This window comes from Microbacterium sp. NPDC055455, from assembly GCF_053619935.1.
This window is the reverse complement of record NZ_JBSHLB010000002.1, coordinates 1-227925: the sequence shown is the minus strand read 5'-3', so window position 1 is coordinate 227925 and position 227925 is coordinate 1. Positions and strand designations below refer to the sequence as shown.

217 protein-coding genes, 1 tRNA gene and 2 pseudogenes (1 of these 220 only partly in view) are annotated in these 227925 nt (G+C 70.7%); 73 read left to right on the top strand and 147 right to left on the bottom strand.

Features of this window, described 5'->3' with window-relative positions; translation table 11 throughout:
* Both ACWGUG_RS07465 and ACWGUG_RS07460 read left to right on the top strand, forming a co-directional pair.
* On the top strand, window positions 1-44 hold the 3' end of the coding sequence (locus tag ACWGUG_RS07465) for an SACE_7040 family transcriptional regulator (protein ID WP_452324328.1). It extends 553 nt beyond the left edge of the window; the window shows 44 of its 597 coding nt (coding positions 554-597); its start codon lies beyond the left edge, outside the window; the stop codon is at window positions 42-44.
* A 29-nt stretch (window positions 45-73) separates the two neighbouring features.
* Window positions 74-1891, top strand: a complete 1818-nt coding sequence (locus ACWGUG_RS07460; protein ID WP_452324327.1) for an alkaline phosphatase family protein — start codon at window positions 74-76, stop codon at window positions 1889-1891.
* Between the two features lie 58 nt (window positions 1892-1949).
* Here the strand turns inward: ACWGUG_RS07460 and ACWGUG_RS07455 are convergent, their stop codons facing one another.
* The 3 genes from ACWGUG_RS07455 to pdhA are packed head-to-tail and all read right to left on the bottom strand — an operon-like array spanning window position 1950 to window position 5517.
* Window positions 1950-3374, bottom strand: a complete 1425-nt coding sequence (locus tag ACWGUG_RS07455; protein WP_452324326.1) for a dihydrolipoamide acetyltransferase family protein — start codon at window positions 3372-3374, stop codon at window positions 1950-1952.
* The gene (locus ACWGUG_RS07450) at window positions 3371-4384 is read right to left on the bottom strand and encodes an alpha-ketoacid dehydrogenase subunit beta (protein ID WP_336397896.1); all 1014 of its coding nucleotides are present in this window, start codon (window positions 4382-4384) and stop codon (window positions 3371-3373) included. Before ACWGUG_RS07450 ends, ACWGUG_RS07455 begins: the two co-directional genes overlap by 4 nt.
* 2 nt (window positions 4385-4386) lie before the next feature.
* Entirely contained in the window at window positions 4387-5517 is a 1131-nt protein-coding gene (gene pdhA, locus ACWGUG_RS07445; protein WP_452324325.1) for a pyruvate dehydrogenase (acetyl-transferring) E1 component subunit alpha, read from the bottom strand.
* 165 nt (window positions 5518-5682) lie between these two features.
* Here pdhA and ACWGUG_RS07440 point away from each other — a divergent pair, with 165 nt between their 5' ends.
* Complete coding sequence (locus ACWGUG_RS07440) at window positions 5683-6153, top strand: Lrp/AsnC family transcriptional regulator (protein WP_336397894.1); 471 nt, start codon at window positions 5683-5685, stop codon at window positions 6151-6153.
* 18 nt (window positions 6154-6171) lie between these two features.
* Here the strand turns inward: ACWGUG_RS07440 and ACWGUG_RS07435 are convergent, their stop codons facing one another.
* Window positions 6172-7167 carry an EamA family transporter gene (locus ACWGUG_RS07435; RefSeq protein WP_452324324.1) on the bottom strand — a complete coding sequence of 332 codons (996 nt, stop codon included), beginning with the start codon at window positions 7165-7167 and terminating at the stop codon, window positions 6172-6174.
* 75 nt (window positions 7168-7242) lie between these two features.
* Between ACWGUG_RS07435 and ACWGUG_RS07430 the strand changes: the two genes are divergently transcribed.
* Window positions 7243-7797: a CGNR zinc finger domain-containing protein gene (locus ACWGUG_RS07430; RefSeq protein WP_336397892.1), complete on the top strand. Its 555-nt coding sequence runs from the start codon at window positions 7243-7245 to the stop codon at window positions 7795-7797.
* On the opposite strand, the gene ACWGUG_RS07425 is transcribed toward ACWGUG_RS07430, so the two are convergent.
* Window positions 7757-8656 carry an alpha/beta fold hydrolase gene (locus tag ACWGUG_RS07425; protein ID WP_336397891.1) on the bottom strand — a complete coding sequence of 300 codons (900 nt, stop codon included), beginning with the start codon at window positions 8654-8656 and terminating at the stop codon, window positions 7757-7759. The two genes, ACWGUG_RS07430 and ACWGUG_RS07425, sit on opposite strands and share 41 nt — an antisense overlap.
* An 86-nt stretch (window positions 8657-8742) precedes the next feature.
* Here ACWGUG_RS07425 and ACWGUG_RS07420 point away from each other — a divergent pair, with 86 nt between their 5' ends.
* Window positions 8743-9474, top strand: a complete 732-nt coding sequence (locus ACWGUG_RS07420) for an exonuclease domain-containing protein (protein ID WP_452324323.1) — start codon at window positions 8743-8745, stop codon at window positions 9472-9474.
* A gap of 78 nt (window positions 9475-9552) precedes the next feature.
* Here the strand turns inward: ACWGUG_RS07420 and ACWGUG_RS07415 are convergent, their stop codons facing one another.
* The 3 genes from ACWGUG_RS07415 to glgA all read right to left on the bottom strand — a co-directional run bounded on the left by ACWGUG_RS07415 (window position 9553) and on the right by glgA (window position 11929).
* Window positions 9553-9804, bottom strand: coding sequence for a type B 50S ribosomal protein L31 (locus ACWGUG_RS07415; RefSeq protein WP_336397889.1), 252 nt, complete (start codon window positions 9802-9804; stop codon window positions 9553-9555).
* Window positions 9805-9940: 136 nt separating this feature from the next.
* On the bottom strand, window positions 9941-10726 hold the full coding sequence (locus ACWGUG_RS07410) for an ABC transporter ATP-binding protein (protein ID WP_336397888.1): 786 nt from the start codon (window positions 10724-10726) through the stop codon (window positions 9941-9943).
* A gap of 9 nt (window positions 10727-10735) precedes the next feature.
* The gene (gene glgA, locus ACWGUG_RS07405; RefSeq protein WP_452324322.1) at window positions 10736-11929 is read right to left on the bottom strand and encodes a glycogen synthase; all 1194 of its coding nucleotides are present in this window, start codon (window positions 11927-11929) and stop codon (window positions 10736-10738) included.
* Between the two features lie 77 nt (window positions 11930-12006).
* On the opposite strand from glgA, the gene ACWGUG_RS07400 reads away from it, so the two are divergent.
* Genes ACWGUG_RS07400 through ACWGUG_RS07390 form a run of 3 tightly spaced genes read left to right on the top strand, consistent with a single transcriptional unit; the run spans window position 12007 to window position 14687 of the window.
* Window positions 12007-13251 carry a glucose-1-phosphate adenylyltransferase gene (locus tag ACWGUG_RS07400; protein ID WP_336397886.1) on the top strand — a complete coding sequence of 415 codons (1245 nt, stop codon included), beginning with the start codon at window positions 12007-12009 and terminating at the stop codon, window positions 13249-13251.
* 43 nt (window positions 13252-13294) lie between these two features.
* The gene (serB, locus tag ACWGUG_RS07395; RefSeq protein WP_452324321.1) at window positions 13295-13936 is read left to right on the top strand and encodes a phosphoserine phosphatase SerB; all 642 of its coding nucleotides are present in this window, start codon (window positions 13295-13297) and stop codon (window positions 13934-13936) included.
* A gap of 43 nt (window positions 13937-13979) precedes the next feature.
* Window positions 13980-14687: an alpha/beta fold hydrolase gene (locus ACWGUG_RS07390; protein WP_452324320.1), complete on the top strand. Its 708-nt coding sequence runs from the start codon at window positions 13980-13982 to the stop codon at window positions 14685-14687.
* Between the two features lie 22 nt (window positions 14688-14709).
* Here ACWGUG_RS07390 and fabG read toward each other — a convergent pair whose 3' ends face one another.
* On the bottom strand, window positions 14710-15420 hold the full coding sequence (gene fabG / locus ACWGUG_RS07385; RefSeq protein ID WP_336397883.1) for a 3-oxoacyl-ACP reductase FabG: 711 nt from the start codon (window positions 15418-15420) through the stop codon (window positions 14710-14712).
* A 130-nt stretch (window positions 15421-15550) separates the two neighbouring features.
* On the opposite strand from fabG, the gene ACWGUG_RS07380 reads away from it, so the two are divergent.
* The 4 genes from ACWGUG_RS07380 to ACWGUG_RS07365 all read left to right on the top strand — a co-directional run bounded on the left by ACWGUG_RS07380 (window position 15551) and on the right by ACWGUG_RS07365 (window position 17612).
* Window positions 15551-16054 (top strand): DUF4190 domain-containing protein, encoded by a 504-nt coding sequence (locus ACWGUG_RS07380; protein ID WP_336397882.1) that lies wholly within the window; start codon window positions 15551-15553, stop codon window positions 16052-16054.
* A 66-nt stretch (window positions 16055-16120) separates the two neighbouring features.
* A complete protein-coding gene (locus ACWGUG_RS07375) occupies window positions 16121-16489 on the top strand; it encodes a DUF3099 domain-containing protein (RefSeq protein ID WP_336397881.1) in 369 nt (122 codons plus the stop codon).
* Window positions 16486-16716, top strand: a complete 231-nt coding sequence (locus ACWGUG_RS07370; protein ID WP_378880644.1) for a hypothetical protein — start codon at window positions 16486-16488, stop codon at window positions 16714-16716. The genes ACWGUG_RS07375 and ACWGUG_RS07370 overlap by 4 nt, the downstream gene beginning before the upstream one ends.
* A 17-nt stretch (window positions 16717-16733) precedes the next feature.
* Entirely contained in the window at window positions 16734-17612 is an 879-nt protein-coding gene (locus ACWGUG_RS07365; protein WP_452324529.1) for an SURF1 family cytochrome oxidase biogenesis protein, read from the top strand.
* A gap of 27 nt (window positions 17613-17639) precedes the next feature.
* On the opposite strand, the gene ACWGUG_RS07360 is transcribed toward ACWGUG_RS07365, so the two are convergent.
* A complete protein-coding gene (locus ACWGUG_RS07360; RefSeq protein WP_378880642.1) occupies window positions 17640-19238 on the bottom strand; it encodes an ABC-F family ATP-binding cassette domain-containing protein in 1599 nt (532 codons plus the stop codon).
* A gap of 202 nt (window positions 19239-19440) precedes the next feature.
* Between ACWGUG_RS07360 and ACWGUG_RS07355 the strand changes: the two genes are divergently transcribed.
* Window positions 19441-20088 (top strand): biotin transporter BioY, encoded by a 648-nt coding sequence (locus ACWGUG_RS07355; protein WP_336397877.1) that lies wholly within the window; start codon window positions 19441-19443, stop codon window positions 20086-20088.
* 62 nt (window positions 20089-20150) lie between these two features.
* Here ACWGUG_RS07355 and ACWGUG_RS07350 read toward each other — a convergent pair whose 3' ends face one another.
* The 12 genes from ACWGUG_RS07350 to sufB all read right to left on the bottom strand — a co-directional run bounded on the left by ACWGUG_RS07350 (window position 20151) and on the right by sufB (window position 31742).
* Entirely contained in the window at window positions 20151-21182 is a 1032-nt protein-coding gene (locus ACWGUG_RS07350) for an ABC transporter substrate-binding protein (RefSeq protein ID WP_452324319.1), read from the bottom strand.
* Window positions 21183-21203: 21 nt separating this feature from the next.
* Entirely contained in the window at window positions 21204-22028 is an 825-nt protein-coding gene (locus ACWGUG_RS07345; protein WP_336397875.1) for an ABC transporter ATP-binding protein, read from the bottom strand.
* The gene (locus tag ACWGUG_RS07340; RefSeq protein ID WP_336397874.1) at window positions 22025-23041 is read right to left on the bottom strand and encodes a FecCD family ABC transporter permease; all 1017 of its coding nucleotides are present in this window, start codon (window positions 23039-23041) and stop codon (window positions 22025-22027) included. Before ACWGUG_RS07340 ends, ACWGUG_RS07345 begins: the two co-directional genes overlap by 4 nt.
* Window positions 23038-24048: a FecCD family ABC transporter permease gene (locus ACWGUG_RS07335; protein WP_336397873.1), complete on the bottom strand. Its 1011-nt coding sequence runs from the start codon at window positions 24046-24048 to the stop codon at window positions 23038-23040. The genes ACWGUG_RS07340 and ACWGUG_RS07335 overlap by 4 nt, the downstream gene beginning before the upstream one ends.
* Window positions 24045-24989 carry a siderophore-interacting protein gene (locus tag ACWGUG_RS07330; protein ID WP_452324318.1) on the bottom strand — a complete coding sequence of 315 codons (945 nt, stop codon included), beginning with the start codon at window positions 24987-24989 and terminating at the stop codon, window positions 24045-24047. Before ACWGUG_RS07330 ends, ACWGUG_RS07335 begins: the two co-directional genes overlap by 4 nt.
* 57 nt (window positions 24990-25046) lie before the next feature.
* A complete protein-coding gene (locus ACWGUG_RS07325; protein ID WP_452324317.1) occupies window positions 25047-26408 on the bottom strand; it encodes an MFS transporter in 1362 nt (453 codons plus the stop codon).
* On the bottom strand, window positions 26405-27568 hold the full coding sequence (locus ACWGUG_RS07320; RefSeq protein ID WP_452324316.1) for a MalY/PatB family protein: 1164 nt from the start codon (window positions 27566-27568) through the stop codon (window positions 26405-26407). Before ACWGUG_RS07320 ends, ACWGUG_RS07325 begins: the two co-directional genes overlap by 4 nt.
* Window positions 27569-27654: 86 nt before the next feature.
* The gene (locus tag ACWGUG_RS07315; protein ID WP_019179282.1) at window positions 27655-27984 is read right to left on the bottom strand and encodes a metal-sulfur cluster assembly factor; all 330 of its coding nucleotides are present in this window, start codon (window positions 27982-27984) and stop codon (window positions 27655-27657) included.
* 9 nt (window positions 27985-27993) lie between these two features.
* Window positions 27994-28794: a Fe-S cluster assembly ATPase SufC gene (gene sufC, locus ACWGUG_RS07310; protein ID WP_452324315.1), complete on the bottom strand. Its 801-nt coding sequence runs from the start codon at window positions 28792-28794 to the stop codon at window positions 27994-27996.
* Window positions 28795-28809: 15 nt separating this feature from the next.
* Window positions 28810-29139, bottom strand: coding sequence for a non-heme iron oxygenase ferredoxin subunit (locus ACWGUG_RS07305; protein WP_336397869.1), 330 nt, complete (start codon window positions 29137-29139; stop codon window positions 28810-28812).
* Window positions 29136-30323 (bottom strand): Fe-S cluster assembly protein SufD, encoded by a 1188-nt coding sequence (gene sufD, locus ACWGUG_RS07300; protein ID WP_452324314.1) that lies wholly within the window; start codon window positions 30321-30323, stop codon window positions 29136-29138. The genes ACWGUG_RS07305 and sufD overlap by 4 nt, the downstream gene beginning before the upstream one ends.
* Window positions 30324-31742 (bottom strand): Fe-S cluster assembly protein SufB, encoded by a 1419-nt coding sequence (gene sufB, locus ACWGUG_RS07295; protein WP_336397867.1) that lies wholly within the window; start codon window positions 31740-31742, stop codon window positions 30324-30326.
* Between the two features lie 255 nt (window positions 31743-31997).
* Between sufB and ACWGUG_RS07290 the strand changes: the two genes are divergently transcribed.
* Entirely contained in the window at window positions 31998-32972 is a 975-nt protein-coding gene (locus ACWGUG_RS07290; protein WP_336397866.1) for a COX15/CtaA family protein, read from the top strand.
* Window positions 32973-33066: 94 nt separating this feature from the next.
* The gene (locus ACWGUG_RS07285; RefSeq protein WP_336397865.1) at window positions 33067-33438 is read left to right on the top strand and encodes a dinucleotide-utilizing enzyme; all 372 of its coding nucleotides are present in this window, start codon (window positions 33067-33069) and stop codon (window positions 33436-33438) included.
* Window positions 33439-33493: 55 nt separating this feature from the next.
* Here ACWGUG_RS07285 and ACWGUG_RS07280 read toward each other — a convergent pair whose 3' ends face one another.
* Window positions 33494-34435 (bottom strand): heme o synthase, encoded by a 942-nt coding sequence (locus ACWGUG_RS07280; protein WP_336397864.1) that lies wholly within the window; start codon window positions 34433-34435, stop codon window positions 33494-33496.
* Between the two features lie 336 nt (window positions 34436-34771).
* On the opposite strand from ACWGUG_RS07280, the gene tkt reads away from it, so the two are divergent.
* From tkt to pgl, 6 genes are read left to right on the top strand one after another with little or no spacing between them, the layout of a single operon-like run.
* Window positions 34772-36874: a transketolase gene (gene tkt, locus ACWGUG_RS07275; RefSeq protein ID WP_378880619.1), complete on the top strand. Its 2103-nt coding sequence runs from the start codon at window positions 34772-34774 to the stop codon at window positions 36872-36874.
* 18 nt (window positions 36875-36892) lie between these two features.
* Window positions 36893-38014, top strand: coding sequence for a transaldolase (tal, locus tag ACWGUG_RS07270; protein WP_452324313.1), 1122 nt, complete (start codon window positions 36893-36895; stop codon window positions 38012-38014).
* Window positions 38011-39633 (top strand): glucose-6-phosphate isomerase, encoded by a 1623-nt coding sequence (locus ACWGUG_RS07265; protein ID WP_452324312.1) that lies wholly within the window; start codon window positions 38011-38013, stop codon window positions 39631-39633. The genes tal and ACWGUG_RS07265 overlap by 4 nt, the downstream gene beginning before the upstream one ends.
* A gap of 14 nt (window positions 39634-39647) precedes the next feature.
* A complete protein-coding gene (gene zwf / locus ACWGUG_RS07260) occupies window positions 39648-41198 on the top strand; it encodes a glucose-6-phosphate dehydrogenase (RefSeq protein ID WP_336397860.1) in 1551 nt (516 codons plus the stop codon).
* Window positions 41195-42154, top strand: a complete 960-nt coding sequence (locus ACWGUG_RS07255; protein ID WP_336397859.1) for a glucose-6-phosphate dehydrogenase assembly protein OpcA — start codon at window positions 41195-41197, stop codon at window positions 42152-42154. The genes zwf and ACWGUG_RS07255 overlap by 4 nt, the downstream gene beginning before the upstream one ends.
* Window positions 42155-42184: 30 nt before the next feature.
* Entirely contained in the window at window positions 42185-42964 is a 780-nt protein-coding gene (pgl, locus tag ACWGUG_RS07250) for a 6-phosphogluconolactonase (RefSeq protein ID WP_452324311.1), read from the top strand.
* 80 nt (window positions 42965-43044) lie between these two features.
* Here the strand turns inward: pgl and ACWGUG_RS07245 are convergent, their stop codons facing one another.
* The 12 genes from ACWGUG_RS07245 to ACWGUG_RS07190 form a co-directional block, all read right to left on the bottom strand.
* Window positions 43045-43401, bottom strand: a complete 357-nt coding sequence (locus ACWGUG_RS07245; protein ID WP_378880608.1) for an RNA polymerase-binding protein RbpA — start codon at window positions 43399-43401, stop codon at window positions 43045-43047.
* Window positions 43401-43649 carry a preprotein translocase subunit SecG gene (gene secG, locus ACWGUG_RS07240; RefSeq protein ID WP_336397856.1) on the bottom strand — a complete coding sequence of 83 codons (249 nt, stop codon included), beginning with the start codon at window positions 43647-43649 and terminating at the stop codon, window positions 43401-43403. The genes ACWGUG_RS07245 and secG overlap by 1 nt, the downstream gene beginning before the upstream one ends.
* 105 nt (window positions 43650-43754) lie before the next feature.
* A complete protein-coding gene (gene tpiA / locus ACWGUG_RS07235) occupies window positions 43755-44546 on the bottom strand; it encodes a triose-phosphate isomerase (RefSeq protein ID WP_452324310.1) in 792 nt (263 codons plus the stop codon).
* Window positions 44537-45751 carry a phosphoglycerate kinase gene (locus ACWGUG_RS07230; protein WP_336397854.1) on the bottom strand — a complete coding sequence of 405 codons (1215 nt, stop codon included), beginning with the start codon at window positions 45749-45751 and terminating at the stop codon, window positions 44537-44539. The genes tpiA and ACWGUG_RS07230 overlap by 10 nt, the downstream gene beginning before the upstream one ends.
* A 9-nt stretch (window positions 45752-45760) precedes the next feature.
* Window positions 45761-46771 carry a type I glyceraldehyde-3-phosphate dehydrogenase gene (gene gap / locus ACWGUG_RS07225; protein ID WP_378880601.1) on the bottom strand — a complete coding sequence of 337 codons (1011 nt, stop codon included), beginning with the start codon at window positions 46769-46771 and terminating at the stop codon, window positions 45761-45763.
* A gap of 104 nt (window positions 46772-46875) precedes the next feature.
* Window positions 46876-47502, bottom strand: a complete 627-nt coding sequence (locus tag ACWGUG_RS07220; RefSeq protein ID WP_452324309.1) for a superoxide dismutase — start codon at window positions 47500-47502, stop codon at window positions 46876-46878.
* A gap of 140 nt (window positions 47503-47642) precedes the next feature.
* Window positions 47643-48620 (bottom strand): DNA-binding protein WhiA, encoded by a 978-nt coding sequence (whiA, locus tag ACWGUG_RS07215; RefSeq protein WP_336397851.1) that lies wholly within the window; start codon window positions 48618-48620, stop codon window positions 47643-47645.
* A 73-nt stretch (window positions 48621-48693) separates the two neighbouring features.
* Window positions 48694-49575 (bottom strand): RNase adapter RapZ, encoded by an 882-nt coding sequence (gene rapZ, locus ACWGUG_RS07210; RefSeq protein ID WP_336398054.1) that lies wholly within the window; start codon window positions 49573-49575, stop codon window positions 48694-48696.
* Between the two features lie 22 nt (window positions 49576-49597).
* On the bottom strand, window positions 49598-51580 hold the full coding sequence (gene uvrC / locus ACWGUG_RS07205) for an excinuclease ABC subunit UvrC (RefSeq protein ID WP_452324308.1): 1983 nt from the start codon (window positions 51578-51580) through the stop codon (window positions 49598-49600).
* Between the two features lie 20 nt (window positions 51581-51600).
* The gene (uvrA, locus tag ACWGUG_RS07200; RefSeq protein ID WP_378880594.1) at window positions 51601-54564 is read right to left on the bottom strand and encodes an excinuclease ABC subunit UvrA; all 2964 of its coding nucleotides are present in this window, start codon (window positions 54562-54564) and stop codon (window positions 51601-51603) included.
* Window positions 54565-54680: 116 nt separating this feature from the next.
* Window positions 54681-57059 (bottom strand): 5'-nucleotidase C-terminal domain-containing protein, encoded by a 2379-nt coding sequence (locus ACWGUG_RS07195; protein ID WP_452324307.1) that lies wholly within the window; start codon window positions 57057-57059, stop codon window positions 54681-54683.
* A gap of 128 nt (window positions 57060-57187) precedes the next feature.
* Window positions 57188-57661 (bottom strand): MarR family winged helix-turn-helix transcriptional regulator, encoded by a 474-nt coding sequence (locus tag ACWGUG_RS07190; protein ID WP_452324306.1) that lies wholly within the window; start codon window positions 57659-57661, stop codon window positions 57188-57190.
* Between the two features lie 38 nt (window positions 57662-57699).
* Here ACWGUG_RS07190 and ACWGUG_RS07185 point away from each other — a divergent pair, with 38 nt between their 5' ends.
* Complete coding sequence (locus ACWGUG_RS07185) at window positions 57700-57960, top strand: hypothetical protein (RefSeq protein ID WP_452324305.1); 261 nt, start codon at window positions 57700-57702, stop codon at window positions 57958-57960.
* Window positions 57961-58026: 66 nt separating this feature from the next.
* Here the strand turns inward: ACWGUG_RS07185 and uvrB are convergent, their stop codons facing one another.
* On the bottom strand, window positions 58027-60108 hold the full coding sequence (gene uvrB, locus ACWGUG_RS07180) for an excinuclease ABC subunit UvrB (RefSeq protein WP_336397846.1): 2082 nt from the start codon (window positions 60106-60108) through the stop codon (window positions 58027-58029).
* 89 nt (window positions 60109-60197) lie between these two features.
* Window positions 60198-60869: a hypothetical protein gene (locus tag ACWGUG_RS07175; RefSeq protein ID WP_452324304.1), complete on the bottom strand. Its 672-nt coding sequence runs from the start codon at window positions 60867-60869 to the stop codon at window positions 60198-60200.
* A gap of 102 nt (window positions 60870-60971) precedes the next feature.
* Here ACWGUG_RS07175 and ACWGUG_RS07170 point away from each other — a divergent pair, with 102 nt between their 5' ends.
* A complete protein-coding gene (locus ACWGUG_RS07170) occupies window positions 60972-61607 on the top strand; it encodes a DUF4126 domain-containing protein (RefSeq protein WP_452324303.1) in 636 nt (211 codons plus the stop codon).
* Here ACWGUG_RS07170 and coaE read toward each other — a convergent pair.
* Window positions 61604-62227 carry a dephospho-CoA kinase gene (gene coaE, locus ACWGUG_RS07165; RefSeq protein WP_452324302.1) on the bottom strand — a complete coding sequence of 208 codons (624 nt, stop codon included), beginning with the start codon at window positions 62225-62227 and terminating at the stop codon, window positions 61604-61606. The genes ACWGUG_RS07170 and coaE overlap by 4 nt on opposite strands.
* A gap of 525 nt (window positions 62228-62752) precedes the next feature.
* Between coaE and ACWGUG_RS07160 the strand changes: the two genes are divergently transcribed.
* Entirely contained in the window at window positions 62753-63496 is a 744-nt protein-coding gene (locus tag ACWGUG_RS07160) for a response regulator transcription factor (RefSeq protein ID WP_452324301.1), read from the top strand.
* Between the two features lie 21 nt (window positions 63497-63517).
* Here the strand turns inward: ACWGUG_RS07160 and ACWGUG_RS07155 are convergent, their stop codons facing one another.
* From ACWGUG_RS07155 to ACWGUG_RS07120, 8 genes are all read right to left on the bottom strand, one after another.
* Window positions 63518-64684, bottom strand: a complete 1167-nt coding sequence (locus ACWGUG_RS07155) for a hypothetical protein (RefSeq protein WP_452324300.1) — start codon at window positions 64682-64684, stop codon at window positions 63518-63520.
* Window positions 64681-66351, bottom strand: a complete 1671-nt coding sequence (locus tag ACWGUG_RS07150; protein WP_452324299.1) for a sensor histidine kinase — start codon at window positions 66349-66351, stop codon at window positions 64681-64683. Before ACWGUG_RS07150 ends, ACWGUG_RS07155 begins: the two co-directional genes overlap by 4 nt.
* A gap of 91 nt (window positions 66352-66442) precedes the next feature.
* Window positions 66443-67156, bottom strand: coding sequence for a hypothetical protein (locus ACWGUG_RS07145; RefSeq protein ID WP_452324298.1), 714 nt, complete (start codon window positions 67154-67156; stop codon window positions 66443-66445).
* A 104-nt stretch (window positions 67157-67260) separates the two neighbouring features.
* Window positions 67261-67830, bottom strand: coding sequence for a GIY-YIG nuclease family protein (locus tag ACWGUG_RS07140; RefSeq protein WP_452324297.1), 570 nt, complete (start codon window positions 67828-67830; stop codon window positions 67261-67263).
* A 137-nt stretch (window positions 67831-67967) separates the two neighbouring features.
* A complete protein-coding gene (gene rpsA, locus ACWGUG_RS07135; RefSeq protein WP_336397837.1) occupies window positions 67968-69416 on the bottom strand; it encodes a 30S ribosomal protein S1 in 1449 nt (482 codons plus the stop codon).
* Between the two features lie 269 nt (window positions 69417-69685).
* Entirely contained in the window at window positions 69686-70456 is a 771-nt protein-coding gene (locus ACWGUG_RS07130) for a PH domain-containing protein (RefSeq protein WP_452324296.1), read from the bottom strand.
* A 2-nt stretch (window positions 70457-70458) separates the two neighbouring features.
* Entirely contained in the window at window positions 70459-70626 is a 168-nt protein-coding gene (locus ACWGUG_RS07125; protein ID WP_336397835.1) for a hypothetical protein, read from the bottom strand.
* A gap of 118 nt (window positions 70627-70744) precedes the next feature.
* The gene (locus tag ACWGUG_RS07120) at window positions 70745-71794 is read right to left on the bottom strand and encodes a zinc-dependent alcohol dehydrogenase family protein (protein WP_378880561.1); all 1050 of its coding nucleotides are present in this window, start codon (window positions 71792-71794) and stop codon (window positions 70745-70747) included.
* Between the two features lie 107 nt (window positions 71795-71901).
* On the opposite strand from ACWGUG_RS07120, the gene ACWGUG_RS07115 reads away from it, so the two are divergent.
* A complete protein-coding gene (locus ACWGUG_RS07115; protein ID WP_378880558.1) occupies window positions 71902-72195 on the top strand; it encodes a DUF503 domain-containing protein in 294 nt (97 codons plus the stop codon).
* 2 nt (window positions 72196-72197) lie between these two features.
* Here the strand turns inward: ACWGUG_RS07115 and ACWGUG_RS07110 are convergent, their stop codons facing one another.
* Both ACWGUG_RS07110 and ACWGUG_RS07105 read right to left on the bottom strand, forming a co-directional pair.
* Window positions 72198-72842, bottom strand: a complete 645-nt coding sequence (locus ACWGUG_RS07110; protein ID WP_452324295.1) for an SDR family oxidoreductase — start codon at window positions 72840-72842, stop codon at window positions 72198-72200.
* 114 nt (window positions 72843-72956) lie between these two features.
* A complete protein-coding gene (locus tag ACWGUG_RS07105) occupies window positions 72957-73361 on the bottom strand; it encodes a VOC family protein (protein ID WP_452324294.1) in 405 nt (134 codons plus the stop codon).
* A gap of 68 nt (window positions 73362-73429) precedes the next feature.
* Between ACWGUG_RS07105 and ACWGUG_RS07100 the strand changes: the two genes are divergently transcribed.
* A complete protein-coding gene (locus ACWGUG_RS07100) occupies window positions 73430-74011 on the top strand; it encodes a TetR/AcrR family transcriptional regulator (RefSeq protein ID WP_452324293.1) in 582 nt (193 codons plus the stop codon).
* A 3-nt stretch (window positions 74012-74014) separates the two neighbouring features.
* On the opposite strand, the pseudogene ACWGUG_RS07095 reads toward ACWGUG_RS07100, so the two are convergent.
* From ACWGUG_RS07095 to ACWGUG_RS07080, 4 genes and pseudogenes are all read right to left on the bottom strand, one after another.
* Window positions 74015-75103 (bottom strand): annotated as a pseudogene (locus ACWGUG_RS07095) (NAD(P)-binding domain-containing protein).
* Between the two features lie 50 nt (window positions 75104-75153).
* On the bottom strand, window positions 75154-75930 hold the full coding sequence (locus ACWGUG_RS07090; protein WP_336397828.1) for an isocitrate lyase/PEP mutase family protein: 777 nt from the start codon (window positions 75928-75930) through the stop codon (window positions 75154-75156).
* 40 nt (window positions 75931-75970) lie between these two features.
* The gene (locus ACWGUG_RS07085) at window positions 75971-76408 is read right to left on the bottom strand and encodes a YchJ family protein (protein ID WP_452324528.1); all 438 of its coding nucleotides are present in this window, start codon (window positions 76406-76408) and stop codon (window positions 75971-75973) included.
* A 1-nt stretch (window position 76409) separates the two neighbouring features.
* Window positions 76410-76775, bottom strand: coding sequence for a TraR/DksA family transcriptional regulator (locus ACWGUG_RS07080; protein ID WP_452324292.1), 366 nt, complete (start codon window positions 76773-76775; stop codon window positions 76410-76412).
* Between the two features lie 364 nt (window positions 76776-77139).
* On the opposite strand from ACWGUG_RS07080, the gene ACWGUG_RS07075 reads away from it, so the two are divergent.
* Window positions 77140-77655 carry a hypothetical protein gene (locus ACWGUG_RS07075; RefSeq protein WP_452324291.1) on the top strand — a complete coding sequence of 172 codons (516 nt, stop codon included), beginning with the start codon at window positions 77140-77142 and terminating at the stop codon, window positions 77653-77655.
* Window positions 77656-77936: 281 nt separating this feature from the next.
* Window positions 77937-78416 carry a hypothetical protein gene (locus tag ACWGUG_RS07070; protein ID WP_378880540.1) on the top strand — a complete coding sequence of 160 codons (480 nt, stop codon included), beginning with the start codon at window positions 77937-77939 and terminating at the stop codon, window positions 78414-78416.
* On the opposite strand, the gene ACWGUG_RS07065 is transcribed toward ACWGUG_RS07070, so the two are convergent.
* From ACWGUG_RS07065 to ACWGUG_RS07050, 4 genes are read right to left on the bottom strand one after another with little or no spacing between them, the layout of a single operon-like run.
* Window positions 78335-79696, bottom strand: coding sequence for a DUF6716 putative glycosyltransferase (locus ACWGUG_RS07065; protein WP_452324290.1), 1362 nt, complete (start codon window positions 79694-79696; stop codon window positions 78335-78337). The genes ACWGUG_RS07070 and ACWGUG_RS07065 overlap by 82 nt on opposite strands.
* The gene (locus ACWGUG_RS07060) at window positions 79693-80565 is read right to left on the bottom strand and encodes an N-acetylneuraminate synthase family protein (RefSeq protein ID WP_336397823.1); all 873 of its coding nucleotides are present in this window, start codon (window positions 80563-80565) and stop codon (window positions 79693-79695) included. Before ACWGUG_RS07060 ends, ACWGUG_RS07065 begins: the two co-directional genes overlap by 4 nt.
* Window positions 80562-81821 carry a cytidylyltransferase domain-containing protein gene (locus tag ACWGUG_RS07055; RefSeq protein WP_452324289.1) on the bottom strand — a complete coding sequence of 420 codons (1260 nt, stop codon included), beginning with the start codon at window positions 81819-81821 and terminating at the stop codon, window positions 80562-80564. The genes ACWGUG_RS07060 and ACWGUG_RS07055 overlap by 4 nt, the downstream gene beginning before the upstream one ends.
* Window positions 81818-82729, bottom strand: coding sequence for a hypothetical protein (locus ACWGUG_RS07050; protein WP_452324288.1), 912 nt, complete (start codon window positions 82727-82729; stop codon window positions 81818-81820). Before ACWGUG_RS07050 ends, ACWGUG_RS07055 begins: the two co-directional genes overlap by 4 nt.
* Window positions 82730-82880: 151 nt before the next feature.
* Between ACWGUG_RS07050 and ACWGUG_RS07045 the strand changes: the two genes are divergently transcribed.
* The gene (locus tag ACWGUG_RS07045) at window positions 82881-83804 is read left to right on the top strand and encodes a 5'-3' exonuclease (protein ID WP_452324287.1); all 924 of its coding nucleotides are present in this window, start codon (window positions 82881-82883) and stop codon (window positions 83802-83804) included.
* A 54-nt stretch (window positions 83805-83858) separates the two neighbouring features.
* On the opposite strand, the gene ACWGUG_RS07040 is transcribed toward ACWGUG_RS07045, so the two are convergent.
* The 3 genes from ACWGUG_RS07040 to trpD form a co-directional block, all read right to left on the bottom strand.
* Entirely contained in the window at window positions 83859-84854 is a 996-nt protein-coding gene (locus ACWGUG_RS07040) for a PHP domain-containing protein (RefSeq protein ID WP_452324286.1), read from the bottom strand.
* Between the two features lie 18 nt (window positions 84855-84872).
* Window positions 84873-85361: an aromatic ring-opening dioxygenase LigA gene (locus tag ACWGUG_RS07035; RefSeq protein ID WP_452324285.1), complete on the bottom strand. Its 489-nt coding sequence runs from the start codon at window positions 85359-85361 to the stop codon at window positions 84873-84875.
* A 94-nt stretch (window positions 85362-85455) separates the two neighbouring features.
* A complete protein-coding gene (trpD, locus tag ACWGUG_RS07030) occupies window positions 85456-86517 on the bottom strand; it encodes an anthranilate phosphoribosyltransferase (protein WP_452324284.1) in 1062 nt (353 codons plus the stop codon).
* Window positions 86518-86704: 187 nt separating this feature from the next.
* Here trpD and ctaE point away from each other — a divergent pair, with 187 nt between their 5' ends.
* The 5 genes from ctaE to ACWGUG_RS07005 all read left to right on the top strand — a co-directional run bounded on the left by ctaE (window position 86705) and on the right by ACWGUG_RS07005 (window position 91731).
* Complete coding sequence (ctaE, locus tag ACWGUG_RS07025; RefSeq protein ID WP_336397815.1) at window positions 86705-87346, top strand: aa3-type cytochrome oxidase subunit III; 642 nt, start codon at window positions 86705-86707, stop codon at window positions 87344-87346.
* 20 nt (window positions 87347-87366) lie between these two features.
* Complete coding sequence (gene qcrC, locus ACWGUG_RS07020; RefSeq protein WP_336397814.1) at window positions 87367-88170, top strand: cytochrome bc1 complex diheme cytochrome c subunit; 804 nt, start codon at window positions 87367-87369, stop codon at window positions 88168-88170.
* A gap of 37 nt (window positions 88171-88207) precedes the next feature.
* Window positions 88208-89287, top strand: a complete 1080-nt coding sequence (gene qcrA / locus ACWGUG_RS07015; protein ID WP_336397813.1) for a cytochrome bc1 complex Rieske iron-sulfur subunit — start codon at window positions 88208-88210, stop codon at window positions 89285-89287.
* Window positions 89284-91134 (top strand): cytochrome bc1 complex cytochrome b subunit, encoded by a 1851-nt coding sequence (gene qcrB, locus ACWGUG_RS07010; protein WP_452324283.1) that lies wholly within the window; start codon window positions 89284-89286, stop codon window positions 91132-91134. The genes qcrA and qcrB overlap by 4 nt, the downstream gene beginning before the upstream one ends.
* A 177-nt stretch (window positions 91135-91311) precedes the next feature.
* Entirely contained in the window at window positions 91312-91731 is a 420-nt protein-coding gene (locus ACWGUG_RS07005) for a rhodanese-like domain-containing protein (RefSeq protein ID WP_378880521.1), read from the top strand.
* Between the two features lie 29 nt (window positions 91732-91760).
* Here ACWGUG_RS07005 and ACWGUG_RS07000 read toward each other — a convergent pair whose 3' ends face one another.
* The 6 genes from ACWGUG_RS07000 to ACWGUG_RS06975 form a co-directional block, all read right to left on the bottom strand.
* On the bottom strand, window positions 91761-92498 hold the full coding sequence (locus tag ACWGUG_RS07000) for a PP2C family protein-serine/threonine phosphatase (RefSeq protein ID WP_452324282.1): 738 nt from the start codon (window positions 92496-92498) through the stop codon (window positions 91761-91763).
* Window positions 92499-92616: 118 nt separating this feature from the next.
* Window positions 92617-93081, bottom strand: coding sequence for a cytochrome c oxidase subunit 4 (locus ACWGUG_RS06995; protein ID WP_336397810.1), 465 nt, complete (start codon window positions 93079-93081; stop codon window positions 92617-92619).
* Window positions 93082-94845 (bottom strand): aa3-type cytochrome oxidase subunit I, encoded by a 1764-nt coding sequence (gene ctaD / locus ACWGUG_RS06990; protein WP_336397809.1) that lies wholly within the window; start codon window positions 94843-94845, stop codon window positions 93082-93084.
* A gap of 2 nt (window positions 94846-94847) precedes the next feature.
* Window positions 94848-95744: an aa3-type cytochrome oxidase subunit II gene (gene ctaC / locus ACWGUG_RS06985; protein WP_336397808.1), complete on the bottom strand. Its 897-nt coding sequence runs from the start codon at window positions 95742-95744 to the stop codon at window positions 94848-94850.
* 187 nt (window positions 95745-95931) lie between these two features.
* On the bottom strand, window positions 95932-96297 hold the full coding sequence (gene erpA / locus ACWGUG_RS06980; RefSeq protein ID WP_336397807.1) for an iron-sulfur cluster insertion protein ErpA: 366 nt from the start codon (window positions 96295-96297) through the stop codon (window positions 95932-95934).
* Window positions 96298-96410: 113 nt separating this feature from the next.
* Window positions 96411-97814: a M20/M25/M40 family metallo-hydrolase gene (locus ACWGUG_RS06975; protein WP_452324281.1), complete on the bottom strand. Its 1404-nt coding sequence runs from the start codon at window positions 97812-97814 to the stop codon at window positions 96411-96413.
* Between the two features lie 46 nt (window positions 97815-97860).
* Here ACWGUG_RS06975 and ACWGUG_RS06970 point away from each other — a divergent pair, with 46 nt between their 5' ends.
* Complete coding sequence (locus tag ACWGUG_RS06970; RefSeq protein WP_452324280.1) at window positions 97861-98442, top strand: DUF3043 domain-containing protein; 582 nt, start codon at window positions 97861-97863, stop codon at window positions 98440-98442.
* A gap of 27 nt (window positions 98443-98469) precedes the next feature.
* Here ACWGUG_RS06970 and ACWGUG_RS06965 read toward each other — a convergent pair whose 3' ends face one another.
* From ACWGUG_RS06965 to ACWGUG_RS06935, 7 genes are all read right to left on the bottom strand, one after another.
* Entirely contained in the window at window positions 98470-99495 is a 1026-nt protein-coding gene (locus ACWGUG_RS06965) for a quinone-dependent dihydroorotate dehydrogenase (protein WP_452324279.1), read from the bottom strand.
* Between the two features lie 40 nt (window positions 99496-99535).
* Window positions 99536-100021 (bottom strand): transcriptional regulator NrdR, encoded by a 486-nt coding sequence (gene nrdR / locus ACWGUG_RS06960; protein ID WP_336397803.1) that lies wholly within the window; start codon window positions 100019-100021, stop codon window positions 99536-99538.
* Window positions 100022-100033: 12 nt separating this feature from the next.
* Window positions 100034-101371, bottom strand: coding sequence for a histidinol dehydrogenase (hisD, locus tag ACWGUG_RS06955; RefSeq protein WP_452324278.1), 1338 nt, complete (start codon window positions 101369-101371; stop codon window positions 100034-100036).
* A gap of 46 nt (window positions 101372-101417) precedes the next feature.
* Entirely contained in the window at window positions 101418-102521 is a 1104-nt protein-coding gene (locus tag ACWGUG_RS06950) for a hypothetical protein (RefSeq protein ID WP_452324277.1), read from the bottom strand.
* Between the two features lie 126 nt (window positions 102522-102647).
* Window positions 102648-106118 carry a DNA polymerase III subunit alpha gene (dnaE, locus tag ACWGUG_RS06945; protein WP_378881281.1) on the bottom strand — a complete coding sequence of 1157 codons (3471 nt, stop codon included), beginning with the start codon at window positions 106116-106118 and terminating at the stop codon, window positions 102648-102650.
* Window positions 106119-106274: 156 nt separating this feature from the next.
* Window positions 106275-106724 (bottom strand): DinB family protein, encoded by a 450-nt coding sequence (locus ACWGUG_RS06940; RefSeq protein ID WP_452324276.1) that lies wholly within the window; start codon window positions 106722-106724, stop codon window positions 106275-106277.
* A gap of 9 nt (window positions 106725-106733) precedes the next feature.
* Entirely contained in the window at window positions 106734-107303 is a 570-nt protein-coding gene (locus tag ACWGUG_RS06935) for a GNAT family N-acetyltransferase (protein ID WP_378880497.1), read from the bottom strand.
* A gap of 48 nt (window positions 107304-107351) precedes the next feature.
* On the opposite strand from ACWGUG_RS06935, the gene ACWGUG_RS06930 reads away from it, so the two are divergent.
* Window positions 107352-107828: an NUDIX hydrolase gene (locus ACWGUG_RS06930; RefSeq protein ID WP_452324275.1), complete on the top strand. Its 477-nt coding sequence runs from the start codon at window positions 107352-107354 to the stop codon at window positions 107826-107828.
* A 96-nt stretch (window positions 107829-107924) separates the two neighbouring features.
* Here the strand turns inward: ACWGUG_RS06930 and ACWGUG_RS06925 are convergent, their stop codons facing one another.
* The 19 genes from ACWGUG_RS06925 to ACWGUG_RS06835 all read right to left on the bottom strand — a co-directional run bounded on the left by ACWGUG_RS06925 (window position 107925) and on the right by ACWGUG_RS06835 (window position 126638).
* A complete protein-coding gene (locus ACWGUG_RS06925; RefSeq protein WP_336397796.1) occupies window positions 107925-108845 on the bottom strand; it encodes an RluA family pseudouridine synthase in 921 nt (306 codons plus the stop codon).
* A gap of 1 nt (window position 108846) precedes the next feature.
* Entirely contained in the window at window positions 108847-109446 is a 600-nt protein-coding gene (gene lspA / locus ACWGUG_RS06920; protein WP_336397795.1) for a signal peptidase II, read from the bottom strand.
* Between the two features lie 9 nt (window positions 109447-109455).
* Window positions 109456-110034 (bottom strand): DivIVA domain-containing protein, encoded by a 579-nt coding sequence (locus tag ACWGUG_RS06915; protein WP_336397794.1) that lies wholly within the window; start codon window positions 110032-110034, stop codon window positions 109456-109458.
* Window positions 110035-110175: 141 nt separating this feature from the next.
* Window positions 110176-110475 (bottom strand): YggT family protein, encoded by a 300-nt coding sequence (locus ACWGUG_RS06910; protein WP_336397793.1) that lies wholly within the window; start codon window positions 110473-110475, stop codon window positions 110176-110178.
* Window positions 110476-110484: 9 nt separating this feature from the next.
* Window positions 110485-110949: a cell division protein SepF gene (locus ACWGUG_RS06905; protein ID WP_336398050.1), complete on the bottom strand. Its 465-nt coding sequence runs from the start codon at window positions 110947-110949 to the stop codon at window positions 110485-110487.
* Window positions 110950-110981: 32 nt separating this feature from the next.
* Window positions 110982-111668 (bottom strand): YggS family pyridoxal phosphate-dependent enzyme, encoded by a 687-nt coding sequence (locus ACWGUG_RS06900; protein ID WP_452324274.1) that lies wholly within the window; start codon window positions 111666-111668, stop codon window positions 110982-110984.
* Window positions 111669-111703: 35 nt separating this feature from the next.
* Window positions 111704-112858 (bottom strand): cell division protein FtsZ, encoded by a 1155-nt coding sequence (ftsZ, locus tag ACWGUG_RS06895; RefSeq protein ID WP_452324273.1) that lies wholly within the window; start codon window positions 112856-112858, stop codon window positions 111704-111706.
* Between the two features lie 171 nt (window positions 112859-113029).
* Window positions 113030-114046, bottom strand: a complete 1017-nt coding sequence (locus ACWGUG_RS06890) for an FtsQ-type POTRA domain-containing protein (RefSeq protein ID WP_452324272.1) — start codon at window positions 114044-114046, stop codon at window positions 113030-113032.
* Window positions 114047-114052: 6 nt separating this feature from the next.
* Complete coding sequence (murC, locus tag ACWGUG_RS06885; protein ID WP_452324271.1) at window positions 114053-115459, bottom strand: UDP-N-acetylmuramate--L-alanine ligase; 1407 nt, start codon at window positions 115457-115459, stop codon at window positions 114053-114055.
* A 75-nt stretch (window positions 115460-115534) separates the two neighbouring features.
* On the bottom strand, window positions 115535-116620 hold the full coding sequence (locus ACWGUG_RS06880; protein ID WP_452324270.1) for a UDP-N-acetylglucosamine--N-acetylmuramyl-(pentapeptide) pyrophosphoryl-undecaprenol N-acetylglucosamine transferase: 1086 nt from the start codon (window positions 116618-116620) through the stop codon (window positions 115535-115537).
* 148 nt (window positions 116621-116768) lie between these two features.
* The gene (gene ftsW / locus ACWGUG_RS06875) at window positions 116769-118064 is read right to left on the bottom strand and encodes a putative lipid II flippase FtsW (RefSeq protein WP_336397789.1); all 1296 of its coding nucleotides are present in this window, start codon (window positions 118062-118064) and stop codon (window positions 116769-116771) included.
* Window positions 117991-119568 carry a UDP-N-acetylmuramoyl-L-alanine--D-glutamate ligase gene (murD, locus tag ACWGUG_RS06870; RefSeq protein ID WP_378880477.1) on the bottom strand — a complete coding sequence of 526 codons (1578 nt, stop codon included), beginning with the start codon at window positions 119566-119568 and terminating at the stop codon, window positions 117991-117993. Before murD ends, ftsW begins: the two co-directional genes overlap by 74 nt.
* Window positions 119565-120677, bottom strand: a complete 1113-nt coding sequence (gene mraY, locus ACWGUG_RS06865) for a phospho-N-acetylmuramoyl-pentapeptide-transferase (RefSeq protein ID WP_336397787.1) — start codon at window positions 120675-120677, stop codon at window positions 119565-119567. The genes murD and mraY overlap by 4 nt, the downstream gene beginning before the upstream one ends.
* On the bottom strand, window positions 120674-122089 hold the full coding sequence (locus ACWGUG_RS06860) for a UDP-N-acetylmuramoyl-tripeptide--D-alanyl-D-alanine ligase (protein WP_452324269.1): 1416 nt from the start codon (window positions 122087-122089) through the stop codon (window positions 120674-120676). Before ACWGUG_RS06860 ends, mraY begins: the two co-directional genes overlap by 4 nt.
* A 41-nt stretch (window positions 122090-122130) precedes the next feature.
* Window positions 122131-123918, bottom strand: a complete 1788-nt coding sequence (locus ACWGUG_RS06855; protein WP_452324268.1) for a peptidoglycan D,D-transpeptidase FtsI family protein — start codon at window positions 123916-123918, stop codon at window positions 122131-122133.
* A 49-nt stretch (window positions 123919-123967) separates the two neighbouring features.
* Window positions 123968-124570, bottom strand: a complete 603-nt coding sequence (locus tag ACWGUG_RS06850; protein ID WP_336397784.1) for a hypothetical protein — start codon at window positions 124568-124570, stop codon at window positions 123968-123970.
* Complete coding sequence (gene rsmH / locus ACWGUG_RS06845; protein ID WP_336398048.1) at window positions 124567-125520, bottom strand: 16S rRNA (cytosine(1402)-N(4))-methyltransferase RsmH; 954 nt, start codon at window positions 125518-125520, stop codon at window positions 124567-124569. The genes ACWGUG_RS06850 and rsmH overlap by 4 nt, the downstream gene beginning before the upstream one ends.
* 123 nt (window positions 125521-125643) lie before the next feature.
* Entirely contained in the window at window positions 125644-126075 is a 432-nt protein-coding gene (mraZ, locus tag ACWGUG_RS06840) for a division/cell wall cluster transcriptional repressor MraZ (RefSeq protein ID WP_336397783.1), read from the bottom strand.
* A gap of 197 nt (window positions 126076-126272) precedes the next feature.
* A complete protein-coding gene (locus tag ACWGUG_RS06835) occupies window positions 126273-126638 on the bottom strand; it encodes a DUF3040 domain-containing protein (protein WP_336397782.1) in 366 nt (121 codons plus the stop codon).
* Between the two features lie 63 nt (window positions 126639-126701).
* Between ACWGUG_RS06835 and ACWGUG_RS06830 the strand changes: the two genes are divergently transcribed.
* Window positions 126702-127796 (top strand): polyprenyl synthetase family protein, encoded by a 1095-nt coding sequence (locus ACWGUG_RS06830; protein WP_452324267.1) that lies wholly within the window; start codon window positions 126702-126704, stop codon window positions 127794-127796.
* 33 nt (window positions 127797-127829) lie between these two features.
* On the opposite strand, the gene ACWGUG_RS06825 is transcribed toward ACWGUG_RS06830, so the two are convergent.
* On the bottom strand, window positions 127830-128180 hold the full coding sequence (locus ACWGUG_RS06825) for an Rv2175c family DNA-binding protein (RefSeq protein ID WP_378880461.1): 351 nt from the start codon (window positions 128178-128180) through the stop codon (window positions 127830-127832).
* Window positions 128181-128320: 140 nt separating this feature from the next.
* Here ACWGUG_RS06825 and ACWGUG_RS06820 point away from each other — a divergent pair, with 140 nt between their 5' ends.
* Both ACWGUG_RS06820 and pknB read left to right on the top strand, forming a co-directional pair.
* Window positions 128321-129562, top strand: a complete 1242-nt coding sequence (locus ACWGUG_RS06820) for a LysM peptidoglycan-binding domain-containing protein (RefSeq protein ID WP_452324266.1) — start codon at window positions 128321-128323, stop codon at window positions 129560-129562.
* A gap of 89 nt (window positions 129563-129651) precedes the next feature.
* Complete coding sequence (gene pknB / locus ACWGUG_RS06815; RefSeq protein WP_452324265.1) at window positions 129652-131604, top strand: Stk1 family PASTA domain-containing Ser/Thr kinase; 1953 nt, start codon at window positions 129652-129654, stop codon at window positions 131602-131604.
* 93 nt (window positions 131605-131697) lie between these two features.
* Here pknB and ACWGUG_RS06810 read toward each other — a convergent pair whose 3' ends face one another.
* The 3 genes from ACWGUG_RS06810 to ACWGUG_RS06800 all read right to left on the bottom strand — a co-directional run bounded on the left by ACWGUG_RS06810 (window position 131698) and on the right by ACWGUG_RS06800 (window position 134754).
* The gene (locus ACWGUG_RS06810; RefSeq protein WP_336397777.1) at window positions 131698-133035 is read right to left on the bottom strand and encodes a class II 3-deoxy-7-phosphoheptulonate synthase; all 1338 of its coding nucleotides are present in this window, start codon (window positions 133033-133035) and stop codon (window positions 131698-131700) included.
* Between the two features lie 74 nt (window positions 133036-133109).
* On the bottom strand, window positions 133110-133811 hold the full coding sequence (locus ACWGUG_RS06805; protein ID WP_336397776.1) for a lysophospholipid acyltransferase family protein: 702 nt from the start codon (window positions 133809-133811) through the stop codon (window positions 133110-133112).
* Between the two features lie 7 nt (window positions 133812-133818).
* Window positions 133819-134754 carry an ROK family glucokinase gene (locus ACWGUG_RS06800; protein ID WP_378880450.1) on the bottom strand — a complete coding sequence of 312 codons (936 nt, stop codon included), beginning with the start codon at window positions 134752-134754 and terminating at the stop codon, window positions 133819-133821.
* Window positions 134755-134907: 153 nt separating this feature from the next.
* Here ACWGUG_RS06800 and ACWGUG_RS06795 point away from each other — a divergent pair, with 153 nt between their 5' ends.
* The gene (locus tag ACWGUG_RS06795; protein ID WP_452324264.1) at window positions 134908-136734 is read left to right on the top strand and encodes an AMP-dependent synthetase/ligase; all 1827 of its coding nucleotides are present in this window, start codon (window positions 134908-134910) and stop codon (window positions 136732-136734) included.
* 347 nt (window positions 136735-137081) lie between these two features.
* Here the strand turns inward: ACWGUG_RS06795 and ACWGUG_RS06790 are convergent, their stop codons facing one another.
* Genes ACWGUG_RS06790 through ACWGUG_RS06780 form a run of 3 tightly spaced genes read right to left on the bottom strand, consistent with a single transcriptional unit; the run spans window position 137082 to window position 143106 of the window.
* Complete coding sequence (locus ACWGUG_RS06790) at window positions 137082-137573, bottom strand: peptide deformylase (protein WP_336397772.1); 492 nt, start codon at window positions 137571-137573, stop codon at window positions 137082-137084.
* A gap of 6 nt (window positions 137574-137579) precedes the next feature.
* Window positions 137580-139640, bottom strand: a complete 2061-nt coding sequence (locus tag ACWGUG_RS06785) for a nucleotide-binding protein (protein WP_452324263.1) — start codon at window positions 139638-139640, stop codon at window positions 137580-137582.
* Between the two features lie 58 nt (window positions 139641-139698).
* Window positions 139699-143106 (bottom strand): pyruvate carboxylase, encoded by a 3408-nt coding sequence (locus ACWGUG_RS06780; protein ID WP_378880438.1) that lies wholly within the window; start codon window positions 143104-143106, stop codon window positions 139699-139701.
* Between the two features lie 88 nt (window positions 143107-143194).
* Between ACWGUG_RS06780 and ACWGUG_RS06775 the strand changes: the two genes are divergently transcribed.
* Together ACWGUG_RS06775 and ACWGUG_RS06770 are read left to right on the top strand one after the other, a co-directional pair.
* Complete coding sequence (locus ACWGUG_RS06775; RefSeq protein WP_336397769.1) at window positions 143195-144004, top strand: ParA family protein; 810 nt, start codon at window positions 143195-143197, stop codon at window positions 144002-144004.
* Between the two features lie 139 nt (window positions 144005-144143).
* Window positions 144144-145358, top strand: coding sequence for an aminotransferase class I/II-fold pyridoxal phosphate-dependent enzyme (locus ACWGUG_RS06770; RefSeq protein ID WP_442928183.1), 1215 nt, complete (start codon window positions 144144-144146; stop codon window positions 145356-145358).
* A gap of 16 nt (window positions 145359-145374) precedes the next feature.
* Here the strand turns inward: ACWGUG_RS06770 and ACWGUG_RS06765 are convergent, their stop codons facing one another.
* The 3 genes from ACWGUG_RS06765 to ACWGUG_RS06755 all read right to left on the bottom strand — a co-directional run bounded on the left by ACWGUG_RS06765 (window position 145375) and on the right by ACWGUG_RS06755 (window position 147239).
* Window positions 145375-145917, bottom strand: coding sequence for a MerR family transcriptional regulator (locus ACWGUG_RS06765; protein ID WP_336397768.1), 543 nt, complete (start codon window positions 145915-145917; stop codon window positions 145375-145377).
* Between the two features lie 126 nt (window positions 145918-146043).
* Window positions 146044-146736: a transcriptional regulator FtsR gene (ftsR, locus tag ACWGUG_RS06760; protein ID WP_336397767.1), complete on the bottom strand. Its 693-nt coding sequence runs from the start codon at window positions 146734-146736 to the stop codon at window positions 146044-146046.
* A complete protein-coding gene (locus tag ACWGUG_RS06755) occupies window positions 146736-147239 on the bottom strand; it encodes an FHA domain-containing protein (protein WP_336397766.1) in 504 nt (167 codons plus the stop codon). The genes ftsR and ACWGUG_RS06755 overlap by 1 nt, the downstream gene beginning before the upstream one ends.
* 206 nt (window positions 147240-147445) lie before the next feature.
* On the opposite strand from ACWGUG_RS06755, the gene ACWGUG_RS06750 reads away from it, so the two are divergent.
* Window positions 147446-147796 (top strand): hypothetical protein, encoded by a 351-nt coding sequence (locus ACWGUG_RS06750; protein WP_452324262.1) that lies wholly within the window; start codon window positions 147446-147448, stop codon window positions 147794-147796.
* Between the two features lie 73 nt (window positions 147797-147869).
* Here ACWGUG_RS06750 and ACWGUG_RS06745 read toward each other — a convergent pair whose 3' ends face one another.
* Entirely contained in the window at window positions 147870-148067 is a 198-nt protein-coding gene (locus ACWGUG_RS06745) for a hypothetical protein (RefSeq protein WP_452324261.1), read from the bottom strand.
* Here ACWGUG_RS06745 and ACWGUG_RS06740 point away from each other — a divergent pair.
* The 3 genes from ACWGUG_RS06740 to lpdA are packed head-to-tail and all read left to right on the top strand — an operon-like array spanning window position 148066 to window position 150476.
* Entirely contained in the window at window positions 148066-148377 is a 312-nt protein-coding gene (locus ACWGUG_RS06740) for a hypothetical protein (RefSeq protein WP_452324260.1), read from the top strand. The genes ACWGUG_RS06745 and ACWGUG_RS06740 overlap by 2 nt on opposite strands.
* Window positions 148377-149066, top strand: coding sequence for a copper resistance CopC family protein (locus ACWGUG_RS06735; RefSeq protein WP_452324259.1), 690 nt, complete (start codon window positions 148377-148379; stop codon window positions 149064-149066). The genes ACWGUG_RS06740 and ACWGUG_RS06735 overlap by 1 nt, the downstream gene beginning before the upstream one ends.
* 9 nt (window positions 149067-149075) lie before the next feature.
* On the top strand, window positions 149076-150476 hold the full coding sequence (gene lpdA, locus ACWGUG_RS06730; protein WP_452324258.1) for a dihydrolipoyl dehydrogenase: 1401 nt from the start codon (window positions 149076-149078) through the stop codon (window positions 150474-150476).
* Window positions 150477-150565: 89 nt separating this feature from the next.
* On the opposite strand, the gene ACWGUG_RS06725 is transcribed toward lpdA, so the two are convergent.
* Entirely contained in the window at window positions 150566-151219 is a 654-nt protein-coding gene (locus ACWGUG_RS06725) for a CYTH domain-containing protein (protein ID WP_452324257.1), read from the bottom strand.
* Window positions 151206-151439: a response regulator gene (locus ACWGUG_RS06720; protein WP_336397760.1), complete on the bottom strand. Its 234-nt coding sequence runs from the start codon at window positions 151437-151439 to the stop codon at window positions 151206-151208. The genes ACWGUG_RS06725 and ACWGUG_RS06720 overlap by 14 nt, the downstream gene beginning before the upstream one ends.
* A 150-nt stretch (window positions 151440-151589) precedes the next feature.
* Here ACWGUG_RS06720 and glgP point away from each other — a divergent pair, with 150 nt between their 5' ends.
* A complete protein-coding gene (glgP, locus tag ACWGUG_RS06715) occupies window positions 151590-154145 on the top strand; it encodes an alpha-glucan family phosphorylase (RefSeq protein ID WP_452324256.1) in 2556 nt (851 codons plus the stop codon).
* A gap of 131 nt (window positions 154146-154276) precedes the next feature.
* Here glgP and ACWGUG_RS06710 read toward each other — a convergent pair whose 3' ends face one another.
* Window positions 154277-155107 (bottom strand): DUF559 domain-containing protein, encoded by an 831-nt coding sequence (locus ACWGUG_RS06710; RefSeq protein ID WP_452324255.1) that lies wholly within the window; start codon window positions 155105-155107, stop codon window positions 154277-154279.
* A gap of 364 nt (window positions 155108-155471) precedes the next feature.
* Here ACWGUG_RS06710 and ACWGUG_RS06705 point away from each other — a divergent pair, with 364 nt between their 5' ends.
* The 3 genes from ACWGUG_RS06705 to ACWGUG_RS06695 all read left to right on the top strand — a co-directional run bounded on the left by ACWGUG_RS06705 (window position 155472) and on the right by ACWGUG_RS06695 (window position 159301).
* Window positions 155472-157997: a rhamnogalacturonan lyase gene (locus tag ACWGUG_RS06705; RefSeq protein ID WP_452324254.1), complete on the top strand. Its 2526-nt coding sequence runs from the start codon at window positions 155472-155474 to the stop codon at window positions 157995-157997.
* 89 nt (window positions 157998-158086) lie between these two features.
* The gene (locus tag ACWGUG_RS06700; RefSeq protein ID WP_452324253.1) at window positions 158087-158818 is read left to right on the top strand and encodes a glutamine amidotransferase; all 732 of its coding nucleotides are present in this window, start codon (window positions 158087-158089) and stop codon (window positions 158816-158818) included.
* Window positions 158819-158917: 99 nt separating this feature from the next.
* Window positions 158918-159301 carry a hypothetical protein gene (locus tag ACWGUG_RS06695; RefSeq protein WP_452324252.1) on the top strand — a complete coding sequence of 128 codons (384 nt, stop codon included), beginning with the start codon at window positions 158918-158920 and terminating at the stop codon, window positions 159299-159301.
* Window positions 159302-159339: 38 nt separating this feature from the next.
* Here ACWGUG_RS06695 and ACWGUG_RS06690 read toward each other — a convergent pair whose 3' ends face one another.
* Both ACWGUG_RS06690 and ACWGUG_RS06685 read right to left on the bottom strand, forming a co-directional pair.
* Window positions 159340-160107: an NAD(P)H-hydrate epimerase gene (locus ACWGUG_RS06690; protein WP_336397754.1), complete on the bottom strand. Its 768-nt coding sequence runs from the start codon at window positions 160105-160107 to the stop codon at window positions 159340-159342.
* On the bottom strand, window positions 160104-161261 hold the full coding sequence (locus ACWGUG_RS06685; RefSeq protein WP_452324251.1) for a YhjD/YihY/BrkB family envelope integrity protein: 1158 nt from the start codon (window positions 161259-161261) through the stop codon (window positions 160104-160106). Before ACWGUG_RS06685 ends, ACWGUG_RS06690 begins: the two co-directional genes overlap by 4 nt.
* A 238-nt stretch (window positions 161262-161499) precedes the next feature.
* Between ACWGUG_RS06685 and ACWGUG_RS06680 the strand changes: the two genes are divergently transcribed.
* Complete coding sequence (locus tag ACWGUG_RS06680) at window positions 161500-163167, top strand: GspE/PulE family protein (protein WP_452324250.1); 1668 nt, start codon at window positions 161500-161502, stop codon at window positions 163165-163167.
* Window positions 163168-163435: 268 nt separating this feature from the next.
* Here the strand turns inward: ACWGUG_RS06680 and ACWGUG_RS06675 are convergent, their stop codons facing one another.
* From ACWGUG_RS06675 to ACWGUG_RS06620, 12 genes and pseudogenes are all read right to left on the bottom strand, one after another.
* Window positions 163436-164677: a type II secretion system F family protein gene (locus ACWGUG_RS06675; RefSeq protein WP_452324249.1), complete on the bottom strand. Its 1242-nt coding sequence runs from the start codon at window positions 164675-164677 to the stop codon at window positions 163436-163438.
* Window positions 164678-164679: 2 nt separating this feature from the next.
* The gene (locus ACWGUG_RS06670) at window positions 164680-165972 is read right to left on the bottom strand and encodes a type IV pilus twitching motility protein PilT (protein WP_452324248.1); all 1293 of its coding nucleotides are present in this window, start codon (window positions 165970-165972) and stop codon (window positions 164680-164682) included.
* Window positions 165973-165975: 3 nt separating this feature from the next.
* A complete protein-coding gene (locus ACWGUG_RS06665) occupies window positions 165976-166638 on the bottom strand; it encodes a hypothetical protein (RefSeq protein WP_452324247.1) in 663 nt (220 codons plus the stop codon).
* Complete coding sequence (locus ACWGUG_RS06660) at window positions 166638-167285, bottom strand: PilN domain-containing protein (protein WP_452324246.1); 648 nt, start codon at window positions 167283-167285, stop codon at window positions 166638-166640. The genes ACWGUG_RS06665 and ACWGUG_RS06660 overlap by 1 nt, the downstream gene beginning before the upstream one ends.
* Window positions 167282-168289: a type IV pilus biogenesis protein PilM gene (pilM, locus tag ACWGUG_RS06655; RefSeq protein WP_452324245.1), complete on the bottom strand. Its 1008-nt coding sequence runs from the start codon at window positions 168287-168289 to the stop codon at window positions 167282-167284. The genes ACWGUG_RS06660 and pilM overlap by 4 nt, the downstream gene beginning before the upstream one ends.
* 27 nt (window positions 168290-168316) lie before the next feature.
* A complete protein-coding gene (locus ACWGUG_RS06650) occupies window positions 168317-169207 on the bottom strand; it encodes a prepilin peptidase (RefSeq protein WP_452324244.1) in 891 nt (296 codons plus the stop codon).
* A 3-nt stretch (window positions 169208-169210) separates the two neighbouring features.
* The gene (locus tag ACWGUG_RS06645) at window positions 169211-170869 is read right to left on the bottom strand and encodes a hypothetical protein (protein WP_452324243.1); all 1659 of its coding nucleotides are present in this window, start codon (window positions 170867-170869) and stop codon (window positions 169211-169213) included.
* The gene (locus tag ACWGUG_RS06640) at window positions 170869-171372 is read right to left on the bottom strand and encodes a PilW family protein (RefSeq protein WP_452324242.1); all 504 of its coding nucleotides are present in this window, start codon (window positions 171370-171372) and stop codon (window positions 170869-170871) included. The genes ACWGUG_RS06645 and ACWGUG_RS06640 overlap by 1 nt, the downstream gene beginning before the upstream one ends.
* Window positions 171369-171845 (bottom strand): hypothetical protein, encoded by a 477-nt coding sequence (locus tag ACWGUG_RS06635; RefSeq protein WP_452324241.1) that lies wholly within the window; start codon window positions 171843-171845, stop codon window positions 171369-171371. Before ACWGUG_RS06635 ends, ACWGUG_RS06640 begins: the two co-directional genes overlap by 4 nt.
* Window positions 171846-171936: 91 nt before the next feature.
* Entirely contained in the window at window positions 171937-172362 is a 426-nt protein-coding gene (locus ACWGUG_RS06630; protein WP_452324240.1) for a prepilin-type N-terminal cleavage/methylation domain-containing protein, read from the bottom strand.
* 243 nt (window positions 172363-172605) lie between these two features.
* On the bottom strand, window positions 172606-173364 hold the full coding sequence (locus ACWGUG_RS06625; RefSeq protein ID WP_452324537.1) for a hypothetical protein: 759 nt from the start codon (window positions 173362-173364) through the stop codon (window positions 172606-172608).
* Window positions 173365-173709: 345 nt separating this feature from the next.
* A pseudogene (locus ACWGUG_RS06620) lies at window positions 173710-173829 on the bottom strand (DUF2510 domain-containing protein); the annotation flags it as partial.
* A 251-nt stretch (window positions 173830-174080) separates the two neighbouring features.
* Between ACWGUG_RS06620 and ACWGUG_RS06615 the strand changes: the two are divergent.
* The 3 genes from ACWGUG_RS06615 to ACWGUG_RS06605 all read left to right on the top strand — a co-directional run bounded on the left by ACWGUG_RS06615 (window position 174081) and on the right by ACWGUG_RS06605 (window position 177064).
* Window positions 174081-174353: a hypothetical protein gene (locus ACWGUG_RS06615; protein WP_452324239.1), complete on the top strand. Its 273-nt coding sequence runs from the start codon at window positions 174081-174083 to the stop codon at window positions 174351-174353.
* A gap of 204 nt (window positions 174354-174557) precedes the next feature.
* Window positions 174558-175586 carry a lactonase family protein gene (locus ACWGUG_RS06610; protein WP_452324238.1) on the top strand — a complete coding sequence of 343 codons (1029 nt, stop codon included), beginning with the start codon at window positions 174558-174560 and terminating at the stop codon, window positions 175584-175586.
* Window positions 175587-175678: 92 nt separating this feature from the next.
* Window positions 175679-177064 carry a DUF222 domain-containing protein gene (locus ACWGUG_RS06605; RefSeq protein WP_452324237.1) on the top strand — a complete coding sequence of 462 codons (1386 nt, stop codon included), beginning with the start codon at window positions 175679-175681 and terminating at the stop codon, window positions 177062-177064.
* A gap of 9 nt (window positions 177065-177073) precedes the next feature.
* Here ACWGUG_RS06605 and ACWGUG_RS06600 read toward each other — a convergent pair whose 3' ends face one another.
* Window positions 177074-177373 (bottom strand): DUF1905 domain-containing protein, encoded by a 300-nt coding sequence (locus ACWGUG_RS06600; protein WP_452324236.1) that lies wholly within the window; start codon window positions 177371-177373, stop codon window positions 177074-177076.
* Window positions 177374-177407: 34 nt separating this feature from the next.
* Entirely contained in the window at window positions 177408-177836 is a 429-nt protein-coding gene (locus ACWGUG_RS06595; protein ID WP_452324235.1) for an SRPBCC family protein, read from the bottom strand.
* 77 nt (window positions 177837-177913) lie between these two features.
* On the opposite strand from ACWGUG_RS06595, the gene ACWGUG_RS06590 reads away from it, so the two are divergent.
* On the top strand, window positions 177914-178501 hold the full coding sequence (locus ACWGUG_RS06590; protein WP_452324234.1) for a GNAT family N-acetyltransferase: 588 nt from the start codon (window positions 177914-177916) through the stop codon (window positions 178499-178501).
* A 101-nt stretch (window positions 178502-178602) separates the two neighbouring features.
* Complete coding sequence (locus ACWGUG_RS06585; protein ID WP_452324233.1) at window positions 178603-180519, top strand: adenylyl cyclase; 1917 nt, start codon at window positions 178603-178605, stop codon at window positions 180517-180519.
* A gap of 67 nt (window positions 180520-180586) precedes the next feature.
* On the opposite strand, the gene ACWGUG_RS06580 is transcribed toward ACWGUG_RS06585, so the two are convergent.
* Entirely contained in the window at window positions 180587-181579 is a 993-nt protein-coding gene (locus tag ACWGUG_RS06580) for an aldo/keto reductase (protein WP_452324232.1), read from the bottom strand.
* 105 nt (window positions 181580-181684) lie between these two features.
* Between ACWGUG_RS06580 and ACWGUG_RS06575 the strand changes: the two genes are divergently transcribed.
* Both ACWGUG_RS06575 and ACWGUG_RS06570 read left to right on the top strand, forming a co-directional pair.
* On the top strand, window positions 181685-182767 hold the full coding sequence (locus tag ACWGUG_RS06575) for an FUSC family protein (protein ID WP_452324231.1): 1083 nt from the start codon (window positions 181685-181687) through the stop codon (window positions 182765-182767).
* 74 nt (window positions 182768-182841) lie between these two features.
* Entirely contained in the window at window positions 182842-183585 is a 744-nt protein-coding gene (locus tag ACWGUG_RS06570) for an NADPH-dependent F420 reductase (protein ID WP_452324230.1), read from the top strand.
* A 73-nt stretch (window positions 183586-183658) separates the two neighbouring features.
* On the opposite strand, the gene ACWGUG_RS06565 is transcribed toward ACWGUG_RS06570, so the two are convergent.
* The gene (locus ACWGUG_RS06565; RefSeq protein ID WP_452324229.1) at window positions 183659-184045 is read right to left on the bottom strand and encodes a hypothetical protein; all 387 of its coding nucleotides are present in this window, start codon (window positions 184043-184045) and stop codon (window positions 183659-183661) included.
* Between the two features lie 310 nt (window positions 184046-184355).
* Between ACWGUG_RS06565 and ACWGUG_RS06560 the strand changes: the two genes are divergently transcribed.
* Complete coding sequence (locus tag ACWGUG_RS06560; protein ID WP_452324228.1) at window positions 184356-187805, top strand: hypothetical protein; 3450 nt, start codon at window positions 184356-184358, stop codon at window positions 187803-187805.
* 39 nt (window positions 187806-187844) lie between these two features.
* On the opposite strand, the gene ACWGUG_RS06555 is transcribed toward ACWGUG_RS06560, so the two are convergent.
* Both ACWGUG_RS06555 and ACWGUG_RS06550 read right to left on the bottom strand, forming a co-directional pair.
* Window positions 187845-190229, bottom strand: a complete 2385-nt coding sequence (locus ACWGUG_RS06555) for a LuxR C-terminal-related transcriptional regulator (protein WP_452324227.1) — start codon at window positions 190227-190229, stop codon at window positions 187845-187847.
* A 209-nt stretch (window positions 190230-190438) separates the two neighbouring features.
* On the bottom strand, window positions 190439-191659 hold the full coding sequence (locus ACWGUG_RS06550; protein ID WP_452324226.1) for a globin domain-containing protein: 1221 nt from the start codon (window positions 191657-191659) through the stop codon (window positions 190439-190441).
* A 132-nt stretch (window positions 191660-191791) separates the two neighbouring features.
* Between ACWGUG_RS06550 and ACWGUG_RS06545 the strand changes: the two genes are divergently transcribed.
* The 4 genes from ACWGUG_RS06545 to ACWGUG_RS06530 all read left to right on the top strand — a co-directional run bounded on the left by ACWGUG_RS06545 (window position 191792) and on the right by ACWGUG_RS06530 (window position 198072).
* Window positions 191792-192418: a helix-turn-helix domain-containing protein gene (locus ACWGUG_RS06545; protein ID WP_452324225.1), complete on the top strand. Its 627-nt coding sequence runs from the start codon at window positions 191792-191794 to the stop codon at window positions 192416-192418.
* A gap of 76 nt (window positions 192419-192494) precedes the next feature.
* The gene (locus ACWGUG_RS06540) at window positions 192495-193820 is read left to right on the top strand and encodes a flavin monoamine oxidase family protein (protein ID WP_452324224.1); all 1326 of its coding nucleotides are present in this window, start codon (window positions 192495-192497) and stop codon (window positions 193818-193820) included.
* 235 nt (window positions 193821-194055) lie between these two features.
* Window positions 194056-197643: an OmpL47-type beta-barrel domain-containing protein gene (locus ACWGUG_RS06535; RefSeq protein ID WP_452324223.1), complete on the top strand. Its 3588-nt coding sequence runs from the start codon at window positions 194056-194058 to the stop codon at window positions 197641-197643.
* Window positions 197644-197763: 120 nt separating this feature from the next.
* Window positions 197764-198072: a DUF6907 domain-containing protein gene (locus tag ACWGUG_RS06530; RefSeq protein WP_452324222.1), complete on the top strand. Its 309-nt coding sequence runs from the start codon at window positions 197764-197766 to the stop codon at window positions 198070-198072.
* On the opposite strand, the gene ACWGUG_RS06525 is transcribed toward ACWGUG_RS06530, so the two are convergent.
* Both ACWGUG_RS06525 and ACWGUG_RS06520 read right to left on the bottom strand, forming a co-directional pair.
* Window positions 198050-198694 (bottom strand): response regulator, encoded by a 645-nt coding sequence (locus tag ACWGUG_RS06525; RefSeq protein WP_452324221.1) that lies wholly within the window; start codon window positions 198692-198694, stop codon window positions 198050-198052. The genes ACWGUG_RS06530 and ACWGUG_RS06525 overlap by 23 nt on opposite strands.
* On the bottom strand, window positions 198688-200085 hold the full coding sequence (locus tag ACWGUG_RS06520) for a sensor histidine kinase (protein WP_452324220.1): 1398 nt from the start codon (window positions 200083-200085) through the stop codon (window positions 198688-198690). The genes ACWGUG_RS06525 and ACWGUG_RS06520 overlap by 7 nt, the downstream gene beginning before the upstream one ends.
* 508 nt (window positions 200086-200593) lie before the next feature.
* On the opposite strand from ACWGUG_RS06520, the gene ACWGUG_RS06515 reads away from it, so the two are divergent.
* From ACWGUG_RS06515 to ACWGUG_RS06495, 5 genes are all read left to right on the top strand, one after another.
* Window positions 200594-201133, top strand: coding sequence for a cyclophilin-like fold protein (locus ACWGUG_RS06515; protein ID WP_452324219.1), 540 nt, complete (start codon window positions 200594-200596; stop codon window positions 201131-201133).
* Between the two features lie 22 nt (window positions 201134-201155).
* Entirely contained in the window at window positions 201156-201521 is a 366-nt protein-coding gene (locus tag ACWGUG_RS06510; protein ID WP_452324218.1) for a cyclophilin-like fold protein, read from the top strand.
* A gap of 103 nt (window positions 201522-201624) precedes the next feature.
* Window positions 201625-202512, top strand: coding sequence for an aldo/keto reductase (locus ACWGUG_RS06505; protein ID WP_452324217.1), 888 nt, complete (start codon window positions 201625-201627; stop codon window positions 202510-202512).
* 1 nt (window position 202513) lies between these two features.
* Window positions 202514-203416 carry a helix-turn-helix domain-containing protein gene (locus tag ACWGUG_RS06500; protein ID WP_452324216.1) on the top strand — a complete coding sequence of 301 codons (903 nt, stop codon included), beginning with the start codon at window positions 202514-202516 and terminating at the stop codon, window positions 203414-203416.
* A gap of 21 nt (window positions 203417-203437) precedes the next feature.
* Window positions 203438-204325, top strand: coding sequence for an aldo/keto reductase (locus ACWGUG_RS06495; RefSeq protein ID WP_452324215.1), 888 nt, complete (start codon window positions 203438-203440; stop codon window positions 204323-204325).
* A gap of 201 nt (window positions 204326-204526) precedes the next feature.
* Here the strand turns inward: ACWGUG_RS06495 and ACWGUG_RS06490 are convergent.
* Window positions 204527-204600, bottom strand: a tRNA-Pro gene (locus ACWGUG_RS06490).
* A gap of 131 nt (window positions 204601-204731) precedes the next feature.
* On the opposite strand from ACWGUG_RS06490, the gene ACWGUG_RS06485 reads away from it, so the two are divergent.
* The 3 genes from ACWGUG_RS06485 to ACWGUG_RS06475 all read left to right on the top strand — a co-directional run bounded on the left by ACWGUG_RS06485 (window position 204732) and on the right by ACWGUG_RS06475 (window position 206454).
* Window positions 204732-205319 carry a GNAT family N-acetyltransferase gene (locus ACWGUG_RS06485; protein WP_336397708.1) on the top strand — a complete coding sequence of 196 codons (588 nt, stop codon included), beginning with the start codon at window positions 204732-204734 and terminating at the stop codon, window positions 205317-205319.
* A gap of 80 nt (window positions 205320-205399) precedes the next feature.
* The gene (locus ACWGUG_RS06480) at window positions 205400-206080 is read left to right on the top strand and encodes a lysoplasmalogenase (RefSeq protein WP_452324214.1); all 681 of its coding nucleotides are present in this window, start codon (window positions 205400-205402) and stop codon (window positions 206078-206080) included.
* Complete coding sequence (locus ACWGUG_RS06475) at window positions 206077-206454, top strand: RNA-binding S4 domain-containing protein (protein ID WP_452324213.1); 378 nt, start codon at window positions 206077-206079, stop codon at window positions 206452-206454. The genes ACWGUG_RS06480 and ACWGUG_RS06475 overlap by 4 nt, the downstream gene beginning before the upstream one ends.
* On the opposite strand, the gene ACWGUG_RS06470 is transcribed toward ACWGUG_RS06475, so the two are convergent.
* Together ACWGUG_RS06470 and ACWGUG_RS06465 are read right to left on the bottom strand one after the other, a co-directional pair.
* The gene (locus ACWGUG_RS06470) at window positions 206372-206776 is read right to left on the bottom strand and encodes a hypothetical protein (protein WP_452324212.1); all 405 of its coding nucleotides are present in this window, start codon (window positions 206774-206776) and stop codon (window positions 206372-206374) included. The two genes, ACWGUG_RS06475 and ACWGUG_RS06470, sit on opposite strands and share 83 nt — an antisense overlap.
* A 113-nt stretch (window positions 206777-206889) precedes the next feature.
* On the bottom strand, window positions 206890-208509 hold the full coding sequence (locus ACWGUG_RS06465; protein ID WP_452324211.1) for a LuxR C-terminal-related transcriptional regulator: 1620 nt from the start codon (window positions 208507-208509) through the stop codon (window positions 206890-206892).
* Between the two features lie 276 nt (window positions 208510-208785).
* On the opposite strand from ACWGUG_RS06465, the gene ACWGUG_RS06460 reads away from it, so the two are divergent.
* Complete coding sequence (locus tag ACWGUG_RS06460; RefSeq protein WP_452324210.1) at window positions 208786-209892, top strand: hypothetical protein; 1107 nt, start codon at window positions 208786-208788, stop codon at window positions 209890-209892.
* Between the two features lie 7 nt (window positions 209893-209899).
* On the opposite strand, the gene ACWGUG_RS06455 is transcribed toward ACWGUG_RS06460, so the two are convergent.
* Window positions 209900-210802: an NUDIX domain-containing protein gene (locus ACWGUG_RS06455; RefSeq protein WP_452324209.1), complete on the bottom strand. Its 903-nt coding sequence runs from the start codon at window positions 210800-210802 to the stop codon at window positions 209900-209902.
* Between the two features lie 74 nt (window positions 210803-210876).
* Here ACWGUG_RS06455 and ACWGUG_RS06450 point away from each other — a divergent pair, with 74 nt between their 5' ends.
* Window positions 210877-211302 carry a GNAT family N-acetyltransferase gene (locus tag ACWGUG_RS06450; protein WP_336397702.1) on the top strand — a complete coding sequence of 142 codons (426 nt, stop codon included), beginning with the start codon at window positions 210877-210879 and terminating at the stop codon, window positions 211300-211302.
* A gap of 6 nt (window positions 211303-211308) precedes the next feature.
* Here ACWGUG_RS06450 and der read toward each other — a convergent pair whose 3' ends face one another.
* The 16 genes from der to ACWGUG_RS06370 all read right to left on the bottom strand — a co-directional run bounded on the left by der (window position 211309) and on the right by ACWGUG_RS06370 (window position 227786).
* Window positions 211309-212847 carry a ribosome biogenesis GTPase Der gene (der, locus tag ACWGUG_RS06445; RefSeq protein WP_336397701.1) on the bottom strand — a complete coding sequence of 513 codons (1539 nt, stop codon included), beginning with the start codon at window positions 212845-212847 and terminating at the stop codon, window positions 211309-211311.
* Window position 212848: 1 nt separating this feature from the next.
* Window positions 212849-213613: a (d)CMP kinase gene (gene cmk / locus ACWGUG_RS06440; protein ID WP_452324208.1), complete on the bottom strand. Its 765-nt coding sequence runs from the start codon at window positions 213611-213613 to the stop codon at window positions 212849-212851.
* Window positions 213606-214712 (bottom strand): prephenate dehydrogenase, encoded by a 1107-nt coding sequence (locus ACWGUG_RS06435; RefSeq protein ID WP_336397699.1) that lies wholly within the window; start codon window positions 214710-214712, stop codon window positions 213606-213608. Before ACWGUG_RS06435 ends, cmk begins: the two co-directional genes overlap by 8 nt.
* Window positions 214713-215501 (bottom strand): pseudouridine synthase, encoded by a 789-nt coding sequence (locus ACWGUG_RS06430; RefSeq protein ID WP_452324207.1) that lies wholly within the window; start codon window positions 215499-215501, stop codon window positions 214713-214715.
* The gene (gene scpB / locus ACWGUG_RS06425; RefSeq protein WP_336397697.1) at window positions 215498-216103 is read right to left on the bottom strand and encodes an SMC-Scp complex subunit ScpB; all 606 of its coding nucleotides are present in this window, start codon (window positions 216101-216103) and stop codon (window positions 215498-215500) included. Before scpB ends, ACWGUG_RS06430 begins: the two co-directional genes overlap by 4 nt.
* Window positions 216093-216938 carry a segregation/condensation protein A gene (locus ACWGUG_RS06420; RefSeq protein ID WP_442928182.1) on the bottom strand — a complete coding sequence of 282 codons (846 nt, stop codon included), beginning with the start codon at window positions 216936-216938 and terminating at the stop codon, window positions 216093-216095. The genes scpB and ACWGUG_RS06420 overlap by 11 nt, the downstream gene beginning before the upstream one ends.
* The gene (locus tag ACWGUG_RS06415; RefSeq protein WP_336397696.1) at window positions 216922-217812 is read right to left on the bottom strand and encodes a ParA family protein; all 891 of its coding nucleotides are present in this window, start codon (window positions 217810-217812) and stop codon (window positions 216922-216924) included. The genes ACWGUG_RS06420 and ACWGUG_RS06415 overlap by 17 nt, the downstream gene beginning before the upstream one ends.
* A 159-nt stretch (window positions 217813-217971) precedes the next feature.
* Window positions 217972-218928, bottom strand: a complete 957-nt coding sequence (gene xerD, locus ACWGUG_RS06410; protein ID WP_452324206.1) for a site-specific tyrosine recombinase XerD — start codon at window positions 218926-218928, stop codon at window positions 217972-217974.
* Between the two features lie 55 nt (window positions 218929-218983).
* Window positions 218984-219613, bottom strand: coding sequence for an NUDIX hydrolase (locus ACWGUG_RS06405; protein WP_336397694.1), 630 nt, complete (start codon window positions 219611-219613; stop codon window positions 218984-218986).
* Complete coding sequence (locus tag ACWGUG_RS06400; RefSeq protein ID WP_336398045.1) at window positions 219610-221331, bottom strand: CTP synthase; 1722 nt, start codon at window positions 221329-221331, stop codon at window positions 219610-219612. The genes ACWGUG_RS06405 and ACWGUG_RS06400 overlap by 4 nt, the downstream gene beginning before the upstream one ends.
* Before the next feature lie 74 nt (window positions 221332-221405).
* Window positions 221406-223100, bottom strand: coding sequence for a DNA repair protein RecN (recN, locus tag ACWGUG_RS06395; RefSeq protein ID WP_452324205.1), 1695 nt, complete (start codon window positions 223098-223100; stop codon window positions 221406-221408).
* The gene (locus ACWGUG_RS06390) at window positions 223097-224098 is read right to left on the bottom strand and encodes an NAD kinase (RefSeq protein WP_452324204.1); all 1002 of its coding nucleotides are present in this window, start codon (window positions 224096-224098) and stop codon (window positions 223097-223099) included. The genes recN and ACWGUG_RS06390 overlap by 4 nt, the downstream gene beginning before the upstream one ends.
* A complete protein-coding gene (locus ACWGUG_RS06385; RefSeq protein ID WP_452324203.1) occupies window positions 224095-224895 on the bottom strand; it encodes a TlyA family RNA methyltransferase in 801 nt (266 codons plus the stop codon). Before ACWGUG_RS06385 ends, ACWGUG_RS06390 begins: the two co-directional genes overlap by 4 nt.
* On the bottom strand, window positions 224892-225050 hold the full coding sequence (locus ACWGUG_RS06380) for a hypothetical protein (protein ID WP_336397690.1): 159 nt from the start codon (window positions 225048-225050) through the stop codon (window positions 224892-224894). Before ACWGUG_RS06380 ends, ACWGUG_RS06385 begins: the two co-directional genes overlap by 4 nt.
* Before the next feature lie 82 nt (window positions 225051-225132).
* On the bottom strand, window positions 225133-226170 hold the full coding sequence (locus tag ACWGUG_RS06375; protein WP_336397689.1) for an HAD-IIA family hydrolase: 1038 nt from the start codon (window positions 226168-226170) through the stop codon (window positions 225133-225135).
* A complete protein-coding gene (locus ACWGUG_RS06370) occupies window positions 226170-227786 on the bottom strand; it encodes a primosomal protein (RefSeq protein WP_452324202.1) in 1617 nt (538 codons plus the stop codon). The genes ACWGUG_RS06375 and ACWGUG_RS06370 overlap by 1 nt, the downstream gene beginning before the upstream one ends.
* Window positions 227787-227925 lie beyond the last annotated feature (139 nt).

Here is a 227925-nt window from a genome sequence, read left to right as displayed (position 1 = left end):
GCGGCATCCTCCGCACGATGGCGCAGGCCTCCCTCACGGCCTGAGCCGCGGAAGGCCCTAGTCTGGACCCACCATGGCGGGGCATGGGCACGACGACGACGGCGGGGCGGGCCGCGTCGAGGCCACCGAGACGCCCGCGACTCCGCCTGCGCCCGAAGCGCTCGATCAGAGCTCCCGCCGCGACTTCCTGAAGCTCGGCGGCATCGCCGCCGCGGGACTCGTCGTCGGCGGCGGCGTCGGAGCGGCCGCCAGCGCCGCGATCGGACACGCGGTCGGCTACCGGGAGGGCTCGCTCGACCTCGGCGCCGTCGCGCCGCGATCCGAGCCGGGCTTCGACCACATCGTCGTCCTGATGGGCGAGAACCGGTCTTTCGACAATCTCCTCGGCTGGCTCTACACGCCCGATACGATGCCGGACGGCGAGACGTTCGACGGGCTGGCGTTCGGCGACTACGCCAACATCGCGCCCTCCGGCGAGCGCGTGAGCGTGCACGCGTACTCGGGCCAGACCGACGACGTCATGGCGCGCCCCGACCCGGACCCCGGCGAGGAGTTCCCGCACGTCAACACGCAGCTGTTCGGCACGGTGCACCCCGCGGGCAACGCCGCCAGCCAGGTCGGCGACATGGTGGCGCCGTTCAACGCGCCGTCCTCGGGCACGGCCGCGACCATGGAGGGCTTCCTCCGCGACTACTGGAACAACCTGATGCGGCTGCGGCACGGCAAGGCGCCGACCCTCGACGAGGCGTCGCACATCATGGGCGGCTTCTCGCCCGAGCAGCTCCCGGTGCTGTCGACGCTGGCCAGGGGCTTCGCCGTCTTCGACGCGTGGTTCGCCGCCGTGCCGTCGCAGACGTACTGCAACCGATCGTTCTTCCACGCCTCCACCTCGCACGGGTACGTCACCAACAAGCACGGCGGCGGCTACGACAAGTGGCTCGACGCCGATGCGGCGCCGACGATCTTCAACCGGCTCGAGGACGCCGGGGTGTCCTGGAAGGTGTACTTCGACGAGATGCAGCTCGTCTCGCTCACCGGCATCCTCCACGCTCCGGTGCTGGAGGAGTACTGGCGGACCGGGCGGTTCGGGCACATGTCGGAGTTCTACGACGATGCCGCCGCCGGCCGCCTCCCGGCGTACTCCTTCATCGAGCCCCGGCTGGTCTACAACCACAACGACTTCCACCCGCCGTTCGGGACGCTTCGCGAGAGCGACGTCGAGGGCGAGGACGTCATCGACTCCGCCGTGTCCGACGTGCGCAACGGCGAGAAGCTCGTCGCCGACGTCTACAACGCCGTGAAGACGTCCGCAGCGCCGGACGGATCGAACGCGATGAACACGCTCCTGCTCATCACCTTCGACGAGCACGGCGGCACGTACGACCACGTCCCTCCTCCCCCCGCCACGCCGCCGGTCGCCGACGACGCTCCGGGCGAGATGGGCTTCGCCTTCGACCGGCTCGGGGTGCGCGTCCCGGCGATCGCCGTGTCGGCCTACACGCGCGCGGGGACCGTCGTCCACGACGAGATGCACCACGCCGCCGTGATCGCGACGCTCGCACGCCTGCACGGGCTCCGCCCGCTCACGCGCCGCGACGCCGAGGCGAACGACCTCTTCTCGATCGTCAACCTCGACGCGCCGCGCGACCCGGCGACCTGGCCCGTCGTGCACGCGATGTACGTGCCGCCGAACCCGCACGAGGACGAGGCATCCGACCTGAAGGACGGCCCCCACAGGCACAAGCCGCTCAGCCCGCCGGGCCGCGGCCTCCTCGGCCTGCTGCTTGCGAAGTACGGACCGCCCGGCGCCCCGGAGCCGCAGAGCTACGCGGAGGCGTTCGACGTGCTGCAGAAGCACGGCCTCGGGCTGTTCTATCCCAAGACCCCGTGAACGGATGCCGCCACCGGCGACGCCGCTGCGCGGCAGGCCTCCGGCGGCGGCAGACCGCTCACTGCAGGAGCATCGCCCTCCCCGGCTCACGGAGGATGTCGGCCACCTCCACGAGGAACCGGGACCCCTGCTCCCCGTCGACGAGACGGTGGTCGAACGACAGCGCCAGCGTCATCACGTCGCGCAGCGCGATCTCACCGCGGTGCTCCCACGGCTGGCGCCTCACCGCCCCCAGCGCGAGGATTCCGGCCTCGCCCGGGTTGATGATCGGGGTGCCCGCATCCACCCCGAACACGCCGACGTTCGTGATCGAGAAGGTGCCGCCCATCATGTCGGCGGGTGCCGTCTTGCCGGCGCGCGCGGTCTCGGCGAGAGCCCGGATCGCGTCGGCGAGCTCGGCCAGATTCAGCTCCTGCGCGTCGCGGATGTTCGGCACCACCAGGCCGCGGCCGGTGGCGGCCGCGATGCCGAGGTTGACGTAGTGGTGCTCGACGATCTCGCCGGCCTGCTCGTCCCAGCGGGAGTTCAGTCCCGGGTGCCGCGCGAGTGCCAGGCAAACGGCCTTGGCGGCGACGGCCATGATGCCGATCCGGTGCTCCTGCAGTGCCCGGTCCGCCTTCAGCGAGGCGATGAACTCGCTCGTCGCGGTCACGTCGGCGGTGAGGAACGTCGTGACGTGCGGCGCGGTGAAGGCGCTGCGCACCATGGCGTCGGCGGTGAGCCGGCGCACCCCGCGGATCGGGGTGCGCGTGGTCCGTTCGCCGGCGGCGACGGGGCGCGGCGGCTCGAACGCCTCGACCGGCTCGGCGGCGGCCGGCTCGGCGGCGACCGCCCCGACCCGCGTCGCATACGCCTCGACGTCGGCCCGCGTGATCACGCCCGACGCCCCCGTGGCCTCCACGAGGGCCAGGTCGATGCCCAGCTGCTTGGCGTACTTGCGCACCGGCGGCGTCGAGCGCGGCCGCTCGATCGGGCGCTCGACGTCGCCGAGCTGGATGGCGTCGTGCGGCGCCGCCTCGAGCACCGCCGTGTCGGACGCCGCGGCGGCCGAGGCGGCGACGCGCGCACGGCGCTGCGGGCGGGCGGAGCCTCGCGGGGCCGCGCCGTACCCGACGAGGTTCGGCTGGCCCTGCTCGGCCGCCTCAACCGGCTCCGGCCGCCGTGACGCCTCGACCGCGGGGGCCGAGGTGTCGGGGTGCACGACGCCGGCCTCCTGGGCGGGCGCCGAGGGCGAGGCATCCGTCGCCGCGGTGTCGAAGGAGATGAGCACCGATCCGACGGCGATGACGTCGCCGGGCTCGGCGTGGAGCGCCGTGACGGTGCCGGCGTGCGGCGACGGCAGCTCGACGACCGCCTTCGCGGTCTCGACCTCGGCGATCGTCTGGTTGAGCGTCACGGTGTCACCCACCGCGACCATCCACTGCACCAGCTCGGCCTCGGGCAGGCCTTCGCCCAGATCGGGGAGTCGGAAGTCCTGGGTCATGAGTCCAGCACCCCCGAGAGGCTGTTCGGGCGGTCCATCACGCGATCGACGGCGTCGAGGATGCGGTCGAGGTCGGGAAGGTGGTGCTTCTCCAGCTTCGCGGGCGGGTAGGGGATGTCGTGCCCGGTGACGCGCTGCGGCGCGGCCTCGAGGTAGTTGAAGCAGCGCTCGGTCACGCTCGCGATCAGCTCGGCGCCCACGCCCGCCTCGCGCGCGGCCTCGTGCGTGACGACGACCCGGCCGGTCTTGCGGACGGATGCCGTCACGGTGCGGTAGTCCACCGGCGAGATCGAACGCAGGTCGATCACCTCGATCGAGACGCCGTCGTCCTCGGCCGCGGTGGCGGCGTCGAGGGCGGTCCCGACCTGCGAGCCGTACGTCAGCAGCGTCACGTCGCTCCCCTCCCGCGCGACGCGCGCGAGGCCCATCGGCGGCGCATCGGCGAGCTGCACGTCCAGATCGACCTCGCCCTTGGAGTGGTACAGGCGCTTCGGCTCGAAGTAGACCACGGGGTCGTCGGAGGCGATCGCCTGGCGCAGCATGACGTACGCGTCCTGCGGATTGGACACGGCGATCACCCGGAGGCCGGAGGTGTGGACGAAGTAGGCCTCGGGGGACTCGGAGTGATGCTCGGCTGCGCCGACGCCCCCCGCCCAGGGGATGCGGATCGTGATCGGCATCGTCACGTTGCCGCGGGTGCGGTAGTGGAGCTTGGCCACCTGGCACACGATCTGGTCGAACGCCGGATACACGAACCCGTCGAACTGGATCTCGACGACCGGACGGTAGCCGCGGAACGCGAGGCCGACGGCCGTGCCCATGATGCCCGCCTCGGCCAGCGGTGTGTCGACCACGCGCTGCGCGCCGAACTCGGCCTGCAGACCGTCGGTGATGCGGAACACGCCGCCGAGCTTCCCGATGTCCTCGCCCATCACGAGCACCTTCGGGTCGTCGGCCATCGCACGGCGGAGCCCTTCGTTGATGGCCTTGGCCATCGTCAGCTGCACCATCGTCACGCCCCCTCTGCCGCCGGGGCGAACCCGTCGAGGTAGGCGCCGAACCACTCGCGCTGCTCGTCGATGCCCGAATGGGGCTCGGCGTAGACGTCGTCCAGGACGGTGATCGGCGCGCGCGTCGAGGCGGTCATGACGGCCTCGCGCACCGAGGCGGCCAGGGCGTCGGCGTCGGCCTCGACGCTCGCGACGAAGGCCTCGTCGAACTCGCCCTGTGTCCGAAGCAGCGCCTCGACGCGGGAGATCGGGTCGCGGCGGCGCCACTTCTCGACCTCCTCCTTGTCGCGGTAGCGCGTGGGGTCGTCCGACGTGGTGTGCGGTCCCATGCGATATGTGACGGCCTCGATGAAGGCCGGTCCGTTCCCGCGGCGCGCGTTGTCGATCGCCCAGCGCATGGCGGCGAGGCACGCGAGGACGTCATTGCCGTCGATGCGCATGCTCGGGATGCCGAAGCCCGGCGCGCGGCCGGCGATCGGGAACTTCGCCTGCACGGTGACGGGCTCGGAGATCGCCCACTGGTTGTTGGTGCAGACGAAGACGACCGGTGCGCCGAAGGACGACGCGAAGACCATCGCCTCGTTGACGTCGCCCTGGCTGGACGCGCCGTCGCCGAAGTACGCGACGGAGACCTGGTCGGTGCCGTCGCGCTGGATGCCCATCGCGTACCCGACGGCGTGGAGCGCCTGCGCGCCGATGATGATCTGCTGGGTCGCCGTGTTGAGCTCGTACGGGTTGTAGGTGGAGTGCTCCTCGCCGCGCCAGGCGAGGACGAAGTCGGAGGGCTTTCCGCCGCGCGCGTACACCACGCCCGTCTCGCGGTAGCTCGGGAAGGCGAAGTCGTCGGCGCGGAGCGCTCTGGCGGTGCCGATCTGCGTGGCCTCCTGGCCCTGGCACGGCGGCCAGAGAGCCAGCTGGCCCTGGCGCTGCAGGGCCACGCCCTCCGTGTCGATGCGCCGGAGCAGGACCATGTCCCGGTACAGGCCGCGCAGCGCGGCCGCGTCGACGTCGGCCACCCAGCGGTCCAGTTCGGGGTCGGCGATGCGCTCGCCGTCGGGGGTGAGCAGCCGCGCGACATCGTCGATGTCGGTGGCGAGATCCGCTGTCGGGGTCAGGGTGTGCGTCATCGTCATCACTCCTCGTTGCGGGCCCCCTCGTGAGGAGCCGCTTCGCGTGCGCCGGCTTCGTCGCCGACTGATTCGAGGCTACGTCCGCCAGGCACCTCGCTCAAGCATCTGCGTTCGACTTGAGCATGTTGACAACTATCACCCCCCGGAGGCGTGCTAACGTTTCGCACTATGGGTGCCCTCGATCACGTCGACCTGGAGCTTCTCGCCGCGCTCTCCGCGGACCCCCGCGCGACCGTCGTCGCCCTCGCGGAGCGGCTCGGACTGTCGCGCAACACCGTGCAGGCGAGGATGGCCCGGCTCGAGCGCGCGGGCGTCTTCCTCTCGTACGAGCGCGCCATCTCCTCCGCCTCGCTCGGCTTTCCCATCGAGGCGTTCATCAGCGTCATCGTGCGCCAGGCGGATCTGCCCCGCATCGCAGTGGAGCTCGCGCGCGTGCCGGAGGTCGTCCAGGCGCACGGCCTGTCGGGTCAGGTCGACCTGCTGGTGCGGGTCGCGTGCCGCGACACGCAGCACCTCTTCGACACCGACGCCCGCATCCTCGCGATCGAGGGCGTCGAGCGCACCGAGACCTCGCTCGTCATGGGCGAGGTCATCCCCCACCGCGTCACGCCGCTGATGGAGCTCGCGCGACGCGAGTGATCGCCGGCGAAGGCGCGGTCAGGAGATGAGCGCCGCCTCGCCCCTCGGATTCCCGCTCGAGGACGCATCGGCGCGCACGAGCACCACGCCCGCGAGGAGGAGCGCACCGCCCACGAACTGGATGGGCGCGGGCACCTCCGCGAGGAAGATCCAGGCGAACGCGAGCGCGAACAGCACCTCCGACAGCCCGACGAAGGACGCCACCCGTGAGCCGATGCGCGGGACGGCCATGACGCCGAACGCGTAGCCGAGCGTCGTGGCGACGCCGGCGACCCAGAGGATCGGCATCCACCACGGCACTTCCACGCCGGCGAGGACGACGTCGACGGCCGGCGCCCGGAACGGCATGAGGCCGGTGAGGCACAGCAGGCCCATCACCAGCGCGCCCGTCAGCAGACCGCTCGCCGCCAGCGCGAGGGGCGGAAGGTCGTCGCCGGTCCGCTCCGAGATCACGAAGTACGCGCACACGCACACGGCCGCCGCGAGCGCGAACAGCGTGCCCAGCAGGTCGAACGACGCCCCGGAGATGTCGACGACGAGCACCAGGCCGGCGATCGCGACGACGGACCCCCACAGCACGAGGCCGGACGGGCGCCGGCGGGTGCGCAGCCAGACGGCGGCGACGAGCATGACCGGCGCGAGGTACTGGATCAGCAGCGCGACGGCCACGGGCATCCGCTGCATGGCGGAGAAGAAGAACAGCTGGCAGCCGAGCACCGGCATCAGGCCGAATCCCACGATGAGCCGCCAGTGCCGCCGCAGGAACCCCGGCTGCCGCCTCATCGCGAGCAGCAGCGCCGGCGACAGGACGAGCCCCGCGACCCCCATGCGCACGAGCAGCGCCGCCCCGAGCGACCAGCCCGCCTCGAGCAGGGGTTTGACGAACGGACCGCTCGACGAGAACGCGAGCGCGGACGCGATGCCGAGCAGCAGCCCGGTCGTGCGCAGCCGAGCGCCGGAGGCGACGGCCGCGCCGGGGGCGATGACGGGGAGGGGCGCGGTCGAGGCGGTCATGGGCGGCATCCGACTGTCAGGAGTGAAACGTGCTTACACTGGTGACGGTACTCGCGTCGGACGTCAGGAGTCAACATGGTTTTCATCCATGACACGCAGCAGAGCCTGCGCGCCGCCGCGTATCTGGTCAACACGATGCCCGGACGCGACGGCGACGACACCCTCACCACCGCCGACGACTTCGAGGAGTACCTGCGGGTGAACCCCTACACGGGAGCGATCCGGCGCGACGAGACCGAGCTGTCGGCCCTGCGCGCCATCCGGCCGCGGCTGCGCCGGCTCTGGGAGGTCGACCGCGACGGCGCGGTGCCGCTCGTGAACGGGATGCTCCGCGACGGGCACGCCCTCCCCCGCCTCGTCATCCACGACGGGTTCGACTGGCATGTCCACGCCACGAGCGACGACGCACCGCTGGCCACGCGGGTCCTCGTCGAGGCGGCGATGGCCTTCGTCGACGTCATCCGTGCCGACGAGTACGACCGCGTGCGGATCTGCGCGGCCGACGACTGCGACGGCGTCTACGTGGACTACTCGAAGAACGGCTCGAAGCGCTACTGCGACACCGGCAACTGCGGCAACCGGATGAACGTCAACGCGTACCGGCGTCGGAAGGCGCGAGAAACCGCGTGATGGCGCCGGCCGCGGTCGCCGGCGTCTCGTAGTGGATGAGGTGCCCCACGTCGGCGATCTCCACGAGCTCCGCCGCCGGGAACATGGTCGCCAGGCGCCGCTCCGCCTCGATGGGGGTGATGTCGTCGCGCTGCGCCGCGACCAGCAGCGTCGGCTGCGCGATGCGCGGGGCGAACGCGCGCACGTCGTGCGAGACCGACGCGACGAACGCGTCGCGCAGCACGTCGCGATCGGCGAAGCGCGAGAAGTAGGTGTCGTGCTGATCGTGCACGAAGCGACGGATGCCGCGATCCCTGGTCTTGGCCATCGACTCGCTCATCACGCGCACGATCAGGCCGTTGCGCAGCAGCGCCTCGCCCAGCCGCCGGGGAAGCCGCGCTCCTGCCCAGTAGTAGAACACCGCGAGCCGCGTGAGGATGCCCCGCGGCCCCTCCAGCGCGGGGGCGCCGATGGGGTTGACGAGGATCACCCGCGGGGTGTCCAGCCCGCCCGCCACGGCGGCCGCCACCACGATCGACCCGAACGAGTGACCGAGGATCACGGCGCCGGGGGCGACGGCACGCGCGAACTCCTCCAGCCACTGCGCATACAGCTCGAGGTCGTGCGTGCGGCCGGGGACGGGCGGCGTCTCGCCGAACCCGGGCAGATCGGGTGAGATGACGCGGATACCGGGAAGGTGCGCCACCACCGGTTCGAGACCGTGGTGCTCGCCGCGGAACCCGTGAACCGCGACGATCGTGGTCGGCGCGTCGGCCGGCCCGTAGACCCAGTACGCGGTGGTCCCTCCCAGCACGCTCGCCTCGTGCCGCTCGACGGGGATCTCATCGAGCAGACGCGCGTACGGGTTGACGGAGGTCACCCGTCGAGTCTACGAGCCCGCCGCGTGCCCGCATCGCGCGGAGCGCCTGACCCGGGATGTCGGAGCCGGCGCATACCGTGAGCGGCATGAGCCACCGGCATCCCGATCAGCTGGCGTTGTGGGATGTCCCGGAGTGGCTCCAAGTGGTCGGGGTCTTCGACCTCGAGACCACGGGGGTCGACGTCACGGCCGACCGCATCGTCACCGCGCACGTCGGGCTCCTCGACGCCGAGGGCGGGGTGATCCGCGCCCGCGACTGGCTCGCCGATCCGGGGGTCGAGATCCCCGACGGGGCCAGCGCCATCCACGGCATCTCCACGGCGCACGCCCGCCTCCACGGGCGCGGCGCGCGCGAGGTCGTCGACGAGGTCGTGACGGCGCTGCGCGCCCTGCTCGACGCCGGCATCCCGGTGGTCGCCTACAACGCGCCCTTCGATTTCTCGATGCTGAAGTACGAGGCGCTGCGCCACGGCGTCCCGCCCATCGAGAGCCCGTCGCCGGTGATCGACCCGCTCGTCGTCGACAAGGCGTACGACCGCTGGCGCCGGGGCAAGCGCACGCTCGAGGTCGTCGCCGCCCACTACGCGGTGCGCCTCGACGCCGCCCACGAGGCCTCGGCGGACGCCGTGGCGGCGGGCCGCGTCGCGCAGGCCCTCGCCGAGCGCTTCGCGCCCTGGCTCCCCACGACCGTGCACGAGCTCCACACCCGGCAGATCGGGTGGGCCCGCGCGCAGGCCGAGAGCCTGACGGAGTACTTCATCCGCGTCGGGCGCATCGACCCCGACGACCGGCTCGATGGCCGCTGGCCGATCCGCTGACGCCGCACACGCAGAAGACCCCGCGCGGGGCGGGGTCTTCCGGGGCGGCGGACCGTCGACGGTCCGATGCGCGGCGGCTTACTTGGTGCCGAAGTTCTTGAAGCGCTGGTTGAACTTCTCGACGCGGCCGGCCGAGTCCATGATGCGCTGCTTGCCCGTGTAGAACGGGTGCGAGGCCGACGAGATCTCGACGTCGATGACGGGGTACTCGACGCCGTCGAGCTCGATCGTCTTGTCGCTCGACACCGTCGAGCGGGTGAGGAAGGTCTCGCCCGAGCCGAGGTCACGGAACACGACGGCCTGGTAGTCCGGGTGGATGTCAGTCTTCATGATGGTCCTTTGAGGATGGTGCCCTGGATTTTGCCAGGGCGGTCAAAGTCTGCGGTGCTTGCGCACCAAAGAGCGAGTCTACCAGCCCCGGGCCCGCTCGCCGAACCGCCGTTCCACGGCGCGCGAGCCGGACGGGTCAGTGTGCGGCACGGGCGGCGTAGCGGCCGCCGTCCTCGCTCAGCCGGATGGGCACGCCGAAGGTCTCGGTGAGCGCGTCCGCGGTGAGGGTCTCGCCGACGGGGCCGGATGCCACCGCCTGGCCGTCGCGCAGCAGCAGGACGTGCGTGAACCCGACCGGGATCTCCTCGACGTGGTGCGTGACCATGATCATCGCCGGCGTCGTCGGCGCCTGCGCGTACCCGCCCAGCAGGATGAGCAGCTCCTCGCGGGCGCCGAGGTCGAGGCTCGCCGTGGGCTCGTCGAGGAGCAGCAGCTCGGGGTCGGTCATGACGGCCCGCGCGATCTGCACGCGCTTCTGCTCGCCGTCGCTGAGCGTTCCGAACGTGCGATCGGCGAGATGGTCGAGCTTCCACTCGGCGAGCACGCGCAGGGCGCGCCGCTCGTCGATGTCCTCGTAGTCCTCGCGCCAGCGTCCGAGCACCGAGTAAGCCGCGGTGAGCACGACGTTCAGCACCGTCTCCTCCGGGGGCACCCGACGGGCCATCGCGGAAGAGGCGAAGCCGATGCGGGGGCGCAGGTCGAAGACGTCGGTGCGGCCGAGCCGCTCCCCCAGGATCGTCACGGTGCCGGACGTCGGGTGCAGCAGCGTGTCGGCCATCTGCAGCAGCGTCGTCTTGCCGGCGCCGTTCGGCCCGAGGATCACCCAGCGCTCGTCGTCGGAGACCGTCCAGTTCAGGTGATCGACGATGTTCCGAGCGTTTCGGCGGACGACGACGTCGGAGAACTCGAGCACCTCAGGCATGCCGACAGCCTATCGGCCGCCGGCGGCCACCTCCGCGTACAGCGCCGCCGTCTGCTCGGCGATGCGCCGCCAGCTGAACTCCTCGGTCGCCCTCCGGCGCCCTGCCGCGCCGTACTCGCGGGCACGCTCGGGATCGCTGACGACCTCGGTCAGCACGCGAGCGAGATCCGCGACGAAGCGCTCGGGATCGGTGGGGGTGCCGGTGCCGTCCTGCACCTGCTCGATGGGCACGAGGCGCCCCGTCACGCCGTCGACCACGACCTCCGGGATGCCGCCGGTCGCCGTGCCGACCACCGCGGCGCCGCACGCCATCGCCTCGAGGTTGACGATGCCGAGCGGCTCGTACACCGACGGGCAGACGAATGTCGTCGCGGCGCTCAGGATCGTGCACAGCTCGTGGCGTGACAGCATGCGGTCCAGCCACACGACGCCGTCGCGGCTCTGCTGCAGGCCGCGCACGAGACCCTCGACCTCGGCCATCATCTGCGGGGTGTCGGGGGCGCCGGCCGCGAGGATCACCTGCACGTCGGCGGGAAGGCGCTCGGCCGCACGGAGGAAGTACGGCAGGCCCTTCTGGCGCGTGATGCGCCCGACGAAGACCACCGACGGCCTCGCCGGATCGATCCCGAGCTCCTCCAGCAGAGCCGGGTCCTCGACCGGATGCCACGCCTCGACGTCGATGCCGTTGTAGATGACGTGCACGCGGTCGGGGTCCAGCGCCGGGTAGCTGCGCAGGATGTCGGCGCGCATGCCGCCGCTCACGGCGACGATCGCGGCCGCGCCCTCGTAGGACGTCTTCTCGATCCAGCTGGAGACCGCGTACCCGCCGCCCAGCTGCTCGGCCTTCCAGGGGCGCAGCGGCTCGAGGCTGTGGGCGGTGACGATGTGCGGGATGCCGTGCAGCAGCGAGGCGAGGTGCCCCGCGAAGTTCGCGTACCAGGTGTGGCTGTGGACGACGTCGGCGCCGGCGACGTCCGACACGATCTCGAGGTCGGTGCCGAGCGTCTGCACGGCGGCGTTGGCGGCCGCCAGCTCGGACGGCACCCCGTAGGACGTCGTCCCCTCCTCGTCGCGGTCGGCGCCGAAGGCGCGCACCCGGACGTCGATCATGTCGCGCAGCGCTTTGACGAGCTCGGTGGCGTGGACGCCGGCTCCCCCGTAGATCTCCGGCGGGTACTCCTTGGTCACGATGTCGACGCGCATGGCACGAAACCTATTACACCGGCGTGCCCGGGTGTAACGGGTACCCCCGAATCACCCGCCGGGCCTAGGGTGGTGCCATGCCAGCAGCGCCCAAGGTCTTCGGAATCATCCTCGCCGGCGGCGAAGGGAAGCGGCTGATGCCGTTGACCGCGGATCGCGCCAAGCCGGCGGTGCCGTTCGGTGGGCAGTACCGGCTCATCGACTTCGCGATCTCGAACCTGATCAACTCGGGGCTGCGCCAGGTCGTGGTGCTCACCCAGTACAAGTCCCACAGTCTCGACCGCCACATCTCCCAGACCTGGCGGATGTCGGCGCTCCTGGACTCGTACGTCGCGTCGGTGCCTGCCCAGCAGCGCCTCGGCAAGCGCTGGTTCTCCGGCTCGGCCGACGCGATCCTGCAGAGCCTCAACCTGATCAACGACGAGCAGCCCGACATCGTCGTCGTGATCGGCGCCGACCACGTCTACCGCATGGACTTCCGGCAGATGCTCGCGGCCCACATCGAGTCCGGCGCGCGCGCCACGGTCGCCGGCATCCGGCAGCCGATCGCACTGGCGAACCAGTTCGGCGTCATCGACGTCGACCCGGAGGACCCGGGCCGGATCCGCGACTTCCTCGAGAAGCCGCAGAGTCCCGTGGGGCTGGCCGACGCGCCTCACGAGGTGCTCGCGTCGATGGGCAACTACATCTTCAACACCGACGCGCTCATCGAGGCGGTCGAGCACGACGGCGAGCTGGCGACCTCCAACCACGACATGGGCGGAGACATCGTCCCCTACTTCGTGCAGCGCGGCGAGGCGGGCGTCTACGACATGAACCGCAACGAGGTGCCGGGGTCCACCGACCGCGACCGGTACTACTGGCGGGACGTGGGAACGATCGACTCGTTCTTCGACGCGCACCGCGACCTCATCTCGACGCTGCCGATCTTCAACCTCTACAACACCGACTGGCCGATCCACTCGCAGGCGGTCAACTCCCCGCCGGCGAAGTTCGTGCGCGACTCGGTGGGCCGCATCGGCAACGCGATCGACTCGATCGTCTCGCTCGGATCGGTGCTGTCGGGCACGCACCTCGAGCGCAGCGTGGTGGGGCCGTGGACGCTCGCCGGCGGCGGTTCCACGATCACCGACTCCGTCCTGTTCGACTACGTGCACGTCGGTGCCGGGGCGCGCGTGCACCGCGCGATCCTCGACAAGAACGTCTGGCTCGAGGACGGCGCGACCGTCGGGGTCGACCGGGAGAAGGACCTGGCCCGCGGCTTCACGGTGACCGACAGCGGCATCACGGTGGTCGGCAAGGGCGTGCGCGTCGAACGATGACGGGCGGTCGGGAGCGGCATCCGCGTCCCGCTAGCGTGGAGTCATGCCCGCAGCGCCCGCCCGCTTCCTGGTCGTCCTCGACGCCGACTCGACGCTCATCCGCAACGAGGTCATCGAGCTGATCGCCGACGAGGCGGGCCGCGGACCGGAGGTCGCCGCGGCGACCGAGGCCGCGATGCGCGGCGAGGTCGACTTCGCGACCAGCCTGCGCTCGCGCGTGCGCGTGCTGGAGGGCGTGCCGCTCGCGGCGTTCGCCCGGGTGCGGGCCCGCATCGAGCCGACGCCGGGCGTCGTCGAGCTGATCGAGGCGGTGCACGACCGGGGCGGGGCCGTCGGGGTGGTGTCGGGAGGCTTCCACGAGATCCTCGACACCGTGGCGCCGCAGCTCGGCGTCGACGTGTGGCGCGCGAATCGTCTCGCCACGCGCGACGGGGTTCTCAGCGGCGTCGTCGACGGGGAGATCGTGGATGCCTCGGGCAAGGCCGCCGCCCTGCGGGAGTGGGCGACCGAGCGCGCCGTCCCGCTGGCACGCACCATCGCGATCGGCGACGGCGCGAACGATCTCGAGATGATGGCGGTCGCGGGCCTGGGTGTCGCGTTCAACGCGAAGCCGGCGGTGCGCGCCCGCGCCGATGTCGTCGTCGGACCGGTGGACCTCGCCGAGGTCATCCCGCTGCTGCCCTGACGGTCCTCGCGCGATGTCGGCGGCGAGGCGTAGCGTCGGCGCCATGCACATCATCCTCATACCCGGACTGTGGCTCGACGCGGCGTCGTGGGGCGACGTCGCCCCGGCGCTCGAGTCGGCAGGCCATCGCACGCACCCGCTCACCATGCCCGGAGTCGGCGCGCCGGCCGACGAGTCCGCCGGGATCGGCATCGCCGACTGGGTCGAGGCGGCGGTCGCGGCGGTCGACCGGCTCGACGGCGAGATCGTGCTGGTCGGGCATTCCGGCGGGGGCAATGTCGCCTACGGCGCAGTGGATGCCCGCCCCGAGCGTGTCGCGCGCGTGGTCTTCCTCGACACCTTCCCTCCTTCCGACGGCGGGTCCGTGTCGGAGTTTCCCGTCGTCGACGGGGTGATCCCGTTCCCGGGGTGGGACTTCTTCGACGAGCTCGACGTCGCCGACCTCGACCCGCAGACGAGGGCGGATGCCGCGGCCCGCACCCGCTCGGTTCCCGCGCGCGTGCCCACCGACCCGATCCACCTGTCCGACGAGCGCCGGCGCTCCGTGCCCGCAACGATCATCACCGGAACGGTGAGCGAGGCGCAGATCCGCGAGATCATCGCGGCCGCGCCGCGGTGGGCGGCCGAACTCGCGGCGCTGCGGCAGCTCGACATCATCCAGCTCGGAGCAGACGGCGACCCGACCGGTCACTGGCCGCAGTTCTCGCGTCCCGGCGCAGTGGCAGAGGCGATCCTGCGGGCCATCGGCTGACCCGTCGACGGGCTCGCGGAGGTCAGTGCCCCATGCCGAGGCCGCCGTCGACCGGGATGACGGCGCCGGAGATGTACGCCGCGTCGTCCGACGCGATCCACGCCACGACGCCCGCCACCTCCTCGGCCGAGGCGAAGCGGCCGGCGGGGATGTTCTTCTTGTACTCGGCCTGCGTCTCGTCGGAGAGCTCGGCCGTCATGTCCGTCTCGATGAAGCCCGGCGCCACGACGTTCGCGGTGATGCCGCGGCCCCCGAGCTCGCGCGTGAGCGACCGGGCGAAGCCGACGAGGGCGCTCTTGGAGGCGGCGTAGTTGATCTGCCCGGCGGAGCCGTAGAGGCCGACGACGCTCGAGATCAGCACGACGCGGCCCCAGCGGGCGCGGAGCATCCCCTTGGAGGCCCGCTTGACCACACGGAAGGTGCCGCCGAGGTTGGTGGCGATGACGCTGTCGAAGTCGTCCTCGGTCATGCGCAGCAGCAGCGTGTCCTTGGTGATGCCGGCGTTGGCGACGACGATCTCCACCGGTCCGAGCGCCTTCTCGACCTCGGTGAAGGCGGCGTCGACGGCTGCGGCATCCGTCACATCCGCGCGCACCGTGAGGGTGCCTTCGGGGCCCTCACCTGACCGCGCCGTGACGGCGACGCGGTAGCCCTCCGCGACGAAGCGCTCGGCGATGGCGCGGCCGATGCCGCGGTTGCCGCCGGTGACGAGGACGACGCGATCGCTGGACATGGTGGTACTCCCAGGGGTGAGCGGGCGGATCCGCACCAGCCTATCGGCGCGCGAGGGCCCCGCCCGGTCGCGTTTGACACCCCCGACCGCCGCTGGGACGCTGGAGCCAGACATCGAGAAAGGCCTCGCCGTGAGCGACAGCACCCCGCAGAGCCCCCAGAACCCCGAGCCCGGTTCCTACCCGCCGGTCCCGCCCCCGCCGTCCCCGGCGCAGGCGTCGCCCGGCGCGTACCCTCCCGCCTCGCAGGGTGCGTACCCGCCGGCCTACGGCTCGGACCCGGCCGCCGCCCCCGGAGCCGCGTACGGCTCGACGCAGGCCTACGGATCGGCTCCGTCGTACGGCTACGGCTACGGCGCGCCGGCGAAGACCAACACGCTGGCGATCGTCTCCCTCATTTCGTCGATCGCGAGCTTCGTCATCCTCCCCTTCATCGGGTCGATCGTCGGAGTGATCACGGGCCACATGTCGCTCAACCAGCTCAAGACGAGCGGCGAGCAGGGCCGCGGCATGGCGCTGGCGGGCACCATCGTCGGGTGGGTCGGCCTGGGCCTCACCATCCTCGGCATCATCGCCGCCATCGTGTTCTTCTCGTTCTTCGCGGCGATCTACCAGCAGTCCGGCGGAAGCGTCTGACGGAGGCGCCCGGGGAGCCGCTCCCCGGGCGCCCGCACGGTGCAACCGGCGTACGCTGGAAGTACCGTGAAGAGTTCAGGCAACGCCCCGTCTGCGACATCCCTGCCGCGCGCACCGCGCGACGAGGTCGGCGCGCGGTCGGCGCGGTATCTCGTGATGATGGGCATCCGCGTCGCGTGCTTCATCCTGATGGTCGTCATCACGCCGTACGGCTGGTACACGTGGGTGTTCGCCGCCGGCGCGATCTTCCTGCCCTATATCGCCGTCGTCTCGGCCAACGTCGGACAGGAGAGCCGTCGCAACCGCCGAGAGGACCCCGAGCCCGCGCTGCCGGCGCCGTCCTCCGCGCCGCCCGCGGAGCCCTCGCCGCCGCGGGTCATCCGCATCGAGGAGTCGCGTCCGGCGGCCGACGACACGACGGACCGGAGCGCATGAGCCTCCCCGAGCCCGATCAGGTCGCCGACGCGATGTGCTCGCGGACAGGATGCCGCGCCGCTGCGCGCTGGCGGATCGACTGGCGCAACCCGCGCATCCACGCCGCCGATCGCCGCAAGACGTGGGTCGCGTGCGACGAGCACGTCGGCTACCTCCGGGAGTTCCTCGCCGCACGGGATTTCCCGCTCTCGGTGGACCCCCTTCTTCCCACGGAGGCCGCGCGATGAGCGGGCGCTCGGTGAGCATGCAGAATCTCCCGCGCGCGGGGCGGTGGGCGATCTACATCACCCTGGCCGTCGTCTTCGCGATCGCGTGCGCGTTCCTGTCCAACTGGCAGTTCTCGCGCAACCAGGAGCGATCCGCCCAGCTCGAGCTGGTGGAGCGCAACTACGACGCCGACGCGGTCCCGCTGGCAGAGCTCATCGCCGACGGCGACGGGCTCGACCCGGCGGACGAGTGGCGTCCGGTCGTCCTTCGCGGGACGTACCTCGCCGACGACGCGCTGCTGGTGCGCAACCGTCCGCACGGCGGCACGTCGGCGTTCGAGGTGCTCGTGCCGTTCCGGGTCGATGACGGCCGCGTGCTCCTGGTGGATCGCGGGTGGGTGCCGCCCGGGCAGGATCAGCCCGTGCCGGACGCCGTGCCCGCTCCACCCGACGGTCCCGCGACGGTCGTCGTCCGGCTCCGGCCGGGCGAGCCTCTCCCGGCGTCGGGCCGCGGCGCGCCCGACGGACAGGTGCCGACGATCAACCTCGGCCTCGTCGCCGAGAGCCTCTCCCCCGCGGCCGGTGACGCCCTCGAGCGCAGTGCCTACGGCGTGATGGTCTCGGAGGAGCCCGCGCCGGCGAGTACGCCCAACGCACTGGAGGCGCCGTCGGACGACCCCGGTCCGCACCTGTCGTACGCCATCCAGTGGATCCTGTTCGCGATCATGGGCTTCGTCTTCATCGGCTACGTCATCCGCACGGAACGCCGCCACCGCCGCGAGGACGCGGAGGACGCGGAGGACGTGCCCGCTGAGAGGGCGGAGGCGACGGATGCCGCGGCCGCGGCGCCATCGCGCCGCCGGCGTGATCGCGATGCGGAGGACGAGGACGCCCTGCTGGACGCCGCCGGGCGCTGACGTCGCCGGCATGCGGCGGCGCGGACGCTACGCGAGGGTGACCAGGTCGGCGTAGTCGCGGCCCCAGATGTCCTCGACGCCGTCGGGCAGGATGAGCACGCGCTCGGGGTTGAGCGCCTCGACAGCGCCCTCGTCGTGCGACACCAGCACCACGGCGCCCTCGTAGTGCGCGAGCGCACCGAGGATCTCTTCGCGCGAGGCGGGGTCGAGGTTGTTCGTGGGCTCGTCGAGCAGCAGCATGTTCGCGGACGACACCACGAGCGTCGCGAGCGAGAGGCGCGTCTTCTCGCCGCCGGACAGCACGCCGGCCGGCTTGAGCACGTCGTCGCCGGTGAACAGGAACGATCCGAGCACCTTGCGCGCGTCGGTGGCGGTGATGTCGGGCGCGGCGGACATCATGTTCTCGAGCACCGACCGCGAGACGTCCAGGTTCTCGTGCTCCTGCGCGTAGTAGCCGATCTTGAGCCCGTGGCCCGGCTCGAGCTGCCCCGTGTCGGGCTGGTCGACACCGGCGAGGATGCGCAGCAGCGTCGTCTTGCCGGCGCCGTTGAGACCGAGGATGACGACCTTCGAGCCGCGGTCGATCGCGAGGTCGACGTCGGTGAAGATCTCGAGCGAGCCGTACGACTTCGACAGGCCCGACGCCATGAGCGGCGTCTTGCCGCAGGGCGCAGGCTTCGGGAAGCGCAGCTTGGCCACGCGCTCCTCCTGACGCACCTCGTCGAGCCCGGCGAGCATCTTCTCGGCGCGGGCCACCATCTGGTGGGCCGCCGCGGCCTTGGACGCCTTCGCTCCGAACCGCGCCGCCTGCTGCTGGAGCACGGTGGCCTTCTTCTCGACGTTGGCGCGCTCCTTCTTGCGGCGCTCCTCGTCGGCCACCCGTTGGCGCAGGTAGTTCTTCCAGTTCATGTTGTAGACGTCGATGACCTGGCGGTTCGCGTCGAGGTAGAACACGCGGTTGACCGTCTCGCCGACCAGCTCGACGTCGTGGCTGATGACGATGAGCCCGCCCTTGTAGCCCTTGAGGAACTCGCGCAGCCAGACGACGCTGTCGGCGTCGAGGTGGTTGGTGGGCTCGTCGAGGATCATCGTCTGCGCGTCCGAGAAGAGGATGCGCGCGAGCTCGATGCGCCGCCGCTGACCGCCCGAGAGGGTCTTCAGCGGCTGGTCGAGGATGCGGTCGGGCAGCGACAGGTTGTGCGCGATCGAGGCCGCCTCCGCCTCGGCCGCATAGCCGCCCAGCGCCTCGAAGCGCTCGGTGAGGTTCGCGTACCGGCGCATCGCCTTCGCGGCGACGGCCTCGTCGCCGTCGCCCATGGCGAGGGATGCCTCGTGCATGCCGATCGCGAGCGTGCCGAGGCCGCGCGCGTCGAGGATGCGCGTTCGCGCGAGCATCTCGGGGTCGCCGGAGCGCGGGTCCTGCGGCAGGTAGCCCAGCTCGCCGGAGCGCTCGACCTTGCCGTCCGCGGGGATGAGGTCGCCCGCGAGCACCTTCGTGAGCGTCGTCTTGCCGGCGCCGTTGCGCCCGACGAGGCCGATCTTGTCGCCATCGGAGACGCGGAAGGAGACGTCCGACATGAGCACGCGCGCGCCCACGCGGATCTCGAGGTCGTGCACGGCGAGCACAGCGGATGTCCGTTCCGTCGGTGGGTGGTGGGGCGGCCGAGTGGCCAGCCATCCAGTATACGGGCCTTCGTCGGCCGGCGATCGTCCCGCCCTCGCACCGCAGCCCTCACCTCGGCGGGTGTGGAAGCCGGACAGCGGATCGGCCGATCATTGGTGGACTGCGTCCAACTAGCGGCATCCGTCGCCCCCTAGGCTGAGTCCCATGTCATCCATCGCCGCCGTCCCGACCGCCGCCGCAGGCGCGCGCCGCGTGCTCGCAGACGTCATCGCCCGCCCGTCCTCCCGCGCCCGCGCCTTCGCCCTCGACGCCGGGCTCGTCATCGCCGGCGCCGCCGTCGTCGCCCTCCTCGCCCAGGTCGAGATCCCCCTCTGGCCCGTCCCCATCACCGGACAGACGCTGGGCGTCATCGTCGTCGGCGCCGCACTCGGCGCCTGGCGCGGCGCGGCGGCCCTCACGACCTACATGCTCGTGGGCCTCGCGGGCCTCCCCGTGTTCGCCGGCTTCACCGGGACCCTCGCCGCCGTCGGCAAGCCCAGCTTCGGCTTCGTCATCGGGTTCATCGTCTCGGCGTTCGTCGCCGGCTGGTTCGCCGAGCGCGCATGGGATCGGCGCCCCGCCCTCGCCTTCATCGGCTTCGCCGCCGCGAGCATCGTGCCCTTCCTCTTCGGCATCCCCTACATGGCGTTCATCCTCAACGTCGTGATGGGGCTGGACTACTCCTTCGCCGGCCTGCTCGAGGTGGGGCTGCTGCCCTTCATCCTCGGCGGCCTGATCAAGGCGGCCCTCGCCGCCGCGATCATCCCCGGCGCGTGGGCGCTGGTGCGCAAGGCCGACGCCTCCAAGGAGTGATCCCGCGCTCGGACGACGAGGGAGCCCCGGCCGATCGGCCGGGGCTCCCCTTGTTCCAGGCGTCAGCCCTGCGCGACGGCGGTCGCCGTGGCGAGCTTCTCCACGAGGGCGTCCAGCCCCCACGGCAGCGTCAGCGGCGTGGGCGACAGCGCCGAGACGTCTTCGGCGCCCACGAGCGAGGCGACCGCGCCGCTCTGCACGGCGGGGATGAGCTTGCCCGCATCTGAGCCCAGGAACGCGTCGAGCGCGTCCTGCGTCTCCGCGAACGTCAGGATGACGTCGGCATCGATCCGGTCGAGGTTCTCCGGGCTGACCGTGGTGTAGAACGTGCTCTCCCCCGTGTCGAGGTCGGCGACGCTCGCGGGCGTCTGGAATCCGAGGTCCTCGAGGATCTCGACGCGCGGGTCGGAGGCCAGGTACAGGTAGTAGGTGCCCGCCGACTCCGTGGGAACGGCGATCGTCGACTCGGCGAACTCGGGATGCGCCGCAGCCGCCTCGGCGACCATCGCGTCGAGGTCCTCGAGCACCTGCTCGGCCTCGTCCTCCTTGCCCAGCGCCTCACCGACGATCGTGACGACATCGCGCCACGGGGTGGTCCACGGACCGTCGGGGTACGCGACGACCGGCACGCCCGCCTCGGTCACGGCGTCGAACTCGTCCTGCGTGAGACCCGAGTAGGGCGCCAGGAGCACGTCCGGGTCGGTGGCGAGCAGCTCCTCGACCGAGAGCTCGTAGGTCGAGTTGTCGAGGATCGCCGGCGCCTCCCCGCCGAGCCCCTCCAGCCCGTCCGCCACCCACGGAGCCATGCGGTCGTCGCCGCCGGAGTAGTCGTCGGACGGGATCGCGACAGGGACGACTCCCAGCGCCAGGACCGCGTCGGTCGCGCCCCATCCCCACGTCGCGACGCGGGTCGGCGCGGATTCGATCACGGCGTCGCCGAGCGCGCTCGGGATCGTCAGCGGGTAGGCGCCGGTCTCGGACCCCTCGTCGGCCGACGTCTCGGCGGCGGGCGCGCCCGCGCACGCGGCGAGGGTCAGGGCCAGCGCCGCGACCGCAGCCGCGCCGGTGGCGCCACGGGTGAGCTTGCGTGACATGTGGTGTTCCTTTCGATGGTGTCAGGCGTGGTCGGCGGCGCTGTGGGCGCCGCCGGGGACGGGGACGATCAGCGGGGTGCCGGTCAGCGGGTCCGGCATGACCAAGGCGTCGAGCGAGAAGGCCTCGGCGACCACCTCCGCCGTCAGCACATCGGCGGGCGCGCCATGGGCAACGACACGACCGTGCGACATGACGACGAGCTCGTCGGCGTATCGCGCCGCCAGGTTGAGCTCGTGCAGCACCACCACGATCGTCGTGCCCTGCGTGCGGTTGAGCTCTCGGAGCAGATCGAGCACCTCGATCTGGTGGCTGAGGTCGAGGAACGTGGTCGGCTCGTCCAGCAGCAGGATCCGCGGGTCCTGCGCGAGCGCCATCGCGATCCACGCGCGCTGCCGCTGGCCGCCGGAGAGGTCGCCGACGGGGCGGTCGGCGAGCTCGGTCATCCCCGTGCTCGCCAGCGCCGAGTCCACGATCGCGGAGTCCTCCGGGCTCCACCGTTGGAACACGCCTCGGTGCGGATGCCGACCGCGCGAGACGAGCTCTGCCACGGTGAGCCCCTCGGGCGCCGACGGCTGCTGAGGCAGCAGGCCGACCGCTCGCGCGAACCGCCGCCGCGACAGGGTCGTCGCGTCGACGCCGTCCAGCTCGACGGTGCCCGCCATCGGGGGGCGGAGACGGGCGAGCACGCCCAGCAGCGTCGACTTCCCGCAGGCGTTCGCGCCGATGATCATCGTGACGCGACCCGGGGCGATCGTGAGGTCGAGATCCTCGATCACCCGTCGACCCGGGTAGCCGGCCGACAGTCCGCGCGCCACCAGCCGCGGAGAAAGAGTGTCGGTGCTCACAGGTTGCGTCCTTTCGACGTGCCGAGAAGCCACAGGAGGAAGACGGCGCCGAGCGCACCCGTCACGACCCCGACCGGCAGCTGCAGGCCGGGGATGGCGAACTGCGCGACGAGGTCGGCGGCGGCGAGCAGCGTCGCACCGACGACCGCGCTCGAGCCGACGCCGATGGCCCCGTGCCCGAGCAGCGGTCGTGCGATCGCCGGCGCGCACAGCGCGATGAAGCCGACGGGGCCGATGAACGCGCAGGTCGCAGCGGTCAGGAGCACGGCCGCCCCGACCGCCACCAGCTGCACCCGGGAGGGATGGATGCCGAGTCCCGCCGCCGTCGCGGGTCCCATCTGGTTGATCGGGAGCCAGCGGGCGGACGCGATGACGGCGGGGACGGCGGCGACCCCGACCAGCACGAGCGTCACGACCTGCCACCACGGGGTGGAGGACAGGCTTCCCGTGAGCCACAGCAGCGCGGTCTGCGTCTGCTCCACCTGCGCGCGCACCATGAGGAAGTTCGTGATCGCCGTGCACAGGAACGCCACCCCGATGCCGGCGAGGATCAGCCGGTAGCCGCCGGCGCGCTGGCCCCGCCCCGCGAACAGCAGGAGGACCGCGACGGTGAGGCCGCCCGCGAACGCGAAGACCGTCAGGACGGGCCCGGTCGTCCCCAGCACCAGCAGGGCGAACACCGCCGCCACGCCGCTGCCGCCCGAGATCCCGAGGAGATCGGGGCTGGCCAGCGGATTGCGCAGCAGCGCCTGGAGCAGCGCACCCGCGGTGCCGAGCGCGGCGCCGGCGGTGAGGGCCATCGTCAAGCGCGGAGCCCGCACCTGGAACACCACGTAGGCCTCGACGCGCTCGCCACCGCCCCACAGCGTCCGCCAGACCTGATCGGGCGAGAGCGGGTAGTCCCCGAGCGAGAGCGAGAGCGCGGCGATGAGGACGAGCACCGCGCTCAGCGCCAGCACGACCCAGCGGCGACGGGTTCGCGTCCTCGTGCGGACGGCCTCGACGACGCTCACAGCGTGACCTGCTTCCGCCGCAGGACGAGGGCGATGAGCATCGGCGCCCCGAGGAAGGCGACCACGATGCCCGCCTGGACCTCCCCCGGTGGCGCGATGACGCGTCCGATGACGTCCGCCAGCACCAGCACCGCGGCGCCGAGCGGGATGCCGATCAGCACGAGGTCGCGGTAGCTGTCTCCGACGAATGCGCGCAGCACGTGCGGGACCAGCAGGCCGAGGAACACGATCGGCCCGGCGATCGCGGTCGCCCCGCCGCAGAGCAGCACCGTCGCGAGGATCCCCACCACCCGGGTGCGCGTCACATCATGGCCGAGGCCGCGCGCCGTGTCCTCACCGAGCGCCATCAGGTCCAGTCCGCGGATCGAGACGACCGCCAGCGCGAGCCCGACGACGACCGGCCCGGCCACCGCGGCGACGGCGTCGAGGCCGCGAGCGGTGAGGGCTCCGACCGACCAGTAGCGGTAGACCTCCAGCGCGACGATGTCCGTCGTCAGGATGAGGATCGACACCGAGGTCAGACCGGCGGTGACGGCGGCGCCCGTGAGCGCGAGCTTGGCCGGGTTCGAGCCGTCCGCCCCGCGTGAGCCGATCGCGGCGACGAGGACGGCGGCGGCGGCCGCTCCGGCGAAGGCGAACCACACGAACCCGGCGGGGGTGGTGATGCCGAGGAGGGTGATGGCCGCGAGGACGGCGAGCGAAGCCCCCGCGTTGATGCCCAGCAGTCCGGGATCGGCGAGCGGGTTGCGCGTGAGCCCCTGCATCACCGCCCCGGCCGCGGCGAGCGCCGCTCCGGCAAGGATCCCGATCACGGTGCGAGGGATGCGCTGCGTCAGCACGACGGAGTGGTCCGCCATCGTCAGGTCCGGCGCGGTCAGCGCGTCCCAGACCACCCACGGCGGTATCGGCCGCGCCCCCACTGCCAGGCTCAGGAGCACGGCGATCGCGAGCACGACGAGGGCCGCCGCGAAGATGGCCCGCGCGCGCCGCGTGCGGGCGCCGGTCATTCCTGCCGCTCGGACTGACCCAGGCGCCAGTACCCCATGAACGCGACGCGCTTGCGGTCGACGCCGCACCCCTGGACGAGGTGACGGCGCAGTCCCTTGACCATCGCCGCCTCGCCCGCGATCCATGCGTAGAAGTCGCCGTCGGCGTCGGCAGGGCTGTCCCACAGCAGGTCGGTGTCCACGTCGACGTCGACGAGGTCCTGCGTCCGCGGCGCCGCGGCCTTGGCGAGGACGTCCGGCGAGGCATCCGTCCAGGCCGACACCGCGGACATCAGGCTCTCGCCGTGCGGCCGGGCGTCGCGGGCGAGCCACGTGACACGGAAGTGGCCGGGCACGTCGAGGTCCAGGCGATCCGCCGCCGTGGGGACCTCGAGGAAGGCGTCCACGTCGTAGGAGTCGTCCAGCGACTCGAGGATGGCGCAGATCGCCGGCGTCGCCGTCTCGTCGCCGGCGAGCAGCACGCGCTGTGCGGTACCGGGATGCCAGTCCAGACCGGAGCGGCGGTCCTCGCTGCGCTCGTCGGGTCCGACGATGACGAGCTCCTGTCCGGCGGCGGCGGATTCCGCCCACGAACCGGCCGGCCCGGCGTCGTGGTGGACGACGAAGTCCACCACCAGCCGGCGCTCGACGGGGTCGATGCGCCGGACGGTGTACGTGCGGAGGGGGCTGCGGGACGCGCCCGGCACCGAGCGCCAGCGGAGGTACCAGCTCCCGTCGTCGACCGCGGCGGGGTCGTCCTGCCCGATGTCGCTGAGGGAGCCGTCGGGCAGCGGGAGGATGAGCTTGATCCGCTGGTCGAGACCGGCGGTTCCGAAGACGTCGAGGTCGGGGCCGGTGAAGGTCACGCGCACGAAGTGCGGCGCGAGCCGCTCGACCGCGACGACGCTGGTCCGGTAGGGACGATAGGCGGGACGTGTGCGGGTCTCGGTCGAAGTGCTCACCCGGTTAGGCTAGCCTTACCTGCCTCGCTCCCCCAAATCGCGCGTCGTCATCCGCCGTCACGCGCGCGCAGCCTCATGGGCGTGGCCGAGACGGAGCCCGGGGATGAGGGCCGCGAGCGCGAGCACGATGCCGATCGCGAACACGGCGGGGAACCCGGCATCCGTCGCCGCCAGCATCGTGAAGACGAGTCCCATCACGGCGATCGACGACGCCGAGCCGACCGCGTCGGAGATCGACAGCGCCGATGAGTTGAACCCCTGGTTCTGCGCCGTCGAGTACGCGAGCGTCAGCACAGTCAGCCGCGGATACATCAGTCCCATGCCGCCGCCGGCGAGCCCCCACCCGGCGATGAGGATCGCCGGGTGCAGCCCGAGGAGCGCTGTGGCCGCGGCGACGGTGAGCGAGGCGACGAGCAGCGCGGTGCCGATGAGCGTGATCCGCGCGTTCCCGATCAGGTCGCCGAACCGGCCCTGCACGTCGGCGGCGGCCGCCCACGCGAGTGCCGCGGCGGTCAGGCCCAGACCGGCCCACGTCGGCGAGAACCCGTAGTCGTCGATGAGCAGGTACGGCACGTAGATCTCTGCTCCGAACAGCGCCCCCGCGATCAGCCCGCGCATGAGCACCACGCTGGGAAGACCGCGCGCCGCGCGCAGGGTCCCGCGCGGCAGCAGAGGTCGCGAGGCGAGGGCGATGACGGCGACGGATGCCGCGACCGCGACTCCCGCCCAGACCCCCAGCTCTCCGGCGAGACTGAGCCCGAGGGCGCCGATCGCCAGGGCGACGGCGCACGCCAGCCGTGGCCCGACGCGCCCCGTCGCAGGCTGATCGGTGTGCAGAGGCAGCCCATACAGGCGCGCCACGACCATGACGAACGCGACGACCGTGAGCGCGGCGACACCGAGGAACACCCAGCGCCAGTGGAGGAACTCGGTGACCGCGCCGGCCAGGAACGGACCGATGAGCGAGGGCACGACCCACGCCGCCGAGAACGCGGCGAACACGCGCCCGTGCACGGCGCCCGGGTACACCCGCGCCACCACGACGTACAGCGCCACCGTCTGCCCGCCGGTGCCGAGCCCCTGCACGAGACGGCCCGCGACGAGCACGGGCATGCTCGGGGCGAGCCCTGACAGCACCAGCCCGACGACGAAGAGTCCCACCGCGGTGGTGAGCGGGGCCAGCACGCCGCCGCGGTCGCACCAGGCGCCGACCGCCACCATGCCGATGACGCTCGTGGCGAGCGTGCCCGCGAACGCCACGGCGTAGAGCCGATCGCCGTCGAGGTCTGCGCTGACGACGGGCATGACCGTCGTGATCGCCAGCGACTGCATGGCCGCGAGGAAGATCAGCGCGACGGCGCCGACGGTCACCCAGACGTAGCGCGCCTGCCAGATGCTCGTCTGCGGCGGGCCGGTCACGACCGCGCCAGGGCGCCCAGGCGCTGCACCGCCTCGCGCAGCACGTCGGGTGAGCAGCCGAAGTTCAGACGGACGTGGCCCCTGCCCTCCTCGCCGAAGAGCGGGCCGAAGTGCAGCGCGACCTTCGCATCCCGGAGCACCTTCACCGCGGGGTTCTCGCCCCAGCCCAACGCGGAGAGGTCGATCCACGCGAGGAATCCGGCATCCGGGATCCGGTACCGCGCCGCCGGCACATGCTCGGCGAGGAGGTCGGCCAGCAGGAGCCGGTTCTCGTCGAGGGCCGCCAGTTGCGCGTCGAGCCAGCCGTCGCTCTCCGGAGAGAAGGCGGCGACGGCCGCGAGTGCTCCGAAGAGGCCTGTGCGCCATTCGACCTCGTCGGGCAGGGAGCGCACGACCGCCGCGGTCGCGTCGTCGGCGGTGACCATCAGCGCGCACTTCAGGCCCGCGAGGTTGAACGCCTTGCTCGCGCTCACGACGGCGTACCCGACCCGCGCGGCCGTCGGCGACGCGTCGAGGAACGGCGTGAAGGTGGCGCCGCGTCCGGTGAGGGGGGCGTGGATCTCGTCGCTGACGACGACGGCGCCGTGCTTCGACGCGATCTCGGCGAGAGCCCCCAGCGTCGCGCGGGAGTGGACGGTGCCGGTCGGGTTGTGCGGGTTGCAGAGCAGGATCGCGCGCGCCCCGTCCGCGAACGCCGCCTCGATGCCGGCCAGGTCGAGCTCCCACGCGTCGCCGGTGTCACGGAGCGGCACCCGTTCCACGACCGCGCCCGCCTCGGGCACGCAGTCGTAGAACGGCGGGTAGACCGGCGGCGTCACGACGACGCGGCTCCCGGGCTCGACGACCCGCCGCAGGATCTCGACGACGCCCATCATCACATCGCACGTGGTGCGGATGCGCGCCGGGTCGACGGTCCATCCGAAGCGTCGCTCCGCGAAGCCCGCGTAGGCGTCGCGGATGCCGGGGTCGGGGGGCGTGTAGCCGGTGTCGCCGAGCTCCACCGCCCGCGCGAGCGCCGCCGTGACGGCAGGGGCGGGCACGAAGTCCGTCTCGGCGACGAACATCGGCAGCGCGTCCTCCGGATACCGGCGCCACTTCGTGCTCGAGCGCCGGCGCAGCTGATCGACGGGAAGTGCCTGCAGGGGGGTGATGACGCTCACCGTTCGAGCCTAGCGACGGGTGCGCCGCCGCATCGCCGAGGCGTCACCGTGCGAAACGTCACCGCCGTCGTGGCGACCAGCCTCGGTCAGATGGCGAAGCCGAGCGCGCGCATCATGTCGCGGCCGTCGTCGGTGATCCGCTCGGGACCCCACGGCGGCATCCACACCCAGTTGATGCGGAACCGATCGACGACCTCGTCGAGCGCCTGCGCCGTCTGCTCCTCGAGCACGTCGGTCAGCGGGCAGCCGGCCGATGTCAGGGTCATGTGGATGACCAGAGCATCGTTCTCGTCATCCCAGGCGAGATCGTAGATGAGACCGAGATCGACGACGTTGATCCCGAGCTCCGGGTCCATGACGTCCTTCAGGGCCTCGGTGACCTCGTCGTACTTCTCGGGCGTGAGCGTCGCCGTCATGAGACGATCCTACGCTTCGCTGCCGACGGGGGCCTCGGCCGCGGCCGGCTCTTCTTCGCCCGCGGGCAGGAAGCGGTCGTAGCCCTCGTCCTCGAGGCGGTCGGCGAGCTCGGGTCCGCCCTCCTCGACGATACGGCCGCCCACCATGACGTGCACGAAGTCGGGGTGGATGTAGCGGAGGATGCGCGTGTAGTGCGTGATGAGCAGCACGCCGAGGTCGGTCTCGGCCTTGGCGCGGTTGACGCCCTCCGAGACGACCTTCAGCGCGTCGACGTCGAGCCCCGAGTCGGTCTCGTCGAGGACGGCGATCTGCGGCTTCAGCAGCTCGAGCTGGAGGATCTCGTGGCGCTTCTTCTCTCCGCCGGAGAAGCCCTCGTTGACGTTGCGCTGGGCGAACTTCGGGTCCATCCGCAGGTTCTTCATCGACGCCTTGACGTCCTTGGTCCACGTGCGGATCGACGGCGCCTCGCCGTCGACCGCCGTCTTCGCGGTGCGCAGGAAGTTGGTGACGGTGACGCCGGGGATCTCGACCGGGTACTGCATGGCCAGGAACAGGCCCGCGCGTGCGCGCTCGTCGACGGACATCTCCAGGACGTCCTCGCCGTCGAGCGTGATCGTACCGCTCGTCACGGTGTACTTCGGGTGGCCGGCGATCGTGTAGGCGAGCGTGGACTTGCCGGAGCCGTTGGGGCCCATGATCGCGTGGGTCTCACCCGTGCGGATCGTGAGCGTCACGCCGTTGAGGATCGGGGTGGTGCCGGCATCCGTCTCGACCGTCACATGCAGGTCGCGGATCTCGAGGACAGACATTGTTCAGTACCTTCTTCAGTTCACTTCGAGCTTGACGGTCGGGTCGATGAGCACGTCATCGCCGTCGACGGTGACCGCGAAGACCGGGACCGGCTCGTACGCGGGGAGGTTGAGGGGCTTTCCGGTGCGCAGCGAGAACGCCGAGCCGTGGGCCCAGCACTCGAGCGTCTCGCCGTCGACGAAGCCCTCGGACAGCGAGATGTCGCCGTGGGTGCAGACGTCGCCGATGGCGTGCACCTCGCCGTTGGAGTCGAGCACGACGGCGATGGCGACGCCGTCCACCTCGACGCGGCGGGCTTCGTCCTGGACGAGGTCGCTGAGGGCGCACACGCGCTGCGCTGTCATCGCACGACCTCCTTGGCGAGTTCAGCCTCGATCGCGGCGAACAGCTCGGACTCGAGCTCGGCGACGCCGATCTTCTGCACGATCTCCGCGAGGAAGCCGAGCACGACCAGGCGCCGTGCCTCGTCCTCGCCGATGCCGCGGGACTGCAGGTAGAACAGCTGCTCGTCGTCGAAGCGCCCGGTGGCGCTGGCGTGTCCGGCACCGCGGATGTCGCCCGTCTCGATCTCGAGGTTCGGGATCGACTCGGCGCGCGCGCCGTCGGTGAGCACCAGGTTGCGGTTGGCCTCGTACGAGTCCGTGCCGACGGCATCCGGTCCGATGAGCACGTCGCCGATCCAGACGCTGCGCGCGCCCTCCCCCTGCAGCGCGCCCTTGTACAGGACGTCGCCGCTGGTCTCGGCGCCCTTGTGGTGCAGGTACACCTGGCTCTCGAGGTGCTGACCGGCGTCGGAATAGCTGAGGCCGTACAGCTCGCCGCGCGAGCCGGTTCCGGCGAGCTCGACGCTCGGGTTGACGCGCACGACGCCGCCGCCGAAGCTGACGACCACGTGGCGGAGGGTCGCGTCGCGCTCGACGCGGGCCTGGTGGGATGCCGCGTGCACGGCGTCGTCGTCCCACTCCTGCACCGACACCAGGGTGAGATGGGCGCCGTCGCGGACGATGATCTCGACGTTCTGGGCGTGCTGCGCCGCGCCGGTGTGGCGGAACACCACGGTGGCGTGGGAGTTCGGCAGCGCCTCGACCACGACGTGGGCGTGCGCCAGCCCGCCGGTCCCCCGCAGGTTCACGACGACCGGCTCGGAGAGCTCCACGCCGGCGGGGATGCGCAGCAGCGGCGCCTCGGCCTCCTGCTTCCAGGCGATCGCGGCGGGCAGGTCCTCGGGCTGGAAGACCTCTCCGCGCGGCCGGGTGCCGTGGCCGAGCCGCTCCTGGACCAGCTCGGACGGCGCCTGGACGTCGACCTGGATCACGCCGTGGGGCGCGGGCTGGTCGGCGAACAGCGGCGCCAGGCGGCTCGTGGGGGTGTGCTTCCAGTTCACCTCACGCCCGGTCGGTGCCTCGAAGGCGGCCGGGTCGTAGGAACGGGGACGCTCGGAGCGCGTCTGCACCGGCACGAACGCACCGGCGCCATCGGAGTGGCCCTTCGCGCCGGGAATGGTGGGGGCCTCGGTGGTGGGGCTCATCTAGCCGACGGATCCTTCCATGCCCATCTCGATGAGCTTGTTGAGTTCGAGCGCGTACTCCATGGGCAGCTCGCGCGCGATCGGCTCGATGAAGCCGCGCACGATCATGGCCATGGCCTCGTCCTCGGGCAGTCCCCGGCTCATGAGGTAGAACAGCTGCTCCTCGCTGACCTTCGAGACGGTCGCCTCGTGGCCGAGCTGCACGTCGTCGACCCGGATGTCGATCGCGGGGTACGTGTCGGAGCGGGAGATCGTGTCGACCAGCAGCGCATCGCAGCGGACGGTGTTGGCCGAGTGGTGGGCGTTGGCGTCGACGCGCACCTCGCCGCGGTAGCCGGCACGGCCGCCCCCGCGGGCGATCGACTTCGAGACGATCGAGGACTGCGTGTAGGGCGCCATGTGGATCATCTTCGCGCCGGCGTCCTGGTGCTGGCCGGGTCCCGCGAAGGCGACCGACAGGGTCTCGCCCTTGGCGTGCTCGCCCATCAGGAAGATCGACGGGTACTTCATCGTCACCTTGGAGCCGATGTTGCCGTCGATCCACTCCATCGTCGCGCCCTCGTGGGCCACGGCCCGCTTGGTGACGAGGTTGTAGACGTTGTTCGACCAGTTCTGGATCGTCGTGTAGCGCACACGGGCGTTCTTCTTCACGATGATCTCGACCACGGCCGAGTGCAGCGAGTCGCTCTTGTAGATCGGGGCGGTGCAGCCCTCGATGTAGTGCACGTACGAGCCCTCGTCGGCGATGATGAGCGTCCGCTCGAACTGGCCCATGTTCTCGGTGTTGATGCGGAAGTAGGCCTGCAGCGGGATCTCGACGTGGACGCCCGGCGGGACGTACACGAACGACCCGCCCGACCACACCGCGGTGTTCAGGGCGGCGAACTTGTTGTCCCCGGCGGGGATCACGGTGCCGAAGTACTCCTCGAAGAACTCCGGGTGCTCGCGCAGCGCCGTGTCGGTGTCCATGAAGATGACGCCCTGCGCCTCGAGGTCTTCGCGGATCTGGTGGTACACCACCTCGGACTCGTACTGCGCGGCGACGCCGGCGACGAGGCGCTGACGCTCCGCCTCCGGGATGCCCAGCTTCTCGTAGGTGTTGCGGATGTCCTCGGGGAGGTCCTCCCACGACTGCGCCTGCTTCTCGGTGGAGCGCACGAAGTACTTGATGTTGTCGAAGTCGATCTCGCTGAGATCAGCCCCCCACGTGGGCATCGGCTTGCGGCCGAAGAGCTGATAGCCCTTCAGACGGGTCTTCAGCATCCACTCCGGTTCGTTCTTGAGAGCGGAGATGCCGCGCACCACGCCCTCGTCGATGCCGCGCTTCGCCACGGCGCCCGCGGCGTCGGCATCGTGCCATCCGAACTCGTAGACACCCAGGCCTTCCAGCTCCGGGCGATCGATCAGCACATCAGTCATCGTCACGTTCTCCTCCGGGCCCTGGCGGTGTCATCCGTCCCGGCATCCGTGATCTCCGGTGGAGATACCGGAGGGGGGATGCCGCTTCTCGGGCCCTCTCAAGTGGCGCCGACCATCGCGCCTAGACTGTCGGTGGTGCGCGGCGCCGAGGGCGCGCGCGACCGACCCCTCGATTCTACAGGTTCCACCCCGCCGCGGACGCGCGACGTCCGTCACACGGGGAGCGCGGAGCCTCTCCCTGGAGGCAAGACCGGCATGTCCGCGCAGCAGACCACCCAGACCGACCCCGGCCTGTGGCAGCGCTTCTGGCGCTGGCTGCCCGATCGGGTCGACCGGCGGATCCGCGTGTTCGCGTGGCTCTCGTTCCTCGCCGAGGTGATCATCATCGGCACCGGCGGCGCCGTGCGCCTCACCGGGTCGGGCCTCGGCTGCCCCACCTGGCCGCTGTGCACGGCCGACTCGCTCGTCCCCACGCCGGGGATCGACGAGGGCATCCACTCGATCATCGAGTTCGGCAATCGGCTGATGACGGGCGTCGTCGGGCTGATCGCCCTGGCGGTTCTGATCCTCCTGCTCAAGCTGCGCACGCGGCGGCGCGACCTGTACGTGCTCGCCGTGGTCGTGGTGGGCGGTGTCGCCGCGCAGGCCATCGTCGGCGGCATCACGGTGCTCACCGGGCTCAACCCGTTCATCGTCGGCTTCCACTACGTCGCGTCGCTCGCCCTGGTGTGCGTGACGGCGGCCTTCCTGGTGCGGATGTCGCAGCCCGCCGGACCGCGCGTACTGCTCGTGCCGCGCTGGCACGAGGTGCTCGCCCACGCGACCTCCCTCGCGATGGCGCTGACCATCGCCTTCGGCGTGCTGACGACCGGCGCCGGGCCGCACTCCGGCGACGCCGACGCCGGCCGCAACGGCTTCGACGCCTCGATCCTCGAGCACGTCCACGCGTGGCCGGGCTATGCGCTGTTCGCCCTCACCGTCGCTCTGCTGGTCGCGGGCCGGCGCTCGCGGACCGCGGCGCCCCGGCTGCTGCGCTGGACGGTCGTCCTGCTCGCGGTCGAGTTCGTCCAGATCGGCGTCGGCCTGTACCAGGCCAGGAACGGCCTTCCCGAACTCGCCGTCGGCGCGCACATGGTGCTGGCGGCCCTCGCCGCGGCCACGATGACCGTCGTGGTGCTGCACCTGAAGGCGCCGGAGCGGGCCGCCGCGGCCGACGCCGCCCACAGCTGATTCATAGCGCGAGGATTGGCGCCGCACGGGCGCGTTTGGGAGGGTGGGATGCCGCGGCCACCCGGGTCGCACATCCCGAGGAGTGATCGACCCTATGCCCACCCGTCCCCGTCTCATCCGCAGCATCCCGTTCTGGGGCCTTCTCGTCGTCTCGCTGGCGACGATCGCCGCCGGCTGGTTCCTCACGACCGGCGAGCTCGCCTCGATGACGACGACGCTGACCGACGGCACCGCGACCGGTGTCGACGTCTACGTCGGCCAGTCGATCGCCCAGCTCGGCGGGACCCTCATCGGCGCGGGAGTCATCGGCGTGCTGCTCACGCTGGCCGTCGCCGCCCTCTCGACGCTGCGTCCCCACCCGCCCGTCGAGGTCGTGGAGCTCACCGACCGGACCGAGTCCGAGATCGCTGACGAGTCGCCCGCCGAGGCGGAGCCGGCCGCCGAGGAGTCCGCGCTCTCGCGCTGATCGCACGTTCACGAAGAGGCCGCCCGGTAAGCCGGGCGGCCTCTTCGCGTTCCTGTCAGAACGGGAGCAGCGGGTCGACCGCGATGGCGACGAAGAGCAGCGTGAGGTACGTGATCGACGCGTGGAAGACGCGCATCGGTCGCGGCTCGGTCCCGCGCACCGCGCGGTTGTACAGAACGTGCGACTCGTAGATGAACCAGCCGCCGAACACCAGCGCCGAGACCGTGTACACCACGCCCATCCCGGCGACGGGGATGAGCAGGAGCGAGCACACCACGGTCGCCCACGCGTACAGGATCACCTGGAGCCCGACCTGCGAGCCGGCGCGCGTGGCCCCCAGCATCGGAACGTCGACCTCTTCGTACTGGTCCTTGTACTTCATCGACAGCGGCCAGTAGTGCGGCGGCGTCCACAGGAACACCAGCGCGAAGAGGATGATCGGCGGCCAGGCCAGCGAGCCGGTCACTGCGGTCCAGCCGATCACCACCGGGAAGCAGCCTGCGATGCCGCCCCACACGATGTTCTGCTCGGTGCGGCGCTTGAGGATCATCGTGTAGATCACGACGTAGAAGAAGATCGCCGCGGCGGACAGGGTCGCGGCGAGCCAGTTGGTGGTCACCCACAGCCACACCGTCGAGAACACCGCGAGCGTCCACGCGAAGATCAGCGCGCCGCGGGGCGACACCTCGCCCGTCACGAGCGGCCGGTTCACCGTGCGCTGCATGTGCGCGTCGATGTCGCGGTCGAGATACATGTTGAACGCGGCGGCCGAGCCCGCGCTCGCGGTTCCGCCGATGACGGTGGCGATGACCAGCCAGATGTCGGGGAGCCCGCCCTCGGCGAGGATCATGACCGGGACGGTGGTCACCAGCAGAAGCTCGAGGACGCGCGGCTTCATCAGGGCGATGTAGGCCCGGACGGTGCGGCCGAAGCTCTGACGCGGCCGGTGCGAACCGTCGACGAGCGCCCCGGCGCCGGCCGTCTTCGTGATGTCCATGGCCCCCGCAATCGCCGCCTGCAGAATCCTCCCAAGTCTATGTCATCGGCGTGTCGCGCCCTGCCCGCCCGCCCCCTTCCCGGTCGCGGCCCGCGGATCACATGACGCCTGCCGCGAGCGTGAGCAGAACGTGACGTCCAGGACACCGCCATGTCACAGGCGGCGACAGGGCCTTCGCAAGACTGCGTCACATAGACCTCTCGCATGGCCTCGGTGGTATACCGCTTCGCTATGCTGAGACCACGCGCGCCCGTCGCCGATTCCCCCTTCTCCGTCCGGACAAGGGCCGCGAGCCGGCCGGCTTCTGGGCGCAACCTCCTCGAGAAAGGCGGCCGGGTGTCGGAACTGCGGTGGGATGAGATCGATCGGCGCGCGGTGGACACCGCACGCGTGCTGGCAGCGGACGCGGTCGAGAAGGTGGGCAACGGCCACCCCGGCACCGCGATGAGCCTGGCGCCGGCGGCGTACCTGCTCTACCAGCGCGTGCTCCGCCACGACCCCGCCGACACCGACTGGCTGGGCCGTGACCGGTTCATCCTCTCGGCCGGGCACTCGTCGCTGACGCAGTACGTGCAGCTCTATCTGGGCGGTTTCGGGCTGGAGCTCGACGACCTGAAGGCGCTGCGCACGTGGGGCTCGAAGACCCCGGGCCACCCCGAGTACGGCCACACCAAGGGCGTCGAGATCACCACCGGCCCGCTCGGCCAGGGGCTCGCGTCGGCGGTGGGCTTCGCGTACGCGGCCCGCTACGAGCGCGGCCTGTTCGACCCGGAGGCGCCCGCGGGCGAGTCTCCGTTCGACCACTTCGTCTACGTGGTGGCCGGTGACGGCGACCTGCAGGAGGGCGTCACCAGCGAGGCGTCCTCGCTGGCGGGCCACCAGCAGCTGGGCAACCTCATCGCGATCTACGACTCCAACCAGATCTCGATCGAGGACGACACCGATGTCGCCTTCACCGAGGACGTCGCAGCGCGCTACGAGGCATACGGCTGGCACGTCCAGACCGTCGACTGGAAGAAGACCGGCGAGTACGTCGAGGACGTAGCCGAGCTGCACGCCGCGATCGAGGCCGCGCAGGGCGAGACCGACAAGCCGTCGCTCATCGTCCTGCGGACCATCATCGGCTGGCCGTCGCCCGGCAAGCAGAACACCGGCAAGATCCACGGCTCCGCCCTCGGCGCGGACGAGCTGGCCGCGACCAAGAAGGTCCTCGGCTTCGACCCCGAGCAGTCGTTCGTCGTCGCCGACGACGTGCTGGCCCGCACCCGTGCGCTGAAGGACCGCGCCGCCGAGGCGCGCGCCGCCTGGCAGGAGTCCTTCGACGCGTGGGCGAAGGCCAACCCCGAGCGCAAGGCGCTGCTGGACCGCCTGGAGGCGGGCGAGCTGCCCGCGGACGTGGCATCCGCCCTCCCCTCGTTCGAGGCGGGCAAGGACGTCTCGACCCGTGCCGCGTCGGGTGTCGTGATCAACGCACTCGCGGCGGAGCTCCCGGAGCTGTGGGGCGGCTCGGCCGACCTCGCCGAGTCCAACCTGACGACGATCAAGGACGCCAAGTCCTTCATCCCGTCCGAATGGTCGACGCACGAGTGGTCGGGCGACCGGTACGGCCGCGTGCTGCACTTCGGCATCCGCGAGCACGCGATGGGCGCGATCGTCAACGGCATCAAGCTGCACGGCCCGACGCGTCCGTTCGGCGGCACCTTCCTCATCTTCAGCGACTACATGCGCCCCTCGGTGCGTCTGGCCGCGCTGATGGACATCCCGTCGATCTTCGTGTGGACGCACGACTCCGTCGCGCTCGGCGAGGACGGGCCCACGCACCAGCCGGTCGAGCAGCTCGCGACGCTGCGCGCGATCCCGAACTTCACCGTGGTGCGCCCGGCCGACGCGAACGAGACGTCTGCGGCGTGGCTCGAGATCCTGCGCCGCCAGGGCGGGCCGTCGGGCATCGCACTGACCCGCCAGAACATCCCCGTGTTCCCGCGCGGCGAGGGCGAGGCATCCGGTGACGAATTCGCCTCGACCGCGGGCGTCGCCAAGGGCGCGTACATCCTCGCCGAGGCGCCGAACGGCACCCCCGACGTGATCCTCATCGCGACGGGCTCCGAGGTCCAGCTCGCCGTCGCCGCACGCGAGACCCTCGCCGCGGAGGGCGTGAACGCCCGCGTGGTGTCGGCCCCCTCGCTGGAGTGGTTCGACGAGCAGGACGAGGCGTACCGCGAGAAGGTCCTCCCCGCCGCGGTCAAGGCGCGCGTGTCGGTCGAGGCCGGCTCCGCGCTCACCTGGCGCGGCATCGTGGGCGACGCCGGCCGCTCGGTCGCGATCGACCACTTCGGCGCGTCGGCCGACTACAAGACCCTGTTCCAGAAGTTCGGCATCACCGCCGACGCCGTCGTCGAGGCTGCCCGCGAGACCATCGCGGCCGCCGCGGCAGAGTAAGCACGAGGAGAAGGCAGCATGAGCACCCCCACCGAGAAGCTGGTCGCCGAGGGCGTGAGCATCTGGCTCGACGACCTGTCGCGCGAGCGGATCACGTCGGGCAACCTGACCGAGCTCATCTCGATGCGCAACGTCTCCGGCGTCACGACGAACCCGACGATCTTCCAGGGCGCGATCGGCGGCGGCGGGCACGCCTACGCCGACCAGATCGGCGAGCTGGCTCGCGCCGGCGCCTCGGTCGACGACGCGATCTTCGCGGCGACGACCGACGACGTCCGCGACGCCGCCGACATCTTCCGTCCGGTCTACGACGCGACCGACGGGGTGGACGGCCGGGTCTCGATCGAGGTCTCCCCCGACCTCGCCCACGACACCGACGCCACCGTCGCCCAGGCCAAGGAGCTGTGGGCGAAGGTCGACCGCCCGAACGTGCACATCAAGATCCCCGCGACGAAGGCGGGCCTGCCCGCCATCACCGCGGTGCTCGCCGAGGGCATCTCGGTCAACGTGACGCTGATCTTCAGCCTCGAGCGGTACGCCGAGGTCATCGAGGCCTTCCTCGCGGGCCTCGAGCAGGCGCAGGCGAACGGCAAGGACATCTCGAAGATCCACTCCGTCGCGTCGTTCTTCGTCTCGCGCGTGGACACCGAGGTCGACAAGCGCCTCACGGCGATCGGCACCGACGAGGCCGCGGAGCTGAAGTCGCTCGCCGGCGTCGCCAACGCGCGACTGGCGTACGAGCTGTTCGAGAAGGAGTTCGCCACCGACCGCGCGAAGGCGCTGACGGATGCCGGCGCCCACGTCCAGCGCCCGCTCTGGGCCTCGACCGGCGTCAAGGACCCGTCGCTGCCCGACACGCTGTACGTCACCGAGCTCGTCGCCCCGGGAACCGTCAACACGATGCCCGAGAAGACGCTCGAGGCCACGTTCGACCACGGTCAGATCGCCGGCGACGCCGTCACCGGCACCTACGAGGCCGCCCACAAGGTGTTCGCGGACCTCGCGGCGGCCGGCGTCGACTTCGCCGACGTCACTCAGGTGCTCGAGGACGAGGGCGTCGACAAGTTCATCGCCTCCTGGCACGACCTCCAGGGCACCGTGAAGACCGCCCTCGAGGACGCCCTCCAGGGCACCCGATGAGCTTCGACATCCACCTGTCGGGACGCGTCAAGTCGGTCGTCGAGGAGACGCTCCCCGGCCTGGTCTCAAGCCTCGTCGCGTCGGGCATCACGGCCGCCGACGCGTCCCTGTGGGGGCCGGCCGCCGAGGACGAGGCGTCCCGGCGTCTGGGCTGGGTGGAGGCGGTCAGCGTCTCCCGCCCCCTGGTGCCGGAGATCCTCGCGCTGCGCGAGCGCCTCCGCTCGCGCGGGGTCACGCGTGTCGTGCTCGCGGGCATGGGCGGCTCGTCGCTGGCTCCCGAGGTGATCGCGCAGACCGCGGGCGTGCCGCTGGTGATCCTGGACTCGACGGCGCCGGGCCAGGTGCTCGCCGCCATCGATGGCGACGCCGAGAGCGGCGACCTCACGCGGACGGCGCTCGTGGTGTCGTCCAAGTCGGGATCGACCATCGAGACGGACTCGGCCAAGCGGGCCTTCGAGGCGGCGTTCCGCGACCTGGGCATCGACCCGGCCGAGCGGATCGTCGTGGTCACCGACCCGGGCTCCCCGCTGGACGAGTCCGCGCGCGCCGACGGCTACACGGTGTTCAACGCCGACCCGACGGTCGGCGGGCGCTACTCCGCACTCACCGCGTTCGGCCTGGTGCCGGCCGGTCTCGCCGGCGCCGACATCGCCGAGCTGCTCGACGAGGCCGAGGCGTCGCTCCTCGAGGTGGCGATCGACAGCCCCGACAACCCGGCGCTGGTCCTGGCCGCCGCGATCGCCGGCGACGAGCCGCGCCGCGACAAGCTCGGTCTCGTCACCGACGGCACCCACATCGAGGGGCTGCCGGATTGGATCGAGCAGCTCGTCGCCGAGTCCACCGGCAAGGACGGGACCGGTGTGCTGCCGGTCGTCATGCTGCCGGTCTCCCCCGAGGTCGAGACCCGGCCGGACGATGTGCAGATCGTGCGCTTCGTCGACGAGGCCAAGCAGTTCCACCTCTTCGAGCACCACGAGGGCGAGGTCCTCGTGAGCGGCTCGCTCGGCGCGCAGTTCGTCGTGTGGGAGTACGCCACGGCGATCGTCGGCCGGATGCTGGGGATCAACCCCTTCGACCAGCCCGACGTCGAGTCCGCCAAGGTCGCCGCGCGAGGTCTGCTCGACGCACGGCCCGAGCCCACCGCCCCCGCGTTCTCGGCGGAGGGCGTCGAGGTCCGCGTGTCCGACCCCGCTCTGGCGGCATCCGGGACCGTCGCCGGCGTCCTGGACGCGCTCTGGGCGCGGATCCCGGCGGGCGGCTACGTCGCCATCCACGCCTACGTCAACCGCCTCGAGCTGCCGCAGCTCTCGGGACTGCGCGAGCTCGTCGCCGCGGACTCCGGCCGGCCCACCACCTTCGGATGGGGACCCCGGTTCCTGCATTCGACCGGCCAGTACCACAAGGGCGGACCGGCGAACGGCGTCTTCCTCCAGATCCTCGAGCAGACCGACGTCGATCTCGAGATCCCCGGCCGGCCGTTCACCTTCGGCCAGCTCATCCAGGCGCAGGCCGCCGGCGATGCGAGCGTGCTCGCCGAAGGCCATGACCGCCCGGTCGTCACCCTCACCCTGACCGATCCCCAGATCGAAGTGCTCTCGCTCTTCGAAGCGGCCCAGTAGGAGCTCACCGCCCCATGACCGTCGAGATTGCGCGCGGGCACAACCCGCTGCGCGACCCCGAAGACCGTCGCCTCAACCGCATCGCCGGCCCGAGCGCGCTCGTCATCTTCGGCGTCACGGGAGACCTCTCCCGCAAGAAGCTCATGCCCGCCGTCTACGACCTCGCCAACCGCGGTCTGCTGCCCCCCGGGTTCGCCCTGGTGGGCTTCGCCCGCCGCGACTGGGAGGACCAGGACTTCGCCAAGGTCGTCTACGACGCGGTGCGCCAGCACGCGCGCACCGAGTTCCGCGAGGAGACCTGGCAGCAGCTGCTGCAGGGCATCCGGTTCGTGTCCGGGGAGTTCGACGACCCCGACGCGTTCCGGCGCCTGCGCGAGACCGTCGACAAGCTCGACACCGAGCGCGGCACGATGGGCAACCACGCGTTCTACCTGTCGATCCCGCCCAAGGCGTTCCCGCTCGTCGCCGAGCAGCTGAAGGCATCCGGCCTCGTCGACGACACCGCCGACCGGCCGGACCGCTGGCGCCGCGTGGTCATCGAGAAGCCGTTCGGCCATGACCAGGAGTCCGCGCGCGCACTCAACGACGTGCTGCGCTCGGCGTTCCCGACGGACTCGATCTTCCGCATCGACCACTACCTCGGCAAGGAGACGGTCCAGAACATCCTGGCGCTGCGCTTCGCCAACGAGCTGTACGAGCCGATCTGGAACCGCAACTACGTCGACCACGTGCAGATCACCATGGCCGAGGACATCGGGGTGGGCGGACGCGCGGGCTACTACGACGGCGTCGGCGCGGCACGCGACGTCATCCAGAACCACCTGCTGCAGCTCATGGCGCTGACGGCGATGGAGGAGCCCATCTCGTTCGAGGCCAAGGACCTCCGCGCCGAGAAGGAGAAGGTCCTCGCGGCCGTCACGCTCCCCGCGGACCTCGCGCGCTCGACCGCGCGCGGGCAGTACGCGGGCGGCTGGCAGGGCGGCGAGAAGGTGCTGGGCTTCCTCGAGGAGGACGGCATGAACCCGCACTCCACCACCGAGACGTACGCCGCGGTGACCCTCGAGGTGAACACCCGCCGCTGGGCGGGCGTGCCGTTCTACCTCCGCACCGGCAAGCGCCTCGGGCGGCGGGTGACCGAGATCGCCGTGGTGTTCAAGCGCGCGCCCGAGCTCCTGTTCCCGCGCAGCCAGACCTCGGGACAGGGGCAGAACGCCCTGGTCATCCGCGTGCAGCCCGACGAGGGCGTCACGATCCGCTTCGGCTCGAAGGTGCCGGGTGCCGGCGCCCAGGTGCGCGACGTCACGATGGACTTCGGCTACGGCCACGCCTTCACCGAGGCGAGCCCCGAGGCTTATGAGCGACTCATCCTCGACGTGCTGCTCGGCGACCCGCCGCTGTTCCCGCGGCACGAAGAGGTCGAACTGTCGTGGAAGATCCTCGACCCCATCGAGCGCTTCTGGGACGCTCAGGGCGGTCCGCTCGAACAGTACTCGCCCGGGTCGTGGGGCCCGGCATCCGCGGACGAGATGCTCGCCCGCGACGGACGGAGCTGGAGGCGCCCGTGATCGTCGATCTTCCCGACACCACCGTCAGCAAGATCTCCCGCGCACTGGTCAACGTGCGCGAGGAGGGCGGCGCGGTCGCGCTCGGCCGTGTGCTGACCCTCATCATCCTGACCCGCGAGGGCGCCGTCGAAGAGGTCATCGAGGCCGCCAACGACGCGTCCCGCGAGCACCCCATGCGCGTGATCGTGCTGATGATCGCCGACGGCTACGACGAGGATCCGCGCCTGGACGCGCAGATCCGCGTGGGCGGCGACGCGGGGGCGAGCGAGGTCGTCACGCTCCGCGCGTTCGGCGACGCCGGGCGCTCGAACCTCGAGAGCCTCGTCACCGGACTGCTGCTGCCGGACGCGCCGGTGGTGGTCTGGTGGCCGAACCGCACGCCCGCCCACATCTCGAAGACCTCGATCGGCCGCATCGCACAGCGACGGATCACGGATGCCGCCGCGCAGGCCGACCCGTCGGCGTGGGTCGCGGACCTCGGCGAGCAGTACGCGCCCGGTGACACCGACCTCGCGTGGACGCGTCTGACGCGGTGGCGCGAGCAGCTCGCCGCGATCCTCGACCAGCCGCCGTACGAGCCCGTGCTCAGCGTGCGGGTGCGCGGCGCATCGGACTCGCCGTCCACCGCGCTGCTCGCGGCCTGGCTGCGGCTCACCCTCGACGTGCCGGTCGACTGGGCGTACCTCGATCCCGAGGAGTGGCCGCACGGCATCAAGTCGGTGGCACTCGTCCGCCCCAGCGGCGAGGTGCTGCTGGAGCGTCCGACGCCCGGTGTCGCGATCCTGACGCAGCCGGGGCAGCCGAGCCACGAGCTGGCTTTCCCGCGCCGCACGCTGCGCGAGTGCCTCGCCGAGGAGCTCCGTCGCCTGGACCCGGACCTCCTGTATGGTCGAGTCATCACGGAGGGCTGGGACCTGCTCGACTCTCCGGCGACGAAGGAGACGCTGGCCAGATGAGCGACGTGCGGGTGACGGACGGGATTGCGAATGCCTGAAGGCTGGGCCGAGAAGCGCGTCATCATCAGTCCTGATCCCGCGGCACTCGCCGAGTCGGTCGCTCCGCGCTTCCTGAGCCGCGTGGCCAAGCGGGTCGACGAGGGCAAGCTCGCCCACGTCTCCCTCACCGGCGGATCGATGGGGGCCGCGGTGCTCGCCGTCGCAGCCCGCAGCCCGCGCGTGGCCGACATCGACTGGTCGCGCGTGCACTTCTGGTGGAGCGACGAGCGGTTCGTGCCGCGCGGGCACGCCGACCGCAACGACGCACCGGCGCGCGCGGCGTTCCTCGACGCCCTCGACATCCCGGCCGGCAACATCCACTCGCCCTTGGGCAGCGACGACGGCGCCGATCTCGACGCCGCTGTCGCCGCGTACGCCGAGGAGCTCGCCGCGTTCCCCGGCAGCGAGGGTGCCTGGCCGTCGTTCGACGTCTGCTTCCTCGGCGTCGGCCCGGACGGGCACATCGCCTCGCTGTTCCCCGATCGAGCCGAGATCCAGATCACCGATCGCGCGGTGGTCCCCGTGCGCGACTCCCCCAAGCCGCCGCCGGAGCGCATCTCGATGACCCGCCCGGTCATCAACAGCTCCAAGCGCGTGTGGCTCGTCCTCGCCGGCGCCGACAAGGCCGCCGCACTGGGCCTCGCGCTCGCCGGGGCGAGCTACGCCAGCGTGCCCGCCGCCGGCGCGAAGGGCCGCAAGCGCACGACCTTCTTCGTCGACGAGGCCGCTGCCTCGCAGGTTCCGCCCGAGCTCATCGACCGGGAGTACTGACGCGGCTCGGATCACATGCGAGCGCATAGGCGAGAAGAGCGGATGCCGTCGGCATCCGCTCTTCTTGTCTGTTCAGGAGGTCACTCCTGGCCGCGACGCTCGCGCAGCTGCTTGAGGGCGTCCTCGAGGAGGCTCTCGGCCTCCTCCTCGGTACGACGCTCCTTCACATAGGCCAGGTGCGTCTTGTACGGCTCGGTCTTGGCGACCGCGGGCGGGTTGTCCTTGTCTCGACCGGCGGGAAGACCCGAGTGCGGCGAGTCGATGATCTCGGGGATCTCCTCCTCGGGGATGCCCGCGGCGAAGTGGCGCACCGTCTCGTTGCCCAGGGCGTCCCAGTACGAGATCGCGATGCGCTCCGCGTGGAAGCCGTGGTCCTGTTCGCCCATCGGGCCCGCGCCGACGCGGGTGCCGCGGATCGCGTTGCCTCCGGTCGCCATCAGAGGGCCTGGAACTTCGTGATCAGGCCGAGCGCGACGATCGAGGCGAACCACGCCAGGGCGAGGACCACCGTGAACCGGTTGAGGTTGCGCTCAGCGAGCCCGGACGAGCCGAGGGCCGAGGTCATGCCGCCGCCGAACATGTCGGACAGGCCGCCACCGCGTCCCTTGTGGAGCAGGATGAGGAGGGTCAGCAGGAGACTCGTGATGCCGAGAAGCACCTGCAGGACGAACTCGAGGATCTGCACAGTCGTTGAAGCCTTTCGCTGCGATCGGTCGCCGATCGCACAAGGGTCAAGTATACGTGTCGGCCGACGGACCGCGAGGAGCCCCGCGGTCCGCCGGCCACGGCGTCAGACGCCGACGTGCTTCTGGTACCGGATGATGGCGGCGAACTCGTCGACGACGAGGCTCGCACCGCCGACGAGGGCGCCGTCGACATCGGGCTCGCGCATGAAGCTTGCGATGTTGGCCGCCTTGACGGACCCGCCGTAGAGCACACGGGTGCGGGCCGCGGCATCCGCCCCGAGCTTGTCCGCGATGACGTCGCGCAGCTTGGCGCAGACGTCCTGCGCCTGCTCCGGCGTCGCGGCCTGACCCGAGCCGATGGCCCACACCGGCTCGTAGGCGACGACGATGTCGGCGTCGGGCTTCAGGCCCTCCAGCGCGATGGACAGCTGGCTGACCGGAACGGCGCTCGCACCGAACTTCTCGAGATCCTCGCTGGTCTCGCCGACGCAGATCACCGGGACGAGCCCGTGCTTGATCGCCGCCTTCACCTTCGAGGCCACGACCTCGTCGGTCTCGGCGTGGTACTGGCGCCGCTCGGAGTGGCCGATGATGACGTAGCGCGCGTCGAGCTTCGCCAGGAACGCGCCCGAGACCTCGCCGGTGTAGGCGCCGGAGTCGTGCGTCGACACGTCCTGCGCGCCGAGCGCGAACGGGATCTTGTCGGCGTCGAGGAGCGTCTGCACGGTGCGCAGGTCGGTGAAGGGCGGGAAGACCGCGACCTCGACCGACGCGTCGTCGTGCTTGGCGTCCTTGAGCGTCCAGTGCAGCTTCTGCACGAACGCGACCGCCTGCAGGTGGTCGAGGTTCATCTTCCAGTTGCCCGCGATGAGCGGGGTTCGCGTGCTCACTGCCATCCGAGGACCTCCAGTCCGGGGAGCTTCTTGCCCTCGAGGAACTCGAGGCTGGCGCCGCCGCCGGTCGAGATGTGACCGAACGCGTCGTCGGCGAATCCGAGCTGGCGGACCGCCGCGGCGGAATCGCCGCCGCCGACGACGGACAGGCCGTCGACCGCGGTGAGCGCCTGAGCGACAGCCTTCGTGCCCGCGGCGAAGGGGGCGAGTTCGAACACGCCCATCGGACCGTTCCAGAACACCGTCTTCGAGTCGCGGACCAGCGCGGCGAAGCGCTCGCCCGTCTCGGGTCCGATGTCCAGTCCCAGGCCGGATGCCGCGAACGGCGTCTCCTCGATCGCGTCGGCCCTGGTCACCACGTGCTCCGCGTCGGCGCCGAACTTCGAGGCGACGACGACATCGGTGGGCAGCACGAGCTCGACTCCGGACTCCTCGGCACGCGTCATGTACTCGCGCACGGTGTCGAGCTGGTCGGCCTCGAGGAGGCTCGACCCGACCTTGTGCCCCTGCGCGGCGAGGAAGGTGAACAGCATCCCCCCGCCGATGAGCAGCCGGTCCACCCGCGGCAGCAGGTGGTCGATGACGCCGAGCTTGTCGCTGACCTTCGAGCCGCCGAGCACGACCGTGTAGGGGCGCTCGGGGTTCTCGGTGAGGCGGTCGAGGACGTCGACCTCCTTCTCGATGAGGAAGCCGGCGGCCGAAGGGAGGATCTCGGCGAGATCGTAGACGGACGCCTGCTTGCGGTGCACGACGCCGAAGCCGTCGGACACGAGGACGTCGCCCAGGGCGGCCAGCTCCTCCGCGAAGGCACGGCGTGTGGCGTCGTCCTTCGCGGTCTCGCCGGCGTTGAACCGCAGGTTCTCGATGATCGCCACGTCGCCGTCCTCGAGCGCGGCGACGGCCTCATGAGCCGACTCCCCCACGGTGTCCCGCGCGAAGGCGACGGGCTTGCCGAGGAGCTCCGACAGGCGCTGCGCCACCGGCGCGAGGCTGTACTTCGGGTCGGGCGCGCCGTCGGGGCGGCCGAGGTGCGAGCAGACGATGACGCGGGCGCCCTGGTTGATGAGGGCGTTCAGCGTGGGGAGCGTGGCCCGCACACGGCCATCGTCCGTGATGACCGCGTCCTTGAGGGGGACGTTGAGGTCAGCACGGACGATGACGCGCTTGCCGGCCAGCGAACCCAGCGAGTCGAGGGTGCGCAGAGCCATGGTGATCGCTTAGAGGCGCTCGGCCACGTACTCGGTGAGGTCGACGAGACGGTTGGAGTAGCCCCACTCGTTGTCGTACCAGGCCGAGACCTTGACCAGGTTGCCGCTGACGTTGGTCAGCTCCGAGTCGAAGATCGACGAGTGCGGGTTGCCCTGGATGTCGCTGGAGACGATCGGGTCCTCGGTGTACTGGAGGTAGCCCGCGAGGCGACCGTCGGCCGCGGCGGCCTGGTAGGCCGCGTTGACCTGGTCGACCGTGAGGCCCTCGGCCGGGGTGACGATCGTGAGGTCGACGATCGAGCCGGTGGGCACCGGCACGCGATAGGACGAGCCGCTGAGCTTGCCGTTCAGCTCGGGGAGCACGTGGCCGATGGCCTTGGCGGCACCCGTCGAGGCGGGCACGATGTTGATCGCGGCGCCGCGCGCACGGCGGAGGTCGCTGTGCGGGCCGTCCTGCAGGTTCTGGTCGGCGGTGTAGGCGTGCGCCGTCATCATGAAGCCGCGCTCGATGCCGAAGGCGTCGTTGAAGACCTTCGCGAGGGGCGCGAGGCAGTTCGTCGTGCACGACGCGTTGGAGATGATGACGTGGTTCGCGGGGTCGTAGTCGCCCTCGTTGACGCCCATCACGACGGTCACGTCGTCACCGGTCGCGGGTGCCGAGATGAGGACCTTCTTCGCGCCGCCCGCGACATGCTTCTTGGCGTCGTCGGCCTTGGTGAAGCGGCCGGTGGACTCGATGACGATGTCGACGCCCAGCTCGCCCCAGGGCAGGTTGGCGGGGTCGCGCTCTTCGAAGACCTTGATCTTCTTGTCGCCGACGGTGATCGAGTCCGCGTCGTACGAGACGTCGGCGTCGAGCACGCCGCCCACCGAGTCGTACTTGAGCAGGTGGGCCAGGGTCTTGTTGTCGGTGAGGTCGTTCACCGCCACGATGTCGAGGTCCGCGCCCTGCGCGAGGGCCGCGCGGAGGTAATTGCGTCCGATTCGGCCGAAGCCGTTGATGCCGATCTTGACAGCCACGGAGTTTCTCCTGAGTGTGTCGTGCGCGAGTGCGCGGTTGTTGCGATTCGAACGAGGACAACGGCGTCCCGGCGGGCATCATCCCGCCGGGACGGCCGCGCCTACTAGGACAGTACCAGCAGGCCAGCGGTCTTCTGACGGGCGGCGGTGAGGCGCTGCGCGACGTTCTGCCAGTTCGCGATGTTCCAGACCGCCTTGACGTAGTCGGCCTTGACGTTGAGGTAGTCGAGGTAGAACGCGTGCTCCCACATGTCGAGCTGGAAGATCGGCACTGTGCCCTGCGCGGTGTTGCTCTGCTGGTCGAAGAGCTGCTGGATGATCAGCTGCTCGCCGATCGGGTCCCAGCTGAGCACGGCCCAGCCCGAGCCCTGGATGCCGGTCGCGGCGGTGGTGAAGTGCGCCTGGAACTTGTCGAAGCCGCCGAAGAACTCGTCGATGGCGGCGCGCAGCTCGCCCTCGGGCTCGCCGCCGCCCTCGGGAGAGAGGTTGGTCCAGAAGATGGAGTGGTTCACGTGACCGCCGAGGTTGAACGCGAGGTCCTTCTCGAGCTTGTTCACGTTCGCCAGGCTGCCGGTCTCGCGGGCCTCCGCGAGCTGCTCGAGCGCGGTGTTGGCACCGGTGACGTACGCCTGGTGGTGCTTGCTGTGGTGCAGCTCCATGATCTTGCCGCTGATGTGCGGCTCGAGCGCCGCGTAGTCGTAGGGGAGGTCGGGCAAGGTGTACTTCGCCATGTTCTCTTCTTCCTGTCGGCGCGCGCCGATTCCCCGGCGCAGCGAGGGTGACGGACTCATCCTACTGAGCGGCAACGCGCGCGCGCCGGGGTTGCTTCCCTCCATGACGTGTGGAAGACGGATGCCTCGCCGGCGGCGGATCAGTCCTCCATGCCGGCGGGGACGGCGGACTCCGTGCCGGGGAGGCCCTCGGCCTCGGCCTTCTTGTCGGCCATGGCCAGCAGCCGGCGGATGCGACCGGCCACGGCGTCCTTCGTCAGGGGCGGGTCGGCGTGGTGGCCGAGCTCGTCGAGGCTCGCATCCCGGTGGGCCAGACGCAGGTCGCCTGCCTGGCGGAGGTGCTCGGGCACCTCGTCGCCGAGGATCTCCAGCGCGCGCTCCACGCGGGCGCACGCGGCGACCGCGGCCTGGGCGGAACGCCGCAGATTGGCGTCGTCGAAGTTCACGAGGCGGTTGACCCCCGCCCGCACCTCGCGGCGCTGGCGCATCTGATCCCATTCGGCCGCCGCGCGGACGGCGCCCATGGCTGCCAGGGCGGCGCGGATGGCCTCGCCCTCGCGCACGACCACCCGGGGGATGCCGCGCACCTCGCGGGCCTTCCCCGCGATGCCGAGGCGGTGGGCGGCGCCGACGAGCGCCATGGCGGCCTCCGAGGACGGGCACGTGATCTCCAGCGCCGCCGAGCGGCCGGGGTCGCTGAGGCTGCCGGCGGCGAGGAACGCGCCCCGCCAGATGGCGGCGAGGTCGCCGCGGGAGCCGGTCGTGAGCTTGTTGGGGAGGCCGCGGACGGGGCGGCGGCGCTGGTCGAGCAGTCCGGTCTGACGGGCGAGCGTCTCGCCGCCCTCGATGACGCGCACGGCGTAGTGGCTGCCGCTGCGGGCCCCGGAGCCCTGCACGTGCACGAGCTCGGGGCGCACGCCGTAGAGCTCGACGAGATCGCGCGCGGTGCGGCGCGCGAGGATGTCGGAGTCCAGCTCCGCCTCGACCGCCACGCGGTTCGCGATCGAGTGCAGGCCTCCCGAGAACCGCAGCAGCGACGTGAGCTCGGCCACCCGCGCGGTGGGGCGCGGGTCTCGCACGGTGATCAGCTCGGCCTTCACGTCAGCGGTCAGCGACACGACTCTCCTTCTCAAGGGTCTTCCGGGAACGACCGTCAAGCCTACCCGGCCGGGTCGGCCGGGTCGGCGGGCATCACTCGCGACCGAGGTCTCGGTCGGTCATTCGCACGGCCACGCCCGGCACGGCGGCCAGGCGACCGGCGAGCTCGCGCACCATCACGACCGAGCGGTGCTTGCCGCCCGTGCACCCGACGGCGATCACGGAGTGGCTCTTGTTCTCTCGCTGGTACCCCTCCAGGACGGGCCGCAGCGCCGCGCTGTAGGCGTCGAGGAACTCCTTCGCGCCCTCTTGCGCGAGCACGTACTCGCGCACCTCGGCGTCCTCGCCGGTGAAGGGCCGCAGCCGCTCGTCCCAGAACGGGTTCGGCAGGAACCGCATGTCGGCGACGATGTCCGCGTCGGCCGGCAGCCCGTACTTGAAGCCGAAGCTCTGCAGCGTCACGGTGTGGCGCGCGGCGCCCTCTTCGGTGAAGAGATCGGCGACCTTCGTGGCGAGCTGGTGGATGTTGAACGAGGACGTGTCGATGATCACGTCGGCGCTCTCGCGGACGGCTGCCAGCCGGGCACGCTCGCGACGGATGCCGTCCAGCAGCGTCCCGTCCGCCTGCAGCGGGTGCGGGCGGCGCACAGCCTCGAACCGACGCACCAGCACCTCGTCGGACGCGTCGAGGAACATCAGGCGGATCTGCCGGCGCTCGCGGAGCGCCCGCATCGCGTCGGGCAGATCGAAGAACAGGTCCCGGCCGCGCACGTCGACCACGACCGCCACGCGGGGCAGCACTCCCCCGGCGAGCTCGGTGAGCTCCAGCAGCGGCTTGAGCATCTGCGGGGGGAGGTTGTCGACGACGTACCAGTCGAGATCCTCGAGCGCGTTCGCCGCGGTCGACCGACCGGCGCCCGACATGCCCGTGACGATCAGCACTTCTCCGACGTCGTGACGCGTCGCCTCGACCATGACCACCCCCGTCCTCACCAGCCTAGTCACTGGTGGCGGCGGCATGCTCGCGCGCGGGTGCCTCCTGGCCGTCCGGCAGGGCAGGCGACTGCGCGAGGTGCGCATGGATCGCCGCGGCGAGCTTCGGCCCGACTCCCGGAAGCTCGGTGATCTCGTCCGCCGTCGCATTCTTCAGGGCCGTCACCGAGCCGAAATGCCGCAGCAGCGCCTTGATCCGGGCCTCGCCGAGGCCGGGCACCTCGGCGAGCACGCTCTGGATGTCGCGCCGCCGCCGCCTGCGCTGATGCGTGATGGCGAACCGGTGCGCCTCGTCGCGGAGGCGCTGCAGGAGGTAGAGGGCCTCGGAGGTGCGCGGCAGGATCACCGGGAAGTCCTCCCCCGGCAGCCACACCTCCTCCAGGCGCTTCGCGATCCCGCACAGCGCGATCTCCTCGTGGCCGGCGTCGCGGAGGGCGCGGGCGGCCGCCTCGACCTGCGGTCTGCCGCCGTCCACGACGAGGAGCTGCGGCCGATAGGCGAAACGGGGACGCTTGCGCGTGGTGACGACCGGCTCCTCGCCGTCCGGGATGGCGCGGGGTGCGGCATCCGTCGTCTCGTCCTGCTCATCCGGGCGGTCGAGGTAGGCGAGCCGGCGGGTGAGCACCTGGTAGAGCGAATCGGTGTCGTCCGTCGTCTCGCCGACGCCGAAGGAGCGGTACTGGTCCTTCCTCGGCAGACCGTCCTCGAAGACCACCATCGACGCGACGACGTTGGTGCCGCTGAGGTGCGACACGTCGAAGCACTCGATGCGCAGCGGCGCCTCGGCGAGGTCCAGCGCCTCCTGGAGATCGGTGAGCGCCTGCGTGCGCGCGACGTAGTCGCTGGTGCGACGGGTCTTGTGCAGCATCAGCGCCTGCTGCGCGTTGAGGCTGGCGGTGCGCATCAGATCGGCCTTGCGGCCTCGCTGGGCCACCTGGATGGTCACGGCCTTGCCCCGGCGGCCGCGGAGCCATTCCTCCAGGTCCGCGGCGTCCTCGGGCATCGCGGGCACGAGCACCTGGCGCGGGATGTCGGCGCCGGCGGCGTTGCCGTACGTGCGCTGCAGCACCTGGTCGACGAGGTCCCCGCCCGAGATGTCGATCTCCTTCTCGATCGTGGTCGCCCGGACGCCCCGCACGCGGCCACCGCGGACGACGAAGTGCTGCACGGTGGCGGCCAGCTCGTCCTCGGCGATGCCGAACAGGTCGGCGTCGGTGTCGGCGGCGAGCACGAGCGCGCTCTTGTTCAGCACGGCGTCGATGGCCTGCAGCCGGTCGCGGTAGACGGCGGCCGCCTCGTAGTCCATCGCGGCGGACGCCTCGCGCATGCGGGCCGTCAGCTCCTTGGTGAACCGCTGATCGCCGCCGGACATGAACGCGATGAAGTCCTCGACGATCGCGCGGTGCTCCTCGATCGTGACCTTCATCGAGCAGGGGCCTCCGCACCGCCCGATCTGGCCGGGGAAGCAGGGGCGTCCGGTCGACATCGCCTTCTTGTACGACGAGTCGCTGCAGGTGCGGATCGGGAACACCCTGATCATCAGGTCGATGGTGTCGTGGACCGCCCACACCTTCGGGTAGGGCCCGAAGTACTTCGCCCCGGCGATGCGGCGGTTGCGGGTGACGATCACGCGCGGCGCCTCGTCGGCGAGGGTGATCGCCATGAACGGATACGACTTGTCGTCGCGGTACCGCACGTTGAAGGGCGGATCGAACTCCTTGATCCACTGGTACTCCAGTTGCAGCGAGTCGACGTCGGTCGCGACGACCGTCCACTCCACGGAGGCCGCGGTCGTCACCATGCGCCGCGTGCGCTCGTGCAGCGTGTGCAGCGGTGCGAAGTAGTTCGACAGGCGGGCACGCAGGTTCTTCGCCTTGCCGACGTACAGCACGCGGCCGTCGCGGTCGCGGAAGCGGTAGACCCCGGGATTGGTGGGGATCTCGCCGGGCTTCGGCTTGTACGGGACCGTGGGAGCGGATCGCGCCATGGTGTCAGGCCTCGCCCGGCTCAGCCGGCCTTGCGGGCCCCGACGAGCTCGGCGACCGGGCCTGCCGGCGCACGGACGCCGAGCACCTCCGCGAGGAAGGCGCCGGTGTGGCTGCCCTCGGCACGCGCGACCTGCTCCGGCGTGCCGGTGGCGATGACCTGACCGCCGCCGGCGCCGCCCTCGGGCCCGAGGTCGATCACCCAGTCGGACGACTTGATGACGTCCAGGTTGTGCTCGATGACGATGACCGTGTTGCCCTTCTCGACGAGGCCGTTCAGCACCTCGAGGAGCTTGCGCACGTCTTCGAAGTGCAGACCCGTCGTCGGCTCGTCGAGCACGTAGATCGACCGGCCGTTCGTGCGCCGCTGGAGCTCCGTGGCGAGCTTGACGCGCTGCGCCTCGCCGCCCGAGAGCGTCGTGGCCGACTGCCCGAGCCGCACGTAGCCCAGCCCGACGTCGACGAGCGTCTTGAGGTACCGGTGGATCGCCTGGATCGGCTCGAAGAACTCCGCCGCCTCGGCGATCGGCATCTCGAGCACCTCGGCGATGTTCTTGCCCTTGTAGTGCACGGCCAGCGTGTCGCGGTTGTACCGCTTGCCGTGGCACACCTCGCAGTCGACGTACACGTCGGGCAGGAAGTTCATCTCGATCTTGATCGTGCCGTCGCCCGAGCACGCCTCGCAGCGGCCGCCCTTGACGTTGAAGCTGAACCGCCCCGGCTGGTAGCCGCGCACCTTCGCCTCGGGCGTCTCGCTGAACAGCGTCCGGATCCGGTCGAAGACGCCGGTGTAGGTGGCGGGGTTCGATCGGGGCGTGCGGCCGATCGGCGCCTGGTCGACGTGCACGACCTTGTCGAGGTTGTCCAGACCCGTCACGCGGGTGTGCTTGCCGGCGACCCGGCGGGCGCCGTTGAGCCGCGTCGCGAGCACCTGGTACAGGATGCCGTTGACGAGCGACGACTTGCCCGACCCGCTCACCCCGGTGACCGAGGTGAGCACGCCGAGCGGGAAGTCCACCGTCACGTTCTTGAGGTTGTTCTCGCGCGCGCCGACGACGCTCACCTGACGGCTCTTGTCGATCTTGCGGCGCTTCTTCGGCGTCGGGATCTCGCGGCGCCCCGCGAGGTAGTCGCCGGTGATCGAGTCGGGGTCCGTGAGCAGCTCTTCGATCGGCCCGGAGTGGACGACCTCGCCGCCGTTGACGCCGGCACCGGGCCCGATGTCGACGACCCAGTCGGCGGCGTGGATGGTCTCCTCGTCGTGCTCGACGACGATGAGCGTGTTGCCGAGGTCGCGCAGCGCGACGAGCGTCTCGATGAGCCGCCGGTTGTCGCGCTGGTGCAGGCCGATCGACGGCTCGTCGAGCACGTACAGCACTCCGGTCAGGCCCGAGCCGATCTGCGTGGCCAGCCGGATCCGCTGCGCCTCACCGCCGGACAGGGTGCCTGCCGCGCGGCTGAGGCTGAGATAGTCCAGCCCCACGCGGATCAGGAAGTCCAGGCGGACGCGGATCTCGCGAAGCACCTGCGCGGCGATCGTCGCCTCGCGCTCGGTCAGGGTGAGCTTGGCGAAGTACTCGCGCGCCTCGCCGAGGCTGAGGTGCGAGGCATCCGCGATCGAGTGCCCGTGGACGAGCACCGCGAGCACCTCGGGCTTCAGGCGGTCGCCGTTGCAGACCGGGCACGGCACCTCGCGCAGGTACTCCGACCAGCGCTGGCGCTGCGTGTCGGACTCGGCCTGCGTGTACTGCCGTTCGATGTAGGGCACGACCCCCTCGAAGCCCGACGAGTACCGCATCTCACGGCCGTAGCGGTTCTTCCACTTCACCGTGACCTTGTAGTTCTCGCCGCGCAGCACGGCCTCGCGCACCGCCGACGGGAGGCGCTTCCACGGGGTGTCCAGCGAGAAGCCGAGGTCGTTCGCCAGACCCTCGAGCAGTCGCTCGTAGTACTGGAAGAGCCCCTTGCCCTGCGTCGTCCACGGGATGAGCACGCCCTCGCGGATCGAGAGGTCCTCATCGCCGAGCATCAGCTCGACGTCGACCGACATGCGGGTGCCGAGGCCGGAGCAGGCGGGACAGGCGCCGAAGGGCGCGTTGAACGAGAAGGTGCGCGGCTCGATCTCGGTCAGCTGCAGCGGGTGCCCGTTCGGGCACGCGAGCTTCTCGGAGAAGGACTGCCATGCGGCATCGCCCTCCTCGTCGACGAAGTTGATCTGGAGCACGCCGCCGGCGAGCGACAGCGCCGTCTCGACCGAGTCGGTGACGCGGTCGAGGATGCCGGGCGCCGCCACGAGGCGGTCGACGACCACGGCGATGTCGTGCTTGTAGCTCTTCTTGAGCGTCGGCGGCTCGGCCAGCTGGATCAGCTCGCCGTCGACGATGGCGCGGGCGTAGCCCTTGGCGCCGAGCTCCTTGAAGAGGTCGACGAACTCGCCCTTCTTCTGCGTGACGACGGGCGCGACGATCTGGTACCGCGTGCGCTCGGGCAGCTCCATGAGCTGGTCGGCGATCTGCTGCACGGTCTGGCGCTGGATGACCTCGCCGCACTCCGGGCAGTGCGGCACGCCGATGCGCGCCCACAGCAGGCGCATGTAGTCGTGGATCTCGGTGATCGTGCCCACCGTCGAGCGCGGGTTGCGGTTCGTGGACTTCTGGTCGATCGAGACGGCGGGGCTCAGTCCCTCGATGAAGTCGACGTCGGGACGGTCGACCTGGCCGAGGAACTGGCGCGCGTACGCGCTGAGCGACTCGACGTAGCGGCGCTGGCCCTCGGCGAAGATCGTGTCGAACGCGAGGCTCGACTTGCCCGAGCCGGACAGGCCGGTGAACACCACGAGCGAATCCCGCGGGATGTCGAGGTCGACGTCCTTCAGGTTGTGCACTCGGGCACCGCGGACGCTGAGCTTTCCGCTGGTGCCGCCGAGGGCGGTTCCGGGCGTGTTGCCAGGCATGTTTCCGGGCAGGGCGACAGGGACGATGGGCACCAGACAAGTCTAGGCGGGGCCTCCGACATAGGGCCTGTGAGCCGTTCGCCGCGGGCGAAGACGACGGATGCCGCGGGGCCCGGGCTCCGCGGCATCCGCCGTCGATCACACCCGGGTCACTTCACGTTCGCCTTGACCGTGGTCTCCGCTGCGATGAAGACGCCGTTTCCGGGGTAGGAGACGGTGATCTCCGTCTTACCGGCAGGCAGCGCGGGCAGCTCCACCGACGCGGTGCCGTCGGTGAGCGGCGCGACGATGGGGTCCAGGCCCGGGACGGTGATGGTGACCGAGCCCGGGGCGAACATCCCCCGCGCCTTCACCGTGACGTCCAGGACGTACGGCTCGCCCTTCTTGCCGCCCGTGAGCTTGCCCGAGACGTTCGTCTTGACGCCCTCCACGACCGTGAGCGGGACGAGGACCTCGGTGCCCGTCGTCGCTCCGGAGAGCACCAGCGTCGCCTGACCGGCCGGCAGGCCGGCGGGAAGCTGGACAGACACGCGCGCGGTGCCCAGGTTGTCGTACGGGTCGGTTCCCAGCACGGTGGCCACCGGGAAGGTGCCCAGCGTCTGGTCGCCGAGGGTCACGACGATCTCGCTGTCCGTGAGATCGGCGGCGGTGGACATCGACCACGACTTCACGTCGAAGGCGACGGTCGACCCGCCCGCGTACTCGGTGGCGGCGCCTTCGCCGAAGGTGACCTCGACGGCGCGCTGCGAGTAGTCCACCGGCACCGCGCCGGTCGCCGCCGCGTCCTCCATGTAGTCGACCATCCCGGCGAGGTCGATCTTGCCGGTGTCGCGCTTGCCCGTCGCGTTGCCGAACTCGCGGAAGTTGTCGCCGCCGGCTGCGAGGAACGCGTTCGCGGTCACCGAGTACGTCGCGGCCGGGTCGATCGGCTGGCCGTTCAGCCACATGCCGGTGATGAACCCGCGCGGCGCCGTGTACGGCGTGAGCGACTCGTCGACGTCGGCGGTCGCCGGGTTGTCGAGCGGGTACTCCGTCACCATGCGCTGCGTGTACGTGTACTCGAAGCCCTCCGAGACGCCCAGCCGCAGGAACGGACGCGTGCCGACCCGGTTGAGGCTGTCACGCTGCCACTGCTGCTCGAGGAGCGTCTCGATCTGAGCGCCCGTGAGCGACATGTTGACCAGCGTGTTCGCGAACGGCTGCACCTCTGCGGCCTCCCGGTAGGTGAGCTCTCGCGGGTACGGGTCGCCGGCAGGCGTCCCGACCATGTCGGCCCGAAGTCCGCCCGGGTTCATGAAGGCGATCTGGGCCGCCCCGGACTCCGCGCTCTCCGTCGCGGTCTGCTGGACCTCGGCGACCAGGTTGCCCAACGTCGACTCGCCGCCGCGGTTCTCGTTCGGCAGACCCGTCGTCGGGTTGATGGTCGAGAGCTGGGCACGGTTGAACGCACCGGCGATCTCGCCGATCGGGACCGAGCCCAGGTCCTCGGCGACAGCCTCGGCGTCGGCGACGAGCGCCGCCACCTCGGAGTCGGCCGGGTAGCCGGCGACGGCCAGGATGTCGTGTGCCTTCGCCTTCACCTCGCCGGTCGCGCCGTCCACCGTGAAGATGAGCCGGTTCAGGCTCGTGCCGTACTGCCCCGCCGAGACCACGGGCCGCTCCGTCACGGCCCGCCCCTCGGTCGCCCACTGGGCGACGGGGAAGGCGCAGTTGTACGCGAGGTGGGTGTGGCCCGACACGATGGCGTCGACGTCCGGCGACACGGTGTTGATGATGTCCGCCCACCGCCCGGAGTCGTCCATCGTCTCGCACGAGGTCGACGGGGCGCCCTCGTGCACGAGCATGACGACCAGGTCGGCACCCTCTGCCACCAGGGCGGCCGCCTCGGTGTTGACCGACTCCACGATGCCGTCGACCTGGATGTCGGCGATGCCGTCAGGGCTGACGAGCGTGGGAAGGTCTTCGGTCACCGCGCCCACGAAGCCGACCTCGACGTCGCCGAACTCCTTGATCCACGTGGCGGGCACCGCCGGCTCACCCGTCGCGCGCATCTTCAGGTTCGCCGCGATGTACTCCCACTCGGCCCCGCCGTACGGGTTCGTCTCGGGATCGTACGGGGCGAGCACGCGGTTCACCAGGTCGTCGTAGCCCTGGTCGAGCTCGTGGTTTCCGACAGCCGAGACCTCGAGGCCCGCGGCGTTCAGCGAGTCGATCGTCGGCTTGTCGTTCTGGATGAACGACTCGAACGTCGAGGCGCCGATCAGGTCGCCCGCCGCGGCGAAGACCGTGTTGGGGTTGGCGGCGCGCAGCGCGTCCAGCGCGCCGGCGAGCTTCGCCGCTCCGGCCTGCGCACCCTCGTCGAGGATCCGGCCGTGGAAGTCGTTGGTGGCGACGATCTGGATCTCGGTGTCGGCGGCGTAGGCGGGGGGCGCGGCGAGCAGGCCCGCTCCGAGTGCCGCGGCAGCGGCGGCCGCGGTCGCGGCTCGCCGGATGGCGGGTGAGCGGTCTGGGTGTGACCTGACGTGCATGGGCGGGATCTCCTCTGTGAAGGACGGGACGGGCTCGGGCGAATCCTCGGGACACCCTCGCACCGATGTCGAGCCTAAGAACTTCCTGGGAATTCGGGAAGAGTCATCAGCAGGAGTTCACACATTGGTCAGTCGTCTCGCAGCGCGGCCCCCCATTTCGGCTCCGCGCCGGCGAAATCCTTGAGCGTATCGCGCAGCGTCGCCAGGTCGTCGACCGTCATGCCGGTACGCGCCATGACCTGCTCCGGCACCGCCAGCGCGCGGCGGCGGAGCGCCCTTCCGTCGTCGGTGAGCGCGACGTCCAGGACGCGTTCGTCCCCTTCGCGACGCGCGCGGGTGACGAGCCCCTGCGCCTCGAGCCGCTTCACCAGGGGCGACAGCGTGGCCGGCTCGAGCGCCAGCTCCCCCGCCAGCTCGCGCAGGGAGCGCGGCGACCGCTCCCACAGCGCCAGCATGACCAGGTATTGCGGATGCGTGAGCCCCAGCGGCTCGAGGATCGGGCGGTAGAGCCCGACGACGTTGCGCGCTGCGGTCACGAGGGCGAAGCACAGCTGGTTGTCGAGTTTGAGCAGATCGTCGGGCGTCGGCGGGGCGGTCGTCACGCGGATGAGTCTATCGCGCACGAATCGTTAGTACACTAATGAGTATGCCGACACCGGATGCCGCAGCCCCTGACCGCCGACCGCTCCGCGAGCGCGTCCGCGAGGCCGGCGGCTGGTACGCCTTCCTCAACGCGAACCTGATCCGCCTCGCGGGACCCGCCGCCGTGGGACCGTACGAGACGGCTCCGCCGCCGAGTCCCGCGGAGCGTGCGGAGCGGGCGTGCCCCCTGTGCGGTGCGCCGATCACGCAGCACACCTTCGACCGGTCCGGCCCCAAGCCGCTCATGCACTGCCCGTAGCATCCGCACAGCCCCGCGGCAGCCGTCGCGGCATCGACGTCGTCGCGTCGACCGCTTGCGCGGGCGCTAGGCGTGGCCGGCCCGCTCCATCGCGCGCAGCTCCTTCTTGAGGTCCTGCACCTCGTCGCGCAGCCGGGCTGCGAGCTCGAACTTCAGCTCCCCCGCCGCCGCGAGCATCTGCTGGCTGAGGTCGGCGATCGTCGCCTCGAGCTGCTCCGCACCCTCGGCGGCGATTCCCTCCCGGCGCAGCTGCGGGGTCGGGCTCTTGCCGACGCCCGACTTCGTCTTGGCGGCGGCCTTGCCCCGGAGCATCCGATCGGTGTCGGAAGCCTCCCGTGCGAGGACCTCGGTGATGTCGGCGATGCGCTTGCGCAGCGGCTGCGGATCGATGCCGTGCGCCGTGTTGTACGCGACCTGCTTCTCGCGGCGACGGTCGGTCTCTTCGATCGCGTTGCGCATCGAGTCGGTGACGGTGTCGGCGTACATGTGCACCTGGCCCGACACGTTCCGGGCCGCACGGCCGATCGTCTGGATGAGGGACGTGCCGCTGCGGAGGAAGCCCTCTTTGTCGGCGTCGAGGATCGACACCAGCGACACCTCGGGCAGGTCCAGGCCCTCGCGGAGGAGGTTGATGCCGACCAGCACGTCGTACACGCCGGCCCGCAGCTCGCTGAGCAGTTCGACACGGCGCAGCGTGTCGACGTCGGAGTGGAGGTAGCGCACGCGCACGCCGTGCTCACCGAGGAAGTCGGTGAGCTCCTCGGCCATCTTCTTGGTGAGCGTCGTCACCAGCACGCGCTCGTCGCGCTCGACGCGCAGGCGGATCTCTTCGAGCAGATCGTCGATCTGGCCCTTGGACGGCTTGACGATGATCTCGGGGTCGACCAGGCCCGTCGGCCGGATGATCTGCTCCACCACGCCGTCGGCGATCCCCATCTCGTAGCGCCCCGGTGTGGCCGACAGGTAGACCGTCTGCCCCACGCGCTCCTTGAACTCGTCCCACCGCAGCGGCCGGTTGTCCATCGCGCTCGGCAGCCGGAAGCCGTGCTCGACGAGCGTGCGCTTGCGGGAGGCATCCCCCTCGTACATCGCACCGATCTGCGGCACGGTCACGTGCGACTCGTCGATCACCATGAGGAAGTCGTCGGGGAAGAAGTCCAGCAGCGTATGGGGCGGCTCCCCCGCCATGCGACCGTCGAGGTGGCGGGAGTAGTTCTCGATGCCCGAGCAGAAGCCGAGCTGCTGGAGCATCTCGAGGTCGAACGTCGTGCGCATCCGCAGGCGCTGCGCCTCGAGGAGCTTGTTCTGCGACTCGAGCTCTTTCAGACGCTGCTCGAGCTCGTGCTCGATGGTGCCGATCGCGCGCTGCACCGTCTCGGTGCCGGCCGCGTAGTGCGTCGCGGGGAAGATCGGCACGGAGTCCAGGCGCTGCACGACGTCGCCGGTGAGCGGGTGGAGCATGAAGAGGGCCTCGATCTCGTCGCCGAACATCTCGACGCGGATGGCGTACTCCTCGTAGACCGGGATGATCTCGATCGTGTCGCCGCGGACGCGGAAGTTGCCGCGCGAGAAGTCGACGTCGTTGCGGTTGTACTGCATCGCGATGAACTTGCGGATCAGCGCGTCGCGGTCGTACCGCTCGCCGACCTGGAGCGCCACCATCGCGCGCAGGTACTCCTCGGGGGAGCCGAGGCCGTAGATGCACGAGACGGTGCTGACCACGACGACGTCGCGGCGGCTCAGCAGCGAGTTGGTGGTGGAGTGCCGCAGGCGCTCGACCTCGGCGTTGATCGAGGAGTCCTTCTCGATGAAGGTGTCGGTCTGGGGGACGTACGCCTCGGGCTGGTAGTAGTCGTAGTAGCTGACGAAGTACTCGACGGCGTTGTGGGGCATGAGCTCGCGGAACTCGTTCGCGAGCTGCGCCGCCAGCGTCTTGTTGTGGGCGAGCACGAGCGTCGGGCGCTGGACCGCCTCGACGAGCCACGCCGTGGTGGCGGACTTGCCGGTACCCGTCGCCCCGAGCAGCACGACGTCCGTCTCGCCGGCATTGATGCGCGCCGCCAGCTCGGCGATCGCCTGTGGCTGATCGCCCGACGGGGCGAATTCGCTCACGACCTCGAACGGTCGCACGGATCGTGTGGTCTGCACTCGATCCAGCGTAGGCGTCACCACCGACACCGGGGCGGCGTTCGCCGCGAGCGGATGCCTCGCCCGGGGAGGGCCCGCGGTCTCACCGGCTATCCGCCGAAGCCGCCCCCGCCGTCGAAGCCTCCGCTGAAGCCGCCGGCGTCGAAGCCTGCGAACCCGCCGCCGTCCGCTCCCCCGGATCCGCCGCCGTCGAAGCCTCCGCCGAAGCCGCCGTCGAGCCCCGCCGAAGCCGGGTCGAAGGTCTCGCCCACCCAGCCGGGCTCGGACCCGATCTGGAGCGATCCCGCGCCGACCGTGTAGTACGCGGCCACCGAGCTCGACAGCAGGAACTGATTCGCGACGAAGGCCATCACGCCCACGTTCATCAGCATCGCGCGCGCGTCGACCCCGTCACGAGGATCACCGTCCTCGACGCCGACCGCCGTGCGCGCCGTCTCGGGCGCAGCGCGGGTCGCGGCATCCGTCTCGGCGGCCTGCGCGCGGCGCGCCCGGTGCTCCTCGGCCCTGCGGACGAGCCGCGCGATGACGGTCGGGTCCTCGGCGGCGGCGTCCCGCTCGGAATCGGACAGGAAGGGCCGGAGCTGCTCGAACATCTCACGGCGTCGCTCGGGCGGCACGTCCTTGAACGCCGACGCGTGCGCGCTCTCGATCACCGACGCGGGCAGCGTGTTGAGCAGATAGACGTAGCGCGAGATGCGCTCCTCCTCCGTCACCGACCGGTACGGGTCGCGACGCCGTCTGAGTCTCGAGAACACGCCCATGTGACACCCCCAGGATCCGCTCCCAGGGTACGCCGCGCGGCCCCGCCGCGGTACGCGCGCGTGCGCGGGTCGGTCTGGGCGGCGGGAATCTAGAGTGGACGCGTGCTGGAGTTCATCGTCGGCTCGGGGCTGGCCACCGCGGCGGGCCTGAACGCGTGGATGCCGCTGTTCGTGCTGGGGATCGCCGATCGCTTCGTTCCGGCCGTCGAGCTGCCCGCCGGCTGGGCGTGGCTGTCGTCGGATGCCGCACTGTGGATCGTCGGCGTGCTCCTCGTCGTGGAGATCGTCGCCGACAAGATCCCCGCCGTCGACTCCGTCAACGACGTGATCCAGACCGCGGTGCGGCCGGTGGCGGGAGGCATCGCGTTCGGCGCGGGCTCGAGCGCCGAGACGGTCCGGGTGGACGACCCGGACCTGTTCGCGGGGACGGCCTGGATCCCGATCGTCGTCGGCGTCGTCATCGCACTGGCCGTCCACGTCGCGAAGACGGCCGTCCGTCCGGCGGCCAACCTGGCCACGGCGGGCATGGCCGCGCCCGCCGTCAGCACCGCCGAGGACGCGACAGCGCTCGGCCTGTCGGTGTTCGCGATCCTGCTGCCCGTCGTCGCGCTCGTCATCATGATCGCGCTCGTCGTCGCGGTCGCGCTCGCCCTGCGGGCACGGCGCCGGCGGCGGCTCGGTACGACGACGGATGCCGCTCCCCCGCCCCCTCCGGACACAGAGAGCTCCCGAGGCTAGCGCCGGCCCGTGCGTCCGCCGACGTGCTCCGGCAGGCGGTTCCACAGCTCGTCGGTCTGGCGCAGCGTCTCGTCGAGCGTTCCCGCGGTGTCGATCACCACGTCGGCGATGCGAAGGCGCGCCTCGTCAGGAGCCTGCGACGCGATCCGCGCGGCGGCCTCCGCCTCGCTGAGCCCGCGCAGCTCGACGAGCCGGGCGGCCCGGATGTCCGCGGGAGCGTGCGCCACGACGACGAGCTCCCACGGGTCCTCCGCGCGGGCCTCCACCAGGAGCGGCACGTCGTAGACGACGATCGCGGCAGGGTCGGCCGCGAAGGCCTCGGCGAAACGGCGCGCCGACTCCGCCCGGACGGCGGGATGCACGATGGCGTTGAGCCGGCGGATCGCCGCCTCATCGCCGAAGACACGGCTGCCCAGCGCCGCGCGGTCGAGGGATCCGTCGGGTCGCAGCATCTCGTCGCCGAAGGCGTCGGCGATCGCGTCGAGCACCGGCGAGCCGGGTGCCTGCACTTCGCGCACGAGCTGGTCGGCGTCGATCACGACGGCGCCGTGCTCGGCCAGGCGGCGGGCGATCGTGGACTTTCCCGAGGCGATGCCTCCGGTGAGGGCGACGAGCGGCATGAGTCGAGGATGCCACGTCCGCCGCCGTCCCCGGCGCCGGCAAGCCTGCGGACTTCTTGAGGCTGCGCTGAGCGGGAGTTGAGGGGCCGGGAGTAGCGTCGGGGGCACCCGAAGGACAGATCCGCAGGTGCGGAGCTGGGGAGGGCGGAGGATGAGCGCCGGACGCGACCACGTTGCGCACGACGCCGATCCGCCCCTCCGCACACGCCGCGCCGCCCGTCAGCTCGATGGCAGGCGCGGTGGGATCGTCCGGGAGTGCGGGCCGGCCGCTCGCGTGGGGACGAAGGCGGCCGGGCCCCGCACGTCGAGGACGCGCGTGGGGCGGGGAATGGGGGCATCTCCCGCCCTCCGCGCGCCCTGTCTTCCAGCGGCGACGAGCCGCCGTGCGCTCGCCGCCGCCGGCTTCCTTCCTCGCCGCGTCCGCTGATGGACGATCGGCCCCGCGGATTCCAGACCGTGTTCTGGGATATCATTTCGGACGTCCAGGACCGGTCGTCCGCGACACCGTTCGGGGAAGGTGCAACGGTGAAGGAATCCCGCATCGCCGTCGTCATCGAAGACGAGGCAGACATCCGGTCGCTCCTGTCCACCGTCCTCGGACAGGCCGGGTTCGAGGTTCACGGCGCGGCCAACGGTGCCGACGGGGTCCAGCTCGTGCGCGAGCGCCGACCGCTGGTGACGACCCTCGACGTCAACATGCCCGGCATGGACGGCTTCGAGACGGCCAAGCGCATCCGCGCCATCAGCTCGACCTACATCGTCATGCTGAGCGCGCGCACGGAGGAGATCGACGCCCTGCAGGGCCTCGAAGCGGGAGCCGACGACTACGTCGCGAAGCCGTTCCGGCCCCGCGAGCTGCGCGCGCGGATCGACGCCATGCTGCGCAGGCCCCGCCACGTCGCGCCGGCCGAGTCTGCGGATGCCGCGCCGCCCGCCGACGACGACGGTTCGTGGCTCGAGCACCGCGGCCTCAGGCTCAACGCCGAGACGCACATCGTCACCATCGACGGCCACGACATCGAGCTGACGCGCAGCGAGTTCGACATCCTCGCCGACCTGCTGGTCGCCGGCCGGCGCGTGCGCGCGAAGGCGGACCTCGCGATCATGCTGCGCGGCGACCAGTACGTGGCGAATGACTTCGTCAGCGACAGCGACGCCCGCGCCATCGAGGTGCACATGGCCAATCTGCGGCGCAAGCTCGGCGAGTCGCCGTCTCAGCCGCGGTGGATCGAGACGGTGCGGGGCGTCGGCTACCGGCTCACCGCCTGACCACCCCGCCGTCCACGCCGGTCACTCGCCCTCGTCGACCAGCACCGAGGTCTCGACGTTCGCAGCCGCCCGGCTGGCGGCGTCGCGCGCCGCGCCGACGAGGCGGGCGGGCTCGTAGCCGGCGGAGTCGCTCAGGGCGACCCCGACGCCGACGACGGGGATCACGCCTTCGCCGACCTTGGCGAGGTCGTCGAACAGCGCGCGGTAGATCGCGCCGGCCTGGCGGCGCGCCTCCGGCCCGGAGGCGACCGCGAGGGCCACGACGAACCCGGTGGGGCCGTCCTCGGCGACGACCGCGTTGGTGGGCGCGTGCCGCCGGACCCCTGCACGCCACGTCTCCGAGACCGCGCCGGCCACATCGCTTCCGAAGGCCGTGGAGATCTCGTCGAGGTCGTCCAGTCGCACGGACGTCACGGCCACGAGCTCTCCGCGCCGCGACGCCCGGTCGCACAGCATCTCGAGGAGGGCGGGGAAGGAGGACCCGTCGACGATGCCCGATTCGGCGTCGCCGGACGGAGCGCGCATGAGGTAGCCCCGCATCGGCGCGCGGCTCGCCCGCAGCACCGAGGTCACGACGACCGCGACGATGGTGAGGGTGACGGTGAGGAAGCTCGTGCTGATGGTGCCGAACGCGGTCCGGAACAGCGCGCTGTCGGGTCCCGAGGTCACGAATGCCGTCGTGCGCGACACGTAATACAGCGATTGGAAGCCGAGGACCGCGCCCAGCACCCACGCGGTGCGCGACTCCCGCATGTCGCCACGGAAGCACTCCACCGCGCCGGCCGCGGCGAAGGCCAGCAGCGGCACGAACATCCACAGCGCGCCCGCCCAGTCCCCGCCCTGCGCGCCCTCCACCGCGACCGCCGCAGCGGCCCCGATCACCCCGGCCACGACCACGAGCGACGCCCACTGCATGCGGCGGCCGTTGAAGCGGCGGCATCCGAGCCACATGCACCCCGTGCCGGCGACGAAGGAGGCGTTCCCGACGGCGATGGCCCACCAGGCGCCCTCCGACAGCACCCAGACGGTGTAGGCGAGCGTCGTGAGCATGCCGGCGAGGAAGGCGAGCGACCAGGTCCGGCCGGCGCCCTCGTCGCGGCGGAGGATCGTCTCGATGATGAACAGCACGCCGCTGACATTGACCACGAGCGCGGTGATGAGGTGGACGCTGGCGAGGTCGAGCGTCATGATCCGTCTCCTTCCGGGGCGACCGCGGGCAGCTTGACGATGAACGTCGAGCCCACACCGGGAGCGGTGTGCAGGGCGAGCTCGCCCCCGTGGGCCCGCACGATGTCGCGGGTGATCGCCAGGCCCAGCCCGGTCCCGGCGCGGCGCTCCCCTCCCGCCTTGTAGTACCGCTGGAACAGGCGCGAGCGATCGGCGTCCGAGATGCCGACGCCGGTGTCGCGCACCAGGATCCAGCTCGACGTCCCGTCACTGGTAGTACCGACGAACACGGTGCCGCCGTCCTTGTTGTACGCGATGGCGTTGGAGACCAGGTTGTCGACGACCTGCCGGAGCCGCAGCGGGTCCGCCCACGCCGCCGCCGGCTCCAGCCCCGTCTGGTCGATCGTGATGGCGCGTGCCGCGGCACGAGGCGCCGCATCGGCTGCGGCGGCGCCCACGAGCTCGCGCGCGTCGAGCAGCTGGGGCACGAGCGAGGCCTCCACCGAGGACGGGGACGAGCTTGACGCCGCCAGGATGTCGGCGACGATCCGCAGCAGTCGCTCGGCGTTGCGCTCGGCGATGTCGAGCCCGGCACGCACGGTCTCGGGGGTGTCGGGGTCCTCGATCGCCAGATCGAGGTAGCCGAGGATCGACGTGAGGGGGGTGCGCAGCTCGTGCGAGACCGAGGCGACCAGGTCGTCCCGGGCACGGAGGGCGGTCAGCTCGGCGGTCACGTCGCGCGACACGACCACGGCGCCCGCGTCGCCCCCGTCCGGGTCGGTGATGCGCCGTGCCGTGATGTTCAGCGCGCGGCGCGGGCCGGGCTCCTCACCGAACCACACCACCTGATCGTCGAACGCCTCGCCGCGCCGCGCCCGTTCGAGCGGAAGCTCGTCGTGCGGCATCCGGGAGGTGCCGTCGTCGCGGAAGGCGGGCACCTCGGACGCCTCGTCCGGTTCGAGGCCCAGCTGCAGTCTGCCGTGCGCCTCGTTGGTGATCGTGACCCGCCCGTCGGGGCGCAGCCGCACGACTCCGAAGTCGACGGCGTCGAGCACCTCGGTGACGACCTGCTCCTGTCGGCGGGTACGGGCCAGGACGCTCCGCAGCAGCTCGGACTGCTTGGCCAGCAGCATCCGCTGCGCGTCCGAGCGCCGCGCGTTGAGGTGGCTCGTCGCCGCGAGCGCGGTCAGCACGAGCGGGAGCAGGAAGGTGAGGTACGTGACCTCCGTCGCGCTGAGCGCGGCCAGCACGCTGGCGATGCCCGCGATCGCCACGATCACCCCCGACAGCCCCATCAGCCCGAAGCCGCCGGCGAGCCAGGTCGTGGGGAAGATCCACAGGAGGCCGATGACGGTGTCGGGTGCTGCGACCTGCATCAGTGTGATCGCGAGGATGTCGACAGCCGGCACCAGCGCGACCCAGCCGTAGCTGATCCGGCCCCACGGGATGACGACGGTCGCCGCCGCGACGACGACCACGATCACCACGCCGAGGAAGAACAGCTGCGGGTCGCCCGCGAACGGCCCGATCGCGACGAACACGCCGAGGACGAAGACGACGGCCGCCAGCAGCAGCTGATTGAGCGTCGCCGTGCGACCGCGCGTGCGGTCGGCCGCGTCGGGTGCCGTCACTCCCGGGCGCGGGCGGCCGGTGAGCACGCCCGGTTCGCGCGGTCTCGCGGCGGTCATACCGCGACGCTAACGGATGCCCGCCCGCACGTGTGCGGGGCGCGCGCGGCATTCCTGTCCCGCGACAGCGGGCGGGACGCCCCGCGAGGGGTCAGAACCCGAAGTCGCCGCCGAAGTCGCCGCCCATGTCTCCGAATCCGCCCATGTCGCCGGCCGCGTCGCCGCCCCACCCGGAGCCGGGGTCGCCCCAGCCGGCGTCGCCCGCCCCGGCGTCGCCCGCCCCGGCGTCGCCCGCGGCATCCGCTCCGGTGTCTCCCCCGCCGTCGCCGGAGCCGTCCTCGGCGGCCGAGGCGTCCTGGTAGCCCTGGTCGTACGCCATGCCGGGCGCCAGGAACGAGCTCACGAGCGCGGAGCCGATGACGTAGCCGACGACGGTGCCGAGGATCGACGAGCCGAGCATCGACCCGAACGAGGGGCCGCCGCCCTGTCGCTGCGGCCCGAGGGTGCGCTCCATGAAGCCGGGGTTCTGGTACTCGGCCCGCGTCGCGGCCCGCGCCATCGCCTGCGGGTCGGTCGAGCGAGGCTGCTCGTACGGCGGCAGGCCCGCGGAGAGCTCGGCGAGCACCTGCTGCCGCTGCGGCTCGGTGAGCTTCGCGAAGGCCTCCGCGTGCACCTGTTCGATCGTCTCGGGCGGCGCCGTCCGCAGCAGGTAGCGGTAGCGCTCGACCGCGATCTCGTCCTGGCTGCGCGGCGGCTGCATGCCCGGCCGGGACGGCGGAGTCTGCCCGCCGTCGGAGTTCTGCGGCACCGGCGGGGCCTGGCGCGCGTCGTCCGAGCCTCCGAAGAGTCGATCGAGGAATCCCATGGTCTGCTCCGTCCTGCGGGGTGGTGCGGTGTCTCACACGCTAGAGGCGGTTCCTCTGAGCGGGCTGGAGGGTCGACCGCCGCCGTCCGCCCAGCGTAGGGTTCCTACCCGCGCGCGGCGAGCGCCTCGCTCAGCCACCGGGCGTGCTGATCCCACGGGTCGTCGACCCCGGCGGCGAGCACGGCGATGTGGGCGGTGAGGGCTTCGGAGCGTCGGAACCACTCCGTGCGCGGGTGGCGGTCGGCCGCGAACTGCGCGTGCCGACGCTGCTCGAGCGCGCGCCCGCCGCGTTCGAAGGCGAGGAGCTCGTCGTGCCAGATCGCCGACAGGCGCTGCCTCGGGTTCGAGCTCGTTCCGATCTTGATGCGGTCGGCGTAGCCGAGGTAGTAGACGACGTCCACGCGCGGGGGCGCCAGCTCGCCGTCGGGTATCTCGCCGTGGCGCCACTCGCACACCGCGCACAGCCATCCCGATGCGTAGTGCACTCCCAGGCGCGACCCGCAGAGCAGGCAGGGCGACGGCAGCACGTCGGTGAGACCGTACTCCTCCCCGGCCCACTCCCCCGCCATCGCCAGGTGGGCCTCGCACAGCGGCACCGGAGCGCCGGCGGGCACCGGGCCGCGGCATCCGACGTCGTCCACGGCGCAGCGGACGGGAGCGGGGTTCACGGGCACACCGCGACACTACCCACGACCACCGACGCCGCTGCCGAGGCGACGGCGGATACCCGGCAGGCAGGCGAAAGGGCCGCCACCGGCAGGTGACGGCCCTTCGACCAGAGGTTCAGCGAACCGCGGGGCTCAGCCCGGGATCAGCGACCCGAGAGCTTCTCGCGCAGAGCGGCGAGCGCCTCGTCATCGGCCAGCGTGCCCACCGGGCTGCTGTCGGACGAGAAGGTCGACGAGCCGGTCTCGGCCGGGGCAGCAGCCTCGGCCTCGAGAGCCTTCGTGACGGCGGCCTTGTGGGCCTCCCAGCGAGCGTGGGCGGCGGCGTACTCCTGCTCCCACTTCTCGCGCTGCTCGTCGAAGCCGTCGAGCCACGCGTTGGTCTCGGGGTCGAAGCCCTCGGGGTACTTGTACTCGCCGTTCTCGTCGTACTCCGTGACCATGCCGTAGAGGGCCGGGTCGAACTCGGTGCCGTTGGGGTCGACCGACTCGTTCGCCTGCTTGAGCGAGAGCGAGATGCGGCGACGCTCGAGGTCGATGTCGATGATCTTGACGAAGACCTCTTCACCGACCGACACGACCTGCTCGGCGAGCTCGACGTGCTTGCCCGACAGCTCCGAGATGTGCACGAGGCCCTCGATGCCGTCCGCGACGCGCACGAACGCGCCGAACGGAACGAGCTTGGTGACCTTGCCCGGCGCGACCTGGCCGATCGCGTGCGTGCGGGCGAAGACCTGCCACGGGTCCTCCTGCGTCGCCTTGAGCGACAGCGAGACGCGCTCGCGGTCCAGGTCGACCTCGAGGATCTCGACGGTGACCTCCTGGCCCACCTCGACGACCTCGGACGCGTGCTCGATGTGCTTCCACGACAGCTCCGAGACGTGGACGAGACCGTCGACGCCACCGAGGTCGACGAACGCACCGAAGTTGACGATCGACGAGACCGTGCCCTTGCGGACCTGGCCCTTGTGGAGGTTGTTGAGGAACGTCGTGCGCGACTCGGACTGCGTCTGCTCGAGCAGCGCGCGGCGCGAGAGCACCACGTTGTTGCGGTTCTTGTCGAGCTCGAGGATCTTCGCCTCGATCTCCTGGCCGAGGTACGGCGTGAGGTCGCGGACGCGGCGGAGCTCGATGAGCGAGGCGGGGAGGAAGCCGCGCAGGCCGATATCGACGATCAGACCGCCCTTGACGACCTCGATCACGGAGCCGGTGACCACACCGTCGTTCTCCTTGATCTTCTCGACGTCGCCCCACGCGCGCTCGTACTGCGCACGCTTCTTGGAGAGGATGAGGCGGCCTTCCTTGTCCTCCTTCTGGAGAACGAGGGCTTCGACCTCGTCGCCGACCTTGACGACCTCGTTGGGGTCGACGTCGTGCTTGATGGAGAGCTCGCGCGAGGGGATGACACCCTCGGTCTTGTAGCCGACGTCGAGGAGGACCTCGTCGCGGTCGATCTTCACCACGGTGCCCTCGATCAGGTCGCCGTCGTTGAAGAACTTCAGAGTCTTCTCGACCGCGGCCAGGAAGTCCTCAGCAGAGCCGATGTCGTTGATCGCGACCTGCTTGGTGGCCGTGGCGGTCGTTGCGCTAGTCATGTAGTGGGTTGTCCTTGTTGGGTTGGGAGTCGGGCCGCGGCTTTCAGCGGCAGCCGGCCACGCGAGCGCGAACGGATGCCTCGAGCCGAGGCGAAGCGGATTGTGTAAAGCGATGCCACCCGGCCCTTGCGGGGTCCGGTCACCGGCGCGAACCGGTACTCAGGCGTGGCGAAACAGCCACACGAGTGACGATCCAGGGTATCAGAACGACGGGGTCGCCCGCGATGTTCCCGCGAAGCGCGGCTCGGGCGCCGCCGGCGACCCGCGGCTCACCGCGGCAGGTCGATCGGCGCGGTGCTGGTGCGGTCGGGATCGAAGGCCTCGGCGGCAGGGGCGGGCTCTCCGCGCAGCTGCGCCAGCCGCTCGTCCTCGCGCCGCTGCGCCTCGGCGAGCCAGTCCCACCCCGAGGCCGCGGCGGCGTGCCGGACCTCGGGCACCGGCGCCGTGGCATGGGTCTCGTGCGCAGTCTCGGCGGTGGTGAGCGACGCGGCGGGCGCCGGCTGCGGAGCGGGCATCATCGGCGCGCCGGCGAAGTCGGGCCGCCCGGCGGCACCGCGCAGGCCCGCCTGCTGGATCACCCGCTGGATCGTCAGACCGCGTCCGTCGGGATCGCCCACGTAGCGGATGTCGCGAAGGCCCTGCTCCTGGGCGGCCGATTCGAAGACGAAGTGCCCATAGCCGAAGATGCGGCCGATGGCGGGCTTGTGCACCGAGATGTCGAGGATGCGCGTGAGCGGCATCGTCGCGATGCGCTGCGACACGATGCCGTGCACGCGGAACACCCGCATGTTGGTGATCACGAACCGGTCGGTGTGCTGTTCGAAGAGGCGCCAGACGGCGTGCACCATCACCGCGCCGCCGAGCACCGCGGGCACCCACCACGCCTGCGCGGGGACGGAGAACGTCAGGAGCAGCACGACGATGCCGGCGAACAGCTCGAGCGCGGCCGAGGCGCTGGCGGCCCAGTGCTTGCGCACCTCGTCGACGATCCGCTCCCCCTGATCCGTGATCAGGTGCTTGTCGATCCGCGGATCGAACACGGTCAGCCCTGGGCGAGGGCCACGAAGAAGTCGACCACGGCGGCACCCGCACCCCACACCGCACCGATGGCGCCCTGCACGGCGTTCGCCGCGTCCTGCGGCCTGGTGATGAGGTAGAAGACCGCGAACGCGATGACGAGCAGCAGCACGATGCGCTTGACGAGCTTCACGGTTCGGGTGTCCCTTCGACTTCTGCTGTTCTACCGCACGCGCGGCCGGTCGCGCGCAGGCGCGCGGGCGCGTCGCGGATCGCCGGCGCACCGGATCGGCCGCTGCGCGCGTCCCTGCTCACGGCCGCAGGAGCACCTTGACGGCGCGTCGTTCGTCCATCGCGGCATACGCCTCGGCGGCCTCCGACAGCGGGAGCACGAGGTCGAACACGCGCCCGGGCCGGATCGCGCCCGAGCGGACGTCGGGCAGCAGCTCCTCGATGTAGCCGCGGACCGGCGCGACGCCGCCGTTGACCCCGACGTTGCGACCGAACATCTCACGCACCGGCAGCTCGGGGCCGCCGTTGGGCACGCCCACGTATCCGACCATCCCGCCGGGCCGGGTGGAGCGCAGCGCCTGATCCATCGACTCCTTGGTGCCGACGCACTCGAGCACGCGGTCTGCGCCGACGCCGTCGGTGAGCTCGCGGACGGCCTCGACGCCCGCATCGCCGCGCTCCTGCACGATGTGGGTGGCGCCGAGCTCGCGGGCGAGCGCCTGTCGCTGCGGGTGGCGCGACATCGCGATGATGGTCCCGGCGCCCAGCCGCTTGGCCGCGATGATCGCGCACAGTCCCACCGCGCCGTCGCCGACGACCGCGACGCTGTCGCCGGGCCGGACTCCGGCAGAGACGGCGGCGTGGTGGCCGGTGCCCATGACGTCGCTGAGCGTGAGCAGACCGGGGATCTCGTCGTCGGCCACCGGTCCCGGGACGACGGCGAGGGTGCCGTCCGCGAGCGGCACGCGGACGCGCTCGCCCTGTCCGCCGTCGGCGAAGCCGCCGAAGCGGTCGTCGCTCCCCCACCAGCCGCCGGTGAGGCAAGAGGTGCTGACGCCGTTGCGGCAGTTCGCGCAGGTGCCGTCGCACACGTAGAACGGCGCGATCACGAAGTCGCCGGGACGCACGATCCTCACGTCGGGGCCGACCTCCTCGACCACGCCGACGAACTCGTGGCCGATCCGGTGCGGCTCGGTCGTCGGGGTCACGCCGCGGTACGGCCAGAGGTCAGAGCCGCACACACAGGCGGCGACGACGCGGACGATCGCATCGCCGCCGGTGGACAGCACCGGATCGGGGACGGACTCGACGCGGATGTCGCGGGCTGCGTGGATGACGGTGGCGAGCATGCTTCCGAGCCTAAGGGCCCCGGTCGGGCGGCGGGCTGCGCTGCCGCTCGACGCGAGACGTCCCGACGATAGGGTGTCCCCGGCCCGGCCCCTGTCAGCATGTACCCATGTGGATCGGATGGATCGAGTTCGACCTGCTCCTGGGCGACGTGCGATCGCTGAAGGAGAAGCGCAGCGTGCTGCGGCCGCTGATCGCCGAGCTCAGCCGCCGCACCGAGGCGGCCGCGGCCGAGGTCGGCGAGCACGACCTGCACCGACGCGCCCGGATCGGCGTGTCGGTCGTGGCATCCGGGGCGTCGCACGTGCGCGACGTCCTCGACCACGCCGAGCGGCTGGTGGCCGAGCGGCCCGAGGTGACCCTGCTCTCGGCCCACCGCGGGCTGCATTCGAGCGAGGACTGAGCTCAGCCGGACACCGCGTGGCCGATGGCCTCGTCCCCGGCTCCGAAGCGGATGGTGCGGCCGATGGTCGAGTCGTCCGCGATCGCCGCCGCGATCACCGCCGCGACGTCGGCACGCGGCACCTCGCCGGAGCCCTCGGGGTCGATCGCGATGCGTCCGGTGGGCGGGTCGAGCGTCAGCGTCCCCGGGGCCAGGATGGTCCAGTCGAGGCCGCTCTGCGCGAGGTGCGCGTCGGCGGCCCATTTCGCGTCGGCGTACGGGAAGAACGAGCTGTCGCGGGCGACGCCGTGGTCCTGCCGGGAGCCGATCCACGACACCATCACGTACCGCAGCGCGCCCGCGGCCGCGGCGGCGTCCATCGAGCGGATCGCCGCATCCCGATCGACGGCGTACGTGCGCGCCGGGTCTCCGCCGCCGGCGCCGGCGGACCACACGACGACGTCGTTCCCCGCGACGAGGTTGGTCAGCTGGTCGAGGTCGAAGGTCTCGATGTCGGCGACGAGCGCCTGCGCGCCGGTCGCCGCGACCTCGGCGGCATGGTCGGGGTTGCGGATCACCGCGGTCACGGTGTGTCCTCGCGACACCAGCAGCGGCTCGAGCAGCAGCGCGACCCTGCCGTGGCCACCGAGGATCAGGATGCGGGCCATGGGACTCCCTCCGTCGGACCACCCACGCTACGCCAGCGGGCCATCGTCCGGGTCACCGCCTCCGGTCCGCGGGCGCACGCAGGCCGCCCCTCCCGGCACGGTCGCGGTCGCTGCTCACGCGAACGCCGCGGCGAACTCCTCCGAGGGCTCGATCGGCTCGATGACGTCTACGAGCACGCCGCCGGGTGCGGCGAGGATGAAGTGCCGCTGTCCGAACGGCTCGTCGCGCAGCGCCAGCACGCATTCCGCTCCGCCGCCGGTGACCAGGCGCTCGTACGCCGCCCGCGCGTCGTCGACCTCCACGTTCAGCAGCACGCCCCGCACCGGCGCGCCGAAACCTGCCGGGATCGAGTCGTGGTCGCTCGCGAGGAACGCCAGCTCTGCTCCGTCCCGCACGAGGCTGACGTACCAGTCGGCCGCGAACGTCCGCGTGAAGCCGAAGCGCTCCTCGAAGAAGCGCGCGGCGGCCGAGGCATCCGTCGTCATGACCACCGGGTAGAAGCTCGTCATCGTCTCCATCGGCCGGCTCCTTTACATACGATGAGTTCGTAAGCAACGATACATACACCACGCACGTAAAGGAACCCATGCCGCGCGCAAGTGCTGCCGACGCCGCCGAGACTTCACGCCGCGTGCTCGAGGCGGCGCAGGAGCGCTTCGCCGCGGATGGCTTCGCCGCGGCATCCGTCGACGACATCGCCCGCCGCGCGCGCGTCACCCGCGGGGCGGTCTACCACCACTACGGCAGCAAGCCCGGGCTGTTCCGCGCCGTCGCCGAGCGGCTGCAGGGCGAGGTCGCCGCGCGGGTCGTCGCGGCGGCGGAGAGCGAGACGGATGCCGCGGACCAGCTGCGCGCCGGAAGCCATGCCTTCCTCGACGCGATCACCGACGATCGCGCGGTGCGCGTGCTCCTCGTCGACGCACCCGCCGTCCTGGGGTGGGCGCAGTGGCGGGAGCTCGACGCGCAAGCCGCGGGGCGTGAGCTGCGCGAGGCGATCGCGGCGCTCGGCACCGTTCCGCCGGGTCTCGTCGACGCCGTGACCCGCCAGCTGAGCGGCGCCATGAACGAGGCGGCGCTGTGGCTGGCTGACGGCCCGGGCGACGCCCGGGCCCGGGCGTCCGCGCATGACGCCCTCGACCTGCTTCTGGACGCCGTCGCGCCCCGCTGAGGATCAGGCGGCGAGCGCCTCGCGCTCGGCGACGATCGCGCGCACCGCGTCGCGCCCGGCGCGATTGGCGCCGACCGTCGACTGCGACGGTCCGTAGCCGATGAGGAACAGCCGTGGCTCGTCGATCGACCGGCCGTTCTCGACACGGACGCCTCCCTCGGGGGTGCGCAGCCGCAGCGGGGCGAGGTGGTCGAGCGCAGGCCGGAAGCCCGTGGCCCACAGGATCGCATCGGCCGGCTCGAAGGACCCGTCCGGCATGCGCACGCCGTGCTCCTCGATCCCGGTGAACATCGGATGGCGCACGAGCACGCCACGCGCCTCGGCGGCGCGCGCCCACGGCGTCCAGTGCATGCCCGTCACCGAGATGACGCTGCCCGGCGGCAGACCGCGACGGACCCGATCCTCGACCCCGGCGATGGCGGCGACGCGGGCGGGGACGTCGAAGTCCTCGTCGACCCAGTGGGGTTCCCGCCGGGTGACCCAGAACGTGTCGGCCACGTGCGAGATCTCGTCGAGCAGCTGCACGGCCGAGATCCCGGCACCGACGATCACGACACGCTTGCCGCGGAGCTCCTCCGCCGAGACGTAGTCCGCGACGTGGAGCTGCCGGCCGCGGAACCGCTCCTGCCCGCGATAGTGCGGCCAGAAGGGACGTCGTCACGTGCCGGTGGCGTTGACGACGTGCCTTGCGGCCCAGGAGCCGCTGTCGCTCTCGACCACGAGGCGGCCGTCCGAGTCGGCGCGTCGCACCGCCCTCACCCTGACCGGGCGGAGCACGTCGAGCGCGAAGCGCTCCTCGTACGCGGCGAAGTACGCCGGCAGGACGTCGCGGCTGGCGGCCGCCGGGTCGGCGGGCGGGACCGGGAAGCCCGGCAGCTCGTGGATGCCGTTGACCGTCGCCATGCGCAGCGACGCCCACCGGTGCTGCCACGCGCCGCCGGGCCGCGCATCGGCGTCGAGGACGACGAACGACGGATCGGAGGCCGCCGCTCGCGCGAGCGGCACGAAGCCGCGCCGCTGCAGGTGGTAGGCGGCGGACAGGCCCGCCTGCCCGGCGCCGATCACGACGACGTCGACGGGTGCGGGCTCCATACCCCCGACAACCTTCCCCGGCCCGAGGGGATTCCCGGGCCGGGCCGGTGTCAGTTGAGGGCGCGCGTCGACGACGGGATGACGCCACCCCGGTAGAGATCGGCCGCGGTGTCCTGCAGCGCCGTCAGCGCCACGCGCTGCGTCGTCGGGCCGTACGAGATGCGAGCGACCCCGAGCTGCTCGTACTCCGTCGACGAGAGGGCGCCGGGCAGGCCGATGACGCTGATCTTGCGCTCCCCGATGCCGTCCACGAGCTGCCGGGTGACGTCGGCGTTCAGCACTCCCGGTACGAACACGAGGTCGGCGCCGGCGTCGAGGTAGGCGCGCCCGCGCTCGATCGCGTCCGCGATCGACTCCTCCACGGGCCGGTCCCCCGCACGCACGAAGGCGTCGGTGCGGGCGTTGAGCACGAACGGCACGCCCTCGGCCTCACCGGCGGCGACGATGGCCTTCACGGCCGCGACGGCTTCGTCGAGGGGTCGCAGCCGGTCCTCGACGTTGCCGCCCACCACACCCACGCCGATCGCCCGGCGGACGGTCTCGCCCGCGTCGTCGTAGCCGGCGTCGAGGTCGGCGCTCACCGGCAGGTCGCCGGCGGCTTCGACGATGCGGCCGAGCATGTCGAGGGAGACGTCGAGGGGGATGGTGCCGTCACGGTAGCCGAACGACGCGGCGATCGAGTGCCCGGCGGTCGCGATGGCCCGCGTCTCGGGGAGCGCGGCGATGGTCCGGGTCGACACGGCATCCCAGACGTTCACCAGGCGCAGGATCTCGGGGGCGGCGTGCAGCCGGGCGAGGGTCAGTGCTTTCTCGGCGTGAGTGGTCATGGGTTTCACGCTATCGGCGCCCGAGCATGCCGCGGCTCGATCAGCCCGGATCGATGCATCCGTCCAGGTACCACCACCGCCCGCTCTGCGTGACGAACCGGCTGCGCTCGTGCAGCACGCCACGCTCGGCGCCGGACCGCCAGCCGGCGCGGAACTCGACGATCCCGCGCTTGTCGCCCTCCGCCCCGGCGTCCACCTCGATGATCTCCAGGCCCGTCCAGCGCTGCGCGGGGTCGAGGGTCAGCTCCTCGGGCCGGGTGCCCGGATGCCACGTGTCGGACAGGTGACGCTCGTCTCCGACGACGAAAGCGGTGTAGCGCGAGCGCATGAGGCGCTCGGCTGTCGGGGCCGGAGTCCCGCGCAGCAGCGGGGCGCAGCAGCCGCCGAAAGAGTCTCCGCTGCCGCACGGGCAGGGGTCCGTGTCTGCGACGCGCGGGAAGCCGGTTCCCGGCCTGCCGCGGGCGGCGCCGGACGGCATGTCACGCACCCGCCTTCTCGGCGCACGAGACGCAGCGGGTCGCGAAGGGGCGCGCCCGGAGGCGTGCGATCGGGATGCCTCGCCCGCAGTCCACGCAGACCCCGTAGGTGCCCGCCTCCCAGCGCCGGACAGCCTCGTCGATCTCCCCGATCTCCCTGCGCGCGGCCTCGGCCAGACCGACGGCGCGCGCCCACTCGCCCGACAGCGTGACACCATCGGGGTCGTGCTCGTCGTCGGCGACATCGGCACCGCGGTCGGCGCGGAGCTCGGCGAGCGTGTCGTCCAGCGTGGCCAGGCGGGCCGTCGCCGCGTCGTGCAGCTCGTCGAGGAGCGCGCGCAGCTCGCGCCGGCCCGCGGCGGTGGTCATCGCACGAGGATACGCCCGGATGCCGCCACCGCCGCGGCGGCGTGCCGTGGACGATTCCGGCGCGGCCGCGTGGCGGCGCCCCGGCAGTGCCCGCGCGCGCGTCCGGTGTTTGCACGGCGGAGGCATGGCCGGCTCACAGGCGGGAGTGCCACCATGGTTTCGTTCACCAGGCGGAGCTGTCCGGTTTCGTCTCGTGCACCGAACGGCGATGCGTCTCGCCCGGACCGTGCGTCCCCCTAGCGCCGGCTTCCCGCGGACCCGCCCGAAGCCGGCGATCCGAGCCCCCGTCGTGATCGCCGGCTTCTCTGTCTTCGGGTGTGGATAACTCGCGAGCCGCTCGCTGCGTGCCGGTTACCGTGGGGGCGTGAGGAATCGCGCGCTCGCAGTCATCGGCACTGCGGTGCTGCTCGCTCTGTCCGGGTGCACGACCCCCGAGCCCGCCACGCCGACTCCCACGGCGGCCTTCTCCACCGAGGAAGAAGCCTTCGCCGCCGCCGAGGAGACCTACCGGGCGTACGTGGATGCGCTGAACGCAAGTCACGACGATCCAAACGCTGCCCCAGCACCGACCGACTTTCTTATCGGCGAAGCCCTCGAATCCGAGTTGGAGACGCAAGAGACGCTCGCTCAACGCTCACTCAAGATCGAAGGCCCGGCGACGGTGATGCGCTTCTCTGGAACCAGCACGTCACATGAAATGGAGCGGATTAAGGCCGTCGTTTGTCTCGACGTCACTATGTCGCGCGTTATCGACGCCGAGAGCAACGACGTCACCCCGACTGACCGCCCCGACATCCTCGCTCTAGACGTCGAGTTTGCGGACCTGGGGGGCGACTTGGCGATCACCCGCAGCGTAGTGGCAAGTACTCAGACATGCTGAGGGTTGTGGCCTTGTTGGCGGCAACGATGCTCTTGCCTAACACGGCGGCATTCTCGGCTAATCAGTGCACAGCTGCACAACTGCAGGCGGGCCTCTGCTCTTATGCCACGGACGAACACGTGGTGGTGTCAGGCAATGCCAGCAGGCCGGGCACGGATGGGACAGGCAGCAACCCACAGGAGGATCGCGACCGAGCGGGTTTCACGCCATCCCCCGCGCCGCCCGAGGACTGCGGGCCGCTGAACCGCTGCATCGAGTACAGCGTGGTCGGGATCCCCGACGTGACGCTCGCCGATCTCGCGTCGTTCCGCCCCTCGCCGCCGACCCTCGGCGGCGAGCCGGCCGGCTTCGGGGTCGTGGGCATGCCGACGAACCTGGTGGCGACGGCATCCGAGGAGCGCATCCCGGGGACCGTGCTGGGCTGGGACGTGACGGTGCGGTTCCTGCCGACCGCGTACGTGTTCGACCACGGCGACGGCACCGTCGGACGCTCCACGACCGGGGGCGCGTCGTGGACGTCGCTCGGACAGGGGCAGTTCACGCCGACCGCGACGAGCCACGTGTACCGGGAGCGCGGCACCTACGACGTGTCGGTGACCGTCGAGTACGCGGCATCCGTCGACTTCGGCAGCGGCGCGTGGCACGCCGTGCCGGGTGTCGTCCGCGCGGCCGGGCCGGGCTACGGCGTCCGCATCGTCGAGGCGCGCACAGCGCTCGTCGACCGGACGTGCGCCGAGGACTCCTCCGCGGCGGGCTGCTGAGCGCCGAACCCGATCGCGGCGCGCAGCCGGCCGGCGAGGCGCGCGAGCGCCCGCAGCGGCACGCCGATGACGAGGGCGACCGCACCCACCGGAGAGGTGTCGCTGCGTCCGAGGGCGACCTTCCGCTCCCACGCGTCGCGGAGGGCGCCGCCGCGCCGTGCGAAGGCGGCGCGCCCCGGCAGCATCCCGGCCCGGCGCGCCGCGACCAGCTCCTCGACCCGGTCGGTCCAGTCGTCCTCGGCCGGATCGTGGAAGTAGTTGTCGTCGAGCCACTCCGGGTCGGGATGGCGGAACCGCCGCGCGACGACGTCGTGCTCGGAGGCCAGCAGATCAGCGTCGGCGAGCGCCTCGTTGATCAGCTGCGGCGACACTCCGTAGGTGTCCAGCGCGATGACGGGGATGCCGCGGGCGACCGCCTCGATCGCGGCGGTCGAGCTGACCGTCACGAGCCCCTCGGCCGTCGAGAGCGCCTCCCCCATCGGGCCCGTCGAGGTGACGAGGTTGGGCGGCAGCGGCCCCAGCGAGGCGATCAGCTCGGGGTATCCGTCCTGCTCGAGGTGGGTCTGGTGCTCCCCGCTCGCGGCCCGCAGCTTCACGACCACCCGCCGCGACGGATCGGCGACAGCCGCCCGCACCATGAGCCGCGCGATCCCGAGTCGGTCGGAGCGGTCGGCGGGCACTTTGGCCTGCGGGGCGAAGACGAGGTCGGTGCCGCCCGTCACCCCGCGCTCATCGCGCGCGCCTGTCCCCGCCACCGCCGCGCCGCGTGCGAACGGCAGCGTCGCGAGGGCGTAGCGGTGCGCGTAGCCGGTGCGTGCCGACAAGGCGGCGAACTCGCGCAGCTCGCGTCGGGAGTGCACCACGAACAGGTCGCACTGCAGGCGGTACACGACGGCCTTGCGCGTGGCGGGGATCGAGATCCCGGGCAACCCCGTGACGACGACAGGGCGCGGCGTCAGGGCGGCGACATCGCGGGCGAGCACGCGGACGAGCGGCCCGCGCGCGCCGAGGACGACGACGTCGGCGCGCAGCTCCGACAGCCGCGCGGCGAGCTCGTCGTACGTCACGCCCTCGACCCGGTCCCGATCCAGGCCGCTGCCCCGGAGCGCCGCGCCCAGCTGCGGTGCGCTGACCACGAGCGGCGTCTCGAGCACCAGGAGCGAGGCATCCCACCGGTCCGCGACGCCGCCGAGCAGCGCCGCGGCCCACTTCACGTACGAGTCGGTGTCGGCGATCGCGACGATCCGCAGCCGCGCGCCGTCGCCGGTCGTCGCCGTCACGCCGGCACGCGGCGCAGCTTCGCCATCGGCGCGAGCTCGCCGGGGTACACCCGCTTGACGCCGTCGCCGAGCGCGGCCTCGATGACGCGGATGTCGCGCACGAGGTGCGCGAGGCCCGTCGGCTCGAGGGACGCCGCGTGGTCCGAGCCCCACATGGTACGGTCGAGGGTGATGTGCCGCTCGACGGCCACCGCGCCGAGGGCGACGGCGGCGAGCGAGATCTGCAGGCCGCGCTCGTGCCCCGAATACCCGACGGGCACGCCCGGATACCGGTCGCGGAGAGTCGGGATCATGCGCAGGTTCGCCTCGGCAGGCTCCATCGGGTAGGTCGAGGTGGCGTGCATCAGCAGCAGACGGTCGGTTCCCACGATGTCGATCGCCGCGTCGATCTGCTCGATCGTCGACATGCCGGTGGAGAGGATCACGGGCTTGCCGGTGTCGCGCAGCGCCTCCAGCAGCTCGCGGTCGGTCACCGATGCCGACGCCACCTTGTGGGCGACGACGCCGAGGTCCTCGAGGAACGCGATGCTCGGCACGTCCCACGGCGAGGCGAACCACTCGAGGCCGCGCAGCAGTGCGTGATCGGAGATCTCGATGTACTGATCCCGGTCGAACTCCACGCGCCGGCGGTACTCGAGGTACGACATCGTGCCCCACGGGGTCTCGCGGGCGACGTCGCGCATGTGCTCGGGCGTCGCGATCTCGGGGGTGCGCTTCTGGAACTTCACCGCGTCCGCGCCGGCGTCGGCGGCGACGTCGATGAGCCGCTTGGCGAGCTCGACGTCGCCGTTGTGGTTCAGTCCGATCTCGGCGATGACGTAGGCGGGGCGTCCGCCCCCGACGACGCGGGATCCGATGGTGACGGTCATGAGGCCTCCAGTGGTGCGGTGGGGTGATCGGATGCCGCGTCGGCGGCGTGTTCGTGGACCTGTCGGGGTGCTCCTGCGGGCGTCGCGGGCCTGCGTCCGGCGAGCACGCGCTCGGCGAGGTCCCGGACGGCGCCGGAGCCCCCGGGCCGGTCGAGGACGACGCGCGCGGCGGAGAGCACGAGCGGGTGCGCGTCGGGGACGGCGACCGGCCATCCGACGAGCTCGAGGCAGGAGAGGTCGTTGACGTCGTTGCCGAGATAGGCGATGCGGGAGAGCGGGATGCCGCGCCCCGCCGCCCAGTCGCGCAGGACGGCCGCCTTGTCGGCCGCTCCCTGTCGCACCTCGACGCCGAGCTTGCGGCCGCGCGCGGCGACGACCGGGTTCGCCTCGGTGGAGAGGATGAGGAAGGGGATGCCGGCCGCACGCAGCTGCGACACGCCCATGCCGTCGGACCTGCTGACGGCGACCGACTCGATGCCGTCCTGATCGACCCGCACCCGGTCATCGGTGTGCACGCCGTCGAAGTCGGTGACGACGGCGTCGGCGGCGATCGCCGCGCCGTGGCCGTCGTGCGCCCGGTCGATCAGGCCGGCGACCGCGCGGGCCGTCTCGAGCTCCTGGAGGCTGTCGATCTCGATCGCCGTGCGCGGGTCGACCTCGACGATGCCGATGCTTCCGAAGAAGCGGTGGCGCGCGGCGCGGAGACCGGAGGCCCGCAGGACGTAGAAGCCGCCCGTCTCGAGGTGGTGCGGATCGCGGTCCTGGCGGCGCGGGCGCACGTCGGCGTCGTGGTTGATGGCCTCTGCTGCGCCCCCGCCGCCCTTCCGCCACAGGAACCCGTAGGTCTCGACCGCGGAGAAGACGCTGTCGCGCCGGCGGGAGCGCACCAGCTGCACCGCGGTGGTCAGCGCGTCGACGTCGAGGAACGGCGACGTCGCCTGCAGGAAGGCCACGATCCCCGCATCCACCCGCCGCGCCTCGAGCACGTCGAGGGCGTGCAGCAGCGCGCTCTCGGAGCCGGCCTCGTCGCCCGAGAGGTCGGCGGGGCGCTCGACGATCTCGGCGCCCCACTCGGCGGCGACGGCGGCGATGTCGGCGTCGTCGGTGGTCACCACCACGCGGTCGATGGCGGGGCATCGGCGGGCGGCGTCGACGGCGCGCGCCACCAGCGGCACCCCGCCCACGCGCTGCAGGTTCTTGCGCAGGATGCCCTTCGACCCGCCCCGCGCGGGGATGATCGCGACGGCCTCGCTCATGCGGCCGCCCCTCGCGCGGAGGGCCGCGCGGCACCCGTGCGCACGACGGCGCCCGTGCCCGCCAGCACCAGCGGCAGCGTCGTTGCGGTGCTCGACGGCAGCGTGTGGACGTCCAGCGCCTCGCGGGCGCCCGCGAGCACCAGCTCGACCGGCAGCCCTGTCGTATGGATCCGCACTCCGGGCAGCGTCGCGACGGCGTCGAGCTGCTCCTGCGTCTCGCGGCGATGCGGCAGATAGACCGCGGCGCCGGCCGTGGCATCCCGCACCCAGCGCAGGTAGTCCACCAGCATCATGCGGCCGTCGACCGGCAGCGCACTGCCGAGCACGATGCGCGGCCCGAGCTCGGGCGCGGCGGGCGCCGTCGCGCGCGTCCAGGAGAAATCGTGTCGACGGATGCCGAAGCCGCGGTCGGCCAGCGCGTCGAAGCGGTCCGCGCCCAGGTCGAAGGCGGTGAACACGCTCACCCGCCGCGCCGCGGCGCGACGGTGCACCAGCTCCGCGGCCAGCGGGGCGACCATCGTCGTGAGACCGCGCTCGTCGACGTGCGGCCGCGCGTACGGGCGCCGGCCCAAGAGCGTGTCGGCGAACGCGACGGCGAGTCCGCCGTCGTCGAGGAACGTGATCCGACGCGGTCGCAGGACGGCGGCGGCCAGACGGAACTGCCCCGAGAAGCCGTCGCCCACGAGCCAGTGGTCATGGCGGGCGAGCAGGCTCCACGGGATGCCGAGGTACGGCGCGAGCTCGCCGAACGCGGCCCCGCGGGCGAGCAGCTCGTCGGCGGTCGCCGAGATCTGCGCCGTGAGGCGCCCAGCGACCGGGACCGCCGTGCGATGCGCGGCGGCCCACTCGGCGGCGCCGATGAGCTGGAGCGGCGACTCCACCCACGCCAGCACGTCCTCGCGGCCCATGGCGTCTCCTCTCACCGCTGTCTCCCCACGGTGGGCGCGAGACGTGAACGCGACGGGTGCCGGCAGGCGACCGACGGAGGTCCGGCGGGTGAACGACGCGTGCCGCGGCCCCGGTCGGCGCGTCGTCGGACCCGCGTGCGAGGATGAACGCGTGACAGAACGCCTCATGCTGCTGGACTCCGCCTCGCTGTACTTCCGCGCGTTCTACGGCGTCCCCGACACCGTGCGGGCGCCAGACGGCACGCCCGTCAACGCGGTGCGCGGCTTCCTCGACATCATCACGAGGCTCGTGTCCACCTACCGCCCCTCCCACCTCGTCGCCTGCTGGGACGACGATTGGCGGCCGCAGTGGCGGGTCGATCTCATCCCCACCTACAAGACGCACCGCGTCGCCGAGGTCGTCGCCGGCGGGCCCGACGTCGAGGTGGTCCCCGACCCCCTCGAGGTGCAGGTGCCGGTGATCCGCGAGGCGCTGGACACCCTCGGCATCCGGATCGTCGGCGCGCCGGCGCATGAGGCCGACGACGTGATCGGCACCCTCGCGACGACCGCCGCGATGCCCGTCGACATCGTCACGGGCGACCGCGACCTGTTCCAGCTCGTCGACGACGGACGCGACGCTCGCGTGATCTACACCGCCCGGGGCATGAGCAACCTCGAAGTGCTCACCGACGCGTCGGTCGTGGCGAAGTACGGCGTCCTCCCCTCGCAGTACGCCGACTACGCGACGCTGCGCGGCGACTCGTCGGACGGACTGCCGGGCGTCGCCGGTATCGGCGAGAAGACCGCGGCCGGCCTGCTCGCGACCCACGGCGATCTCGAGGGCATCATCGCCGCCGCGCAGGCGGGCGAGGGCATGTCGGCGGGGGTGCGCTCCAAGGTGCTGGCGGGTCTGCCCTATCTGGCCGTCGCACCACAGGTGGTCGCGGTCGTCCGCGACCTGCCGCTCGAGGTCCCCGATCCCCGTCTGCGCCCCCTGGACGACAGCGCGAGAGCGGATGCCGCCGCGCTGGCCGAGCGGTGGGCCCTCACCAGCGCGATGACGCGCATCGTCGACGCCCTGGACGCGCTGTAGGCAGCAGTCGGGCTGCCGTCAGCCGTCGCGCTGCCGTCAGCCGTCGCGCTGCCGTCAGCGGTCGCGGCCCGTCCACGCACGCAGCCGCTCCAGCGGCCACGTCGTGACGATGCGCTCGGCGGGTACGCCCAGCCGCTCCGCCCGTTCGGCGCCGTAGTCCAGCAGCGAGAGCTGCCCGGGCGCATGGGCGTCCGAATCGATGGAGAAGAGGCATCCGATCTCCAGCGCCAGCGCCATCAGCTCGTCCGGCGGGTCCTGCCGCTCGGGGCGCGAGTTGATCTCCACGGCGACGCCGTGCTCGGCGCACGCCTCGAAGACCGCGCGGGGATCGAACGTCGAGGGCGGGCGCGTGCCGCGGGAGCCCTCCACCAGACGCCCGGTGACGTGCCCGAGCACGTCCACGTGCGGGTTGCGCGCCGCCGCGACCAGGCGTCTGGTCATCGGCCCGCGCTCCATGCGCAGCTTCGAGTGGGCCGAGGCCACCACGACGTCGAGCTCTCCCAGCAGCTCCGGCTCCTGGTCGAGCGCGCCGTCCTCGAGGATGTCGACCTCGATCCCCGACAGCAGCGTGAACCCGTCCCCGCTCATCCCCCCGACGACCTCGAGCTGCGCCCGCAGGCGCTCGGGCGACAGTCCGTTCGCTACCCGCAGCCGGGGCGAGTGGTCGGTCAGGGCGAGGTACTCGTGCCCGAGCGACCGCGCGGCCGCCACCATGAGGTCGATCGAGGTCAGGCCGTCGGACCAGTCGCTGTGCGAGTGCAGGTCACCGCGCAGCAGGGGCCGCAGCGACGACGTCCGCTGCACCCCCGCGCGCTCCCGCAGGTCGGCGAGGTACCCGGGCACCTCGCCCGACAGCGCCTGCTGGATGACAGCGAACGTGGACTCGCCGATGCCCTTGCGCCGGCGCAGCGATGCGGAATCCCGCAGCTCCTCGTCGCTCAGCCCCGCGATCGCGTCGGCTGCGGCCCGGAACGCCTTGGACTTGTACCGCGACGACCGCTCTCGCTCGAGCAGCGTCGCGATCTCGGTGAGCGCGTCGTGCGGGTTCACGCGTGGCTGCGGGCGAGGTCAGGCGACATTCGCCCGCTTGATCACGACGGGGACGTCGGCGAGGCGGTGGATCGCCCACCCGAACAGGATCGCCAGCACTCCCATGCCGGCGGCGAAGAGGGCGACCCCGTAGGCGACCACGGAGGTGAAGAGCGACGCCCGGAGGAAGGACGCCTGCATCACCGTCGCGCGCACCGGGTCGTCCTGCTCGAGCTCGGCGTAGGTCTTCCCGCCGGACGCCTCCAGCGCGTGCTGGTTGATGATGTCGGCCTGCACATAGGCGGTGAAGGGCCCCGTCACCTGCTGCCCCTGGAACGCCGCGGCGTCATCGGGGATCGTGATGTTCTCGGCCGTCAGCTGGGTGGTGACGCCGATCCAGGCGATGATGCTCACGACGATCAGCAGGATTCCGCCGACGATTCCGAGGATGCCCACGGCCTTCACGAGGCCGACCTTCTTCTCGGGGGGTTCGATCACGTCGGCGGTGCGGGGCTCAACCTGGCTCATGCTGCCTCCTCGGAACGGGACGTCTTGCGCCACACGTTAGCGGGGACGCCGCGCGCCGCGGAAGACCACGCGCCGGGAGGGGTCGCGCCGGGGCTCAGGCCGCGAACGACCGCGTGGCCTCGACCCAGCGGTCGAGCGTCGCCGTCGCGGCGCCGCTGTCGATCGCCAGCGCGGCGTCGTCCCGGGCCTCGGCCAGGCGCTCCAGGATGGGCCGCTGCACCTGCGTCGCATCGCGGAACAGCCGGTACGCGACGATTCCGGCGGCGGCATTCAGCAGCACGATGTCGCGCACGGCGCCCGCCTCGCCGTCGAGCACGCGCCGCACCACCTTCGCGTTGTGCGCCGGGTCGCCGCCGAGCAGGTCGTCGATGTCAGCGAGCGGGATGCCCAGATCGCGCGGGTCGAGGTCGTGCTCGTGGATGTCGCCGCGGCTGACCTCCCACAGCCGGCTGTGGCCGGTCGTGGTGAGCTCGTCCAGCCCGTCGTCGCCGCGGAAGACGAGCGCCGTGGCCCCCCGGGTGCGGAAGACGCCCGTGATGAGGGGCACCCGGTCGAGGTGCGCGACGCCGACGGCGTTGGCCTCCGCACGCGCCGGGTTGCACAGCGGGCCGAGGAAGTTGAACACGGTCGGCACGCCCAGCTCGGCGCGCGTGGCGCCGGCGTGACGGAAGCCGGGGTGGAAGGCCGCCGCGAACGCGAACGTGATGCCCGCGCGGGACAGCGTCTCGGCCACCGCCTCGGGCGGGAGCGCGAGGTCGACCCCGAGGGCGGCCAGAACGTCCGACGAGCCCGACGACGAGCTCGCCGCCTTGTTGCCGTGCTTGACCACGGGGACGCCGGACGCCGCGGCCACCAGTGCGGCCATGGTCGAGACGTTCACCGTGCCGAAGCGATCGCCGCCGGTGCCCACGATGTCGAGCACCGCGGCGTCGACGGGGAGCGGGAGGGCCGCCTCGAGGATCGCGTCGCGGAAGCCCACGATCTCGTCGACCGTCTCGCCCTTCGCCCGCAGCGCGATCAGGAAACCGGCCAGCTGCGAGGGCGTCGCACTGCCCGACATGATCTGCCGCATCGCCCACGTCGACTCCGACACGCTGAGGTCGCGGCGCTCGAGGAGCGCGGTCAGGATCGCCGGCCAGGTGTACAACTCCGCCATAACGAAGAAGCCTAGCCGGGCCCGTGAATCGGAACCTTTTCGTGACACGGCGTCCCGGCGGCGCCGATTCCGCGTCTTCACCACGTGTTCAGGGCAGAGTCGCAGGGAACTCTTAGGTTCTCCTAACTTCACATCCGGCCGAAGAGATGGTCCGCGGTGCGGAACTCTGCGTCCCGAATCGGCCATAATGGGGAGCGTGACGACCTCCACAGCGACCTACTCCCAGGCCATGCGGTCCGTCAAGCGGCCGGATCCGGTCGCTGTCGGCACCATCGTGTGGCTCGGCAGCGAGGTGATGTTCTTCGCGGGCCTGTTCGCGATCTACTTCACCCTCCGAAGCACCTCCCCCGAACTGTGGGCGGAAGAGACGCAGCTTCTGAACATCCCGTACGCGACCGTCAACACGATCATCCTCGTGCTGTCGTCCGTCACGTGCCAGATGGGCGTCTTCGCCGCCGAGCGCTTCCAGCCGTATTCGACCAAGAAGCGCGGCTGGCTGGGCTGGGGCATGGTCGAGTGGTTCTGGCTGACCTTCGCGCTCGGCGCGATCTTCGTCTCGGGCCAGGTGTGGGAGTACGCACAGCTCGTCGCCGAGGGCATGCCCATCACGGCCAACGCCTACGCGTCCGCCTTCTACCTGACCACCGGCTTCCACGCCCTCCACGTCACCGGCGGCCTCATCGCGTTCCTGCTCGTCATCGGGCGCGCGTACGCCGTCAAGAACTTCGGGCGCAAAGAGATGACGTCCTCGATCGTCGTGTCGTACTACTGGCACTTCGTCGACGTCGTCTGGATCGCCCTCTTCCTCGTCATCTACTTCCTCAAGTGAGAGCGGAGCTGAACCCCGACATGGCACGAGAGACCACGCGCCGCTCGAAAGGCCGCCGCAGCCCCTGGGCCGCCGCAGCGCTCATCGGCATCGGCCTGCTCATCACCGGCGGCGTCTACGCGGGCGCCTCCGCCGCGATGGCCGCCACGACCACCGAGACCGCGGTGGACTCCGCGCTGACCGTCGAGGACGGCGAGCGGCTGTTCCAGGCCAACTGCGCCACCTGCCACGGGCTCGACGTGCAGGGCACCGAGGACGGCCCGTCGCTCTACGGCGTCGGCGAGCTGGCGGTGCACTTCCAGATGAGCACGGGCCGCATGCCGCTGCAGGCGCAGGGGCCGCAGGCCCCGCAGAAGCCGGTGCAGTTCACCGACGAGCAGATCGAGGCGATCGGCGCCTACATCCAGTCGATCGCACCCGGACCGACCTTCCCCGACGAGGAGGTCCTGGACGGCGAGGGCAACGCGGCCGAGGGCGGCGAGCTGTTCCGCATCAACTGCGCGATGTGCCACAACGTCGCCGGCGCCGGCGGTGCGCTCACCGAGGGCAAGTACGCCCCGGCACTGCACACCACGACGCCTCTCAACATGTACGCGGCCATGGTCACCGGTCCGCAGAACATGCCGGTGTTCAACGACATGACGCTGACCACCGAAGAGAAGCGCGACATCATCACCTACCTGCTCTACCTGCAGGACAACGAGTCCGCGGGCGGGTTCTCGCTCGGCTCGCTCGGCCCGGTCTCCGAGGGCCTCTTCATCTGGATCTTCGGGATCGGTTCGCTGATCGCCATCACCGTGTGGATCACGGCGAAGTCCAACTGATCGACGAACACCACAGCAACACTTGACGAGGAGCAGCATGGCCCACGTGGACGACCCGCTCGAGCACGAGAGGGCTACCTGGAAGCCCTCCCCCGGGCTCGCCGTCGCGGTCCCCGACCCGGTCACCAACCCTGGCCTCCCCCCGCACCGCGAGCGGATGACCGACAAGGACCCCGCTTCGATGAAGCGCGCGGTCCGCACGGTCTACACCCTGTTCTACCTGTCGATCGCGGGCAGCATCTGGGCGGTCGCCGCCTACATGCTGTTCCCCATCGAGAGCGGGCGGATCGTCGACATCCGCGCGAACAACCTCTTCATCGGTCTCGGCATCGCGTTCGCGCTGCTGGCCATCGGCATCGGCGCGATCCACTGGTCGAAGGCCGTCATGTCCGACAAGGAGTTCGTCGAGCCCCGCCACGCGACCCGCGGACGCGACACGACGCGTGCGGCCGCCATCCAGGCGTTCGCCGACGCCGACGCCGACTCGGGCTTCGGTCGCCGGGTCATGATCCGCAACTCGCTGTTCGCCGCGCTGGCCGCCTCGATCGTGCCCGGTGTCGTGCTGTTCCGCGGCCTCGCGCCCTTCAGCTCCCCCGAGCATCCGCACGCGGGCGACCCGGTGTTCCTCCTCGAGCACACCATGTGGACCGAGGGAATGCGTCTCGCGCACGACCCGACCGGCGAGCCGATCCGCGCCGCCGATCTGACCCTCGGCTCCGCCGTGCACGTCATCCCCGAGGCGCTGGCCGAGCTGTCGCACAGCGAGGGCTACCTCGAAGAGAAGGCGAAGGCCCTCGTCCTCCTCGTCCGTCTGCTCCCCGAGCAGCTGACCGAGCCCGAGGACCGCAAGGACTGGTCGTACGACGGCATCGTCGCCTACTCCAAGGTGTGCACGCACGTCGGCTGCCCGGTCGCGCTGTACGAGCAGCAGACCCACCACCTGCTGTGCCCCTGCCACCAGTCGCAGTTCGACGTGACCGACCAGGCGAAGGTCATCTTCGGCCCGGCCGCCCGCCCGCTGCCGCAGCTGCCCATCACCGTCGACGATGAGGGCTACCTCGTCGCGCGCAGCGACTTCACCGAACCCGTCGGCCCGAGCTTCTGGGAGCGTCATTGAGCACCCCAACCGTCACCCAGCCTGAGGCTCCCGGCGCTCCCGTCTCCTCGAACGGGCGCGACAAGCCTCTCGGCGGCCGCTTCATCGGCGCCACCGCCAATTACATCGACGAGCGCACGAGCCTCTCCGGCTTCGTGAAGGAGCTCGGACGCAAGATCTTCCCCGACCACTGGTCGTTCATGCTGGGCGAGATCGCGATGTGGGCGTTCGTCGTCGTCCTGCTCTCGGGAACGTTCCTGACGTTCTTCTTCCAGGCCTCGATGACCGAGACGCACTACGACGGCGCGTACCTGCCCATGCGCGGCATCGAGATGTCGGCGGCGATGGCCTCGACGCTCGAGATCTCGTTCGACCTGCGCGGCGGCCTCCTCGTCCGCCAGATCCACCACTGGGGCGCGCTCGTGTTCGTCGCCGGCATCGGCGTGCACATGCTCCGCGTGTTCTTCACCGGCGCCTTCCGCAAGCCGCGCGAGCTCAACTGGGTGATCGGCTTCGTCCTGTTCGTCCTGGCGATGGGCGAGGGCTTCACCGGATACTCGCTCCCCGATGACGTCCTGTCGGGCAACGGCCTGCGCATCATCGACGGCATGGTCAAGGGCATCCCGCTGATCGGCACGTGGACCTCGTTCCTGCTGTTCGGCGGCGAGTTCCCCGGCACCGCCATCGTCGGACGCCTGTACACCCTGCACATCCTGCTGCTGCCGGCGATCCTGGTGGCCCTGCTGGTCGTGCACCTCATGCTGATGGTGATCAACAAGCACACGCAGTTCGCGGGGGCCGGTCGCACCAACAGCGTCGTCGTCGGCTACCCGATGATGCCCGTGTACATGTCGAAGATGGGCGGCTTCCTGTTCATCACGTTCGGCGTGATCGTGCTCATCGCGTCGCTGTTCACGATCAACCCGATCTGGAACTACGGGCCCTACGACCCGTCCCCCGTGTCCGCCGGCACCCAGCCGGACTGGTACATCGGCTTCGCGGACGGCATGCTGCGCCTCATCCCGCCGGGCTGGGAGGTCGTCTTCCTCGACCGCACGTGGTCGTTCAACATCCTGGTTCCGCTCGGCATCATCGGCATCTTCCTGCTGCTGGTCATCATCTACCCCTTCATCGAGGCGTGGGTGACCGGCGACAAGCGCGAGCACCACATCGCCCAGCGCCCGCGCAACGCGGCCACCCGCACCGCCATCGGCGCGGCCGGTGTCACGTTCTACGCGGTCATGTGGGCGGCGGCCTCGTCCGACATCATCGCCACGCACTTCTGGCTCACGATGGAAGGTGTCATCCACACCCTCCAGGTGCTGCTGATCATCGGCCCGATCATCGCGTACTTCGTCACCAAGCGCATCTGCATCGCCCTTCAGAAGAAGGACCGCGAGATCGTGCTGCACGGCTACGAGTCGGGCCGCATCGTCCGCCTCCCGGGCGGCGAGTACATCGAGGTGCACCAGCCGGTCGACGAGTACGAGCGCTTCAAGCTCGCCGACTTCGACTCCTACGAGCCGCTCGTCGTGCGTCCGAACGCCAAGGGCCGCATTCCGTGGCACGAGAACCTCCGCGCGTCCATCTCGCGCTGGTTCTTCGAGGACCGCCTCACCCCGGTGACGCAGAGCGAGCTGGACGCGGCGCTGGCCCACCAGCACCACGACCTCGAGCACATCGCGGCGGAGGAAGACCTCGAGCTGCAGGGCGCCCACGAGCGCGCCGGTGTGCCGGATGCCCCGCACAAGCCGATCGATGACGGCAAGCACGGCGAGATCCCGGTGCGCCCCTCGAACGTCATCGTCCCCGAGCCGGATGCAGGCACCAAGGCGCCGCGCAACCGCGAGAAGGAGCCCGGCGCGTAGAGCTCGACGCTTCGCCGACGGATGCCTCGGCACGATCGCCCAGATCGTGCCGGGGCATCCGTCATGTCGGCCTGATAGGTGCGCGACGACGCCACCTCGTCTCGAACGGCAGGAATCGCACGGCCGGTGTCCGACGTCCGGACGGCCGCCGCGGCGCGCCTGCCTTAGCGTGGAAGCATGATCGACGCGCTCTCGTACTTCTCCGCCAAACTCGCCCTCGAGACCGATGCCTCCGACGTGTACGCCGCCCAGAAGGCCGGCGAGCAGTTCGTGCTCGTCGATGTGCGGGGCGACGAGGCGTGGGCGCAGGGACGCGTTCCCGGGGCCGTCCACATGCCCTACCGCGAGATCGCCGAGCGTGCTCCGCAGGAGATCGACCGGTCGACCCCTGTCGTCGTGTACTGCTGGAGCCCCGGCTGCAACGCCGGAGCGAAGGGCGCGGTGGAGTTCGCGAAGCTCGGGTACAGCGTCAGGGAGATGATCGGCGGCTACGAGTACTGGGTCCGCGAAGGACAGCCCGTCGAGAACGACGAAGGCCCGCTCCCCCGCGTCTTCGACGCGCAGGTCATGGTCGTGCGCGCGCCCGTGGCCGGCTGAGCGTACCGCTCCCCGGGTAGCGGCTCGTCCTACAGCCCCTCCATGAAGCGCACGGCGGCGGCCCCGTAGAACGCCGTGCCCGCCGTCTCGCCGGCATCGGCCCCGGAGTCCGGGAGCACGTCGCACACGACGACCGTAACGTTGTCGTGCGTTCCGGCGGTCAGCGCCAGCTCCACGCACGCACGTGCGGCCACGGCGGGATCGGCGTGCCAGGCGAGCATCGCGTGGATCTCGGCCTCGGGAACGTAGTCGGTGAGCCCGTCACTGCACAGCATCCACCTGTCGCCGATGCGCGCCTCGTGCACGTCGACACTGGCCGCGTCGCGCTCCCTGCCGCCCAGCGACGCCGTGATGATGTTCCGGTGCGGATGCGCCAGCGCGTCCTCCGCCGACACCAGCCCCTGCTCCAGCAGCGCCTGGACGAGCGAGTCGTCGCGGCTCTGCTGCACGAGCGCCGCGTCCCGAAGCCGGTACGCACGGGAGTCGCCCGTGTGCGCCAGGAGGAGATCCCCGGCACTCGACACGAACAGTCCGGTGAATGTGGTGGCCATGCCGCTGAGGGTCACGTCCCGCTCCACGTGCGCACGCAGGTCCCAGTTCGCCGCCCGGACGCTCGTCGCCAGCGCCTCCGGCTCCACAGCGCCGACGCGTCCGGCGGCCAGCCGGTGGACGAATGCGGCCGAGGCGAGGTCGCCTGCGGGGCCGCCTCCGACGCCGTCCGCCACGGCAGCGCCCCAGGGGGCCGTGAACGCCGCATCCTGGTTCACCGCCCGGTGGGGGCCGATGTCGGAGGATGCGGCCGCATGCAGCCGTACGCGGGGTCCCGTCGGTGACGGAACCCCGCGTACGTCGCGCGAGAAGTCGCTCAGTTCGGCTGATCCCGGATCAGCGGGCGAAGTAGCCGCGGTAGTACTCGTAGACCCAGCCGACGATCGCGACGACGAAGACCGCGATGCCGATCGGCATGAGCCAGGCGCCCACCGCGAGGCCGATCATGGCGAGAGCCGCCGAGAACGCCAGGACGATCGGCCACCACGACCACGGGCTGAACTCGCCGAGCTCGGGGTCGCCGTCGTCGATGTCCGCCGTGAGCAGGTCCTCGGGCAGCTCACCGCCCTGCGCCTTGTGCACCTTGCCCACGTAGAACGCGATGAGCGCGGCCATGAAGGCGGTGAACAGCAGGGCGATGCTGCCGACCCACTCGATCGAGAGGGTGACCGTCTCCCACATCTGCTGGCCGCCGGTGGCGTTGGTGTCCCAGTGCGACAGCAGGTTCCACGCGGTGTACACCACCGCGACGACGAGGAAGAAGGCGGACAGCAGCCACCAGAGTCCGGCGTTGGTACGCACTTACTTCACCTCTCCCTCGGCGAGGTCGACAGTCGGGGCTTCGGGAGCGTCCTTGGCCGGCCCCACGCCCACGGGGATGCCCGCCTCGGGGTGGTTCAGGTCGAACGCGGGACGCTCGCTGCGGATGCGCGGGATCGACGTGAAGTTGTGGCGCGGCGGCGGGCAGGAGGTCGCCCACTCGAGCGATGCCCCATAGCCCCACGGGTCGTTCACGGTCACCTTCGGCGCCTTGCGGGCGGTGATCCACACGTTGAACAGGAACGGGATCATCGAGGCGCCGAGGAGGATGGCACCGACCGTCGAGACCTGGTTCTGCCACGTCCAGCCGTCCGCCTCCGAGTAGTCGGCGTAGCGGCGGACCATGCCGTCCACGCCCAGCCAGTGCTGGATGAGGAAGGTCATGTGGAACCCGATGAAGAGCATCCAGAAGTGGACGTACCCCAGACGCTCGTTCAGCATCTTGCCCGTCCACTTGGGCCACCAGAAGTAGAAGCCGGCGAACATCGCGAACACGACGGTGCCGAACACGACGTAGTGGAAGTGCGCGACCACGAAGTACGAGTCGGACAGGTGGAAGTCCAGCGGCGGCGACGCCAGGATGACGCCGGTGAGACCGCCGAACACGAACGACACCAGGAAGCCGAGCGCGAACACCATCGGCGTCTCGAACGTCACCGAGCCTCGCCACATCGTGCCGATCCAGTTGAAGATCTTCACGCCCGTGGGCACCGCGATGAGCATCGTCATGAGGGCGAAGAACGGCAGCAGCACTCCACCGGTGACGTACATGTGGTGCGCCCACACGGCGACCGACAGCGCCGCGATGGCGATCGTCGCGTAGACGAGCGTCTTGTAGCCGAAGATCGGCTTGCGGCTGAAGACCGGGAAGATCTCCGACACGATGCCGAAGAACGGCAGCGCGATGATGTACACCTCGGGGTGGCCGAAGAACCAGAACAGGTGCTGCCACAGCAGCACGCCGCCGTTCTGCGGGTCGTAGATGTGGGCGCCGAGCACGCGGTCGGCGGCGGCGGCCAGGATCGCCGCGGCGAGCACGGGGAACGCCATCAGGATCAGGATGCTGGTGACCAGCGTGTTCCACGAGAAGATCGGCATCCGCCACATGGTCATGCCGGGCGCGCGCATCGTGATGATCGTCGTGATGAAGTTCACGGCACCGAGGATCGTGCCGAAGCCGCTCATGCCGAGCCCGAGCATCCAGAGGTTGCCGCCGGCGCCGGGCGAGAACGAGGCGTTCGCGAGCGGCTGATAGGCGAACCAGCCGAACGACGCGGCGCCCTGCGGGGTGAGGAAGCCGGCGACCGCGATGGTCGAGCCGAACAGGAACAGCCAGAATGCGAACGCGTTCAGGCGCGGGAAGGCGACGTCGGGGGCGCCGATCTGCAGCGGCAGGATCGCGTTGGCGAAGCCCGCGAACAGCGGCGTCGCGAACATCAGCAGCATGATCGTGCCATGCATGGTGAACAGCTGGTTGTACTGCTCCTTGGTCGGGATGATCTGCATCCCCGGCTCGAACAGCTCGGCGCGGATGATCAGCGCCATCACCCCGCCGAGGAGGAAGAACAGGACCGACGAGATGAGGTAGAGGTAGCCGATCGTCTTGTGGTCGGTGGAGGTGATCCACTTGACGATGATGTTGCCCTTGTCCTCGACGCGCGTGGCGCTGAGCAGCGCAGCCTGACGCGGCGGCAGGGTGGTCGGGCGACCCTGCGTCGGTTCCTGAAGCGGAAGCGTCGTCGCCATGATCAGTTGTCTCCCTCTTCCTCGGACGCCTCGCCCGATCCCGTGCCCGGGAGGTTCTGGAGGCGGTCGTAGGCGTCGTTGATGTCGCCGGTCTGGCCGGCGTCGCGGAGCGTCGCGAGGTACTCGTCGTACTCGGCCTCGCTCACGACCTCCACGTTGAACAGCATCATGGAGTGGTACTCGCCGCAGAGCTCGGCGCACTTGCCGGCGTAGCTGCCCTCGCGGGTGGGTGTGAAGGACCAGTAGTTGTCCTTCCCGATGTACATGTCCTTCTTGTACAGGAAGTCGATGATCCAGAAGGAGTGGATGACGTCGCGCGACTGGAGCTTGATCTTCACCGTCTGGTCGACGGGGAGGACCAGTGTCGGCAGGTCGCTGACGACGTCGCCGCGCTCGTCGGTCTCGGCCTGGACGCCCATGGTCCACACCGTGTCGTCCTCGGACTCGCCCTCGTACTGGAAGTCCCACGACCACTGCTTGCCGATCGCCGTGATCTCGACGTCCGGGTCGTCGTACTGCGTCTCGAGGATCGTCTGGTCGCGCGCGGTGAATGCGAAGAACCCGATCACGAGGATGAGCGGCACCACCGTGTAGAAGATCTCGATGGGCATGTTGTAGCGCAGCTGGACCGGAAGTCCCATCTGGCCCTTGCGACGCCGGTACGCGATCGCCGCCCAGCCCATGAGACCCCACGTGATGACGCCCACGACGAGCAGCACGATCCACGAGTTGACCCAGAGCCCGCTCACCATGTCGGTGCGGTTCGTGGCCGCCTGGCCGTCTTCGGTGAACCCGGGCAGGAAGCCGTTGAGCTCGGTCGGGGTGCATCCGGCGAGGACTGCAGCCGCCGCGATCCCGAGCGGGAGAACGGCCCAGCGGATACGGCGTTTCGAAGGCACGTTGCACCTTTCCGATCACGAACAGGACTCCTGCAAGTCTAGGGCAAGCGCCCAGGCCATTCAGGCCATTCACTCAGGCTGAATCGGCGTGCGGAGACGAAAAAGGCGGGCCCGGGCGCCATAAAAAGGCGCACCGGACCCGCCGCGAAGTGCTCGGATCCTCAGCCGACCGCCGGTCGGCGCTGACTCAGTGGAAGCTGTCGCCGCACGCGCACGAGCCGGCGGCGTTCGGGTTGTCGATCGTGAAGCCCTGCTCCGAGATCGTGTCCTTGAAGTCGATGGTGGCGCCGTCGAGGTACGGGACGCTCATGTCGTCGATGATGACCTCGACGCCGTCGAAGTCCACCGTCTTGTCGCCGTCGAGATAGCGCTCGTCGAAGTAGAGCTGGTAGATCAGGCCGCTGCATCCGCCCGGCTGGACGGCGACGCGCAGACGCAGGTCGTCGCGTCCTTCCTGCTCGAGCAGGCTCTTCACCTTTCCGGCGGCGGCATCGGTCAGCAGCACACCGTGGTCGCGGGCGGTCTGCTCGGTCGTCAGTGCGGTGTCGGTCATGGCACTCCTCCGGACGGGCCGCCGAGGCGATCGGCGGCGGGATGCCTCGATTGTACGCGCGCCCGCCGGGAGGAGGCTCCGCGACCCCGGTTTGCGGTGCGGCGGCCCGCGGCCTACCCCTCGTGCGGGGTCCGGCCGTCGAGCTTCTCCAGCAGGAGCGCCTCCGCGAGCACCGCGTTGCGGAACGTGTCCAGGTGCAGGGACTCGTTGGGGCTGTGCGCCTTCGAGTGCGGGTCCTCCACGCCGGTGACGAGGATCTGCGCACCCGGGAACTCGCGCACGAGGTCGGCGATGAACGGGATCGACCCGCCCACGCCGATGTCGACCGGCGCGACCCCGTAGCCCTCGTGGAGCGCCTCGCGTGCCGCCGCGACGGCCCAGCCGCTCGTGTCGACGAGGAAGGCGTCTCCGTAGTCCTGGTCGCTGAACTCCAGCTGCGCGCCGAACGGCGCGTGTGCGCGCAGGTGCGCCTCGATGGCGGCGTAGGCCTCGCGCGCCGGCTGCCCAGGGGCGATGCGAGCGCTGATGACCACCGAGACCTCGGGCGTGAGCGTGTTCGAGGCGTTCACGACGCTCGGCGCGTCGATGCCCGTCACCGTGATCGACGGCTTGTTCCAGATGCGGCCGAGGATCGTTCCGCGGCCGACGGGCGAGACGCCGTCGGGAAGGCCCGCCTCGTCGCGCAGGGTCTCCTCGCTGTACGGAGGGGTCTCGGCATCCCGCTCGGTCAGGCCCGCGACGGCGACCGCGCCGTCGGCGTCCCAGAGCGTCGCGAGGAGCTTCACCGTCGCCATCATGGCGTCGGGCACCGCTCCCCCGAACATCCCGGAGTGGGATGCATGCTCGAGCGTGCGCACGCGCAGCGTGAACCGGGTGTTGCCGCGCAGCGACACCGTGAGCGCCGGCGTCTTGTCGTCCCAGTTGCCGGAGTCCGCCACCACGATCACATCGGCGCGCAGGGCGGCGGCGTTGTCCGAGAGGAACTGGGCGAAGGAGCGGGATCCCGCCTCCTCCTCGCCCTCGAAGAAGAGTGCGACCCCGAGGTCGAAGTCCTCGCCCAGCGCCTCCTTGAGCGCGCGGAGCGCGGCGACGTGCGCCATGATGCCGGCCTTGTCGTCGGCGGCGCCGCGCCCGTAGAGACGGCCGCCGCGCACCGTGGGCTCGAACGGCGCCGACTCCCAGAGCGCCTCGTCGCCGACGGGCTGCACGTCGTGGTGCGCGTAGAGCAGGATCGTCGGGCGGCCGTTGCGGGCCGCGCGCGTCGCCAGCACGGCGGGGTTGCCCTGCTCCCCCGTCTCCGGGATGGTCGCGCGGCGGATCTCGACGGTCTCGAACAGCCCGGTCTCGCGAACGAGCTCGGCGACCGCCTCGGCGCTGCGCTGCACCGTTGCCGGGTCGAATCCGGGGAAGGCGATGGAGGGGATGCGCACGAGGGTGCCGAGATCGGCCAGGGCGGAGGGGATGCCGGAGGCCGCCGCGTCACGCACAGCATCCTGTCGGGAGAGCTCAGAGGTCATGCGGGTAATCTTAAGTGCACCCCTTCTCCGCACTCGAGGATGATCCGTGGCCAAGAACTCCGCCCCCGTTCCGAATGACGCTCCCAGCGAGGGAACCGTCCTGAACGGCACGCCCGCCGGCAAGGGCCGCGCCACGCCGTCCCGCGCCGAGCGGGAGGCCGCCCGCAAGCGGCCGCTCGTGCCCGACACGAAGGAGGCGAAGGCCCGCGCCCGCGCCGACCTCGCCGCCCAGCGCGAGAAGGCCCGTCTCGGCATGGCGGCCGGCGACCCCCGCTACCTCCCGGCGCGCGATCAGGGCGCCCAGCGCAAGTTCGCCCGCGACTGGGTGGACGCCGGGTGGCACCTCGGTGAGGCCGTGATGCCGGCCATGGTGCTCGTCATCCTCGCCACGTTCCTGCCCCTCGCCGCGCTGCAGTACTACGCGTTCGTCGGTCTGTGGATCTTCATCCTCTTCGTCATCGGCGACATGGTGATCACCTCGATCTCGGTCAAGCGCGCCGTGAAGAAGAAGTTCGGCGCCGACAAGATGGAGAAGGGCCTCGGCTGGTACGCCGCGATGCGCACCGTCCAGATGCGCTTCCTCCGGCTGCCCAAGCCGCAGGTCAAGCGCGGCCAGAAGCCCGCCTGAGCGAGGCGCCTCCCCGGCCCAGCGCGCTCAGCGTCGCCCGACGAGCCCGCGGTTGATCTGACGCGCCCAGAGCGGGCCGCGGTAGAGGAACGCCGTGTAGCCCTGCACGAGCGTGGCACCGGCATCCAACCGCTCCTGCACGTCGGCGGCCGTCTCGACGCCGCCGACCGAGATGACGCAGAAGTCCGCGGGAATGCTCGCACGCAGCAGCCTCAGCACCTCGAGCGAGCGCACCTTCAGCGGCGCACCCGACACTCCCCCCTCACCCGCCGCGGCGACGGTCCCGGGGTCTGTGATCAGCCCGTCGCGCGAGACCGTCGTGTTGGTGGCGATGATGCCGGCGAGGCCCGCGTCCACGGCGAGCCCGGCGATCGCGACGATCTCGTCATCGGGCAGATCGGGGGCGATCTTCACCAGCAGCGGGGTCGCGCCGGCCGCCTCGCGGACCGCCTCCAGGAGCGGACGCAGCGTCTCGGCGGCCTGCAGGCCGCGCAGGCCGGGCGTGTTCGGGGACGAGACGTTCACGACGAGGTAGTCCGCGAGCGGAGCCAGGAGCGTCGCACTGCGCACGTAGTCGGCGGTCGCGTCGGCCACCTCGACCACGCGGCTCTTGCCGATGTTGACCCCGATCACGCCACGGCGCCTGCGTGCACGCAGCTTGCGCAGGCGGTCCGCGGCCGCCTCCGCCCCGTGGTTGTTGAACCCCATGCGGTTCACGACGGCGCGGTCGGGGATGAGTCGGAAGAGCCGGGGTCGCGGGTTGCCCTCCTGCGGGATGGCCGTGACGGTGCCCACCTCCACGTGCCCGAATCCCAGCGCGAAGAGCCCCGCGGCGCCCTTCACGTCCTTGTCGAATCCGGCGGCCACGCCGAACGGCGAGTCGAACCGGAGGCCGAGCGCGGTGGTGGCCAGCTCCAGCGCCGGGCGCGTCACCGCACGGGCGGCCCATGAGAACGGCGGCACGCCGAGCACCCGGATGACCCGCATCGCGGCGTGGTGGGCGGATTCGGGATCCATGCGCGACAGCACGGTGCGGAAGAGGAGGGGATACATCCCCCCTAGATTATCGGCTCGGCACTCCGGGCCTCGGCGGTCAGTCCCCGGCGACGCCCTCGGCGCGCGCGGGAGCGCGTCCGTGGTCGACGCGGAGCTGCTCGATCGCCGACTCGAAGTCCTCCAGCGAGTCGAACGCCTGGTAGACGCTCGCGAAGCGCAGGTAGGCCACCTCGTCGAGGTCGCGCAGCGGACCCAGGATGGCCAGCCCGATCTCGTTCGCATCCAGCTGCGACGCTCCGGTCTGGCGGATGCTCTCCTCGACGGTCTGCGCGAGCACCGCGAGGTCGGCCTCGGTCACCGGGCGGCCCTGGCAGGCCTTGCGGACCCCCGACATGACCTTCTCGCGGCTGAACGGCTCGATCACGCCGGAGCGCTTGATGACGTTCAGGCTCGCCGTCTCGACGGTGGTGAACCGGCCCCCGCACTGCGGGCATTGACGACGGCGACGGATGCTGAGCCCGTCGTCGCTCGTGCGGGAGTCGATCACCCGCGAATCGGCGTGACGGCAGAAGGGGCAGTGCATGGTGCAGACAGCCTACGCCGGGTCCTCGACGACGGGCTCCTGGCCCTGCCGAGCGCCGAACCTCGCGGTGATCGCCTCGCCGTGCGCGGGGAGCGCCTCCGCCTCGGCGAGGGTGACGATCGCGTCGCGGACGGCCGCCAGCGCCCCGCGGTCGTACTCGATCACCTGCTGCGGGCGCAGGAACGTGGCGGCGGAGAGCCCCGCCGAGTAGCGCGCCTGCCCGCCGGTCGGCAGCACGTGGTTGCTCCCCGCCAGGTAGTCGCCGAGGCTCACCGGCGAGTCGGCGCCCACGAAGACGGCCCCGGCGTGCACGAAGTCCTGCGGGCGCGGGTCGGTCACGTGCAGCTCGAGGTGCTCGGGGGCGTACGCGTTGCTGAACGCGGTCGCGGCGGCGAGGTCGTCGACCAGGACGATCGCGGACTGCGGTCCACCGAGCGCGGCCGCCACACGCTCCGCGTGGCGGGTCGCCGCTGCGCGCGGCGCGATCGCGGCGACCACGTCCTGCGCGAGGCGCTCCGACGTGGTCACGAGCACGGCAGAGGCCTGCTCGTCGTGCTCGGCCTGGCTGATGAGGTCGACGGCGACAAGGTCGGCGTCGGCGCTGTCGTCCGCGACGATGAGGATCTCGGTGGCGCCGGCCTCGGCATCCGTCCCGACCAGGCCCGCCACGGCGCGCTTGGCGGCGGCGACGAAGTTGTTTCCGGGACCGGTGACGACGTCGACGGGCTCGAGGCGGAGCGCCGGCACGCCGTGCGCCAGCGCGCCGATCGCGCCGGCGCCTCCCATCGCATAGACCTCGGTGACGCCGAGGAGGCGCGCGGCCCCCAGGATCACCGGGTGCACGCGGCCCCCGAATCCGCGCTGCGGCGGCGAGGCCAGGGCGATCTCGGCGACGCCGGCGACCTGCGCGGGGACGACGTTCATGACGACGCTCGACGGGTAGACCGCCTTGCCGCCCGGCACGTAGAGGCCGACGCGGCGGACCGGCTGCCACCGCTGCGTCACCCGTGCGCCCGGGCCGAGCTCGGTCACCGAGGGCGACGGCACCTGCGCGGCGGATGCCTTCCGCACGCGCTGGATGGCCTCCTCCAGTGCCGCGCGGACGGCGGGATCGAGCGCCGCGAGCGCCTCGTCGAGGTGCTCCGCCGGCACCCGGAGGTCGTGGCCGGCCACCCCGTCGAAGCGCTCGGCCTGCTCGCGGAGAGCTGCTTCGCCGCGCGCCGCGACGTCGTCGACGATGTGCGCCGCGGTGGCGAGCGCCTCCTCGCGGGCGGCGGCGGCGCGGGGAACGGTGGCGAGGAGTTCCGCGGGAGACAGCGTGCGTCCCCGCAGGTCGATCGTCCGGAGCATCCTTCTACGGTATCGCGCGGTCGCCGCGGGATCGGTCGTCGCGCCGTCAGCCCCGCGTGACGCCGGAGACGTCGTGCAGGTAGCCGATGCGGCCGTCTTCGTGACGGACGACGAACGCGTCACCGCGGTCCTCGATCACGAGGGCCCACGCGGTCGGGCCGATGCGGAACACCGGGATGCCGATCTCGTCGACGACGTCGCGCTCCTCGGGCACGAGCGCCCAGAAGGCCTGGCTCTGCGGCGTCGTCGCGGCCGCCGGCTCGACCGTGGAGCTCGGGTTCTCGACGTGCTCGAACGACTCGCGCGTCTGCACCGGCTCGGCCACGGTGGGCGCCGTGTCCGCGGCGGCGGCGTCGTCCGCGGCGACGGCATCCGTCTCGCGGTCGACCGGGATCACCGTGGTGGTGGCCTCGGCGCTCGAGGCACCGCGGGCGGCGGCCGCATCCTCGCGATCGGGCACGTACGCCGGAGCCGGCTCGTTCGCCGCCGGAGCCGCCTCGGACGCGGAGGGCGACGCCTCGGGCGGGTACGGCGCGGCGGCCGTCGCATCGTACGGCGCGGGCTCGGGCTGCTCGGGCGCTCGCTCGGGGCGCTCGACGGGCGGACGCGGGGTGACCGGACGGACCTGCCGCGCGTTGCGGTGCGCCGGAGCCTCGGGGCGCCCCTGGAAGTCCTGGGCGAACGGGGCGATGAACGGCGCGGCGACGGTCAGCACCACACCGGCGAGCATGAGGAAGAACTCGACCCACACGACCCACGTCGCGATGAAGAAGCGCTCTTCGGCGAGGGAGACGAAGGAGTGCCACAGGATGTTCAGCCACGTCACGGCGGCGACCGAGAAGGCCACCGACGCGAACTGGTCGATGCCGAGCGAGCCGACGCGGCGGATGCCCTGCGGGGAGAGGCGGCGCAGCACGATGAGGAAGACCGCCACGGTGGGAAGGCCGATGGTCAGCACCCAGTCGATCCCGTGGGTCCACACCGACGGCCCCTCGCCGAGCTCGCCGATGATGGGGAAGAACGAGACGACGAACGCGACGAGCCAGGTGCCGACGAGTGCGACCTCCCTTATCGAGAACGGACCCACCCCGTACTGCGGCTCGTCGGCTGCCGTTCTGTCGACCTGCACGTTCTGATTCTCGTCCGTCACGATGTCTGTTCCTTCCGGCGGGCCCGCGAGGCCCGCGTCGAGCCGATTTTACTCAGCGCGCATGAGACCGCGATGAGACCACGCGATCCAATGCCACATCACGGACGCTCGAACGCGGGCGGGAGCTCAGCCCAGGCACTGCGGCCCCAGCAGGCCCTTGAGCTCGCCGTAGAGGTCCGGGGTGATCCGCACGGTGTGGGGCACCTCGAACACCTTCGCGACGCTGCCGCTGTGGAGCTTGAGCGATACCTCCGTATCGCCGCCGTGACGCTGCAGCGTCTGCAGCAGCTCGCCGATCACGTCCTCGCTCGCCCGTCTCTCGGGCATGACGAGCACGAGGGAGCCGGATTCGTCCAGCGACCCGAGGTCGGGGGTGAAGGCCGACTGCGCGTGCAGGTTCATGCCGTCGTCGCGGCGCGACACCCGTCCCCGCACGACCAGGATCGCATCGCCCTGCAGCATGTGCTGGAACTCGGTGTAGGTCTTGCCCATGAACATGACGGTGATCTCGCCGTCGAAGTCCTCGACGGTGATCATGCCGTACGGGTTGCCGCTCTGCTTGGCCACGCGATGCTGGACGCTCGTGACCAGGCCGGCGACCGTGACCTGGTCGCCGTCGCCGATGTCTTCGGAGGCGAGGAGGTCGTGGATGCTCGTGGAGGCGTGCTTCGCGAGGGGGATCTCGAGCCCGGCCAGCGGGTGGTCCGACACGTACAGGCCCAGCATCTCGCGCTCGAACGCCAGCTTGTCCTTCTTGGTCCACTCGGGACGCTCGGGGACCTTCGCCGCCTGCTGCGGCTCGTCCTCGCCCCACAGCGAGTCGAAGTCGAAGCCGACCTCGCCGTTGGCCTCGCGGCGCTTGTCGAGCACGGCCGCCTCGGTGGCGTCCTCGTGGATCTCCATGAGCGCGCGGCGGGTGGAACCGAGCGAATCGAACGCCCCCGCCTTGATGAGCGACTCCACCGTGCGCTTGTTGGCGACGGGGACGGGCACCTTGGCGAGGAAGTCGTGGAACGACGTGAACGGCGCATCGGCCCGCGCCTCGACGATCGCATCGACCACGTTGGTGCCGACGTTGCGGACGGCGCCCAGCCCGAAGCGGATGTCTTCGCCGACGGCCGCGAAGTACCGGATCGACTCCCCGACGTCGGGCGGCAGCACCTTGATGCCCATGCGACGGCATTCGTTGAGGTACACGGCCATCTTGTCCTTCGAGTCGCCCACACTCGTCAGCAGCGCGGCCATGTACTCGGCCGGATAGTGCGCCTTCAGGTACGCGGTCCAGTACGACACCAGGCCGTAGGCGGCCGAGTGCGCCTTGTTGAAGGCGTAATCGGAGAACGGGAGCAGGATGTCCCACAGCGCCTTGATCGCGGCGTCGCCGAACCCGCGCTCCTTCATGCCGCCGGAGAAGCCCTCGTACTGCTTGTCGAGCTCGGACTTCTTCTTCTTGCCCATCGCGCGGCGGAGGATGTCGGCCTGTCCGAGAGAGAAGCCCGCCACCTTCTGGGCGATCGCCATGACCTGCTCCTGATAGATGATCAGGCCGTAGCTGATGTCGAGGATCTCTCGCAGCGGCTCCTCGAGCTCGGGGTGGATGGGCGTCACCTCCTGCTGGCCGTTCTTGCGCAGGGCGTAGTTGATGTGCGAGTTCGCGCCCATGGGCCCGGGCCGGTACAGCGCGATGACGGCGGAGACGTCCTCGAAGTTGTCGGGCTTCATCAGCCGCAGCAGCGACCGCATCGGCCCGCCGTCGAGCTGGAACACCCCGAGGGTGTCACCCCGCGTGAGCAGGTCGTACGCGGCGCGATCGTCGAGGGCGAGATGCTCGAGGTCGAGCTCTTCGCCCCTGTTCATGCGGATGTTGTCGAGCGCGTCGGAGATGATCGTGAGGTTGCGCAGCCCCAGGAAGTCCATCTTGATCAGGCCCAGCGTCTCGCACGACGGATAGTCGAACTGCGTGACGATCTGGCCGTCCTGCTCGCGGCGCATGATGGGGATGATGTCCAGGAGCGGCTCGCTGGACATGATGACGCCCGCCGCGTGCACGCCCCACTGCCGCTTCAGCCCTTCCAGACCGAGCGCGCGATCGAAGACCGTCTTGGCCTCGGGGTCGGTGTCGATGAGGGCGCGGAACTCGCTGGCCTCTTTGAACCGCGGATGCTGCGGGTCGAACATGCCGCTCAGCGGCATGTCCTTGCCCATGACGGCCGGGGGCATCGCCTTGGTGAGCCGCTCCCCCATGCTGAACGGGAAGCCGAGCACGCGGCCGGCGTCCTTCAGCGCCTGCTTGGACTTGATCGTCCCGTAGGTCACGATCTGCGCAACCCGCTCGGAGCCGTACTTCTCGGTGACGTAGTCGATCACCTCGCCACGGCGACGGTCGTCGAAGTCGACGTCGAAGTCGGGCATCGAGACGCGGTCGGGGTTGAGGAAGCGCTCGAAGATCAGTCCGTGCTCGAGCGGGTCGAGGTCGGTGATGCGCATCGCGTACGCGACCATCGACCCGGCTCCGGAACCGCGGCCCGGACCCACGCGGATGCCGTTGTCCTTGGCCCAGTTGATGAAGTCGGCGACGACGAGGAAGTAGCCGGGGAACCCCATCTGGAGGATGATGCCCGTCTCGTACTCGGCCTGCTTGCGCACCCGGTCGGGGATGCCCTGGGGATACCGGTAGTGCAGCCCCGCCTCGACCTCTTTGACGAGCCAGCTGTCTTCGGTCTCGCCGTCGGGCACCGGGAAGCGGGGCATGTAGTTGGCCGACGTGTTGAACTCGACCTCGCACCGCTCGGCGATGAGCAGCGTGTTGTCGCAGGCCTCCGGGTGGTCGCGGAAGATCTGCCGCATCTCCTGCGCGGTCTTGACGTAGTAGCCGTCGCCGTCGAACTTGAAACGGTTGGGGTCGTCGAGCGTGGAGCCGGACTGCACGCAGAGGAGGGCCGCGTGCGCGTCCGCCTCGTGCTGGTGCGTGTAGTGGGAGTCGTTGGTCGCGACCAGGGGGATGTCGAGGTCCTTGGCCAGCCGGAGCAGGTCGGTCATCACGCGACGCTCGATGGACAGCCCGTGGTCCATGATCTCGGCGAAGTAGTTCTCCTTGCCGAAGATGTCCTGGAACTCCGCGGCGGCCGCGCGGGCGGCGTCGTACTGGCCGAGCCGCAGACGCGTCTGCACCTCGCCGGAGGGGCATCCCGTCGTGGCTATGAGCCCTTTGCCGTACGTCTCGAGCAGCTCCCGGTCCATGCGGGGCTTGAAGTAGTAGCCCTCCATGCTCGACAGCGAGCTCAGCCGGAAGAGGTTGTGCATGCCCTCGGTGCTCTGGCTCCACATCGTCATGTGGGTGTAGGCGCCTGAGCCCGAGACGTCGTCGCTCTTCTGCTCGGGCGTGCCCCACGCGACGCGCGACTTGTCGCTGCGGTGCGTGCCGGGCGTGACGTACGCCTCGAGCCCGATGATGGGCTTGACCCCGGCCGCCTTGGCCGCGTTGTAGAACTCGAACGCCGCGAACGTGTTGCCGTGGTCGGTCACGGCGATCGCGGGCATGCCGTAGTCGGCTGCCGCCTGCGTCATCGCGCCGATCTTGGCGGCTCCGTCGAGCATCGAGTACTCGCTGTGGACGTGCAGATGAACGAAGGAGTCGGATGCCACGCAACGAGTCTACGAACCGGCGCCGACATGGGCGGGCCGCTGTCGGCGGGTCCGCGAGCCGCCCGGCGGATACGCCTCACCCTCGAGTGGAGGGTGAGGGTCGGCGCGTCAGAACTCCTCGTCGAGGGCGTACTGCTGCTGCCACGTGTGCGGACGGTCGATGCCCAATCCGTACAGGTAGCGGATGAGCTGGCCCTGGTGCTGCGTCTCGTGCTCGAGGAGGGCGAGCACGTACCGCAGGGACTCCTCGTCGTCGGCGGCGAGGCCGGCGATCCACGGGTCGAGGTCGGCGGCAGTCTGGACGAACGCGGATCGCAGGGCCCCGGCATCCGTCGTCTGCTCCGCCGTGACGGGGCTCGTGAAGCCCTGCCACTGGCCCGCCTTCGCCGCGCGCGGGTAGCTCTCGCGCGCGCCGAGCACGCACCACAGCTGATGCCCGATCGTGTCGGACGGAAGGTCGGCCAGCCTCGAGCCGAGGCGGCTCTCGGGCACGGTGTCGAGGAAGTCGAGGTACAGGGTGTTCGAGCGCTCGAAGCGCCGGCGCAGCAGGTCGTTCACGCGTCCACGCTAGAGGTCGCGTCGCATCAGCACGCGCGGAAACCCCGAGAGCACCGACGCGGTGTCGGCCGCCTTGGCGAAGCCTGCCTTCTCGAACAGGCCGCGGGTTCCGACGTACGCCATGGTGAGGTCGACCTTCTCGCCGCCGTTGTCGACCGGGTACCCCTCGATCGCCGGGGCGCCCTGCGCACGGGCGAACTCCACCGCACCGTCGATGAGGGCGTGCATGACGCCCTTCTTGCGGTGCCCGGGGCGCACGCGGAAGCACCACAGCGACCACACGTCGAGGTCGTCGACGTGCGGGATCTTGCGGAAGGTGGCGAAGTGCGTCCGGCGGCGCGGTGCGACGGCCGCCCACCCGACCGGCTCGTCGCCGTCGTACGCGAGCACGCCGATGGGTCCTTCCTCCGCCATGAGCCGGCGCACGCGGTCTGCCCGCTCCGGGCCCTTGAGCGCGACGTTCTCCTTCGAGGGGATGCGGTAGCTCAGGCAGAAGCACACGCTCGACTGCGGGTTCTTGGGGCCCACCAGCGTCGCGACGTCTTCGAACACCGTCGCCGGCCGCACCTCGATCGCCATGCCCCCAGTCTGACCGGCGGCTCCGACATCCGCGCCTAGGGTGGGTGCGTGCCCACCCCCGACTTCGTCCTCGAGCTCCGCCGCAAGATCGGCACCGACCCGCTGCCGCTGGTGGGCGTGACGGCGGTCGTGCTCCGCGACGACCGCGTGCTCCTCGGCCGCCGCAGCGACAACGGCCATCTCACGCCGGTCACGGGCATCGTCGACCCCGGCGAGGAGCCCGCCGACGCCGCCGTCCGCGAGACCCTCGAGGAGGCCGGCGTCCGCTGCCGCGTGGAGCGCCTCGCGTGGGTGCACCAGATCCCGCGGATCACCTACAGCAACGGCGACCAGAGCGACTACCTGGATCTGACCTTCCGCTGCCGCTGGGTGTCAGGCGACCCGTTCCCGGTCGACGGCGAGATGACCGAAGTCGGCTGGTACGACCTGGGCGCCCTGCCGGCGTTCGAGCAGGACGACATGCGGCGGCGCATCGAGTCTGCGCTGACCGACGACGACGTCGCCCGGTTCGAGGGCGGCCGCTGACACGGAATCGGAGGGTTCCGCCGACACGCCGGGCCGCGGCATCCGTTCGCCGCGTGTCGCACGAAATGTCCGATTCCGTGCTCGACGGCCCCGGGCTCAGTCGCCGCGCAGCACGTCCAGCGCGTGCGCCAGGTCGGCCGGGTACTCCGACGTGTAGGTGGCCCATTCGCCGGTCGCCGGGTGGACGAACGACAGCTCGCGCGCGTGCAGCCACTGGCGCGTGAGCCCCAGCCGGGCCGAGATCGTCGGGTCCGCCCCGTACAGCGGATCGCCGACGCACGGATGCCGGTGCGCGGCCATGTGCACGCGGATCTGGTGCGTCCGCCCCGTCTCGAGGTGGATCTCCAGAAGCGACGCCCCCGGGAACGCCTCGAGCGTCTCGTAGTGCGTGATGGAGTCCTTGCCGTCGGGTGTGACCGCGAACTTCCAGGAGTGGGACGGATGCCTCCCGATCGGCGCGTCGATCGTGCCGACGAGCGGGTCGGGGTGGCCCTGCACGACCGCGTGGTAGATCTTCTCGACCTCGCGCTCCTTGAACGCCCGCTTCAGCGCGACATACGCGCGCTCGGTCTTGGCCACGACCATCAGCCCGCTGGTGCCGACGTCGAGGCGGTGCACGACCCCCCGGCGCTCGGCCGCGCCCGTCGTGGCGATGCGGAAGCCGCCCGCGGCGAGGGCGCCGAGCACCGTCGGCCCCTCCCACCCGAGCGAGGGATGGGCCGCGACGCCGGCCGGCTTGTCGACCACCACGATGTCGTCGTCGTCGTGGGCGATGCCGAGGTCGGGGACCTCGACGGGCACCACCCGCGGCTCCTCCTTCGGCGCCCACGAGACGTCCAGCCAGGCGCCGCCGCGCAGCTTGTCGGACTTCGCGAGCGTGCGGCCGTCCATCGACACCCCGCCGGCCTCGGCGACGTCGGCCGCGAAGGTCCGCGAGAAGCCGAGCATCTTGGCAAGCGCGGCGTCGACGCGGGCGCCGTCGAGGCCGTCGGGCACGGGAAGGCTGCGCGACTCCACGTCAGTCCTCGGGAGAGCCGGATGCCGCGGCATCCGCCTGCTCGTCATCGGCCGCAGCGGCCCCGCGGCGCGGCTCGCGCGTGCCGTCGAGGTGCAGGCCCACCACCACGAGGATCGCGACGCCGATCATCATCGACACGATGAAGATGTCGGCGATGTTGTAGATCGCCGGCGACATCCCCGGGAAGAACCAGAGCCACGGCGTGTTGATGAAGTCGATGACGTGCCCGACGGCGAAACCGGGCTCACGCAGCAGACGGTCGGTCAGGTTGCCGAGGACGCCGCCGAGGAGGAGTCCCAGCGCGACCGCCCAGAGGCGTGAGCGCACCCGCGTGGCCGCGAGCCAGCCGATCACGACGGCGACGGCGGCCAGGGCGATGGTGAAGATCCACGTGACCTCGGCGCCCAGCGAGAAGGCGGCGCCCGGGTTGCGCGTGAGGTAGAAGATCAGGAAGTCGCCGATGACGTGCACCGGCTCCTGGTACGGGAGGTTCTGCAGAGCGGATTGCTTCGCCAACTGGTCGGCGGCCAGCACCAGCACCGCGAGAGTCGCGATGATGGTGCCGGCCGCCGCCTGACGAAGGGGAGGTCGGCCCGTCAAGGACCGGGCCTAGAGACCGAGCGCCGAGACCGGCTGTGCGCCGGACGTCGTCGCCGTGGTCTCGAGGTCGCGCAGCTTGCCCTCGATGTAGCTGCGGAGCTGCGCACGGTAGTCGCGCTCGAAGTTGCGCAGCTCGGAGATGCGGCCCTCGAGGTTGGTGCGCTCGCGCTCGAGACGGGCGACCTCCTCGCGACCGCGGGTCTCGGCCTCCGACACGATCGAGGCGGCCTGCGCCTTGGCGTCGGCGATGAGCTGGTCGCGCTGGGCGATGCCCTCGGCGACGTGCTCGTCGTGGAGACGCTGCGCGAGCTCGATGATGCCGGCGCTCGCGGCGGGGCCGCCGGCGGTGGCGGCGGCGGCAGGAGCGGCCTCGACGGGGGCAGGGGCCGGGGCGGCGGCCGGCGCGGGAGCGGAGCCCGACTCGTACGCCGCCAGCTTGGCCTTCAGCTCCTCGTTCTCAGCCAGAGCCTTGCGCCACTCGACGACGATCTCGTCGAGGAAGTCATCGACCTCGTCCGGGTCGAAGCCCTCCTTGAAGCGGACGTGCTGGAACTGCTTGGTGACGACGTCATCGGGGGTCAATGCCATGGTGATTCCTCTTTCGAGCGCTCTGGTCGCTGGCCGATGTCGGGGCCGACCGCCGGTGGACGGCGGTGCGTATCAGGCAAGCATAGTCACCGGTCCGGAGAGTGTCGAAGGGCACCGGCGCGTCGGATGCCGCCCTTCGGCTCAGCCCGCGACGGTGCGCGTGACGCTGAGCAGGATGAACACGAGCAGCATCGTCAGCGCGAATCCGAAGTCGATCGCGATCGCGCCCACGCGGAGCGGCGGAATGAAGCGGCGGAACAGCTTGATGGGCGGATCGGTGACGGTGTAGACGATCTCGGCGGCCACCAGGCCGGCGCCGCGAGGGCGCCACTCCCGATTGAAGAACGGGATCCAGTCGAGGATCAGCCGGGCGAGCAACACGAAGACATAGAGCAGCAGCGCGAGGTTGAGGATCGCTGCGATGAGTTGGACGACTGCCACGTAGCCAGATTACGGCTGCGCGAAGGGAACCGACTCCGGATCCGCCTGTGCAACCGCCCCATCGCCCGACACGGCGACGTTCTCGGGCGACAGCAGGAAGACCTTGCTCGTGACGCGCTCGATGCGCCCGTAGAGCCCCAGCGAGAGTCCGCTGGCGAAGTCGATCAGGCGGCGCGCGTCGGCATCGCTCATCTGCGAGAGGTTGATGATCACCGGGATGCCGTCGCGGAAGTTCTCGGCGATGATCTGCGCATCGCGATACTGCTTCGGGTGCACGGTGAGGATCTCGTTGATCGTCGCGGGCGCCGGCTGCCGCACGACGGCAGGGCGGTGGATCGGCGTCACCGGGGCGGCCGGCTTCTCGACCGCCTTCTCGGACGTGCGAGCACGGGGCTGCGGGGCCGGCTCTTCGTAGACCTCTTCCTCGTCCGCGAGTCCGAGGTACACCATGGTCTTCTTGAGCGGGTTCGACATCTGATCCTCCGTAGTGCTCATCTGTTCCGAGGTTAACCGCGTTGTGGTCTGGGGCCCGTGATTGCCGAGCCGATGCGTAGGTGTGTCGCGCCGGCCGCGACGGCTTCGGCGAAGTCGGCGGTCATGCCGGCCGAGATCCAGCCGGCGTCGGGCACCACGGTGCGCAGCGTCTCGGCGAGGCCGCGCAGACGCTCGAACGCGGGCGCGGGCGGCTCGTCGAGGGGGGCGACGGCCATGATCCCGCGCACGCGCAGCGACGGCAGCCCGGCGGCATGTGCGGCCAGAGACTCCAGCTCCGCCGGGGCCACGCCGCCGCGGCCGGGATCGTCGGTCAGGTTGACCTGCAGGAGCACGTCCAGCGCCGGCTCCCCCGGCTCTGCGGCGGCGTGGAGCGCGTCGGCGAGGCGGGCACGGTCGACGGAGTGGACGACGGATGCCGCGGCCCGGATCGCCCGCGCCTTGTTGGTCTGCGCCTGCCCGATGAAGTGCCACCGGAGGCCGTCGAGGTCGCCGGCCTCGACGACCTTGCGGCTGAGCTCCTGCTGGCGGTTCTCCCCCACGTCGCGGACGCCGAGCCGATGCAGCTCGGCGACCAGCGACGCCGGGTGGAACTTCGTGACGACGATGCGGGTCAGCGCCGCGGGATCGCGACCGGCCGCGCGCGCGGCATCCGCGATCCTGTCGTCGACCGCCGCGAGGCGCGCCCGGAGATCTCCCATGACCTTCTGAGCCTGTCCTGAGCGCGCCGCAGGGCTTACTTCAGGAAGTCGGGGATGTCGAGGTCGTCGTCGCCGAAGGCCGTGTCGTACGACGACTCGGTGGCCGCGCCCACCGAGACGGGCACCGGCGCCTGCTCGGTCGTCTCGCGGTGGTCCTTCGCCGCCTCCTCGGCGGGGGTGACGGGGATCGCGGGCGTGGAGACCACGCGGGCGGCCGTGATCGGCTCGATGCGCGTCTGCGGCTCGCCGCCGTCGAATCCCGCGGCGATGACGGTGACGCGCACCTCGTCGCCGAGCGTGTCGTCGATGACCGTTCCGAAGATGATGTTGGCCTCGGGGTGCGCGGCCTCCTTCACCAGCTGGGCGGCGTCGTTGATCTCGAAGATGCCGAGGTTCGATCCGCCCTGGATCGACAGCAGCACGCCGTGCGCACCCTCGATCGACGCCTCGAGCAGCGGAGACTCCACGGCGAGCTCGGCGGCCTTGATGGCGCGATCCGCCCCCCGCGCCGAGCCGATGCCCATGAGGGCGGACCCCGCTCCCTGCATGACGGACTTGACGTCGGCGAAGTCGAGGTTGATCAGACCCGGCGTGGTGATGAGGTCGGTGATGCCCTGCACACCGGCGAGGAGCACCTGGTCGGCCGTGGCGAACGCCTCGATCATCGAGATGCCGCGGTCGCTGATCTCGAGCAGGCGGTCGTTCGGCACCACGATGAGGGTGTCGACCTCTTCCTTCAGGCGCGAGACGCCCGTCTCGGCCTGCTGCTGGCGGCGACGACCCTCGAACGAGAAGGGCTTCGTCACGACACCGATCGTGAGCGCTCCTATCGACTTCGCGATCTTCGCGACGACGGGGGCGCCGCCGGTGCCGGTTCCGCCGCCCTCGCCCGCGGTGACGAAGACCATGTCGGCGCCGCGCAGGGCCTCCTCGATCTCTTCGGCGTGGTCCTCCGCGGCCCGACGGCCCACCTCGGGGTCGGCGCCTGCGCCGAGCCCGCGCGTGAGCTCGCGCCCGACGTCGAGCTTGACGTCGGCGTCGCTCATCAGCAGCGCCTGGGCGTCGGTGTTGATGGCGATGAACTCGACGCCCCGCAGGCCGAGCTCGATCATGCGGTTGACCGCGTTGACACCGCCGCCGCCGACGCCGACGACCTTGATCACGGCGAGGTAGTTCTGGTTCTGGCTCATGCCGGCCTCCGTAGCCCTGGACCTTCTAAACCTTCAACCTCTAGTAGAGGTATAAAGAATTGCCCGGTATGCAATTCCTCGACTCGAAAGTATGCGGACGCCGCCCCCGCGCCGGGAGCGGATCGGCGTGTCGCGGCATCCGGTGCCGAACTTTCGCGGAGACGTGCTCGATCAGCGGACGACGACGACGTCGGGCGACGACACGTCGTACGTGGAGACCTCCGCCGGGGGCCGGGCGGCCATCATCTTGGCGAGGTTCACGGCCTTCTCGGCCGAGTCCGCGGCGCTTCCCCATACGATCTGCGCGTTGGAGCCGCCGAGCGCGAGGGTCACGTCGTCCGGGGTGGTCGCCGAGACCTCGGTGACCTGGGCGCGGATGTCGGCGGGGAGCGAGCGCATCACCTGTCCGGCCGCGGCGAACGCGTCGGAGTCGACGCCGCCCTCGATCGACAGCAGCGGCGTCCCCGCCGCCGGCGTGGCGGTGGTCGACAGCGCGACTCCCGCGGCATCGACCAGCGTGTATCCCGCGCGCGTCTCGATGAGCCCGATCGGCGTGCGCTCGACGATGCGCACGACGAGCTCGTGCGGCGGACGCGCCTCGAGGGCGTACGTCTCGATGAGGGGGAAGGCGACGAGCTCCGCCTTGACCTCGCTCTCGTCCACCAGCGGAAGCGGCGTGCCCAGCTGACCGGCCAGGGCCGTCTCGACCGCGGCGACGTCGAGCTGCTGCGCCCCGGTGACGGTGATCTCCTCGACGGCGAACAGCGGGCTGTAGGCGGCACCGAGGGTTCCGAGCGCGAGGACCAGCACGGATGCCGCGGCCCCGACCCACATCATGCGGCGACGTCGCTGGCGCGCGGTGAAGCGGCGGATCTCGGCGCGCAGCGCCTTGCGTCGCGCGTGCGCCGCCTTCCACACCTCGCGGAAGCCGACCTCGGCCGCCTCCGCCGGATCGGCGGCCTCGCCGCTGTCGTCCGGGCTGGTCCCGGGCGCGGCGGGCGTCGGTGCCGCGAGCGGGATGACGGGCGCCGGCGCACCCTCGTCCACGCCGGTGCCGGCGTGATCCTCGGGGGCGGCTGCGGCCGGTGCCGTCTCGGCCCGCTCGCGCTTCCGGCGCGCCGGCGCGGCCGGCTGCGCAGGGGTGCGCGAGGCGACCGGCGGCTGCGGCAACGGCGACGGACGGCGCATCGGCTGCTACTCCCCCGTGCGCGTGCGGCCGAGAGCCTCGAGGACCTGCGGGATGATCTGGTAGACGTTGCCGCAGCCCAGGGTGATGACGTAGTCGCCGTCGCGGGCCACCGACGCCGTGTAGTCGGCCGCCTGCTGCCAGTCGGGCACGAAGTGCACGTGCGACGGGTCGGCGAACGCGCCGCTGACGAGCTCGCCCGTCACGCCGGGCACCGGGTCCTCGCGCGCCCCGTACACGTCCAGCATGACCGTGTGGTCGGCGTACCGCTCTAGCACCTCGGCGAACTCGCGGTACATCTCCTGCGTCCGCGAATAGGTGTGGGGCTGCTGGATCGCGATGATGCGGCCGTCGCCGACGACCGTCCGTGCGGCGGCCAGCGCCGCGGCGACCTCGGTGGGGTGGTGGGCGTAGTCATCGAAGACGCTGACGCCGCGCTCGACGCCGTGCAGCTCGAACCGGCGGACCGTGCCCGCGAACCCCTCCACGGCACGGACGGCCGGCTCGAGGTCGTGGCCGAGGGTCAGCAGCACCGCGACGGCGCCGGCGGCGTTGATCGCGTTGTGCGCGCCGGGGACCGGCAGCTGCGCGTCGACGGTGCGCCCGTCGTAGGTGACGCGGAACGCCACGGGGCCGTCGGTGACGACGTCGCTCACGCGCACGGCGGCGTCGTCGGCCTCGCCGAACGTGACGACGTGCGCGTGCGTGAGGCGGGCGGCGACCAGCTGCGCACCGGGGTCGTCGGACGAGATCACGACGGCCTCGCGCGCCTCGTCGGCGAAGCGCGCGAACGCCTCGTAGAACGCCTCGCGGGTGCCCCAGTGGTCGAGATGGTCGGGGTCGACGTTCGTGATGAGCGCGACCGACGTGTCGTAGAGCAGGAACGTGCCGTCGGACTCGTCGGCCTCGATGACGAAGAGGTCGTCCGAGCCGCTGCCGCTGGACACGCCGAGCTGGGCGATGACGCCGCCGTTGACGAACGTCGGCTGGACGCCGAGGTCGTGCAGGGCCGTGACGATCATGCCCGTCGACGTCGTCTTGCCGTGGGCTCCGGCGACCGAGACGAGGCGCCGCCCGCCGATGAGCCAGTACAGCGCCTGGGAGCGGTGGATGACGTGCAGGCCGCGCTGCTTCGCCAGCACGAACTCCGGGTTCTCGGGCCAGATCGCACCGGTGTGCACGACGGTGTCGACGTCGTCGGCGAGGTTCGCCGCGTCGTGCCCGACGTGCACCGTGGCTCCGAGTCCGGCCAGCTCGCGAAGCGCCGCGCTGTCGGCGCGGTCGGACCCCGACACGCGGATGCCGCGCTCGAGGAACATGCGGGCCAGCCCCGACATGCCGGATCCGCCGATGCCGATGAAGTGGGCCGCGGAGATGTCGTCGGGAATGGGGAGGGTGAGATCGGGTCTGATCATGACCGTCCAATCCTAAGTTGGGCGGCCGGCGCCTCGGGCAGGGCGCGCTGACCGTCCCCGGCTCGGAGGTCCTCGTCAGCCCCGGAGTGCGGCGTCGATCATCGCGACGACGTTCTGCGTCCCCGAGCGCGTGCCGACGGATGCCGCGGCCGCCGTCATCGCCGCACGCCGGGCGTCGTCGCCCAGGAGCGGGATGACCTCGGAGCGGACGCGATCGCCCGTGAAGTCGGCATCCGGGATCAGCACGGCCGCGCCCGCGCGGACGGCGGACGACGCGTTGAGCGCCTGCTCGCCGTTGCCGACGGCGTAGGGCACGTAGACCGTCGGGATGCCGAGGGCGCTGATCTCGCTGACGGTCGCGGCGCCCGCGCGCGACACGATCGCGTCGGCGAGGGCGAACGCGAGGTCCATGCGGTCGACGTAGCGGCGCACGACGTAGCCGGGCACACCGGGGTCGGAGAGTTCGGAACGCTCCCCCGTGATGTGCAGCAGCTGCCAGCCGGCGTCGAGGACGTCGCGCCAGGCGGTGCCGTGGCCCTCGCCGAAGGCCTCGTTGAGACGCTGAGCCCCGAGTGACCCGCCGAACACCAGCAGCACGGGCCGGGCGGGGTCGAGCCCGAAGTGGGCGGCCGCCTCGGCGCGGAGTGCGGCGCGGTCGAGAGTGACGATCTCGCGGCGCAGCGGCATCCCCACCACCCGCGATCGCTTGAGCGGGGTGCCCTCGAAGGCCACGCCGACGCCGGCGGCCCGGCGGGCGCCGAGCACGTTCGCCAGTCCCGGGCGCGCATTCGCCTCGTGGACCACGAACGGCACGCGCTCACGGCGCGCCGCGACGTAGGCGGGTGCCGAGGCGTAGCCGCCGAAGCCCACGACGACGTCGACGCCGCGTGCGCGGATGTGGGCGCGCACCTGTGCGATCGCGCGCGGGAACCGCGCCGGAAAGGCTGCGGCGGCCTTGTCGGGGCGCCGCGGGAACGGCACCTTGTCGACGAACAGCAGCTCGTAGCCCCGCTCGGGCACGAGGCGCGCCTCGAGCCCTTCTCGGGTGCCGAGGACGAGCACCACGGCCTCCGGGTCACGGGCGCGCAGTGCATCGGCGACCGCCAGGAGCGGGTTCACGTGTCCGGCGGTGCCGCCGCCGGCCAGGAGGTACGTCGTCACTCCCCGAGCCTACCCGGCTCGGTCTTTCCGGGTTCGGGGCGCACCGCGTCCGTTCGGGGCGCACCTCGCGCGCCCCGAGCGCACGGGGCGCGCCCCAAACCTGGGAGAAGAGACCGGGGGCGTCCGAGGCCGGCGGCAACGACCGCGGTCAGCGGACGGCGCGCAGCTTCGCCCGCTCGCGCGCGGCGCGCACCTCGGCGATGCGCGCCTCGCGTCGCGCGACGGAGGCCGGCAGGGTGCGGGCGAAGGCCAGCAGGACGCCGGCCGCCACGAGCACCGACAGCAGCGACGTGCCGCCCTGCGACATGAACGGCAGGGGCACGCCCAGCACCGGGAAGACGCGCAGCACCACGCCGATGTTGATGAGCGCCTGGCCGACGATCCAGACCGTGATGCCGCCGGCGGCGATGCGCACGAACGGGTCGTCCGTCTTGCGGATGATGTGGAACGCGCCGACCGCGAAGAGGGCGAACAGCGTCAGCACCACCGCGCAGCCGATGAGCCCGAGCTCCTCGCCGACGATCGCGAAGATGTAGTCGTTGGCCGCCGCGGGCAGCCAGTCGTACTTCTCGCGCGAGTTGCCGAGCCCGAGCCCGAAGATGCCGCCGCTGGCGAGACCCCAGATGCCGTGCAGCGGCTGGTAGCAGTCGTTGAAGTAGTCGTCGAGGCAGTTGGGGTTGAGGAAGCTCATGAACCGCCGCATGCGGTCGGGGCTCGTCAGGAAGTAGAACGCGACGAAGCCGACCGCGGCCACCATCGGCAGGATGAACACGCGCAGCTTCACGCCGGAGAAGAAGAGCCCGCCGAGCACCACCAGGACGAGGATCATCGCGGTGCCGAGGTCACGGCCCGCGATCACGGTCGCGATCGCCAGCCCCGCCACCGGCACGAGCGGGATGTAGACGTGGCGCCAGTCGGCCAGCAGCGTGCGCTTGCGGAACAGCACGAACGCCACCCACAGGGCGAGGGCGAGCTTGAGGAACTCCGACGGCTGCGCCTGCACGCCGCCGACGTTGATCCAGTTGCGGTTGCCGTCCATGTCGATGCCCAGCGGCGTGAACACCAGGAGCTGCAGCGCGATCGCCGCGATGAGGGCCGGCCAGGCCACCCGTTTGAAGAAGGTCAGCGGCAGCCGGCTGGCGATGAGCATGAGCGGGATGCCGATCGCGGCGAAGGCGACCTGCTTGATGACGTCCTCCCACGGCGCCACGCCGCGCGCGGTCGCGATCGCCGACGTCGCCGACAGCACCATCACCAGCCCGAAGACCGTCAGCAGCAGCGTCGTGGACGCGATGAGCAGGAACTCGCTCGGCACCGGGGCGAAGATGCGCCCGAGGGAGACCCGCGCGGCGAGCCCGCGGCGCGCGGAGTCAGTGTCCTCGGCGCTCGTCGGTGTCGGACCCGTCCGGGTCGGCCGGGTCCGAGGCGGCTGCGTCGTGGTCACCCGTCTCCCCTGTCCCGATCCGATCCCGTACCGCGGCGGCGAACCTGCGGCCGCGGTCTGCGTATGACGTGAACTGGTCGAAGGATGCTGCGGCGGGAGCGAGGAGAACCACGTCCCCGTCGCGCGCCACCGCCGCCGCCAGTTCGACGACCTGCGCCATGACCTCTTCAGTCTCATCGGCCTCGACCTCGAACACGGGCACCGCCGGCGCGTGTCGCTCGAACGCGGCGACCACCTCCGCCCGCTCGAGGCCGATGACGATGGCCGCCTTCGTTCCGGCGCCCCTGCCGGCGACGAGAGCCGAGATGTCGACGCCCTTCAGCAGGCCGCCGACCACCCACACCGCACCGGGATACGCCGCGAGCGACGACGCGGCGGCGTGCGGGTTCGTGGCCTTCGAGTCGTCGATCCAGGTGATGCCGGCGTGCCGGGCGACCACCTCGATGCGGTGGGGGTCGAGGCGGAAGCCGCGCAGCGCGTCGCGGATCGCGAGCGGCGGCACGCCCAGCGAGCGCGCGAGGGCGGCGGCGGCGAGGATGTTCGCCACGATGTGGGGTGCCGCCAGCCCGAGCTGCGTCAGCTCGTCGACCGTCGACAGCTCCAGTGCGCTCTTGTGCCGGTCCTCGAGGAAGGCGCGGTCGACGAGGATGCCCTCGACGACGCCGAGGTCGCTCGGGCCGGGCACGCCGAGATCGAAGCCGATGGCCCGCGCGCCCTCGATCACATCGGCGTCCTCGACCATGCGCCTGGTCGCGGCATCCGCCTTGTTGTACACGCACGCGACGCGGGTGTTGTCGTAGACGTGCGCCTTCGCGTCGCGGTAGTCGTCGAACGAGCCGTGCCACTCGAGGTGGTCGTCGGCGAGGTTCAGGCACACCGCCGCGTGCGGCGAGACCGGCTCGGGACCGCTCTGCAGGCCCAGGTACCAGAGCTGGTGGCTCGAGACCTCGACCACGAGCGCGTCGAATCCCGAGGGGTCGCGCACCGCATCGAGGACCGGCGTGCCGATGTTGCCGACCGGCGCCGCCCGCAGCCCGCCGCCGACGAGCATGGCGGCCGTCAGGCGCGTCGTGGTCGTCTTGCCGTTCGTCCCGGTGATGAGGATCCAGTCCGCCGGGGTGCCGTCCGCGCGCAGCACCTTGTCGCGGACGCGCCATGCCAGCTCGACGTCGCCCCACAGCGCGATGCCGCGCTCGCGCGCCCACGTGATGACCGGATGCCTCGGCGAGAAGCCCGGGGAGGCGACGACGACGTCGGGCTCGAACCCGGAGAGCTCGGCCGGCACGGAGCCGAGGGGCCCGGTCCAGAGCCGGACGCCGATGACGGGCAGCAGGCGCTCGTACTCCTCGTCGGCCCTCTCGGTCACGACGAGGACGTCGGCGCCGAGCTCGGCGAGCGTGTCGGCGACCGAGAAGCCGGTGACCGAGAGCCCGAGCACGGCGACCCGCAGCCCCTTCCAGTCGGCGTTCCAGCTGGTCAGGGTGGCCAGGCGTTCCGAGGTCATGTGCGGGAGAGCCATTCGACGTAGAAGAATCCGACACCCGACACCGCGAGCAGGCCGGCGATGATCCACATGCGGACCACGATGGTCACCTCGGACCAGCCGCGCATCTCGAGGTGATGGTGGAAGGGGCTCATCAGGAAGAGCCGCTTGCCGCGGGTGATCTTGAAGTACAGCCGCTGGAGGATCACCGAGCCGGGGGCGATGACGAAGACGCCGGCGACGAGGACCGCCAGCAGCTCGGTGCGGGTCAGGATCGCCATGGCGGCCAGGACTCCGCCGATCGCCATCGATCCGACGTCGCCCATGAAGACGTTCGCCTTGGGCGCGTTCCACCACAGGAAGCCGACCAGGGCGCCGACGAACGACGCGGAGACGATGGCCAGGTCGAAGGGGTCGCGCGTCGGGTAGCACGCGGCCTTCGCCGCGGCCGACAGCGCCTCGCCTCCCCAGCACGCCTGGTTGAACTGCCAGAAGGCGATCAGGCTGTAGGCGCCCGCGACGAAGATGCCCGAGCCGGCCGCGAGCCCGTCGAGCCCGTCGGTCACGTTGGTGCTGTTCGAGAAGGCGACGCCGATGAACGACACCCAGGCGAGGTAGAGGATCCAGCCGACGATGAGACCGAGCGCCATGAACGAGAGCACGGGCACGTCTCGGAAGACGGAGATGTAGGGCGAGGCGGGGGTCTGCCCGTACTGGTTGGGGAAGCTGAGCGCCACGATGCCGAACGGCACCGTCACGATCACCTGGCCGAGGATCTTGCGCCAGCCGCTCAGTCCCATGAACTTCTGCTGACGAACCTTCATGTAGTCGTCGATGAAGCCGACCGCGCCGAGGCCGACCATCATCCATATCACCAGCAGGCCCGAGATCGTGGGCGGGTTGTTGCCCGCGAAGCCGCCGACGAGGTATCCGACGATGGTTCCGACGATGAAGATCGTCCCGCCCATGGTGGGCGTGCCGCGCTTGGTCTGGTGATTGGGGTTGCGGATGTCCTCCGGGGTCCGGATCACCTGGCCCCAGCCCCATCGGCGGAAGAGCCGGAGGAAGACCGGCGTGAGGAACAGGGTGAATGCCAGCGAGATCGCTGCCGCGGTAAGGAGTGATCTCACGAGAACGATTCTCCCAGACGATCGCCGAGGAACCGCAGTCCCGCCGAGTTGGAGGACTTCACCAGCACGCGGTCGCCCTCGCGCAGCTCGCCCCGCAGGTAGTCGAACGCCTCGTCGGCGGTCGAGAAGAAGACCGCCTCGTTGTCCCACGAACCCTGCGCGACGGCCTCGAGGTACATGCGGCGCGCCGCGTCGCCCACCACCACGATCCGCTGGATGCCCAGGCGCACCGCCAGCAGCCCGACGCGGTCGTGCTCCTCCTCGGAGTACTCGCCGAGCTCGCTCATCGCGCCCAGCACCGCCACCGTGCGCTCGCCCGGACCGGTGATCTGCGCGAGTGTGCGCAGGGCTGCCGCCATGGAGTCAGGGCTGGCGTTGTAGGCGTCGTTGATGATGCGCACGCGGTCCGAGCCCAGCGGCTGCATCCGCCAGCGCTCGGCGATCTCGACCGTCTCCAGGCGCGCGACGGCGTCGGCGAGGGACACGCCGAGCGTCGTGGCCGCGGCGATGGCGGCCAGCGCGTTCATCACGTGGTGCTCGCCGAGCACCCGCAGTCGCAGCGGCAGCGAGACGCCGTCGGCGGTCACGGTGAACGAGGTTCCGGATGCCGTCACCACGACGTCGTCCGCCCGCACGTCGGTCGCACCCTGGCCGCGGCCGAACCAGCGGACACCCGCACCCGCCTCGGACGCGATGGGCGCCATCGCGGCGACCCGGGCGTCGTCGGCGTTGAGGACGGCCACGCCGCCCGCCCGCAGCGACTTCACCAGCTCGGACTTCGCGTGGAAGGTCCCCTCGATCCCGCCGAACCCGCCGGCGTGGGCCATCCCGACCATGAGCACGACGGCGACGTCAGGGTCGACGAGGCCTGCGAGGCGCGCGATGGCGCCGGGGCCGCTCGCCCCGAACTCGCTCACGAGGTACCTCGTCGACGCGGTCACGCGGAGCATGGTCAGGGGCGCGCCGACCTCGTTGTTGAACGACGCCTTCGGCGAGACGGTCTCGCCCTCCCCCTCCAGGATGCGGGCGAGCAGGTTCTTCGTCGTCGTCTTGCCGTTGGACCCGGTGATGCCGACGACGCGCAGGTCACCGGCATCCTTCACCCGCTTCACGACGTCGCGGGCGAGATCGGCCAGCGCCTCCACGGCGTCGGCCACGACGATCTGGCTCACCGGAGCCTCGACCGTCCGCTCCACGATCGCGAGGGCCGCGCCCTTCCCGGCGGCGGCATCGACGAACAGGTGGCCGTCGGTCTCCTCGCCGGGCTTCGCGACGAACACGCCGCCCGCCTCGATGAGCCGGGAGTCGGTGTCGACGGCCCCCGAGATGACGGTGTCGGCGGTGGCGCCGGGGGCGAGATGAAGCTCGCCCGAGACGGCGTGGGCGATCTGGGCGATGGTGAGCGCGATCATGTGGGGAGTACTCCGGCCCTCAGCTGGAATCCGGCACGGGACTACCCGAACTTGGGCAGCAGCTCCGGCGACGACGTCGAGGGCATGACGCGATACGTCTTCAGAACCTGGGTCATGGCCTTCTGGAACGCGGTCGCATTGGCCGCAGACGATGTTACCTTCGTCGGCTCGTCGAGGGTGACGACCACCACGTACTCGGGATCGTCGGCGGGCGCGAACCCGACCATGGTCGTGTAGTAAACGCCCGCCTTGTAGCCGCCGTTGACGAGGTCGGGCTTCTCACCGGTACCCGTCTTGCCGCCCAGGCGATAGCCCGGGATCTCGACCGTCTTGGCGTACGGCGCCTGCAGGAAGACGTTCTCGAGCATCTCGCGCATGTGCGCCGACGTGGTCTCGCTGATCACCTGCTCGGGCTCGGCGAGCTCCGGCGTCACCACGGTGCCGTCGGGCCGGGTGCACGACTCGACGATCGTCAGCGGCATCATCACGCCGTCGTTCACGATCGCCCCGTAGGCACGGGCGAGCTCGGGCATCGTGGTCGTGACGCCCTGCCCGAACGACGTGTTGTATGCGGTCTGCGCGCCCCACTCCGACACCGGGTGGATCAGTCCGTTGCCCTCGAGCGGGTAGGTCGAGCCGGTGCCGGCGCCGATGCCGAAGCGCGTCAGGTAGTCGAAGCGCGTCTGGTTGTCGACCCGTTCGCTGAACTTCGAGATGCCGACGTTCGAGGAGTCGATGAGCACGCCGGTCAGCGTGTAGAGGTTCGCGGGGTGCTGGAACGCGTCGCGCACGCGCGCACCGTTCGGGAAGGTCTCCAGCCCCGAGGCGGTGACCGTGGACTGCGGCGTCTGACCGCCGGCGTCGATGACGGTGGCGGCGGTGAGCGCCTTGAACGTCGACCCGGGCTCGAAGGAGCCGCGGAAGATCTCGCTGGTCCGGTCCTCCGCATCGGTGGCGTCCACGTCGTTGGGGTCGACGGTCGGGTACTCCGCCGCCGCACGCACCTTGCCGGTCTTCACCTCGTAGACGAGGACCGACCCGTGCTGGGCGGCCATGTTCTGCGTCTGCTCGGCGATGAGCTGCTGCAGGTACCACTGCAGGTCGCGGTTGATGGTCAGCTGCAGCGTGCCGCCGTCCTGCGCGGGCACCTCCGTCTCGGTGCCGGGGATGACGACGCCGTCCTTGCCCTTCTCGTAGCTGCGGATGCCGTTCTCGGCGGCCAGGCAGTCGTTCTGCGACTTCTCCAGTCCCTCGAGCGCCTCGCCGTCGGTGCCCATGAACCCGACGAGGTTGCCCGCGACGGCACCGTCGGGGTACGCGCGCGCCGGGTGGGAGATGCACGTGATGTACGGTGCCTCGAGGTCGGCGAGAGCCCGGAACTGCTCGGTCGATACGCCCTTCTTCAGCTGCGCGTAGCGCGAGTACTGGTCGGCGGCCAGGGCGGTGCCGACGATCTCGCGCACCTCCTCCGGAGTCTGACCGGTGATGCGGGCGACGTCGCTGGACAGGTCCCCCCACAGCGGCGCGTCGGACTCGCCCTCCAGCACCTGGGCGTCGATCTGCGTGATCAGCAGGGGGTCGAGCTGGCAGTCGTAGCGGAGGATGCTGCCGGCCAGCGTCTGCCCGCTCTCATCGACGATCTGCCCGCGCGTCCCGTAGAGGGTCTGGGAGCTTGCGAACGCCGTGTCCAGCGAGTCCTGGATGTGCTCGTCGGCGTTGACGACCTGGATGTCGACCAGGCGCACGATGAAGCCGGCGAGGACGGCGAGGACGACGGCGAGGGCCACGACGGTCCGGCGGCGGGGGCTTCTCGTGCTGCGTGTCGTCATCTGCGTGAGTCGTCGTCTCGGTCTCGATCGCCGTGGGGTGTGTCCGGGTTCAGTGTGTGCTCGGGACCGGCAGTCCCTCGGTGATCGGCGGCGGTGTGTTGCCGACACCGGCGTCGCCGGGACCCGCCGTCTGAACCGGGACGCCGTCGATGGTGGCGTCGGGGACGGTGACCAGCGGTGTGTCGGTGATGAGGGCGTTGGGCACCGCGCCGCGGCCGATAGCGTCGACCGACGAGGCCCCCATCGCGACCTCCGAGGGCCCGAGGATCGCACCGTCGCTCAGCCGCAGGTAGCTCGGCGCCTCATTGATCACCATGCCCAGCGCGGCGGCGTTGGCCGCGAGGTACTGCGGCGAGCTGAGGCCCGCGACGTCGTCGTAGAGGATCTGCTTCTCGTACGTCAGGTCGCGCTGCTGGCTCGTCAGGGCGGCGATCTCGTACGTCCCCTGGGTCGTCATGATCGACAGCGCCATCTGCGCGCCGGCGATGAGGAACGCCCCGAGCACCGCGATGACGCCGTAGAGGAGCTTGGGGCGGCGGCGCCGGGCGGGAGCCTCGACGACCCGCAGTCCGCGGCGCGGGTCGCCGACGCGATCCGGCGCGACGGCACCCCTGGTCCGCGCGGGAGCGGCGAGGGCGTTCGCGGTGCTCATGAGTCCTCCTTCACTCGCTCGGCGGCACGCAGGCGCACCGGCGTCGCGCGCGGGTTGACCGCGCGCTCTTCGTCGGTGGCCAGCTCGGCGCCTTTGACGAGCAGCCGGAACCTGGGGGCGTGCTCGGGGAGCTCGACCGGCAGGCCCCGGGGCGCGGTCGAGGCCGAGGCATCCGCGAGGGCGCGCTTGACGAGCCGGTCCTCGAGCGACTGGTACGACAGCACGACGATGCGACCGCCGACCGGCAGGATGCCGAGCGCCGACGGGATGGCCCGCTCGAGCACCGACAGCTCGCGGTTGACCTCGATGCGCAGCGCCTGGAAGACCCGCTTGGCGGGGTGCCCGGTGCGCTGCGCGGCCGCCGGCGTCGCCGCCTGGAGGATCTCGACCAGCCGGCCGGAGCGCTCGATCGGCGCCTCCGCCCGGGCGGCGATGATGGCGCGGGCGTAGCGTCCGGCGAGCTTCTCCTCGCCGTACCGCTCGAAGATGCGGCGCAGGTCGCCCTCGCCGTAGGTCGCGAGCACCTCGGCCGCGGTGGTGCCGGCGGACTGGTCCATGCGCATGTCCAGCGGCGCGTCCTGCGCGTAGGCGAAGCCGCGATCGGCCACGTCCAGCTGCAGCGACGAGACGCCGAGGTCGAACAGGATGCCGTCGGCTGCGGCGAAGCCGGCCGAGGCGACGGCATCCGCGATCCCGTCGTAGACGGTGTGCACGAGGTGCACGCGGTCGCCGAAGCGGGCGAGCCGCTCCCCCGCGATCCGCAGCGCGTCGGTGTCGCGGTCGAGTCCGACCAGGTGGAGCCCGGGGAATCGCTCGAGGAACGCCTCGGAGTGCCCACCCATGCCGAGGGTCGCGTCGACGAAGACCGCGCCGTCCCGCTTGAGGGCGGGGGCGAGCAGCTCGATGCAGCGCTCGAGCATGACCGGGGTGTGGATGTCGCGCAGGTTCATGATCGACAGGGCATCCGCGGATCCCGTCCCCTGGAGCCTGATCCCCATCCGCTCTGACCTGGCACCGGGGAAGTGGCGTCAGGGCGGGAGCGGCTGGGAGTCGGGCTTCAGGCGACGTGAGCCTCAGAACAGGCCCGGAATCACCTCCTGCTCCAGCTCGGCGTAGCTCTCTTCGTTGGCCTCTGCGTAGGTGTTCCACGCAGCGGCGTCCCAGATCTCGGCATGAGCGCCCACGCCGGTGACGACGAGGTCGCGCTCCAGGCCGGCATATGCGCGCAGCGGAGGGGGGATCGTGATGCGGTTCTGACCGTCGGGCTTCTCGGCACTGGCACCCGAGAGGAACATGCGCAGGAAGTCGCGCGCCTGCTTGTTCGCGAGCGGCGCCTCGCGGATGCGGTCATGCACCCGCTCGAACTCCTTCTCGCTGAACACGTACAGGCAGCGGTCCTGTCCGCGCGTCACGACGACACCCCCACCAAGGTCGTCGCGGAACTTGGCCGGGAGGATGACGCGCCCTTTGTCATCCAGCTTGGGTGTGTGGGTACCCAAAAGCATCGGTACATCACACCCCCTTCAATCCGGCCCCCCGGGATGTCCGCCACTTTACTCCACTCTCCTCCACTTGACCACCATTTCTCGCTACCGGTTCTCCGCCGCCCCCACTCGGCACCGCTCGGGGTGCCTGCGGGCACGAAAAAAAGCACCGACCCGAAGGTCGGTGCTTTGTTCTGCTGCTCAGGCGGCGGGGACGCTCAGCGCTCCTCCTGCCGCCTGTCCCAGCGATCGTTCATGCGATCCATGAACGAAGAGTTGGACTGCGCTCTGGGGGGCCGCTCGGGCTCGACGCGCGCCTTGCCGGGACCGCGGCCGGGGGTGATCGCGAGGATCACGCCGCCCAGCATCACGACGAACCCGATGACGCCGACGACGATCAGCTGCTGCGAGACGCCGACGATGAGCCCACCGAGGCCGAGCAGCACGAGGATCGTGCCGTAGACGATGTTGCGATAGCTCAGTGAGCGTCCGCCGCGGGGCGCGCTGACGACGTCCGCGTCGTTGCGCATGAGATGGCGTTCCATCTCGTCCAGCAGGCGCTGCTCCTGTTCGGAGAGTGGCATGCATCCCCCTCTGTACTTCGGTGGCTCGATTGTACGCGTGCCTTTCGTCACTAGGCTAGGCCCGTGTCCGCCCTCGCAGAGCCGATCGAAGCCATTTCCCAGCGAGTGGACATGTTCGTCACGGTCAGGCGACAGGATGTCGCCGACGCCGGCCCCGAGGCCGCCCGCTTCGTCGATGCGGCCGCCGATGCGGTGACGGGCGGGAAGCGCCTGCGCGGCCGATTCTGCATCGCCGGGTGGAGGGCGGTGGAGGAAGCGGCGTCACCCGCGGGCGACGCCCCCGAGCCGGTGCTCGCGGCCGCCGCGGCACTGGAGGTCTTCCACGCCGCGGCGCTCGTGCACGACGACGTCATCGACAACTCCGACACCCGCCGCGGCCGCCCGTCCGCGCATCGCGCGCTGGAGGAGGGCCACCGCCGCGCCGGCTGGGCCGGCGACGCGGACGACTTCGGCCGCTCGGCGGCGATCCTGGTCGGCGACCTGCTCGTGGCGTGGAGCGACGACCTCCTCGAGGAGGGCCTGACCGGGCTCTCCCCCGACCGCGCCGCCGCCGCCCGCCGCCAGTACGCGCTGATGCGCCGCGAGGTCACGCTCGGGCAGTTCCTCGACATCGCCGAGGAGTCGGCGTTCGTGAGCGAGCCGGACGACCGCCACGCCGAGCGCGCGCTGCGCGTCGCGTCGTACAAGTCCGCGCGGTACAGCGTGCAGCAGCCGCTCGCGATCGGTGCCGCGCTGGCCGGGGCGGATGCCGCGCAGGAGGCCGCCCTCGCCGCGTTCGGGCATCCGCTCGGCATGGCCTTCCAGCTGCGCGACGATGTGCTCGGGGTGTTCGGCGACGAGGCCGCGACCGGCAAGCCGTCCGGCGACGACCTGCGCGAGGGCAAGCGCACGGTGCTGATCGCCTACGCGCGAGAGGCCCTGGCGGCCCCCGCGCGGCGGATCCTCGACGAGATGGTGGGCGACCCCGGGCTGGACGCGCAGCAGATCGCCTCGCTGCAGCAGACGATCGTCGACACCGGCGCGCTGGACCGGGTCGAGCAGCTCATCGCGCAGTACGCCCATGAGGCCGACCGCGCGCTCTCGGGCGCCCGCCTCGGCAACGCGGCGGTGGGTGCGCTGCGCGACCTGGCACACGCCGCGACCGTCCGGACGACCTGAGGCCCGCCTCTTCCCCGGCGGAGACGCCCCCGATCAGGCGAGGGTGCGGGCGACCCGGCGGACCTCGCTCTTGCGACCGGCCAGGAGCGCCTCGATCGGCGCGGCGCCGATGGTCTCCTCCGGCGTCAGAAGCCAGTCGATCACCTCGTCGTCCGAGAAGCCGGCGTCGTGGAGCACGATCGCGGTGCCCCGCAGCGACGACAGCGGGTGCCCGTCGACCACGAAGACGGCCGGCACCTTGAGCACGCCGTCCCGGCGCGAGCCCACCAGGTGGGACTCGTCGAGGAGCCGGCGCACCCGGCCCAGGGGTTCGCCCAGCACCTCCACGAGCTCAGGAAGGGTGAGCCAATCGGTCTCGAAACGCGAAGAGTCGTCAGCGGTCACGAATGCAACTATCCCAGATCGCGCGCGGGCCGGATCCGGCGACTCCTGTCCCATCAGTCACACAAGCCCCCTTTTTCACAGGCGTTGACACCAATAGACATCCGTGACAGCGTTTTCGGAGTCGACGGAGGGGGAGTCTCGTGCGATCAGTCCGGAGTACCAGCAACCAGGTCCACCAGGGCGTCGCCGCCTCGCGCGGCATCCCCGTCGGCGTCTCGGCGGCCGTCGTCGGCTCGATCGCCCTCGCGCTCTCGGGCGCTCCGGCTCACGCCCTGGGGACGGATGCCGCCTCCCGCGACCCCCTCCCCGCTACGCTGCACGGGCCCGGCGCGCCGGCGACCGTGCGCGCACTGCCGACGCCCCTCTCCGCCGCGGTGGGCGTGACCGCCTCCGTGCGCCCGACCCACGCGGCATCGGCGACCTACACGGTTCAGCCGGGCGACACGGTCAGCGCGATCGCCGCGCGCTTCGGCCTGAGGGTCGCCGATGTCCTCGCCTTCAACGGACTCGGCTGGTCGTCGATCATCCAGCCGGGTCAGGTGCTGAAGCTCACCGGAACGGCGAGCCCCGCCCCGGCACCGACCACGCCGGCGCCGGCCGCACCCGCAGCCGGCGCGTACACCGTCGCCGCCGGCGACACCGTCAGCTCCATCGCCCGGCGGCACGGCACCACCGTCGGCGCCGTGCTGTCGGCCAACGGCCTGGGGTGGTCGTCGATCATCTACCCCGGACAGACGATCTCGATCCCGGGTGCGTCGGCGCCGGCGGCATCCGCCCCCTCCCCTGCTCCGGCTCCGGCCCCGGGCGCCGCGGCCGGGTCGTACACCGTCGCCGCGGGCGACACCGTCAGCGCGATCGCGGGCCGCCACGGCGTCTCCGTCGACGCGGTGCTCTCGGCCAACGGCCTCAGCCGGGCGTCGATCATCTACCCCGGCCAGACGCTGAAGATCCCGGCATCGGGTCCGTCCGTCCCCGGGCTGACATCCGAGCAGGCGGCCAACGCGCACCTCATCGTGCGGATCGGCCGCGAGCTCGGCGCCTCGGACCGCGCCATCGCGATCGCACTCGGCACCGCGATGCAGGAGTCCTCGCTGCGCAACGTGACGTGGGGCGACCGGGACTCGCTGGGGCTCTTCCAGCAGCGTCCCAGCTACGGCTGGGGCACCGAGGCCGAGGTGCAGGACGCGGCGCGCGCGACGCGGGTCTTCTTCGGCGGCGCGGGCGACCCGAACGGCGCGCGCACGCGCGGTCTCCTGGACATCCCCGGCTGGGAGGGCATGTCGTTCGCCCAGGCCGCGCAGGCCGTGCAGATCTCGGCGTACCCCGACGCGTATGCCCAGTGGGAGGCGCCCGCCTTCTCGTGGCTCGCCGCCCTCGGGTGAGGCCCGAGCCCGCCGAACCGTCGGTAACGGTACGGTCGCAGGGTGAGGCGCTCCGCCGGCTCGCAGGTGCGCGTCCGTAGACTCTCAGCGTGAGCACGAGTCAGCAGACGGACCCGCTGATCGGCCGTCTGGTCGACGGCCGGTACCGGGTGCGTGCTCGCATCGCGCGCGGCGGCATGGCCACCGTGTACGTCGCGACCGACCTGAGGCTGGAGCGCCGCGTCGCCCTCAAGGTGATGCACGGGCACCTCAGCGACGACACCGTGTTCCAGAGCCGGTTCATCCAGGAGGCCCGCGCGGCCGCCCGACTGGCCGATCCGAACGTCGTCAACGTGTTCGACCAGGGCCAGGACGGCGACATGGCGTACCTCGTCATGGAGTACCTGCCGGGCATCACCCTGCGCGAGCTCCTGCGCGAGCAGCGTCGGCTGACCGTCCCGCAGGCGATCTCGATCCTCGACGCGGTGCTGTCGGGCCTCGCCGCCGCGCACAAGGCCGGCATCGTGCACCGGGACGTCAAGCCCGAGAACGTCCTGCTGGCCGAGGACGGCCGCATCAAGATCGGCGACTTCGGGCTCGCTCGCGCCACGACGGCCAACACCGCCTCGGGCGCCCAGCTCCTCGGCACGATCGCGTACCTCGCCCCCGAGCTGGTCACTCGCGGCACCGCCGACGCGCGCAGCGACATCTACGCCATCGGCATCATGCTGTACGAGATGCTCACCGGCGAGCAGCCCTACAAGGGCGAGCAGCCGATGCAGATCGCCTTCCAGCACGCGACCGACTCGGTCCCCCGCCCGAGCGTGAAGAATCCGGGCGTTCCCGAGCCGCTCGACGAGCTCGTGCTGTGGGCGACCGAGAGGTCGCCCGACGACCGTCCCCTCGACGCGCGCGAGATGCTGCAGCGCCTGCGCGAGATAGAGCGGGAGCTCGGCGTCGCGCCCGTCGTCGCCCGCACCGGCCCCATCGGGATCGTGCGCGACGACGGCGCCTCGACGGGCGAGCTCACGGCGGTCCTGCCCGGCACGCCGACCGGACCCACCACCGCCATGGGCGACGTCGACAACGCCGGGCGCCTGCGCCGGGCGACCCAGCGCCGGCGCACGCGCGGCGCCTGGCTCCTGATCGCGGTGCTCTTGCTGGCGACGCTCGCCGGCGGGCTCGGCTGGTACTTCGGGTCCGGTCCCGGGTCGCTCGTGGCCGTCGCCGACGTGTCCGGCATGACGTATGAAGAGGCATCCGCCCGCCTGCAGCAGGACACGCTCGTCGCCGTGCAGCAGGGTGAGAGCAGCCTCGACGTCGCCGCCGGTCTCGTCATCCGCACCGATCCGCCGCAGGGCTCGCGCGTCGACCGCGAGGCCCAGGTCAACGTCTTCGTCTCGCTCGGCCCGGCCGAGGCGACGTTCACGTCGTTCGCGGGCATGTCCGAGACCGACGCCCGCAGTGTGCTGAGCGAGCAGTCCGTCCAGACGGTCGACGAGAACGCCGAGTTCTTCACCGACGACGCTGCCGGCACGGTCGTCAACGTCTCGATCCGTCCGGCCGGAGCGCCGGAGGACGGCTCGCAGGACGTCGCCTGCTTCGAGGGATGCGTCGTGCACCAGGGCGACACCGCGCGGCTCTCGGTCTCGGTCGGACCGGTCCCGGACGTGGTGGATCGGAGCGAGGGCTCCGCGCGGAGCGCGCTCGAGGGTGTCGGACTCGTCGTGGCCGACGAGAGTGCCACCGAGGCGAGCGACGCGATCGAGGAGGGCCGCGTGATCCGCGTCAGCGGCCCCGAAGGACGCTCGTGGCAGCCGAACGACATGGTCACGCTCGTGGTGTCGACCGGTCCCCCGCTGTTCGAGGTGCCGAACGTGCAGGGTCTTACCCGCGACCAGGCGATCGCGGAACTCGAGGCAGCAGGTTTTCAGGTGGATTACCCCATCTGGTGGGGGGCGTTCCCCGACTTCCTCACCGAAGCGACAGGCACCGACCCCGCGGCCGGAGAGTGGCGCGTAAAGGGCACCCGAATCGATCTCCTCCTTACCGACGCCGGCTGACCTCCGCCTGCTCCAGCGAGCGAGCGAAAGGAGAAGATCCCGGATGCCTCGGCGAGAGGCATCCGGGATCGTCGTCGTGTCAGCGGTGCGAGATCAGCGCTTCTCGAGCTCCTCGGCCACGAGGAAGGCGAGCTCCAGGCTCTGCATGTGGTTCAGGCGCGGGTCGCACAGCGACTCGTAGCGGGTGGCGAGGGTGGCCTCGTCGATCTGCTCGGAGCCGCCCAGGCACTCGGTCACGTCGTCGCCGGTGAGCTCGACGTGGATGCCGCCCGGGAACGTGCCGACCGCGCGGTGCGCCTCGAAGAAGCCGCGGACCTCGTCGACGACGTCGTCGAAGCGACGTGTCTTGTAGCCGGTGGGCGTGGTGATGCCGTTGCCGTGCATGGGGTCGGTGACCCACAGCGGCACGGCTCCGGAGTCCTTGACGGCCTCCAGCAGCGGCGGCAGCGCATCGCGGATCTTGCCGGCGCCCATGCGCGTGATGAACGTGAGCCGGCCGGGCTCGCGTTCGGGGTCGAGCTTGTCGATGAGCGCGAGGGTCGTCTCGGGCGAGGTCGTCGGGCCGAGCTTCACGCCGATCGGGTTGCGGATCTTCGAGAAGTAGTCGACGTGAGCGCCATCGAGCTCGCGGGTGCGCTCGCCGATCCACAGGAAGTGCGCCGACGTGTTGTACGGCGTGTTCGTGCGGGAGTCGATGCGCGTCATCGGGCGCTCGTAGTCCATGAGCAGGCCCTCGTGCCCGGTGTAGAACTCGACGCGCTTGAGCTCGTCGAAGTCGGCGCCGGCAGCCTCCATGAACTTGATGGCCCGGTCGATCTCGGTGGCGAGGCGCTCGTACTGCTGGTTGGCCGGGTTCTGCGCGAAGCCCTTGTTCCACGAGTGCACCTCGCGGAGGTCGGCGAAACCACCGGTCGTGAAGGCGCGGATCAGGTTGATCGTCGACGCCGCCGTGTGGTACCCCTTCAGCAGCCGCTCGGGGTTGGCCTGCCGCGAGTTCTCGGTGAAGTCGTAGCCGTTGACGATGTCGCCGCGGTACGCCGGCAGGGTGACGTCGCCCCGCGTCTCGGTGTCGCTCGAGCGGGGCTTGGCGAACTGACCCGCCATGCGCCCCATCTTCACGATCGGCATGGAGGCGCCGTACGTGAGCACGACCGCCATCTGCAGCACCGTCTTGATGCGGTTGCGGATCTGCTCGGCCGTGGCGCCGGCGAAGGTCTCGGCGCAGTCGCCGCCCTGCAACAGGAACGCGTTGCCCGATGCGGCGCGCGCGAGCCGGTCGCGCAGGTTGTCGACCTCGCCGGCGAAGACGAGCGGGGGCAGGGTCGCCAGCTCAGCGGACACCGCAGCCACCGCCTCTGCGTCGGGCCACGCGGGCTGCTGCTTGATGGGCAGGGTCCGCCAGTGGTCGAGGGCATCGAGCTGCTGAAGCATCCCTCGATTCTAGCCGCGGGGCGCGGCGCCCCGGTGCGCTGTGACGCGCTGTTCGCCGAGGCGTCAGGGCGCGGCTATCGGGCGTCGGTCCGCGTGCGCGTCGACAGCCGGTCCTTCACCGTCGAGGCGTAGACGTCCTCGTACTCCTGCTCCCCCAGCCGCTGCAGGGCCACCATGATCTCGTCGGTGATGGAGCGCAGGATGTACCGGTCGCCCTCCATCCCCTGGAAGCGTGAGAAGTCCAGCGGCTCGCCGATCACGATGCCCACGCGCACGATGCGCGGCACCGTGGTGCCGATCGGCATCATCGTGTCGGTGTCGACCATGACCACCGGCACGACGGGCACGTGCGCCTCCAGCGCCATGCGCGCGATGCCGGTGCGGCCGCGGTAGAGCTTGCCGTCGGGGCTGCGGGTGCCCTCGGGGTAGATGCCGAGCAGATCGCCGCGTCCGAGCACCTGGAGACCGGTGTTGAGGGATGCCTCGGATGCCTTGCCGCCGGACCGGTCGATGGGCAGCTGGCCGGTGCCCTTGAAGAACATGCGGGTCGCCCAGCCTTTGAGGCCCTTGCCCGTGAAGTAGTCGCTCTTGGCGAGGAACGCGACGGGCCGGTCGATCATGAGCGGCAGGAACACCGAGTCCACGAACGACAGATGGTTGCTCGCGAGGATCGCCGCGCCCTCGGCGGGGACGTTCCGGCGGCCGATGATCCACGGGCGCCAGATCGCCTTGACGATCGGTCCGATCACCACGTACTTCATCAGCCAGTAGAACATCGCGCGCTCAGCCCTCCGGCGTGGCCAGGTCGGCTGCGCCGATGAGCCCGGCGTCGTTGACGAGCTGGGCGATCGCGAACTGCGCGACGGGGCGGTCGCCATACCCCGGCAGCGACGTCTCGTAGGCGAGGCGGACCGGCGCGAGCAGGTCCTCGCCGAGCTGCGCGACGCCGCCGCCGATGACGAACAGCTCGGGGTCGAGGACGGCCTGGAACCCGCCGCACGCCTCGCCGAGAGCCGTCGCCACACGCCGCAGCGCCTCGATGGCCCCGGGGTCGCCGGCCAGCACGAGCCGGGAGACGGCCGGGCCCGAGATCGAGCCCTTCTCCGACCGCAGCCGCGCGAGGGCGTCGCCGATGCCGCCCGCATCGGCGATGTCGTTGGCCTCGCGCTGCAGGGCGCGTCCGGACGCGTACTGCTCGAGGCATCCGCTCTGTCCGCAGCCGCACAGGATGCCGCCGCGGATGAAGCGCATGTGGCCGAGCTCCGCCGCGATGCCGTGGCCGCCGCGGAAGAGCTCGCCGTCGAGGACGATGGCCCCGCCGACGCCGGTCCCCATCGTGAGCATGACCATGTGCCCGACGTCCCGGCCGGCGCCGAACCGGTACTCGGCCCAGCCGGCCGCGTTGGCGTCGTTCTCGATGGCGACGGGCAGGCCGATGCCGGCCTCCAGCGTGGCCTTGAGGGGCTCGTTGCGCCACGCGATGTTGGGCGCGTGGATGACGGTCGCACGCCGGCGGTCGATGAAGCCGGCCGCGGCGACGCCGACGGCGGCGATGTCGTGGCCGGCGCGGAAGTGGCGAGCCATGTCGATGACGGCCTGAGCCAGTGCTGCGGTGTCGGCGGGGGTGTCGACGCGGACCTTCTCGACGATGTGCCCGTCGGGGTCGACGACGCCTCCCGCGATCTTGGTCCCGCCGATGTCGATGCCGACTTTGAGCACAGTCTCCCTCTCCGGCCGGCGCGCCCGCGACGGCGCCTTGAAGTCTATCCAGGCGGCGCTGTCCACATCCGCCGGTGAGTCGGATGTGACAGCCGATTAGACTCTGCTCAGACCCACCCGAGATTCCCGCAATCCGGTACCGAAGGAGCTGCCGTGGTCCAATTCGAAGTCCCTGCCATCGTCCCCGCCGATCCGCAGGCGAACGTCACCGACCTGCTGGTCGAGCGTGTCAAGAAGACGCCCGGCCTCGCGCTCTTCGCCGTCCCCGAGGGCGACGGCTGGCGCGATATCACCGCGTCGGAGTTCCAGAAGCAGGTCATCGCCCTCGCGAAGGGCTTCGTCGCCGGCGGCATCCAGCCGGGTGACAAGATCGGATTCGTCGCGCGCACCACCTATCAGTGGACGCTCGTCGACTTCGCGCTGTTCTATGCCGGCGCCGTGATGGTCCCCGTCTACGAGACGAGCTCGGCGTCGCAGATCGCCTGGATCCTCACCGACTCCGGCGCCGTGGCCATCATCACCGAGAGCCCGGAGCACACCGCCCGCTTCACCGAGGTGAAGGGGGAGCTGCCCCTCGTGCGCTCGGCGTGGGAGATGCAGGCCGGTGACCTCGACACGCTCATCGCCGAGGGCGCCTCCGTGGCCGACGACGAGATCGAGCGCCGGCGGAACATCGCCAACGGCGCCGACATCGCCACGCTCATCTACACGTCCGGCTCGACCGGGCGCCCGAAGGGCTGCGTGCTGACCCACAGCAACTTCGTCGAGCTCACGCGCAATTCGGCCAAGGCGCTGCACGAGGTCGTCGAGGTGCCCGGAGCATCGACGCTGCTGTTCATCACGACGGCGCACATCTTCGCGCGCTTCATCTCGATCCTCGACATCCACGCCGGCGTCAAGACGGGCCACCAGCCCGACACCAAGCAGCTCCTGCCCGCGCTCGGGTCGTTCAAGCCCACGTTCCTCCTCGCCGTTCCGCGCGTGTTCGAGAAGGTGTACAACTCGGCCGAGCAGAAGGCCGAGGCGGGCGGCAAGGGCAAGATCTTCCGCGCCGCCGCGCACACCGCGATCGAGCACTCGCGTCTGCAGCAGGAGGGCAAGAAGGTGCCCCTCGGCACCAAGATCAAGTTCGCGCTGTTCGACCGGCTCGTCTACAGCAAGCTGCGCACCGCGATGGGCGGCCGCGTGGTCTACGCGGTGTCGGGTTCGGCACCGCTCGGACCGCGTCTCGGTCACTTCTTCCACAGCCTCGGCGTGACGATCCTCGAGGGCTACGGCCTCACCGAGACCACGGCGCCCGCGACGGTGAACCTGGCGACGAAGTCGAAGATCGGCACGGTGGGCCCGGTGCTCCCCGGTGTCGGCATGCGGCTCGCCGACGACGGCGAGCTCGAGGTCCGCGGCATCAACGTCTTCAAGGAGTACTGGCGCAATCCCGAGGCGACCGCGGCCGCCTTCGACGGCGAGTGGTTCAAGACCGGCGACCTGGGCTCGTTCGACGACGAGGGCTTCCTCACGATCACCGGCCGCAAGAAGGAGATCATCGTCACGGCGGGCGGCAAGAACGTCGCCCCCGCCGCCCTCGAGGACCCCATCCGCGCCAACCCGATCGTGGGCCAGGTCGTGGTGGTCGGCGACCAGAAGCCGTTCATCGCGGCCCTGGTCACCCTCGACCCCGAGATGCTGCCGGCCTGGCTGGCGAACAACGGCCTGCCCGCCGACATGTCCCTCGAGGACGCCGCCAAGAACGAGGCCGTCCGCGCCGAGGTGCAGCGGGCGATCGACCACGCGAACAAGTTCGTCTCGCGCGCCGAGTCCATCCGCAAGTTCACCATCCTCCCCAGCGAGTGGACCGAGGCCAGCGGACACCTCACGCCGAAGATGAGCATCAAGCGCAACGTGATCCTCGCGGACTTCGCCTCCGACATCGAGGAGCTCTACGCCGTGCCGGTCAGCACATCGAACGTGTCGCTGAGCTGATCAACGACGAAGAGAGCGGATGCCGGGGCTCCCGGCATCCGCTTTCTTCATTCGTCCCTGTGCCGTCTGTCGCCCGCGAATCACCGCAGGTCGAAGGTCCCTGCCGAGGACTCGCCGCGAAGCGGACGATGAGTATCCCGGCCCTGCGGGGACGGCTTCTCGCTCGAGGACATCATGGACGCCTACGACACGTTCGGCCGCGCGGCCGAGACCAAGGCGCTCAAGGTCATCCTGACGGCCTAGCGGCTCGACCCGTCCGGCGGGATCTCGATACGGCTCGTTCCTCGCCTACTCGATCTTGACCCGGCACGCATCAACGCTCCTTCGTCGCATTGATCCGCACCGCGTCAAAACCAGTCGGACTCGCGGATCTCGCGCATGGCGACGCGACGGTGCTCGGGCGGGAGCCGGTCGATGTAGAGCGTGCCGTCGAGGTGGTCGGTCTCGTGCTGCAGCGCCTGCGCGAGCAGCCCCTCCCCCTCGATGACGACCTCGCCGCCGTCGAGGTCGATGCCGACGACCTTGGCCCACGGGTAGCGGAGGGCCTCATGCCACAGGCCCGGCACCGACAGGCAGCCCTCGCCGACGGGCTCGGGCTCGCCCGACACCTCCACGAGCACGGGGTTCAGGACGTACCCGATGTCGCCGTCGATGTTGTAGCTGAAGGCGCGGAGGCCGACGCCGATCTGGGGTGCTGCGACACCGGCGCGCCCGGGCAGCTCGACGGTGTCGACGAGGTCGCGCACGAGGGCGCGGACGCCGTCGTCGATGTCATCGATGGGGGCGCTGACGGACTTCAGGACAGGGTCGCCGAAGAGGCGGATGGGACGGACGGCCATCTGCGCTCAGGCCGCCGGCCGCAGCGAACGGAGACCCTCGACCACGATCGCGGCGAGCTCGCGGGCCGCCAGGCGCGTCGCCGGCTGCAGCTCGCGGAACACGATGGCGCTGCCGGCCGCGATGTGCGCGTCGTACGGCACGCGCACCACCGCGCGCACGCGGGTGCGGAAGTGCGTCTCGAGCTCGTCGAGCTGGACGAGCGGATGCCCCGGCCGGGCGCTGTTGAGCACCACCACCGCGTTGCGCACCTTCTCGGAGTGCCCGTTGGTCTCGAGCCACGTGAGCGTCTCGGACGCCAGCCGGGCCTCGTCGACGCTGAGGCCCGCCACGATGACGAGCTGGTCGGCCAGATCGAGCGTGGCCTCCATGACGGAGTGGACGATGCCCGTGCCGGTGTCGGTGAGGACGACCGAGTAGTAGTGCGCGGCGAGGCTCGCCACGTCGCGGTAGTCGGCGTCGTTGAACGCCTCCGAGACGCGCGGGTCGGCGTCGGAGGCGACGACGTCGAGCCTGGTCTCGTCGCGGGCCACCATGTTGGAGAGGTCGTTGAAGCCCACGACCTCGCCGCGGATGCGCACCAGGTCGCGCACGGTCTTGCCGCTCTCGCGGGTGATGCGCTCGGCGAGTGTGCCGCGGTCGGGGTTGGCGTCGACGGCGATGACGCGATCGTCACGGGCGTCGGCGAGCGCCATGCCGAGCAGCGTGGTCACGGTCGTCTTGCCGACGCCGCCCTTGCGCGAGACCACCGGCACGAAGCGCGCCCCGCCGGGCAGCGGCGCGGCGATGCGGCGGTCGAGCTCCTTGCGCGCCCGCGCGCGCTTGCTGTCGCCGAGGTTGATGCGCCGGCCCGAGATCGAGTAGACGAACTGCTGCCAGGCACCCTCGGGCTCGGGACGCACCACCTGATGCGGGTCGAGCAGTCGGTCGGCGGTGAGCAGGTCCGCGGTCTCGCGGCTCGACTCGAGCTCGCCGAGCCGCTTCGACGCGAGCGCCACGTCGGCGCGCGGGACCGAGCGCTCGACCGCGCGCTCGGCGGAGCGATCAACGACCGGCTGCGCGCCCGTGCCGTGCGTCGACCGGCGCCGGCTCGACACCGGCCCCGTCGCCGGGCTCGCGGCCGCCGCAGCGGCGGCGGGAACCGACGGCGCCGCCGGAGGGGTCACCGGGGCGGGCGCGGCATCCTTCGCGTCGTCGGCCGGGGTCTTCGCAGTCATGGGGTCCTCCGCGGTGTCGTCGGTCGCGATGACATCGTCTCCTGCGGCGGGATTCTCCGCCAGGGCGGCGTCAGCCGGAGCGGCCTCTGCGCCGTCGTCGTCGAGCACGAGCTCGAACTCGGCGGGGTCGAACTCCCCGTCGAAGTCGGCGTCCTCGAACTCCACGTCCTCGAAGTCCACCGGGAAGTCCTCGGCCCGGGTGTGGGAGTCGTCCGGCACCGGTGCCGGCGCCGCCTCAGGTTCGGGCTCGGGCTCGACGTGAACCTCGGGCTCTGCGACGAACACTGGACCGGGCTCGGCGACGAACACGGGCTCGGGCTCGGCGTGCGCGTCGGCCGCGGGCTCGTCCTGCACCTCGGGCTCAGGGTCGACGGACTCCGCGGCGTGGTGCTCGTCGGCGACAGGCTCACCCTCCCCCTCGCCGTACGTCTCGGGCTCGGCGGCGGAGTCGTGCGCGACGACGGATGCCTCGTACTCCACGATGTCGGCATCCGCGACGTCCTCCGCGGGAGCCTCCGAACCGAAGCCCTCGCCCTCCACGGTCCACTCCTCGAGGTCGGCGGTGTCGTCCACGATCTCGGCCTCGGTGGTGTGCGTGCCGGGCTCCTCGACCGCGACCGGCATGATGACCGGCAGGTCCGCGTCGGCCGGGATCTCGATGACGAAGGGGACCTCGCCGTCGATCACCGCGTCGTCGTCGAGGTCGTCCTCGGACTCCGTCGGCAGCTCGACGTTGACCTGTGCCGTCCCACCGCCGAGGATGCCGAGGCCTGTGGTGTCGAGACTCCCCGTGTCGGAGAGCACGCCGTTCTCAGGCTCGTCGTGCGTGTGGTCGTTGCGGTCGGGCGTCACTGGGCGGTACTCCTGGGCAGGGCGGAACGGCGCATACGGGCATATGCCGCCTTCCAGGCTACTGCGAGGGGCGGATCACGACCAAAAGGTCGCCGGCATCGACCTGCGTCGTCTCGGCGATCGCGAGGCGCTCGATGACCCCGTCGATGGGTGCGGTGATGGCCGCCTCCATCTTCATCGCCTCGATCGACGCGACCGGCTGACCCGCCGAGACCTTGTCGCCGACGCCCGTCTTGAGGGTGACGACGCCAGAGAACGGCGCGGCGACCTGCCCCGGCTTCGACGTGTCGGCCCTCTCCGCCTGACGCGTCTCGACCTTGATGCTGCGATCGCGGACGAAGACCGGCCGCAGCTGGCCGTTGAGCGTCGTCATGACGGTGCGGATGCCCTTGTCGTCGGCTTCACCGATCGCCTCGAGTCCGACGTACAGCTGCACGCCCGGGTCGATCTCGGCGACGTGCTCCTCGCCGGGCTTGAGGCCGTACAGGTAGTCGGGGGTGCCGAGCGCGGTGAGATCGCCGTAGGTCTCGCGGTTCTTCTCGAACTCACGGGCAGGGCCGGGGAACAGCAGCCGGTTGAGGGTGCGCCGGCGGCTCGCCGCGTCTCCGGCCAGGCCGTCGCGCTCCTCGTCGGTCAGCGGCGGCACGTCGATCGAGATCGTGCGCCCCTCGAGCACCTTCGTGCGGAAGGGCTCGGGCCAGCCGCCCGGCAGGTCGCCCAGCTCGCCCGCCATGAAGCCGACGACGGAATCCGGGATGTCGTAGCCCTGGGGGTTCGCCTCGAAGTCCGCGGGGTCCGCGCGCACCGCGACGAGGGCGAGCGCGAGGTCGCCGACGACCTTCGACGACGGCGTCACCTTCGGGATGCGCCCGAGGATGCGGTCGGCCGCGGCGTACATGTCCTCGATGAGCTCGAAGTCGTCGGCCAGCCCCAACGCGATCGCCTGCTGGCGCAGGTTGGAGAGCTGACCGCCGGGGATCTCGTGGTGGTACACGCGGCCCGTCGGCGCGGGAAGGCCCGACTCGAACGGCCGGTAGAGCTGCCGGACGGCCTCCCAGTACGGCTCCAGGTCGCTGACGGCCTGGAGGTCGAGCCCGGTGTCGCGGTCGGTGTGCGCGAGCGCCGCGACGAGGGCCGAGAGCGACGGCTGGCTCGTGGTTCCCGACATGGGCGCAGCCGCGGCATCCACCGCATCCACTCCCGCGGCACTCGCCGCCAGCAGCGTCGCGAGCTGGCCGCCCGCGGTGTCGTGGGTGTGCAGGTGCACCGGCAGGTCGAAGTTCTCGCGCAGCGCGCTGACGAGCTTCGCCGCCGCTGCCGGCCGGACGAGCCCGGCCATGTCCTTGATGGCGAGGATGTGCGCCCCCGACTGCACGATCTGCTCGGCCAGGCGCAGGTAGTAGTCGAGCGTGTACAGCTTCTCCGACGGGTCGAGCAGGTCGGCGGTGTAGCACAGGGCGACTTCGGCCAGCGCGGTGCCGGTCGAGCGCACCGCGTCGATGGCGGGCCGCATCTGCGACACGTCGTTGAGCGCGTCGAAGATGCGGAAGATGTCGACCCCCGTGGCCGCGGCTTCGCGCACGAAGGCGTCCGTCACCTCGACCGGCCGAGGGGTGTAGCCCACCGTGTTCCTGCCCCGCAGCAGCATCTGGATCGGGATGTTGGGCATCGCGGTGCGCAGGGCCTCCAGGCGCTCCCACGGGTCCTCCGCGAGGAAGCGCAGCGCGACGTCGTAGGTCGCCCCGCCCCACGCCTCGACCGACAGCAGCTGCGGCGTCATGCGCGAGACGTGCGGCCCGACGCGCACGAGGTCGCGCGTGCGCACGCGGGTGGCCAGCAGCGACTGGTGCGCGTCGCGGAAGGTGGTCTCGGTGACCGCGAGGCTGCGCTGCTCGCGCAGCGCCTTCGCGAAGCCCTCCGGCCCGAGCTCGCGCAGGCGGTCGAGCGTGCCTGCGGGCGGGGCCGAGGCGAGGTCGATCTCGGGCAGCTTGCTGCCCGGCGACACCGACAGCGGCTTCTCGCCATACGGGCGGTTGACCGTGACGTCGCCCAGCCAGTTGAGCAGCTTCGTCGCACGGTCGCGCGACGGGTTGCTCGTGAGCAGCGCGGGCCGTTCGTCGATGAAGGAGGTGCTGACGTCGCCCGCGACGAACGCCGGGTCGTCGAGCACCGCGCGGAGGAACGGGATGTTGGTCGCGACGCCGCGGATGCGGAACTCCGCCAACGCCCGGCGCGCGCGCGCGACGGCGGCGGGGAAGTCCCGTGCCCGGCAGGTGAGCTTCGCGAGCATCGAGTCGAAGTGCGGGCTGATCTGCGAGCCGGCGGCCGTGGTGCCGCCGTCGAGGCGGATTCCGGCGCCGCCGGGCGAGCGGTACGTGGTGATGCGCCCGGTGTCGGGGCGGAAGCCCTGCGCCGGGTCCTCCGTGGTGATGCGGCACTGCAATGCCGCGCCGCGCAGCTGGATGCGGTCCTGGGTCAGGCCGAGGTCGGCGAGGGTCTCCCCCGCCGCGATGCGGATCTGCGACTGCACGAGGTCGACGTCCGTCACCTCTTCGGTGACGGTGTGCTCCACCTGGATCCGCGGGTTCATCTCGATGAAGACGACCTCGCCGGTGCGCGGACCGGCCGTCTCGAGCAGGAACTCGACGGTGCCGGCGTTCTCGTAGCCGATGGAGCGCGCGAACGCCACCGCGTACCCGTGGAGCGCGTCGCGCACAGCGGGGTCGAGGTTCGGCGCGGGCGCGATCTCGATCACCTTCTGGTGACGGCGCTGCACCGAGCAGTCGCGCTCGAAGAGATGGACGGTCTCGCCCGTGCCGTCGGCGAGCACCTGCACCTCCACGTGCCGCGGCCGCTGCACCGCCTGCTCGAGGAAGACGCGGGCGTCGCCGAACGCGCTGCCCGCCTCGCGCATGGCCTCGGCGAGGGCGGGGGCGAGCTCCTCGGGCCGCTCGACGCGGCGCATGCCGCGCCCGCCGCCTCCGGCGACAGCCTTGACGAAGATGGGGAATCCGATGTCGTCGGCCTGGCCGAGCAGCTCGTCGACGTCGTCGGATGCCTCGGTCGAGCGCAGCACCGGCACGCCGGCGGCGATGGCGTGCTGCTTCGCGGTGACCTTGTTGCCCGCCATCTCCAGCACGTGGGACGGGGGTCCGATGAAGGCGATCCCGTTCGCGGCGGCCTTCTCGGCGAGCTCGGGGTTCTCCGAGAGGAAGCCGTAGCCCGGGTAGATGGCGTCGGCGCCGGCCTCCTTGGCGACCCGCACGATCTCGTCCACGTCGAGATAGGCGCGGACGGGATGCCCCTTCTCGCCGATCTCGTACGATTCGTCGGCCTTCTGGCGGTGCAGAGACCCGCGATCCTCGAAGGGGAACACCGCGACGGTGCGGGCTCCGAGCTCGTAGGCGGCGCGGAATGCGCGGATGGCGATCTCGCCTCGGTTCGCGACCAGGATCTTGCGGAACATTCGACCTCCGTGTGCGGCGACGCAGGCGGGCCCCTGAATAATCAGGCTGAGTGTGCTCTCAGCCTAGGGGACGGTAACGTGGTGCCTTGTGCACGTCCTATCCGTCAGCTCGCTCAAGGGTGGAGTCGGCAAGACGACCGTGACTCTCGGACTCGCGTCGGCGGCTTTCGCCCGCGGGGTCCGCACGCTCGTCGTCGACCTCGACCCGCAGTCCGACGTCTCGACGGGCATGGACATCCAGGTCGCCGGGCGCCTCAACGTCGCCGACGTCCTCGGGAATCCCAAAGAGAAGACGGTCCGCCAGGCCATCACCTCCAGCGGCTGGGCCAAGGTGCATCCCGGCACGATCGACGTGCTGATCGGCAGCCCGTCCGCGATCAACTTCGACGGCCCGCACCCGAGCGTGCGCGACGTCTGGAAGCTCGAAGAGGCCCTGGCGACCATCGAGGCCGACTACGACCTCGTGCTGATCGATTGCGCCCCGTCACTCAACGCGCTGACGCGCACGGCCTGGGCGGCCTCCGACCGCGTGATCGTCGTCACCGAGCCGGGCCTGTTCTCGGTGGCCGCCGCCGACCGCGCCCTGCGCGCCATCGAGGAGATCCGCCGCGGCCTCTCCCCCCGTCTGCAGCCGCTGGGCATCGTGGTCAACCGCGTGCGCCCGCAGTCCATCGAGCACCAGTTCCGCATCAAGGAGCTGCGCGACATGTTCGGCCCGCTGGTGCTCTCGCCGCAGCTGCCCGAGCGCACGTCGCTGCAGCAGGCGCAGGGCGCCGCGAAGCCCCTGCACATCTGGCCGGGCGATTCCGCGCAGGAGCTCGCGGCGGACTTCGACTCCCTGCTCGACCGCGTCATGCGCACCGGCCGCATCCCGGTTCCCGAGGACACCCGCTCCTGACCCTCCCGGGGACGGATGCCGCGGCCCGCGGCATCCGTCTGCTGATCAGTCTGCTCAGCAGATGATCAGTCTGCACGCTTTGTGCACGCCGCGCTGAACACGATTTGCCTTTCGCGGCGAACTCGCTGACCATATCGCCATGGCACCGATGACGTTGCACCCCGACAGCCTTGCCGTGCACGCCGGCCGCGAAGACCTCGCGAGCCTCGGCGTCCACGCCCTCCCCCTCGACCTCTCGTCGACGAACCCGCTTCCCGGCATCGAGCTCGGCGGCATGTCGTACGAGGTGCTCGCGACCGGCGGGCATCCGTTCGAGGGCGGGTCCCACGTCTATGCCCGGCTGTGGAACCCGACGGTCGCCCGGTTCGAGGAGGCGCTCGCACGACTCGAGCACGCCGAGGAGGCCGTGGCGTTCTCGTCGGGGATGGCGGCCGTCACCGCGGTGATCCTCGCGTTGGCGCACGAGTCGAAGCGCCGGCACATCGTCGCCGTCCGCCCGCTCTACGGCGGCACCGACCACCTGCTGGCGTCGGGCCTGCTCGACGTCGAGACGACGTACTGCGCTCCGGATGCCGTCGCCTCCGCCGTCCGCCGCGACACCGCGCTCGTCGTGCTCGAGACGCCGGCGAACCCGACGCTGGACCTCGTCGACATCGCCGCCGTCGTGGCCGCGGCGGGCTCGGTGCCGGTGCTCGTCGACAACACGTTCGCGACGCCGGTGCTGCAGCGGCCGCTCGACCTCGGCGCATCGCTCTCGCTGCACAGCGCGACGAAGTACCTCGGCGGGCACGGCGACGTGGTGGGCGGCGTGGTCGCCTGCGACGCGCGGACGGCCGCAGCGCTTCGCCGCACCCGCGCCATCACCGGCGCGATCATGCATCCCCTCGCGGCCTACCTCCTGCACCGGGGACTCGCGACGCTGCCGGTGCGGATGCGCGCGCAGCAGGCGGGTGCCCGCACGGTGGCGGAGTGGCTGACGACGCGCCCCGAGGTCTCGCGCGTGCACTTCCCCGGGTTCTCTTCCAGCGACCCGCTCGGGCTGGTCGGGACGCAGCAGGACGGCCCGGGCGCGATGATCGCCATCGAACTGGCCGAGGGCTTCGATGCGGCGGCCGCGCTCACGGCATCCGTCCGCCTGTTCACCCACGCGGTGTCGCTCGGCAGCGTGGACTCGCTCATCCAGCACCCCGCGGCGCTCACCCACCGCCCCGTCGCGTCGGAGGCCAAGCCCTCGGATGCGCTCGTGCGGCTGTCGATCGGACTGGAGGACCCCGCCGACCTCATCGCCGATCTCGCTCAGGCGCTCACCGTCGGCGCATCGGCGACCGCCGGCGTCGAAGCGGTGCGCGGCTGAGCCGGGCCTGTGCGCGTCAGGCGGTGCGGGCGGCGCGGCGCACCGCGAGCTCGTCCATGGCGTCGGGCTTCTCGACCTCGAACTCGACGAGCTCGGACTCGACCTCGCGCAGCACCTTGCCGACGGCGATGCCGAAGACGCCCTGGCCCCGGCTGACGAGGTCGATGACCTCGTCGTTGGACGTGCACAGGTAGACGGACGCGCCGTCGCTCATGAGGGTCGTGCCGGCGAGATCGCGGATGCCCGCGGCACGGAGCTGGTCGACGGCGGTGCGGATCTGCTGGAGCGAGATCCCGGTGTCGAGCAGACGCTTGACGAGCTTGAGCACGAGGATGTCGCGGAAGCCGTACAGACGCTGCGACCCGGAGCCGCTCGCGCCGCGCACGGTCGGCTCGACCAGTTCGGTGCGGGCCCAGTAGTCGAGCTGACGGTACGTGATGCCGGCGGCGCGGGCTGCGACCGCCCCGCGGTACCCGACCTCGTCGTCCATCGCGGGCAGGCCGTCCGTGAAGAGGAGGTCTGCACCGAAACGCTCGCCTTCAGCAGCATCTCCGGTCATGCTCGTTCCCCCCTCCGGATCGAATACCTCAACGCTAGATCAGCCTCCCCCTCGCGGCAACGACATCCGCTGTTCGGAGGTCGGCGTGTCGCGCGGCTCCGGCCGGCGACGTCCGTCGCGTGGGCGTCAAGAGAGCATGCGGTCCAGCGCGCTGCGCACGAACATGGCCCGCACGTCGTCGAGCCGGCGGACGAGCTCGGGCGCGAGCTCGCCGGCGCGGCCCCGGGACGAGGCATCCGTCCGGCGCAGCAGCGGAGCGAGAGCCGACTCGACCAGCGCGACGTCGCGCTCCGCGCTCTGGCGCAGGGCCCTGACGTGTCGCGGCTCGATGCCGTGACGGTCCAGCGCCACGAGGGCGCGCAGCAGCGTGACCGACTGCTCGGTGTAGCTCTCGGCTCCCGCGAGGATCCCGGTGCTGATGGCGTCGTTGAGCAGCTGCGGCGCGGCGCCCGCGGCGGAGAGCAGTTCCTCGCGGCGGTACCGGCGCGGTGCGGGCACGATCGACGGCGGCGGCACGGCGGTCGGGGTCGCCGGGTCGCGTCCGGCGTCGACGTCCTCGAGGTACTCGCGGATCACCGACAGCGGCAGGTAGTGGTCGCGTTGCAGCGTGAGCGCGAGGCGCAGGCGCTCGAGGTCGTCCTGCGAGAACTTGCGGTAGCCGGACTCGGTGCGAAGCGGCGTCACGATCCCCTGCACCTCGAGGAAGCGCAGCTTGCTCGAGGTCAGCGACGGGAACTCCGGCGACAGCCGGGCGAGAACCTGACCGATGCTGAGAAGACCCGCGGACGACGCCCGCTCACGGGCGGATGCCGCGGGCATCAGGCCTCCGCTGCCTGCGTAAGGTCGGCCGGTGAGACGAAGAAGTTGAGGCGGAACTTGCCGACCCGCACTTCGGCGCCGTTGGTGAGCGTGGCACGGTCGACCCGCTCGCCGTTGACGTAGGTGCCGTTGAGCGAGCGCTGGTCGACGAGCTCGAACGACGTGCCGTTGCGCGTGATCTCCGCGTGCCGACGCGAGACGGTCACGTCGTCGAAGAAGATGTCGGCCTCGGGGTGACGCCCGACGGTGGTCACGTCGGAGTCGAGGAGGTAGCGGGCGCCGGCGGTGGGTCCGGAACGCACGAGCAGCAGAGCGGCACCGGACGGCAGGGCATCGATCGCGTCGAGCTCTGCGTCTGCCAGTTCGCTGCCGAACGGGACGAACGACAGATCGGAATCATGGCCGAACGTCTGGGTCGTGTCGGATGCGCGGTCGGAATCCCGTGCGTCGGCCCCGGCTGCGCGGCGGATCTCGCCCTCATCGGGTCGGCGGTCGTGCTCCACGGTTTCCTCCTCTTGTCTGTTCAGCCTATCCGATCGCCCCAGCCTCGGAAGAGGCCTTCACCGGTTCGCTTCGCCGTGCCGCCCCAGCCGCGCAGGAAGAACTCGTACACGCAATGTTTCGCCACGTGTCACCTGAGATGCCATGAAAAGCATGCCCGCCTAGCCTGGCAGAAACCTCAGCCGCTCAGCGACCCAAGGAGTCGATCGTGTCCAGCCAGCACCGCCACATCCCGCCCCTCGAGGTGCGTGAGCGTGCGGCGTGCATGTGCGACCACGGCGACAGCTGCTCCTCGTTCGCGCCCGGCCACGCGCTGCACCTGATCCAGGCGCGCCTCGCGTCGGCCACGCCGTCCGAATGGGCAGACGCGATCGTCGAGGCATCCGACGCCCGCTCCGGCTTCGTGATCGTCCGCACGGTCGCCGACGGCACGGCTGTCGCGCTGTGGAACGGCACGGGGGCCGCAGCGGTCGCGACCGCGGGCACCCCCGTCGCGCTCCACGAGCGCTACCACGTGCTCGCCGTCGGCGGGGCGCGGTTCAACGTCCTCCGGGGCTGACGCCTCGCACCGACCGGGCCCGCGGGCTCAGCGTCCGTGGCGCGCCGCGCCCGTCATGACGAAGGCGACGGGCTCAGCCCATCGCCATCATCGACTCGCGCATCTTCATGCACGCGTCCATGCACGCCTGGCACGACTGCGCGCACATCTTGCAGACCTCGCTGTGGTCGGCGTGCTCCATGCACTCGTCCATGCAGACCTGGCACATCGCGATGCACGCGTCGAGCATCGACATCATGGCGGCCGGGGTCATGCCCTGCGGGCGCATCATGGCGCGCATCATCGTGTTGCACATGTCGGCGCAGTTCATGCACGCCGGAGCGCACGACATCATCTGCGTGGAGCAGACCGTGCATGCCTGCTCGCAGGCCGAGCAGGCGTCCATACACGCCTGCATCACCGACATGTCCATGGTCTCCATGCCGGGCATCGACATCATGTCCTTCGACATGGCGCCCATCATCATCGCGTCCATCGCCGCCGTCCTTCCAACGTGGGGATGGCGGGCAGGTGACCCGCCTGCGGCCAGGCTAGACCTCTCAGGGTCGGGAGCAAAGGGTCGGTTAGGCTCGATCGGGTGATGTCACACGCAATTCACACGCCCCTCCGAGCGCGCCTCTCGGCGCTGGCCGCCGCACTGCTCCTGGCGTTCGGCGTCGCCCTGGCGGCGGCATCCCCCGCGCAGGCCCACGACGACCTCATCGGCAGCGACCCGGCCGCCGGTGCCGCGCTCGACGCCCTGCCCGCGCAGCTGACGCTGACCTTCAGCGCCCGGATCGCCGCCGACGAGGGAGCCTCGGTGGTGGAGGTGACGGATGCCGCGGGCACGACGCTCGCGGACGGCTCGCCGAGCGTCAGCGACAACGTGCTCACCCAGCCTCTCGCGGGTGAGGCATCCGGTGCCGTCACCGTGCTGTGGAAGGTCGTCTCCAGCGACGGACACTCCATCTCGGGCGAGTTCTCGTTCACCGTCGCGGCCGCCGCACCCACCCCGACCGAGACGGCCACCGCCGCGCCGACCGAGACCGCGGCGCCCGACGAGACGCCGACTCCGAGCACCGCCCCCACGGTCGCCCCGGAGGACGCCGGGGCCGACGCCGCCGCGGTGTGGCCGTGGGTGCTGTTCAGCCTCATCGCGGCCGCCGCCGCGGGCGTCGTCGTCTACCTCCTCGTCGCCCGCGGGCGCCGCGACGGACGCCCCGGCGAGGCCGGTGACGGCGCGGCGGGAGGCGCCTCCGGGCCCGGTTCCGAGCCCCCGGCCGCCCACTAGGCTGGAAGCATGCCTCACTACGACGTCGCCATCCTCGGCGCGGGTCCCGGCGGGTACGTCGCGGCCGTCCGTGCTGCTCAGCTCGGCCTCACGGTCGCGATCATCGAAGAGAAGTACTGGGGCGGTGTCTGCCTCAACGTCGGCTGCATCCCCTCGAAGGCTCTGCTGAAGAACGCCGACCTCGCGCACCAGTTCCACCACAAGGCCGACCTGTTCGGCATCTCGGGTGACGTGCACTTCGACTTCGGCGTCGCGTGGGACCGCAGCCGCAAGGTGGCAGAGACCCACGTCAAGGGCATCCACTACCTGATGAAGAAGAACAAGGTCACCGAGTACGAGGGCCGAGGCTCGTTCACGGGCCCCAACGCCCTGCGGGTGACCAAGGCCGACGGCTCCACCGAGGACGTCACGTTCGACAACGCGATCATCTCGACCGGCTCCAGGGTGCGTCTCCTCCCGGGCGTGCAGCTCGGCGGCAACATCGTGACGTACGAGGAGCAGATCCTCGCCCGCGACCTCCCGAAGTCCATCGTGATCGTCGGCGCCGGTGCCATCGGCATGGAGTTCGCGTTCGTGATGGTGAACTACGGCGTCAAGGTGACGATCATCGAGTTCCTCGACCGGGCGCTCCCCAACGAGGACGCCGACGTGTCGAAGGAGATCGCGAAGCAGTACAAGAAGTACGGCGTCGACATCCTCACCTCGACCAAGGTCGAGACGGTCACCGACCACGGCGACCGCGTCACCGTGACCTACACCCCGGCGGCGGGCGGCGACACGCAGTCGATCGACGCCGACAAGGTCATGATGTCGATCGGCTTCGCCCCGAACGTCGAGGGCTTCGGGCTGGAGACCACGGGCGTCAAGCTCACCGACCGCGGCGCCATCGACATCGACGACCACATGCGCACGAACGTGCCGCACATCTACGCGATCGGCGACGTCACCGCCAAGCTGCAGCTGGCGCACGTGGCCGAGGCGCAGGGCGTCGTCGCCGCCGAGACGATCGGCAAGGCCGAGACCATGACGCTCGGCGACTACCGCATGATGCCGCGCGCCACGTTCTGCTCGCCGCAGGTCGCGTCGTTCGGGCTCACCGAGCAGCAGGCCCGCGACGCCGGTTACGACGTCAAGGTCGCGAAGTTCCCGTTCTCGGCCAACGGCAAGGCGAACGGCCTCGGCGAGCCGATCGGCTTCGTCAAGCTGATCGCCGACGGCGAGCACCTCGAGCTGCTCGGCGGCCACCTCATCGGCCCCGACGTCTCGGAGCTGCTGCCCGAGCTGACGCTCGCCCAGAAGTGGGACCTCACCGCCGTCGAGGCGGCGCGCAACGTCCACACGCACCCGACGCTGTCGGAGGCCGTGCAGGAGGCCTTCCACGGTCTCGCCGGCCACATGATCAACCTCTGACGCGCGCCGGATCGCGCTGACGAGACGCATCCCGCGCAGCAGCCGCAGAGAAGCCCCGGAGCCGTTCGGCTTCGGGGCTTCTCGCATGCTCAGTAGCCGAGCGTACGGGCGAGCTTGGAGGCGGATGCCGCGGGCCGGCCGCCCGCGGCGAGCACGGCGCTGCCCGCCTTGGCGAAGAGGCGCCGGCGTTCGGGACCCGGCTCGGGCGCCGCCGGTCCGAGCTCGAACTCCCATTCGCGCCAGGTGCGCTCGGTGCCGGCCCGCTCGTCGGTGGCGACGACGTGGTCGTCGACGAACTCCGCGACCACTCCCCCGTCGGCATCCCGCAGCGCGTAGGCGACGCGCCTGTTGCGGATGCGCGCGATCGGCGCCAGTTCGCGGACGGTGGCGACCGACGCGAGGGCGGCGGCGACGGCATCCGGGATCTCGTCCGCAGGGCCCAGCGGCCACTGCTGCTCGAGGCGTCCGCCTTCGCCGTGACGGGGTCCCTTGATGTGCCAGCCCTCGTCGGGGCCGCCGGTGCGCCGGCGCACCGCGTACCCGGCGTGCGCGAGGGCGAGGTCGTCGCTGTCGAGGTAGACGGCGTCGAGCTCGCGGACCTCCGGCTCGCCGACCGACGCGACGCCGGGCAGAGGGGACCAGTCGGGCAGCGGCGTCGACTCGTCGACGTCGAACTTCAACTCGATCTCGACCGAGTGCGTCGCACCGGCGTCGTCGGGCGAGGACGGGTCAGCGGCGCTCACGGGGCTGGTCGCTGTCGGGGTCGATGTCGTCCTCGGCCTCGACGAACCAGAACTCGGCCTCGGTCGGCCCGTCGTGGTCGCCCGTGCGCTCGAGGTCGCCTCGGCGTTCGTAGACCACCTGGGTCTCGCTGTACGGGACGATCATGCGGTCGAGGTCCGGGTCTTCCAGCGGGAGGAGCTGCCCGTCGAGCGGGCCTCCGTGCAGTCGTGCGATGGCCATACGGTCAGCGTAGACCCGGCGCCCGGCGCGAGCCCGCTCCGTTGCGATTTGGCGCCGGACGTGTCACGGGCACAGCCCTTGCACGATCCTGAGGTGTCCGAGCAGCAACTGGTGCAAGCGCTTCCAGCTTGTACCCCTAGAATCGCTCGCGTGAAGGCCATCCGAACGTTCACGGTCCGCCCCGTCCTCGCCGACTCCCTCGCCCCGCTCGACCGCCTCGCGTCGAACTGGCGCTGGTCGTGGAGCCGGGCGACCCACTCCCTCTTCGCCTCGATGGATCCGCAGCTGTGGGACGAGATCGGCGCCAACCCGGCCCGCATGCTCGGGGCGCTCGGCCAGGAGCGCCTCGACGAGCTCGCCCGCGACGACGAGTTCGTCGCCCGCGTGGCCGCCGAGGACGAGCGCCTCACCGCGTACCTCACCGGCGACCGCTGGTTCCAGCACCTCGAGGGTGACAAGCCGGCGCACATCGCGTACTTCTCCCCCGAGTTCGGCGTCGACGGCTCGCTGCCGCAGTACTCCGGCGGCCTCGGCATCCTCGCCGGCGACCACCTGAAGAGCGCCTCCGACCTCGGCGTGCCGCTGACCGGCGTCGGCCTCTTCTACCGCGCCGGCTACTTCCGTCAGTCGATCGGCGACGACGGCTGGCAGCGCGAGGCGTATCCGCTGCTCGACCCGTACGGCCTCGGCCTGACGCTGCTGCGCGATCGCAGCGGAGCCCCGGTCGAGATCGCACTGGACCTTCCCGCCGACCGCCGCCTGCACGCGCGCGTCTGGGTCGCCGACATCGGCCGCATTCCGCTGCTGCTGCTCGACTCCGAGACCCCGTCGAACACCGACGAGATGCGTCGCGTGACCGACCGCCTCTACGGCGGCGGCGGCGAGCACCGCCTGCTGCAGGAGCTGCTGCTCGGCGTCGGCGGCGTCCGCGCCGTGCGTGCGTGGTCGGAGCTCACCGGCCGCCCCGCGCCCGACGTCTACCACACGAACGAGGGCCACGCCGGGTTCCAGGGCCTCGAGCGGATGTCGGAGCTGATCACCCACGACGGCCTGGACTTCGACCAGGCGCTCGCGCAGGTGCGCGCGGGCACGGTCTTCACCACCCACACCCCGGTGCCGGCGGGCATCGACCGCTTCTCGCGCGACCTCATCGCGGACTACCTCGCGAGCGGCCTCTTCCAGAACCTCGACGCCGGGCGCGCCATCGCGCTCGGGCTCGAGACGTGGGCGGGCGGCGACCAGGGCGTCTTCAACATGGCCGTGCTCGGTCTGCGCCTGGGCCAGCACGCCAACGGCGTCTCGGTGCTGCACGGCGAGGTGAGCCGTGGGATGTTCGGGATGCTGTGGCCCGGCGTCGACAGCGACGAGGTGCCCATCACCTCGATCACGAACGGCGTGCACGCGCCGACGTGGGTGCACCCGGCGCTGAAGTCCGTGAGCGAGCGCGCGTGGGGCGACGCCCACACCGACGCGCACGACTGGACCGACCACGCCGTCGTCACCGACGCCGAGCTGTGGGGCGTCCGCCAGCAGATGAAGGGCGAGCTCGTGGCCGAGGCGCGGCGGCGGGTCGCGGCATCCGTCACCAACGGCAGCGGCCGCGCACCGTCGTGGGTCGAGGACCTCCTCGACCCCGAGGTGCTCACGATCGGCTTCGCGCGCCGCGTGCCGACGTACAAGCGCCTGACGCTGATGCTGCGCGACCCGGAGCGCCTCACGAAGCTGCTCACCGACCCCGAGCGGCCGGTGCAGATCGTGATCGGCGGCAAGTCGCACCCGGCCGACGACTCGGGCAAGATCCTGATCCAGCAGCTGGTGCGCTTCAGCCGCGACCCCAAGGTGCGCGGGCGCATCGTGTTCCTGCCGGACTACGACATCACGCTCGCCAAGGACCTGTATCCGGGCTGCGACGTGTGGCTCAACAACCCGCTGCGTCCGCTCGAGGCGTGCGGCACGAGCGGCATGAAGGCGGCGCTCAACGGCGCGCTCAACCTCTCGATCCTCGACGGCTGGTGGGACGAGTGGTTCGACGGCGAGAACGGCTGGGCGATCCCGAGCGCCGACACCGCGTCGAACGACGAGGAGCGCGACGACGCCGAGGCGGCCGCCCTGTACGACCTCATCGAGCACCAGCTCGTGCCGCGGTTCTACGACCGCGAGGGCGGCATCCCGACGGCGTGGCTGCGCATGGTGCGCCACACGATGACCGACCTCGGCAAGAAGGCGACGAGCGACCGCATGGTGCGCGACTACGTCGAGCGCCTGTACGTCCCCGCCGCTCAGCACGACGTCGCCCTGCGCGCCGGCGACTTCGCCGAGGCGCGCGCGGTGTCGGCGTTCATCGCGCGCGTGAAGGCGGCGTGGAGCCGGGTGTCGATCGCGAGCGTCGACAGCACGGGCATCCCGCAGCAGGCGCAGGCCGGTGACACGCTCGAGGTGCGCGCCGACGTGCGCCTGGACGGTCTGTCGCCCGACGACGTCGCGGTGGAGCTGATCTACGGACGCACCGACGAGGACGACGCCCTCGACCGCGACCACTCGGTGTACCGTCTCACGCCGGGCGCCGCTGTCGACGGCGTCACGACGTTCACGGCCACGCTCCCCCTCACGGTGACCGGCACCTTCGGCTACACCGTCCGCGTGCGCCCGGCCCACACGCAGCTGGTGTCGCCGGTGGAGCTCGGCCTGGTGACATACGCCTCGTAGGCCGTCTAGCCGGGTCGAGGCATCCGTCGCCCCGGCTGGGGGCACAGAATCGGAGGTTCTGACCGACACGCCGCGAACGGATGCTGCGACCCGGCGAGTCGCCGAAGACCTCCGACGGTGTGCACCCGACGTCACGCCCGGTGGAGCCCGCGGTCGACGAGTCCGAGGATGGCGAGCTCGACCGTGTCCCAGTCGTGGACGACCATGGCGTAGTCGAAGCGGAGGGTGACGTATCCCCACGCCGCGGCGTTGGCGTCGCGGACGAGGTCCTTGTGACGGTGCGACTCGCCGTCGTGGTTGTCTGCGCCGTCGACCTCGACGATCAGGCGCTCGCCGATCACGAAGTCCACGCGGCCGACCGAGGTGATCGCCTGTTGCGTCCGCACACTGAGCCCATGCGGCCGCAGCCGCCATCGGAGCAACGACTCGAGGCCGCTGTCGGCGTCGCGACGGGCGAATCCGATCGCGTCCCGGGCCGCGGCATTCGTGTGCTGCCGAAGCCACACGAGGTCGGCGCTCGAGAGCTTGCGCAACCGGAGCGCGGACTCCAGCACCACGAAGAACGACTCGAGCCCTTGGCATCGAAGCACTTGCCGCACCACCGCTCGAATCGATGGCACTCCGAAGACGCTGCGCTTCGCGCCGTCGTCGCTCCAGTGGACGACGCACGAGCAGTCGTCGTGAGCATAGGCGCGCCCGTGGGCGCGAAGTCCGACGTGCAGGCCGTCGTCATGGTCGGTCACCCAGAGCCCGTGGTGGCGCGCGGCGCTCACGCACGCGATCCAGCCGCCATGGGCCGTCGCGGCCTTGACCTCGTCACAGACGCCGAGGCGTTCGTACACTCCTCGCCGCGGCGACGAGAGAACGCCGTCCCGCACCGCGGCCGCGATCTTCGACCGCGACAGCCCGGATCCTCTGAGTTCGCGGAACGTCACGACGGCGGGCGAGGCGGCAGTGCACATCCGGCCAGACTCACGGTCGCGGCATCCGACTTCTGTTCATCCGGGCGGTGATGTGAGCGCTCGGACGACTCCGCGTCGCTGGGGAGGAACCCCGCACCCGGCGCACAGAATCGGAGACTTCGACCGACACGCCGGGAACGGATGCCGCCACCCGGCGTGCCGCGCACAACCTCCGATCCTATGTCCCGGCAACTCACGCGACCGCACCGGCCCGGCACATTAAATCGTTCCAATCTCCCCGAAAGGGTGGTTGACCGGGCCGCGTCCAGTGACTAACGTCGCTCGGGAAAACGCATTCCTCGCGTTTTCACGATGGACGGTCCGTACCCCACGCGGGCCACTGACTCGGGAGAACGATTCGACGATGAATCTCCGCAGAACATCCGTCCGCGCGCTCGTGGCAGGCACTGCCGCGTGCGCACTCACCCTGGGCCTCGCGCAGCCGGCGCTGGCCGAGGAGGCTCCGAGCTCTCCGCAGCTCGAGGCGCTCGACCGCGGCCTGGTCGCGGTGTCCACCGGCGAGGGCGTCTTCCTCAGCTGGCGCCTGCTCGCGACCGAGGCGGGGCCCGCCACCGAGACGGGCGTGAGCGGCCCGTCGTTCGCGGTGTTCCGCGACGGCGAGCGCATCGCGACGGTCGACGACAGCACGAACTACTCCGACCCCGACGGCACCGCCGATTCGGAGTACACCGTCGCGCCGGCGTGGCACGACATCACCGGCGACCAGTCGGCGCCGGTCTCGGTATGGGGCGACGGGTTCTACGACCTCCCGCTGCAGAAGCCCGCCGACGGCGTGACCCCTGTCGGCGAGGCGTACACCTACTCGGCCAACGACGCGTCGGTCGCCGACGTCGACGGCGACGGCGCGCTGGAGTTCGTGGTCAAGTGGGACCCGTCCAACTCGAAGGACGTGTCGCAGAAGGGCTACACCGGCCCGGTGTACGTCGACACCTACGAGCTCGACGGCACGCTGCTCAACCGCATCGACCTCGGCGTCAACATCCGCGCGGGCGCCCACTACACGCAGTTCATGGTCTACGACTTCGACGGCGACGGCCGGTCCGAGACGATGCTGAAGACGGCGCCGGGCACGACCTCCACGCGGTACGACGCCGACGGAACGGCCCAGACGCCGGCCCCCATCACGATGCTCGCCGAAGACCTCGCCGCGGGGTACGCGCACACCGACGACTACCGCATGAGCGCCGCCGACTACCGTGAGCACCTCATCGAGGTGTTCGAGGGCTGGTCGGAGCATCCCGAGGTCGTCGCGGGCAACTGGCCGGCGACGCTCGAGGAGGCGTTCGGCATCCCGGTCGCGCACGAGTACCCGCTGTCGACCGAGTCCGCCACCGAGCTCGTCGACTACTTCATCACCACCTACGCGCCGTCGCGCAGCGGCCGCAACGACCTCACGACGTTCGAGGGCTTCATCGTCGACGGGCCGGAGTACCTGACGGTCTTCGACTCGGCCACCGGCGAAGAGCTCGAGACCGTCCGCTACGAGCCGGGCCGCGGCGACGACGGCCTGCTGTGGGGCGACTACGCGATGTCGCGCATCGAGCCGGGCAACCGGGTCGACCGGTTCCTCGCGGGCGTGGCGTACCTGGACGGCACGCATCCGTCGGCGATCTTCGCCCGCGGCTACTACACGCGGTCCACGATCGCGGCGTACGACTGGGACGGCGAGAGCCTCAGCACCCGCTGGTTCGTCGACAGCGGCCACGTGCCCATGACGAACCCGTTCAACGACGGGCCGCACGGCCGTGACGGCACCGATCCGGTGTACGGCTCGATCACGACGCAGGGCTTCCACTCGCTGAGCGCGGCCGATGTCGACGGCGACGGCAAGCACGAGATCGTGTACGGCGCGGCGACGATCGACGACGACGGCGGACTGCTGTACAGCTCGTTCGACGTGCTGCCCGAGGGCAGCGCGGCACCGGGTGAGAACGTGCGCCTCGGCCACGGCGACGCCATGCACGTCACCGACATCGACCCGAGCCGTCCCGGCCTCGAGATCTGGACGGCGCACGAGGGCGGTACGTACGCGCCTTACGGGTCGGCGATGCGGGATGCCGCGACCGGCGAGGTCCTGTTCGGGGCGTACTCCGGCCGCGACACGGGCCGCAGCATGATCGGCGACGTGCGGGCCGACGTCTCGGGCATCGAGGTGTGGGCGAGCATGCCGAACGGCAGCGAGGGCTCGGGTCTGCTGAGCGCGACGGGCGAGTCCGTGCAGCCGGGCAGCACGCCCGGGACGAACCAGTCGATCCGGTGGGCGGCCGACCTCACGACGCAGATCGTGAACGGCAGCATCGATCAGACGCCGACCATCGACGACTGGACCCGCGGCCGCCTGCTGACTGCCGACGGCACTCGCACGAACAACTACACGAAGGGCAACCCGTCGCTCGTGGCCGACGTGCTCGGCGACTGGCGCGAGGAGCTGCTGGTGCGCACGGCCGACTCGAGCGCGCTGCGCATCTTCACCAGCACCGAGGTGACGACGCACAAGCTGCCGACGCTGCTGCACGACGTGCAGTACCGCGCCGAGGTGGCCCGCCAGAACACCACCTACAACCAGCCGTCGTACACGAGCTACTACCTCGCGAGCGACATGGACTTCGCGAACGTGCCCGTGCTCACCACGGCGGCGACGCCGAAGGAGCCGAGGTTCGTCGAGCGCCGCGGCGCCGCCACCGACCTCGTCGTCGTGGCGCCCGACGCGGCGTTCGACGTCTACCTGAACGGCGAGCTCGCCGCCAAGGGGCCGAACGAGGTCGCCGACGGCAGCGAGGTCACCGTGACGGCGGTGCCGAAGGCCGGCTTCGCGGTCGACGCCGGCGCCGAGTCGAGCTGGACCCACCAGTTCCAGGCGAAGGACTGACGACCGGGAGCGGATGCCTCGGCCCGGCGACTCGCGCCGGGTCGGGGCATCCGTCATTCTCTGCTCCCGCGCCCACGTAGGCTGGTGCGGTGAAGCCGTTCGTCCTCCTCGCCACGCGCGCCGAGGATCTGCCGGCCGACGAGGAGTACGCGCTGTTCCTGCGCTACTCCGGTCTCACGCCCGACCAGCTGGTGCGGGTGCGGCTCGAAGCCGGGCCCATGCCGCGGCTGGATCTCGACGCGCTGTCGGGCATCTTCGTGGGCGGCGGGCCGTTCAACGCGTCGGACCCCCTCGAGAAGAAGTCGCCGGTCCAGCGCCGGGTGGAGGCGGAGTTCCAGACCCTCCTCGACGAGGTGGTGGCGCGCGACTTCCCGTTCCTCGGCGCCTGCTACGGCGTGGGCACCGTAGGCGCGCATCAGGGCGCGGTGATCGACCGCACCTACGGCGAGCCGATCAGCGTCGTGCCGGTGACCGTGACCGAGGCGGGGGCATCCGATCCCCTGCTTGCCGGCATGCCCGCCACGTTCAACGCGTTCGTCGGGCACAAGGAGGCGATCACGCGCCTGCCGTCGTCGGCCGTGCTGCTGGGATCGTCGCCGGGATGCCCGGTGCAGATGTTCCGGGTGGGAGAGAACGTCTACGCGACGCAGTTCCATCCCGAGCTCGACGTCGAGGGGATCACGACGCGGATCCACGCGTACGCCGACCACGGCTACTTCGGCGCGGGCGAGCTGGAGCTGACGCTGTCGGCCGTGCGACGCGCGGCCGTGTCGCATCCGAGCCGCATCCTCCGCGCGTTCGTCGAGCGCTACGCGCGCTGAGCCCCGCGTCCGCGAGCGCCTCGGCCTCTTCGCACGGCCCGTGGGCGGTGGTACGCTCCCCGCACCGGCTGCCTCCGCCGCCCGAGAACGAGGTGCGTCATGGGTTCGAAGAAGCTGCTCATCACCGGAGCGGTGATCGCGGGCGTCGCTGCGACGGCGATCCTCGTGCCGAGCATCGCGGCGGGTGTTCCGCTGACGTCCCTGGTGCCAGTGCCCTCGTCGCTCCTCGTCTCGCACGACGACGGACCGGGCGAGAACGGGCGCGGGAACGCGTTCGGGCACGACAAGGACTCCCCGGGCTTCCCCGGCAACAACGGTGCCCGCGACGACGACCGCGGTCGCGACGACGACGACGCGCGCGGACGCGGCGCCGAGAAGCACGAGGACGGCCCTGGCGGCAACGGACGCGGAAACGCGTTCGGGCACGACAAGGACTCTCCCGACTTCCCGGGGAACAAGGGCGACCGCGACGACGACGACTAGCCCCGTCCGGCGCCCCGCGGGCTGCCGGGCTGCGGGCGTCAGCGCTGGGCGGTGACGACGCGGGAGACGGATGCCTCCCCCGCCGGTTCCACCGAAGCCAGGGCGTCCGAGAGTCCGATGTCGACGAGCACGATGTCGCCGGCGAGGTCCGGTCCGCGGCCGGTGACGAGCCCGGCCTTGACCGCGCCGAACGTGACGGTGACGGATGCCGGCAGCACGGCGTCGTCGGCCGCGCCGGTGTCGGGATGGAGACCGCTGGGGATGTCGACGGCGACGACGCGCGGCATCCGCTCGAGCTCCCCCCATCCGAGAAGGGTGGTGACCGCGTCGCGGGCGGCGCCGCGCAGACGCGAGTCGCGGGAGGCGCCGATGCCGACGACGCCGTCGACGAGCACGGCGTACGCGTCGCCGGCGTGCTCGGCCTCGTCGAGCTCGATGCGGCGGGCGCCGGATCCGATGGCGGCGGTGAAGGCGGCTTCATGGAAGCGGTCGCCGACGAGCACGAAGTCGACGTCGGCGACGTCGGTGAGTCCGGCGGCGGCGTAGAGCGCGTCGCCGCCGTTGTCGCCGCCGCCGGCGAGCACGAGGATGCGCGGTCGGTGCTCCTGCGGCGCTCCGGGCACGGTCGGCTCCAGCGCCCGCCAGGCAGGGGCGGCCCCTCCGGACTTCATGGACCCGAGTTCGGCGCGGATGATCTGCGACAGGGCGCCGGCCGCGCGCTGCATGAGCGGCACGCCCTCATCGAGCAGGGGTCGTTCGGCGGCGCGCACCTGCTCGGCCGTGTAGACGGGAACCTCGGTGCTCATGACTTCTCTCCTGCGTCCTGTTCGGCCTGCTTCTTCGCGTCCGGTTCGGCCTGCTTCTTCGCGTCCTGTTCGACCTGCTTCTTGCGCGCCTCCTCGCGTTCGCGATCGGCGTCGGCGCGGGCGTGCGCGAGCTCCTCGGTGGTGACGCGCACAGCGTCCTCGGCCTGGCGGACGCGGCGGAGCGCGAAGGTCGGCGACCCGAACCGCTCGCGCACCCGGTCGACGCGTTCGCGCTCCCCGACGATGATCCAGGTGCCGGCGAGGAGGATCACCTGGGCCGAGAGGTTCAGCCAGATGAGCAGGGCGATGAGGGCGGCGAAGGAGGCGAGCAGCGGATTGGCTCCGGCGCCCCGCACGAAGAGGCTCGACAGCTGCTGCAGCACGATGAGGCCGACGGCGCCCAGGAAGGCGCCCGTCCACAGCGACCTGGCGCGAGGGCGCACGCCGCTGAGCGTGCGGAACGCGACGGCGACGAGCGCCATGTCGAGCAGGAAGACGACGAGGATCGAGACGGTGCGGGTGGCGAGTTCCGCGAACCAGCTCTGGCTGAGGCCGAGCCAGTCGAGCACGCCGCCCACGAAGGATGTGCCGATGAAGGTGGCGCCGGCCGACAGCACGAAGCCGCCGCCGATCGCGATCGCGAGGAGCAGGTTGCGCAGCAGCACCCAGACGAAGAAGACGTCGTCGTGCACCTTGTCGGCGAGGGTGCGGAGGGCGACGCGGAGCGAGCCGATCGCGCCGATGGCCGCTGCGAGCAGACCGATCAGGGCGATGATGCCGGTGACGGTGAGGCCCGCGGGCGCCTCGATGTCGGAGACGTCGACGAGGCCGTCCTCGCCGACGAGGCCGGGGATCGCCGCATCCACCGCCGACACCAGCGACCGCCACGCCTCCGGGTTGTCGCTCAGCCAGAGCGCGGCGAACGAGAAGCCCAGCAGCACGCCGGCGAAGACCGAGAACAAGGCGCGGTAGGTGACGCTGTCGGAGAGCATCGGTCCGCGGCGCTCGGCGTAGTGCAGCCACACCCGCACCGGCTTGAGCGAGAGCGCCCACGCGGTCGCCCTCGGGATGAACCCGCTGGCGGGGACCGCTCCCCCGGCCGGCGCGCCCGGCGGGTTCGTGTCTTCGGTCACTGAACCTGTCGACGTGGCCATGGCGCCACACTAGTCAGTGCGTTTTCTCAGCGCGCCGGTCTTGACGCCATGCGTATTATGTCGTCTAGGGACTGGGGAGTCTCTTGGCGATTGGGGAGATCGCTGCTGGGGGGTCTTGGGCATAATGACAGGCATGGCTGCACCGTTTCGCTCACGTCGCGAAGCTCGCGGTCGCCTGTCAACCCCTCCCGCAGTTCCGCCCGTCGTCGTACCATCTGGGGATTCAATGGGGGACGCTGTGAGGGGATTGGCACAAACACTCGTACTGACTGGGGCGGTACGGGCGGCAGACATGTCAGCGGCGCTGGCGCAGACGGGCGAAGGGCCCGAGCTGCAGCGCCTGCTGGTGAGCTCGCATCTGGTGACCGAGGGGCAGGTGGCCGAGGCGATCGCGCTGCACACCGGCCACCGGTATGTCGATCTGGCGAACACGCCGCTCGACCCGAGCGTCGTGGCACTGGTTCCCGGGAATCTGTGTCGCAAGTACAGCCTGATCCCGGTGGATCGCAAGGGTGACCGCCTGACCGTCGGCGTGCTCGACCCCACGGATATCGTCGCGCTCGACGATGTGGCGAGCATCACCGATCTGTTCGTCGAGCCGGTGGTCGTCGCCGAAGACGCGCTGACGAACATGTTCGAGCGGTTCCTGCGCTCCGACGAAGAGCTCAGCGAGCTGTCGATGTCGATCGAGGAGTCGAGCGAGGCCAATCAGGCCGCGTTCACCGAGAGCCTCGAGGAGCAGGACGACGCCGCGCCCATCGTGCGGTTCGTGAATCTGCTCATCGCGCAGGCGATCAACGACCGTGCGAGCGACATCCACGTCGAGCCGGGCGAGAAGCAGCTGACGGTGCGGTTCCGCATCGACGGCGTGCTGCACGAAATGCAGAAGGCCGACCGGGCGATTCAGGACGGCATCATCTCGCGCCTGAAGATCATGTCGTCGATCGACATCGCCGAGAAGCGCAAGCCGCAGGACGGCCGCCTCTCGGTCACGCACGAGAACCGCACCGTCGACCTCCGCGTGGCCACATTGCCCACCGTGTGGGGCGAGAAGATCGTCATGCGAATCCTCGACAACACCGGTCAGACGATGGCGATGCGCGACCTGCTGTTCTCGGGCGTCAACGATCGACGCTTCCGGGATGCGATCACGAAGCCGCACGGCATGATCCTCGCGACCGGTCCGACCGGTTCGGGCAAGTCGACGACGCTTTACACGGCGCTCCGTTCGATCGCGAACCCGAAGATCAACGTCATCACGGTCGAAGACCCGGTCGAGTACCGCATCGCGGGCATCAACCAGGTGCAGGTGAACAACCGCGCCGGCCTGACGTTCGCGTCGGCGCTGCGATCGATTCTCCGCTCCGACCCCGACGTCGTTCTCGTCGGTGAGATCCGCGACTTCGAGACCGCCAACATCTCGATCGAGGCGGCGCTCACCGGTCACCTCGTGCTGTCGACGCTGCACACCAACGACGCACCGTCTGCGCTCACGCGTCTCACCGAGATCGGCTGCGAGCCCTTCCTCGTTGCGACCGCACTGTCGTCCGTGATCGCTCAGCGTCTGGCGCGCCGGCTGTGCATGCGCTGCCGCGAGCCGCTCGTCGAGACGACCGAGGTTCTCACCTCACTCGGCTTCCCGCACGACCCGCACGACCTCCCCGAGCTGTACAAGGCGGTCGGATGCCCCGCCTGCAGCAACACCGGATACCGCGGCCGTGTCGCGCTCCACGAGATCATGACGCTCAGCGACGAGATCGAGTCTCTCGTGGTGACTCGATCGACAGGCAAAGAGATCCGTCACGTGGCGGTCGAGCAGGGCATGGTATCGCTCCGCGATGACGGCTGGTCGAAGGTCGCTCAGGGGCTGACCACGATCGAAGAGGTACTTCGGGTCACGATCTGACACGAGACTCAGAGCCGCGATCCAGCCGAGGAGCGCGCAAGGTCCGTTCGCCAAGGGCGCGAATGGCGGAGAAGAGCCGCGGTTGCCAGCACCTCCGCGGTGATCCGAATCTACGTCTGCTCCGGCTCATTGGCCAAGTTGCGGACAGCGGACGTCAGTGCCCGGGGACGCGGCGACCACGCATCTCGGTCAGCCTCGGCACCACAGACGCCGGTCCGATCACGCCAACCGAGCCGACGGTGCGAGCCGAGCGGCCGGGGAGAAACTCTTACGAGGCCTGACTTGAGAGTTCTCCATAGAGCGTGAAGATCGGCAGGTAGAGCGAGATGACCATCGCACCGATGACAACGCCCAACCCGACAATGAGGATCGGCTCGATCGTCGATGAAAGTTGCGATGTGGCGGTCTCCACCTCGTCTTCATAGAAGTCGGCAATGGACGCCAACATGTCGACGAGTGTGCCCGACTCTTCGCCCACCGACACCATCTGAGGCACCATTGCGGGAAAGACGTCCGCCTTGGCAAGTGGGGCCGCGAAAGAACGGCCCTGACGGATCGATTCCTGCACCTCGCGAACGGCTTGCTCGATCTTCCAGTTATTCGAGGCCTGGCCGACGATCGACAAGGCCTGGATGATAGGCACGCCGGCGTTGAGCATCATCGAGAGGTTCCGCGAGAACCGTGCGACGGCGATCTTCGTGGTGAGCTTGCCAAAGATGGGCATCTTGAGCTTCACCGGGTCCACCGCTCGGCGATACTGCTCGGTGTGGCGGTTCGCGCGCCACCACACCACGGCGACGATGGCGATCAGCGCGAGCGCTGGAAGCATCCACCACATGTTGTTCGAGATTGTGACCAGAATCTGCGTCGGCAACGGCAATTCACTGCCCAAAGACTCGAACATACCCGCAAAGATCGGCACGATGAAGGTCACCATCACGAGTACGCCGACAATCGCGATCACCAAAACGATGATGGGATATGTGACTGCCGCACGGACTTTGTTCTGAAGCTCGGCTTCGCGCTGGTAGTTGTCAGCGATCGACCTCAGCGCGCCGCCGAGAAATCCTCCCGCCTCACCCACTTTCACGATGCTGAGCATGAGGGGCGGAAAGGTCTGGGGGTGGCGGGCCAGCGCAGCGGAAAAGGAGGACCCAGATTCGACGTCGGCATGCACCTGCACCAATGCGGGCTGGAGCTTCTTGTCGTCGGTCTGCTCAATCAAAATGGCAAGCGTGCGCATCAGTGGGAGGCCCGCGTTGATGAGTCCCGCCATCTGCCGCGCAAACACGGCAAGTGAACGTGAAGAGACCGTCCGGCTGAATCCAGGCAGCCTGATCTCGCGGTTGAGCCCGGTGTTGGACTTCAGCGTGACCTCGAGAGGAGTGAGTCCCTGCGCTCTGAGCTTTCCAGTGACCGCGGACTCGCTGGCCGCTTCGATGGTCCCCTTCACAAGCGATCCGCCTCGCGCGTCGACGGCCCGATACGTGAACTCCTGGACAACTGCCACCGTCAGCCCTCTCCGTTCGCCGCGGCCCACGCGTCAGCGTCGTTCGCCCCGGTCCAATCGATGTCGCGCGCTGTCGGATCGACCCGGCCGCCGACCGTTGGCGTACCGAACCGAGAGCCCATGCCGACTCCCGTGCCTGCCGCTGCGTTTGCCGCGGGGGTTACAAGCTCTTCCTGCCGCCACTCTCCGGCGTGGTGGGCCCATTCCTCCGCATCCAGGTCGCGCGGCTTGACGTAGATGCCGTCGAGGTTTCTGGGGTCGACCGCAAAATCCATCGCGACATTCCGCGAAATGGTGCCGTCGGCGACGAGTCGACGGAGGTCCTGATCGAGTGTGTGCATGCCCACCTCTGATCCCGCTTGCATAGCCGAGTAGATCTGCGCCACCTGACCCTCTCGAATCATGTTTGCCACGGCTGGGGTGTTGATCAGCACTTCCGTCGCGATGGTGCGTCCATTCACCTGCGCGAGCGGCAGAAGCGTCTGGCTGATGATGCCTTGGAGGGTGTCGCCGAGCTGGGTACGAATTTGATGCTGCTTCTCGGCCGGGAAGACATCGATGATTCGGTTGACACTTTTCGCTGCACCCTGGGTGTGCAGCGTGGACAACACAAGGTGCCCCGTTTCCGCCGCTGACAGCGCCGTGGAGATCGACTCCGGATCGCGTAGCTCGCCGATAAGGATCACGTCAGGATCCTGGCGGAGGACTCGGCGGAGTGCTTCAGCGAATGAGTTCGTGTCGCGACCGACTTCGCGCTGGTGGATGAGCGCGCGCTTGGACTTGTGATGGAACTCGATCGGGTCTTCGATCGTGATGATGTGGGCAGGCACCAATTGATTGACGATGTCGACCATCGCTGTAAGCGTCGTGGACTTGCCAGATCCGGTGGGCCCCGTCAGCAGCACTAGACCGCGTGGGCGGAGCACAAGGTCACGGGCGATTTCCGGTGCACCCAATTCCTCCAGCGAGTAAACCCGGTCTGGAATGTAGCGCAATGCGATCGCGACGGAGCCTAGTTGGCGATATACGTTGGTCCGGAATCGTCCGATCCCGGACGTCGCGTGAGCCAGGTCGACCTCGCCGTGCTCAAGGAACTCCTGGCGTTGGCCGTCGCCCATGAGATCGAACGCCGTCTGCTCCACCCATTCTTCAGAGAGCGCCTCCGCGTAACCCGGGACCGCTACAAGATCACCGTCGACACGGAACAAGGGTGGCGCGCCGGCGGTGATATGCACATCCGACGCGCGGTGCCGCGCGCCGAGGGCGAGGAGGGCTTCGAAATTGACGTTGTCCATCGCTCATCCTTCATCGTTGAAGGTCAGCGCCGTGACCTGGACGTCGACCGTTCCATCATCATTCTGAGTGGCCATCACCGCGTTCGGGATCAGCAGGCGTGGGCCCGCGCGCAGCGCGTCGACGAAGGCGGTTGCTTGCGCCATGTCGGCCGCCGTCACAGTGATCACGAAGTCCACCTGCTGACGGCCTGCCGGCGCGACGGCGGCCGGGGCCGGTGCGGGATTCGCGGACTCGTCAGCGGGGGGCGGCGTCGCCGCAGGGGTTGGCTGCGGGGCGGGTTCGGCCGCCGCGGATGTGCCGAGCTCGGGCGGGAGTGTGCGCGCCGCGAATGCAACCTGCTCCCCCGCGGTGACTGATGACATCACGGCGCCCGTCGTTTCGACGGCTCGCGCAACAACTTCGAAGACGTCATCCAACTGGGCCTCGTCTGGAATCTGCGACCGCAGTTCGGCGACGCTGGCGTTGATCTCGTCCAGGTTTTGCTGCTGCTCCGTCAGCTGGCTGACCTGCGCCTGATATTGGGCATTGGTCGCAGCTACCGTAGACGTCTGCGCATCGACACCGATCGCCTGGAAGTAGAGCGGCAGCGCTACGAGGAAGACGCCAAGCGCGATTACGCCAAGGGAGACGATCAGGCCGAGCGCCGTAACGATCTGTTTCGGCATCATTCGCTCCCCCGCTCGGCGGCGTACTCGTTCGTGTAGACGTTCTGGTCGAACTGTAGATTCAGCACGTACGCGTAGCGGCCCTCTGAAACCTGACTAGAGGTGACCGACTCACCATCGGCGTAGAAAACACCCTCAGTAGCTCGGAGTGAACGAATAAGCGGAACGATGTCAAGGGGCGTGGGGCTGTCGAACGATACTTCGCCAATCAATCCCTGCTCGAGCGTGGGGTCACCCCCCTGGGGCGCCGCGCCGGCGGTGAGATCGATCCGGGTTACCGTTGTGCCGGGCGGGAGAGTGCTCGAGATGGTGGCCAACACCGGAACCCAGGCGATATCGGTGCTCGCCGCCTCCTGCCGATAGTCGGTCAACTCCGCCTCCGTGGTGAGCGCGTTGCTGACATCGGACAGCGAGGCGATCTCTGCGAGAAGCGTGTTGGTGTGGGCCTGTTCTGCCGCAAGTCGTTGGTCGGCGAAGAACTTGAACGTGAGCGCACCTGCGATGATCAGCAACGCGACGACGATAGCTCCGAGCACAATCCAGATCCAGACCCGGATCAGTCCGTCGCGTTCTCGGCGGACGATCTCAGAGCGTGGCATGAGGTTGACGCGCGCGAGTCCTCCGAGCGGTGGGGCGATCGCAGTCATCGGCGAGCCTCCCCGAGCGCGATACCCACTGTCGACACGAGGTTGAGCGCAACCTCGCCAACGGGTGCCGGGGTCGACATCGCGATCACATCACCCACCGTCAGGACCTGCAGCTCAGTGTCGATCGCGGTCGTAAGTGACGGCAGGATGCCGTCCGCCGCCGCGCCCGCTCCTGAGATGTATATTCGGGAGATCGGCGTGGCATTCGGGCGACTCCCGAAGAAGACGATGGTGCTGCGAAGCCGCGCGGCGAGATCTGATACGCCAGGCGGCTGCGCTGCGCGGTTGGCACCTCGCGTGCGCGCTGCCCCGCCGTTGCCGCCCGCGTACTCAAGAGCCGGTTCAAGTTCGTCCGCGGTGTGGCGGAGGGCTGCGGAAGTCGCTACCTCGACAGGAAGGATGCGCACGAAGAGAGGGATACCGCCGCGCGAAACGACTACCTGTGTGGTGTGGTCGCCAATGTATACCGTCGCGACCGTCTCGTCGGGTGCAGCGATCTGTGCGGTGACTCTTGCAAGCCCGAACGCCGTGAGGTCCACGCCATGAACTCGCACCTTCACTTTGGACAGGGTCGAGATGATGTGCTCGATGTTCTCCGAGACGGCGGCGACGAGTAGACCCGAGACTTGGTCACCGTCTTGACTCAGCGGATAGAAATCCAACACCGCCTGACTCGCAGGCACCGGGAGAAGATCCTGCACCTGGTAAGGAAGCGCTTCTCGAAGTAGGTCTGGCCGCATGGCTTGGGTCGTGTACTCGCGCACCAGGATGCGACGGCTCGCAACACCGAGCACCGCGTCCTTACTCTTGAAGCGGGCGCCCGCCCACAACTGGCGTAATGCAACCGCCACGGTCCCGGGGTCCAGCACCTCAGAGTCACGGGCTGCTTCTGGGGGCAGCGGCACTTCGCCATAGGCGATCATCTGCGGTTTGCGCCCCAATGAGAGTTCGGCCGCTCTCACGCTCTCCTCGGTCACCTCCAGCGCCACGATTGACTTGCCCATCGTCTCCCCTTCCCCCACCCGAGGCGCTCAGGCCCCGGTTACCAGATCCACATACCAGCGGCCAATAGCTTCACCTGCGAACACTCCTGTCCAAGCACCGAGGATCATCCACGGCCCAAACGGAATGGCGCTCTTGCGGCCGGCTCGGCGAAGGAGAATCAGGATAACGCCGAAGACCCCGCCATATAGGAACGCAGCGAACGTGCCCACCGCGAGCGCGCCCCAGCCGAGCCAGCCGAGATACATCCCGATAACGCCCGCAAGCTTTACGTCGCCGCCCCCCATTCCGCCGGGACGAATCAACCGAAGCACAAGGTAGAACAGATAGAGCGACGCCATGCCGATTCCCGCACGGAGCAGGAGCTGCCACTCCCCCGTAAGCATCGCGGAGACGGTGAATAGGGTGCCCGCGACGAGGTAACTCGGTAGCACGATGCTGTCGGGAAGGCGGTGCGTGTCGAGATCGATGAGCGTAAGCACAATCGACAGGGCTGCGAAGTACAGGTAAGCGATGACGATGAGTATCAGGGCCCATAGGTCCGCCGTCCGCACTAACCCATCGACAGTGGGAAGTGCAAGATACTCGGCGAGCGTCGCGCTCGGGCTGAGAAGACCGTCGTATACGGTGAGAGCCCACCACGCGACAAGTGCGAACGCCAGTCCCGCGATACCCTCGACGATCGGGTAGCGCACTGAGATAGGCGCACTGCAACTCGCGCACTTGCCGCGAAGTAATACCCACCCGATCACCGGCACGTTGTGCCACGGCTTTACCTTCGCGTCGCAGTGTGGGCACCGGCTCTCACGAAGGAGCGAGATCTTCGCGGGGACGCGGTATGCGACCACGTTGAGAAACGATCCGATGACAAGACCGAACAGACCAGCAAGGGCGACGAGTGCAGCGATCAAGGAAGTCACAGGCTACGGTACCGTCGGCGTCGGCGTCGGCGTCGGTGCCCGCTCAGTCTGGTAGACACGTTCTCCAAGCCGCTGCACGAGCACGGTCTCAATCACGACGTCCTCGCCTTCGCCACGCACCTTGCAACCAAGCTTCTCGAACGCCGGCGCCCACTCCATCAGCGCGCACGTGTAGCTTGCAGCTCCGATGAACGTGACACCGCTCGTGTCGTTGGAGTAGAGCTGGCCGCGGAAACTCGAGTTCACCGTGCCGTTGAGTCCGCAGGGGGTATAAACCATGAGCCGCGGTTCGATCGTCACCCCTGCGCTGATGTCGAAGTTGTCGCGCTGGTTTCCGTTTCCGCACGTTGGCTGCGTTTCACCCGCAACGGTGCTTCGGTTTGCGTCCTCGTGCATGAACACGATCTGCCTATCGTTCCTGAGATTGCCAGCGATCGAGATGTTGGCAACTTTGCCGGCAGGCAGGATGAAGGCAGCGTCCTTGTTCAGCGTGTGGATTCCTGACGGAATCGTGACATTGGTATGCACGGAACTGCAGCTCGAGTAGTCGAATACCACAGCATCGGTGCCGCCGGTGGTCAGAGTGGCGACAATCTGCGCAGGAGTGAGGTCGCAGGCGACGATGGATGTTGCGCCCCAGCCGGAGGACTTGTCCAAATCCATCCATGCCGTGATGGCACGGATGAACTCAAGAGTGGGGTCGAACGGAGGCGGAGGAGTGGACTGGATGCGGGTGGCCGTCGGATCGATGGACCACTTGTTGCCGACGCTGATCAAGCCGCCGGCCAAAAGGTTGCCCCAGCCTCGGCCGTCAGTCGAACCGGTATTCGTGAGGTCGATGTTTCCGGTCGCCTCGATAGAGCCTGATTCTGGATCTGTTTCGGTCCCGATGATCGTGCCGTTCGATGTGAACGTCACATCCGCACTCACGGTGGTTCCCGTTGAAGTGACACCCCCCGCTTTCACATTGCCTGTGATGTTGATGCGCTGCGAGGAGCCGTCGACGTCGTCATAGCTCCAGACGTCGCCGACAACGGTGCAGTCGCGGTTGAAGATCGCCCTTCCTCGCGTTACGTACAGGTCTCCGTCCAGCGTGCCTTCGTTCTCACAGGTGTAGTTGCCGGAGCGGACGACGATGTCGCCCGCGTAGGTGCCGCGGAGGCTCACACCGTTCGCGAAGTAGGCGAGAACTCCGCCTGCCTGTTGCTCCCAAGTAACAATCCATGGGTACACCGAGTCGATGGTGGTCGTCGAACCGTCGGGACCAGTTCCAGTCGAACGCACCACGACCCAAGCATTCGACGTGGGGCACACGGTGCCGCTGACTGCGTCGAAGCTTGCGGGCTGAGCTACTTCACTCGGGCCCGACACTCGAACCGAATACGAGTATGCGGGGTTGCTACCAGAACCGGTGAAGTCACTGGCCGCGCACCCGTCCGAGAGAGCATCCACCGCGGCGTCGCGGCCGGATTCGGCGGCAATGAACGACTGTGTGCGGTCTTTGTTCCTGAGGTTCGACCCCATTGTTACGACTACCGCAGCGGCGATCGCGGTGGCGATGATGACCCCCACGAACATCATCACGAGCACCGATACGAGCACGGCACCACGATCATCATCGAGCCGATGGCCTCGCCGACCGAGGATTGGCGCTGCCGCCATCAGCAAACGCCCAATCCGGATTCTTGGCGCGAGCGTGGCCCTACCTCGCCCGAGATGCGTACTGGGGCGGAGTCTGTCTTCAGGTCGAAGGAATACGAGACCTGATCGCCCGTCTCTCGGAATACCGGGCTCGTGCCGATCTCCTGGACTTCCGGCGTCCAAGTGTCGCCTGAGGTAGTTATCGCAATTGACCCCCCAGAGAAGTTGAACGTTTGACACGTCAACGCTCCGTCGAGCGAGGTGCGAACGGTGAGAGTGTCGCTCCCCGCCGCACCAATCGGCGCTACGTAGAGGGCGTTCCGAACCGCCCGCTCGATCATTGAACCGACAAGTTGCCCACGATTGGTCGTAGAGGTCACGCTGGTCACCTCCTCCTGCGTTCGTAGTGAGCTGATGAAGAACGACGCCACAGCCGCAATGATGAGGCCGCTCAGCATCAAGGCGATGATGAGCTCCAGCAGGCTGAGCCCGGCATCGCGGTGGTCGGTCGACTCACCACTCATGATAGGTATACGAGGGCTGTCGCCTCGGCCACAACTACGTTGGCTTGGTCACGCACTTCGACCTCGACCGATATGAGTGTCTTGGTGAGCGGCGCGGGAAGAGGAGGCACCGAGCAACTGCTTATGGTGCTTCCGGCCGGAAGCGTGCCACTCGGCCCAACGAGGCCCTCGGTGAGCTTCAGCGTGCCGCTGGCGGTCAGGGTATTGCCCTGACCGTCGGCGACTGAATGGCTCGTGAGTGCAGCAAGCACAGCTAGACAACTTGGGCTCTCCCGAACTGCTTCGACCCGTGCGTTCGCCAAGCGGGTGGCCGTTGCGACCGACGACTGACGGGCGGCTTCACCAACCCCCTGAATTAGCGCGGGAAGTAGCCCGATGAGAATCAGCATTAGGAGGAGCATCCCGACGACGACCTCGACTAGGCCAAACCCTGGGTCATTGGCCTGCTTAGCTACCGCTGTCGATCGAGTCATGAGAGCGCCTTAGTGCCGTCTACGAGCCCGCATCGCCTCGTCGGGGTCGGCGCGCTGTCGCGCGTCCACCCCGACGAGGCGGTGTTGATCCTTACGGGCAGCCGGGGCCGGCGCTGCCGGTGTCTCCACCAGCTGCACTGAGCGCACCGTCGGGGTCCGCCGTGGCAATGATGCAGACGTCATTCAGGTCGTCATAGTCGTCAAAGCTGGGGGCGAGCGCGAGTGTGTAGTCGCCCGTTTCGCTCTGGTCAATCGCTGCGCCGATGGTTGTAGCGTCAGCGTTGCCGAGTGCGACTTCCGAAGCCGCGACTGTGGCGCCCTCCGCGGCTGCCGAGTTCAGCGAGCCCACTGCGGCGTTGTGCTGAACGGCGCCGAAGATCGGGAAGGCGACGGCGATCAGGATGCCGATCACGACAACGACGACGATGAGCTCGACGAGCGAGAAGCCGCCCTCGCGATCCTCGTCCTCACGACGAGCCTTGATGGCTTCGATGTAGTTCTTGATGGTTGCACGCATAGCGTTGTTACTCCCCATTCCGAGTGTCAAGGTCAACTTCAGCTGACCGGCACACCGAGTACCGGCTCGTCCATTTCCCCAATAACGAAAATCCCAGCAGTCGAAGCTGGGCAGTAGGGATACACACACGTGCGTGAATCCCCTCCCCGGGACTGAGCATGGCGGGTCGAGGCATCCGGTGTCAACGCGGCAGAATGCAAGGTTTCCTGAAGAATGGCTTAAGAAGAGTGGTGATGCTCGTCGTCACGCGGTGATCGCGATCGTCACCAGGATGAGCACGGTCGCGAGCCACACCGTCAGAAGCGCCGAGACGACGAGTGCGACCACCGATCCCGCCTTCTGCGTCGGGCGCTGCACCGCGACCACGAGTCCCCCGATCGCCAAGAAGAAGGCCGTGACGGCCAACCCGAGATTCACCATGCTCGCGGTGCCCGCGAGCAAGGGGTCGAAGGCAGAAAGCCACCAGACCACGGCGATTCCGCCCAACAGGCTCAGTCCGCTGACGATGAGCGACGCCGTGGCGGCACCATTCCTCGCGGACTTCTCCGGCAGCGACCTCGTCAGTTCACCGACGTACGCGCTCGACACCGGGTGGTAGACGAGCGGACGCGGCATCCGATCGTCGTCCGCGGCAGCCGCCGGGCGCACCACGATCTGGTCGGGGAACCGCTCGGCCGGCAGCTCGCGGTCGGAGGCCGGTGCGGGAATATCCGGCTCGTCGGTCTCGAGTTCAGCGCTCGGCGCGACGGCAGGCTCAGTAGGTTCGCCACCCGCAGACGGCTCGACGTCGGCGGTCGACCCGGTGCGGGTACGGCGGAGCGCAGCTGAATCCGCTGAAGCCTCTGGCTCGGTCGACTCTGAGCCGGGACGCGGTTCACCGGCGGGAAGGTTCGGGCTCGCTGACTCCGCGCGCGGCGCCGGAGGCGACGCGTCACCCAGTGCCGACTCGAACGTCGACACCGTCGGCTGATCCGGGAGCGCGCCGGGTGGAACGTCGGGCATCGAAGATGCGTTCGCCGCGGCCGCGGCGCGTCGTGTCACCGCCGGCTCGGGCGACGTATGGATCGGACCGGACAGAGTGGACACCGGAGGAGGCCACGCGTGCACAGCAGCCGTCGGCGCCGGTGCGACCTGCTCGGCCGCCGACGAGGCGGGCGTCGCGGCACCCGGAGTCGACACGGCGAAGAACGCCGCAATGTCGCTTCGCCCCTCCGTCGGCTCGGCATGCGACCGCCGCGTGTGACGACGCTGCGCACGACTCGTCCCCCGTGACCCGCTCGCGGCGGGCTCGACGGCAGTGGGTGCCCTAGACAGCGGCCCATCGGACGGCGGCGGAGCCGCGGCATCCGTCGTCGTGAATCGATAGTGCTGCGTCCAGGCAGCACCATTCCACCACCTCAGGCGGCTGGCACCCGGTGACTCGGCGTACCAGCCCGGCGGCGGTCCCCCAGTAGACCGATCGGACATCATGCTCCCCAGCAGAATGATTCTCGCTCGAGGCCAACTTAGCGGGTCGCGACGGTCGTCCGCAGACATCCCTCATCGGCTGCAGGGACATGGGAGGTCCCGATGATCGGAGCACGCGCGCGCCGAAGGCGCTCGATGAGCGGCGACCCAGACGGCGAGGGGAAGCCGTCGGGGCTCGCCTGTCTGCCCGACAGCGCCGACGCGCGCCTGCTCGCCGCGGGCACTCCAACGTGCGCCCTCCCCTCCGGGCGGTGTCGGTCGTGCCCGAAGAGTTCGCGGCGTTGCACGAGAAGATCCGCGTGTACCGCAACACCACCGTGGCGCACTCGCAGCCGAGCTGGTGCGCTCCGGCGCCGATCGCGTATCTCGATCAGGCCGGTCGCATCCGCCGCGTGGGCGATGCGGTCATCAGCCAGCACCTGCCGAGGCAGATCGCGAGGCTGTTCGCCGGTCTGATCGGCCTGGTGCAGTACACGGTCGAGGAGTGTGCCGACGACATCCGCGCGCGCCTGGAAGAGAGGTAGCAGAAGCCGAACCGCACGTCATCGCGAGCTGGCCGACGCCCGTATTCGAGGCGCAGCCCGCCTGCGACTTCTCGGCAGACTCCAGACGGCGGCCGGGTCGGTCTTCACCCACTAGCTGAGCGTCGAACCTGCGGACGAGGGAAGCGGATGCCTCCGCCCCGGGCCGACCCCATCGGCGCCGTGTCGCGCGCCTACGATCGACGCATGACGCAATCGCACCTCATCCTCGTGGCGAACGCCGGTGACGGCAGCATCAGCACGTTCCAGTTGACGGACGGCGCTCTGGAGCGGATCTCGGTGACCGAAGGACTGGACGGATGCTCCACCTTCGCCGTCGACGCCGCCCGCGACCTCGTCTATGCCGGGGTGAAGGGTGAGCCCGCCGCGATCGTGACCTTGCGCCTGGACCGCCGCTCAGGACGCCTGTCGGAGGTGTCGCGTCGCGACCTGCCCGACGGCGGTATGAACTACCTTGCGCTCACGCGCGACGGCGCTGGGCTCCTCGGCGCATCGTACGGCGGAGGATATGGAATCAGCGCCGCAATCACCGATGGGGTGGTCGGCGAGCCGGTGTCGCGGGTGGAGTTCCCGAACCTGCACTCGGTGCTGCCCAGCGCGGACGGCCGTTTCGCGTACTTCGTGTCGCTCGGCGCCGACCTCGTCGCGCAGTACGCCCTCGACGATGACCTGCGCCTCGTCGCGTTGACGCCCGAGACCGTCGCGGCGCCGAAGGGCAGCGGCCCGCGGCACCTCGTGCTGAACGACGCGCAGGACGCCGTGTACGTGCTGACGGAGTTCTCGGCCGAAGTGCTGCACTTCGCCCGAGACACCTCGAACGGAACGCTCGAGCTGGTGGGCGCAGCATCCGCTTTCGATCCGTCCAAGGGCCTGAAGCACAGCCGGTTCGGTGCCGACCCGAAGGCCGAGCACCTCATCTGGGGCGCCGACCTGCACTTCGGTGCGCAGGGCCGGTGGCTGTGGGCCTCGGAGCGCACCGAGAGCACGCTCGGTGCGGTATCCGTCGCGGACGACGGGTCGGTGTCTGCCCCCACCGGGTTCACGGTCACCGAGGAGCAGCCCCGTGGCTTCGCGCTCAGCCCGGACGGCGCGTATCTCGTCGCGGCGGGCGAGCGCTCGACGTCCGTGGCGCTCTACGCGGTGGACGCAGACCGGCTCGAGCTGCGGCAGCGGGCCGAGACCGGCGGCGGGGCGAACTGGGTGCGCTTCGTCTGAACCGGCGTGATTCGGTCGGACGCACAGCTGAGCAAGGTAGGCGTTTCTCGAATATAGGTGCGAATGTCGGAGGTTGCGTCTACGATTCAGTTATGGAGATTTCATCGGATCCCGCGGCGCCGCTGCCGGCCTGGATCGATGACGACCCCTGGTTCCAGCTCGGCCCATGGGAGGCGCCCGAGTTCGAAGACTTCGTTCCCGACGTCGACCTCGACGCGCTGCAGGCGAGCGGTGAGATGCACTCGGTGGGGCTCAAGGCCATCGAGTACGCGACGGTGCGCAGTCGCATCCTTCTCGCCGAGCAGTACGCGGGCATCGCGTCCGTGCTTCGAGACGCCGCGGACTGCCCAGACCCGTGGACCGGCCCCGACCCGACCCTCGACCTGGAATGGCATGATCCGCAGGGCCGCTCGGTCGGTGCCGTGCGCGCGGAGCGCCGCGACATCGCGGTGCGCTCGGCCGCGGCAGACGTGGCGGTGCGGCTCGGGCTGTCCGAGGCGATCGTGCGCACGCGCGCCTTCCACGTCGACACGCTTCGCGAACGATGCCCCCTCGTGTGGGCGGCGTTCGCGTCCGGTGACGTCTCCGAGCAGAACGCGAACACCGCGGCGCAGCACGCCGCTTCGCTCCCCCGTTCCGCGTCCGAGGCGTGGGCGCAGTTCGACGCGCAGGTGATCGAGGGAGCACGACGGATGCCGCCCGGCAAGTTCCGTCTTCGCGCCCGCGTCGTCCGGGAGCGAGTGCACCCTGAGTCCATCGACGATCGGCACCGTCGGGCCGCCGAAGACCGCCGGATCTGGACCACCGCCGAGCCCGACGGCATGGCGACACTGAGCATCTTCGGCCCCGCCGCCGAGGTGCAGGCCGCCCAGCGCCGGGCGGACGCCCATGCGCAACACCTGCGCGACCAGCCGGGTGAAGAGCGCACCGTCGCGCAGATCCGCGCCGACGTGCTGCTCGACCTCCTGGCGCACGGCGAGACTCCGCAGACCGGCCCCGCGCCCGCTCGCGCAGCGGTCGCCGTCACCGTCCCGGTGATGACGCTCCTCGGCCACGACGACGAGCCGGCGACGCTCGACGGCTACGGCCCGATCGACGCCGACACCGCCCGTCGCCTCGCCGGCGAGGCCACCAGCTGGGTGCGCATCCTCACGCACCCCATCACCGGCACGGTGCTCGACGTCGACCGGCGCACCTATCGCGTTCCTACAGCGCTTCGCCGGTGGCTCGGCGTGCGCGACCCGGTCTGCATCGGCCCCGGCTGCACCCGCCCCGCCCGCGACTGCGACATCGACCACCGCCTCGACTGGCAGTACGGCGGCACCACGACCGACACGAATCTCGCTCCGCTCTGTGAGCGGCATCACGTGCTCAAGACGAAGAGCGCGTGGAAGCTCTATCGCGATGAGATCACCGGCGTCACCTGGTGGGTCACACCGACCGCCCGCATCGTCGACCCCGAGCCGCCACCGTGGTGATCCGGCCCGTCAGCCGTCCAGCACCTCGAGCCGCACCGTCACCGGACCCCCGTCGGCGAGCCCCTCGGCATCGCGCACGGCCTTCTTCAGCGGCAGCACGTACGACCCCGACCCGGAGTCCGGGAAGATCGACGTCGCCCACTCCGTGCCGCCCACCCGCGCCCGCACGCGCACCGACCCGAAACCGCGAGACGGCCGCGGAATCTCGCGGATGTCCACGCTCAACTCGGGCGGCACCGACGTGAAGAACCACGACGCATCGTCACGGGCATCCCAGCGCCACACCTCGCCGTCGAACTCGATGATCACGAGCCACAGAGTAGCGAGCGGGTCGGACGTCCCGTCAGAGGTGCTCGCCCGGCGGACCGCCGTGCCGGTCGACGAGCCGCTGCAGGCAGCTCGACCAGCCGTCCACGTGCTGCGTCCGCTCGTCGGCGGTCGCGAACCCGGAATGCCGCACGATCACACGGGTCGTGGCATCCGCCGCCTCTTCCAGCTCGATCCCGACGTCGGTGGTGTGCTCCTCCCCCGCCCACCGCCACGCCAGCCGCAGGCGGTGCGGCGCCTCGAAGCCCAGCACCGTCGCCTCGACCGCGATGCCGGCCACCTCGGAGCGCACCTGCCATGGCCCCAGCTCGTGCACCTCGACGAGCGCGGTCGTCTCGAACCGCGGCGGCCAGAACCAGCTGACGAGCAGGTCGCCGAGCGTGAACTCCGCCCAGACCACGTCGACGGATGCCGCGACCAGCGCCTCTTCGGTGAGCTCATGCATCTCAACACCGTACGCCCGAGCAGCCGCAGCCGACCGCTCCCGTCGCGCACGTCGGAGGGCGGGTCTACGCTCCCGCCATGAGCGCACTCCGCTTCGTCCCCGCGAACGAGGCGTCGTGGGACGACCTGCAGGCGATCCTCACCGGCGCCGCCGGACGCTGCCAATGCCAGCGGCAACGACTCGGCGACCACGACTGGTGGTACATGCCCGAGAGCGAGCGGGCCGCGATCCTCGAGGCCGAGACGCACTGCGGCGATCCGCGCGCCACCGAGACCATCGGCATCGTCGGGTACGACGACGCCGAGCCCGTCGCGTGGGCGGCGGTCGACCGCCGCGGGGTGTACGGACGCGTGCGCGGATCACCCGTCCCCTGGCAGGGACGCACCGAAGACCCCGACGACGACTCCGTCTGGGCGATCCCGTGCCTGGTGGTCCGCAAGGGCCATCGCGGCCAGGGTCTCACCTACCCGCTCGTCGCGGCCGCCGCCGAGCACGCACGCGCTCGCGGAGCCGCGGCCGTCGAGGGCTATCCGCTTCTGGCAGAGGGCAAGAAGGTCATCTGGGACGAGATGAGCGTCGGCGCCGTCGGGCCGTTCCTCGCGGCCGGATTCCGCGAGATCACGCACCCCACCAAGCGCCGTCTCGTGATGCGACGCGACTTCTGAGCGAGCAAGCGCTGTCCGAAAACAGTCCTTGAGAACGCTCCCACGATTGGTTACAGTCCGGTAAGCAACATCGCTTCCCACCCTCGACGGAGAGGTTCCCCATGCCCGCACCTGTTCCCCGCCTCGGTGTCGCTTCGGCGCGCTCCGGGCGCCCCGCCCGGACGGCGCGCCTCCTGGCCGTCGCCACCGGCGCGGCCCTCGTCGCCGGCGCGCTGTTCGCCGCCCCCGCCACCGCCGCGCCGCCGCGGACGGTCGACCCGTTCGACCCCGACTTCGGGCCGAACGTCACGATCTACAGCCCCGACACCCCCGTCTCGCAGATCCAGACCGAGCTCGATGCGCTGCACGCGCAGCAGGTCGACGCCGAGATGGGTTCGGAGCGCCGGTCGGTGTTCTTCCTGCCCGGCCAGTACGGCTCGGCCGCCGAGCCGCTGCAGGCGAAGGTCGGCTACTACACCGAGATCGCGGGCCTCGGCGCCTCACCCGAGGACGTCACCATCCACGGCGCCGTCGAGGTGTACAACCGGTGCCTCGAGAACGGCGGCACGAGCAACTGCCTCGCCCTCGTGAACTTCTGGCGCACCATCTCGAACCTGTCGATCGACATCGACAAGACCGGGCAGGACGGCTGCCGCGCGAGCGCGGAGTTCTGGGCGGTGTCGCAGGCGGTCTCGATGCGACGGCTCGACATCTCGGGCGCGAACCTCTCGCTCATGGACTACTGCACCGCCGGCCCCCAGTACGCCAGCGGCGGCTTCATCGCCGACTCGCGGCTGCCGTTCGTGATCAACGGGTCGCAGCAGCAGTGGCTGATCCGCAACAGCGAGGTCGCCGGCTGGTCGAACGGCGTGTGGAACCAGGTCTTCTCGGGCGTCGTCGGCGCCCCCGATGACGCGACCTTCCCGGACCCGCCGTACACGACCCTCGACGAGACGCCGCTCAGCCGCGAGAAGCCGTACCTCTACGTCGACGACGACGGCCGCTACAACGTGCGGGTGCCGGCTGCCGCCGAGGACACGCGCGGGATCACCTGGGCCGACGGCGAGACCGCGGGGCGCAGCATCCCGATCACGGACTTCTTCATCGCGACGCCCGCGGACTCGGTCAAGGACATCAACAACGCGCTCGCCCGCGGACAGCACCTGATCCTCACGCCCGGCGTCTACGACATCGACCGCACGATCGAGGTCAAGCGCGCGGGCACCGTCGTGCTCGGCCTCGGGCACGCGACCCTCACCGCCGTGGGCGGCGCCGTCCCGATGCAGGTCAAGGATGCCGACGGCATCGTGATCGCCGGCGTCACGATCGACGCGGGCACCGAGCTCTCGCCCGCGCTGCTGCGCGTCGGCGAGCCCGACAGCGACAAGGTGCTCGACGCGGCGAACCCGATCACCCTCAGCGACGTGTACTTCCGCGTCGGCGGACCGCACATCGGCAAGGTCACGACCGCGCTCGAGGTCCACTCCGACGACGTGCTCATCGACCACACCTGGGTGTGGCGCGGCGATCACGGCATCGAGGGCTTCACCGAAGGCGTGAACGGCGACACCGACCGGTGGAACACCAACACCGGCACGAACGGCGTCATCGTCGAGGGCGACCGCGTGACGGCGACCGGCCTCTTCGTGGAGCACTTCCAGCAGTTCAACACGCAGTGGAACGGCGAGGACGGCCACGTGGTCCTGTACCAGAACGAGCTGCCGTACGACCCGCCCACCCAGGCGGACTGGACGCAGCCCGACGGCACGCTCGGCTACCCCGGCTACAAGGTCGCCGACGACGTCACGACCCACCGCCTCGACGGCGCCGGCGTGTACGTGTTCAACCAGAACAACCCGTCGATCCTCACCGAGAACGGGTTCGAAGCGCCCGAGACGCCGGGCGTGCAACTGCACCACATCATGACGGTGAACCTCTCTGCCGGCACGATCCAGCACGTCGTGAACGGCATCGGCGGTCAGGCCGACACGACCAAGATCGGCGTGCCGCAGTACGTCGTGGACTACCCCGCGCCGTAAGGCCGGATGACGGATGCCTCGGCCCGGCGGATCACGCCGGGCCGAGGCATCCGCGTGTCGCGCGTGTTCACCAGAGCGGGTGGATGGACGCCCGCAGATCCCGGTCGTAGACGTCGCGGACGACCCGGTCGAACGCGGCGACGTCGAAGCCGTCGTCGAGGAGCGCACCCGCGGCGGCGTTCGCCTCGGCCTGCTCCACGTTGCGCGCGCCGGGGATGACGCTCGTCACGCCCTCCTGCGCGGCGATCCACGCGAGCGTCGCCGCGGGAAGCGACACGCCGTCCGGAAGAGCGGCGGCCAGCTCGCGGGCGGCCGCGACGCCGGTCTCGAAGTCGACGCCCGAGAACGTCTCGCCGCGATCGAACGCCTCGCCGTGCCGGTTGTAGGTGCGGTGATCGTCGGCGGCGAACGTCGTCTGGGCGGTGTACTTCCCCGACAGCAGGCCCGACGCGAGGGGCACGCGTGCGAAGATCGCGACGCCGGCTGCCTGCGCCGCGGGCAGCACCTCATCGAGCGGCTTCAGCCGGAACGGGTTGAAGATGATCTGGACGTTCGTCACGTTCGGGCGGGCGATCGCGGCGAGCGCCTGCGCGCACGTCTCGACCGATACGCCGTACGCCGCGATCGCGCCGTCCGCGACGAGCGCGTCGAGGGCGTCGTACGTCGTGTCGCTCTCGATCACCGCGGTGGGCGGGCAGTGCAGCTGCACCAGATCGAGCGTGTCGACGCCGAGGTTGCGGCGCGACCGGTCGGTCCACGCGCGGAAGTTCTCGGGCGTGTAGTTCTCGGGCTCCTGCGCCGCGCGCCTGCCCATCTTGGTCGCGACGGTGATGCCGTGGTCGCCCCGCCCGGCGAGGAAGCGCCCGATGATCGACTCGCTCCGCCCGTCGCCGTAGACGTCGGCGGTGTCGAAGAGCGTGACGCCGTGATCCGCGGATGCCGCGAGCACGGCCGTCGCGTCCTCCTCGCTGACATCCCCCCAGTCGGCGCCGAGCTGCCAGGTGCCGAGACCGATCGCCGACACCGAGCGTCCGGTGCGGGCGAGTGCGCGCTGCTGCATGGGGATCCTCCGCGATCGAGATGAGCGGGTTCCAGCATCCCACCTCCTGCACCCTGTGGCGCGGAGACTAGGTTGGGGCCAGCGACCGATGGGAGGGACGTCGTCATGGACGAACGCGCCGAACCGCTGAGGCGGGCCGTGTCGTACACGGCGCGACTTGCTCAGCAGCCGCGCCTGCTGCTGGCGATCAAGACATCGCTCGCGGCGGTGATCGCGTGGTACCTCGCCCCGCTGATCCCGTTCGCCGAGGACCAGTACACCTACTACGCGCCACTGGGGGCGCTCGTCACCATGCACCCGACGATCGCCCGGTCGGCTGCGGTGGGCATGCAGGTGCTCCTCGGCCTGGCGGTCGGCATCGGTCTCGGCATGTGCGGAGTCGCGGGGCTGCGGCTGGGGCTGCCGGGCGGCCTGGTGCTCGGCGTCGTCATCGGCGTCGGCGTGCTGCTGGGCGGTCTCCGGCTCCTGGGCGCCGGCGGAGACTGGGCGGCGCTCGCGGCGCTCTTCGTGCTGCTGACCGGCGGCTCCGACCCCGAGGGTTTCTCCATCTCGTACCTCGGCACGGTGGCGTTCGGTGTCATCGTCGGCATCGCCGTCAACCTCATCGTGGTGCCGCCGCTGTACCTCCGGCAGGCGGGCGAGCGGCTGTCCGCGTTCCGCGACACGGTCACCGGCCTGCTCACGGATGCCGCCGACGCCGTCGCCGAGGACCGCATCGAGCCCGACCGCTTCACGTCCGCGCTCGAGTCGCTCGACGAGGCGCGGGCGGCCGTCACGGTGGAGGTCGACGAGGCCGACGAGAGCGCCCGCGCCAACCCGCGCCGCCGAGGCCACGGCGACGAACGGGAGCAGAACGCGCTGCGCATGGCGGCGCTCGACCGGACGGCGTTCCTCACCCGCGACCTCATCGACCTGCTGCTGGAGCTGCAGGCCTCCGACGACGCCGCCGTCACCGATGAGGTGCGCGCCCAGCTCGCCCAGGCCATCCGCTCCGCCGCCGCGCTCACCGCCACGCCCCTGGGCGACGAGGCCGCGCCCCGCCGTTTCCGCGAGGCGAACGAAGCGCTCACCGCCTACCAGCGGGCGCTCGGCACGCCCCACCCGTCGCACCGCACCGGCATCGCCACCGGCGCCGCCGTCGAGTTGTGCGTCCGGCGCATCATCGACGTCTCGCGCCCCTTCGTCTGAGTCACGCGCCCCCGCGCCCGTGCGCATGCCGCGTCGGCGGGGCGCGGCATCCGTCCGGCGGTTAGCCTGAGCGGATGGCGGAACGCAGCGACCAGAGCGGCACGTCGGCGGACCTCGAGCAGATCCGGACGCTCGGCATCATCGGCGCGGGGCGGGTCGGCCGGGTGCTCGCGCGGCTCGCCCGCGAGGCCGGATACCGCGTCCTCGTCGCCGGCTCGGGAGACCCCGGCCGCATCGCCGTGCCGATCGAGGCCGTTGCTCCGGGGGCGACCGCGGCCGAGGCATCCGTCGTCGCCCGCGACGCCGACGCCGTCGTGCTCGCGCTGCCGCTCCCCCGCTACCGGGAGCTTCCCGTCGAGGAGCTGCGCGGCAGGATCGTGATCGACGCCATGAACTACTGGTGGGAGGTCGACGGGCTGCGCTCGGACCTCGCCGACCTGCGCACGACGACGAGCGAGACGGTGCAGCGGTTCCTCCCGCAGTCGCGCGTCGTGAAGGCCTTCAACCACGTGGGCTACCGCGACCTCGACGAAGAGGCCAGGCCCGCAGGCGCTCCCGGGCGCAAGGCGATCGCCGTGGCGGGTGACGACGCCGCCGCAGTGCGCGCGGTGATGCGGATCGTCGACGCCCTCGGATTCGACCCGGTGCTCGCCGGTCCGCTGCGCGAGGGCATCAAGCTCGAGCCCGGGGCGGAGGCGTTCGGCGCCGACGTCGACGCCGCCGAGCTGCAGGCGATGCTCGACCGGTTCGAGACGTCGCAGCGCGGCATCGTGGTCGCCCGGGCGCGCCGCGATGCGGGGACGGATGCCGCGCCCTGACCGGCGCGGCTCGGGTGAGCTGTCACCTCAGTCTGGCGCAGCCGGCGAGGTCAGCCGGCTGCGCCAGGCCGTTTCAGACGCCGGTGCGGCGCGGCTCCAGGAAGAAGTCGTACGACACCGATCCGTCAGGCCGGGTGTCCGCGTGGTGCACGAACTCGAGCCCGCGCTCGTCGAACGCCTTGAGCCACTCCTCCCAGCTCACCGGCCGCAGCTCGTCGAGCTCCGGCCCGAAATCGAAGTCGAACCGCAGGTCGCCGACGGCGTCGCCGGTGTCACCTACCGTCGCCGGCGTCGCATGACGGTCCTCCGCCCACCGGCGGATCTCGTCGTGATCGGTCGTGGCGGTCGTCACCTCACTGCGCGACGTGTCGTACTCGCCCTCGCCCACGGCGTCGATGCTGCGTTCGGCGTCACGCATGCCGGGGTCGACGGCACCCATGTCGTCTGCGTTCCTGTTCATGGCAGACCTCCTCTGCATCGATTCCAGCCTCTGCGGATCGCAGGCGTGCGGCGAGGGGGTTGTCAGCACCGGACGAGCACGCTAGCCGAGCGCCGGCCGGTTGCCGGCCCATCCACAAGATCGGAGGTCTTCGCCGACACGCCGCGTGGCGGCATCCGTTCCCCGCGTGTCGGCGAGAACCTCCGACGCTGTGCGCGCCCGCGCTCCGCCCCCGCGGCATGCAAGATAGGGCATTTGCCCGATGCGGCACCGGGTGCTTCGCGGTTGGGTGCACACAGTACGAGCATTCTGCGTGCAGAGGAGAGCTGCGATGAAGCTGCGAACCACCCGCCTGATCGTCGCGATCACCGTCGCCGCGCTCTTCACCCCTCTCGCGGCCTCGCCGGCCGCGGCCGACACGACAGAGCCAGACGACCCGATCACGTCGTTCACCGTCCCGATCGTCGCGGAAGGGTCGCTGGAGCTCGTCATCAGCTCGAACGGCTCGCTCACGACCATCGGCGACCAGTCGACCGTGCGGTCGCAGTGCATCGACAGCGGCTCGGGCTCCATCTGCATCGGCACGCAGGGCACCGGCGACCCGTTCGCGGGCGACCTGAACGTCGGCGGCTCGGTATCGGGCTACACCCTCGGCGACGAGGGCGGCGCGGCGGAGGCGCTCGGATGGATCATCGGTGAGGGCGTCGACGTCATCACCGCCATGTACGACATTCCGGCCGACGGCCGCGTGCAGCGCCTGGCCGGCGACCAGCTCCGCGCCTACGTCATGATGCGGATCCTCGACATCCTCGATCGCTCGCTCTACGGCGTCGAGCTCACGGCCAACGAGCAGACGACCCTCGACTACGTCAACCGCCAGCTGCTCGGCACCGACCGCAAGATCGCCCAGTACGCCGTCGAGGAGCACGCGGCGTTCAAGGCCTTGGAGTGCGGGTACACGCCGCCGGCGGCGCCCGCGTTCATCACGAATCCCGTGCCGCTGCCCAAGGAGGTCGTCGACTGGTGTGCGCGCAGGCACACGGTGCTCGAGAGCGCCTTCGTGTTCGCCCCGCCGCAGCCGTCGGCCGACGCCTTCCAGGCGTGGGGGATGTACCGCAACGCCGCGGAGCTCGGGCTGGACCGGCTTTCGACGTCGGGCTACGCCGACGAGATCGCCGACGTGCAGCGGGCGTACGGCGCACTGGCGGGTGCCGCGATCGCGGGAGGGGCCGCTGCCGCGGCCGCCGCCGCTGCGGGCAGCGCCGCCTTGGCGGCCGGCACCGCCGGAGCCGGGACCGCTCTGGGGACGGTGTTCGCAGGCGTGTTCCCACACGCCGCATGGGGAGGCGCGCTCGTCCCCGCCACGGCGGCCGGCGCGGCGGCGACCGTCGTGGGGATCGTCATCCTCGCGATCGTCGTCACGGTGGTGGCCTCGATCCAGCTCGCCGAGCACGAGCAGGTCGGCATCAAGCTCGCCGAGCGCCTGAAGAACGCCAAGGACGCCACGGACCCCTTCTTCCTCGACGATCTGCGCGACGACTACGCCGGACTCGAGCTGCGCGAGGGCATGACAGCCGAGAACCAGCCGGCGTACCGCGACGACCCAGCGGTGGCGAGGATCCTCGATCTCATCCTCGTCAAGACGTCGAACACGATCGACGGCGCCTTCATCCCCGACGTCGACGCGCTGTGGACCCCCAACGAGACGACCGAGCAGGACTACCGCTTCCTCGTGATGGACGGCACCACCACCCCGCGCGTCGAAGACTCCATCACGGTGCCGATGGGCGACAGCGACACCACCGTCCGCTTCAGCCGCGACTGGATGATCGTCGACGAGGGCGACGGTGAGAAGCCTGCCCTGGAGTTCCGGTACACCGACAACGCCGGGCGCGAGACGACGGCCAGCCGTGTGCCGCCCGCCGAAGGAGCGGCAGCCCCCGACGGTGGCTTCAGCGTGTCCCGCCTGGACGGCGACGGCATGCTCGTGGCCCAGCGGGCATCGACGATCCACTACATCGACCGCGAGGGCCGCTCGGTCTCGGTCGCGCTCGTCGCACCGGACGTGCCGAGCGTCGGCGGCGTCCGGCCGAGCGCGGTCGGGCCGCTCACGCCGGGCCGGACCGTGATCCTGCGCCCGAACCCCGTCGCGGCCGACGGCACGTTCGACGGTCTTCACGAGACCGGGTACAGCTATACGTGGACCGTCAAGCGGGTCGATCCGATCACCGGCGCGTGGATCGACGTCGTCCCCGAGGTCACCAGCTACGACACCAGGTTCAAGCCGACGGAGGTGGGCGACTACCGTGCCGCCGTCCGCGCGCACGACACCGATCCGGCGGACGGCACCGTGCCCGACGCGTGGGGCTCGGTCGACTTCCGCATCGTTCCGCCGCAGACCGAGATCGCGGAGCTCACGTTCCACGACGACGGCACATCCGGCCTCCGTGTCTCGGCGCAGCTCGGGGCGGCGGTGCCATCGAACGACTTCACCATCGACGTCACGTGGCCAGGCTCCGTCACCGGTGAACCGGGCGAGCACTCGCGCGTGGACCTCACCTGCCACACGATCGACCCGATGAGCTGCTCCAGCGTGAGGACGGACCTCTTCCCCGAGCTGAAGGCCGCGCTCTCGCACACGCTCGCCGGCGATGCGGACCTCACCCAGGGCGTCGAGGTGACGATCACCGACCGGTTCGGCACCGCCACCACGCAGTCCTTCGCGATCGACGACCCGGCGCGTCCGGTCCTCACGGCGCCCCGCACCGCCCCCGGTGCGGACCAGCCCGGCTTGGTCGTGTTCGACCCCGTCCACTCGTCCGTCGAGATCCCCGTGCAGGTCACCGCGAACCCGAACTACGAGCTCGCGCGGATCGTTCCCGGCACCGGCGGGACGCCCACGTCGTTCGGGGTCGTCGATCCCGCCGACGACACGCCGAAGTCGATCGTGCAGTTCCTCGACGGCGCCGTGACCCTGTCGACGGGCTACGACACCGCGAACGGCGAATGGGTGCTCGACCTCCGGGTGACCGCCGGACTCGACGATCTGGGGACGACCACCATCCCCGTCGTCGTGCAGCAGGTCACCGGCGCCCGCACCATGATGCCGCTCACGATCGACCTCGTCCCGGCGTCCGGCGACCGCTTCCGCGCCGCCGTCGCGAACGAGATCGACCCGCTCGCCATGTCGGTCGACACCGTTCCCGAGCTCGTGCCGTACGTCATGGGCGGACGTGAGGAGTGGGGCGACTACACGGGCGACCTGTGCGTCAGCCTGCTGTACACGGAGATACCGGCGAGCCCCGTCGAGCGCTGCGGAACCGTCGCGAGCCTGCTGGACGCCGACGGACGCCTTTCGGCGATCTCGTTCCCCGAGTTCGACCCCGACGGGCTCGAGACCGGTCGGTACGAGGTGACGGCGCGGATCCCCGGCGACGAGCACTCCGACGACACCCCGTTCACCGTGTCGTTCCGCCTCCTCAGCGGTCCCCCGACGATCGACTCGTTCGCCTGGGACAAGGCGAAGAACGCCGTCCGGTTCAGCACCACCCCGTTCGGTCCCGATGCGCCGATCACCGGCTACGCCTGCCGCCTCGACGGCGAGCCCGTCGACTGCGCCGACGCCGCCTCGGGATCGTGGACGGCTCCCCCGCTGGTGCAGGGCACGCACACGTTCGACCTGATGGTGACGGATGCCGCCGGCAACTACACCGCGGACTCCTTCGAGTTCACCCTCAAGAAGGACACGAAGGTGAAGACCCCGAAGCCCCCGAAGCCCTGACGACGGCTGGCCCGGAGGCTACCGCGCGGTCGCCGGAGGCTACCGCGCGGTCACCAGCCCGTGGCGATGCGCGTACGCGGTCGCCTCGGCACGGCCGCGGACATCGAGCTTCCGGTAGATCGCGACCGAGTGATGCATGACCGTCTTGACCGACAGGAGCAGCTCGTCGGCGATCTCGCGATTGGTGAGCCCGTTCGCCAGGAGCGCGAGCACCTCGAGCTCGCGCGGCGTGAGACTGCCGGACGACGCCTGCGGGGACGCGGGCGACGGCACATCGCGCTGGAGCCACGCGAGCGCGAGCGCTGCGCCCCCGGCCGAGGACTCGACGCTGCCGGCTGCCACCAGCGCCGCGTAGCGCTCGCCGCCGAGGTGCGCCCGCAGCTGCGGGGCCAGCGCCTCGTACGCCTCGCGTCGCCGCGGCGGCAGGAGCCGGACGATGCGCTCCTCGTCGGCGGCCACCGCCCCCAGCAGGCGCGCCGCGAAGGCCGCATCGCCCGACCGCGCGGCGATGAGCGCCGCGTGCACCACCGAGAGGCCGGCCGCGCTCGTCCAGCCGCGCCGTGCGGTGTCCTCGAGCCGGAGGCGGCACCAGTGAGCAGCCTCCGGGATCCTGCCGGCATCCAGCTCGCGCCCGGCGAGCGCCGCCAGGATCATCGACTCGATGTAGGCATCGCCCGACGTGCGTCCGAGCTCGAGGGCGGACTCCAGCGACGGCACGGCGAGCGGATGGTCGGCGGGCTCGGGGCGTGCGGTCCGAAGCAGCACCGTCGCGGCGGCGACGGCCTTGGCGTCGGCGACGCGGGTCGCGCGCCGCAGGGCCGTCAGGGCGAGGTCGATCGCGTCGTCGAGGCGCCCGCTCGTCTGCATGAGCACGGCCGACCACACCTCGAAGCGCGCGAGCCATGCGGCGTGGCCGATCGACGCCGCGAGGGCGCGGCCCTTCTGGATCGACGAGACGAAGCGGGCGACGTCGCCGGTGGCCGGGTGGATGGCCACCGCGACGGAGTGGCAGAGGAGGACGAGCAGCGAATCGCCCAGCTCGTCCGCGAGGTCGCGCGAGCGCTGCCACCGCGCGCCGATCTCGGCCGCGCTCCCCTGCGCGTCCGGCGTCTCGGCCATCAGCGCCGCCGACCACAGCCACACCCGCGCGGCGAGCGCCGGCTCGAGCCCGTCGACGGCGCCGGTCGCGATGACCCTCCCGAGCACGGCCTCCACAGCGGCCCGCTCCGGGAGTCCCTCGAGCACGCCGGCGGCGTCCACGGCGAGGCGCGCCGCCGTCACGGGGTCGGCGGCCAGGTCGTCGAGCACCGAGACGACGTCCCGCCGAAGCACGCGGATCCGCTCGATGTCGATCGACGGCCGGCAGTCCGCGGCCGCACGGGCTGCGGCATCCGCGGTCCTGCAGACATAGGCGCGACGCAGGTCGCCCGCCCGTCCGCTGTCGGCCCATTCCGCCCCACGCACGTACGTGCGCACGATGGGGAGCAGGTCGAACGCCGGCTCCTGCTCTCCGACGGCGATCGGCTCGACCAGACGGCTGTCCACGAGCGCACCGAGATCGTCGAGCACCTCACCGAGCGGGCGGCCGTCGAGCGACACGAGGGCGTCGACAGGGAACGTGCCCTCGAACCCGGCGGCGCACACCAGCAGCGCGCGCTGACCGCCCGTCAGCGCGGCGGTCGTGGAGTCCAGCGCGTCGCGGAGGCTGAGCCGTCGCCCCGTCCCGTCCCCCAGACCCGACGTGAGCAGGTCGGGGTCGCTCCCGTCCGCGGCGAGGCGTGCCGCGAGCTCGGCGGGCGGAAGCAGTCGCACGCGAGCCGCCGCGAGCTCGATCGCCAGCGGCAGACCGCCGACCAGGCGGCAGACCCGGGCGACATCGTCTGCGGTGCCGGGATCGAGGTGGAAGTGCGCGTCCACCTCCTGCGCGCGCTGGACGAACAGTCGCACGCTCGGCGACTCGGCGACCGTCTCGAGATCGGCGCCCGGCAGCGGGACGGGGAGCGGCTGGAGTCTCACGTGGCGCTCTTCGGGCAGCCCGAGCGGAGCGCGAGAAGCGACGACCACGGCAAGCGTCGGGCACCGGTCGAGGAGCCTCGGCAGCCCCGCACGGAGCGACTCGGCGTCGGCGTGGTCGATGGCGAGGGCGATCGGCCTCCGGGCGACGACCTCGGTGATCCGCGCCTCGGCGTCCTCGCCGCCGTCCAGGCCGATGCCCAGCCGCCGCGCCACCGTCACCCAGATCGGCGCCTCGCGTTCGGCGTCGGCGAGGTCGACCGACCACGCGGCGGCCGAGGTCGCCGCGGCGCCCAGGACCGCACTCGTGCCCGACCCGGCCGGTCCGTGGATCGTGACGATCCGCGCCCCCGGGTCGGCGAGATGACCTCTGACCAGCGCGAGGTCCCGCTCGCGCCCGATGAGCGTCACGCCGGCGCCCCTTCCCCAGAACCCTGCGATCTCGGAGCCTCGTCGCCCCGTGACCACAGCATATTGGCACGCGCCGGCACCCGCGCCAGTGCACAGGATCGGAGGTCGTGCGCGACACGCCGGGGCGCGGCATCCGTCCCCCGGCGTGTCAGCCAGAACCTCCGATTCCGTGCGCGGCGCACGACCCCGACGCCGGGGCGCCGCACGGTTCAGGCGGCCGCGGCCTCCGGATTCTGCGCCCACAGGTCGGGGCCGAACACCTCGTAGTGGATCCGCTCGCCGGGGATCCCGCGCCCGACGAGGGTGGCGCGCGCAGCGCGCATGAAGGGCAGCGGTCCGCACATGAAGACCGTCGCGCCCTCCGGCAGCTCGACGTCGCTGAGGTCCATGTACCCCGGACGCGCCGGGTGGAGCGTGGGTGCGCGATCGGCATCCGTCTCGTACCAGTTCTGCGCCTTCGCGTCCTCCATCGCCACGACCTGGCGCCGCAGCGACGAGTACAGGGCGTGGGTGTCGTGGGCGCGGTCGGCGTGGAAGAGCCGCACCGTGCGGTGAGGCTGGCGCCGCGACAGGTCCTCGAGGATCGCGGCGATCGGAGTGATGCCGATGCCCGCCGAGACGAGCACGAGCGGCCGCTCGGACTCGTCGAGCACCACATCCCCCGCCGGCTGCGAGACGTCCAGCACGGTGCCCGGCTGCGCGTTCTCGTGCAGCCACGTCGACACCTGACCGTCGGGCGCGCCGTCCACCCCGCGGACGCGCTTGATCGTCACGCGCAGCGAGTCGCCGCGAGGGCCGGAAGAGATCGTGTACTGGCGGGGCTGGCGCGACCCGTCGGGGAGGTCGACGGCGATCGCGACATACTGCCCGGTGCGATGCGACGGCACCTCGCCGTCGACCGGCGCCAGCAGGAGCGAGAACACCTCGTCGGACTCCTCGAACCGCTCGACCACCCGGTGCGGCCGCCACGGCTGCTCCGGGTCGGTGCCGCCGAGGGCGTACAGCTTGGCCTCCTCGGCGATGAGCGAGCACCCGAAGAGCCAGTACACCTCGTCCCACGCGGCACGCACCTCGGGGGTGACGGCGTCGCCGAGCACGGTTCCGACCGCATCGAGCAGGTGGTGTCCGACGATCGTGTACTGGCGGGCCCGGATGCCGAGCGACACGTGCTTGTGGGCGATCCGGCGCATCACCGGGGTGAAGTCGGGGGCATCGGGGTCGATGAGGTGCACGGCGAACGCCACGACGGACGCGGCGAGCGCCTTCGGCTGCTCCCCCACCGCCTGATTGGCGCGGTTGAACACCCGCAGCAGCTCGGGGTGGGCGGCGAACATCGCCGGGTAGAAGACCTTGGTGATCTCCTCGGCGTGCGCGGCGACGACACCCGCGGTGGCTCGGACGACGGCTTCTGACTCCGGTGAGAGCTTCATGCGTTCCCTTTCTCGCTCCGGTCGCAACGCCTTCGAGCCTCGTCTGCCCGCCGCGGGAGCGCTGGGCGTTCCACCGGTTTTATCCGGCGCTCTCCCCAGCACCGTGGGAGGCTGCCCGGCTACGGTCGAGGGATGCCACGCCGCGCACACGACTTCCGTGGGCTGACCCAGCCGCGCCGCCTCCAGCTGCTGCGCGCCGTCCAGCGGGTGCCCGGACGCCGCGCCGGCGAGCTGGCGTCGGAGTGCGGCATCCCGCTCAACACCGTCCGCGACCACCTGCGGGTGCTCGAGGACGAGGGCCTGATCCGCAGCGAGGCCCTGCAGGTCGGCGTGCGCGGTCGCCCGCCCGTCGTGTTCCATCCGGTACGCGAATCGGCCCCGAGCGCCGCGGCGAGCGCACGCGTCGTGGGGGCCGAGAAGCGGGGACGGATGCTGCGCGCCGTGACCGGCGCCGAGCCTCCGGTGCTCGACGCCGACGCCGCCCGCCAGCTCGACGTGCTGTACGAGCACCTCGACGACGCCGGTCTCGACCCGGCCGTCGACGAGCGGACCCTGTCGTTCGACCTCGCGCCCTGCCGCTACCACGACATGATCGACGAGGACCGCGCGCTCGTCTGCGGCGTGCACGCCCGTCTGGTGCAGGACGTGCTGCTGCACGCCGACGGACCGCTCGCGATGGAGCGTCTCGAGCCCTTCGTCACGGCGCACCGGTGCCGCCTGCTCCTCACGCACGCCGAGGGCGCCGTCGGCTCGGCGTGAACGCGGATTCGCGACCCGGTCGCCCGCTCGATAGCGTCGGGAGCGCGCGTCGGTGCGCGAAGGGGTGGGATCGACGATGGAGCACTTCGACACGATCGTGGTCGGCGCAGGCGTCGCCGGACTGACCGCGGCGCGGCTGCTCGCGAGGGCCGGGCGCCGCGTCGTGGTGCTCGAGGCCCGCGACCGGGTGGGCGGGCGCATCTCGACCGATCGCCGGTACGGGCTCACGACCGACATGGGCGCGTCGTGGATCCACGGGATCACCGGCTCCCCCGTCGCCGCGGCGGCGGAGGCGTTCGGCATGCCGATGGTCGAGTTCACCGTCGGCGGGTATCAGCCGGACAGTCGCCCGATCGCCTACTACGGGCCCGACGGCGTGCGGTTGACGGATGCCGCGGCCCGGGCGTACATCGCCGACATCCACACCGTCGACCGGGCGCTGATCGATGTGGTCGCGGCATCCGCTCCCGATGCGTCGTATCGCGACGTCACCGAGGCCGCGCTCGACGCGCAGGGCTGGGACGCCGAGCGCACGCAGCGCGTCCGCGAATACCTCGAGCACCGCACCGAGGAGCAGTACGGCGCATGGATCGAGGACCTCGCCGCGCACGGCCTCGACGACGATGTCATCGACGGCGACGAGGTGGTCTTCCCCGACGGGTACGACCGACTGCCGCGGCGGCTGGCCGAGGGCCTCGACATCCGGCTCATCCACGTGGTGTCGCGGGTGCAGTGGTCAGCGGAGGGCGTCCTCGTCACGACCGACCACGGGCTGTTCGCGGCGGACAGCGCGATCGTGACCGTGCCGGTCGGCGTGCTGCAGTCCGGCGACCTCGAGATCGAGCCCGCCCTCCCCGAGCCGGTCGCGGGAGCTCTCGGAAGACTGCGGATGAACGCGTTCGAGAAGGTGTTCCTGCGCTTCCCGACGAAGTTCTGGGACGACGGCGTGTACGCGATCCGGCAGCAGGGGGACGAGGGCCGCTGGTGGCACTCGTGGTACGACCAGACCGCGCTGCACGGCACCCCGACGCTGCTCACGTTCGCCGCCGGTCCCGCGGCGGTGGAGACGCGGGACTGGACCGAGGAGGAGATCGTCGACTCGATCCTCGCTCAGCTGCGGCGCCTCTACGGCGAGCGCGTGGCGAAGCCGACCTCGGTGCACGTGACCGACTGGCAGGACGACCCGTGGTCGCACGGCTCCTACGCCTTCATGACCGTCGGCTCGACGACCGCCGACCACGACGACCTCGCCACGCCCATCGGCGGCGTGCTGCATCTCGCCGGCGAGGCGACGTGGACCGACGACCCCGCGACCGTCACCGCCGCGATGCTGTCGGGCCATCGTGCGGCGCAGCACGTGCTCGGACGGGATGTCGCGATCGAGGATGCCTGGGCCGACTGACGCCCGAGGATCCGGCGTTTATGGATCTGAACGCGCCGTTGCCTCGGCGTTTAGGTATTTGAACGCTGCAGGCGTAGGCACGCGCAAACGCGGCTCATAGGTTCGGGACATACCCGAAACTGCGCTACCCGCCGGCGCTCCACTCGAAGGAATCGCGATGGATTCGTCACGCCTGCCCGCACGCCGTTCGTCCGCCGCCGCGGCACCACCTCGGACGCCGCGGAGCCTCTGGGCGGTGATCGCCACCGTGCTGGCGCTCGTCGTCGCGGGGCTGAGCGCGCCTGCCGCGTTCGCAGCCTCGAACGTGACGTCGGCGACGTTCTCGAGTGATCCCGGACACGTCTCCGCTTCGGGGATGCTGTTCGTCAAGACCGGGGCAACCGTGACGCTGACCCTGGCGACGTCCCCTGACACTGTGTGCGTCGAGGTGAGGGGGGCGTTCAGCGCAACCCAAACGTCTACGGCAGGCAAGAGCCTGTGGACGGTGACAACGACGGCCACCGGGAGCGACGGGCTGCGCGGTGTGACCGCGGGCGCCTCCGACAAGATCGTGACCAACAACAACGGGACGAACTGCGGTGGCCAGGGCCAGACTGTTCCCGCGTCGTACACGATCGACAACACCGCGCCGGTCTTGAGCGCCACCGTCGCACCGACGCCCAATGCGGCCGGTTGGAACAACACGTCCGCGACGGTCAACTGGACCGCCACGGACGCGGGAGCGGGTGTCAAGAGCGGCCCCAGCCCCGCCACGGATGAGGTCACGACCGACGGCACTATCACCCGAACCTCCAGCGCCACGGACCAGCTCGGCAACGTCGGGAACGGCGAGGTCACGGTCCGCGTCGACAAGACGGTTCCGACCATCACGGCTTCGCAGGTGAAGAATGCCGACGGCACGACGACGATCACGTTCACGTGCTCGGACGCCACGTCGGGCATCGCCACTACGCAGGGCTGCATCGCGGACGGTTCGACGACCAACGCCAAGACGGTCGGGCCGAACACGACAGTCAACGGCACCGCCAAGGATGCGGCGGGCAACACCGCCACGGCATCCTCGACCTCGCCCGCCGGCGACACCACCGGCCCGGTGCTCACCGGCCTGCCCACCACGCAGCCCAACGGTGCCGGTTGGTACAAGGGCGACGTCGTCATCGACTGGACGGCGAGCGATGCCGAGTCGGGCATCCCGGCGCAGCCCGCCGACACCACCATCACCGGCGAGGGCACGGCTCTCACGAGCACGCAGTCCGCCACCAACGGCGTCGGCCTGACCACCACGGCCACGAGCCCGGCGGTGAACATCGACCGGACGGCGCCCACGACGGGCATCTCCGGTGCCTCGAACAGCTGGGTCAACGCGGTCGTCCTCACGCCCGGTGACAACCTCTCGGGCGTCGCCCGCACCGAGTACACCGTCGACGGCGGCGCCGTGCAGCAGGGCACGACGTTCTCGCTCAGCACCGAGGGCGCACACACGATCACCTACCGCAGCGTGGACGCCGCCGGCAACGAGGAGGGCTTCCACACCGCGACGGTCAACATCGACATGACGGCGCCCACCATCGGCCACGGCTTCGACCCCGACACCTATACCGGCGCCGGCTGGATCAACACCACCGTGATCGTTTCGTTCACGTGCGAGGACCAGGGCGGCTCGGGCATCGCCGGCTGCACCGACGATGTGATCGTCGCCGACGAGGGCGAGCAGAGCGTCGTGGGCACCGCGACCGACAATGCGGGCAACGCCTCGAATGACACCGCCACGGTTCGCGTCGACAAGACCGCCCCCACCATCACCGCGACGGTCGGAGGCACGAAGAACGACGCCGGCTGGTACAACGAGGACGTCACCGTCAGCTTCTCGGCGGAGGACGCCCTGTCGGGGATCGCGAGCCTCTCGCCGGCTGCGGTGCTGAGCGACGGTGCCGGTCAGACCGCGTCCGGAACGGCGACGGATGCCGCGGGCAACAGCGCCTCGACCACCGTGACCGGCATCAACGTCGACACGACCGCTCCCGTGCTCACCGCTGAGTACTCCACGGCATGGAGCGCCGGCGACGTCGCGGTGGTGTGGACGTGCACCGACGATGGCGGATCGGGCGTCGCGGACGCTCCGGGCACGAGGGTGGTCGACGGCGAGGGTGCGAACCTGTCCGACACCGCGAGCTGCACGGATGTCGCGGGCAACACCACCGTCGAGATGGTGACCGGAATCCGGATCGACCGCACCGCTCCGGTCACGACGGCTTCGGTCGCCGACGCGGGCGACGACGGTTGGCACAGTGCGGCTGTCGAGGTGACGCTGACCGGCAAGGACAACCTCTCGGGCGTGGCATCCACCTTCTACACCGTCGACGGCGGCGCAACGCAGGAGTACGCCGGTCCGTTCTCGATCACGGCGGACGGCGAGCACACCGTCACGTTCTGGAGCAAGGACAACGCGGGCAACGTCGAGCAGGCCGGTCCGTCGATCGAGGTGAAGGTCGATACCACCGCCCCGGCTACCGAGGTGATCGACCCGATCTCGCCGGCCAGCGGCTGGTTCGTGACGAGCGGCATCCCGTTCGCGTTCGACGCTTCCGATGAGCACTCCGGTGTAGCAGCGACCTACTACACGATCGATGGCGGCTCGGCGCAGACCTACGGTGAACCCTTCGAGGAGAACCTGTCGACGGGCGAGCACAAGATCACGTACTGGAGTGTCGACATCGCGGGCAACACCGAGGCGGTGCATGAGCTCACGATCAACCTGGATCTTGTAGCGCCCACGATCGACGCCAAGAGGTCACCCGAGGCGAACGATGCCGGCTGGAACAACACCGACGTGACGGTGACATTCACGGCGACGGACACCGGATCGGGCGTGGACGAGGACACCCTCACCAAGCCAGTGACCGTTACCGAGGAAACTGCCGAGCAGGTTATCTCGGGCAGTGTGAGAGACGTGGCTGGCAACCAAGCGAACGCCAGCATCACGGTGAGGGTTGACAAGACGGACCCGACTATCTCTGCCGATGAGCCGGCGGGCACGCTGGGCAGCAACGGCTGGTACACCAGTGACGTCACCGTGGGATTCACCTGCGCTGACGCGCTGTCGGGGATGAAGACCTGCCCCGGCCCCGTCGTCCTGACTTCCGACGGTCAGACTGCGTCCGGAAGGGCTATCGATAAGGCCGGAAACACGGCCGACGCGATCCTCAGTGGAGTACACATCGACAAGGTGGGCCCAAAGGTCACAAGCGTGAACGTCGACAGCAAGGAGTTCACCCTCGGCGCAGTGCCGACGCCCACATGCATCGCCACCGATGACGGCGGGTCAGGGGTCGCATCTTGCACCGTCGCCGTATCCGGCGGCAATGCAAGCGGCGTGGGCACGTTCACCTACCAAGCGACCGCCACCGACGTCGCCGGCAACACGTCGACCGCCAAGGGGTCGTTCACCGTCATCTATCGTTTCGACGGGTTCCTGCAGCCGATCAACGACACTGCGCACCAGATCGGCGTTTCAACGAGCATCTTCAAGGCTGGGAGCACGGTGCCGGTGAAGTTCCAGCTCAAGGACGCCAACGGCAAGGTCGTGCAGCCGGCAGCGGCACCGACGTGGATCACGCCCGTCAAGGGCAGCAGCACCTCGGCGGCCGTGGACGAGTCGATCTACACCGTTCCCGCTGACAGCGGCAACGTGTTCCGGTACGACGCCACCGCGCAGCAGTACATCTACAACTGGAAGACGGGCAACTCGGGCGGCAACTACTGGCGCATCGGGGTGAAGTTCGACGACGGAAAGACGTACTACGTCAACATCGGCCTGCGTTGACGCGCTGACCGAAGACCGGACCTCCTCCTCGTGGGGACGGAGGAGGTCTGCCGGGGCTCCTCGCTTGGGGACGAGGAGCCCCGCCCTCGTGGCCCACGGCGACCCGGCAGGGAGGACCTCATGGCTGTGGACGGTCTTGATGCCGGACTCTACGCCCCGGCCGGGCAACGGACCTGTCCGACATGGTGCCGCACCCGTCACGGCGCCGCCGCGGGCGAGGACGACTGGCTCCACGTCAGCGAGCCACTCGTCCTGGCCGACGACGTGATCGCCCGGCTGTGCATGTCGGTCGACCCGCGAACCGACGAGGCCGACGGACCGTACGTGATCGTCGGCACGCGCGAGTACTCGCTCGCAGAAGCCGCCGAGCTCGGGGCATCCCTCATCCAGCTCGCGGCCGTCGGTGCTACCCCTCGTTCAGCAGCTTGAACGCGCCGGCGCGGTCCTTCACCTGCAGCTTGCGCAGCACCGTCGAGACGTGCACGCGGATGGTGGTCGGCGACAGGTACAGCTGCTTGCCGGCCTCCTCGGTCGAGAGCCCCTGCGCGAGCAGCTCCATGACCTCCCTCTCGCGTGGACTCAGCTTCGAAACCGCCGACGAACGCGCGAACGGGCGTCGTGTGGGCCGACGGAACTCGTTCAGGATGCGCGTCACCAGAGCGGCCGGCATGGCCGCCTCGCCCGCGAGTACACCGCGCAGCGCATCGGGAAGCGACACGGGATCGGCGCTCTTGAGCAGATAGCCGGATGCCCCCGCCCGGAGCGAGTCGAAGAGGTCATCGTCGTCGGCGGACTGGGTCAACATGACGATCGCGGCATCCGGGAGCCGACGGCTGATCTGCTGGGCGGCGGTGATCCCGTTGCCGGGCATGTGGATGTCCAGCAGCACGACGTCGGGCCGGTGTGCGAGGGCGAGCTCCACCGCCTCCTCGGCGCTGGCGCCCTCTGCGGCGACGACGCAGCCGCCGGCCTCGAGCGCGGCACGCACCTGGGCGCGGACGCGCGCGTGATCGTCGGCCAGCACCACCTCGATCGGACGTTCCCCTACCATGCGACCGTCACCACGCTCCCCTTGCCCCGATGCGATTCCATGCTCAGCACGCCGGGCAGGCCCTGGGCCCGGTCGCGCATGCTGATGAGGCCGTAGCCCGAACCGGCCGCGATCGTCGCGTCGACGTCGAACCCGGTCCCGTCGTCCTCGACGGTCAGTCGCCGCGCGCCGCCGTCGCGACTCAGCCTCACCCAGATCCGCTCGGCCTTGCCGTGGCGGACGGCGTTCGACACCGCCTCGCGAGCGATCCGCATGAGCGCATGACGCTGGTCGGAATCGGCCGTGATGGAGTCGTCGACATCGACCTCGAGGTTGACCCGATAGCGCTCGGAGAGCTCGCGCACCGCGCGGTGGAGCGTGAAGCCGAAGGGCTCCTCCTCGACGGTGCGGCCCAGCGCGTTGACCGCCGAGCGCGCCTCGTCGAGCCCTCTGTCGCACGCCGCGATGATGCGGAGCGCGTTCGGCGAGCCCGTCGGCAGCGCATGGCTCTCGGCGCGGATGTAGCCGAGCTCCTGTACGACGCCGTCGTGCAGCTCGCGTGCGAGGCGACGACGATCGTCGAGCACGGCGGCCCGCGCCTGAGCGGTCCAGTAGGAGTTCATCTCGCGCATCGCGCCGATGAGCAGCAGCAGGTAGCACCCTGTGCGCAGGAAGTCGCCCGTGTAGAGCCAGTCGGTGTAGAGCGAAGGGAACAGCGCGTAGTTGAGTCGCGCGAACCCGCCGAGGGCGCAGGCCGGACCGAGCCACCGGAGCAGCTCGTCGTCCCGCTCGGTCGCCTGAACGGTGAAGGACGCGGACGCGATGAAGAAGGATGCCGCCGCGACGGCCTGGCCCGCGATCAGAAGCGGGTGCGCTCCGGCGAACGGCGGGTCGGTGGACGTCGGGATGTACGCGGGGTCGAGCGCGAGCGGCAGCTCCAGCCGCACCGACCACAGGGCGAGCGCGCACAGCACGACCGCGAAGGCGACCGCACCGAACACAGTCGTCGCCGGTCGGTGGGGCACCAGCTGTCGGGCAGACCTGTCACGGACGAGCGCCGCCGCGACGATCAGCAGCCCGCCGAGCACGCGGACGCCGATCGGCAGCCATACCTCGAACCGGCCAGTGGGCTCGGTGAGGAGCGCGCCCGCCACCGCGGTCAGCCCGAGGCCGGCCACCGCGAGGAGAACGAGCCCCACGCACAGGAGCAGATCCTGCAGCCGCCCCGCGCGGCTGTACCTCCCGTAGACCAGGTACGCCACGAGGAGGGCGACGCAGGCGTCGACGGTGTCGAGCACCAGATGCAGCGACGGATTCCTGTAGCCGAATGAGACGATCGGGCTCCACAGCACGAGCGCAGTGACGGCGATGCCGACCGCGCACCCTGCGGCCGTCAGACTCCTGTCGGTCACGTGGCAGTCGCCTTTTCAGGCGACGCCGAACAGCGGTGATCCGCTTCCCCCATGAAGACACCCCGGATGATTCCCCGAGCGGCCACCCCCCTGGAGCCGCTCCCGTTCCGCGATTGTATCCCCACGCAAGTGTCGTGGGAATCGTCGGATCCGAGAACGAAAGGGACCCGCTGATGCCGATCCCTTTTTCCTGTCGGGATGACAGGATTCGGACCTGCGACCCCCTTGGCGGACGGGGCCCACGATCGGATGCTGGAAGCGTCTCGTGCCAGCCCCGCGAGTGCGGACGAAGGGTGCCCTCTCGGTACACCCCTCATCAGGGACTCCCGCTCTTCGGCGGGGGCGGTGAGGCTGTTGGCATGCCCGATCCGTACCAAACCGCCCCGTCCGCGGCTTCGCCGCGCACCGCCGTCTTCCTGCTCGCCCGTTCGAGAGGAACAGTGCCGGATGCCGCCGCCTCGAGTCGCCCCACACTCATGAGTTCGACCAACTAAGGAGAAACATCACCATGCGTCAGGTCACCATGTACGCCCCGGCGATGCTGGTCGCGGTCGTCCTCACCGGGTGCGGGACGTCCGGGGACGCCACCCCCGTTCCCACGACGACCGGCCCATCGGTGACGCCGCCCACGGAGGCGGCGACCCCCGTGCCGACCCCGACGGAATCCGCCGCTGTCGATCAGATCGTCGGCACCGTCGTCCGGTTCACGTCCGACCAGACCACGGTGGACGTCACGATCGGTGAGGACAATCCCACCGTCCGCGACTTCCTCTCGCTGCTGCCGGTCGAGGTAGCCCTCGAAGAATTCAACGGCCGCGAGAAGATCGCCTACTTCAGCAGAGAGCTCACCACGGAGGGCTCGCCGGGGTCCGATCCGGAGGACGGCGACCTCATCTACTACTCCTCCTGGGGGAACATCGGGTTCTACTACAACGCCGACGGCATCGACTACTCCGACGCCACCGTCCACATCGGCACCTACACCGCCACCGCCGACGAGCTCGCCCTCCTCGAAGGCCAGGTCATGATCGAAATCGTCGACGAATGACCTCCGACCGAGGAGACCTGAAATGACCCCACCCAGCACCTCTATAGAGATCGACATCCCGGGCGCCCGTCTCACCGGAACCTTGCACTCCACACCGATCGCGTCGTCGCTGCTCGCCCTCCTGCCGCTGACGCTGCACTTCAGCGACTTCGGCGCTCAGGAGAAGATCGCAAAGCTGCCCGTCGCCTTGACAGTCAGCGGTGCGCCACGCCGCAGCAACGCGCCCGCGGCGACGATCGCCTACTACCAACCCGCCCGGTCCCTCGTCCTGTACTACGAGGATGTCGGCACCTTCCCCGGAATCATGCCGGTCGGCTGGTTCGACGACGTCGCCGCGCTCCTCGCCGTCACGTCGGATTTCACAGCGACGATTCGTCGCGCGACCTGACGTCAGCGTGTCGGTGGGGTGTTCTGCCAGACCACTGTTCAGCCCGCACTGCCGCGGAGATGCCCTTCAGAGTTGACTCGAGGAGGCGAGTGAGAGGACTGAGATGAACGAGAAGACGATCACCCTGAACAGCGGCGTGGAGATCCCGGCCGTGGGGCTGGGTGCGCTGCAGAGCGAGGGCGCTGAGGCGACGGAGGCCGTGTCGACGGCCCTGCGGGCCGGGTACCGGATGATCGACACCGCGGCGGCCTACTTCAACGAACGCGAGGTGGGGACGGGCATTCGTGAGTCAGGAGTCGATCGCGCCGAGGTGTTCCTCACGACGAAACTCTGGATGACCGACTACGGATTCGACAGCGCTCTGCGCGCGTTCGACACCAGCATCGCCAAGCTTGACGTCGACTACCTCGACCTCTACTTGCTGCACTGGCCGTGGCCGGCGAACTGGAGAGACACCGTCGCCGCATACCGGGCGGCCGAACGCCTCCTCGCCGACGGCCGGGTGCGGGCGATCGGAGTGGCCAACTTCAAGACCGAGCATCTGCGCGCCCTGATCCGTGATGCCGACGTGGTGCCCGCCGTGAACCAGATCGAGCTGCACCCGAACTTCCAGCAGCCCGACCAGGTCGCCCTGCACCGAGAGCTGGGAATCCTGACCCAGGCCTGGTCGCCGATCGGCGGTGTGTACGGATGGGCAGGCGAGAACGGCGCAGTCCCGCCGCTCGTGAACGAGACGATCCAGAGCATCGCCGCCGCGCACGACAAGACCCCGGCGCAGGTGATCCTGCGCTGGCATCTGCAGGAGGGCCGCAGCGTCGTCCCCAAGTCGGTCAAGCCCGAGCGGATCGCAGAGAATCTGGATGTCTTCGGTTTCCGGCTGACGGTCGACGACCTCGCGGCCATCGCGGCGCTCGAGACCGGCCGACGCGGCGCCGTCGACCCCGGCGATGTCACCCCCGACGTCATCGACCTCACGATCGACGCGGCCTGACGTGTCGACTCCCGAAGAGATCAGCAGCTTCCTCACCTCACGGCGCGCCAGGATCAGCCCCGAGCAGGCCGGCGTACCGGCCTTCGGCGGCGCCCGGCGGGTCCCGGGGCTTCGGCGGGAGGAAGTGGCGCATCTCGCGGGAGTGAGCACCGACTACTACGCGAAGCTGGAGCGCGGACACACCCGCGGCGCGTCCCGCGAAGTGCTCGACGCGATCGCCCGCGCGCTCCAGCTCGACGACACCGAGCAGGAGCATCTGCTGAACCTCGTCGAGGTCACGGCCGCCCCGCACCGGCGAAAGCCGCGCCCGAAGACCCCGGTGGCCGTCACTGCGGGCACTCAGGCGGTCCTCGATGCGATCACGGTGCCCGCGATCGTGCAGAACGCCCGACTGGACTTCGTGGCCACCAATGCGCTCGGGGCCGCTCTGTACTCGCTGCCCGAACCGTCCAAGAGCGGCGAGCTGTTCAACGCCGCGCTGTTCCAGTTCCTCGATCCCCGTGCGGAGGACTTCTCCATCGACTTCGCCCGGGCCAAGAGGAACGTCGTCGCCCTCCTGCATCAAGCCGCTGGGCGTGACCCTTTCAACGACGCGCTCATCCGTCTCATCGGCCGGCTGTCCACCCAGAGTGCCGAGTTCCGGGCGTTGTGGGCCTCGCACGACGTGATCCGCTACCAGCGCGGAACCAAGAGGTATCGGCATCCGGACGTCGGCGACCTCGAGTTCGGGTACGAGTCCTTCGACCTCACCACCGAGCCCGGACTCACCCTGCTCGTCTACACGATCGAGCCGAACTCCCCTACTGCCGACCGGATGGCGCTCCTCGCCTCGTGGGCGAAGACGGCGGCGGTCGAGAACGACGCTGCGCCGAAAACCGCAGGGCCGCCCACCGGCGGCGCGTAGGCCCACTCAATCGGAGATTTCATGAACCAGACCATCACCCTGAACAACGGCGTACGCATCCCCTCGATCGGCTTCGGCGTCTTCCAGAGCGCCCCCGAAGAGACGGCGGTCGCGGTCGAGACCGCTGTGCGGGCCGGCTACCGGCACATCGACACCGCGGCCGGATACGGCAACGAGCGTGAGGTCGGCGATGGCATCCGTCGATCCGGAGTCGACCCGGCGGAGGTGTTCGTCGAAACGAAGGTCTGGGTCAGCGACTACGGCTACGACCAGACTCTGCACGCGTATGAGAAGAGCGCGACCAAGCTCGGGGTCTCGCAGATCGACCTGCTGATCCTGCACCAGCCGATGCCACAGCACTTCGAACGGACCGTGGGGGCCTACCGGGCCCTGGAGCGCCTGCTCGAAGAGGGGCGGGTTCGGTCGATCGGGGTCAGCAACTTCATGCCTCACCACCTCGCTGCTCTGCGCGAGCAGACGACCGTCGTACCTGCCGTCAACCAGGTGGAGCTGCATCCGTACTTCACGCAGCCCGCCGTCCAGCGCGCGGACGCCGAGAGCGGCACCCTCACGCAGGCATGGTCGCCGATCGGCGGCATCACCTTCTACCCCGGCTGGGGCGAGAATCGTGCGAGCGTTCTCGAGGACGGCACCATCCGTCGCGTCGCCGAGACGCACGGAAAGACCCCCGCACAAGTCATGCTCAGATGGCACCTGCAGCAGGGACGCTCGGCGATTCCCAAGTCGACCCATCCGGGAAGAATCGCGCAGAACATCGACATGTTCGACTTCGAGCTCAGCGCTCAGGAACTCACCGAGATCGATGCGCTCGATCGCGGGGTCCGCGGCGGCCCCGATCCCGACGAAGTCGACCCGTCGACCTGGGACGTCGAGATTCCGGAGCCCTGACCCATACGCCCTCATCGAGAGAACGACAGCATCGTGCACACAGGCAGCCTCGGCCGCAGCCTCGCAGTGTCAGCGGTCGGTCTCGGCGGCATGAGCATGTGCGCCGGCCGCGAGTCCCCAGACTCGTACCAGCGGCAGGACGCTCCACCGACGACAGATCCCCGGTGAGACCTTACCTTCTCACCGGGGATCTCTCTTCTGTCGGGATGACAGGATTTGAACCTGCGACCCCTTGACCCCCAGTCAAGTGCGCTACCAAGCTGCGCCACATCCCGATGCCCCCGCTCTCGCGCGGACAACTCCCCCATCCTACCCGCTCCGCGGAGGCCTCGCGAACCGGCGTGCGCCCGGGCGTGGCATCCGTCGTCCGCTTGCCGGTGTCGGCGGGCGGCGTTAGTTTCGCGGCATGGCGAACATCACGATCGAGCCGGCCACCGCGGACCGCTTCGACGACGCGCAGCACGCCCTCACCGGCGGAGGCGACGGCCGCAGCTGCCAGTGCCAGTGGTGGACCATCACCAACGCGGAGTTCCAGAGAACGCCGATCGAGCAGCGCCAGGCGATGCTCCGCGACGAGATGCAGGTCGCGCCCCCTCCAGCGCTGATCGCATACGTCGACGGCGAGGCGGCGGGCTGGGTGCGGGTCGGGCCGCGGACGCGGCAGATCCGTCTCGGACGCACTCGGAACTTCACCGCTCACTCCGAGGAGCCGTGGGACGACGACTCAGTGTGGGCCGTGAGCTGCTTCGTCGTCCGCAAGGAGTTCCGCCGGCAGGGACTGAACGCGCGGCTGCTCGACGCGGCGGTCGACTTCGCCCGGGCGGGCGGCGCGCGCGTCATCGAGGCGTACCCCATGGATCCCGATGCCGGTAAGAAGATCCCCGTCAACGACCTCTACCACGGCGTCCTGTCGACGTTCGAGCAGGCCGGCTTCCGCGAGATCGCACGCCCCAAGCCGTATCTGGCGCTCGTCGCGCTCGATCTCGCCGCCTGACGATCACAGGGCGAGAATGCGGCAGCACCCTTTGGCAAGCGTGCGACGATGGACGGCGCCCCTGCGTATCGAGGAGGATCATGCACCGGCTCTGGGTCTGCTTCGCGCCCTACGTCGTGGTGTCGATCGTCCACGTGATCGCGCTCGCGGCCGGCGCTGACGGCGTCGCGGCGCCGACGAAGCTCGCGCTCATGCCCCTGCTCGCCCTCGCTGTCGTGTGGGGAGCGCGCGGCCGCGGCTGGACGAGCTCTCACAGCCTTCTCATCGCAGCGCTCGCGCTGTCGTGGCTCGGCGACGGAGCCGGCACGTTCGTGCCGTTCCTGCCGACGGTGCCGATGATGCTGCTCTTCTTCGGCCTGGCCCACCTCTGCTACATCTGGCTGTTCTGGCGCCGGAGGGCGGTGCGCCGCGTCCCGCTGTGGGCCGCTGTCTACGGCGCGTGGTGGGTCGTGCTCCTCGCCGTCCTGTGGCCGCACCTCGGCGGCCTGGCCGTGGCCGTCGCCGCCTACGGACTGGTGCTCGGAGGGACGGCGGTCGCGGCATCCCGCTGCCATCCGCTCATCGTGTGGGGCAGCGTCTTCTTCCTGACGTCGGACTCCGTGCTGGCCTTCCGCCTGTTCCTCCCCGATGCCATGCCCGACTGGACCAGCCCGCTCGTCATGCTGACGTACTGCCTCGGTCAGGGCCTCATCGCGGCGGGCGTCCTGGTCGGCGTCTCGGCGCGGCGCGATGCCGCGACGACCGCGGCGGTGGCGACGTGACGGATGCCTCCGCCTCGGCCAAGACTGTCCGCGTCGACGCCTGGCTGTGGGCGGTGCGCATCTACAAGACGCGCTCGGCCGCGACGACGGCATGCCGCGCCGGGCATGTCCGGGTCAACGGCGAGCGCGCGAAGGCGGCACAGCCCGTGCGGCCGGGCGACGAGCTCCGCGTGCGGGTGAGCGGCTTCGACCGCATCCTGATCGTGAAGCAGCCGATCTCCAAGCGGGTCGGCGCTGCCCCCGCGGCCGAGGCCATGGACGACCGCACGCCGCCACGCGACCCCACCCCCGTCATCGCGCAGCGGGATCGCGGCGCGGGGCGCCCGACCAAGCGCGAGCGTCGGGAGATCGATCGCCTGCGGGGGCGAGAGTGACCCGTTCCAGCGCATCCGTAACGGTGATCGCCGGCACGCGGTGCCCCGCCTCGCTTCGCGTTGCCGCGCGGCGCTGCGCGACGCACAGCACCAGCATGATGGCACACGACACGACGTAGAACGTGTGCAGCGCCCAGATCGGACCGACCGGCAGCGTGAACACGTAGAGCGAGTAGACCGCATTGGCCGCATTGATCATCCCGAGGCTCACGAGGCTGTACGACGAGACGTCGCGGGTGCGCAGCGCCTTGGTGAGCATGGGCAGGTTGCTGATCGCGAAGACGACGGTCGCCACCGTGCCTGCGATCAGCGGGATGTCCATATCGCCACGGTAGGTGCAGGGTGCCGCGCACCGCGTCGGGCGAAGAGCCCATCTTCGGCGGGCGCCGCGAATGGGTCATTGTGTGTAGGCCCGGCTGCCCGGCGGGCGATTGGTCAGACCAGCCCGTTCTCGTACGCGTACGCGGTCGCCGCAGCCCGGCTCGAGATGCCGAGCTTGCCGAAGATGTTGGCCACGTGCCGGGCGACCGTCTTCTCGCTCAGCGACAGCCTCGCGCCGATCCCGCGGTTCGTGAGACCCGTCGACACGAGCCGCAGCACCTCGAGCTCGCGCGGGGTGAGGGCGCCGACGCGCCGATCGCCCGTCAGCGCGGCAAGGTCGGCGAGGGCGGGTTCCGCGCCGAGGTCGAGGAACGCGGCGCGGGCCGCCTCGAACTCCGTTTCCGCCGCGGACCTCTCGCCGAGCGTCCGGAGCGCGCGGCCGGCGACGACGCGGCTCCGGGCCGCCTCGTACGGGACGCCGATGGCTTCCCACGACCTCACCGCGTCGCCCGCGGCGACACAGGCGTGTGTGGCTTCCCCCTCCGCCAGCAGCACGCGCGCCTCCGCCGCGACAACGGTCGCGGAGAGCATGGGCGTCATCGCGTCGCGGCCGCCCTCGCGAAGCTCTTCCACCGCCCGGCGCGCGGATTGCGGATCATTCGCGGCGATCTCGATCTCGATCAGCGCCGGCAGCAGAAAACGGCGCGTGAAGGGGTCGGCGCCCGCGACGCTTCGTCTGATCTCCTCCCGCGCCCGCTGCGTGCGCCCCGCAGCGAGGTGCAGGAGCGACAGTCCGGGCAGCGGCTCCCACCCTGACTCGGCGGCGCGCCGGTAGGACTCCTCAGCCGAGTGGAACGCTCCCCGTAGCCTGGCCAGCTCGGCTGAGTAGTAGGGCGCGCCCCAGATGGCCCGATAGTCTCCCGCACGGAATCGCGAGACAGCCAGCTCGACCGCGGTCGCCGCATCGCTCCACGCCCCTCGGATAATGAGGAGTGCACCCTCGAGGGCGCGGCACTGACCGCTGAACATGACGAGCTGCGGCTGCTCCCGGCACCACACGTCGAGCACGCGCGCCCAGCCCGCTGCCCGATCCAGATCGAACGCCGTCAAGGCGTCGGAGATGGCGGAGCATGCGATCACTCCCGCCGCCACCGGTTGCACGTCACCGTCGGCGACCGCCGACATGCACTGGTCGTAGCGGGCGAACCCGTCAGCGCTGCGACCCACCTCGATAAGGGACTTCGCGAGGCCGATCTTGGTGAAGGCTGCGAGCTCATCGTCGCCGTGCGCTTCCGCGATCGCGAGGATCTTCTCGAATCGGCGCACCGCCTCGCCGGGATCGCCGCTGCCGAGCTGCCCGACGGCGGGCGCCAGTCCGACGAATCCGGCGAGCGTGCCGGGCGACGGCATCCCGCGCACGATCTGCATGGCGCGGCCCGCCCAGAAGACGCTGTTCGTGAAGTCGCCCAGCTCGATCAGGTTGAGCGCCAGCCATCCGGCCGAGCGCGCGGCGCTCGCGGGGTCGTCACCGTCGAGATGGGCGGAGTACGCCCGCGAGAGCGCGTCGACAGCGGCGCGCGGCTCGCCGCGAAGGAGCGCGGCGGTCCCCAGCAGATCCAGATCGGATGCCGCGAGCCCTCCGCGCGCGTCCACTCGGGCGAGCAACTCGACGGCATCGGCCCAACGACGCTCCGCCACCGCCGTCCGTCCGGCGTCGAGGTCGTCGGAGGGCATCATATCGCTCCTGCCTCTGGTCGCGCAGCCGTCCGGGATGTCGGCAGCCGCCGATGTTGCGGGAAACGTACCGCCGAAGCTCGGACCCCGCAAGCGGCGTGGCGCCGTCGACGACGCGACCGGGCCTGCCGCGGCACCCGGGTGCGAGACGTTGTCCGCCAAACGGCCTACAGACCCTGCAACCAAGTAACCGATAGGTTCGGGTGCTGAGTGTTTCCTCAGCCGCGCCGATGCTGGTTCGCGCCCTGGTTGCACCGTTGACGAAGAAGGACACGCATGCCGCGCCGCCTCACCCGATCCCGCGCACTCTTGCTTGTGCTCGCTGTCACACTCGTTGTCGCCGCCGCCACACTCCTCGCCGGTGAACCGACGCCGGCACGAGCCGCATCGGTAGCCCCGACAGCTCAGACGAACGCGAAGCTGCTTCTCGACAGCGGGCGGATGACTTTCGGTTCGACGTCACCGCAAGCCCAGATGCAGGCGTACGCGAACGGCGTCGAGTACGTCCATCCGCGCACCGGTCGGTCGTGCAACATCAACGACGTACTGCTCGACGCGCTGCGCAAGGTGGTGGTCGACCAGGGCTTCTCGATCCGCGTCATCTCGCTGAACCGGTGGTGCGAGGGAAGCGAAGCGAGCGCGTGGTGGCAGTACCACATCGTCAACGGTGGCGGCCACGCCATCGACTTGATTCGCGTGAACGGCGTCGCCTCGACGGGTGCTAGTCCGCAGGACGTCGAGTTCGTCCGTGCACTCGCCAACGTTCTGCCCACACCCGCGGGCGTCGGCCAGCTGAACTGTGGACAGAACTTCACACTGCCATCCGGATGGACGCGCTTCAGCGACGCGTGCGATCACCTGCATCTCGAGTACCGCGGCGCCGACGTCCCGGTGTCGGCGGTCACTCCCTCACCGGTGATCGTGTACCGATTCTGGAGCCCTGTCCACCAGGGCCACTTCTATACGGCGGACCACAAGGAACGGGATGGGGTGATCGCCTCGTGGCCCGACGTGTGGACGTATGAGGGCCAGCGCTACACGGCCTACGCCACCCAGGTGCCGGGAACGATCCCGCTCTATCGCTTCTGGAGCTCTCAGTACAACGGCCATTTCTACACTGCCGATCCGGCCGAGCGCGACGCGGTCCTCGCTCGTTGGCCGGGCATCTGGAGCGACGAGGGAGTGGCGTACTACGTGTATCCGGCGACCTCTACCGAGCCGAACACGGTCCCTGTCGCCCGGTTCTGGAGCGAGACAGCGAAGCATCATTTCTACACGGCCAGCGCTCGAGAGCGCGACGATGTGATCGCTCGTTGGCCCACCGTGTGGTCTTACGAAGGGCCGAACTTCCGCGTCCCCGCCGCCGGGGCGAGCATCGATTAGCTCGGGTTCACTTCTCGAGCAGCTCCAGCACCCAGCGGGCGCCGCGGACGGCGGCTCCGGCATCCGTCACCCGCTCCGCCAGGCCGCGATCGCTCGTGACGACGGTCACCATGCGCCCCGCGGCGACGGCGCGCTCGGCGGCGGCGAGGATCGCGTCGTCGCCGGATGCCTCGGCTCGGACGACCTCGACACCCGCAGCGCCGGCGGCACTGCGAGCCTGACCCTCGACGACGGCCGTCCACTCCGGATACCAAGTGTGCTCGGGGAGGTCGAGGGCGGATGCCGCGACGCCCCGCGCCGCCAGCTCGGCGAGACGCGCGAGCAAGCGACCGGCGGCGCCGGATCGGTCGCGCCACCACCCGTCGGGCACCGACCCCATGACGTTCGCGATGTCGACGACCACCGCCGGGCGCACGTCGAGCAGCTGCCGCAGCCGTCCCCAGGATTCGGCGAACCCGGGGTGCAGCGGGTACCGGGTGACCTCGTCGACCGGGACCCACGCGAGCTCGCGGCTCTCGGGGTCGCTGATGACGGGCTCGAAGGGCACGACGACATCCCCGACGACCGTCGTATAGGTCCAGTAGCCGAGATCGAGCACGCTCAGCACGCGCGGCCGCACCGCGGCATCCGGCACGCCCGCCTCTTCGGCCGACTCGCGCAGGGCGCCGTCGCAGGCGGTCTCGCCCTCGTGCCGCGCCCCGCCGGGCAGCGCCCAGGTGTCGCCGAAGTGGCTCCACGAGACGCGATGCTGCAGCAGCACGCCGCGTCCGGGATCGACGGCGAGGAGCCCGGCGGCCCCGAACCGGCCCCAGTACCGCTCCCCCGTCGGCGCGACCACCCAGGCGTCACCGGCGTCGCGAGGCCCGTGCGGACGCCGCGGCTCACCGGGGGCGGGCGGCTCGATCGTCACCCTGCCAGCCTGTCACACCACCGGGCCACAGGGTCTCGGGCGGCCCGCCCGCCGTCCCGCGACGGCTCGCCACAATGGACCCCGTGGACTACGACCTCGACGACGACCCCGCCCGGATCCAGCGCGACGTGGTGTGGGACTTCCTGTCCACCCGGGCGTACTGGGGGCGCTGGCGCACACGGGACCAGCTCGAGACGCAGATCGACGGCGCCTGGCGGGTCGTGGGCGCCTACCGGCGCGACACCGGGGAGCAGGTCGCATTCGCCCGCGCGGTGTCCGACGGCATCGGATTCGCCTATCTCGCCGACGTCTTCGTGCTCGACGATCACCGCGGGCAGAGCCTCGGCAAGCGCCTGCTGCGCCTCATGATCGACGACGGACCCGGTGCCGACATGCGCTGGACGCTGTTCACCGGCGACGCCCACGGCCTCTACCGGCAGTTCGGGTTCCACGAGCCGGACGTGACCGCGATGGTCCGCCCGGCCCGCCAGGGCACCTGAGTCCGGTCAGCGCTGGCGGCGCTCCCGCACCCGCATGTTGATCACGATCGGCGTCCCCTCGAAGCCGTACAGCTCGCGCAGGCGCCGCTGGATGAAGCGGCGGTAGCCCGGGTCGAGGAAGCCGGTCGTGAACAGCACGAAGGTGGGCGGACGCGTCGACGCCTGCGTGCCGAAGAGGATCCGCGGCTGCTTTCCGCCGCGCACCGGGTGCGGGTGCTCGGCGATGAGCTCGGTGAGGAAGGCGTTGAACTTGCCGGTGGGGATGCGCTGATCCCACGACTCCAGCGCCGTCTCCAGGGCCGGCACGAGCTTGTCGAGGTGGCGTCCGGTGCGCGCGGAGATGTTGACGCGCGGCGCCCACGTGACATGCGCCAGGTCCTGCTCGATCTCGCGCTCGAGGTAGCGGCGACGGTCCTGGCCGTCCATGTCGTCGTCGTTGAGGCGGTCCCACTTGTTGTAGGCGATCACCAGCGCGCGCCCCGACTCCAGCACGAGGTCGATGATGTTGAGGTCCTGCACGCTCACCGGCTGCGTCACGTCGATCACGACGATCGCGACCTCGGCCTTCTCGAGCGCGGCCGACGTGCGCAGCGACGCGTAGAAGTCGGCGCCCTGCTGAAGGTGCACGCGGCGGCGGATGCCGGCGGTGTCGACGAAGCGCCACAGCCTGCCGCCGAGCTCGACGATCTCGTCGACGGGGTCGCGCGTCGTGCCGGCGAGCTCGTTCACGACGACGCGCTCCTCGCCGGCGGCCTTGTTGAGCAGTGACGACTTGCCGACGTTGGGGCGGCCCAGGATGGCGACGCGGCGCGGGCCGCCGATCTCGGCCTTCGCCACCGCCGACACGTCCGGCATCACCTTGACGACCTCGTCGAGGAGGTCGGCGACGCCGCGGCCGTGGATGGCCGAGACGGGGTGGGGCTCGCCCAGGCCCAGGTTCCACAGCGCGGCGGCCTCGGGCTCCTGACGGGCGTCGTCCACCTTGTTGGCGACGAGGAAGACGGGCTTGTTCGCCTTGCGCAGCAGTCGCACGACGTGCTCGTCCGTGGAGGTGGCGCCGACCATCGCGTCGACGACGAACAGCACGACGTCCGACAGGTCGATGGCGACCTCCGCCTGCGCGGCGACCGAGCGGTCGATCCCGCGGGCGTCGGGCTCCCAGCCGCCGGTGTCGACGAGGGTGAAGCGGCGGTCCATCCACTCGGCCTTGTACGTCACCCGGTCGCGCGTGACCCCCGGCGTGTCCTCGACCACGGCTTCGCGACGGCCCAGAATGCGGTTGACGAGGGCCGACTTGCCCACGTTCGGTCGGCCGACGATCGCCACGACCGGCAGCGCCGGCAGGAACTCGACGCCGTCCTCGCCGCGGACGAGCCCCTCCAGCAGGGCCGCGTCCTCGGCGTCGAGGGCGTAGTCCTCGAGGCCGGCGCGCAGGGCGGCCGCGCGCTGTTCGGCGAGGTCGTCGTCGAGCTCGGCGAGGTTCTCGGCGAGGTGGTCCTCGCCGGCCTCGAACTCGTCGAAGTCGGGGGTGGTGTCAGCGGCCATCTCAGGCTCCCGTCCGGGTGTGAGTCGTGGTGCCGCGCGAGGACGCCGACGGCGTCTCGCCTGCGGCGCAGTCGACCGCGCGGATGACGGCCAGCACGGCGTCCACGGTCTGATCGAAGTCGAGGTCGGTCGAGTCGACGACCTCGACGCCCGGCGCGGCGGTGAGGAAGTCGACCACGGCCGAGTCCTTCGCGTCGCGCTGGTGGAGCGCCGCGGCGACCGCCGCGGCGTCGTGCGTCGTCAGTTCGGCGCTGCGCCGCGCGGCGCGCACCTCCGGCGCCGCCGTGAGGAGGATGCGCACCGGGGCATCGGGGGCGACGACGGTCGTGATGTCGCGGCCCTCGACCACCACGCCCGGGCGCCCCGAGCGCGCGACGAGCGAGCGGAACAGCGCGTTCACCGACTCGCGCACCGCCGGCACCCGGGCCACGCCGCTCACGGCGTCGGTCACGCGGGGCTCGCGGATGGCGTCGGTCACGTCCGCCTCGCCCACGCGCACCCAGTACGCGTCGGGATCGAGCGAGATGGCGTAGTCGAAGTCGCCGGTCGCATCGAGGACGGATGCCGCATCCGAGGTGTCGAAGCCGCGCTCGAGGGCGTGCCACGCCAGGGCGCGGTAGGCCGCGCCGGTGTCGAGGTAGCCGAAGCCGAGACGGCGCGCGACCTGCTTCGAGACGCTGGACTTGCCGCTGCCGGCGGGGCCGTCGATCGCGACGACCGTCGGGGCCGGCGTGTCTGCCGGCGGCCGGGTCAGGGACTCAGTCATTGGTGGTGCTCGCAATCTTCCAGCCGCGCGACTCGAGGCCGTCGACGGCCCGGCGCACGGCGCTGGGGACGACGCTGATCTCGGCGAGGCCGAACTGGGCGCCGGGCGAGTGCTCCAGGCGCAGGTCTTCCACGTTCACGCCGAGCTCTCCCAGCTCGCCGAAGAGCCGTCCGAGCTGACCGGGAGTGTCGTCGACCATCACCACGACCTGCTCGAAGCGGCGGTTCTGGCCGTGCTTGCCCGGGAGCCGCTCGACGCCGTCGTTGCCGCGCCGGATGGTGTCGGCGACAGCGCGCCGGGCGCCGGGGGCGTCCGGCCGGCGCAGGGCGTCCGCGACCGCCGTCAGGTCGGTCGCGAGCTGATCGAGCACGTCAACGACCGGCTCCGCGTTGGCGCCGAGGATCTGCACCCACAGCTCGGGGGCGGATGCCGCGATCCGCGTCGTGTCGCGCACGCCCTGGCCGGCCAGGCGCAGCGACCCGTCGGGGGCGTCGACGAAGCGTCCCGCGAGCAGGCTCGCGACGAGCTGCGGCACGTGCGAGACGAGGGCGACAGCGCGGTCGTGGTCTTCGGGAGTCATCTCGATGGGCGTCGCACCGAGGTCGAGCGCGAGCCCCTCGACCAGCGCGAGGTCGGACGACGACGTCTCCTCGTCGCGGCAGACCACCCACGGGCGCCCGACGAAGATGTCGGCGCGCGCCGAGATCGCTCCCCCGCGCTCGCGTCCGGCGAGCGGATGGGAGCCGATGTAATGGGTCAGATCGACGCCGCGCTCACGCAGCTCGCGCAGCGGCTCGAGCTTGACGCTCGCGACATCCGTCACCACCGCCCGCGGGAAGCGGGCCAGCTCGCGCTCGATGACGTGGGCGGTCACATCCGGCGGCACCGCCACGACGACCAGGACCGGCTCGTCGCGATCGTCCGCGGCGCGGCCGGCGCCGTAGTCGATGGCGAGGCGCAGCTGGGACGGGGACGTGTCGTCGAGCGCGACGTCGACGCCGCGCGCCCGGAGGGCGTGTCCGATGCTGGCGCCGAGCAGGCCGGCGCCGACGATCCGCACCGTTCCCTGCACGCGCGCAGCGAGGAGGGTCTCGGTCACTTAGTCCTCCTGTGGGGCGGCCCGGCGCGCGAGGGTCAGCAGAGCGCCGCGCTCCACTTTAGTCAACTCGCGGGTGCGCCCGGCTGGCAGGGTTCCCAGGTGGAGCGGGCCGAACTGGCGCCTGACGAGTTCGACGACCGGATGCCCCACCTCGGCCATCATCCGCCGCACGATGCGGTTGCGCCCCGAGTGCAGCGTCAGCTCGACCAGCGATCCGCCGCCCTCCGCCGACGTGGACAGGAGCCGCGCCTTGTCTGCGGCGATCGGGCCGTCCTCGAGCTCGACCCCGCGCACCAGCCGCTGGATCGTCTGGGCCGTCACGGTGCCTTCGACCTTGGCGATGTAGACCTTGGTGACGCCGAACGACGGGTGGGCGAGGACGTGCGCGAGCTCGCCGTCGTTGGTGAGCACGAGGAGGCCGCTGGTGTCGGCATCCAATCGCCCCACGTTGTACAGCCGCTCGTCCCACTCCTCGGTGTAGCGCCGCAGGTCGGGGCGACCGCGGTCGTCCTTCATCGAGCTGACGACGCCCGTCGGCTTGTTGAGCATGACGTAGCGCTTGGACTGATCCAGCTGGACGGCCGTGCCGTCGACGTCGACGAGGTCGTTCTCGGGGTCCACGCGCGAGCCCAGCTCGGTGACGACCCGGCCGTTCACGCGCACCCGGCCCTCGACGATCATGTTCTCGGCGACGCGCCGCGAGGCCACGCCCGCGTTCGCGAGCACCTTCTGCAGGCGTTGCCCTGAGTCTGTCGAAGGGCGCTCGCCCTCCGCTTCTGCGCCCGTCATCGACGCACCCCCTCTTCCATGCCGTCGCCGACTTCGTCCGCGCCGTCCAGCAGCGGTGAGATGTGCGGCAGCTCGTCCAGCGAGTTGATGCCGAGGTGAACCAGCAGCGCGTCCGTCGTGCCGTAGTTGATGGCGCCGGTCTCGGCATCCGCGAACAGCTCGGTGATCAGTCCGCGCGCCAGCAGCGTCCGCACCACCGAGTCCACGTTCACGGCGCGGATCGACGCCACCTGGCTGCGGGTCACCGGCTGCTTGTACGCGATGACGGCGAGGGTCTCCAGCGCGGCCTGCGACAGTCGCGACGGCGCCTGTCCGCCCACGAACTCGCTCACCAGGTCGTCGAGCTCCTCGCGCACGTACAGGCGCCAGCCGCCGCCGACCTCGCGCAGCTCGAAGCCGCGCACCGGCCCGCCGCTGCGCCCGTCGTAGTCGTCGACGAGCGCCGCGATCGCCTGGCGGACGGCGGGCACCGGCGCGCCGACGGCGGCCGCCAGGCTCACGAGGCTCTGCGGCTCCTCGACGATCAGGAGGATCGCCTCGAGGCGCCGCGCGACGTCGGAGGCGTCCACAACGGGCGGGTCGGGCGTCGTGTCAGTGGTCATAGTCGGCTCCCAGGGTGGCGAGATTCTCGTCGCTCCAGCGCTGCGCGCTCCAGCGGAGCGTCAGCTCGCCGAGCGGCTCGAGCTGTTCGAAGGACAGGGCGGCGTGGCGGTAGAGCTCGAGCACCGAGAGGAAGCGCGCCACCACGACTCCCGGCTGCGAGACGCCGGCGATCAGCTCGCGGAAGCTCAGCGAGCCGGCATCCCGCAGCAGCGTCACCACGATGGCCGCCTGCTCGCGGATGCTCACCAGCGGCGCATGCAGGTGGTCGAGGCCGACCCGCGGGATCTCCTTCGGCGTCATGGCGAGCATGGCGAGCGCCGCGAAGTCCTCGGCACTGAGCGACCACACCAGCTCGGGCACCGCCTGCCGGTACTTCTCGTCCAGCCGCACCGACCGGGTGTGACGCCCGCTCTCGCGACGCAGGCACCGCTCGAACCAGGCCGAGACCTCCTTGAACGCGCGGTACTGCAGCAGGCGCGCGAACAGCAGGTCGCGCGCCTCGAGGAGCGCGACGGACTCGGCGTCCACGAGCTCCCCCTGCGGCAGGAGCCCCGCGACCTTCATGTCGAGCAGGGTCGCTGCCACCACGAGGAACTCCGACGCCTCCTCGAGCTCCTCCTCGGGTCCGAGCTCGCGCAGGTAGGCGATGAACTCGTTGGTCACGAGCGACAGCGACACCTCGGTGATGTCGAGCTCGTGCTTGGAGATGAGGCTGAGCAGGAGGTCGAACGGACCGTCGAAGTTCGACAGGGCGACGCGGAACCCGTCGCCGGCGGCCGCCGGGCCTTCGCCCGCGGGCGCTGAGCCTGTCGGAGCGTCAGGCGACGGCACCACGGGCGACCAGCTCCCGCGCCAGTCGCAGGTAGGCCTGCGCCGCGGCGTGCTCGGGCGCGAACTCGGTGATCGGCATGCCCGACACCGAGGCGTCCGGGAACTTGACGGTGCGGCCGATGACGGTCTCGAGCACGTCGTCGCCGAACGCGTCCACCACGCGCTCGAGCACCTCGCGCGAGTGCAGCGTGCGGGCGTCGTACATGGTGGCCAGGACGCCGTCGAGGCGGATCGTCGGGTTGAGGCGGTCGCGCACCTTGTCGATCGTCTCGATGAGCATCGCGACACCGCGGAGGGCGAAGAACTCGCACTCCAGCGGGATGATGACGCCGTGGCTCGCGGTCAGCGCGTTCACCGTGAGCAGGCCGAGGGACGGCTGGCAGTCGATGAGGATCGCGTCGTACTCGCCGGCCACCTTGCGCAGCACGCGCGAGAGCGTCTGCTCGCGCGCGACCTCGTTGACCAGGTGCACCTCGGCCGCCGACAGGTCGATGTTGGCGGGGAGGACGTCGAGGTTCTCGACGCGCGTCTGCACGATGACGTCCTGCGGGTCGCGCTTGCCGTCCAGCAGCAGATCGTAGATCGTCGGGATCTCGTGCGTCTGGATGCCGAGGCCGGCCGACAGCGCGCCCTGCGGATCGAAGTCGACCGCGAGCACGCGGCGTCCGTAGCTTGCGAGCGCGGCTGCGAGGTTGATCGAGGTGGTCGTCTTGCCGACGCCGCCCTTCTGGTTGCACAGGGCGATGATGCGGGCGGGACCGTGCCCGTTCAGCTTCGGCGGCGTCGGGAAGCCCTGGTACGGACGCCCGGTAGGCCCGATGGGGACCTCGGACTTCGAGGCCTTCCCCGATCTGGTCTTCGCCGTGCTGTCAGCCACCGTGCTCCCGCTTCCTCGTGCTCGCTCGATCCTAGTCGGCTCTAGGAGAATCCTTCGATGAAGCGCCGTGCCACAGCACATAGCGCGCCACCGCGGCGCCCGGCCGGCGGGCGACCCAGCGGCTCAGTCTGTCGGATCGAGCCGCTCGCGCGCCAGTCGTCAGCGCGCCCGCGGGTGCGACGTCGCGTAGACGTCGCGCAGCGCGTCGACCGACACGTACGTGTAGATCTGCGTGGTCGCCACCGACGCGTGCCCGAGAAGCTCCTGCACCACCCGCACGTCGGCCCCGCCCTGCAGCAGGTGGGTCGCGAACGAGTGCCGCAGGGTGTGCGGCGAGACGTGCGCCGTGAGGTGGGCGCGCTCGGCGGCGGAATGGATCACGAGCCACGCGCTCTGCCGCGACAGCGGCGCGCCGCGCGCGCCGAGGAAGAGCCGCGGCGTGGCGCGCCCGCGACGCGACAGCTCGGGCCGCGACCGGGTCAGGTAGGCGTCGACGGCGGCCCGCGCGTACGAGCCGACCGGGACGATCCGCTCCTTCGACCCCTTGCCGCGCACGCGCAGCACGTCGCCGTGCGCCATGTCGTCGACGTCGAGCTGCACGATCTCCGACACGCGGGCGCCGGTGGCGTAGAGCAGCTCCAGCAGCGCGCGGTCGCGCAGCCCCACCAGGTCGCCGGTCGCCCCGCCCGCGGCGCCGGTCGCATCGGGGCCGGAGCCGGTCGCGGGAGGCGGGCCCGCGGCATCCAGCAGCTTCTCCACCTGCTCGATCGTGAGCGCCTTCGGGAGTCGTTTCGGCTGCTTGGGCGGGCGCAGGTTCGCGGAAGGGTCCGCGGTCTCGATGCCCTCCCGCGCCAGGAAGCGGTGCAGCCCGCGCACCGACGACTGCAGCCGCGCCAGCGACGACGCGGCCATCGGCGGCTGAGCGGCGGCGCGGTCGGCGACGAAGCTGCCGAGCATGACCGGGGTCACCTCGCCGGTCTCCTCGACGCCCTGCTCGCGAAGCCAGCCGGCGTAGCCGGCGAGGTCGCGGCGATACGCGGCCACCGTGTTCTCGGACAGCCCGCGCTCGACCGCGATGTGCCGCAGGTACGCGTCCACCGCACGATCGATCCGCATGTCCGTCCGCCCTCGTCCCGGGGCGACCCGTGCCCTGCCCTGCACCACCGGCAGGTCAGGGCGTCGGCGCCCCCTGTGCCGCGCGCAGCCGCTCGGCCGCGGCGAGCACCCCCACGGTCATGATGCCATTGCGAAGGCGTCCGGCGAAGATGCCGGCGACGACGTCGGTCAGCGGCACCCACTCCAGGCGGATGTCGGCCTCCTCGTCCTCGCGCGCGTGCACCTCGCCGGCGGGCGAGAGGCCGCGCGCCAGGAACAGGTGCACGACCTCGTCGTTCCCGCCCGGCGTGGTGAAGATGCTCAGCAGCGGCTCCCACGAGTCGGCGACCAGGTCGGCCTCTTCGGCGAGCTCCCGACGGGCGGTCTCGAGCGGCGTCTCACCCGCCACGTCGAGCAGACCGGCGGGCACCTCCCAGTCGCGCAGGCGGATCGGATGCCGGTACTGCTGGATCAGCAGCACGCGGCTCTCGTCGTCGACCGCCACGACCGCCGCGGCGCCGGGGTGATCGACGTACTGGCGCACGATCCTCCCGTCGCCGTAGGCGACCGTGTCGCTGCGCACATCCCACACGCGGCCCTCGTAGACGCGCTCGCTCTCGAGGACGGTCGCGTCGACGGGCTCGTCGGCCAGGAGCGCCCCGGTCGTCTCGGAGGCGCCGGGCTGCGGCATCCGTCCGCCGGTCACGCGACCGGTTCCTGAACCTCTTCGAAGGGCTCCACCTCGAACAGCTCGCTCGAACGGTGACGCTCCAGCGCCGCGCCCACGAGGCCGCGGAACAGCGGGTTCGCGTTCGTGGGGCGCGAGCGCAGCTCGGGGTGCGCCTGCGTCGCGATGTAGTACGGGTGCACGTCGCGCGGCAGCTCGACGTACTCGACGAGGTCGAGGTCGGGGTTGATCCCGGAGAACACCAGTCCCGCCTCGGCGATCTGCTCGCGGTAGCGGTTGTTGACCTCGTAGCGGTGCCGGTGGCGCTCCGAGACGCGCCGGGCGCCGTACACCTCGGCGGCGATGGAGCCCTCGGCGAGCTCGGCGGGATACAGCCCCAGGCGCATGGTGCCGCCCATGTCGCCACGGTCGAGGATGTCGACCTGCTCCTCCATGGTCGCGATGACCGGGTGCTCGGTGTCGGGGTCGAACTCGCTCGACGACGCGTCCTCGATGCCGGCGACGTGCCGGGCGTACTCGATGACGATGCACTGCAGGCCCAGGCAGATGCCGAGCGTCGGGATGCCCTGCTCGCGCGCGAACTTCAGCGCGCCGATCTTGCCCTCGATGCCGCGGATGCCGAAGCCGCCGGGGATCACGATGCCGTCGAGGGTGCCCAGCGCCTTGGCGGCGCCCTCCGGCGTCTCGCACTCGTCGGACGGGATCCAGCGGATGCTGACGTGGGTCTCTTGGGCGAACCCGCCGGCCTTGAGGGCCTCGGTGACCGAGAGGTAGGCGTCCGGCAGGTCGATGTACTTGCCGACCAGGCCGATGGTCACCTCGTGCTTGGGGTTGTGCACGGCGTTGAGCACCCGCTGCCAGCGCGACCAGTCGACGTCGCCGGCACGCGACAGTCCGAGCGCGCGCACGATGTACTCGTCCAGGCCCTGCTCGTTGAGCATCGACGGGATGTCGTAGATGCTCGGCACGTCGACGGCGTTCACGACGGCGCCCTCGTCGACGTCGCACATGAGCGCGATCTTGCGCTTGTTCGACTCGGTGACCGGCCGGTCGCTGCGCAGCACGAGCGCGTCGGGCTGGATGCCGATCGAGCGGAGCGCCGCGACGGAGTGCTGCGTCGGCTTGGTCTTCTGCTCGCCCGATGCGCCCATGAACGGCACCAGCGAGACGTGAACGAAGAACACGTTGTTGCGGCCGAGCTCGTGGCGGATCTGGCGGGCGGACTCGATGAACGGCTGCGACTCGATGTCGCCGACCGTGCCGCCGATCTCGGTGATGATGACGTCGGGGCGGGGCTCCTCGGTCGCCTGCAGGCGCATGCGCCGCTTGATCTCGTCGGTGATGTGCGGGATCACCTGCACCGTGTCGCCGAGGTACTCGCCGCGACGCTCCTTGGCGATCACCTGCGAGTAGATCTGGCCGGTCGTGACGTTGGCCGCCTGGCTCAGCTCGATGTCGAGGAAGCGCTCGTAGTGGCCGATGTCGAGGTCGGTCTCGGCGCCGTCGTCGGTCACGAAGACCTCGCCGTGCTGGAACGGGTTCATCGTGCCCGGGTCGACGTTCAGGTACGGGTCGAGCTTCTGCATCACGACGCGCAGACCCCGCGCGGTCAGCAGGTTCCCGAGGCTGGCGGCGGTGAGGCCCTTGCCCAGAGAGGAAACGACACCACCGGTCACGAAGATGTGCTTGGTGGTGTCGCTCTGGGAGTCGCCGTGGGAAGAATCAGAAGTCTGCATCACGGGCTTTTATCCTATCAGGCGGTGTTTCGTTGAGCTTCGCGGGAGCGGAGGACACGCGGGCGCCGGGGCGCTCACCCGTTCGCATCCGAGCGAAGGCTGAGCAACTCGCGGGCGTGGGTGAGCGCGGCGTCGGAATCGGGCATGCCCGACAGCAGCCGCGCCATCTCGGCCTCGCGATCGGCGCCGTCCAGGCGTCGGACATCGGATGCCGTGACCGAGCCGTCGTTCGCCTTCACGACGGTGAGGTGGTTGGCCGCGAACGCCGCGACCTGCGCGAGGTGGGTGACGGCGATCACCTGCGACGACTGGGCGAGCCGCGCGAGCCGGCGGCCGACCTCGATCGCGGCGGCGCCGCCGATGCCGGCATCGACCTCGTCGAACACGAACGTCGGCACGGGGTCGACCGCGGCGATCACCACCTCGATCGCGAGCATGACGCGGCTGAGCTCGCCGCCCGACGCCCCGCGCGAGACCGGGCGGGGCTCCGCTCCCGGGTGCGGCGCGAGGAGGATCGCGACGTCGTCCCGGCCGTGGGTCGAGTCGGCGCCGGGCGTCACGGCGACCTCGAGCCGCGCATCGGGCATCGCCAGCGCGCGCAGCTCGTCGGTCACGGCGGCGCCCAGGCGCGCGGCGGCGTCGGTGCGGGCGGCGGTGAGGACGGCCGCCGCGTCGTCGAGGACGGATGCCGCAGCCTCCCGCTCCTCGGTCAGCCGCTGGATGCGCTCGCCGTCGTCGTCGAGCTCGGCCAGGCGCGCCGAGCCGGTGTCGAGGAGGTCGATCGCGGCGTCGAGGGTGCCGTGCGTGCGCACGAGGCCCGCGAGCACGGCGCGGCGCTCCTCCACGGCCGCGAGCTCGTGCGGGCCGGACTCGTCGAGATCGGCGAGGTACCCGGCCAGGGCCGCGGCGATGTCGGCCACGCGGTAGCCCACGTCGGCCAGCTGCCCCGCGAGCTCCTCGAGCACGGGGTCGTGGACGCGCTCGAGCGCGCGCCGGGCCTCGGCCAGGAGGGACCCGGCGTCGGGGACGTCCCCGTCGCCCGAGAGGCCGTCATGCGCGGACGCGGCGGCGAGCCGCAGCTCCTCGGCGTTGGCGAGGCGCTCGGCGCGGGTCGCGAGGTCGGCGTCCTCCCCCGCCATGGGCGCCGCCTGCTCGATCTCGGCGAGCTGCGCCCGCAGCTCGTCCGCCTCGCGCGCCCGGGCGTCGCGGTCGTCGGTGAGCTGCGACAGTTCGCGGTCCACCGCACGCCAGTGCTCGTAGGCGCGCCGGTACGCGTCGCGGGCGGTGTGGACGGCCTCGCCGCCGAACCGGTCCAGCGCGTCGCGCTGCGCCGCCGCGGAGCGCAGCCGCAGCTGCTCGGACTGCCCGTGCACGACGACGAGCTGCTCGGCGAGGTCGGCCAGCACGCCCGCCGGCGCGGCGCGACCGCCGACGGATGCCCGGCCGCGGCCCTCGCTCGAGATGGACCGCCCGACGTACAGCTCGGCCCGCCCGCCGCCGATGGGCTCGACGTCACCGCCGGCTTCGCGCACGCGCGAGGCGACCGGGCCCTCCTCGGGCACGATCCACACGCCGTCGACGGTGGCCTGCGACGCTCCGGCGCGCACCGCGCCGGAGTCCGCCCGCTGGCCGAGCAGCAGTCCGAGGCCGGTCACGACCATCGTCTTGCCCGCGCCGGTCTCACCCGTGATGGCGGTGAAGCCCGGCCCGATCGGCAGTGTCGCCTCGGCGATGACGCCCAGGTCGCGCAGCCGCATCTCTTCGATCACAGCGGCGCCTCCGCGCCGGCGGTGGGCGTGGCATCCGTCTCCGGCGCCGTGCGCACCGGCAGCACACCCGTGATCGCGGCGGGACCGCGCCACCCCTCCACCGGGAGCCGGAACTTGCGCACCAGGCGATCGGTGAACTGGGAGGGGTGCAGGCGCGCGAGGCGCACCGGGCGATCGGACCGCCGGACCACGACTCGCGCGCCGGGGGGCAGATCGTGCGAGCGGCGCCCGTCGCACCAGAGGATGCCGGTGCCGTTCGTGCGCTCGAGCACCTCGATGGCGACCGCGTGCTCGGGCCCGACGACGAGCGGCTTGGCGAAGAGCGCGTGGGCCGACAGCGGAACGACCGAGATCGCCTCGACGGTCGGCCAGATCACCGGTCCGCCGGCGGAGAAGTTGTAGGCCGTCGAACCGGTCGGCGTCGAGACGACCATGCCGTCGCAGCCGAAGGTCGACAGCGGGCGGCCGTCGATCTCGACCACGACCTCGAGCATGCGCTCGCGGCTGGCCTTCTCGACCGTCGCCTCGTTGAGCGCCCACGTCTCGTAGATGACGGAGTCGCCGGTGTCCTTCACGCGCACCTGGAGCGCCATGCGCTCCTCGACCTCGTACTCGCGCGCGATCACCCGCCGCACCGCCTCATCCATGTCGTCGCGTTCGATCTCGGCGAGGAAGCCGACGTGGCCCATGTTGATGCCGAGCACGGGCGCGCTGCCGTCTCGGACGAGCTCGGCCGCCCGCAGGATCGTGCCGTCCCCGCCGAGCACGATCGCCAGCTCGATGTGCGGGACGGGCACGTCGACGCCGAGGACCGCGACATCGCCCAGCGGCGAGCCGGCGTCGACGAGCTCCTGCTTGTCGTCGGGGGCGAGCACGGGCGTCGCCCCGGCGGTGCGGAGGGCGGCCACGACGCGCTCGGCGGAGGCCACCGTGTCGGCGCGATGCGCGTGCGCCACCACCAGGATGCTGCGCTCGGCGCGTGCGTCGGCGTTGTTCATCGGCTCCCCGCCAGTCGGTTCACAGTGCTCATCCATTCTGTCGGATTGCTCCCCCGGCCCGGCGCGAGGTGGGCGATGTACTCCGAATTCCCGTGCGTGCCCGCGATCGGGGAGGAGACCAGGCCGCACGTGCCGAGCCCGGCGTCCCACGCCGCCCACAGCACGCGTGCGACCGCGTCGGCGCGCAGCACGGGGTTGGTGACGAGTCCGCCCTTCACAGCCGTGCGTCCGACCTCGAACTGCGGCTTGATCAGCAGCACGAGGTCGGCATCGGAGGCAGCGACCGCGCGGGCGGCGGGCAGCACGTGGCCCAGCGAGATGAACGACAGGTCGCCGGTGATCACGGACGGCGCATCGGCGATCCCGCTCGCCTCGGCGAGGGACGCCGCGGTCATGTACCGCACGTTGAAGCCCTCGATCGATCTCACGGCAGGGTCTGCCGCGACGGATGCCGCGAGCTGACCGTGCCCGACGTCCACGGCGATCACCGGCTCGGCGCCGCGCTCGCGGAGCACCTGCGTGAAGCCGCCGGTCGAGGCGCCCATGTCGAGCGCCAGCCGGCCCCGGACGTCGACCTCGAAGGCGTCGAGCCCGGCGATGAGCTTGTGGGCGGCACGGCTCACGTAGTGGTCGGCGGCGGCGACCTCGATCACGCTGTCGTCGGCCACGGGCGTCGAGGCCTTCACCACGGGGCGTCCGTCGACGGTCACGACTCCCTCGGCGATGAGCGTCGCAGCGTGCGTCCGCGAGCGCGCGAGACCTCGAGCGGCCAGAGCGGCGTCGAGGCGGCTCGTCATGACCCGGTGCCGGGACTCGCCTCGAGGCGACGGGCGAGGGTGTCGTGCAGCGTGTCGTACGCCGCGGCGCGCGTGGCCAGCGGCTGCGCCTCGATCACCTCGAGTGTCGACAGCAGGTCGCCGGTCTCGTCCTCACGCTCTCGGGGCTGATCCATGGTCCCCAGGATACGTCGGTGCCGCGACGGTACCGCGAAGCGCCTCGCGCTCACGCACGCGCTGATCGGAGGCGAGCAGCGGTCAGGGGCGGTGGAACGGATCGGCGTAGAGCTCTTCGGGCACGCGGAACCCGAAGATCGCACGCCCGGTCGACCAGATCGCCGCCGCGCCCGCGCGCACGAGGTCGATCGGCCGGTCGCCGGCGCTCAGGATGCGGATGTCGGCCCCGTCGATCGCGACGCGCGCATCGCGCACCTTCGCGACGCCGTCCTTCACGTGCACCTCCGGGTACGGCTCGTGAAGTTCGCGCAGGTCGCCCAGGATGTACGTCGGACGCGAGCCCTCCGGCGCCGCCAGCACGTGCTTCGGCCGGTCGATGCCCGTCAGCACGAGGGCGGATTCGATGCCCGCGCGGTTGGCTCCCAGGATGTCGGTGTCGAGCCGGTCGCCGAGGAAGAGCGGATGCCGCGCCCCGAAGCGCGCCACCGCCTCGTGGAAGATCGGCGCCTCGGGTTTGCCCGCGACGGTCGCGAGCCGGCCGACGGCGGTGTGCACCGCCGACACCAGCGTGCCGTTGCCCGGCGCGACGCCCCGCGACTGCGGGATCGTCCAGTCGGTGTTGGTCGCCACCCAGGGGATGCCGCCCTCCTCCTCGGGAGTCTTGAGCGCGAAGGCCGCCTCGGCGAGCTGCAGCCACCCGACCTCGGGAGCGAAGCCCTGCACGACCGCAGCAGGGGCGTCGTCCGCGCTGCGCGTGACGACGAAACCCGCCTTCTCCACCTCCACCACGAGACCGTCGCCGCCGACCACGAGCACGGTCGCGCCGGGCTCGATCTTGTCGGCGAGCAGTCGCATCGCGGCCTGCGGACTGGTCACCACGTCACGCGGCGCCGTGGCGAGGCCGAGTTCGCTGAGATGCCCGGCGACCGAGGCATCCGTCCGCGACGCGTTGTTGGTGATGTACGCGAGCACGCGGCCGTCGCGGGCGCGGTTCAAGCTCTCGACGGCATACGGCAGTGCCCCGGCGCCGGCGTACACCACGCCGTCGAGGTCGGCCAGCACGACGTCGACCCCGTCGAGCGGGGCGCGCGTCACCGCGCGGCGCCCGAACAGCGCCATCAGCGGTCGGCCTCGTCCGCCGCCGGCTCGTCGACGCCGGCCTCGATGAGGATCTCGCTCACCTCGTCGGCGACGGATGCCTCAGCACCGGCGGGTTCGTCGGCGCCGGCGTCGGCGTCGTCGGGGAGGGACTCGGCGTCATGGACGGAGGATTCATGGACGAAGGCGTCATGCACGGAGGCGTCGGCGCCGGTGTCGGCATCGTCCGGGCCGGCGTCGACCTCGAGGGATTCCTCTTCCAGGACCTCCTCGACGAAGACGGTCTCGAGATCGCCGAGGCCCGATGCCGCATCCAGCGCCTCTCCGGCGACCACGGCGCGGCGGTGCCACTGAGCCGCGTCTTCCGCACGGCCGAGCTCCTCGAGCACCGCGGCGCGCGCGGCGAACAGTCCCGGGCTCCATTCGAAGGCGCGGTCGGGATCCAGCTCGGGGATGTCGAGCTCCTGCAGCGCGCGCTCCGGTTCGCCCAGATCGAGCCGGGCGCCGGACATGGCGATCGCCAGTTCGACGCGGACGGCGGTGTCGAGGGTGGAGCGGTCGACCGACCGACCCACCTCGAGCGCACGGTCGGGGCGTCCCACACCGCGCTCGCTGTCGACGATGAGCGCGATCTGGTCGTCCTTGCCCGAGATGCGGCGGTACGTGCGCAACTCGCGCAGCGCCAGAGCGAAGTCGCCCGTCGCGTACGCCGTGATCGCGAGCGTCTCGCGCACCACTGCGATCCGGCCCGCGCGACGCGACGCCGACAGGGCATGCTGGTGCGCGAGCACGGGATCCTCGTCGATCAGCTGCGCCGCCATGGCGAGATGACGCGCGACCTGCTCGGCGTTCTCCTTGCTCAGGGTCTTCAGTTCGTTGCGCGCCGACGGCGGCAGATCCTGCGGCGTGACGTCATCGGAGATGACCGGGTCGTCGTGACGCGGACGGACCGGACGGATCTCGCCCTCGCGGACGGCGCGGTCAGGCCGGTCCGCCCCGCCGCGCGTCGGCCGCGCGCTGCGCTCGTACGGCTTGCGGTCGCCGTCGCGCTTCTCGTACGGCTTGCGGTCGCCGTCGCGCTTCTCGTACGGCTTGCGGTCACCGTCACGCTTCGCGTACGGGCGGTCGCCGTCGCGCTTCTCGTACGGCTTGCGGTCGCCGTCGCGCTTGGCGTACGGGCGGTCGCCGTCGCGCTTGGCGTACGGGCGGTCGCCGTCGCGCTTGGCGTACGGGCGGTCGCCGTCGCGCTTGGCGTAGGGACGGTCGCCGTCGCGCTTCGCGTACGGACGGTCACCGTCACGCTTCTCGTACGGCTTCCGGTCGCCGTCGCGCTTCGCGTACGGACGGTCACCGTCACGCTTCTCGTACGGCTTCCGGTCGCCGTCGCGCTTCGCGTACGGGCGGTCACCATCGCGCTTCTCGTACGGCTTCCGATCGCCGTCGCGCTTCTCGTAAGGCTTCCGATCGCCGTCACGCTTCTCCCACGGCTTACGGTCGCCGTCGCGCTTGGCGTACGGCTTCCGATCGCCGTCGCGCTTGCCATACGGCTTGCGGTCCGAACTCGGCGACGAGGGCCTCCCGCTGCTGGGTCGATCGCGCGGCGCGCGTCGATCGTCGCGCGGCTCCTGCTCTGCCATTCTTCGATCCTCCCGGATGCGTTCTGCGTCGGCAATCCACCGTGTTAACGCGGAATGGCCACCCTGCGTTGGGTGGCCATTCCGTGTAATGGGTGTCCGGCGGTGTCCTACTCTCCCACAGGGTCCCCCCTGCAGTACC

Coding starts and splice junctions, on each gene's coding strand:
- ACWGUG_RS07185 (WP_452324305.1), top strand. CDS start 57,700: ATGAGTATGCCGACACCGGATGCCGCAGCCCCTGACCGCCGACCGCTC.
- ACWGUG_RS07305 (WP_336397869.1), bottom strand. CDS start 29,139: ATGACAGCGCAGCGCGTGTGCGCCCTCAGCGACCTCGTCCAGGACGAA.
- ACWGUG_RS06625 (WP_452324537.1), bottom strand. CDS start 173,364: ATGCCCGACGTTCCACCCGGCGCGCTCCCGGATCAGCCGACGGTGTCG.
- ACWGUG_RS06430 (WP_452324207.1), bottom strand. CDS start 215,501: ATGACGGGCGCAGAAGCGGAGGGCGAGCGCCCTTCGACAGACTCAGGG.
- ACWGUG_RS06805 (WP_336397776.1), bottom strand. CDS start 133,811: ATGTTCTACTGGCTGATGAAGTACGTGGTGATCGGACCGATCGTCAAG.
- ACWGUG_RS06780 (WP_378880438.1), bottom strand. CDS start 143,106: ATGTTCCGCAAGATCCTGGTCGCGAACCGAGGCGAGATCGCCATCCGC.
- ACWGUG_RS06965 (WP_452324279.1), bottom strand. CDS start 99,495: ATGTATCCCCTCCTCTTCCGCACCGTGCTGTCGCGCATGGATCCCGAA.
- ACWGUG_RS06900 (WP_452324274.1), bottom strand. CDS start 111,668: ATGGGAGATCTCCGGGCGCGCCTCGCGGCGGTCGACGACAGGATCGCG.
- ACWGUG_RS06375 (WP_336397689.1), bottom strand. CDS start 226,170: ATGGCGCTGTTCGGGCGCCGCGCGGTGACGCGCGCCCCGCTCGACGGG.
- ACWGUG_RS07105 (WP_452324294.1), bottom strand. CDS start 73,361: ATGGAGACGATGACGAGCTTCTACCCGGTGGTCATGACGACGGATGCC.
- ACWGUG_RS07005 (WP_378880521.1), top strand. CDS start 91,312: ATGATCGACGCGCTCTCGTACTTCTCCGCCAAACTCGCCCTCGAGACC.
- ACWGUG_RS06665 (WP_452324247.1), bottom strand. CDS start 166,638: ATGCCGAAACAGATCGTTACGGCGCTCGGCCTGATCGTCTCCCTTGGC.
- ACWGUG_RS06635 (WP_452324241.1), bottom strand. CDS start 171,845: ATGACTCGATCGACAGCGGTAGCTAAGCAGGCCAATGACCCAGGGTTT.
- serB (WP_452324321.1), top strand. CDS start 13,295: ATGCCCGCAGCGCCCGCCCGCTTCCTGGTCGTCCTCGACGCCGACTCG.
- ACWGUG_RS07455 (WP_452324326.1), bottom strand. CDS start 3,374: ATGACCCAGGACTTCCGACTCCCCGATCTGGGCGAAGGCCTGCCCGAG.
- ACWGUG_RS07110 (WP_452324295.1), bottom strand. CDS start 72,842: ATGGCCCGCATCCTGATCCTCGGTGGCCACGGCAGGGTCGCGCTGCTG.
- ACWGUG_RS06505 (WP_452324217.1), top strand. CDS start 201,625: ATGAACGAGAAGACGATCACCCTGAACAGCGGCGTGGAGATCCCGGCC.
- ACWGUG_RS07365 (WP_452324529.1), top strand. CDS start 16,734: ATGCAGAATCTCCCGCGCGCGGGGCGGTGGGCGATCTACATCACCCTG.
- ACWGUG_RS06570 (WP_452324230.1), top strand. CDS start 182,842: ATGGCGGAACGCAGCGACCAGAGCGGCACGTCGGCGGACCTCGAGCAG.
- ACWGUG_RS07290 (WP_336397866.1), top strand. CDS start 31,998: ATGTCCGCGCAGCAGACCACCCAGACCGACCCCGGCCTGTGGCAGCGC.
- pilM (WP_452324245.1), bottom strand. CDS start 168,289: ATGGGCAAGTCAATCGTGGCGCTGGAGGTGACCGAGGAGAGCGTGAGA.
- rpsA (WP_336397837.1), bottom strand. CDS start 69,416: ATGACTAGCGCAACGACCGCCACGGCCACCAAGCAGGTCGCGATCAAC.
- dnaE (WP_378881281.1), bottom strand. CDS start 106,118: ATGCTCGACGGAGCCGCCAAGATCGGCGCGATGACGCAGGCGGCAGCC.
- ACWGUG_RS06890 (WP_452324272.1), bottom strand. CDS start 114,046: ATGCGCCGTCCGTCGCCGTTGCCGCAGCCGCCGGTCGCCTCGCGCACC.
- ACWGUG_RS07435 (WP_452324324.1), bottom strand. CDS start 7,167: ATGACCGCCTCGACCGCGCCCCTCCCCGTCATCGCCCCCGGCGCGGCC.
- xerD (WP_452324206.1), bottom strand. CDS start 218,928: ATGCGGATCGATCGTGCGGTGGACGCGTACCTGCGGCACATCGCGGTC.
- ACWGUG_RS07195 (WP_452324307.1), bottom strand. CDS start 57,059: ATGCACGTCAGGTCACACCCAGACCGCTCACCCGCCATCCGGCGAGCC.
- ACWGUG_RS07060 (WP_336397823.1), bottom strand. CDS start 80,565: ATGACCGTCACCATCGGATCCCGCGTCGTCGGGGGCGGACGCCCCGCC.
- ACWGUG_RS06575 (WP_452324231.1), top strand. CDS start 181,685: ATGGACGAACGCGCCGAACCGCTGAGGCGGGCCGTGTCGTACACGGCG.
- ctaE (WP_336397815.1), top strand. CDS start 86,705: ATGGGGAGCGTGACGACCTCCACAGCGACCTACTCCCAGGCCATGCGG.
- ctaD (WP_336397809.1), bottom strand. CDS start 94,845: ATGGCGACGACGCTTCCGCTTCAGGAACCGACGCAGGGTCGCCCGACC.
- ACWGUG_RS06480 (WP_452324214.1), top strand. CDS start 205,400: ATGCACCGGCTCTGGGTCTGCTTCGCGCCCTACGTCGTGGTGTCGATC.
- ACWGUG_RS07420 (WP_452324323.1), top strand. CDS start 8,743: ATGAGCCACCGGCATCCCGATCAGCTGGCGTTGTGGGATGTCCCGGAG.
- ftsZ (WP_452324273.1), bottom strand. CDS start 112,858: ATGAGCCAGAACCAGAACTACCTCGCCGTGATCAAGGTCGTCGGCGTC.
- murD (WP_378880477.1), bottom strand. CDS start 119,568: ATGACCTCGGAACGCCTGGCCACCCTGACCAGCTGGAACGCCGACTGG.
- ACWGUG_RS06720 (WP_336397760.1), bottom strand. CDS start 151,439: ATGGCCATCGCACGACTGCACGGAGGCCCGCTCGACGGGCAGCTCCTC.
- hisD (WP_452324278.1), bottom strand. CDS start 101,371: ATGCTCCGGACGATCGACCTGCGGGGACGCACGCTGTCTCCCGCGGAA.
- ACWGUG_RS06855 (WP_452324268.1), bottom strand. CDS start 123,918: ATGACGACACGCAGCACGAGAAGCCCCCGCCGCCGGACCGTCGTGGCC.
- mraZ (WP_336397783.1), bottom strand. CDS start 126,075: ATGCTTTTGGGTACCCACACACCCAAGCTGGATGACAAAGGGCGCGTC.
- ACWGUG_RS06595 (WP_452324235.1), bottom strand. CDS start 177,836: ATGCATGAGCTCACCGAAGAGGCGCTGGTCGCGGCATCCGTCGACGTG.
- ACWGUG_RS06565 (WP_452324229.1), bottom strand. CDS start 184,045: ATGAACAGGAACGCAGACGACATGGGTGCCGTCGACCCCGGCATGCGT.
- ACWGUG_RS06905 (WP_336398050.1), bottom strand. CDS start 110,949: ATGTCGAACCCGCTCAAGAAGACCATGGTGTACCTCGGACTCGCGGAC.
- ACWGUG_RS06685 (WP_452324251.1), bottom strand. CDS start 161,261: ATGGCCACGTCGACAGGTTCAGTGACCGAAGACACGAACCCGCCGGGC.
- ACWGUG_RS06740 (WP_452324260.1), top strand. CDS start 148,066: ATGGCGCGCATCATCGTGTTGCACATGTCGGCGCAGTTCATGCACGCC.
- ACWGUG_RS07155 (WP_452324300.1), bottom strand. CDS start 64,684: ATGACGCTCGACCTCGCCAGCGTCCACCTCATCACCGCGCTCGTGGTC.
- ACWGUG_RS07245 (WP_378880608.1), bottom strand. CDS start 43,401: ATGGCGACCGGAGGCAACGCGATCCGCGGCACCCGCGTCGGCGCGGGC.
- rapZ (WP_336398054.1), bottom strand. CDS start 49,575: ATGGTCGAGGCGACGCGTCACGACGTCGGAGAAGTGCTGATCGTCACG.
- ACWGUG_RS06790 (WP_336397772.1), bottom strand. CDS start 137,573: ATGGCCGTCCGTCCCATCCGCCTCTTCGGCGACCCTGTCCTGAAGTCC.
- ACWGUG_RS06735 (WP_452324259.1), top strand. CDS start 148,377: ATGTCACACGCAATTCACACGCCCCTCCGAGCGCGCCTCTCGGCGCTG.
- ACWGUG_RS06765 (WP_336397768.1), bottom strand. CDS start 145,917: ATGACCGGAGATGCTGCTGAAGGCGAGCGTTTCGGTGCAGACCTCCTC.
- lpdA (WP_452324258.1), top strand. CDS start 149,076: ATGCCTCACTACGACGTCGCCATCCTCGGCGCGGGTCCCGGCGGGTAC.
- ACWGUG_RS07350 (WP_452324319.1), bottom strand. CDS start 21,182: ATGTCACGCAAGCTCACCCGTGGCGCCACCGGCGCGGCTGCGGTCGCG.
- ACWGUG_RS06540 (WP_452324224.1), top strand. CDS start 192,495: ATGGAGCACTTCGACACGATCGTGGTCGGCGCAGGCGTCGCCGGACTG.
- ACWGUG_RS06465 (WP_452324211.1), bottom strand. CDS start 208,509: ATGCCCTCCGACGACCTCGACGCCGGACGGACGGCGGTGGCGGAGCGT.
- tpiA (WP_452324310.1), bottom strand. CDS start 44,546: ATGGCAGTGAGCACGCGAACCCCGCTCATCGCGGGCAACTGGAAGATG.
- ACWGUG_RS07035 (WP_452324285.1), bottom strand. CDS start 85,361: ATGAGCCAGGTTGAGCCCCGCACCGCCGACGTGATCGAACCCCCCGAG.
- ACWGUG_RS06485 (WP_336397708.1), top strand. CDS start 204,732: ATGGCGAACATCACGATCGAGCCGGCCACCGCGGACCGCTTCGACGAC.
- erpA (WP_336397807.1), bottom strand. CDS start 96,297: ATGACCGACACCGCACTGACGACCGAGCAGACCGCCCGCGACCACGGT.
- ACWGUG_RS06860 (WP_452324269.1), bottom strand. CDS start 122,089: ATGATCGCGCTCACCATCGCCCAGATCGCCCACGCCGTCTCGGGCGAG.
- ACWGUG_RS06525 (WP_452324221.1), bottom strand. CDS start 198,694: ATGGTAGGGGAACGTCCGATCGAGGTGGTGCTGGCCGACGATCACGCG.
- ACWGUG_RS07335 (WP_336397873.1), bottom strand. CDS start 24,048: ATGACCGGCGCCCGCACGCGGCGCGCGCGGGCCATCTTCGCGGCGGCC.
- nrdR (WP_336397803.1), bottom strand. CDS start 100,021: ATGCACTGCCCCTTCTGCCGTCACGCCGATTCGCGGGTGATCGACTCC.
- ACWGUG_RS06605 (WP_452324237.1), top strand. CDS start 175,679: ATGGAGATTTCATCGGATCCCGCGGCGCCGCTGCCGGCCTGGATCGAT.
- ACWGUG_RS06810 (WP_336397777.1), bottom strand. CDS start 133,035: ATGCTTCAGCAGCTCGATGCCCTCGACCACTGGCGGACCCTGCCCATC.
- ACWGUG_RS07120 (WP_378880561.1), bottom strand. CDS start 71,794: ATGCTCGCCACCGTCATCCACGCAGCCCGCGACATCCGCGTCGAGTCC.
- tal (WP_452324313.1), top strand. CDS start 36,893: ATGAGCACCCCCACCGAGAAGCTGGTCGCCGAGGGCGTGAGCATCTGG.
- ACWGUG_RS06705 (WP_452324254.1), top strand. CDS start 155,472: ATGAATCTCCGCAGAACATCCGTCCGCGCGCTCGTGGCAGGCACTGCC.
- pdhA (WP_452324325.1), bottom strand. CDS start 5,517: ATGACGATGACGCACACCCTGACCCCGACAGCGGATCTCGCCACCGAC.
- ACWGUG_RS07285 (WP_336397865.1), top strand. CDS start 33,067: ATGCCCACCCGTCCCCGTCTCATCCGCAGCATCCCGTTCTGGGGCCTT.
- ACWGUG_RS07415 (WP_336397889.1), bottom strand. CDS start 9,804: ATGAAGACTGACATCCACCCGGACTACCAGGCCGTCGTGTTCCGTGAC.
- ACWGUG_RS07440 (WP_336397894.1), top strand. CDS start 5,683: ATGGGTGCCCTCGATCACGTCGACCTGGAGCTTCTCGCCGCGCTCTCC.
- ACWGUG_RS06510 (WP_452324218.1), top strand. CDS start 201,156: ATGACCCCACCCAGCACCTCTATAGAGATCGACATCCCGGGCGCCCGT.
- ACWGUG_RS07220 (WP_452324309.1), bottom strand. CDS start 47,502: ATGGCGAAGTACACCTTGCCCGACCTCCCCTACGACTACGCGGCGCTC.
- ACWGUG_RS07265 (WP_452324312.1), top strand. CDS start 38,011: ATGAGCTTCGACATCCACCTGTCGGGACGCGTCAAGTCGGTCGTCGAG.
- ACWGUG_RS07080 (WP_452324292.1), bottom strand. CDS start 76,775: ATGACCACCGCCGCGGGCCGGCGCGAGCTGCGCGCGCTCCTCGACGAG.
- ACWGUG_RS06850 (WP_336397784.1), bottom strand. CDS start 124,570: ATGAGCACCGCGAACGCCCTCGCCGCTCCCGCGCGGACCAGGGGTGCC.
- sufB (WP_336397867.1), bottom strand. CDS start 31,742: ATGACTGATGTGCTGATCGATCGCCCGGAGCTGGAAGGCCTGGGTGTC.
- ACWGUG_RS06745 (WP_452324261.1), bottom strand. CDS start 148,067: ATGATGCGCCCGCAGGGCATGACCCCGGCCGCCATGATGTCGATGCTC.
- ACWGUG_RS06690 (WP_336397754.1), bottom strand. CDS start 160,107: ATGAGCACCGAGGTTCCCGTCTACACGGCCGAGCAGGTGCGCGCCGCC.
- ACWGUG_RS06695 (WP_452324252.1), top strand. CDS start 158,918: ATGGGTTCGAAGAAGCTGCTCATCACCGGAGCGGTGATCGCGGGCGTC.
- glgA (WP_452324322.1), bottom strand. CDS start 11,929: ATGCGCGTCGACATCGTGACCAAGGAGTACCCGCCGGAGATCTACGGG.
- ACWGUG_RS07145 (WP_452324298.1), bottom strand. CDS start 67,156: ATGGGATTCCTCGATCGACTCTTCGGAGGCTCGGACGACGCGCGCCAG.
- ACWGUG_RS06630 (WP_452324240.1), bottom strand. CDS start 172,362: ATGCGTGCAACCATCAAGAACTACATCGAAGCCATCAAGGCTCGTCGT.
- ACWGUG_RS07175 (WP_452324304.1), bottom strand. CDS start 60,869: ATGGGCGTGTTCTCGAGACTCAGACGGCGTCGCGACCCGTACCGGTCG.
- ACWGUG_RS06545 (WP_452324225.1), top strand. CDS start 191,792: ATGCCACGCCGCGCACACGACTTCCGTGGGCTGACCCAGCCGCGCCGC.
- ACWGUG_RS06550 (WP_452324226.1), bottom strand. CDS start 191,659: ATGAAGCTCTCACCGGAGTCAGAAGCCGTCGTCCGAGCCACCGCGGGT.
- ACWGUG_RS07460 (WP_452324327.1), top strand. CDS start 74: ATGGCGGGGCATGGGCACGACGACGACGGCGGGGCGGGCCGCGTCGAG.
- ACWGUG_RS06670 (WP_452324248.1), bottom strand. CDS start 165,972: ATGGACAACGTCAATTTCGAAGCCCTCCTCGCCCTCGGCGCGCGGCAC.
- der (WP_336397701.1), bottom strand. CDS start 212,847: ATGGCCGCTGACACCACCCCCGACTTCGACGAGTTCGAGGCCGGCGAG.
- ACWGUG_RS07055 (WP_452324289.1), bottom strand. CDS start 81,821: ATGAGCGAGGCCGTCGCGATCATCCCCGCGCGGGGCGGGTCGAAGGGC.
- ACWGUG_RS07280 (WP_336397864.1), bottom strand. CDS start 34,435: ATGGACATCACGAAGACGGCCGGCGCCGGGGCGCTCGTCGACGGTTCG.
- ACWGUG_RS06580 (WP_452324232.1), bottom strand. CDS start 181,579: ATGCAGCAGCGCGCACTCGCCCGCACCGGACGCTCGGTGTCGGCGATC.
- sufC (WP_452324315.1), bottom strand. CDS start 28,794: ATGTCTGTCCTCGAGATCCGCGACCTGCATGTGACGGTCGAGACGGAT.
- ACWGUG_RS07115 (WP_378880558.1), top strand. CDS start 71,902: ATGTGGATCGGATGGATCGAGTTCGACCTGCTCCTGGGCGACGTGCGA.
- ACWGUG_RS07100 (WP_452324293.1), top strand. CDS start 73,430: ATGCCGCGCGCAAGTGCTGCCGACGCCGCCGAGACTTCACGCCGCGTG.
- ftsR (WP_336397767.1), bottom strand. CDS start 146,736: ATGCCCGCGGCATCCGCCCGTGAGCGGGCGTCGTCCGCGGGTCTTCTC.
- ACWGUG_RS06380 (WP_336397690.1), bottom strand. CDS start 225,050: ATGGATCAGCCCCGAGAGCGTGAGGACGAGACCGGCGACCTGCTGTCG.
- ACWGUG_RS06660 (WP_452324246.1), bottom strand. CDS start 167,285: ATGACTGCGATCGCCCCACCGCTCGGAGGACTCGCGCGCGTCAACCTC.
- ACWGUG_RS06385 (WP_452324203.1), bottom strand. CDS start 224,895: ATGACGAGCCGCCTCGACGCCGCTCTGGCCGCTCGAGGTCTCGCGCGC.
- pgl (WP_452324311.1), top strand. CDS start 42,185: ATGCCTGAAGGCTGGGCCGAGAAGCGCGTCATCATCAGTCCTGATCCC.
- ACWGUG_RS07430 (WP_336397892.1), top strand. CDS start 7,243: ATGGTTTTCATCCATGACACGCAGCAGAGCCTGCGCGCCGCCGCGTAT.
- qcrC (WP_336397814.1), top strand. CDS start 87,367: ATGGCACGAGAGACCACGCGCCGCTCGAAAGGCCGCCGCAGCCCCTGG.
- ACWGUG_RS06710 (WP_452324255.1), bottom strand. CDS start 155,107: ATGTGCACTGCCGCCTCGCCCGCCGTCGTGACGTTCCGCGAACTCAGA.
- ACWGUG_RS06835 (WP_336397782.1), bottom strand. CDS start 126,638: ATGCCACTCTCCGAACAGGAGCAGCGCCTGCTGGACGAGATGGAACGC.
- ACWGUG_RS07230 (WP_336397854.1), bottom strand. CDS start 45,751: ATGGCTCTGCGCACCCTCGACTCGCTGGGTTCGCTGGCCGGCAAGCGC.
- ACWGUG_RS06390 (WP_452324204.1), bottom strand. CDS start 224,098: ATGAACAACGCCGACGCACGCGCCGAGCGCAGCATCCTGGTGGTGGCG.
- rsmH (WP_336398048.1), bottom strand. CDS start 125,520: ATGAACCTGCGCGACATCCACACCCCGGTCATGCTCGAGCGCTGCATC.
- ACWGUG_RS07450 (WP_336397896.1), bottom strand. CDS start 4,384: ATGGTGCAGCTGACGATGGCCAAGGCCATCAACGAAGGGCTCCGCCGT.
- sufD (WP_452324314.1), bottom strand. CDS start 30,323: ATGAGCCCCACCACCGAGGCCCCCACCATTCCCGGCGCGAAGGGCCAC.
- ACWGUG_RS06400 (WP_336398045.1), bottom strand. CDS start 221,331: ATGCAGACTTCTGATTCTTCCCACGGCGACTCCCAGAGCGACACCACC.
- ACWGUG_RS06495 (WP_452324215.1), top strand. CDS start 203,438: ATGAACCAGACCATCACCCTGAACAACGGCGTACGCATCCCCTCGATC.
- ACWGUG_RS06915 (WP_336397794.1), bottom strand. CDS start 110,034: ATGGCATTGACCCCCGATGACGTCGTCACCAAGCAGTTCCAGCACGTC.
- uvrC (WP_452324308.1), bottom strand. CDS start 51,580: ATGGCGCGATCCGCTCCCACGGTCCCGTACAAGCCGAAGCCCGGCGAG.
- ACWGUG_RS06560 (WP_452324228.1), top strand. CDS start 184,356: ATGAAGCTGCGAACCACCCGCCTGATCGTCGCGATCACCGTCGCCGCG.
- trpD (WP_452324284.1), bottom strand. CDS start 86,517: ATGGCGGAGTTGTACACCTGGCCGGCGATCCTGACCGCGCTCCTCGAG.
- ACWGUG_RS07085 (WP_452324528.1), bottom strand. CDS start 76,408: ATGCCGTCCGGCGCCGCCCGCGGCAGGCCGGGAACCGGCTTCCCGCGC.
- ACWGUG_RS07355 (WP_336397877.1), top strand. CDS start 19,441: ATGTCATCCATCGCCGCCGTCCCGACCGCCGCCGCAGGCGCGCGCCGC.
- ACWGUG_RS06370 (WP_452324202.1), bottom strand. CDS start 227,786: ATGGCAGAGCAGGAGCCGCGCGACGATCGACGCGCGCCGCGCGATCGA.
- ACWGUG_RS06585 (WP_452324233.1), top strand. CDS start 178,603: ATGCCCGCACCTGTTCCCCGCCTCGGTGTCGCTTCGGCGCGCTCCGGG.
- ACWGUG_RS06450 (WP_336397702.1), top strand. CDS start 210,877: ATGGACCCCGTGGACTACGACCTCGACGACGACCCCGCCCGGATCCAG.
- murC (WP_452324271.1), bottom strand. CDS start 115,459: ATGATCAGACCCGATCTCACCCTCCCCATTCCCGACGACATCTCCGCG.
- ACWGUG_RS07410 (WP_336397888.1), bottom strand. CDS start 10,726: ATGCCTGAGGTGCTCGAGTTCTCCGACGTCGTCGTCCGCCGAAACGCT.
- ACWGUG_RS07370 (WP_378880644.1), top strand. CDS start 16,486: ATGAGCCTCCCCGAGCCCGATCAGGTCGCCGACGCGATGTGCTCGCGG.
- ACWGUG_RS06640 (WP_452324242.1), bottom strand. CDS start 171,372: ATGAGTGGTGAGTCGACCGACCACCGCGATGCCGGGCTCAGCCTGCTG.
- coaE (WP_452324302.1), bottom strand. CDS start 62,227: ATGCCGCTCGTCGCCCTCACCGGAGGCATCGCCTCGGGAAAGTCCACG.
- ACWGUG_RS06770 (WP_442928183.1), top strand. CDS start 144,144: ATGGCACCGATGACGTTGCACCCCGACAGCCTTGCCGTGCACGCCGGC.
- ACWGUG_RS06460 (WP_452324210.1), top strand. CDS start 208,786: ATGCCGCGCCGCCTCACCCGATCCCGCGCACTCTTGCTTGTGCTCGCT.
- ACWGUG_RS06590 (WP_452324234.1), top strand. CDS start 177,914: ATGAGCGCACTCCGCTTCGTCCCCGCGAACGAGGCGTCGTGGGACGAC.
- ACWGUG_RS06515 (WP_452324219.1), top strand. CDS start 200,594: ATGCGTCAGGTCACCATGTACGCCCCGGCGATGCTGGTCGCGGTCGTC.
- ACWGUG_RS06645 (WP_452324243.1), bottom strand. CDS start 170,869: ATGGCGGCAGCGCCAATCCTCGGTCGGCGAGGCCATCGGCTCGATGAT.
- ACWGUG_RS06610 (WP_452324238.1), top strand. CDS start 174,558: ATGACGCAATCGCACCTCATCCTCGTGGCGAACGCCGGTGACGGCAGC.
- ACWGUG_RS06530 (WP_452324222.1), top strand. CDS start 197,764: ATGGCTGTGGACGGTCTTGATGCCGGACTCTACGCCCCGGCCGGGCAA.
- ACWGUG_RS07390 (WP_452324320.1), top strand. CDS start 13,980: ATGCACATCATCCTCATACCCGGACTGTGGCTCGACGCGGCGTCGTGG.
- ACWGUG_RS06975 (WP_452324281.1), bottom strand. CDS start 97,814: ATGACCTCTGAGCTCTCCCGACAGGATGCTGTGCGTGACGCGGCGGCC.
- cmk (WP_452324208.1), bottom strand. CDS start 213,613: ATGACTGAGTCCCTGACCCGGCCGCCGGCAGACACGCCGGCCCCGACG.
- fabG (WP_336397883.1), bottom strand. CDS start 15,420: ATGTCCAGCGATCGCGTCGTCCTCGTCACCGGCGGCAACCGCGGCATC.
- ACWGUG_RS07400 (WP_336397886.1), top strand. CDS start 12,007: ATGCCAGCAGCGCCCAAGGTCTTCGGAATCATCCTCGCCGGCGGCGAA.
- ACWGUG_RS07150 (WP_452324299.1), bottom strand. CDS start 66,351: ATGACCGCCGCGAGACCGCGCGAACCGGGCGTGCTCACCGGCCGCCCG.
- scpB (WP_336397697.1), bottom strand. CDS start 216,103: ATGACCACTGACACGACGCCCGACCCGCCCGTTGTGGACGCCTCCGAC.
- qcrA (WP_336397813.1), top strand. CDS start 88,208: ATGGCCCACGTGGACGACCCGCTCGAGCACGAGAGGGCTACCTGGAAG.
- zwf (WP_336397860.1), top strand. CDS start 39,648: ATGACCGTCGAGATTGCGCGCGGGCACAACCCGCTGCGCGACCCCGAA.
- ACWGUG_RS07050 (WP_452324288.1), bottom strand. CDS start 82,729: ATGGGCCGCGAGGACGTGCTGGCGTGGGTGGAGTCGCCGCTCCAGCTC.
- ACWGUG_RS07090 (WP_336397828.1), bottom strand. CDS start 75,930: ATGACCACTCACGCCGAGAAAGCACTGACCCTCGCCCGGCTGCACGCC.
- ACWGUG_RS06935 (WP_378880497.1), bottom strand. CDS start 107,303: ATGGCGATCGAGGTGCGGCCGGCGACGGTGTTCGAAGACGTCGCGACG.
- ACWGUG_RS06470 (WP_452324212.1), bottom strand. CDS start 206,776: ATGGACATCCCGCTGATCGCAGGCACGGTGGCGACCGTCGTCTTCGCG.
- ACWGUG_RS07315 (WP_019179282.1), bottom strand. CDS start 27,984: ATGACGGCGACGCTCACGCCCGAGAAGTACGACGAGGTCACCGAGGCC.